This is a genomic window from Streptomyces abikoensis (genome assembly GCF_014648775.1).
In the GTDB taxonomy this organism is placed as follows: Bacteria; Actinomycetota; Actinomycetes; order Streptomycetales; family Streptomycetaceae; genus Streptomyces; species Streptomyces abikoensis.
On record NZ_BMRT01000001.1, the window covers coordinates 686,978 to 916,300 of the forward strand.

Annotated in this window: 192 protein-coding genes, 2 tRNA genes, 8 pseudogenes and 1 riboswitch (2 of these 203 only partly in view); of the genes and pseudogenes, 109 read left to right on the top strand and 93 right to left on the bottom strand. The window is 72.4% G+C overall.

What is annotated here, in order from left to right:
- Together IE096_RS02975 and IE096_RS02980 are read right to left on the bottom strand one after the other, a co-directional pair.
- Nucleotides 1-176, bottom strand: the 5' portion of a protein-coding gene (locus IE096_RS02975; protein WP_229819874.1) for a hypothetical protein. The gene continues 1,945 nt to the left of window position 1, outside the view; the window shows 176 of its 2,121 coding nt (coding positions 1-176); it begins with the start codon at nucleotides 174-176; its stop codon lies off the left edge, out of view.
- Entirely contained in the window at nucleotides 166-552 is a 387-nt protein-coding gene (locus IE096_RS02980) for a hypothetical protein (RefSeq protein ID WP_189448059.1), read from the bottom strand. The genes IE096_RS02975 and IE096_RS02980 overlap by 11 nt, the downstream gene beginning before the upstream one ends.
- Nucleotides 553-809: 257 nt before the next feature.
- Between IE096_RS02980 and IE096_RS02985 the strand changes: the two genes are divergently transcribed.
- Entirely contained in the window at nucleotides 810-1,790 is a 981-nt protein-coding gene (locus IE096_RS02985; RefSeq protein ID WP_229819875.1) for a trypsin-like serine peptidase, read from the top strand.
- Between the two features lie 158 nt (nucleotides 1,791-1,948).
- Here the strand turns inward: IE096_RS02985 and IE096_RS02990 are convergent, their stop codons facing one another.
- Both IE096_RS02990 and IE096_RS02995 read right to left on the bottom strand, forming a co-directional pair.
- Nucleotides 1,949-2,662, bottom strand: a complete 714-nt coding sequence (locus IE096_RS02990; protein WP_189448061.1) for a hypothetical protein — start codon at nucleotides 2,660-2,662, stop codon at nucleotides 1,949-1,951.
- The gene (locus tag IE096_RS02995; protein WP_189448063.1) at nucleotides 2,662-3,915 is read right to left on the bottom strand and encodes a VWA domain-containing protein; all 1,254 of its coding nucleotides are present in this window, start codon (nucleotides 3,913-3,915) and stop codon (nucleotides 2,662-2,664) included. Before IE096_RS02995 ends, IE096_RS02990 begins: the two co-directional genes overlap by 1 nt.
- 191 nt (nucleotides 3,916-4,106) lie before the next feature.
- Between IE096_RS02995 and rox the strand changes: the two genes are divergently transcribed.
- Entirely contained in the window at nucleotides 4,107-5,537 is a 1,431-nt protein-coding gene (gene rox / locus IE096_RS03000) for a rifampin monooxygenase (RefSeq protein WP_189448065.1), read from the top strand.
- A gap of 68 nt (nucleotides 5,538-5,605) precedes the next feature.
- On the opposite strand, the gene cobN is transcribed toward rox, so the two are convergent.
- Complete coding sequence (gene cobN, locus IE096_RS03005) at nucleotides 5,606-9,265, bottom strand: cobaltochelatase subunit CobN (protein ID WP_189448067.1); 3,660 nt, start codon at nucleotides 9,263-9,265, stop codon at nucleotides 5,606-5,608.
- Between the two features lie 33 nt (nucleotides 9,266-9,298).
- Nucleotides 9,299-9,430, bottom strand: a riboswitch (cobalamin riboswitch).
- A 92-nt stretch (nucleotides 9,431-9,522) separates the two neighbouring features.
- Between cobN and IE096_RS03010 the strand changes: the two genes are divergently transcribed.
- The 3 genes from IE096_RS03010 to IE096_RS03020 are packed head-to-tail and all read left to right on the top strand — an operon-like array spanning nucleotide 9,523 to nucleotide 13,129.
- Entirely contained in the window at nucleotides 9,523-10,869 is a 1,347-nt protein-coding gene (locus tag IE096_RS03010; protein ID WP_229819876.1) for a ferredoxin-like domain-containing protein, read from the top strand.
- Nucleotides 10,870-10,916: 47 nt separating this feature from the next.
- The gene (locus IE096_RS03015; RefSeq protein WP_189448071.1) at nucleotides 10,917-11,570 is read left to right on the top strand and encodes a precorrin-8X methylmutase; all 654 of its coding nucleotides are present in this window, start codon (nucleotides 10,917-10,919) and stop codon (nucleotides 11,568-11,570) included.
- Complete coding sequence (locus IE096_RS03020) at nucleotides 11,567-13,129, top strand: precorrin-2 C(20)-methyltransferase (RefSeq protein WP_229819877.1); 1,563 nt, start codon at nucleotides 11,567-11,569, stop codon at nucleotides 13,127-13,129. The genes IE096_RS03015 and IE096_RS03020 overlap by 4 nt, the downstream gene beginning before the upstream one ends.
- Before the next feature lie 92 nt (nucleotides 13,130-13,221).
- Here IE096_RS03020 and IE096_RS03025 read toward each other — a convergent pair whose 3' ends face one another.
- On the bottom strand, nucleotides 13,222-13,986 hold the full coding sequence (locus IE096_RS03025) for a cobalt-precorrin-6A reductase (RefSeq protein WP_189448073.1): 765 nt from the start codon (nucleotides 13,984-13,986) through the stop codon (nucleotides 13,222-13,224).
- A gap of 77 nt (nucleotides 13,987-14,063) precedes the next feature.
- On the opposite strand from IE096_RS03025, the gene IE096_RS03030 reads away from it, so the two are divergent.
- Nucleotides 14,064-15,209, top strand: a complete 1,146-nt coding sequence (locus IE096_RS03030) for a cobalt-precorrin-5B (C(1))-methyltransferase (RefSeq protein ID WP_189448075.1) — start codon at nucleotides 14,064-14,066, stop codon at nucleotides 15,207-15,209.
- Between the two features lie 8 nt (nucleotides 15,210-15,217).
- Here IE096_RS03030 and IE096_RS03035 read toward each other — a convergent pair whose 3' ends face one another.
- Nucleotides 15,218-15,853: an NADP-dependent oxidoreductase gene (locus IE096_RS03035; RefSeq protein ID WP_506005070.1), complete on the bottom strand. Its 636-nt coding sequence runs from the start codon at nucleotides 15,851-15,853 to the stop codon at nucleotides 15,218-15,220.
- A 51-nt stretch (nucleotides 15,854-15,904) separates the two neighbouring features.
- Nucleotides 15,905-16,012, bottom strand: a pseudogene (locus IE096_RS32260) (NADP-dependent oxidoreductase); the annotation flags it as partial.
- On the opposite strand from IE096_RS32260, the gene IE096_RS03040 reads away from it, so the two are divergent.
- Nucleotides 15,962-16,558, top strand: a complete 597-nt coding sequence (locus IE096_RS03040; protein WP_506005069.1) for a TetR/AcrR family transcriptional regulator — start codon at nucleotides 15,962-15,964, stop codon at nucleotides 16,556-16,558. The pseudogene IE096_RS32260 and the gene IE096_RS03040 sit on opposite strands and share 51 nt — an antisense overlap.
- A 21-nt stretch (nucleotides 16,559-16,579) precedes the next feature.
- Here IE096_RS03040 and cobM read toward each other — a convergent pair whose 3' ends face one another.
- On the bottom strand, nucleotides 16,580-17,359 hold the full coding sequence (cobM, locus tag IE096_RS03045; RefSeq protein WP_189448080.1) for a precorrin-4 C(11)-methyltransferase: 780 nt from the start codon (nucleotides 17,357-17,359) through the stop codon (nucleotides 16,580-16,582).
- A 72-nt stretch (nucleotides 17,360-17,431) separates the two neighbouring features.
- Nucleotides 17,432-18,646, bottom strand: a complete 1,215-nt coding sequence (gene cbiE, locus IE096_RS03050) for a precorrin-6y C5,15-methyltransferase (decarboxylating) subunit CbiE (protein WP_189448082.1) — start codon at nucleotides 18,644-18,646, stop codon at nucleotides 17,432-17,434.
- A gap of 125 nt (nucleotides 18,647-18,771) precedes the next feature.
- Here cbiE and tsaD point away from each other — a divergent pair, with 125 nt between their 5' ends.
- From tsaD to IE096_RS03070, 4 genes are all read left to right on the top strand, one after another.
- On the top strand, nucleotides 18,772-19,842 hold the full coding sequence (gene tsaD / locus IE096_RS03055) for a tRNA (adenosine(37)-N6)-threonylcarbamoyltransferase complex transferase subunit TsaD (RefSeq protein WP_229819878.1): 1,071 nt from the start codon (nucleotides 18,772-18,774) through the stop codon (nucleotides 19,840-19,842).
- A gap of 47 nt (nucleotides 19,843-19,889) precedes the next feature.
- Nucleotides 19,890-22,538, top strand: a complete 2,649-nt coding sequence (alaS, locus tag IE096_RS03060; RefSeq protein WP_189448084.1) for an alanine--tRNA ligase — start codon at nucleotides 19,890-19,892, stop codon at nucleotides 22,536-22,538.
- Between the two features lie 71 nt (nucleotides 22,539-22,609).
- Nucleotides 22,610-22,969, top strand: coding sequence for a hypothetical protein (locus IE096_RS03065; protein WP_189448087.1), 360 nt, complete (start codon nucleotides 22,610-22,612; stop codon nucleotides 22,967-22,969).
- Nucleotides 22,962-23,231 carry a hypothetical protein gene (locus IE096_RS03070; protein ID WP_189448088.1) on the top strand — a complete coding sequence of 90 codons (270 nt, stop codon included), beginning with the start codon at nucleotides 22,962-22,964 and terminating at the stop codon, nucleotides 23,229-23,231. Before IE096_RS03065 ends, IE096_RS03070 begins: the two co-directional genes overlap by 8 nt.
- A gap of 51 nt (nucleotides 23,232-23,282) precedes the next feature.
- Here the strand turns inward: IE096_RS03070 and IE096_RS03075 are convergent, their stop codons facing one another.
- Entirely contained in the window at nucleotides 23,283-24,836 is a 1,554-nt protein-coding gene (locus tag IE096_RS03075) for an SDR family NAD(P)-dependent oxidoreductase (protein WP_373297994.1), read from the bottom strand.
- Nucleotides 24,837-25,180: 344 nt separating this feature from the next.
- On the opposite strand from IE096_RS03075, the gene IE096_RS03080 reads away from it, so the two are divergent.
- Entirely contained in the window at nucleotides 25,181-25,420 is a 240-nt protein-coding gene (locus tag IE096_RS03080; protein ID WP_189448090.1) for a chaplin, read from the top strand.
- Nucleotides 25,421-25,483: 63 nt separating this feature from the next.
- On the opposite strand, the gene IE096_RS03085 is transcribed toward IE096_RS03080, so the two are convergent.
- Nucleotides 25,484-25,663, bottom strand: a complete 180-nt coding sequence (locus IE096_RS03085) for a hypothetical protein (RefSeq protein WP_189448092.1) — start codon at nucleotides 25,661-25,663, stop codon at nucleotides 25,484-25,486.
- A 78-nt stretch (nucleotides 25,664-25,741) separates the two neighbouring features.
- Entirely contained in the window at nucleotides 25,742-26,530 is a 789-nt protein-coding gene (locus tag IE096_RS03090; RefSeq protein WP_189449530.1) for a sigma-70 family RNA polymerase sigma factor, read from the bottom strand.
- A 395-nt stretch (nucleotides 26,531-26,925) separates the two neighbouring features.
- On the opposite strand from IE096_RS03090, the gene IE096_RS03095 reads away from it, so the two are divergent.
- The 4 genes and pseudogenes from IE096_RS03095 to rbsK all read left to right on the top strand — a co-directional run bounded on the left by IE096_RS03095 (nucleotide 26,926) and on the right by rbsK (nucleotide 32,312).
- Complete coding sequence (locus tag IE096_RS03095; protein WP_189448094.1) at nucleotides 26,926-27,915, top strand: LacI family DNA-binding transcriptional regulator; 990 nt, start codon at nucleotides 26,926-26,928, stop codon at nucleotides 27,913-27,915.
- A gap of 31 nt (nucleotides 27,916-27,946) precedes the next feature.
- Nucleotides 27,947-29,497 carry a sugar ABC transporter ATP-binding protein gene (locus IE096_RS03100; protein WP_189448096.1) on the top strand — a complete coding sequence of 517 codons (1,551 nt, stop codon included), beginning with the start codon at nucleotides 27,947-27,949 and terminating at the stop codon, nucleotides 29,495-29,497.
- Nucleotides 29,487-31,387: pseudogene (locus IE096_RS31160) on the top strand (ABC transporter permease/substrate-binding protein). Before IE096_RS03100 ends, IE096_RS31160 begins: the two are co-directional and overlap by 11 nt.
- 10 nt (nucleotides 31,388-31,397) lie before the next feature.
- Nucleotides 31,398-32,312: a ribokinase gene (gene rbsK / locus IE096_RS03115; RefSeq protein WP_189448102.1), complete on the top strand. Its 915-nt coding sequence runs from the start codon at nucleotides 31,398-31,400 to the stop codon at nucleotides 32,310-32,312.
- Nucleotides 32,313-32,496: 184 nt separating this feature from the next.
- On the opposite strand, the gene IE096_RS03120 is transcribed toward rbsK, so the two are convergent.
- Nucleotides 32,497-33,399 (bottom strand): AfsR/SARP family transcriptional regulator, encoded by a 903-nt coding sequence (locus IE096_RS03120; RefSeq protein ID WP_189448104.1) that lies wholly within the window; start codon nucleotides 33,397-33,399, stop codon nucleotides 32,497-32,499.
- Between the two features lie 10 nt (nucleotides 33,400-33,409).
- Nucleotides 33,410-34,426 (bottom strand): ParB/RepB/Spo0J family partition protein, encoded by a 1,017-nt coding sequence (locus IE096_RS03125; protein ID WP_189448107.1) that lies wholly within the window; start codon nucleotides 34,424-34,426, stop codon nucleotides 33,410-33,412.
- 267 nt (nucleotides 34,427-34,693) lie between these two features.
- On the opposite strand from IE096_RS03125, the gene IE096_RS03130 reads away from it, so the two are divergent.
- Nucleotides 34,694-35,143: a helix-turn-helix domain-containing protein gene (locus IE096_RS03130; RefSeq protein WP_189448109.1), complete on the top strand. Its 450-nt coding sequence runs from the start codon at nucleotides 34,694-34,696 to the stop codon at nucleotides 35,141-35,143.
- On the top strand, nucleotides 35,140-35,913 hold the full coding sequence (locus tag IE096_RS03135) for an alpha/beta hydrolase (RefSeq protein WP_229819879.1): 774 nt from the start codon (nucleotides 35,140-35,142) through the stop codon (nucleotides 35,911-35,913). The genes IE096_RS03130 and IE096_RS03135 overlap by 4 nt, the downstream gene beginning before the upstream one ends.
- Nucleotides 35,914-35,922: 9 nt before the next feature.
- Here IE096_RS03135 and panD read toward each other — a convergent pair whose 3' ends face one another.
- A complete protein-coding gene (panD, locus tag IE096_RS03140) occupies nucleotides 35,923-36,339 on the bottom strand; it encodes an aspartate 1-decarboxylase (protein WP_189448110.1) in 417 nt (138 codons plus the stop codon).
- 82 nt (nucleotides 36,340-36,421) lie between these two features.
- Complete coding sequence (locus tag IE096_RS03145; protein WP_189448112.1) at nucleotides 36,422-37,054, bottom strand: type III effector protein; 633 nt, start codon at nucleotides 37,052-37,054, stop codon at nucleotides 36,422-36,424.
- A 126-nt stretch (nucleotides 37,055-37,180) separates the two neighbouring features.
- Here IE096_RS03145 and IE096_RS03150 point away from each other — a divergent pair, with 126 nt between their 5' ends.
- The 3 genes from IE096_RS03150 (at nucleotide 37,181) to IE096_RS03160 (ending at nucleotide 38,660) form a co-directional block, all read left to right on the top strand.
- A complete protein-coding gene (locus IE096_RS03150; RefSeq protein ID WP_189448114.1) occupies nucleotides 37,181-37,612 on the top strand; it encodes an Hsp20/alpha crystallin family protein in 432 nt (143 codons plus the stop codon).
- A 97-nt stretch (nucleotides 37,613-37,709) separates the two neighbouring features.
- A complete protein-coding gene (locus IE096_RS03155) occupies nucleotides 37,710-38,105 on the top strand; it encodes a DUF2267 domain-containing protein (protein ID WP_189448116.1) in 396 nt (131 codons plus the stop codon).
- A 69-nt stretch (nucleotides 38,106-38,174) separates the two neighbouring features.
- Nucleotides 38,175-38,660 (top strand): DUF2267 domain-containing protein, encoded by a 486-nt coding sequence (locus IE096_RS03160; protein WP_189448118.1) that lies wholly within the window; start codon nucleotides 38,175-38,177, stop codon nucleotides 38,658-38,660.
- On the opposite strand, the gene IE096_RS03165 is transcribed toward IE096_RS03160, so the two are convergent.
- The 3 genes from IE096_RS03165 to IE096_RS03175 all read right to left on the bottom strand — a co-directional run bounded on the left by IE096_RS03165 (nucleotide 38,632) and on the right by IE096_RS03175 (nucleotide 42,384).
- On the bottom strand, nucleotides 38,632-40,740 hold the full coding sequence (locus IE096_RS03165) for a SpoIIE family protein phosphatase (RefSeq protein WP_189448120.1): 2,109 nt from the start codon (nucleotides 40,738-40,740) through the stop codon (nucleotides 38,632-38,634). The two genes, IE096_RS03160 and IE096_RS03165, sit on opposite strands and share 29 nt — an antisense overlap.
- A 162-nt stretch (nucleotides 40,741-40,902) precedes the next feature.
- A complete protein-coding gene (locus IE096_RS03170; RefSeq protein WP_189448122.1) occupies nucleotides 40,903-41,490 on the bottom strand; it encodes an ATP-binding protein in 588 nt (195 codons plus the stop codon).
- Nucleotides 41,491-41,730: 240 nt separating this feature from the next.
- On the bottom strand, nucleotides 41,731-42,384 hold the full coding sequence (locus IE096_RS03175) for a DUF4360 domain-containing protein (protein WP_189448124.1): 654 nt from the start codon (nucleotides 42,382-42,384) through the stop codon (nucleotides 41,731-41,733).
- A 440-nt stretch (nucleotides 42,385-42,824) separates the two neighbouring features.
- On the opposite strand from IE096_RS03175, the gene IE096_RS03180 reads away from it, so the two are divergent.
- Nucleotides 42,825-43,187, top strand: a complete 363-nt coding sequence (locus IE096_RS03180; protein ID WP_189448126.1) for a helix-turn-helix domain-containing protein — start codon at nucleotides 42,825-42,827, stop codon at nucleotides 43,185-43,187.
- A gap of 33 nt (nucleotides 43,188-43,220) precedes the next feature.
- Here the strand turns inward: IE096_RS03180 and IE096_RS03185 are convergent, their stop codons facing one another.
- Both IE096_RS03185 and IE096_RS03190 read right to left on the bottom strand, forming a co-directional pair.
- Complete coding sequence (locus IE096_RS03185; protein ID WP_189448128.1) at nucleotides 43,221-44,051, bottom strand: hypothetical protein; 831 nt, start codon at nucleotides 44,049-44,051, stop codon at nucleotides 43,221-43,223.
- Nucleotides 44,052-44,351: 300 nt separating this feature from the next.
- Complete coding sequence (locus IE096_RS03190; RefSeq protein WP_189448130.1) at nucleotides 44,352-44,912, bottom strand: NADPH-dependent FMN reductase; 561 nt, start codon at nucleotides 44,910-44,912, stop codon at nucleotides 44,352-44,354.
- Between the two features lie 169 nt (nucleotides 44,913-45,081).
- On the opposite strand from IE096_RS03190, the gene IE096_RS03195 reads away from it, so the two are divergent.
- Nucleotides 45,082-45,933 carry an alpha/beta hydrolase gene (locus IE096_RS03195; RefSeq protein WP_229819880.1) on the top strand — a complete coding sequence of 284 codons (852 nt, stop codon included), beginning with the start codon at nucleotides 45,082-45,084 and terminating at the stop codon, nucleotides 45,931-45,933.
- Nucleotides 45,934-46,040: 107 nt separating this feature from the next.
- Here IE096_RS03195 and IE096_RS03200 read toward each other — a convergent pair whose 3' ends face one another.
- Nucleotides 46,041-47,009: a LysR family transcriptional regulator gene (locus IE096_RS03200; protein WP_189448132.1), complete on the bottom strand. Its 969-nt coding sequence runs from the start codon at nucleotides 47,007-47,009 to the stop codon at nucleotides 46,041-46,043.
- 99 nt (nucleotides 47,010-47,108) lie between these two features.
- On the opposite strand from IE096_RS03200, the gene IE096_RS03205 reads away from it, so the two are divergent.
- Together IE096_RS03205 and IE096_RS03210 are read left to right on the top strand one after the other, a co-directional pair.
- Nucleotides 47,109-48,104 (top strand): L-tyrosine/L-tryptophan isonitrile synthase family protein, encoded by a 996-nt coding sequence (locus IE096_RS03205; RefSeq protein WP_189448134.1) that lies wholly within the window; start codon nucleotides 47,109-47,111, stop codon nucleotides 48,102-48,104.
- A 38-nt stretch (nucleotides 48,105-48,142) separates the two neighbouring features.
- Nucleotides 48,143-49,003, top strand: coding sequence for a TauD/TfdA dioxygenase family protein (locus IE096_RS03210; RefSeq protein ID WP_189448136.1), 861 nt, complete (start codon nucleotides 48,143-48,145; stop codon nucleotides 49,001-49,003).
- 3 nt (nucleotides 49,004-49,006) lie between these two features.
- Here IE096_RS03210 and IE096_RS03215 read toward each other — a convergent pair whose 3' ends face one another.
- Entirely contained in the window at nucleotides 49,007-51,679 is a 2,673-nt protein-coding gene (locus IE096_RS03215; protein ID WP_373297995.1) for a SpoIIE family protein phosphatase, read from the bottom strand.
- Nucleotides 51,680-51,869: 190 nt separating this feature from the next.
- Here IE096_RS03215 and IE096_RS03220 point away from each other — a divergent pair, with 190 nt between their 5' ends.
- The gene (locus IE096_RS03220) at nucleotides 51,870-52,187 is read left to right on the top strand and encodes a hypothetical protein (RefSeq protein WP_189448138.1); all 318 of its coding nucleotides are present in this window, start codon (nucleotides 51,870-51,872) and stop codon (nucleotides 52,185-52,187) included.
- A 135-nt stretch (nucleotides 52,188-52,322) separates the two neighbouring features.
- On the opposite strand, the gene IE096_RS03225 is transcribed toward IE096_RS03220, so the two are convergent.
- The 3 genes from IE096_RS03225 to IE096_RS31750 all read right to left on the bottom strand — a co-directional run bounded on the left by IE096_RS03225 (nucleotide 52,323) and on the right by IE096_RS31750 (nucleotide 56,042).
- On the bottom strand, nucleotides 52,323-54,542 hold the full coding sequence (locus tag IE096_RS03225) for an NADP-dependent isocitrate dehydrogenase (protein ID WP_189448140.1): 2,220 nt from the start codon (nucleotides 54,540-54,542) through the stop codon (nucleotides 52,323-52,325).
- A gap of 169 nt (nucleotides 54,543-54,711) precedes the next feature.
- Entirely contained in the window at nucleotides 54,712-55,665 is a 954-nt protein-coding gene (locus IE096_RS03230; RefSeq protein ID WP_189448142.1) for a lytic polysaccharide monooxygenase auxiliary activity family 9 protein, read from the bottom strand.
- Nucleotides 55,666-55,919: 254 nt separating this feature from the next.
- Nucleotides 55,920-56,042, bottom strand: a complete 123-nt coding sequence (locus IE096_RS31750; RefSeq protein ID WP_268248274.1) for a hypothetical protein — start codon at nucleotides 56,040-56,042, stop codon at nucleotides 55,920-55,922.
- A gap of 433 nt (nucleotides 56,043-56,475) precedes the next feature.
- On the opposite strand from IE096_RS31750, the gene IE096_RS03240 reads away from it, so the two are divergent.
- Nucleotides 56,476-56,853, top strand: coding sequence for a hypothetical protein (locus tag IE096_RS03240; protein ID WP_189448145.1), 378 nt, complete (start codon nucleotides 56,476-56,478; stop codon nucleotides 56,851-56,853).
- A gap of 695 nt (nucleotides 56,854-57,548) precedes the next feature.
- Here the strand turns inward: IE096_RS03240 and IE096_RS03245 are convergent.
- The 4 genes and pseudogenes from IE096_RS03245 to IE096_RS03260 form a co-directional block, all read right to left on the bottom strand.
- Nucleotides 57,549-58,232 (bottom strand): hypothetical protein, encoded by a 684-nt coding sequence (locus IE096_RS03245; RefSeq protein WP_189448146.1) that lies wholly within the window; start codon nucleotides 58,230-58,232, stop codon nucleotides 57,549-57,551.
- 125 nt (nucleotides 58,233-58,357) lie between these two features.
- Nucleotides 58,358-59,011, bottom strand: a pseudogene (locus IE096_RS03250) (creatininase family protein).
- Between the two features lie 633 nt (nucleotides 59,012-59,644).
- Nucleotides 59,645-61,067, bottom strand: a pseudogene (locus tag IE096_RS03255) (HAMP domain-containing sensor histidine kinase).
- Complete coding sequence (locus tag IE096_RS03260; protein ID WP_189448149.1) at nucleotides 61,064-61,783, bottom strand: response regulator transcription factor; 720 nt, start codon at nucleotides 61,781-61,783, stop codon at nucleotides 61,064-61,066. Before IE096_RS03260 ends, IE096_RS03255 begins: the two are co-directional and overlap by 4 nt.
- Nucleotides 61,784-61,825: 42 nt before the next feature.
- On the opposite strand from IE096_RS03260, the gene IE096_RS03265 reads away from it, so the two are divergent.
- Nucleotides 61,826-62,311: a hypothetical protein gene (locus IE096_RS03265; RefSeq protein ID WP_189448151.1), complete on the top strand. Its 486-nt coding sequence runs from the start codon at nucleotides 61,826-61,828 to the stop codon at nucleotides 62,309-62,311.
- 44 nt (nucleotides 62,312-62,355) lie between these two features.
- Here the strand turns inward: IE096_RS03265 and IE096_RS03270 are convergent, their stop codons facing one another.
- From IE096_RS03270 to IE096_RS03280, 3 genes are read right to left on the bottom strand one after another with little or no spacing between them, the layout of a single operon-like run.
- A complete protein-coding gene (locus IE096_RS03270; RefSeq protein ID WP_189448153.1) occupies nucleotides 62,356-63,405 on the bottom strand; it encodes a basic secretory protein-like protein in 1,050 nt (349 codons plus the stop codon).
- A gap of 40 nt (nucleotides 63,406-63,445) precedes the next feature.
- Nucleotides 63,446-64,357 carry a peptidoglycan-binding domain-containing protein gene (locus IE096_RS03275; RefSeq protein ID WP_189448155.1) on the bottom strand — a complete coding sequence of 304 codons (912 nt, stop codon included), beginning with the start codon at nucleotides 64,355-64,357 and terminating at the stop codon, nucleotides 63,446-63,448.
- Between the two features lie 31 nt (nucleotides 64,358-64,388).
- Nucleotides 64,389-65,279 (bottom strand): CAP domain-containing protein, encoded by an 891-nt coding sequence (locus IE096_RS03280; RefSeq protein WP_189448156.1) that lies wholly within the window; start codon nucleotides 65,277-65,279, stop codon nucleotides 64,389-64,391.
- 215 nt (nucleotides 65,280-65,494) lie between these two features.
- Here IE096_RS03280 and IE096_RS03285 point away from each other — a divergent pair, with 215 nt between their 5' ends.
- The 13 genes from IE096_RS03285 to IE096_RS03345 all read left to right on the top strand — a co-directional run bounded on the left by IE096_RS03285 (nucleotide 65,495) and on the right by IE096_RS03345 (nucleotide 78,515).
- Nucleotides 65,495-66,376 (top strand): peptidoglycan-binding protein, encoded by an 882-nt coding sequence (locus tag IE096_RS03285; protein ID WP_189448158.1) that lies wholly within the window; start codon nucleotides 65,495-65,497, stop codon nucleotides 66,374-66,376.
- A gap of 363 nt (nucleotides 66,377-66,739) precedes the next feature.
- The gene (locus IE096_RS03290) at nucleotides 66,740-67,984 is read left to right on the top strand and encodes a DegT/DnrJ/EryC1/StrS family aminotransferase (protein WP_189448160.1); all 1,245 of its coding nucleotides are present in this window, start codon (nucleotides 66,740-66,742) and stop codon (nucleotides 67,982-67,984) included.
- A gap of 68 nt (nucleotides 67,985-68,052) precedes the next feature.
- Nucleotides 68,053-68,901, top strand: a complete 849-nt coding sequence (locus IE096_RS03295) for a DNA methyltransferase (protein WP_189448162.1) — start codon at nucleotides 68,053-68,055, stop codon at nucleotides 68,899-68,901.
- Between the two features lie 5 nt (nucleotides 68,902-68,906).
- Nucleotides 68,907-70,169 carry a 2-deoxy-scyllo-inosose synthase gene (locus IE096_RS03300; RefSeq protein ID WP_189448164.1) on the top strand — a complete coding sequence of 421 codons (1,263 nt, stop codon included), beginning with the start codon at nucleotides 68,907-68,909 and terminating at the stop codon, nucleotides 70,167-70,169.
- Nucleotides 70,162-71,157: a GHMP family kinase ATP-binding protein gene (locus tag IE096_RS03305; protein ID WP_189448166.1), complete on the top strand. Its 996-nt coding sequence runs from the start codon at nucleotides 70,162-70,164 to the stop codon at nucleotides 71,155-71,157. Before IE096_RS03300 ends, IE096_RS03305 begins: the two co-directional genes overlap by 8 nt.
- Entirely contained in the window at nucleotides 71,154-72,068 is a 915-nt protein-coding gene (locus tag IE096_RS03310; RefSeq protein WP_189448169.1) for a glycosyltransferase family 2 protein, read from the top strand. The genes IE096_RS03305 and IE096_RS03310 overlap by 4 nt, the downstream gene beginning before the upstream one ends.
- Nucleotides 72,065-73,036, top strand: coding sequence for a 4Fe-4S cluster-binding domain-containing protein (locus IE096_RS03315; RefSeq protein WP_189448171.1), 972 nt, complete (start codon nucleotides 72,065-72,067; stop codon nucleotides 73,034-73,036). Before IE096_RS03310 ends, IE096_RS03315 begins: the two co-directional genes overlap by 4 nt.
- Nucleotides 73,036-73,977 (top strand): NAD-dependent epimerase/dehydratase family protein, encoded by a 942-nt coding sequence (locus IE096_RS03320; protein ID WP_189448174.1) that lies wholly within the window; start codon nucleotides 73,036-73,038, stop codon nucleotides 73,975-73,977. The genes IE096_RS03315 and IE096_RS03320 overlap by 1 nt, the downstream gene beginning before the upstream one ends.
- Entirely contained in the window at nucleotides 73,974-75,125 is a 1,152-nt protein-coding gene (locus IE096_RS03325) for a DegT/DnrJ/EryC1/StrS family aminotransferase (protein WP_189448176.1), read from the top strand. The genes IE096_RS03320 and IE096_RS03325 overlap by 4 nt, the downstream gene beginning before the upstream one ends.
- 16 nt (nucleotides 75,126-75,141) lie before the next feature.
- Nucleotides 75,142-75,918 (top strand): phytanoyl-CoA dioxygenase family protein, encoded by a 777-nt coding sequence (locus IE096_RS03330; RefSeq protein WP_189448177.1) that lies wholly within the window; start codon nucleotides 75,142-75,144, stop codon nucleotides 75,916-75,918.
- 65 nt (nucleotides 75,919-75,983) lie between these two features.
- A complete protein-coding gene (locus tag IE096_RS03335; RefSeq protein WP_189448179.1) occupies nucleotides 75,984-76,598 on the top strand; it encodes an SIS domain-containing protein in 615 nt (204 codons plus the stop codon).
- A 10-nt stretch (nucleotides 76,599-76,608) separates the two neighbouring features.
- The gene (locus IE096_RS03340) at nucleotides 76,609-77,625 is read left to right on the top strand and encodes a zinc-dependent alcohol dehydrogenase (protein ID WP_189448181.1); all 1,017 of its coding nucleotides are present in this window, start codon (nucleotides 76,609-76,611) and stop codon (nucleotides 77,623-77,625) included.
- Nucleotides 77,626-77,654: 29 nt separating this feature from the next.
- A complete protein-coding gene (locus IE096_RS03345) occupies nucleotides 77,655-78,515 on the top strand; it encodes a galactose-1-phosphate uridylyltransferase (RefSeq protein ID WP_189448183.1) in 861 nt (286 codons plus the stop codon).
- A gap of 71 nt (nucleotides 78,516-78,586) precedes the next feature.
- Here the strand turns inward: IE096_RS03345 and IE096_RS03350 are convergent, their stop codons facing one another.
- On the bottom strand, nucleotides 78,587-79,723 hold the full coding sequence (locus IE096_RS03350) for a glycosyltransferase family 4 protein (RefSeq protein ID WP_189448185.1): 1,137 nt from the start codon (nucleotides 79,721-79,723) through the stop codon (nucleotides 78,587-78,589).
- 52 nt (nucleotides 79,724-79,775) lie between these two features.
- Between IE096_RS03350 and IE096_RS03355 the strand changes: the two genes are divergently transcribed.
- Nucleotides 79,776-80,360, top strand: a complete 585-nt coding sequence (locus IE096_RS03355) for a D-glycero-alpha-D-manno-heptose-1,7-bisphosphate 7-phosphatase (protein ID WP_189448187.1) — start codon at nucleotides 79,776-79,778, stop codon at nucleotides 80,358-80,360.
- Nucleotides 80,357-81,319 (top strand): UDP-glucose 4-epimerase GalE, encoded by a 963-nt coding sequence (gene galE / locus IE096_RS03360; RefSeq protein ID WP_189448189.1) that lies wholly within the window; start codon nucleotides 80,357-80,359, stop codon nucleotides 81,317-81,319. The genes IE096_RS03355 and galE (IE096_RS03360) overlap by 4 nt, the downstream gene beginning before the upstream one ends.
- A 34-nt stretch (nucleotides 81,320-81,353) precedes the next feature.
- Here the strand turns inward: galE (IE096_RS03360) and IE096_RS03365 are convergent, their stop codons facing one another.
- Complete coding sequence (locus tag IE096_RS03365) at nucleotides 81,354-82,313, bottom strand: phosphotransferase family protein (protein ID WP_229819881.1); 960 nt, start codon at nucleotides 82,311-82,313, stop codon at nucleotides 81,354-81,356.
- 140 nt (nucleotides 82,314-82,453) lie between these two features.
- On the opposite strand from IE096_RS03365, the gene IE096_RS31165 reads away from it, so the two are divergent.
- Genes IE096_RS31165 through IE096_RS03375 form a run of 3 tightly spaced genes read left to right on the top strand, consistent with a single transcriptional unit; the run spans nucleotide 82,454 to nucleotide 86,673 of the window.
- Complete coding sequence (locus IE096_RS31165; RefSeq protein WP_229819882.1) at nucleotides 82,454-84,274, top strand: ABC transporter ATP-binding protein; 1,821 nt, start codon at nucleotides 82,454-82,456, stop codon at nucleotides 84,272-84,274.
- The gene (locus IE096_RS31170; protein WP_229819883.1) at nucleotides 84,271-86,136 is read left to right on the top strand and encodes an ABC transporter ATP-binding protein; all 1,866 of its coding nucleotides are present in this window, start codon (nucleotides 84,271-84,273) and stop codon (nucleotides 86,134-86,136) included. The genes IE096_RS31165 and IE096_RS31170 overlap by 4 nt, the downstream gene beginning before the upstream one ends.
- 33 nt (nucleotides 86,137-86,169) lie before the next feature.
- Complete coding sequence (locus tag IE096_RS03375) at nucleotides 86,170-86,673, top strand: AAA family ATPase (protein WP_189448190.1); 504 nt, start codon at nucleotides 86,170-86,172, stop codon at nucleotides 86,671-86,673.
- Nucleotides 86,674-86,745: 72 nt separating this feature from the next.
- Here IE096_RS03375 and IE096_RS03380 read toward each other — a convergent pair whose 3' ends face one another.
- From IE096_RS03380 to IE096_RS03390, 3 genes are all read right to left on the bottom strand, one after another.
- Entirely contained in the window at nucleotides 86,746-87,960 is a 1,215-nt protein-coding gene (locus IE096_RS03380) for a glycosyltransferase (RefSeq protein WP_189448192.1), read from the bottom strand.
- A complete protein-coding gene (locus tag IE096_RS03385; RefSeq protein ID WP_189448194.1) occupies nucleotides 87,957-88,763 on the bottom strand; it encodes a MerR family transcriptional regulator in 807 nt (268 codons plus the stop codon). Before IE096_RS03385 ends, IE096_RS03380 begins: the two co-directional genes overlap by 4 nt.
- Nucleotides 88,764-88,858: 95 nt before the next feature.
- Nucleotides 88,859-89,377, bottom strand: a complete 519-nt coding sequence (locus tag IE096_RS03390) for an EF-hand domain-containing protein (RefSeq protein WP_229819884.1) — start codon at nucleotides 89,375-89,377, stop codon at nucleotides 88,859-88,861.
- Between the two features lie 158 nt (nucleotides 89,378-89,535).
- On the opposite strand from IE096_RS03390, the gene IE096_RS03395 reads away from it, so the two are divergent.
- The 5 genes from IE096_RS03395 (at nucleotide 89,536) to IE096_RS03415 (ending at nucleotide 97,352) form a co-directional block, all read left to right on the top strand.
- Nucleotides 89,536-91,080 carry an MFS transporter gene (locus IE096_RS03395; RefSeq protein WP_189448197.1) on the top strand — a complete coding sequence of 515 codons (1,545 nt, stop codon included), beginning with the start codon at nucleotides 89,536-89,538 and terminating at the stop codon, nucleotides 91,078-91,080.
- A gap of 132 nt (nucleotides 91,081-91,212) precedes the next feature.
- Nucleotides 91,213-91,683, top strand: coding sequence for a pyridoxamine 5'-phosphate oxidase family protein (locus tag IE096_RS03400; RefSeq protein ID WP_229819885.1), 471 nt, complete (start codon nucleotides 91,213-91,215; stop codon nucleotides 91,681-91,683).
- Nucleotides 91,684-91,768: 85 nt separating this feature from the next.
- Nucleotides 91,769-94,894 (top strand): amino acid adenylation domain-containing protein, encoded by a 3,126-nt coding sequence (locus IE096_RS03405; RefSeq protein ID WP_189448201.1) that lies wholly within the window; start codon nucleotides 91,769-91,771, stop codon nucleotides 94,892-94,894.
- On the top strand, nucleotides 94,891-96,105 hold the full coding sequence (locus IE096_RS03410; RefSeq protein ID WP_189448203.1) for a cytochrome P450 family protein: 1,215 nt from the start codon (nucleotides 94,891-94,893) through the stop codon (nucleotides 96,103-96,105). Before IE096_RS03405 ends, IE096_RS03410 begins: the two co-directional genes overlap by 4 nt.
- Before the next feature lie 50 nt (nucleotides 96,106-96,155).
- A complete protein-coding gene (locus IE096_RS03415; RefSeq protein WP_189448205.1) occupies nucleotides 96,156-97,352 on the top strand; it encodes a cytochrome P450 in 1,197 nt (398 codons plus the stop codon).
- 13 nt (nucleotides 97,353-97,365) lie between these two features.
- Here the strand turns inward: IE096_RS03415 and abc-f are convergent, their stop codons facing one another.
- The 11 genes and pseudogenes from abc-f to IE096_RS03470 form a co-directional block, all read right to left on the bottom strand.
- Complete coding sequence (gene abc-f, locus IE096_RS03420; protein WP_189448207.1) at nucleotides 97,366-99,012, bottom strand: ribosomal protection-like ABC-F family protein; 1,647 nt, start codon at nucleotides 99,010-99,012, stop codon at nucleotides 97,366-97,368.
- A 197-nt stretch (nucleotides 99,013-99,209) separates the two neighbouring features.
- Nucleotides 99,210-99,815: a TetR/AcrR family transcriptional regulator gene (locus IE096_RS03425; protein WP_189448209.1), complete on the bottom strand. Its 606-nt coding sequence runs from the start codon at nucleotides 99,813-99,815 to the stop codon at nucleotides 99,210-99,212.
- Between the two features lie 67 nt (nucleotides 99,816-99,882).
- Nucleotides 99,883-100,842: pseudogene (locus IE096_RS03430) on the bottom strand (quinone oxidoreductase family protein); the annotation flags it as partial.
- 200 nt (nucleotides 100,843-101,042) lie between these two features.
- On the bottom strand, nucleotides 101,043-102,227 hold the full coding sequence (locus IE096_RS03435) for an acyl-CoA dehydrogenase family protein (protein ID WP_189448212.1): 1,185 nt from the start codon (nucleotides 102,225-102,227) through the stop codon (nucleotides 101,043-101,045).
- Nucleotides 102,228-102,272: 45 nt separating this feature from the next.
- Entirely contained in the window at nucleotides 102,273-103,202 is a 930-nt protein-coding gene (locus IE096_RS03440; protein WP_189448214.1) for a 3-hydroxyacyl-CoA dehydrogenase NAD-binding domain-containing protein, read from the bottom strand.
- On the bottom strand, nucleotides 103,199-103,954 hold the full coding sequence (locus IE096_RS03445; RefSeq protein WP_189448216.1) for an acetoacetate decarboxylase: 756 nt from the start codon (nucleotides 103,952-103,954) through the stop codon (nucleotides 103,199-103,201). Before IE096_RS03445 ends, IE096_RS03440 begins: the two co-directional genes overlap by 4 nt.
- Complete coding sequence (locus IE096_RS03450; protein ID WP_189448218.1) at nucleotides 103,951-104,715, bottom strand: crotonase/enoyl-CoA hydratase family protein; 765 nt, start codon at nucleotides 104,713-104,715, stop codon at nucleotides 103,951-103,953. Before IE096_RS03450 ends, IE096_RS03445 begins: the two co-directional genes overlap by 4 nt.
- Nucleotides 104,712-105,920: a CaiB/BaiF CoA transferase family protein gene (locus tag IE096_RS03455; protein WP_189448220.1), complete on the bottom strand. Its 1,209-nt coding sequence runs from the start codon at nucleotides 105,918-105,920 to the stop codon at nucleotides 104,712-104,714. The genes IE096_RS03450 and IE096_RS03455 overlap by 4 nt, the downstream gene beginning before the upstream one ends.
- Before the next feature lie 150 nt (nucleotides 105,921-106,070).
- Nucleotides 106,071-107,003, bottom strand: a complete 933-nt coding sequence (locus IE096_RS03460; RefSeq protein WP_189448223.1) for a LysR family transcriptional regulator — start codon at nucleotides 107,001-107,003, stop codon at nucleotides 106,071-106,073.
- Nucleotides 107,004-107,421: 418 nt separating this feature from the next.
- Entirely contained in the window at nucleotides 107,422-115,080 is a 7,659-nt protein-coding gene (locus IE096_RS03465; protein WP_189448225.1) for an ATP-binding protein, read from the bottom strand.
- Nucleotides 115,077-116,078 (bottom strand): 5'-methylthioadenosine/S-adenosylhomocysteine nucleosidase family protein, encoded by a 1,002-nt coding sequence (locus tag IE096_RS03470; RefSeq protein ID WP_189448227.1) that lies wholly within the window; start codon nucleotides 116,076-116,078, stop codon nucleotides 115,077-115,079. Before IE096_RS03470 ends, IE096_RS03465 begins: the two co-directional genes overlap by 4 nt.
- A gap of 149 nt (nucleotides 116,079-116,227) precedes the next feature.
- On the opposite strand from IE096_RS03470, the gene IE096_RS03475 reads away from it, so the two are divergent.
- The 7 genes and pseudogenes from IE096_RS03475 to IE096_RS32230 all read left to right on the top strand — a co-directional run.
- The gene (locus tag IE096_RS03475; protein WP_189448229.1) at nucleotides 116,228-116,923 is read left to right on the top strand and encodes a Crp/Fnr family transcriptional regulator; all 696 of its coding nucleotides are present in this window, start codon (nucleotides 116,228-116,230) and stop codon (nucleotides 116,921-116,923) included.
- Between the two features lie 169 nt (nucleotides 116,924-117,092).
- Nucleotides 117,093-118,034, top strand: coding sequence for a hypothetical protein (locus IE096_RS03480; RefSeq protein WP_189448231.1), 942 nt, complete (start codon nucleotides 117,093-117,095; stop codon nucleotides 118,032-118,034).
- Between the two features lie 134 nt (nucleotides 118,035-118,168).
- The gene (locus IE096_RS03485) at nucleotides 118,169-120,292 is read left to right on the top strand and encodes an amino acid adenylation domain-containing protein (protein ID WP_229819886.1); all 2,124 of its coding nucleotides are present in this window, start codon (nucleotides 118,169-118,171) and stop codon (nucleotides 120,290-120,292) included.
- Nucleotides 120,293-120,582: 290 nt separating this feature from the next.
- A complete protein-coding gene (locus tag IE096_RS03490; RefSeq protein ID WP_189448233.1) occupies nucleotides 120,583-121,164 on the top strand; it encodes a hypothetical protein in 582 nt (193 codons plus the stop codon).
- A gap of 83 nt (nucleotides 121,165-121,247) precedes the next feature.
- A complete protein-coding gene (locus tag IE096_RS03495; RefSeq protein ID WP_189448234.1) occupies nucleotides 121,248-121,970 on the top strand; it encodes a hypothetical protein in 723 nt (240 codons plus the stop codon).
- A complete protein-coding gene (locus IE096_RS03500) occupies nucleotides 121,967-122,242 on the top strand; it encodes a DNA-binding protein (protein WP_189448236.1) in 276 nt (91 codons plus the stop codon). Before IE096_RS03495 ends, IE096_RS03500 begins: the two co-directional genes overlap by 4 nt.
- Before the next feature lie 188 nt (nucleotides 122,243-122,430).
- Nucleotides 122,431-122,813, top strand: a pseudogene (locus IE096_RS32230) (transposase); the annotation flags it as partial.
- Between the two features lie 570 nt (nucleotides 122,814-123,383).
- On the opposite strand, the gene IE096_RS03505 reads toward IE096_RS32230, so the two are convergent.
- A tRNA-OTHER gene (locus IE096_RS03505) sits at nucleotides 123,384-123,451 on the bottom strand.
- A gap of 425 nt (nucleotides 123,452-123,876) precedes the next feature.
- Between IE096_RS03505 and IE096_RS03510 the strand changes: the two genes are divergently transcribed.
- The 5 genes from IE096_RS03510 to IE096_RS03530 all read left to right on the top strand — a co-directional run bounded on the left by IE096_RS03510 (nucleotide 123,877) and on the right by IE096_RS03530 (nucleotide 129,999).
- Complete coding sequence (locus IE096_RS03510; protein ID WP_189448238.1) at nucleotides 123,877-124,752, top strand: hypothetical protein; 876 nt, start codon at nucleotides 123,877-123,879, stop codon at nucleotides 124,750-124,752.
- 239 nt (nucleotides 124,753-124,991) lie between these two features.
- A complete protein-coding gene (locus IE096_RS03515) occupies nucleotides 124,992-127,808 on the top strand; it encodes a cation-translocating P-type ATPase (protein ID WP_189448240.1) in 2,817 nt (938 codons plus the stop codon).
- Nucleotides 127,805-128,464, top strand: a complete 660-nt coding sequence (locus IE096_RS03520; RefSeq protein ID WP_189448242.1) for a potassium channel family protein — start codon at nucleotides 127,805-127,807, stop codon at nucleotides 128,462-128,464. Before IE096_RS03515 ends, IE096_RS03520 begins: the two co-directional genes overlap by 4 nt.
- Complete coding sequence (locus tag IE096_RS03525) at nucleotides 128,461-129,117, top strand: potassium channel family protein (RefSeq protein ID WP_189448245.1); 657 nt, start codon at nucleotides 128,461-128,463, stop codon at nucleotides 129,115-129,117. Before IE096_RS03520 ends, IE096_RS03525 begins: the two co-directional genes overlap by 4 nt.
- 81 nt (nucleotides 129,118-129,198) lie before the next feature.
- Nucleotides 129,199-129,999, top strand: coding sequence for a DUF5710 domain-containing protein (locus tag IE096_RS03530; RefSeq protein ID WP_189448247.1), 801 nt, complete (start codon nucleotides 129,199-129,201; stop codon nucleotides 129,997-129,999).
- Nucleotides 130,000-130,003: 4 nt separating this feature from the next.
- On the opposite strand, the gene IE096_RS03535 is transcribed toward IE096_RS03530, so the two are convergent.
- Together IE096_RS03535 and IE096_RS03540 are read right to left on the bottom strand one after the other, a co-directional pair.
- Nucleotides 130,004-132,589, bottom strand: a complete 2,586-nt coding sequence (locus IE096_RS03535) for a cation-translocating P-type ATPase (protein WP_229819887.1) — start codon at nucleotides 132,587-132,589, stop codon at nucleotides 130,004-130,006.
- A 33-nt stretch (nucleotides 132,590-132,622) separates the two neighbouring features.
- A complete protein-coding gene (locus IE096_RS03540) occupies nucleotides 132,623-133,306 on the bottom strand; it encodes a helix-turn-helix domain-containing protein (RefSeq protein WP_189448249.1) in 684 nt (227 codons plus the stop codon).
- A 188-nt stretch (nucleotides 133,307-133,494) separates the two neighbouring features.
- On the opposite strand from IE096_RS03540, the gene IE096_RS03545 reads away from it, so the two are divergent.
- From IE096_RS03545 to IE096_RS03560, 4 genes are all read left to right on the top strand, one after another.
- Nucleotides 133,495-134,364 (top strand): universal stress protein, encoded by an 870-nt coding sequence (locus IE096_RS03545; protein ID WP_229819888.1) that lies wholly within the window; start codon nucleotides 133,495-133,497, stop codon nucleotides 134,362-134,364.
- 264 nt (nucleotides 134,365-134,628) lie between these two features.
- Complete coding sequence (locus tag IE096_RS03550) at nucleotides 134,629-135,486, top strand: hypothetical protein (protein WP_189448253.1); 858 nt, start codon at nucleotides 134,629-134,631, stop codon at nucleotides 135,484-135,486.
- A gap of 87 nt (nucleotides 135,487-135,573) precedes the next feature.
- Nucleotides 135,574-135,762, top strand: coding sequence for a hypothetical protein (locus tag IE096_RS03555; protein ID WP_189448255.1), 189 nt, complete (start codon nucleotides 135,574-135,576; stop codon nucleotides 135,760-135,762).
- Between the two features lie 153 nt (nucleotides 135,763-135,915).
- Nucleotides 135,916-136,254: a transposase gene (locus IE096_RS03560; protein ID WP_189448257.1), complete on the top strand. Its 339-nt coding sequence runs from the start codon at nucleotides 135,916-135,918 to the stop codon at nucleotides 136,252-136,254.
- 366 nt (nucleotides 136,255-136,620) lie between these two features.
- Here IE096_RS03560 and IE096_RS03565 read toward each other — a convergent pair whose 3' ends face one another.
- On the bottom strand, nucleotides 136,621-137,040 hold the full coding sequence (locus IE096_RS03565) for a hypothetical protein (RefSeq protein ID WP_189448259.1): 420 nt from the start codon (nucleotides 137,038-137,040) through the stop codon (nucleotides 136,621-136,623).
- Nucleotides 137,041-137,331: 291 nt separating this feature from the next.
- Here IE096_RS03565 and IE096_RS03570 point away from each other — a divergent pair, with 291 nt between their 5' ends.
- On the top strand, nucleotides 137,332-137,757 hold the full coding sequence (locus tag IE096_RS03570; protein WP_189448261.1) for a hypothetical protein: 426 nt from the start codon (nucleotides 137,332-137,334) through the stop codon (nucleotides 137,755-137,757).
- A 167-nt stretch (nucleotides 137,758-137,924) separates the two neighbouring features.
- Here the strand turns inward: IE096_RS03570 and IE096_RS03575 are convergent.
- Nucleotides 137,925-138,557 (bottom strand): annotated as a pseudogene (locus tag IE096_RS03575) (IS5 family transposase); the annotation flags it as partial.
- A gap of 188 nt (nucleotides 138,558-138,745) precedes the next feature.
- A pseudogene (locus tag IE096_RS03580) lies at nucleotides 138,746-138,934 on the bottom strand (DUF1918 domain-containing protein); the annotation flags it as partial.
- 103 nt (nucleotides 138,935-139,037) lie between these two features.
- On the opposite strand from IE096_RS03580, the gene IE096_RS03585 reads away from it, so the two are divergent.
- The 10 genes from IE096_RS03585 to IE096_RS03630 all read left to right on the top strand — a co-directional run bounded on the left by IE096_RS03585 (nucleotide 139,038) and on the right by IE096_RS03630 (nucleotide 149,186).
- Nucleotides 139,038-139,571 (top strand): hydrogenase maturation protease, encoded by a 534-nt coding sequence (locus tag IE096_RS03585; protein ID WP_189448265.1) that lies wholly within the window; start codon nucleotides 139,038-139,040, stop codon nucleotides 139,569-139,571.
- Nucleotides 139,568-142,270 carry a bifunctional acetate--CoA ligase family protein/GNAT family N-acetyltransferase gene (locus IE096_RS03590; RefSeq protein ID WP_189448271.1) on the top strand — a complete coding sequence of 901 codons (2,703 nt, stop codon included), beginning with the start codon at nucleotides 139,568-139,570 and terminating at the stop codon, nucleotides 142,268-142,270. The genes IE096_RS03585 and IE096_RS03590 overlap by 4 nt, the downstream gene beginning before the upstream one ends.
- A 246-nt stretch (nucleotides 142,271-142,516) precedes the next feature.
- Nucleotides 142,517-143,170, top strand: a complete 654-nt coding sequence (locus tag IE096_RS03595; protein ID WP_189448273.1) for a DUF305 domain-containing protein — start codon at nucleotides 142,517-142,519, stop codon at nucleotides 143,168-143,170.
- A gap of 110 nt (nucleotides 143,171-143,280) precedes the next feature.
- Nucleotides 143,281-143,802 carry a DUF2231 domain-containing protein gene (locus IE096_RS03600; protein WP_189448275.1) on the top strand — a complete coding sequence of 174 codons (522 nt, stop codon included), beginning with the start codon at nucleotides 143,281-143,283 and terminating at the stop codon, nucleotides 143,800-143,802.
- A 412-nt stretch (nucleotides 143,803-144,214) separates the two neighbouring features.
- Nucleotides 144,215-145,393: a 4Fe-4S dicluster domain-containing protein gene (locus IE096_RS03605; protein ID WP_189448277.1), complete on the top strand. Its 1,179-nt coding sequence runs from the start codon at nucleotides 144,215-144,217 to the stop codon at nucleotides 145,391-145,393.
- Complete coding sequence (locus IE096_RS03610; protein ID WP_189448279.1) at nucleotides 145,390-145,845, top strand: Crp/Fnr family transcriptional regulator; 456 nt, start codon at nucleotides 145,390-145,392, stop codon at nucleotides 145,843-145,845. Before IE096_RS03605 ends, IE096_RS03610 begins: the two co-directional genes overlap by 4 nt.
- Entirely contained in the window at nucleotides 145,842-146,645 is an 804-nt protein-coding gene (locus IE096_RS03615; protein ID WP_189448281.1) for an FAD/NAD(P)-binding protein, read from the top strand. Before IE096_RS03610 ends, IE096_RS03615 begins: the two co-directional genes overlap by 4 nt.
- A 1-nt stretch (nucleotide 146,646) precedes the next feature.
- Nucleotides 146,647-147,468: an NADH-quinone oxidoreductase subunit B family protein gene (locus tag IE096_RS03620; RefSeq protein ID WP_189448284.1), complete on the top strand. Its 822-nt coding sequence runs from the start codon at nucleotides 146,647-146,649 to the stop codon at nucleotides 147,466-147,468.
- Nucleotides 147,465-148,805 (top strand): Ni/Fe hydrogenase subunit alpha, encoded by a 1,341-nt coding sequence (locus IE096_RS03625; RefSeq protein ID WP_189448286.1) that lies wholly within the window; start codon nucleotides 147,465-147,467, stop codon nucleotides 148,803-148,805. The genes IE096_RS03620 and IE096_RS03625 overlap by 4 nt, the downstream gene beginning before the upstream one ends.
- Nucleotides 148,806-148,901: 96 nt before the next feature.
- Nucleotides 148,902-149,186: an SHOCT domain-containing protein gene (locus IE096_RS03630; protein ID WP_189448288.1), complete on the top strand. Its 285-nt coding sequence runs from the start codon at nucleotides 148,902-148,904 to the stop codon at nucleotides 149,184-149,186.
- A gap of 37 nt (nucleotides 149,187-149,223) precedes the next feature.
- On the opposite strand, the gene IE096_RS03635 is transcribed toward IE096_RS03630, so the two are convergent.
- Complete coding sequence (locus IE096_RS03635) at nucleotides 149,224-150,246, bottom strand: 2-hydroxyacid dehydrogenase (protein WP_189449545.1); 1,023 nt, start codon at nucleotides 150,244-150,246, stop codon at nucleotides 149,224-149,226.
- A gap of 338 nt (nucleotides 150,247-150,584) precedes the next feature.
- Between IE096_RS03635 and ppsA the strand changes: the two genes are divergently transcribed.
- The 5 genes from ppsA (at nucleotide 150,585) to IE096_RS03660 (ending at nucleotide 155,870) form a co-directional block, all read left to right on the top strand.
- Nucleotides 150,585-152,954, top strand: coding sequence for a phosphoenolpyruvate synthase (gene ppsA / locus IE096_RS03640; protein WP_189448290.1), 2,370 nt, complete (start codon nucleotides 150,585-150,587; stop codon nucleotides 152,952-152,954).
- A 30-nt stretch (nucleotides 152,955-152,984) separates the two neighbouring features.
- Nucleotides 152,985-153,647 carry a universal stress protein gene (locus tag IE096_RS03645; protein ID WP_229819889.1) on the top strand — a complete coding sequence of 221 codons (663 nt, stop codon included), beginning with the start codon at nucleotides 152,985-152,987 and terminating at the stop codon, nucleotides 153,645-153,647.
- 56 nt (nucleotides 153,648-153,703) lie between these two features.
- The gene (locus IE096_RS03650) at nucleotides 153,704-154,390 is read left to right on the top strand and encodes a CBS domain-containing protein (RefSeq protein ID WP_189449549.1); all 687 of its coding nucleotides are present in this window, start codon (nucleotides 153,704-153,706) and stop codon (nucleotides 154,388-154,390) included.
- A complete protein-coding gene (locus IE096_RS03655; RefSeq protein WP_189448292.1) occupies nucleotides 154,383-155,033 on the top strand; it encodes a CBS domain-containing protein in 651 nt (216 codons plus the stop codon). Before IE096_RS03650 ends, IE096_RS03655 begins: the two co-directional genes overlap by 8 nt.
- A 138-nt stretch (nucleotides 155,034-155,171) precedes the next feature.
- The gene (locus IE096_RS03660) at nucleotides 155,172-155,870 is read left to right on the top strand and encodes a pyridoxamine 5'-phosphate oxidase family protein (RefSeq protein WP_189448294.1); all 699 of its coding nucleotides are present in this window, start codon (nucleotides 155,172-155,174) and stop codon (nucleotides 155,868-155,870) included.
- Between the two features lie 5 nt (nucleotides 155,871-155,875).
- Here the strand turns inward: IE096_RS03660 and IE096_RS03665 are convergent, their stop codons facing one another.
- The 3 genes from IE096_RS03665 to IE096_RS03675 all read right to left on the bottom strand — a co-directional run bounded on the left by IE096_RS03665 (nucleotide 155,876) and on the right by IE096_RS03675 (nucleotide 160,351).
- A complete protein-coding gene (locus tag IE096_RS03665) occupies nucleotides 155,876-158,284 on the bottom strand; it encodes a glycoside hydrolase family 65 protein (RefSeq protein ID WP_189448296.1) in 2,409 nt (802 codons plus the stop codon).
- 135 nt (nucleotides 158,285-158,419) lie between these two features.
- A complete protein-coding gene (locus IE096_RS03670) occupies nucleotides 158,420-159,298 on the bottom strand; it encodes a universal stress protein (RefSeq protein WP_189448298.1) in 879 nt (292 codons plus the stop codon).
- A 126-nt stretch (nucleotides 159,299-159,424) separates the two neighbouring features.
- On the bottom strand, nucleotides 159,425-160,351 hold the full coding sequence (locus tag IE096_RS03675; RefSeq protein ID WP_189448300.1) for an Acg family FMN-binding oxidoreductase: 927 nt from the start codon (nucleotides 160,349-160,351) through the stop codon (nucleotides 159,425-159,427).
- Here IE096_RS03675 and IE096_RS03680 point away from each other — a divergent pair.
- Entirely contained in the window at nucleotides 160,333-161,187 is an 855-nt protein-coding gene (locus IE096_RS03680; protein ID WP_189448322.1) for a tyrosine-type recombinase/integrase, read from the top strand. The two genes, IE096_RS03675 and IE096_RS03680, sit on opposite strands and share 19 nt — an antisense overlap.
- Nucleotides 161,188-161,383: 196 nt before the next feature.
- On the opposite strand, the gene IE096_RS03685 is transcribed toward IE096_RS03680, so the two are convergent.
- Nucleotides 161,384-161,457 (bottom strand) — tRNA-Pro (locus tag IE096_RS03685).
- Between the two features lie 302 nt (nucleotides 161,458-161,759).
- Here IE096_RS03685 and IE096_RS03690 point away from each other — a divergent pair.
- The gene (locus IE096_RS03690) at nucleotides 161,760-165,095 is read left to right on the top strand and encodes an amidohydrolase family protein (protein ID WP_189448324.1); all 3,336 of its coding nucleotides are present in this window, start codon (nucleotides 161,760-161,762) and stop codon (nucleotides 165,093-165,095) included.
- A 94-nt stretch (nucleotides 165,096-165,189) separates the two neighbouring features.
- On the opposite strand, the gene IE096_RS03695 is transcribed toward IE096_RS03690, so the two are convergent.
- The 3 genes from IE096_RS03695 to IE096_RS03705 form a co-directional block, all read right to left on the bottom strand.
- Nucleotides 165,190-166,068, bottom strand: coding sequence for a chitosanase (locus IE096_RS03695; protein ID WP_189448326.1), 879 nt, complete (start codon nucleotides 166,066-166,068; stop codon nucleotides 165,190-165,192).
- A gap of 168 nt (nucleotides 166,069-166,236) precedes the next feature.
- Nucleotides 166,237-167,439, bottom strand: a complete 1,203-nt coding sequence (locus IE096_RS03700; RefSeq protein WP_229819890.1) for an MBL fold metallo-hydrolase — start codon at nucleotides 167,437-167,439, stop codon at nucleotides 166,237-166,239.
- A gap of 48 nt (nucleotides 167,440-167,487) precedes the next feature.
- Complete coding sequence (locus IE096_RS03705) at nucleotides 167,488-168,135, bottom strand: alpha-ketoglutarate-dependent dioxygenase AlkB family protein (protein ID WP_189448328.1); 648 nt, start codon at nucleotides 168,133-168,135, stop codon at nucleotides 167,488-167,490.
- Nucleotides 168,136-168,251: 116 nt separating this feature from the next.
- Between IE096_RS03705 and IE096_RS03710 the strand changes: the two genes are divergently transcribed.
- A complete protein-coding gene (locus IE096_RS03710) occupies nucleotides 168,252-168,812 on the top strand; it encodes a carboxymuconolactone decarboxylase family protein (RefSeq protein WP_189448330.1) in 561 nt (186 codons plus the stop codon).
- Nucleotides 168,813-168,831: 19 nt separating this feature from the next.
- Here the strand turns inward: IE096_RS03710 and IE096_RS03715 are convergent, their stop codons facing one another.
- Genes IE096_RS03715 through IE096_RS03725 form a run of 3 tightly spaced genes read right to left on the bottom strand, consistent with a single transcriptional unit; the run spans nucleotide 168,832 to nucleotide 170,849 of the window.
- A complete protein-coding gene (locus IE096_RS03715) occupies nucleotides 168,832-169,677 on the bottom strand; it encodes an SAM-dependent methyltransferase (RefSeq protein WP_373298035.1) in 846 nt (281 codons plus the stop codon).
- A gap of 59 nt (nucleotides 169,678-169,736) precedes the next feature.
- Nucleotides 169,737-169,979, bottom strand: a complete 243-nt coding sequence (locus tag IE096_RS03720; RefSeq protein ID WP_126916826.1) for a DUF397 domain-containing protein — start codon at nucleotides 169,977-169,979, stop codon at nucleotides 169,737-169,739.
- 3 nt (nucleotides 169,980-169,982) lie between these two features.
- Nucleotides 169,983-170,849, bottom strand: coding sequence for a Sco1979 family transcriptional regulator (locus tag IE096_RS03725; protein ID WP_189448332.1), 867 nt, complete (start codon nucleotides 170,847-170,849; stop codon nucleotides 169,983-169,985).
- 136 nt (nucleotides 170,850-170,985) lie between these two features.
- On the opposite strand from IE096_RS03725, the gene IE096_RS03730 reads away from it, so the two are divergent.
- Nucleotides 170,986-171,465, top strand: coding sequence for an ATP-binding protein (locus IE096_RS03730; RefSeq protein WP_229819891.1), 480 nt, complete (start codon nucleotides 170,986-170,988; stop codon nucleotides 171,463-171,465).
- A gap of 32 nt (nucleotides 171,466-171,497) precedes the next feature.
- Here IE096_RS03730 and IE096_RS03735 read toward each other — a convergent pair whose 3' ends face one another.
- Nucleotides 171,498-172,289, bottom strand: a complete 792-nt coding sequence (locus tag IE096_RS03735; protein WP_189448334.1) for an SGNH/GDSL hydrolase family protein — start codon at nucleotides 172,287-172,289, stop codon at nucleotides 171,498-171,500.
- Between the two features lie 140 nt (nucleotides 172,290-172,429).
- Between IE096_RS03735 and IE096_RS03740 the strand changes: the two genes are divergently transcribed.
- Nucleotides 172,430-173,221 carry a tyrosine-protein phosphatase gene (locus IE096_RS03740; RefSeq protein ID WP_189448336.1) on the top strand — a complete coding sequence of 264 codons (792 nt, stop codon included), beginning with the start codon at nucleotides 172,430-172,432 and terminating at the stop codon, nucleotides 173,219-173,221.
- An 83-nt stretch (nucleotides 173,222-173,304) separates the two neighbouring features.
- Here the strand turns inward: IE096_RS03740 and IE096_RS03745 are convergent, their stop codons facing one another.
- The 17 genes from IE096_RS03745 to IE096_RS03825 form a co-directional block, all read right to left on the bottom strand.
- Nucleotides 173,305-174,699, bottom strand: coding sequence for an aspartate aminotransferase family protein (locus tag IE096_RS03745; RefSeq protein ID WP_189448338.1), 1,395 nt, complete (start codon nucleotides 174,697-174,699; stop codon nucleotides 173,305-173,307).
- The gene (dxs, locus tag IE096_RS03750; protein WP_189448340.1) at nucleotides 174,696-176,627 is read right to left on the bottom strand and encodes a 1-deoxy-D-xylulose-5-phosphate synthase; all 1,932 of its coding nucleotides are present in this window, start codon (nucleotides 176,625-176,627) and stop codon (nucleotides 174,696-174,698) included. Before dxs ends, IE096_RS03745 begins: the two co-directional genes overlap by 4 nt.
- Nucleotides 176,628-176,694: 67 nt before the next feature.
- Complete coding sequence (gene ispG / locus IE096_RS03755; protein WP_373297998.1) at nucleotides 176,695-177,861, bottom strand: flavodoxin-dependent (E)-4-hydroxy-3-methylbut-2-enyl-diphosphate synthase; 1,167 nt, start codon at nucleotides 177,859-177,861, stop codon at nucleotides 176,695-176,697.
- A gap of 5 nt (nucleotides 177,862-177,866) precedes the next feature.
- The gene (gene hpnH / locus IE096_RS03760; RefSeq protein WP_189448342.1) at nucleotides 177,867-178,889 is read right to left on the bottom strand and encodes an adenosyl-hopene transferase HpnH; all 1,023 of its coding nucleotides are present in this window, start codon (nucleotides 178,887-178,889) and stop codon (nucleotides 177,867-177,869) included.
- Between the two features lie 5 nt (nucleotides 178,890-178,894).
- Entirely contained in the window at nucleotides 178,895-179,551 is a 657-nt protein-coding gene (locus IE096_RS03765) for a phosphorylase family protein (RefSeq protein ID WP_189448344.1), read from the bottom strand.
- Nucleotides 179,551-181,569 (bottom strand): squalene--hopene cyclase, encoded by a 2,019-nt coding sequence (gene shc / locus IE096_RS03770; protein ID WP_189448346.1) that lies wholly within the window; start codon nucleotides 181,567-181,569, stop codon nucleotides 179,551-179,553. Before shc ends, IE096_RS03765 begins: the two co-directional genes overlap by 1 nt.
- Before the next feature lie 134 nt (nucleotides 181,570-181,703).
- On the bottom strand, nucleotides 181,704-182,768 hold the full coding sequence (locus IE096_RS03775; RefSeq protein ID WP_373297999.1) for a polyprenyl synthetase family protein: 1,065 nt from the start codon (nucleotides 182,766-182,768) through the stop codon (nucleotides 181,704-181,706).
- A gap of 74 nt (nucleotides 182,769-182,842) precedes the next feature.
- Nucleotides 182,843-184,303: a hydroxysqualene dehydroxylase HpnE gene (hpnE, locus tag IE096_RS03780; RefSeq protein ID WP_189448349.1), complete on the bottom strand. Its 1,461-nt coding sequence runs from the start codon at nucleotides 184,301-184,303 to the stop codon at nucleotides 182,843-182,845.
- A 133-nt stretch (nucleotides 184,304-184,436) separates the two neighbouring features.
- The gene (gene hpnD / locus IE096_RS03785) at nucleotides 184,437-185,387 is read right to left on the bottom strand and encodes a presqualene diphosphate synthase HpnD (RefSeq protein WP_126916816.1); all 951 of its coding nucleotides are present in this window, start codon (nucleotides 185,385-185,387) and stop codon (nucleotides 184,437-184,439) included.
- Nucleotides 185,384-186,283 carry a squalene synthase HpnC gene (gene hpnC, locus IE096_RS03790; RefSeq protein WP_189448351.1) on the bottom strand — a complete coding sequence of 300 codons (900 nt, stop codon included), beginning with the start codon at nucleotides 186,281-186,283 and terminating at the stop codon, nucleotides 185,384-185,386. Before hpnC ends, hpnD begins: the two co-directional genes overlap by 4 nt.
- A 402-nt stretch (nucleotides 186,284-186,685) precedes the next feature.
- Nucleotides 186,686-187,474 (bottom strand): ABC transporter ATP-binding protein, encoded by a 789-nt coding sequence (locus IE096_RS03795; RefSeq protein ID WP_229819892.1) that lies wholly within the window; start codon nucleotides 187,472-187,474, stop codon nucleotides 186,686-186,688.
- A complete protein-coding gene (locus IE096_RS03800; protein WP_189448353.1) occupies nucleotides 187,467-188,402 on the bottom strand; it encodes an ABC transporter permease in 936 nt (311 codons plus the stop codon). Before IE096_RS03800 ends, IE096_RS03795 begins: the two co-directional genes overlap by 8 nt.
- Nucleotides 188,403-188,493: 91 nt before the next feature.
- A complete protein-coding gene (locus IE096_RS03805; RefSeq protein ID WP_189448354.1) occupies nucleotides 188,494-189,390 on the bottom strand; it encodes a glycosyltransferase family 2 protein in 897 nt (298 codons plus the stop codon).
- A complete protein-coding gene (locus tag IE096_RS03810; protein ID WP_189448356.1) occupies nucleotides 189,387-190,166 on the bottom strand; it encodes a CDP-alcohol phosphatidyltransferase family protein in 780 nt (259 codons plus the stop codon). The genes IE096_RS03805 and IE096_RS03810 overlap by 4 nt, the downstream gene beginning before the upstream one ends.
- The gene (locus IE096_RS03815) at nucleotides 190,144-191,205 is read right to left on the bottom strand and encodes an iron-containing alcohol dehydrogenase family protein (protein WP_189448358.1); all 1,062 of its coding nucleotides are present in this window, start codon (nucleotides 191,203-191,205) and stop codon (nucleotides 190,144-190,146) included. The genes IE096_RS03810 and IE096_RS03815 overlap by 23 nt, the downstream gene beginning before the upstream one ends.
- Nucleotides 191,193-191,945 (bottom strand): phosphocholine cytidylyltransferase family protein, encoded by a 753-nt coding sequence (locus IE096_RS03820; protein WP_189448360.1) that lies wholly within the window; start codon nucleotides 191,943-191,945, stop codon nucleotides 191,193-191,195. The genes IE096_RS03815 and IE096_RS03820 overlap by 13 nt, the downstream gene beginning before the upstream one ends.
- A complete protein-coding gene (locus IE096_RS03825; protein WP_444544778.1) occupies nucleotides 191,942-193,822 on the bottom strand; it encodes a DUF5941 domain-containing protein in 1,881 nt (626 codons plus the stop codon). The genes IE096_RS03820 and IE096_RS03825 overlap by 4 nt, the downstream gene beginning before the upstream one ends.
- Nucleotides 193,823-194,182: 360 nt before the next feature.
- Here IE096_RS03825 and galE (IE096_RS03830) point away from each other — a divergent pair, with 360 nt between their 5' ends.
- The 3 genes from galE (IE096_RS03830) to idi all read left to right on the top strand — a co-directional run bounded on the left by galE (IE096_RS03830) (nucleotide 194,183) and on the right by idi (nucleotide 196,913).
- Entirely contained in the window at nucleotides 194,183-195,169 is a 987-nt protein-coding gene (gene galE, locus IE096_RS03830; RefSeq protein ID WP_189448362.1) for a UDP-glucose 4-epimerase GalE, read from the top strand.
- 94 nt (nucleotides 195,170-195,263) lie between these two features.
- Nucleotides 195,264-196,211 carry a cation diffusion facilitator family transporter gene (locus tag IE096_RS03835; RefSeq protein WP_189448364.1) on the top strand — a complete coding sequence of 316 codons (948 nt, stop codon included), beginning with the start codon at nucleotides 195,264-195,266 and terminating at the stop codon, nucleotides 196,209-196,211.
- Between the two features lie 90 nt (nucleotides 196,212-196,301).
- Nucleotides 196,302-196,913, top strand: a complete 612-nt coding sequence (gene idi / locus IE096_RS03840) for an isopentenyl-diphosphate Delta-isomerase (protein ID WP_189448366.1) — start codon at nucleotides 196,302-196,304, stop codon at nucleotides 196,911-196,913.
- On the opposite strand, the gene IE096_RS03845 is transcribed toward idi, so the two are convergent.
- A complete protein-coding gene (locus tag IE096_RS03845; RefSeq protein WP_189448368.1) occupies nucleotides 196,888-197,400 on the bottom strand; it encodes an ATP-binding protein in 513 nt (170 codons plus the stop codon). The genes idi and IE096_RS03845 overlap by 26 nt on opposite strands.
- 191 nt (nucleotides 197,401-197,591) lie before the next feature.
- Between IE096_RS03845 and IE096_RS03850 the strand changes: the two genes are divergently transcribed.
- On the top strand, nucleotides 197,592-198,344 hold the full coding sequence (locus tag IE096_RS03850; RefSeq protein WP_189448370.1) for an enoyl-CoA hydratase/isomerase family protein: 753 nt from the start codon (nucleotides 197,592-197,594) through the stop codon (nucleotides 198,342-198,344).
- A gap of 155 nt (nucleotides 198,345-198,499) precedes the next feature.
- Here IE096_RS03850 and IE096_RS03855 read toward each other — a convergent pair whose 3' ends face one another.
- Entirely contained in the window at nucleotides 198,500-199,129 is a 630-nt protein-coding gene (locus tag IE096_RS03855) for a DJ-1/PfpI family protein (RefSeq protein ID WP_189448372.1), read from the bottom strand.
- 45 nt (nucleotides 199,130-199,174) lie between these two features.
- Nucleotides 199,175-200,155 (bottom strand): GlxA family transcriptional regulator, encoded by a 981-nt coding sequence (locus tag IE096_RS03860; RefSeq protein ID WP_189448373.1) that lies wholly within the window; start codon nucleotides 200,153-200,155, stop codon nucleotides 199,175-199,177.
- Nucleotides 200,156-200,280: 125 nt separating this feature from the next.
- Here IE096_RS03860 and IE096_RS03865 point away from each other — a divergent pair, with 125 nt between their 5' ends.
- Together IE096_RS03865 and IE096_RS03870 are read left to right on the top strand one after the other, a co-directional pair.
- Nucleotides 200,281-201,147, top strand: coding sequence for an SCO6745 family protein (locus IE096_RS03865; RefSeq protein ID WP_189448375.1), 867 nt, complete (start codon nucleotides 200,281-200,283; stop codon nucleotides 201,145-201,147).
- A gap of 95 nt (nucleotides 201,148-201,242) precedes the next feature.
- Complete coding sequence (locus tag IE096_RS03870) at nucleotides 201,243-203,612, top strand: Tex family protein (protein WP_373298036.1); 2,370 nt, start codon at nucleotides 201,243-201,245, stop codon at nucleotides 203,610-203,612.
- 10 nt (nucleotides 203,613-203,622) lie between these two features.
- On the opposite strand, the gene IE096_RS03875 is transcribed toward IE096_RS03870, so the two are convergent.
- Together IE096_RS03875 and IE096_RS03880 are read right to left on the bottom strand one after the other, a co-directional pair.
- Entirely contained in the window at nucleotides 203,623-204,447 is an 825-nt protein-coding gene (locus IE096_RS03875) for an ABC transporter permease (protein WP_189448380.1), read from the bottom strand.
- Complete coding sequence (locus IE096_RS03880) at nucleotides 204,444-205,364, bottom strand: ABC transporter ATP-binding protein (protein WP_189448382.1); 921 nt, start codon at nucleotides 205,362-205,364, stop codon at nucleotides 204,444-204,446. The genes IE096_RS03875 and IE096_RS03880 overlap by 4 nt, the downstream gene beginning before the upstream one ends.
- Before the next feature lie 132 nt (nucleotides 205,365-205,496).
- Here IE096_RS03880 and IE096_RS03885 point away from each other — a divergent pair, with 132 nt between their 5' ends.
- The 3 genes from IE096_RS03885 (at nucleotide 205,497) to IE096_RS03895 (ending at nucleotide 209,104) form a co-directional block, all read left to right on the top strand.
- Nucleotides 205,497-206,675, top strand: coding sequence for a sensor histidine kinase (locus IE096_RS03885; protein WP_229819895.1), 1,179 nt, complete (start codon nucleotides 205,497-205,499; stop codon nucleotides 206,673-206,675).
- Complete coding sequence (locus IE096_RS03890) at nucleotides 206,672-207,334, top strand: response regulator (protein ID WP_189448384.1); 663 nt, start codon at nucleotides 206,672-206,674, stop codon at nucleotides 207,332-207,334. The genes IE096_RS03885 and IE096_RS03890 overlap by 4 nt, the downstream gene beginning before the upstream one ends.
- A gap of 171 nt (nucleotides 207,335-207,505) precedes the next feature.
- A complete protein-coding gene (locus tag IE096_RS03895) occupies nucleotides 207,506-209,104 on the top strand; it encodes an AMP-binding protein (protein WP_189448386.1) in 1,599 nt (532 codons plus the stop codon).
- Here IE096_RS03895 and IE096_RS03900 read toward each other — a convergent pair.
- The 3 genes from IE096_RS03900 to IE096_RS03910 all read right to left on the bottom strand — a co-directional run bounded on the left by IE096_RS03900 (nucleotide 209,089) and on the right by IE096_RS03910 (nucleotide 212,479).
- Entirely contained in the window at nucleotides 209,089-210,405 is a 1,317-nt protein-coding gene (locus tag IE096_RS03900; protein ID WP_189448388.1) for a hypothetical protein, read from the bottom strand. The genes IE096_RS03895 and IE096_RS03900 overlap by 16 nt on opposite strands.
- 90 nt (nucleotides 210,406-210,495) lie before the next feature.
- Nucleotides 210,496-211,437 (bottom strand): dihydrodipicolinate synthase family protein, encoded by a 942-nt coding sequence (locus IE096_RS03905; protein WP_373298002.1) that lies wholly within the window; start codon nucleotides 211,435-211,437, stop codon nucleotides 210,496-210,498.
- A 31-nt stretch (nucleotides 211,438-211,468) separates the two neighbouring features.
- Nucleotides 211,469-212,479, bottom strand: coding sequence for an NAD(P)/FAD-dependent oxidoreductase (locus tag IE096_RS03910; protein ID WP_189448392.1), 1,011 nt, complete (start codon nucleotides 212,477-212,479; stop codon nucleotides 211,469-211,471).
- Between the two features lie 175 nt (nucleotides 212,480-212,654).
- Here IE096_RS03910 and IE096_RS03915 point away from each other — a divergent pair, with 175 nt between their 5' ends.
- From IE096_RS03915 to IE096_RS03975, 12 genes are all read left to right on the top strand, one after another.
- Nucleotides 212,655-213,347, top strand: coding sequence for a M24 family metallopeptidase (locus IE096_RS03915; RefSeq protein ID WP_189448394.1), 693 nt, complete (start codon nucleotides 212,655-212,657; stop codon nucleotides 213,345-213,347).
- Between the two features lie 75 nt (nucleotides 213,348-213,422).
- The gene (locus tag IE096_RS03920) at nucleotides 213,423-215,060 is read left to right on the top strand and encodes an ABC-F family ATP-binding cassette domain-containing protein (RefSeq protein WP_189448396.1); all 1,638 of its coding nucleotides are present in this window, start codon (nucleotides 213,423-213,425) and stop codon (nucleotides 215,058-215,060) included.
- A 326-nt stretch (nucleotides 215,061-215,386) separates the two neighbouring features.
- Nucleotides 215,387-219,553 carry a Pls/PosA family non-ribosomal peptide synthetase gene (locus IE096_RS31180; protein ID WP_373298003.1) on the top strand — a complete coding sequence of 1,389 codons (4,167 nt, stop codon included), beginning with the start codon at nucleotides 215,387-215,389 and terminating at the stop codon, nucleotides 219,551-219,553.
- Complete coding sequence (locus tag IE096_RS03935; protein WP_189448398.1) at nucleotides 219,550-220,956, top strand: M1 family metallopeptidase; 1,407 nt, start codon at nucleotides 219,550-219,552, stop codon at nucleotides 220,954-220,956. The genes IE096_RS31180 and IE096_RS03935 overlap by 4 nt, the downstream gene beginning before the upstream one ends.
- Before the next feature lie 60 nt (nucleotides 220,957-221,016).
- Complete coding sequence (locus IE096_RS03940; protein WP_189448400.1) at nucleotides 221,017-221,397, top strand: MmcQ/YjbR family DNA-binding protein; 381 nt, start codon at nucleotides 221,017-221,019, stop codon at nucleotides 221,395-221,397.
- 84 nt (nucleotides 221,398-221,481) lie between these two features.
- The gene (locus IE096_RS03945; protein WP_189448401.1) at nucleotides 221,482-222,219 is read left to right on the top strand and encodes a helix-turn-helix domain-containing protein; all 738 of its coding nucleotides are present in this window, start codon (nucleotides 221,482-221,484) and stop codon (nucleotides 222,217-222,219) included.
- Between the two features lie 69 nt (nucleotides 222,220-222,288).
- Nucleotides 222,289-223,728: a CoA transferase gene (locus IE096_RS31950; RefSeq protein ID WP_189448403.1), complete on the top strand. Its 1,440-nt coding sequence runs from the start codon at nucleotides 222,289-222,291 to the stop codon at nucleotides 223,726-223,728.
- Nucleotides 223,729-223,748: 20 nt separating this feature from the next.
- Entirely contained in the window at nucleotides 223,749-224,942 is a 1,194-nt protein-coding gene (locus IE096_RS03955) for a CaiB/BaiF CoA transferase family protein (RefSeq protein WP_189448405.1), read from the top strand.
- A gap of 15 nt (nucleotides 224,943-224,957) precedes the next feature.
- On the top strand, nucleotides 224,958-226,136 hold the full coding sequence (locus IE096_RS03960; RefSeq protein WP_189448407.1) for an acyl-CoA dehydrogenase family protein: 1,179 nt from the start codon (nucleotides 224,958-224,960) through the stop codon (nucleotides 226,134-226,136).
- Nucleotides 226,133-227,200: an acyl-CoA dehydrogenase family protein gene (locus tag IE096_RS31755; RefSeq protein WP_189448409.1), complete on the top strand. Its 1,068-nt coding sequence runs from the start codon at nucleotides 226,133-226,135 to the stop codon at nucleotides 227,198-227,200. The genes IE096_RS03960 and IE096_RS31755 overlap by 4 nt, the downstream gene beginning before the upstream one ends.
- A 116-nt stretch (nucleotides 227,201-227,316) precedes the next feature.
- Nucleotides 227,317-228,534 (top strand): CaiB/BaiF CoA transferase family protein, encoded by a 1,218-nt coding sequence (locus tag IE096_RS03970; RefSeq protein WP_189448411.1) that lies wholly within the window; start codon nucleotides 227,317-227,319, stop codon nucleotides 228,532-228,534.
- Nucleotides 228,531-229,323 carry the 5' portion of an acyl-CoA dehydrogenase family protein gene (locus tag IE096_RS03975; RefSeq protein WP_189448413.1) on the top strand. 350 nt of this gene lie beyond the right edge of the window, so 793 of the gene's 1,143 nt are visible here — the first part of the coding sequence; its start codon is at nucleotides 228,531-228,533; its stop codon lies beyond the right edge, outside the window. The genes IE096_RS03970 and IE096_RS03975 overlap by 4 nt, the downstream gene beginning before the upstream one ends.

The following is a 229,323-nucleotide window of genomic DNA, read 5'->3' on the forward strand; positions in this document are numbered from 1 at the left end:
ACGAACCGGGGTGTGCTCGGCGGCACTTGGTGCGGGACGGTGACGGGCGGCGGCTCGGGCGCGTGATGGTGGTGGTACGTCACCTTCCGGGCCTGGACGACCGTCTCGGCCCGCCCCGCGAAGTGATTGCTGGTGTCACCCGCCGTCGCCCCGCCCGCCGTCGGCTCACCGGCCAATGGTGAAGTCCCTGCCCTGGTAGAGGTTGGTGGCGTGGCCCCCCGAGAAGGTGTTGTTGACCGTGCTGTTGTCCACGGACAGCGTCGCCGACCGGGCCTCCTCGGCCCACTGCCGGAACTCCTCGGCGAAGGCGGCGTCCTGATAGACGCGCCCGAAGATCAGCGCTGCCAGCGACTGGACCTGCTGCTCGTCCCGGGGGTCGACCGGCAGGGCCACCGCGCCCTCCTCGTCCTCGCCGGCCCGGCCCCTGCCGAACGCCCGCCGGACCATTCCCACCAGCGAGCCCCAGGCCTGCCGTCCCGCTTCCGTACCGACGGATCCCGCCGCGGCCGTGACCGCGCTCGTGATCGCCCCCAACGACACCGGATCGACCATGAGTCGACTCCCCCCTCGTGCCCCTCGTGAGCGGGCGGACCGGACGTCCGCCCGTCCGCGACAGGCTACCGCCACCCTCCGACAGTCGTGCCCGACGTGTCCGGGTTCACTGCCCGGCGTCTGTCCGGCGTGTGTCCGGCGTCCCGGTGAATCCTGTCGCGTCGGCGACTCACCCCTCGCGCCCCCGCCGTAGGACGATGACACGCTCACCTCGTACGTGCCCTTCGTGCCTTACGCGCATCAGGGAGGAACCGCTCATGGACAGACCCGGATCCGGATCCAGACCGTTCGCCATACGCCGCGGGGTCGTGGCGCTGCTGTCCGGCCTGATGGCGGTGGCGGCGTCCGTCGCCCTGCCGGGCCCGGCACTGGCGGCGGGTGCCCGGCCCGCCGGGCACCGCGCGGCGGCCGCGGCGGCCGACGCCTACTGGACGCCCGCGCGGATGCGGGCGGCCGTCCCGGCCGTGGACGGCGGCAGACGGGCGGGCACCCCGGCCGGTGTCGCCGGGCCCGTGCCGCCCAGTCACCCCTTCGATGGACTGCCGCAGGTGGGGACGTTCTTCTGGACCGACGGGCACAACACCGGCCGGTTCTGCGGCGGGACGGTCGTCCGCAGCCCGCACCGCGATCTCGTGATCAGCGCCGCCCACTGCCTGCGCTCGCCGGACCCGAAGAAGCAGTTCTCGTTCGTGCCGCAGTACCACGACGGCCTCAAGCCGCACGGCGTCTTCCCCGTCGAGGACATCTACCTCGACCAGCGCTACTACGACCTGGGCACGGACGGCGGGGCGCGCTGGGACTACGCGGTGGTGCGGCTGGGCGACCGGGCCGACGGGACTCCCGTCCAGCGGGCCGTCGGCGGCTTCGGCCTGGGCGTCCGGCCGGGGTACGCGCACGACGTGGTCCGGCTGATCGGCTACCCGGGCAGCAGCGACGCCGTCTACCCCAAGCCGCTCGACTGCACGTCCTCCACACACCGTTACACCAGTACGGATCCGGCCGCTCCCGGCGACTTCCTGGAGATCGCCTGCGCGGGGTACGTCGGCGGCACGTCGGGCGGGCCGTTCCTGGTGCGCGACGACGACGGGTACGACGTGATCGGCGTCATCGGCGGCTATCACACCGGTGGTGACACCCCCGACATCTCCTACAGCTCGTACTTCGGCGACGATCTGGTCGACCTGTTCGCTGACGCGGTCGAGGGGGCGGCGCCGGCCGAGCCTGGCGGCGGGCGCTGACGAGGACGGGGGTGCCCTCGGACGTCCTGGACGTCCGAGGGCACCCCCGGAATTGCGATCCGGTCCACTGCGGGCCGGTGGGGGCTGATCGCGCAGTTCCCCGCGCCCCTTACGGGGCGCTGTCGTGCGCGTTCCCCGCGCCCCTTACGGGGCCCTGGTTACCGTCGTCGGGGGTGGCGGGTCAGGGTGTAGCCGCCTATGGCCGCCAGGGCGCAGAGTGCGGCGCCGCCGATCGTCCAGCCCCAACGGCCGGACCACCAGCTGCCGTTCCAGCCGCCGTCGGGCTCGGCGAGGGCCGTCGCGTGCAGCGGCTTGCCGAGCGAGCCGCCCTCGGCGTGGGCGCCGCCCATGTCCTCGGACGTGGCCTCGACCTCGGCCTTCACCGGAAGTCCGAGGTCGCGGTCGGGCGCGTCGGTGACGGTGAGCCGCACGTAGTACGCGCCCGGCAGCGGGTCGTTGGACCAGCGCTCGGACCAGGGCCGGACCGTGCGCAGCGTGCAGGTCAGGGCCACGGTGGCGGCCTGTTGGCCCGCCGTCGCGGCCTGCTCCCCGGCGGTGCAGGCCTGGCGGCGGCGCAGTCCGTCGTAGACGTCGAGCCGCCAGGTGGCGGCGCCGGTCCGGTTGGCCGTGTCGGGCAGGGTGACGGTGGCCTTCACCGTGGGCCGCTGCCCGGCGCCCGCCGGGAACTGCCAGTACAGGTAGTCGCCCGTGGAGCCGTTGGCCGTGGCCTTCTGCCCCTGTTCGATGGCGACGGCGGTGCGGAAGGCGGTGCCGGCCTCACTGGGGGTGTCGTCGGCGACGGCCGTCCCGGCCGGGGCGAGCAGGGCCGCTCCCGCGAGCAGGACGGCGCTCAACATGCGTTTCTTCCGCATCAGTTCTCCCTCCACACGGCGATGCGCCAGCGGGCCAGCCAGCCGAACAGCAGGCCGGCGAGCAGTCCGGTCAGGCCCAGGACGAGGAGCAGCACCCAGCCCCGGCCGAGGCCGAAGGCGGCCAGGTCGGAGGGGTCGTCGGGCCCCTTGACCACGTCGACGGCCAGTTCCACCGGCAGTCCGGGGTCGCGCTTGACGGAGGCGGGCGCGGAGAAGGAGTTGGAGACCTCCAGGCAGACGGTCCGCGGCGCCTTGTCGTTGTCGTCCTCGGCGACGGGGTAGCGCAGTCCGGAGGCCATCACGTCGGTGCGGCCGCTGCCCGCGTCGCTGCCGCGCACGAGCTCCTGCCCGTTCTCGCCCATCGCGCGGACGAGCACGCCGTAGTCCCGGTCGACGGGGCGGTCGGCGCCCACGCTGGCCGCGACGCGCAGTTCCTGGCCGGGCTTGACCTTGACCTTGTAGACGCGGTGCTGGGCGAAGGTCTCGCGGTCGGTCCAGATGCCGGCGCCGATCTCGGGCGCGGTCCGGCACTCCTCGGTGCCCGAGACGGCCTTGGGCGTCTCGACGGGGGTGTCGGCCCGCTTGACGAGCTGCTTGATGCGGCCGGAGAGCTCCTTGCGGTGGTGCACGGTGGTGTACGTGCCACCGGTGGCCTCGGCGATGCAGCTGAGCTGCTCGCGGGTCTTGTCGTCCGAGGCGAGACCGAGGGTGTCGATGGTCAGGTGCGTGCCCTTGGCGGCGAGTTCGCGCGCCACGTCACAGGGGTCGGGCAGGCCGCAGGAGTCCTCGCCGTCGGTGATGAGCACGATCCGGCGCGATCCGCCGTCCGTCCCCAGGTCCTGGTCGGCGCCGCGCAGGGCGAGTCCGATGGGCGTCCAGCCGGTGGGCTGGAGCTTGGACACGGCCTCCTTGGCGTCCGCTCTGTCCACCTTGCCGACACGGTACAGCTGCTGGCTGTCGCGGCAGCCGAGCGTCTTGTCCTCACCGGCGTAGGAGGCGCCGAGCGTGCGGATGCCGAGCCGGACGCTCTCCGGCGTCCCGTCGATGACCTCGTTGAACGCCTCCTTGGCGGCCGTCATGCGCGACTGCCCGTCGATGTCCGTCGCGCGCATCGAACCGCTGACGTCGAGGACCAGCTCGACCTTCGGGGAATCCTTCGAGGGCCCGTCGGCGGCGTTCGCCGGTGTGACGCCCAGGGCCAGGGCGGCGAGCAGGGCGCAGGCCCCGGCCGCCAGCCGTTTTCTGATGATCATCCAAAGGATCCTAGTGCCCCGCCGAGGGGCCGTCGCCGGCGTACCGGCGCACCCGGCGCATGACAAAGGCGAGGAACGCAACCATTCCTCGCCATGCTCAACATATAGCGCACCGGGGGCCTTGCCGCAAGGCCCCGGTCATACCGCACAATCACCCGGCGAAGCCAGGATCTGCGGAAATGAGATGTGTGATGATCGACGTGATCGTTGTGGGCAGCGGACCGACCGGCCTGATGCTGGCGAGTGAGCTGCGGCTGCACGGCGTGCGCGTGGTCGTGCTGGAGAAGGAGCCGCGGCCCGCCGCGATGGTCCGGGCGATGGGCCTCCACGTGCGCAGCATCGAGGTGATGGACCAGCGGGGCCTGCTGGAGACGTTCCTCGCGAACGGCACGAAGTACGAAGGGGTCGGCGGCTTCTTCGCCGGCATCGGCAAGCCGTGGCCGACGGGGATGGACACCGCGCATCCGTACGTCCTGGGCATCCCGCAGACCGTCACCGACCGCCTGCTGGAGGAGCACGCCACCGCGGCCGGCGCCGAGATCCGGCGCGGGTGCGAGCTCGTCGGGCTGAGCCAGGGCGACGACGGGGTGACGGTCGAACTGGCGGACCGCACGCGGCTGCGCTCCCGTTACCTCGTCGGCTGCGACGGGGGCCGCAGCGCGGTCCGCAAGCTCGCCGGCATCGCCTTCCCCGGCGAGCCCAGCAGGGTGGAGACGCTGATAGGCGAGATGGAGCTGACCGCGCCGATGGAGGAGCTGACGGCCGTGATGGCCGAAGTCCGCAAGACCCAGCAGCGGTTCGGCGCCATGCCGCTGGGGGACGGGACGTTCCGCGTCATCGTGCCCGCCGAGGGGGTGGCCGAGGACCGGACGGTCCCGCCGACCCTGGAGGAGTTCCAGCGGCAGCTGCGGGCGATCGCCGGGACCGACTTCGGGGTGCACTCGCCGCGCTGGCTCTCCCGGTTCGGCGACGCCACCCGGCAGGCCGAGCGCTACCGCGCGGGCCGGGTGCTGCTGGCCGGCGACGCCGCGCACATCCACCCGCCGACCGGCGGGCAGGGCCTCAACCTCGGCGTCCAGGACGCGTTCAACCTCGGCTGGAAGCTGGCCGCCGAGGTGGCCGGCTGGGCCCCCGAGGGGCTGCTGGACACCTACCACGCCGAACGCCACCCGGTGGGCGCCGACGTGCTGGACAACACCCGCGCGCAGATGCTGCTGATGTCCACCGACGCGGGCCCCCGGTCCGTGCGGCGGCTGGTGTCGGAGCTGATGGACTTCGAGGAGGTGAACCGGTACCTGATCGAGAAGATCACCGCGGTCGGTGTCCGCTACGACTTCGGCGAGGGCCACGAGCTGCTCGGCAAGCGGATGCGGGACGTGCGCCTGAAGAACGGCCGCCTGTACGAGCTGACGCGCGGCGGCCGCGGCCTGCTGCTCGACCAGACCGGCCGGCTCTCGGTGGCGGGCTGGGCGGACCGGGTCGACCACGTCGTCGACGTCAGCGAGGAACTGGACGCGCCCGCCGTGCTGCTGCGGCCGGACGGCCACGTGGCGTGGGCCGGTGACGACCAGGACGACCTGCTCGCCCACCTGCCCACGTGGTTCGGCGCGCCCGTCGGCTGAGCGCACGGTTGGCGCGCGGTTCCGGACCGGGTGCTCCGGGCCGGAACCGGCCTGTCCGGCCCGCCGGCTCAGTCGTCGCCGCCCTCCAGGTTCCCTTCCGTCTCCAGGAACAGCTGCCGCAGCGCCTCCAGCGTCTCCGCGTCCGGCTTGGCCCACATGCCGCGGCTCTCGGCCTCCAGGAGCCGCTCGGCGATGCCGTGGAGCGCCCAGGGATTGGCCTCCTCCAGGAAGGCGCGGTTCTCCGGGTCCAGGGCGTACGTCCGGGCCAGCTTGTCGTACATCCAGTCGGGGACGACGCCCGTGGTGGCGTCGTAGCCGAAGAGGTAGTCGACGGTGGCGGCGAGTTCGAAGGCGCCCTTGTAGCCGTGGCGGCGCATCGCCTCGATCCAGCGGGGGTTGACCACCCGGGCGCGGAAGACGCGGGACGTCTCCTCGACGAGGGTGCGGGTGCGGATCGTCTCGGGGCGGGTGGAGTCGCCGATGTACGCGGCGGGGGCGGTGCCCTTGAGGGCCTTCACCGTGGCGACCATGCCGCCGTGGTACTGGAAGTAGTCGTCGGAGTCGGCGATGTCGTGCTCGCGGGTGTCGGTGTTCTTCGCCGCGACCGCGATGCGCTTGTAGGCCGTCTCCATCTCCTCGCGGGCCGGGCGGCCCTCCAGTCCCCGGCCGTAGGCGTAGCCGCCCCAGACCGTGTAGACCTCGGCCAGGTCCGCGTCGGTGCGCCAGTCGCGGCTGTCGATGAGCTGGAGCAGGCCCGCGCCGTACGTGCCCGGGCGGGAGCCGAAGATCCGGGTGGTGGCGCGGCGTTCGTCACCGTGGACGGCGAGGTCGGCCTGGGCGTGGGCGCGGACGAAGTTCCGGTCGTGCGGCTCGTCGAGGCCGGCGGCGAGCCGCACGGCGTCGTCCAGCAGGCCGATGACGTGGGGGAACGCGTCGCGGAAGAAGCCGCTGATGCGGAGGGTGACGTCGACGCGGGGGCGGCCCAGCTCGTCCAGCGGGATGGGCTCCAGGCCCGTGACGCGGCGCGACGCCTCGTCCCAGACCGGGCGGACGCCCAGCAGCGCCAGCGCCTCGGCCACGTCGTCGCCCGCCGTGCGCATCGCGCTCGTGCCCCACAGGGACAGGCCCACGGACTCCGGCCAGTCGCTGTTGTCCGTGCGGTAGCGCTCCAGGAGGGAGTCGGCGAGGGCCTGGCCGGTCTCCCAGGCGAGGCGGCTGGGGACGGCCTTGGGGTCGACGGAGTAGAAGTTGCGGCCGGTGGGGAGGACGTTGACGAGGCCGCGGAGGGGTGAGCCCGACGGCCCTGCCGGGACGAAGCCGCCCGCCAATGCCTTGACGGCGTTGTCGAGTTCGGCCGTGGTGCCGGCCAGGCGCGGGACGACCTCGCGGGCCGCGAAGTCGAGGACGGCGGCCACGGGGTCGGCCTGTACGGGGGCGGTGCCCGGCACCGTGGGTTGTGCCCACCCGTCCCGCCCTGCGGGACGATTGCCCACAACGGTACGTACCGCCGCCGGGTCCCAGGCTGCCGCCTCCATCGCCTCCACCAGCGCGCGGGCTTCCGCCTCCGCCTCGTCGGCCGTCGTGCGGGTCGCCGCCGACTCGTCCAGGCCCAGGGCTTCGCGCAGGCCCGGCAGGGCCGTCGTGCCGCCCCAGATCTGGCGGGCGCGCAGGATCGACAGGACGAGGTTGACCCGCGCCTCACCCGTGGGCGCGCCGCCCAGCACGTGGAGGCCGTCGCGGATCTGGGCGTCCTTCACCTCGCAGAGCCAGCCGTCGACGTGCAGGAGGAAGTCGTCGAAGCCGTCGTCGTCCGGGCGCTCCTCCATGCCCAGGTCGTGGTCGAGCCGGGCGGCCTGGATGAGCGTCCAGATCTGGGCGCGGATCGCGGGGAGCTTGGCCGGGTCCATCGAGGAGATCTGCGCGTACTCGTCGAGGAGCTGCTCCAGGCGCGCGATGTCGCCGTAGGAGTCGGCGCGGGCCATGGGCGGCACGAGGTGGTCGACGAGCGTGGCGTGGGCGCGGCGCTTGGCCTGGGTGCCCTCGCCGGGGTCGTTGACGAGGAACGGGTAGACCAGCGGCAGGTCGCCGAGGGCCGCGTCGGGGCCGCAGGCGGCGGACAGGCCGGCGTTCTTGCCGGGCAGCCACTCCAGGTTGCCGTGCTTGCCCAGGTGGACCATCGCGTCGGCGCCGAAGCCGCCGTCCTCCCGGGAGGCGGCGATCCAGCGGTAGGCGGCGAGGTAGTGGTGCGAGGGCGGCAGGTCGGGGTCGTGGTAGATGGCGATGGGGTTCTCGCCGAAGCCGCGCGGCGGCTGGATGAGGATCAGCAGGTTGCCGCGGCGCAGGGCGGCGAGGACGATGTCGCCCTCGGGATTGCGGCTGCGGTCGACGAACATCTCGCCGGGCGCCGGGCCCCAGTGCTCCTCGACGGCCTCGCGCAGCTCGGCGGGGAGCTGCTCGTACCAGCGCTTGTAGTCGGCGGCCGGGATGCGGACGGGGTTGCGGGCCAGCTGCTCCTCCGTCAGCCAGTCCTGGTCGTGGCCGCCCGCCTCGATGAGGGCGTAGATGAGCTCGTCGCCGTCGCCGGACGCCAGGCCGGGGACCTCCTCGTCGCCGAAGTCGTAGCCCTCCTCGCGCAGCCGGCGCAGCAGGGCGACGGCGCTGGCGGGGGTGTCGAGGCCGACGGCGTTGCCGATGCGGGAGTGCTTGGTGGGGTACGCGGAGAGGACGAGGGCCAGCCGCTTCTCGGCGGCGGGGATGTGGCGGAGGCGGGCGTGGCGCACGGCGATGCCGGCGACGCGGGCGGCGCGCTCGGGGTCGGGGACGTAGGCGGGCAGGCCGTCCGCGTCGATCTCCTTGAAGGAGAAGGGGACGGTGATGATGCGGCCGTCGAACTCGGGCACGGCGACCTGGGTGGCGGAGTCGAGCGGGGAGAGCCCCTCGTCGTTCTCCGCCCAGGCCGCCCGGGTGCCGGTCAGGCAGAGGGCCTGGAGGATGGGCACGTCGAGGGCGGCGAGCGCGCCGGCGTCCCAGGACTCGTCGTCGCCTCCGGCGGAGGCGTCGGCGGGCCGGGTGCCGCCGGCGGCGAGGACGGTGGTGACGATCGCGTCGGCGTCGCGCAGGGCGTCGATCAGCTCGGGCTCGGGGGCGCGCAGCGAGGCCACGTACAGGGGCAGGGCGCGGCCGCCGGCCCGCTCGATCTGCTCGCACAGGGCCTCGACGAAGGCCGTGTTGCCGCTCATGTGGTGGGCGCGGTAGTAGAGCACGGCGACGAGCGGGCCGGACGCGCCGGGCTCGGGCGTGCGCTCCAGCGCGCCCCACGCGGGGGCGGCGGCCGGCGGCTCGAAGCCGTGGCCGGTGAGCAGCACGGTGTCGGAGAGGAAGCGGGCCAGCTGTTCGAGGTTGGCGGGGCCGCCGTGGGCGAGGTAGGCGTGGGCCTCGGCGGCGATGCCGACGGGGACGGTGGACGCCTCCATCAGCTGGGCGTCGGGGGCCTGTTCGCCGGTGAGGACGACGACGGGGCGCGGGCCGGCCAGCAACTGGTCGAGCCCCTCCTCCCAGGCGCGCAGCCCGCCGAGGAGGCGCACGACGACGAGGTCGGTGCCGTCCAGCAGGTCCGGGAGGTCGTCGAGGGCGAGCCGGGCGGGGTTGGCGAGCCGGTAGGGGACCGGGCCGCCGGCCGCTCGGGCGCTGAGCAGGTCGGTGTCGGACGTCGACAGGAGCAGGATCACGGCATGCCTTCCTCGGGGTCCGCGCCCCGGGCGGTGGGAGGACGGCGGGAGTTCCTGACTCACCGCGGCGGCGCGCTCGCGCTGCCGGGCACACAGTGGCGGGACCGTGCCGGGATCACACCGGCTTCCTCCCCTGTCGCCGTCGCTGGCGAGAGTCATAGTAGCCAGGACGTTCCTTCCGGGGGCTCTGCCCCCGGACCCCCGCTCCTCAAACGCCGGAGGGGCTGATTTCGTCCCCCGTCGGTATGCTCGCCGCCATGTCCACTCCCCCCGAACGCCCTGGTCGCGAGCGCGGTGACGCCTGCCCCGGCGCGCTGCGGCTGCACACGGCGGATGACGGGGCGCTGGCCCGCGTGCGCCTGCCCGGCGGGCTCCTGACAGCACGTCAGGCCGACGTACTCGCCGACCTCGCCGACGACTTGTCCGACGGCCGCCTCGACCTCACCTCCCGTGGCAACGTCCAGCTGCGCGCCCTTCCCGACGGTTGCGGCGCCGCGTTGGGCGCCCGGCTGCGCGAGGCCGGGCTGCTGCCCTCGGACCGGCACGACCGCATCCGGAACGTCGCGGCTTCCCCCCTGTCCGGCCTGGACGGAAAGGGCTTCACGGACATTCGGCCCTGGGTGCGGGAACTCGACGGCCTGCTCTGCTCGTCGGACGACCTCACGGACCTCTCGGGCCGTTTCCTCTTCGGACTCGACGACGGCCGGGGCGACATCGCCGCCCTCGCGCCCGATGTGACATTGATCGCAACCGAGGGCGGCCACCAGGCACTCCTGTGCTTCGGCCCCGGCCCCGACGCCCTGCGCGTCGCCGCCGAGGACGCGCCGCGCGCGGCGGTCCTGGCGGCCCGTGAGTTCCTCGCGGCGCTGCGCGAGAACGGCGGCAAGGCATGGCGGGTCCGCGAACTGGCCCCCGCGCTGCGGCCGCGCCCGGAGCGGCTCGCGGACCGGCTGGCGGCGGCCGGCATCGGCTCCGCGCCCGTGCCGAGCGCCACGCTCCCCCTCGGTGCCCCGGCCGCCCCCGGAGCGGTTCAGGGTCCCGGGGGGCGGTGGGCCCTATCGGTGGCCGCGCCCCTGGGCCGGCTGACCTCCGCCCAGTGGCGGCTCCTCGCCCGGACGGCCGGTCAGGACGGCGACGGCGAACTCCGGGTGACGCCCTGGCGCGGCGTCGTCGTCCCGGGGCTCACCGCCCCGGTGGCCGCCGCGCGCCTCGCCGGACTCGGGGACGCGGGCCTGGTCGTCTCCGCCTCCTCCCCCTGGCACGGCGCGGGCGCCTGCACCGGCCGGCCGGGGTGCGTCAAGTCCCTCGCGGATGTACGGGCCGACGCGGCCGCCTCCCTGGCGGCCGCGCGCCCTGGCGGGCCCGGGACGCTGCCCGTGTACTGGTCCGGGTGCGAGCGGCGCTGCGGCCACCCCGGCGGCCGGTGGGTCGACGTCCTGGCGACCGGCGACGGCTACCGGGTCGCCGTGCGGCACGGGGCGGAAGAGGCGACGGTCGCCGTGACCGCCCCGGCAGGAAGGGCGGAGGCCGTGACGGCGGCACGAAACCCGTCCCCCACGACGACGCCGACCACGACGACGCCGACCGACGGCCCGCGCGGCTGAGCGCACCGCGGCGGCGGCCGACCCAACGCAGAGCAGAACCCAGCGACATGCATCACCCAGCGAGCGAGGGCACAGTGTTCGACTACGACAAGGACGGCGCGTCCATCTACCGCCAGTCCTTCGCCACCATCCGCGCCGAGGCGGACCTCGGCGGGCTGCCGCCCGACGTCAGCCGGGTCGCGGTCCGCATGATCCATGCCTGCGGCATGACCGACCTGGTCCAGGACCTCGCGTACTCGCCGGGGGTCGTGGCCCGGGCCCGTGAGGCGCTGCTGGCGGGCGCGCCGATCCTGTGCGACGCGAACATGGTCGCCAGCGGCGTCACCCGCAAGCGGCTGCCCGCGGACAACGAGGTGGTGTGCACCCTCGCCGACCCCGCCGTGCCGGAGCTGGCGCGGCGCATGGGCACGACCCGCAGCGCGGCGGCGCTGGAGCTGTGGCGCGACAGGATGGGGGGCGCGGTGGTCGCGGTGGGCAACGCCCCCACGGCGCTGTTCCGCCTCCTGGAGATGATTCAGGAGGGCGCGCCGCGCCCGGCCGCCGTGCTGGGCATCCCGGTCGGCTTCATCGGCGCGGCGGAGTCGAAGGACGCGCTGGCCGAGAGCCCGCTGGGGCTGGAGTATCTGGTGGTGCGGGGCCGGCGCGGCGGCAGCGCCATGGCCGCGGCCGCGATCAACGCGATAGCGAGCGAGGAAGAGTGAACGAGAAGACCGTGCCCACGCCGGTACCCCCGTCGGCGCCCACGCCCACCGGCCGGCTGTACGGGGTGGGGCTGGGGCCCGGCGACCCCTCGCTGCTGACCGTCCGGGCCGTCGAGGTCATCGCGTCGGCGGACGTCGTCGCCTACCACAGCGCCCGGCACGGGCGCAGCATCGCGCGTTCCATCGCGGAACGCCATCTGCGCCCCGGCCAGATCGAGGAAGCGCTGGTCTATCCGGTGACGACGGAGACCACCGACCACCCCGGCGGCTACCGGGGCGCGCTGGAGGAGTTCTACGAGGAGGCCGCGGCCCGGCTCGCCGCGCATCTGGACGCCGGGCGCGTGGTGGCGGTCCTCGCCGAGGGCGACCCGTTCTTCTACAGCTCGTACCAGCACATGCACAAGCGGCTGGCGCACCGCTATCCGACGGAGGTCGTGCCGGGGGTGACGTCGTTCAGCGCGGCGTCGGCCCGGCTGGGCCGCCCGCTGGTGGAGGGCGAGGAGACGCTGACGATCCTGCCGGGCACGCTGCCCGAGGAGGAGCTGACCGCGCGGCTGGCCCAGGCCGACTCCGCCGTGGTGATGAAGCTCGGCCGGACGTTCCCCACGGTGCGGGGGGCGCTGGAGCGCTCCGGGCGGCTGGCGGAGGCGCGGTACGTCGAGCGCGCGACGATGGCCGGGGAGCGCACGGGCCGGGTGGCGGACGTCGACCCGGAGTCGGTGCCGTACTTCTCGCTGGCCGTGCTGCCGAGCCGGGTGGCGGCCCTCCCGGACCGTCCGGAGGAGACGGGCCGGGGCGAGGTCGTGGGCGAGGTCGTGGTCGTCGGCCTCGGTCCGGCGGGGCCGTTGTGGCTGACGCCGGAGGCGCGGGGGGCGCTGGCGGCGGCACAGGACGTCGTCGGCTACACCACGTACGTGGACCGGGTGCCCGTGCGGCCGGGGCAGTGCCGGCACGCCTCGGACAACAAGGTGGAGTCGGAGCGCGCCGAGTTCGCCCTCGACCTGGCCCGGCAGGGCCGCCGCGTCGCGGTGGTGTCCTCGGGCGACCCGGGCGTGTTCGCGATGGCCTCCGCCGTGCTGGAGGTCGCCGCCGAGGACCCCTACCGCGAGGTCCCGGTGCGGGTGGTCCCCGGGATGACCGCCGCCCACGCGGCGGCCGCCCGGGCGGGCGCCCCGCTGGGCCACGACTACGCCGTCGTCTCCCTCTCCGACCGGCTCAAGCCGTGGGAGGTCATCGCCGAGCGGTTGCGCGCGGCGGCCGCGGCCGATCTGGTGCTGGCCCTGTACAACCCCGGCTCCCGCAGCCGCCTGTGGCAGGTCGGCAAGGCGCGCGACGTGCTGCTGGAGCACCGCGCTCCGGAAACCCCGGTGGTCATGGCCCGTGACGTGGGCGGTCCGGAGGAGTCCGTGCGCGTCGTCCGCCTCGGCGAACTGGACCCCGCCGAGGTCGACATGCGCACGCTCCTGATCGTCGGCTCCACGCAGACGCGTACCGCGCGGCGGGGCGCGGACGGCGCGGAGCGGATCGTCTGGACGCCGAGGCGCTACCCGGAGCGCTGACGCGTGGAGGGGCCCCGGTCCCGCCCTTTCACCGTTTCCTCCAGGGGCTCCGCCCCCGGACCCCCGGTCCTCAATCGCCGGACGGGCTGAATTCAGCCCGTCCGGGGTCCGGGGCGGAGCCACCCCACGGCCGCCTCCACACCGGCGACCACCGCCACACCCTCCGGTACCGGCGGCCGGCGGACGACCACCACCGGAATCCCCGCCTCGCGCGCGGCGGTGAGCTTCGCCGCCGTCGCCGCCGCGCCGCTGTCCTTCGTCACCAGGACGTCGATCGCGTGGCGCCGCAGCAGTTCCCGCTCGCCCTCCAGCGTGAACGGGCCCCGGTCGAGGAGGACTTCCATGCGCGGGGGCGCCGGCGGCTCGGGCGCGTCCACGGAGCGGACCAGGAACCACTTATCCTCAAGGTGCGCGAAGGCGCCCAGGCCCATCCGGCCCGTGGTCAGGAACACCCGCTCGCCCAGCGCCGGCAGGGCCCGCGCCGCGTCGGCCAGGGAGGCGACGTCCCGCCAGTCGTCGCCCGGCCCCGCCACCCAGCCGGGCCGGCGGACGGCCAGCAGGGGCACCCCGGCCGCGGCGGCGGCCCGCGCCGCGTTGAAACTGATCGTGCCGGCGAAAGGATGGGTGGCGTCGATGAGCGCGGCCACCTGCTGCTCACGCAGCCAGTGGGCGAGGCCCTCGGGGCCTCCGAACCCCCCGATCCGCACCTCCCCCGCCGGCAGCCGCGGCGCGGCGACGCGCCCCGCGAGCGAACTGGTGACCCGGAACGCCGGGTCGGCGGCCAGCTCCTCCGCGAGCCGTCGCGCCTCGGTCGTACCGCCCAGGATGAGGATGTGGCGCTCGGCGCCGGCGTTCACGATCCACTGCCCTTCCGTCGTCGCCCGGCCCCGTGTCGTCGTCCGGACGTCGGCCCAGCCTACGGGCGGCGGCCGGCATGGCTGACGGCACGGCGGCCGGCACGGCCACCGGGGGCCGCGCCGCGCAGCTCCAGCACACCGGGATGCGGCACGGCTGGACGACGGGCGCCTGCGCCACCGCCGCCACCACGGCGGCTTACACAGCGCTGCTCACCGGTGAGTTCCCCGATCCGGTGGGAATCACGCTGCCCAAGGGGCAGACGCCCGCCTTCACGCTCGCGGTGGAGGAGCGGGGCGACGGGTGGGCCATGGCCGCCATAGTCAAGGACGCCGGTGACGACCCGGACGTCACCCACGGCGCGCTGATCCGGGCCACGGTACGGCTGTCGCCGCCCGGTTCCGGGGTGGTCTTCCGGGCCGGTCCGGGCGTGGGCACGGTCACCCGGCCGGGGCTGCCGCTGGCCGTGGGCGAGCCCGCCATCAACCCGGTGCCCCGGCAGATGATGCGCGACCACGTCGCGGAAGTGGCCGCCCGGCACGGCGGCACGGGGGACGTCGAGATCGAGGTGTCCGTGGACCACGGCGAGGAGATCGCCCGCTCCACCTGGAACCCGCGGCTGGGCATCCTCGGCGGGATCTCGATCCTGGGCACGACCGGCATCGTCGTCCCCTACTCCTGCTCGGCGTGGATCGACAGCATCCGGCGCGGCGTGGACGTGGCCCGCGCGGCGGGCCGTACCCACGTGGCGGGCTGTACGGGGTCGACGTCGGAGAAGGTCGCGGTGGCCGTGCACGGGCTGCCCGAGGACGCGCTGCTGGACATGGGCGACTTCGCGGGCGCGGTGCTCAAGTACATCCGCCGCCACCCGGTGGACCGGCTGACCGTCGCCGGCGGCTTCGCCAAGCTCTCCAAGCTGGCGGCCGGCCACCTCGATCTCCACTCGGCCCGCTCGCAGGTGAACAAGGAGTTCCTCGCGGAACTCGCCCGGCACGGCGGCGGTGACGACGCCCTCGCGGCCGCCGTCACCGGTGCCAACACCGGCCTGGAGGCGCTGCGCCTGTGCGAGGCCGCCGGCGTCCCCCTCGGCGACATCGTCGCCGTGACCGCCCGCGACGAGGCGCTGGCCGTGCTGCGCGGGGCGCCCGTCGCGGTCGACGTCATCTGTATCGACCGCGCGGGCGTCATCGTGGGGCGCGCGGAGCCGAAGGGACCGCGCGGCTAGGGGCCCTGTCAGACCACCAGGACCCGGCGTCCGCGCGTGTGACCGGCCTGGCTGTCGATGTGCGCGAGCGCGGCCTCGGCGAGCGGGTACGACTTCTCGACCGGGATGTGGAGCGCGTCCCGCGTGATGAGACGGACGGCCTCGGCGAGCGCGTCCGGCACACTCCCGGCCACGCCGGAGAACCGGACACCGAGCTTCGGCGCGTCGAGATCGGCGATGGAGATCACCTTCCGCGGATCCCCGGTCAGCTCGACGAGCTCGCGGATCACGCCCGAGCCCGCCAGGTCGAGGGCCGCGTCGACCCGGCCGAGCTCCCGCACCCGTTCGACCCAGCCCTCGCCGTACGTCGTGGCGAGGGCGCCCAGGCCGCGCAGGTAGTCCTGGTTCGCGGCCCCGGCCGTGCCGATCACCGTGATGCCGCGGTCGCGGGCGATCTGCAGCACCGCCGATCCGACGCCCCCGGAGGCGCCGCTGACCAGCAGCGTCTGCCCGGACCGCACACCGCTCTCGCGGATGATACGCAGCGCGGTCTCCACCACGGAGGGGTAGCCGGCCGCCTCTTCGAACGTCAGGCCCTCGGGCATCCGGGCCCAGGCCGACAGCACGGCGAACTCGGCGTAGGTGCTCGATCCTTCGCCGAACACGTGGTCGCCGACCTCGACCCCTTCGACGCCCTCCCCGACCTCGTCCACCACCCCGGCCGCGTCCAGCCCGAGCCCGGAGGGCAGCTCGACCGGATGGGCACCGAGGACCTGCCCTTCGCGGAGCCGCCAGTCGACGGGGTTCACGCCCGCCGCCCGCACGGCGACGCGTATCCGGCCGGGGCCCGCGTGGGGCTCCTCGGCGTCTATGACTACGACGCGGTGGGCATCCGTGACGTGGCCGCCGAGGCCGACGTGGCCGTCACCACGCTCTTCTCCCACTTCGCCTCGAAAGAGGCCCTGGTCTTCGCGCAGGACCAGGGCTTCGAGCAGCGCCTCACACGGGCGGTCACCGACCGGGCGCCGGGCGAGCCGCTCGTCCCCGCGCTGCGCCACGAGGTCCGGGCCCTGGTGCGGCACTGCACGGCGGACAGCGCCGCACCGATCTGGCGCATGATCGAGGCGTCACCCGCCCTGCGGGAGTACGAGGAGTCGATGCGGCTGCGCCACGCGGAATCACTGGCGACGGCCATCGCCGCCGATCCCGGCCTGTCACGGTCGCCGACGGCCTGCCGGGCGATCGCGAGGTTCGTGGTCGACGCCTATGCGCTGGCCCGCGAGGCGGCGGAGCCGCAGGCCGCGGTGGACGAGGTCTTCCGGATGATCGAGGCGGCCTGGGAGGTCACCCGCGGCACGGCGGGACGGTAGTCAGGACTCGCTGGTCAGGACTCACTCCGCGACCGGTTCCGGGACCGTCCGGCCGCAGTGGTCCCGGTCGCGCTCGGCCGAGTACAGGAAGCTGTCGGGGAACTGCCCGGCCGCCAGGGCGCGGCCGACGAGGATGACGGCGGTGCGGACGACGCCCGCCGCCTTCATCTGCCCGGCGATGTCGGCGAGGGTGCCGCGCAGCACGATCTCGTCGGGGCGGCTGGCCATGGCGACGACGGCGGCCGGGCAGTCGGCGCCGTAGTGCGGGAGGAGTTCCTCGACGACGCGGTCGGCGTGGCGGGCGGCGAGGTGGAGGACGAGCAGGGCGCCGCTGCGGCCGAGGGTGGCGAGGTCCTCGCCGGGGGGCATGGGGGTGGCCCGCTGGGCGACGCGGGTGAGGATGACGGTCTGCCCGACGGTGGGCACGGTCAGCTCCCGGCCGAGGGCGGCCGCGGCGGCGGCGAAGGCGGGCACGCCGGGGACGATCTCGTAGGGGATGCCGTGGGCGTCGAGGCGGCGGATCTGCTCGGCGACGGCGCTGAAGACGGCGGGGTCGCCGGAGTGCAGCCGGGCCACGTCCTGGCCGGCCTCGTGGGCGCGGACGAACTCGGCGGTGATCTCGTCGAGGTCGAGGTGGGCGGTGTCGACGAGCCGGGCACCGGGCGGGCACTCGGCGAGGAGCTCGGTGGGGACGAGGCTGCCGGCGTAGAGGCACACACCGCACCGCGCGAGGGTCCGCGCGCCGCGCACGGTGATGAGATCGGCGGCACCGGGCCCGGCACCGATGAAGTAGACGGTCATGAGGGTCTCCTGACGTTTCGGGGTGATCGGGCGGGAGGGTGGGCGAAATCCGCGCCGGAGGCGCGGAAGACGTCACGGCCGGACGACGGCCCACTGCGTAACCGGCATCGCCGCCCGCCACCCCGTGAACCCGCCCACGGGCGTGGCGTGGGAAACCGCCAGCCGCACAAGCTCACCCCCACACCGCCGGTACCACTCCGTGAGCAACGCCTCCGACTCGAGCGTCACCGTGTTGGCCACCAGCCGCCCCCCGCGCGGGAGCGCCTCCCAGCAAGCCTCCAGCATCCCGGGCGCGGTGAGCCCCCCGCCGACGAAAACGGCGTCCGGCGTGGGCAGTCCGGCGAGCGCGCCCGGCGCGGTGCCCGTGACCACGCGAAGCCCCGGCACGCCGAGGGCCTCCGCGTTACGGGCGACGCGCCCGGCCCGCACCGGGTCGCGCTCGACGCTGACGGCCCGGCAGGAGGGGTGGGCCCGCATCCATTCGATGCCGATGGAGCCGGAGCCGCCGCCGACGTCCCAGAGGAGCTCGCCGGGCGCGGGGGCGAGGGTGGCGAGCGTCACGGCGCGTACGTGGCGCTTCGTCAGCTGGCCGTCGTGGTCGTAGGAGTCGTCGGGCAGGCCGGGGGTGAGGGGCAGCCGGGGCGCGCCGGGGGCGCGGCGGCAGTCGACGGCGATGACGTTGAGCGGGTCGCCGGGCGGGTGGGGCCATGCGTCCGCCGTGCCCTCGACGCGGCGTTCGCGCGCGCCGCCGAGCTGTTCGAGGACGGTGAGGGCGCTCGGCCCGTAGCCCCGTTCGCGCAGCAGCGCGGCGACCTCGGCGGGCGTCCCGGCGCCGGCGCTGAGCAGCAGCAGCCGGCGGCCGTCGTGGAGGGCGGCGGTGAGGGCCGCGAGCGGGCGGCCCACAAGGCTGACGACCTCGGTGTCGTGCAGCGCCCAGCCGAGCCGGGCGCAGGCGTAGGAGGCGGAGGAGGGGTGCGGGAGGACGTTCAGCCGCTGCTCGCCGACGATTTCGGCGAGGGTGCGGCCGATGCCGAAGAACATGGGGTCGCCGCTGGCGAGGACGCAGACGCGACGTCCCTCGTGCGCGGCGAGGAGGCCGGGGACGGCGGGGCGCAGGGGGGAGGGCCAGGCGACGCGCTCGCCGGCGCAGTCCCCGGGCAGCAGGCCGAGCTGGCGCGGGCCGCCGATGATCACGTCGGCGTGGCGCAGGGCCTCCCGGGAGGCGGGGGCGAGGCCGGGCCAGCCGTCCGCGCCGATGCCGACGACCGTCACGGGGGCTGGTGTCACAGGAGGTCCCTTGAGGAGGTGGTGATCAGGGGCACCGGAACTCTACTGACCTGCGGTGACGGGGACACGACCGGGACCTTGTTGCATAGACTGTGCAATTACTACTTACAGGCAGGAGGGTCGCCGTGGCGCGTTCGCCGGTGGTGCTGGGTATCGAGTCGTCCTGCGACGAGACCGGCGCCGGTCTCGTCCGGGACGGAAGGCTGCTGGGCCACGCGGTGGCGTCCAGCATGGACGAGCACGCGCGCTTCGGCGGCGTCGTGCCGGAGATCGCGGCCCGCGCGCACGTGCACGCGGCCGCGCCCGTGGTGCGGGCGGCGCTGGCCGACGCGGGGCTGGCCATGAGTGACATCGACGCGGTCGCGGTGACGACGGGCCCGGGGCTCTCCGGTGCCCTCCAGGTCGGTGTCGCGGCGGCGAAGGGCATCGCCTACGGGCTGGGCGTGCCCCTCTACGGCGTCCACCACCTGGCCGGGCACGTGGCCGCCGACACCCTGGAGCACGGCCCGCTGCCGAACCCGTGCATGGTGCTGATCGTCTCCGGCGGCCACACCTCGCTGCTGCTGGTCCGGGATCTGGCCCGCGACCCGATCGTCCATCTCGGCGACACGCTCGACGACGCGGCCGGCGAGTGCTTCGACAAGGTCGCGCGGGTCTTCGGGCTGCCGTACCCGGGCGGCCCGGCCGTCGACCGGGCGGCTCGCGAGGGCGACCCGCGCGCGGTCCCCCTCCCCCGGCCGCTGACCGGCCCGCGCGACGACCCGTACGCGTTCTCCTTCTCCGGGCTGAAGACGGCCGCCGCCCGCTGGGCCGAGCAGCACCGACAGGCGGGGCTGCCGCTGCCCGTCGCGGACGGCGCGGCCTCCCTCCAGGAGGCGGTCGCCGACGTCCTCACCCGCAAGGCCGTGCGCGCCTGCGCCGACCACGGGGTGGGCACGCTCGTCGTCGTGGGCGGCGTGGCCGCGAACTCGCGGGTGCGGGCCCTCGCGCGGGAACGCTGCGATGCTGCGGGCATCGAGCTGCGCGTACCGCCGCTGCGGCTGTGCACCGACAACGGCGCGATGATCGCCGCCGTCGGCGATCTGCTGGTGCGGGCGGGGGCCGAGCCCGCGCCGCTCGATGTGTCCGTCGATCCGTCCGCGCCCCTCCTGTACGCGGCCCTCCACCCCGTGGCCCGCCCCGCCCGAGCCGCCTGACCCGTCCGACCGCTGCCCGAGCCGCCCGACCCGTCCGGAGCCGCCCTGTGCGTACCGCCGACATCCGCAGCCGCTTCCTCGACTTCTTCGCCGCGCGCGGCCACACCGTCGTCCCGAGCGCGCCGCTGCCGACGCCCGACCCGACGCTGCTCTTCGTCAACGCGGGCATGGTGCCCTTCAAGCCGTACCTGACGGGCGAGGCGGCGGCGCCGTGGCCGCGCGCGACGAGCGTGCAGAAGTGCGTGCGGACCCTCGACATCGAGGAGGTCGGGAAGACGACCCGGCACGGCTCGTTCTTCCAGATGAACGGCAACTTCTCCTTCGGGGACTACTTCAAGGAGGAGGCGATCGCCTACGCCTGGGAGCTGTCCACTTCCGAGAGCGGCTTCGGGCTGGACCCGGACCGTATCTGGGTCACCGTCCACCACTCCGACGACGAGGCCGCGGCGATCTGGCGGCGCGTGGCCGCGCTGCCCGAGGAGCGGATCGTCCGGCGGGGCGACGAGGACAACTTCTGGTCCATGGGCGTCCCCGGCCCCTGCGGCCCCTGCTCGGAGCTCTACTACGACCGGGGTCCCGCCCTCGGCCGCGCGGGCGGCCCGGCCGTGGACGAGGACCGGTACATGGAGTTCTGGAACCTCGTCTTCATGCAGTACGAGCGCGGCGAGGGCGCCGGGAAGACCGGCTATCCGATCCTCGGCGAACTCCCCCGCCGCAACATCGACACCGGCATGGGCCTGGAGCGCATGGCCACCCTCCTCCAGGGCGTCGACAACCTCTACGAGACCGACGAGACCCGGCCCGTCCTCGACCGCGCCGCCGGGCTCACGGGCGTCCGCTACGGCGCCGACCACCGGGCCGACGTACGGCTGCGCGTCGTCGCCGACCACGTCCGCACGGCCCTGATGCTGCTGGCCGACGGCACCGCCCCCGGCAACGAGGGGCGCGGCTACGTGCTGCGGCGCGTGCTGCGCCGGGCCGTGCGCTCGGTACGGCTGCTGGGGTACCAGGACCCGGCGCTGCCCGAGCTGCTGCCGGCCGCCCGGGACTGCATGAAGCACGGCTACCCGGAGGTGGCCGAGGAGTTCGGCCGCATCGCCCAGCAGGCGTACGCCGAGGAGGACGCCTTCCGCGCCACGCTGCGGCAGGGCACGACCGTGCTGGACACGGCGGTCGCCGAGGTCAAGGCCCAGGGCGGCCGGCTGCTGCCCGGACCGAAGGCGTTCCTGCTCCACGACACCTACGGCTTCCCCATCGACCTCACCCTGGAGATGGCGGAGGAACAGGGCGTCGAGGTCGACCGCGAGGGCTTCACCGCCCTCATGGCCGAACAGCGCGAACGCGCCCGCGCCGACGCCCGCGCCCGCAAGTCGGGCGGCGCGCTCGACACCTCGGCGCTGCGGGCGGTGCTGGACGCGCACGGGCCGACGGACTGGCGGGCGTACGAGGCGCTGACGACGGACGCGACGGTCCTGGCCCTGCTGGGGCCCGGCGGCCCGGTCCGGTCCGTCCCGGCCGGGGGGATCGCCACGGCCGTCCTGGACCGCACCCCGTTCTACGCCGAGTCGGGCGGCCAGGACAGCGACGCGGGCGCGCTGACGGGCGCGTCGGTGGAGGCGGAGGTCCTGGACGTCCAGCGGCCCCTGCCAGGGCTGATCGTCCATCAGGTGCGGGTGACGGCGGGCGAGCTGGCGGTGGGCGACACGGTACGGGCGGCCGTCGACCCGGAGTGGCGGCTGGGCGCGCGGCAGGCGCACTCCGGTACCCACATCCTCCACGCGGCCCTGCGGCAGATCCTCGGCCCGACGGCCCTGCAGTCCGGCTCGTACAACCGGCCGGGCTATCTCCGCCTGGACTTCCCGTGGCGCGGTGCCCTCGGCCCGGCCGCGCGGAGCGAGGTCGAGGAGGCGGCGAACCGGGCGCTGCGCCGGGACCTGCCGGTGGACGTGCGCTGGATGACGCTGCCCGAGGCGAAGGAGCTGGGGGCGCTGGCCCTCTTCGGCGAGACGTACGGCGAGCGGGTGCGGGTCGTGGAGATCGGCGGCCCGTGGTCGCGCGAGCTGTGCGGCGGCACGCATGTGGAGCACGCCTCGCAGGTGGGGGTGGTGGCCCTCACGGGCGAGTCCTCGGTGGGCGCGGGCATGCGCCGGCTGGAGGCCGCGGTCGGCTTCGAGGGCTTCGGCTACCTCGCGCGCGAGCGCGACCTGGTGACGCGGCTGGCGGAGCAGCTCCAGGCCCCGCGCCCGCAGCTGCCGGACCGCGTCGCGACGCTGCTGGAGCGGCTGAAGGCCGCCGACCAGCGGTCGGAGGAGCTGCGGCGCCGCGCCGCGCTGGACCGCGCGGCGGAGCTCGCGGGCGCGGCGGCCGACGTCCACGGCACGCTCGTGGTCACGGCGACGACGGAGGGCGACGCGAGGGCGCTGGCCCTGGCCGTCCGCGACCGCCTGCCGGCGGACCGGCCGGGCGTGGCGGCGATCGGCGCGCCGACGGACGGCGGACGGGCGGTCCTGGCCCTCGCCCTGAACGGCCCCGCCACGGCCGCCGGCCTGTCGGCCGCCTCCCTGGTCAAGACCCTCCTCGCCGGCCGCGGCGGCGGCACGGTGGAGGTGGCCCAGGGAGGCGGCCTGCCGGCGGAGTCGCTGCGGGCGACGCTGGAGGGGGTGGCGGGGCTGCTGAAGGCTCCCGGGGAGCGGTAGCCGACTGGTTCCGCGCGGACGCCGGCGGCGAAACCGGTACGGTGCGAGGAGCGCCCGAAGACGGAGGACCCATGACCGCGCAGCACGCCGAAGAACCCGCCGAGCTCGTCCCGCGGCCGGAGCTGACGTTCCCGGCGCTGCGGGCCGCGCTGGCCCGCGTCGCGTCCTCGCGCCTCGCCGAGTTCCAGGCGGATCGTGATTCCGCGTTCACCGCCGCCACCCAGCACGCCTCCTTCAACCCGATCCGCATGTTCCAGATCAAGTGGGCGACCGAGATCGAGATCGAGCGCAGACCCGCGCTGGCCGCTCGCTACCGAGCGGCCCTGGACGGCGCGAACTCCTTCGACCGCGACGACCCGAGGTGGCGCGCGGCCATGGACGAATGCCTGGCCGTCCGGAACGAAGCCCGGGCCGCGGTGACCGATGGCTGACGTCTGGGCGTGGGAATACGACCCCGATCCCGGCTACGTCATCGGCGGCATCGACAATCTCGCCTTCATCGCGCAGGTGGAGGAGCGGGCCGACGAACTGGTTCGCGCGGCCGCGGCGCTCTACCTGGACGGGACGAAGTACACGGGTACCTCGCCCCGCATGCAGGAGGAGGCCATCGACGCGTCGGGCATGTTCGTGTACCAGGTCGTGCCGCGCCACCAGCGGGTCTACATCCGGCAGGTCACCTTTCTCGGCCTGTGACCTGCAGGCGGTGCGGCACTCCGAACGGGCGGGGCAGCGGAGGCGTGCCCCTTACCAGTTCGCCTTGTCGTAGTCCTTGAGGAAGCACCCGTACAGGTCCTCGCCCGCCTCGCCCCGCACGATCGGGTCGTAGACGCGCGCCGCGCCGTCGACCAGGTCGAGGGGGGCGTGGAAGCCCTCCTCGGCCAGGCGCAGCTTGTCGTAGTGGGGGCGCTCGTCGGTGATCCAGCCGGTGTCGACGGAGGTCATGAGGATCTTGTCGGCCTCGAACATCTCCTGGCCGCTGGTCCGGGTCACCATGTTCATCGCGGCCTTGGCGGCGTTGGTGTTCGGGTGGCCCGCGCCCTTGTAGCCGCGGCTGAAGACGCCCTCCATGGCGGAGACGTTGACGACGTACGCGCGGCCGCTGGCCGCCCGCCGGGCCGCCTCGGCCATCGCCGGGCGCAGCGCGCTGATCAGGATGAACGGCGAGGTGTAGTTGCACAGCTGGGTCTCGAGCAGCTCCACCGGGGAGATCTGGTCGATGGTCTGCACCCAGGTGTTGGTCTCGACGACGTCCGGCAGCAGGCCGCCGGCGTCGATGGCGGTGCCGTCGAGGTGCCGTTCGAGGCTGGCGTTGCCCGCGACCAGGGCGAGGTCGGCGACCTTCTGGGCGTCCAGGCCGCTCGCGCCCAGCGGCAGCGCCGCCAGGCCGTCGACCGCGCCGGAGTTGAAGGCGCCGATGACGTGGTGGGCGGGCAGCTCGCCGGCGGGCAGCGGGGCGCCCTCGCCCTCGACCAGCGCGGCGTAGGCGCTGGGCAGCCGGCGCACGGTCTGGGTGGCGTTGTTGATCAGGATGTCCAGCGGGCCGGCCTCGGCGACCTGCTCGGCGAGCGCGACGGCCTGGGCCGGGTCGCGCAGGTCGATGCCGACGACCTCCAGGCGGTGCATCCAGTCCGCCGAGTCATCCATCGCCTTGAAGCGGCGGATGGCGTCCTTGGGGAAGCGGGTGGTGATCGTGGTGTGGGCGCCGTCGCGCAGCAGCCGCAGCGCGATGTACATGCCGATCTTGGCCCGGCCGCCGGTGAGCAGCGCGCGCTTGCCCGCGAGGTCGGCGCGGGCGTCGCGCTTGGCGCGGTTCTCGGTCGCGCAGCTCGGGCAGAGCTGGTGGTAGAAGTAGTCGACCTCGACGTACCGCGTCTTGCAGACGTAGCAGGAGCGCGGGCGCTGGAGGATCCCGGCGATCCGGCCGGCCTCGGTGACCGAGGACGGCAGGAGGCCCTCGGTCTCGTCGTCGATCCGGGCGGCGGAGCCGGTGGCGGTGGCCTCGGTGACCATGCGGTCGTTGGCGGTCTTGGCGGCGCGGCGCTCCTGGCGGCGGCGCTGCTTCACCGTGCGGTAGACGCCGGAGGTGGCGCGCCGGACGGCGATCGCGTCGGGGTGGTCGACGGGCAGCCGGTCGAGCTCCTCGAGCACGCTCAGGAGGACGGCCATGCGCTCGGGGGCTATGCCCTCGACGCCCTCGGCGTCCGCGCCCTCGCCGGGCCCGCCGGCGTCCGTGATCTCCGGGAGATCGGTGATCGACAGGTGGCCTGCACCGTCGCGGTTCTCTTCAGTGACGGTCATGGCCGCTGTGTTTCCCAGTCCGCTTGTTCGACAAGTCTTCCAGGAAACTGTACGTAGCCAAGTGCGGCAGCGCCAAACCGCTGCCCGGGGAGCTTGTGGCCGGGCCGTGCGCCGGGCCTTCGCCGACGGCGCCCCTCCCCCGCCCCGGCGCCGCCCGGAGCACCCGGGCGAGCGGGCCGGCCGCCCTCGCGAACTGCCGCGATCCACTCCCCCAACCACCGTGCATCACATACGACTTATTGATCTTTCCGGGTTAATTGGGTGGGTTATCCAGCACATTTGCCCAATTCCCACCGAAACGGCAGTCACAATCGTCTCTCAACACCCCTTAGAAAGGTTTAGCCATGTCGCGTATCGCCAAGGCTGCTGTCCTGACCGCCGCCGTGGGCACCGCGGTGACCGGTATCGCCGGCGTCGCCACCGCCGACTCCGGGGCGCAGGGTGCGGCCGTGGGCTCGCCGGGCGTCATCTCGGGCAACGTCATCCAGGTCCCGATCCACGTCCCGATCAACCTGTGCGGGAACTCGATCGACATCATCGCCCTGCTGAACCCGACCTTCGGCAACGTCTGCGTGAACAGCTGATCACCACCCCCCTTTCTGCGCGCGTCTCAGCCGGACCGCGCAGCGCCGGGGCCCGGGTCACAGTCAGCCGCCGGACCCGTCCCCCGCGCGTTCGTGGCGCCCATCTCCCTCCTGATGGGCGCCACTGCCATGTCCGGCCCCCGTCGGCACCGAGGCCTCGGTGCCGGCGGCGGCGCCGGGCAGGTCGGGTATCTCCACGATCGGCGGCAGGTCGGGGGTCAGCCGCGAGTGTTCTGACGTCATGGCGGTGAGCCTTCCCTCACGTCTCCCCGCACGTCGGGGAGACCGGGGCGATGGGACGGGAACGGGGACCCTGGCGGGTCAGGCCGCGGCGAGGAGCTGCCGGCGGAGCCGGTCGCAGGTGCGGCTGAGGATGCGGGAGATCTGCATCTGGGAGACGCCCAGGCGCGCCCCGATCTGCTTCTGGGTGAGATTGCCGAAGAAGCGCCAGTACAGGACGTAGCGTTCGCGCTCGGGCAGCGCGTCCAGGAGGGGGCGCAGGGACTGCCGGTCGACGACCAGGTCCAGCGCCCGGTCGGCCAGGCCCAGGGTGTCGGCGAGGGGGAGGTCGTCGGCGCCGGCGACGGAGTGGTCGAGCGAGAGCGTCTGGTGCACGCCGTCCGCGTCGAGCCCGCGCAGCACCTCCTCCTCCGACAGGCCGGTCTCGGCGGCGAGTTCGGCGGGGGTGACCGCGCTGCTCGCGCCCCGCTGTTCGAGCCGGGCGCGGGCGGCGCGGACGGCGGCCCGCAGCTCCTGGTCCCGGCGCGGGATGTGCAGGGACCACACGTGGTCGCGGACGTGCCGTTTGAGTTCGCCGCTGATCGTGGGGATGGCGAAGGACTCGAAGGCGTAGCCGAGCCCGGGGTCGTAGCGGTCCACGGCGTGGACGAGGGCCAGCGCGGCCACCTGGCGCAGGTCCGCCGGGCTCTCCCCGCACTTGCGGAAGCGGAGGCTGACGCGTTCGGCCATGGGCAGCCAGGCGGCGATCACGTCGTGCCGGAGCCGGTCGCGCTCCGGGCCGGCGGGAAGGGTCGCCAGCCGGCGGAAGGCGTCCTCGGTGCCGGGCGCGTCGGGTCGGCGCCCGCGGGGAGGGTGCTCGGTTTCGGCCATGGTCACAGTTGTCCCCTCGCTCGTGCGTCAAGGAGTGCCTGCCGGCCGGGCGCCGTCGGGGGCGCGACCGCCCCAGGGGCCGCCCGTGGCCGGGCCGGTTCCGGGGGCCGGGCCGGCCGGTGTCGGCCACGGTCGTCCCAGCATGACCCCGGCTCGCGCCACTCGCGACTCGGAGCTCCCGTGCGTCACTCAGAGCAATGCCACCCCGGGCGCGGGCGCCCGCGCCCCGGCTCACCGCGCCCGTCCGGGCCATGGGTCGAACGGGTGACGCCTACCCGGTGACGGGCGTCACACCCGCGGCATCTTGACCCCCGATCCGTGCAATCGATTTCCTGTGGGCGCGAAATCGATTGCACGGAACGTGATCCGATCGCGTCGGGACGGGGGGAGGAACCGTGGCGAACATCAAGGACGTCGCCGAGCGGGCCGGGGTGTCCACGGCCACCGTCTCCCGCGTCCTCAACGGCCGTTCCCCCGTGGCCGAGACGCGCGCACGCGTCCTGGCCGCCGTCGAGGAGCTCGGCTACCGCCCCAACGTCGTCGCCCGCGCCCTGCGCACCGCCCGGACCCGCACCCTCGGGCTCGTCGTCAGCGATCTGCGCAACCCGTTCTTCACCGAACTCGCCGACGCCGTCGAGCAGGAGGCCCGGCGGCTGGGCTACAGCCTGATCATCGGCAACGCGGGCGAGAGCCCCGAGCAGCAGGACGACTACATCCGCACCCTCCTGGACCGCCGGATCGACGGGCTGATGGTCAGCTCCGCCGGCACCGGCTCCCCGATGCTGAGCGAGGCGGTGGACGCCGGCACCCCGCTCGTCCTCCTCGACCGCGCCGTCCCGGGCGTCGCCGCGCCCTGCGTCCGGGCCGAGGGCGGCGCCGCGCTCACCGAACTCGCCGCGCACCTGGCCGCGCTGGGCAGGCGGCGGCCCGCCGTGATCGTCGCCCCGGCGGGCACCCCGACCGGCGACGAACGGCTCGCCCGCTTCCGTACGGCCCTCGCGGCGCACGGCGTGGCCCTGCCGCCCGGCCGCGTCGGTGCCTCACCGGACCCGAGCCCCGCCGGCGGCCGCCAGGTGATGCGCCGGCTGCTGGAGGCGGCCGAGCCGCCGGACGCCGTGCTCGCCACCGACAACCTGATGGCGCTCGGCGCCCTGGACGAGCTGCGGGCGCGCGGCCTGCGCGTCCCCGCCGACATGGCGCTCGTGGCCTTCGACGACGTGCCCTGGTTCGCCCACCTCGACCCGCCGCTCACGGCCGTCGCCCAGCCGACCGGGGCCCTCGGCCGGGCCGCCGTGCACACCCTGCTGGAACGGATCGCGGGCCGCCCCGCCGGCTCGGTCCTGCTGCCCGCCCGGCTCGTACGCCGCCGCTCCTGCGGCGAGTGACCCACCCACCGCCGGCCGAGAGGGGCGAGGCATGACGGGCGTCGACGACGACGCGCCACGCGAACTGCTGCGCGTGGAAGGCGTGGTGAAGTCCTTCCCCGGCGTCCGCGCCCTGGACGGCGTGTCCTTGAGCGTGCGCGCGGGCGAGGTGCACGTCCTGCTGGGAGAGAACGGCGCGGGCAAGAGCACGCTCATCAAGATGCTCGCCGGAGCCCACCGCCCCGACGCCGGCCGGATCCTGGCCGACGGCGAGGAGGTGACGATCCGCTCCGGCCGGGACGCCGAACGCCTCGGCATCGCCACCATCCACCAGGAGCTCACCCTCGTCCCCGGCCTCACCGTCGCCGAGAACCTCTTCCTCGGCCGCCAGCCGCGCACCGCCCTCGGCCTGATCGACCGGCGCGCCCTGCGGACGCGGGCCGCGGCGCTGCTGCGCCGGGTCCGCCTCGACGTGCCGCCCACCACGCCCGTGGCCGGGCTCGGCGTCGCCCAGCGGCAGATGGTGGAGATCGCCAAGGCCCTCAGCCTGGACGCCCGCGTCCTGATCATGGACGAGCCCACGGCCGTCCTCACCGCCGAGGAGACCGGCACCCTCTTCGGCATCGTGCGCGAGCTGCGCGCCGAGGGGACGGGCATCGTCTTCATCACCCACCACCTGGAGGAGATCACCGCCCTGGGCGACCGCGTCACCGTCCTGCGCGACGGCCGCTCGGTGGCCGAGGTGCCCGCCTCCACACCCGAGGACGAGCTCATCCGGCTGATGGTGGGCCGCGACGTCACCGACCGCTACCCCCGCGAACGCCCCGCGGAACCCGGTGCGCCGCTGCTGCGCGTCCGGGGCCTCACCCGGCGCGGGGCCTTCACGGACGTCGGCTTCGACGTCCGGGCGGGCGAGGTGGTGGGCCTGGCGGGACTGGTGGGCGCGGGCCGCACGGAGGTGGCGCGAGCGGTCTTCGGCGCGGACCGCTACGACACGGGCACGGTCGAGATCGACGGCGAGCGGCTGCCCCCGGGCGACGTCCGGGCGGCGATGCGGGCCGGGATCGGGCTCGTCCCCGAGGACCGCAAGGGCCAGGGCCTGGTCCTCGGCGCCTCCCTGGACGACAACCTCACCCTGGCCCGGCTGGACCGCGACACCCGCCTGGGCCTGGTCGACCGCCGGGCCCGGCGCCGCGCGGCGACCGCCGTCGCCGACCGGCTGAAGGTGCGGCACAGCGGTCTGGACCGCGCGGCCCGCACCCTCTCGGGCGGCAACCAGCAGAAGATCGTCATCGGCAAGTGGCTGCTGGCGGGCGCCCGCCTGCTGATCCTCGACGAGCCGACGCGCGGCATCGACGTCGGCGCGAAGGTCGAGATCTACCGGCTCGTCAACGAACTGACGGCGGCGGGCGACGCCGTGCTGCTGATCTCCAGCGACCTCCCCGAGGTCCTGGGCATGAGCGACCGCGTCCTGGTGATGGCACAGGGCCGCCTGACCGGTGAACTCCCGGCCGCGACGGCCACCCAGAACGCGGTGATGGAACTGGCGGTCCGGCAGAACATCCAGGACGAGAGCGCGATGGAGGGCTCCCATGTCGGCTGAGGTGCTTCGAACGCCCGGGAGCACCGGGCAGTGGTTCACCCGGGCGGTGCTCCGCAACGGACCACTGGGCGGGCTGCTCGCGCTGATCGCGGCGATGACCGTCCTCTCCCGGGACTTCCTGAACGGGCGGAACCTCCTCAACGTCGGGGTACAGGCGTCCGTCACGGCGATCCTGGCCTTCGGCCTGACGTTCGTGATCGTGTCGGCGGGCATCGACCTGTCCGTCGGCTCGGTGGCCGCGCTGTCCGCCACGGTCGTCGCCTGGGCCGCCACCGGCCACGGCCTGCCCGTGTGGCTGGCCCTGCCGCTGGGCCTCGGGACGGGCGCGGTCGCGGGCCTGGTCTCGGGCGCCCTGGTCGCCTACGGAAAGCTGCCCTCCTTCATCGCCACGCTGGCGATGCTGTCGGTGGCCCGCGGCCTCGCGCTCGTCATCTCCGGCGGCTCCCCGATCGCCTTCCCGTCCTCCCTCGCCCACCTGGGCGACACGCTGGCCGGCCGGCTGCCGGTGCCCGTCCTGGTGATGGCCGCGGCGGGTCTGCTGACGGCGCTGGTCCTGACGCGCACCCCCGCGGGCCGGGCGATGTTCGCGATCGGCGGCAACGAGGAGGCGGCCCGGCTGTCCGGCATCGACGTACGCCGCCGCAAGCTCACCGTCCACGCGCTGTCCGGGCTCTTCGCCGCCGTCGCGGGCGTCGTCCTCGCCGCCCGGCTCACCTCGGCCCAGCCACAGGCGGCCGCGGGGTACGAACTGGACGCGATCGCCGCCGTGGTGATCGGCGGGGCGAGCCTGTCGGGCGGCTCCGGCAAGGCGTCCGGAACGCTCGTCGGCGCGCTGATCCTCGCGGTGCTGCGCAACGGCCTCAACCTGCTGAGCGTCTCGGCGTTCTGGCAGCAGGTGGCCACGGGCGCGGTGATCGCGGTGGCGGTGCTGCTGGACACGCTGCGCCGCAGGGCGACGCGATGAAGGGGCGCGTGATGGAGGGGCGCCTGATGAGGGGCCGCGCGTACACCCTCGCGGTGGCCGTCCTCCTGACGACCCTGACGGGCTGCGACAGGGGCGGCGACACGGACCTGGGCCTGGCCCTCTCCACCATGAACAACCCTTTCTTCGTGGGCATCAAGGAGGGCGCGAAGGCCGAGGCGAGGGCACGCGGCCTGAAGATCAACATCACGGACGCCCAGAACGACCCGGTCCAGCAGGTCAATCAGATGGAGACGTTCACCAGCCAGAACGTCAAGGCCGCCGTGATCAACCCGGTGGACTCGGACGCGGCCGTCCCGGCCGTGGGCGTGGCGAACCGGGCCGAGGTGCCGGTGATCTCCATCGACCGGGGCGTCAACGGCGGCACGGTCGGCACGACCATCGCGTCCGACAACGTCGAGGGCGGCCGCCAGGCGGCCAAGGCCCTGGCCGACGCGCTGGGAGGCCACGGCAAGGTGGCGTTCCTGGAGGGGCGCCCGGGCACGTCGGCGGCCCGGGAACGCGCCAAGGGCTTCGAGGCGGGCATCCGAACGTATCCGGGCATCGAAGTAGTGGCCCGGCAGCCGGCCGACTTCGACCGCACCAAGGGCATGGACGTGATGGCCAACATGCTCCAGGCGCACCGCGACATCACAGGGGTGTTCGCGGCCAACGACGAGATGGCCCTGGGCGCGGCGAAGACACTGGGACACAGGAACGTGAGGATCGTGGCCTTCGACGGCACCCCGGACGGCGTCAGGGCCGTACGCGACGGGACGCTGACGGCGACGGTGGCCCAGCAGCCGAGGCTGCTGGGCAAGCAGGCGGTGGAGTGGGCGGTCAGGGCCGCGCACGGCGAACGGCTGCCGGACCGGGTGAAGGTCCCGGTGGTGCTGGTGACCCGCGGGAACGCGGCGGACTTCGAATGACGGTGACGAGATGAGCGACAGGTACGGCTACGACGTCCTGGTGATCGGCTCGGCCAACGCGGACCTGACCGTCCGTGTGGCCCGCCGCCCGGGCCCGGGCGAGACGGTGCTGGGCACCGACCTGGTCGAGTCCGCGGGCGGCAAGGGCGCCAACCAGGCCGCGGCGGCCGCCAGACTCGGCGCCCGCACGGCACTGCTGGCCCGGGTGGGCGACGACCCGTTCGGGCGACTGCTGCTGGAGGCCCAGCACGCGGCGGGCACGGAACTGCGGCACGTCCTGGTGGAGAAGGGAGCCCGGACGGGCACCGCGATGATCGTCGTGGGGCCGGACGGGGACAACACGATCGTGGTCTCCCCCGGCGCCAACGCCCGCCTCTCCCCCGCCGACGTACGGGCGGCGCGGGAGGTGGTGGCCGCCTCGGCGGTGGTCTCGCTCCAACTGGAGATCGCCACGGAGACGGTGAGGGCAGCGGTGGAAACCGCGACCGCGTCGGGCACGAGGGTCGTCCTCAACCCTTCCCCGACCCCGGAATCCCTGGACACGGACCTCCTGACAGCGGCCGACCCCCTGGTGGTCAACGAGCACGAGGCCGCGCTCCTCTCGGGCCTGCCCGCCGGCACCCCGACCGACCGGGCGCACGCGTTGCGAGAGCGGGGCGCCCGTTCAGTGGTGATCACCCTGGGCGGCGAAGGAGCGCTGATCCTGGACACGGAGGCAGCGGAACCCCTCCGGATCCCGGGCGTTCCCGTTGAGGTGATCGATACAACGGGCGCGGGCGACGCCTTCACCGGCGCCCTGGCCCTGCGCCTGGCCCGGGGAGCGACCCTGGAGGAGGCGGCCCGCTTCGCGGTCAGGGTCGGCGCGGCATCGGTGACGCGCCCGGGCGCACAACCGTCGTACCCGACGGCGGAGGAGCTGGCGTAGGGATCGTGCGGTGCCCCGTAAGGGGCGCGGGGAACTGCGCGATCGGCCGACGACGGCCCGCAGCCGACACGCCACCCCGGGGGTCCGGGCAATCCGCGGCCACGTCGTGGCCTGTCGTGCCCACGCGGCGGAGCCGCACGGTGTCACGGCCCCGCGCCCCTAACGGGGCGCCGTGGTGACAGGGCTAGGCCCGCCGCCCCTGACGCGGCACCAGATCGACCGCACCCGGCGCCTCCGCCACGCACTCCGCCAGCGCCACGATCTCCGCCGAGACCCTGCCCATGCCCCCGGCGTCCCCCACCCGCAGGAACGCGACGCGAGCCGCCGCGAGAGACCGCCCGGCCCTTCCCGTCCGGCGCAGCATCCGGCACAACCGGCCGAGCGCCAGCGCCCCCTCACCGATCAGCGACAGATCGTCGAGCGCCTCACCGGCACTCAAGGCGTCCGCGAACGCCCCCTCCGCCTCGTCGAAGAGCCCGTCCGCCAGCAGCGTCTCCCCCACATCGAGCAGCGCCCGCGCGGCCGCCGCGCGGCGCGCGTGGAGCCGGGCGGCCTCGCCCTCGGTGACGCGCCCGCCCACCCCGTCCAGCGCCGGCCCGCGCCACAGTCCGAGGGCACGCCGGTACAGCTCACCGGCCTCCTCGACACCACCGGGCCCGGCGGCGGCCGAGCAGGCCGCCGCGTCGACCAGCGCGTCGAAGTCGAGCACGTCGACACCGACCTGCTCGACGCACAGCCGGTAGCCCGAGGCCGCACCGACGATCAGCGGCTCCCCGTGCCCGGCGCCCCGGAACGCCGCGCGCAACGCACGGACGCACAGGGCGATCTGAGGGCGCGCGGACAGGGGCGTCCGTTCGCCCCAGATCGCGTCGGCGAGGGTGCGGACGGAGACCACCCGCCCCCGGGCGAGCGCGAGCAGGGACAGCACGACGCGCTGTCTGCGCCCGTCGACGGCCACGGACCGCCCGCCGACGCCGGCGGCGACGGGCCCCAGCAGGGCGAGGGTGACAGGCGCGGCGGCGGCGCCGGGAAACCCGCCCTGTGCCCCCGCGGGGGTCGCCGTACCGGTCGCCGTGACAGCGCTCATCACCGTGCCGTCACCCGGCCTGGCGCTCGAGTTCGCTGGCGAAGCGCAGCCAGGAGGCTGCGCAGTGCCGGGCGGCCTGGGCCACGGTCTGCCGCCGGTGGGCGGGCACGGCGTCGAGGAGCCGGCGCCAGCGGTCGCCGCCCATGGCGTGGGCGTTGAGCAGGCGCAGCAGGATGCGGCCGCCTTCGGTGAGCCGGAGCGAGGGGTCCGTGCGGAGCCTGGACAAGGAGGACGAACCGTCACCCGCCGGGGAGGGGGCGGCGACCGGCGCGACGACGGCCGACGCGCCATCTCCCATGGAAGGGACAGCCCCCACGGAAGGGACAGCCCCCATGGAGGGGACGGCCCCCGTGTCCCGCCGCTCCGCGTCCCGCAGTTTCTTGGGCACCGGGTCCTGCCCGAGCGCCAGCCGCAGCCGGACGTCGCGCGCGGTGCCGACGGCGATGCCGGCGTCGTGGGCGATCTCGCGGAGGCTGGCCTCGGGCCGGGCGGCGATGAGCGCTCCGGCGCGGCGCCGGCCGTCCGCCGCGTTGAGCGGGCGGACGCGGCCGTCGCGGCCGGTGCGGGTCGTGGTGGGGGCGGCGGGGTGGCCGGCGCGGCGGCGCAGGGAGGCCACCGTGCTGGCGGCCAGGCCCGCCGCCGACGCGATCAGCCGGTCCGACCAGTGCGGATGGCTCCGGATGATGCGCTCGGCGGCGGCCGACCGGTCCGCCCGGGTGAGGGGAAGGCCACCCGGCCGGGTGTTCGCCCGGACAGCGTGGACGAACGCGTCCTCCTCGCTGCCCTCGAAGAACCGGACCGCGATCCGCTCATCCCCCCGTAGACGAGCGGCTCGCAGCCGGTGCATTCCGTCGACGACCCGCAGGGTGGCGCGGTGGACGACGATGGGCGGCAAGGGGCTGTCCAGCCGGGCGATGGCCTGGACGTGGCGGGGGTCCTCCCCCGCCAGCCGCGGTGACGCCGCGGGCAGCAGGGACGTGAGGGGGAGCACGACGGTGTGCCGCTGTTCCGGCCTTGAAACCGTCACGAAACCCCCTCCAGAAGAACTCTCCGGCCGACGACGGATCGCGCCCGGTGGGTACGGGGCCCCAGGCCCCGCCCCCGCCAACTGGTGACCGACCGCCCTGCCGGGCCGTCCAACACCAGTCGATCCGCCGACACCGAGGACGCTAGGCAGCGAGCGCGCTCGCTGTCAACCGTGTTATGCGCCGGGGCACATGACCGTGCACGGCTCGGCACTTGACCGTGCGTATCGGCCCGTAAGCTAGATTGACCGCGGGAGGGAGGTGCGATCATGAACGATTCCGAAGCCAGGGCCGCGCGGACACTGGCGGACAAGCTCAACCACCTCTTCCGCACGGTGGTGCCGGACGGCCGGGAGCCGTACACCACGGAGGAAGTGGCGCGTGCGATCACCGCCGGGGGTGTGTCGATTTCCGGCAGCTACATCTGGCTGTTGCGGAAGGGGCAGCGCAGCAATCCGACGCTGCGACACGTGGAGGCGCTGGCGAAGTTCTTCGGCGTACCCCCGGCCTATTTCTTCGACGACCAGGTGACGGAGACGGTCAACGCCGACCTGGGCCTGCTGGTGGCGCTGCGCGAACCGCAGGTCCAGCGGGTCGCGCTCCGCGCGGCCGGGCTGTCGGCGGAGAGCCTCCACTCCATCAACGAAGTGATCGAGCGCGTACGCGAGTTGGAGGGCCTCCCGACGAACCGCGCCACCCCGCCACGAGAGGCACCGTGACCGCCACCACCCGCCCCGGCACGAGCGCCGAGACGGTCGAGACCGTCGCCATGCCGCACGGCAAGCTCATCGACGTCCACCGCCCCGCGCCGGGCGCCGGCCCTCGGGGTACGGCCCCACCGCCCGTCGTGCTGCTCTGGCACGGTGTCGGGCCCGACGAGCGGGACGTCATGCGGCCGTTGGCCGAGGCGGTCGCGCGCGAGGGGGTGCTCGTCCTCGTACCGGACTGGCGTTCCGACGAGCCGGACGGCGGCCGGGCGCAGTTGCTGGCGTCGCTGGAGTTCGCCCGCGCGCGGGCGGCGGGGCTCGGGGGCGATCCGGAGCGGTTCGTGCTGGCGGGCTGGTCGGCCGGCGGGTCGGCCGCGGTGGGTGTCGCGCTGCGGCCGGACGTCGTCGGTGGCCGGCGCCCGGCGGCCGTGGTGAGCATCGCCTCGCGTTATGACCTCCCGAACCGGACGACGGGCACGGTCCCGCTGACCGACCTGACCGGCCCGACCGGCGTCCCGGAGACGTCCGCCGTACCGGTCACCCTGGTGCACGGCACGGCAGACACCCTGATCCCCGCCGGGCGCTCGCGGGATCTGCGGGACGCCCTGGCCGCGCGCGAGCGGCCGGTGTTCCTGGAGGAGCCGGCGACGGACCACGCGGGCGTGATCATGACGGAGTACGACCCGGCGGCGGGCCGCTGCCGCCCGAGCGAGGACCCCGGCGTACTGGCGGCCGGCCGGATCACGGCCCGGGCGATCGCCCGGGCCGCCGGCAGGGCGTAGGGGCGGCCCTCAGACCGCGACCCGGTCCCCCCGGGAGAGCCCCGACCCCTCGGGGACGGCGGCCGGGTCGCTGCCCAGGTCGACGGCCCGGTTCCGCTCGTCGACGAAGACGACGCGCGGCTGGAAGGCGCGGGCCTCGGCGTCGTCCATGGTGCCGTAGGCGATGATGATGACGAGGTCGCCGGGGCTGATGAGCCGGGCCGCCGCGCCGTTGATGCCGAGCACGCCGGAGCCGCGCGGGCCCTCGATGACGTAGGTCGACAGGCGGGCGCCGTTGTCGATGTCGACGATGTCGACCTTCTCGCCGGGCAGCAGGTCGGCGGCTTCCATCAGATCGCCGTCGATGGTCACCGAACCCACGTAGTGGAGGTCGGCCTGGGTGACGGTGGCGCGATGGATCTTCGACTTCATCATGGTGCGATACATCGAGGTACTCCCGAAAGTAGGCTCCCTGCCTGCGTTTTTGCAGGTCAAGGGCTGTATCGCCAGTTTACAGGGCCCTCGCGGTTCAGGGGGGTGTGAGGGTGTCGATCCGGGCGGTGAGATCGGGGTGGGCGGCGGCCAGGTGGACGCGGGCGGCGGCCAGGGGGGCGATGAGGTCGGCGGGGTCGTCATGGGCGAGGGCCGCGTGGAGCTCGCCGAGCGGGCCCCGGGCGGCCGGCGGAAGGTCGGTGAGGGCGGTGATCTGGCCGGCGAGGCGGCGCAGGTCGGCGGCGTTGGCGCGGGCCCAGATGGCGGTGGTGCGCTCGGCGGCCCGGGCCTGGCGGGTGGCCGTCACGCGCTGTTCGCCGGTGGTGCCCGCGGGGCCGGGGCGGCCGCGCAGGTAGCGGCGTTCGGCGGCCTGACGGCTGGCGACGCCGAGCGGATGGGCGAGATCGGCCCAGCTGGCTCCCGCGTCCCGGGCGGTCTCGATCAGCCCCGTCTCCCACCCGGCGAGCTGCTCGCGCACCTGGCGCAGCAGCATCAGGGAGGCCAGCGCCTGCTCCGGCCCGGGGCCCGTGCCTCCGGGCGTGTCCGGGGGCTCTCGCCGGGCGTCGCGCAGGGCGTCGTCTATGGCGCGCAGGGCGGCCGCAGCGGCGAGGAACGACGCCGGGCCGTGGGCATGCGCGCTGGTCGTGGACGGCTGGTCGGCTGTGGTCACGAGCACCTCCCGCAGTTGTCATCATGTGGACGACATCATGTTTGTCATCCATTGGATGACATGTTACAACGGAGTCAGTGAGGCGCATTGGCAGCAACTGCCCGAACCCACTGGAGGTGTTTCACCATGTTGATGCGCACTGACCCCTTCCGTGAGCTGGACCGGCTGGCGCAGCAGCTGATGGGCACGGGCACGTGGTCCCGCCCGTCGGCCATGCCGATGGACGCGTACCGCGAAGGCGACGAGTACGTGGTGGCCTTCGACCTCCCCGGCGTCACCGCGGACGCGATCGACATCGACGTCGAGCGGAACATGCTCACCGTCAAGGCCGAGCGGCGACCGGTGGCGAAGGCCGACGACGTGCAGATGGAGCTGTCCGAGCGGCCGCTGGGTGCCTTCTCCCGGCAGATCGTGCTCGCCGACACCCTCGACACCGAGCACATCAAGGCCGACTACGACGCGGGCGTGCTCACCCTGCGCATCCCGATCGCCGAGCGCGCCAAGCCCCGCAAGGTCTCCATCGGCGTCGGATCCGGCCACAAGGAGATCTCCGGCTGACACCGGCCGGACGGGTGCGGAGAGCGGGCACCTGTCCTCCCCTCGACCCGCTCCCCGCACCCCCCTTCGCAACCCGAGCGAGAAGGGGTGGCGGCTGATGACCCTGCGACGCGAAGCGTTCCTCGACCACGTGAGGGAACGCGGCGAGTACAACACCCTGGAGGAAGCCGAGCGCGCGGCCCGTGTGGTGCTCGCGCTCCTCGGCGCGCACCTGGTCGGCGACGTCCGCGCCCAGTTGGCGGCGCGCCTGCCCGAGACGTTCGCCCTGATCCTGCTCAACCCGCTGCAGAGCGCCGAGCCGCTGTCCCCCGAACGGTTCGTCCGCGCGACCGCCGCGTGGATCGAGGGCGCCACCGAGCAGACCGCGGCCTGGGACGTCAGCGCCGTGCTGTCCACCGTCGCCGACGCGGCCGGCGAGGACCTGCTGGGCCAGATCCTCCTCCAGCTCCCCGCCGGCTACGACCTCCTCTTCGGCCGCCCCCGGCCCACCTGACCACGACGGGTGGTGCCGCACCCCGGCACCGCCCTCCCCGCCCCTGGACCACGAAAGGCATGCACCGCAGTGATCTCCGACGCGCGCGTACCGCTTGAGCACCAGCGGCCGTACGGGACGGCGTACGAGCAGATGCTGGAGAAGGTCCGCTACCAAGGCGCCTACCCCACCCGCGAGCGGGCCGACGAAGCCGTCCGCCTGGTCCTCGCCGGGCTGGGACGTCAGCTGACCGGCGACGAACGCGTCGAGCTGGCCGGCTGCCTGCCCCTGGAAGCCGCACGCGTGCTGACCACGCAGATCCCCGACACCCGGCCGCTGACCGGCTGGGCCTTCGTCAAGGACCTCGCCGCCCGCACCGGCGCCTCCCTGGCCACCACCCGCTGGGACACCGGCTCCGTCTTCTCCGCCGTCGCCGCCCATGCCGGCTCCGATCTGATCACCCGCATCCTCCACCGGCTCCCCAGCGGCTACGCCCTGCTGTTCGGCCGCGCCGAACTGCCCCGGCCGCACGGCCGGACGGACCTCGCTACGACGGGCCCCGGACCCGGGCGATGAGCAGGGCGACGTCGTCCTGGTCGTTGTCCTCGCGGAGCTCGGTGAGCAGCAGGTCGCACATGGCCTCCAGGTCGAGCCGGTGCCGGTCGAGGAGGTCGACGAGGACCGCGAGGCGGGTGTCGATGGCCTCGTCGCGGGTCTCCACCAGCCCGTCGGTGTAGAGGACGAGCTGGTCGCCGGGGGCGAGCTCCACGCCGACGCTCTCGAAGGGGACGCCGCCCACGCCCAGCGGCGCGCCCGTGGGCAGGTCCAGCAGGACGGGCCGGAGGCCGGGCCGCATCAGGACCGGGGGCAGATGGCCGGCGTTGGCGACGCGGCAGCACGCCTCCTGGTGGTCGTAGACGGCGTAGACGCAGGTGGCGATGGTCTGGTCGAGACCACTGGCGGTGCGGTCGAGGTGGTGGAGCACCCGGCCGGGGTCGAGGCCGAGGCCGGAGAGGGTGCGGGCGGCGGTGCGCAGCTGGCCCATGGCCGCGGCGGCGTTGATGCCGCTGCCCATGACGTCCCCCACGACGAGGGCGCTGCGGTCGCCCTCCTGCGGGATGACGTCGAACCAGTCGCCGCCGACCTGGACGGCCGCCCCGGCGGGCTGGTAGCGGTAGGCGACCTCCAGGCCGACGAGGTTCTGGGGCCGCTGGGGCAGCAGGTTCCGCTGGAGGGTGAGGACGGTGGCGCGTTCGCGCTGGTACCAGCGGGCGTTGTCGATGCAGACGGCCGCGCGGGCGGCGAGCTCGCCGGCGAGGACGACGTCGTCCTCGCCGAAGGGCTCGGGGTTGGTGATCCGCTTGAGGTCCAGGGCGCCGAGCACCTCGCCCCGGGCGATCAGCGGTACGACCAGGTAGGAGTGGAGCCCGGCGCGGCCGAGGAGCTCGGCGGACGGGGCGTCGCGGGCGATCCGGGACAGGTCCGCGGGGGCCACGCGGGTCAGCCGGACGGGGCGGGCGGTGTTCACGCACCGGGCGACCAGGCGGTCGGGGTCGTACTTGGCGATCTCCCCGGGCGGGTCGGCGGCCCGTACGGCGTCGGTGATGGCGCCGGTGACCGGGCCCTCGCCGCCGTTCCCGCCGGCCGAGGCGACGGCGAGGGCCCGGAAGACGGCGGCCCGTTCGTCCGGCGGGGTGACGTGGCCGTGGAGGGCGGTGTCGAGGATGTCGACGGCCGCCACGTCGGCCAGGTCGGGAACGACGACCCCGGCCAGTTCCCGGGCGGTCTGGTCGAGGTCGAGCGTGGTGCCGATGAGCACGGACGCGTCGGCGATCAGGGCCAGTCTGCGGCGGGCCTCGGTGGCCGTCCGGTGCCGGTCGGTGATGTCGACGTCCGAGGTGGCCAGCCCCATCGGGCGGCCGGCGGGGTCCTCCAGCCGGTAGCAGGAGACGAGCCGGGCCCGCTCCCCGGCGGCGGCGTCGGCGGTGGGCCCCACGGTGAAGTGGTCCACCAGGGGGACGCCGGTCGCGAGGACCCGGCGCATGGCCCGTTCCACCGCGTCGATCTCGTGGGCGGACAGGAAGGGCAGCGCCTCGCGCACGTGCCGGCCCACGTAGGCCCGGGCGGGCATGCCGTGGATGCGTTCCAGGGCCGGGTTGACCATGACGTACCGGAGCCCGGTGTCGAGGATCGCGAGCCCGATCGGGGACTGGGCCACGAGCCGCAGCGACAGGGCCAGGTCCCGTTCGACGTCCCGCAGGATCTCCTGGTCGGTGGCCATGCCGAGGGCGTAGACGCGGCCGTCCTTGTCCTCCAGCCGCATGTTGCGGAATTCGAGGAGCCGGGTGGTGCCGTCCTTGTGCCGGGCGGGGAAGACCCCGGCCCAGCTTCCGCCGCCGCCCACGACCTTGGCGAACAGGTGCAGGACCTCGTCGAGGTTCTCCTTGTCGACCAGGAGCTGGGCGGCGTACCGCCCGAGGGCCTCGGCGGCGGTCCAGCCGAAGAGCTCCTCCGCCTGCGGGCTCCACAGGACGATCCGGCCGTCCTGGTCGAGGACCACCGCGGCGACGCTCAGCACGTCCAGCAGGCTGCCGGGCGCGTAGGGGGTGCCCCTGGCCCGGCCCGGGTCCGGCCGGAACGCGTCGGTCGTACCCATCCGAGGTCCTCCTTCCGCCCGCTCGGGGTGGTGCGGCGGCCTCGCCCGGGTGTGCGCCCGGCCCCTGTCCCGGTCCTCCTACGTCTCGCCGTCACGCCGCAGCGTCTTCCATGTTCTCCCCGAACCCGCCCACCGCGCAGCCCACGGCCACGCGGCCGGAGGTCAGCGGAGGGGCGCGGCTCCGGGCAGCGGGAGGGTGAACCAGATCGTCTTGCCGCCGCCGGAGGTGTGATGGCCCCACTCGGCGGCCAGCTGCTCGACGAGCCACATGCCGCGCCCGTTCTCGCTGTCCGGGCCGGCCTCGGCACACAGCGGCAGCCGGCCGCCGCCGTCGGTGACCTGCACGACCAGCTGGGCGGGGGTGCGGCTGAGGGCGAGCCGGACCTCTCCGGCGCCCCCGGGCACGTGCACGATGGCGTTGGTGACCAGCTCCGAGAGGAGCAGGACGGCGTCGTCGGCGAGCTCGTCGAGGCCCCATTCGGCCAGCAGGCCCCGGGAGAAGCGGCGGGCGGCCGCGACGGAGCGGGGCGAGGCGGGCAGCGAGACCGCGCTGGAGGGCGGCGGGCCCGGGCGCGTCCGGCGGGCCGCCCCGAGGGCCGGCGGGCTGTGCACGCACCAGGGGGTGCCGTGGCCCCGCTCGCCGAGGACTCCCCAGGGGCGGGTCGTCCACGCGGCGATCGGCTCGTGGGCACTGGGAATGGCGTCGGCCGTATGCGAGGGACTCAGGGTGTCGCGTCGGAATGCAGGCATCTGGCTCTGGCTCTGGGGCGTTCGAGGGGGCGCGAGGGCGCCGGGCGAGGGATTCCCCCAACATTCGCCCCGTTTCCGCCACAGGTCTATACCCTTTGGGTCACCACTGTCGCACGGAGTGCGATAACCCCAGGTCGGGAGGGGTTTCCGGGGTGCAAAGTCGATGTGAGCGAGAACACGACGCCTCGGGCAGGTCGGCCGCCGGGGCCCGCGTGGCACGGGACCCGGCGGGGCGTCCCGTCAGGATCTGGCCGGGCACTCCTTCCACGCCAGGTGGTAGATGGTCTTGAGACTGCCGTCCGTGGAGTCCATGGTCATGAAGCTGGTGGTCTTGGTGGGGTCGGAGGTGCCCGCGTTGACCCGCAGCTCGGTGTTGATGTTGAAGTTCCGCAGCTCGCCGCAGGGCGCCCAGACCAGCGCGGCGATGGGCACGGAGTCGGTGGCCTGCCAGTTGTCCTCGTAGGAGCCCTTGAAGGTGTGGCTGCTCGGGGTGGTGACGGGCGAGCCCTGGAAGTAGTACGACGCCTTCTCGGTGCCCGAGGCGCCGGGCTCCAGCTTGGCGTAGCCGCGGTAGTCGGCGGCGGCGATCGCGTAGGTGAAGCCCTGGGGGACGTGGACGTTCAGGTTGAGCTGGCAGTTCTTGCGGAAGTCGGTGGGCTTGGAGCCGACGCCCACCTGGGCGAGGTAGTCGCTGTAGGTCACGGTGAAGGCGGTGTTGTCGGGCGAGACCGCGACGGCGGCGGTCCCGGCCGGACATCCCGATCCGTTGACCGTGGCGACCTCGATCACGATCTTGTCCGGCGGCGGGTTGGTGATGACGGAGGGGTTGTGCGTGGACAGCGGGGCCGCGAGCAGGGTCGCGATGGCACCCGCGGTGAGAAGGCCGGTGGGCATGGCGCTCCAATCGGTTGGGCGGCGGGAGTGACGACTGACTCATGTGCCGGTGACTCGTGTGCCGGACGGCCGGGAGGGCGGGCGGCGGTGCGGGTCGCGACACTCGCGACACGACCCAAAAAAGCCATGCACATGACAATCCACGCCCTCTTCCGGGGCCCGTAGGACCGGGAGCGTTCGCATCGTAGGCGGCGGGAAGGGGGTTGACCAGACTCTCCGCCCGCGCCCGGCGACGCCCCCCGCGACACCTCCGCCGGGGTGAATTCCCCGGATCTGGCCGAAAGTTGTCGTCAACCACGTATCCCCTGGTCACCGGGCGGGAACCGGCCCCGCCCGGTTGTCGTGCGCGGGCCTTTGCGCCAGACTGGTCTTTTAGTCAGGGCTAAAGGTGGCATGCTGCACCCAAGGGACGCCCGGAAGACAGCTGGTGGGGGGACGACATGGCCTGGCGCAGGAGCGGTCACGAAGGCGGACACGGCGCGGCGCCGGCGGGAGCCCGGCTCGCCCGGCAGACGACGGCCTCGCTGGCCGGCCTCCTCGCCGAACGGGACATGACCCGCAAGGAGCTGGCCGAGCAGCTCGGCGTCTCCCCGGGCCGGGTCAGCCAGATCCTCTCGGGCGACGAGAACCTCACCCTCCGCTCGCTGGCCGCCGTGGCCGAATCCCTCGATGCCACCGTCGAGATCACCTTCCGGGACGCCTCCGGCGCCCCCACGCACCACCCGGCGGACGACACCGCCGCTTCCGGCCGTCTGGAGACGGCCCCTGTCTCTCCCCTGGCCACCCGCTCGCGGCATCGCTGACACGACGGCCGAGACATCGGCGCGATCGAGGCATCAGCGCCGGGAGACGCCCTGCGGATCCGTGTCCGCCGCGCCGGGCCCGCCGCCCAGGGCCTCGCCCACGCCCGGGGGGACCAGATAGCGCTCCTTGATGCCGAGGATCTTCACCCCGTCGCTGCGCTTGCCGTGGGCGTGCGCGAGCTCCAGCAGATGCCGCAGATACTGCTCGGCCTCCCCGAACGCCCGCTTGACCTGGCGGATCTCATCGGGCTCGGGCAGCCGGCCCTGAAGCCGGGCGGCCTTCTTGACCTTCGTCTCCACGGTGATCCATTTCTGTGCCGCCGCCCGCACCTCCTTGTGCCGCTCGTTGATCTCGCGTTTGGCCAGCGCCCGGGCCCGGCTCGTACGGCCCTGGACGTCGACCCGCAGCAGCAGGTGGGACCTGATGTCGTCGGCGTAGTAGTCGAGGTGCCAGCAGTCCCGGAAGCCCTCGGCCATCCGCTCGCACCAGTCGGCCCGGTCCGCCCGCAGGCGCAACGCCAGTTGGTGGAGCAGCAGGGAGTTGCCGAGGGTGAGGACGGCCATGGCGGGGCCGCCGCCGTTGCGCTCGCCGCCCCGGCCCCGGGGGCTCACGCCCCAGCCGGTGGCGACGCCCACGGCCATCGGGGGCACGCTGGGGGTCAGCGGCAGCAGGACTCCGCTGGCCAGGGCGGCCATTCCGGAGGTCCACAGCACGACGCACAGCGCCAGCGCCGAGGAGCGCGCCGTCCCCAGCAGCCTGCCGTCGTCCCGGAAGCGGAAGACCAGGCAGATCCAGGTGACGGGCGCGCAGACGGCGGCGGGCAGGACCCACTCGGAGATGACGGACGCCTGGTCCAGTGCCACATCGGCTCCCGGTCTTCGAACTCGAGGGGGCGGCCGCGCCTTCGTGACACCTGCACACCTGCGCCGAGAAGCACGGGCGGCGGCGCCGGACCGAGCGCTTGCCCCACTCGGCTCGACAGCTTTCACTCAGCGCGCACCGCGACGACCCGATGATGTTCCCACCACGCCCGTTACGGCGTGCGATGATCCGGTCAACCTCTGGGGGCGACCGAACGATTCACGCCATTCCGGCCCGGCGGACGCCGTCGGGCCGGGGCCGGAGCGGGTGCCCGGCCCGGCGGCGTCCGGCCGACCGGAGGGTCAGCCGCGGACCTTGGCGACGACGGCCGCGACCAGGGCGGTCAGGGCGGCGCGCAGCTCCTCGTCGACGGGCAGGCCGTCCTCGCCGAGGACGGTGTGGGCCTTGGCCACGCACAGCTCGTCGCCGACGACGTCGCTGCCGCAGGCGGTCAGCACCTTGCGCAGCTCGGCCTGGGCGAACTTGGCACCGTAGCCGCTGGGGCTGGCGCCGATGACGGCGGCGGTCTTGCCGTGGAGCGCGCTGGCCCGGTAGGGGCGGGAGGCCCAGTCGAGGGCGTTCTTCAGCTGGCCGGGCAGGGAGGAGTTGTACTCGGGGGTGGCGAACAGCAGCGCGTCGGCGGCGAGCATGGCCTCGCGCATGGCCCGCACACCGGCGCCCGGCGCGGCCTCGTCGTCCTCGTTGAAGGGCTCGACGGCGGCGAGGCCGTCCCACAGCTCCAGCTTCACCTCGGCGCCCGCCAGTTCGCCGGCCGCGCGCAGGATGGCGGCGTTGACGGAGGCGGTACGGGTGCTTCCGGATATCGCGAGGACGCGGACGGGTTCGGTGGTGATGGCGGTCATGTAAACAAGTTCTCCTGAAGTGACAAAAACGCCGCCTGGACGACGGCGTGACGTACTGAGGATCTGTCAACCAGGGAACGTAGCACCCGCACGGCCGCGGCCCGCCTCGGATGGGCCGTGACCTGCTCCGCAACGGCCGCGACGACCGGGAGGAATGCGGTGAAGTTCCATGAATGGGACGGTCCGGCGGATGCGCCGTGAGCCGGGGCGCGCCATGAGCCGGGAGGTGCTCTCCCGGCAGGCCCCCCGCCCGTATCGCACCCTGGCCTACGGCACCCACCGGGACCAGGTCGTCGATCTGTGGCCCGCGCCCCGGGACGGCGCTCCGCTGGTCCTGATCGTCCACGGCGGCTTCTGGCGTGCCGCGTACGACCGCCGGCACGTCCGTCCCATGGCCAACGCCCTGGCCGCGGCGGGGTACGCGGTCGCCGCGGCCGAGTACCGGCGCACCGGGACGCCCGGCGGGGGCTGGCCGGGCACGTTCGACGACATCGCGGCGGTGGCGGACGCGACGGCCGGGCTGGCCGCGCGCCTCGGCGCGGATCCGCGCCGGCAGGTCTGGGTCGGGCACTCGGCGGGCGGCCATCTCGCGCTGTGGGCGGCGTCGCGGCACCGGTTGCCGCGGGATTCGCCGTGGTACGCCGCACGCCCGGAGGCAGCCGTGCTCTGCCTGGCGGGCTGCGCCTCGCCGACCCTGGCGGCGCTGTGGGACCTCGACGAGGGGGCGGCCCGGGCCCTGCTCGGCGGGACGCCCGAGGGCGTACCGGAACGTTACGCCGCCGCCGATCCGGGGTGGCTGCTGCCCACCGGGGTGCGGGTGACGCTGGTGCACGGCACGGCGGACGAACAGATTCCGGTGGCGATGAGCCGGACGTTCACCGCCCGGGCCCGGCGACTGGGGGATCCGGTGTCGCTGGTCGAACTGCCGGGCGTGGAGCACTTCGCGCTGATCGACCCGCGCTCGGCCGCCTGGCCGGAGGTCCTCGCGGCACTGGCGGGGCTGGCGGAGCCGGCGCGATAGGGGCCGTGCGGCACCGAGCGACGGCCGCGGCCGTGTGCCACCGGACCGCCCGCGCGACCCTGTGACAGCGCGCCGCCACGCCCGGTCGGCGGGCGGCCCGGGCGCCGTCAGTGCGGCCGCTCCTCCCCCAGCGGCGGGTTCTCGGCCAGCCAGTCGAGGTAGTGGGGGCTGCGGCGCACGGCGGTGGCGTAGACGCGGTCGGCGCGGGCGGCGATGGCGGGGGCGTGCGCGCTGAGCGCGCCCTGCCGGTGCCACAGCAGCAGGTGGCGGATCCGCAGCGGGGTGCCCGCCAGGGGGCGCGGGACGATGCCCGGCGTGGCGCGGAAGGTGGCCTGGCCCAGGCCCACCGCCTGGCCGTCGGCGATGAGTTCGCGGGCCGCCCCGGCCTCGGCGTCGTGCCGGACCTTCGGGGTGAAGCCCGCGCGGGCGCAGGCGGCGGTGAAGGAGTCGAACAGGCCGTTGCCCTGACTGGCCGGAAGGGTCCACTCCGCTTCGGCCAGCTCCGCCAGCCGCAGCTCCGGCCGGGCGGCCAGGGGGTGGACCTGGGGCAGCAGGACGAAGGCCGGTTCGGTGGCGACGGTCGTCGAGCCCAGGCCCGGCGGGAGCTCGGAGGACGGCCGGACGTACTCGGCCACGGCCGCCAGGTCCTGCTGGCCGCTGACGACGAGGTCGGCGGCGGTGGCGAGGTTGGGCTCGGTGCGCAGGGTGGGCAGGGCGCCGGGGAAGAGCTCCTGGAGCTCGCGCACCAGACCCACCGCGAGCGGGCCGGGCGTGGCCACGTACCGCAGGGGCCGGCGACCCTCGGTGGAGCCGGCGTGCAGCGCGGACTCGCGCTGGATCGCCTCGATGGACGGCAGCACCGAACGCGCCCTGGCCAGCACGAACTCGCCCAGCGCGGTGGGCGCGGCACCGTGCCGGGACCGCGCGAACAGGGCGCCGCCCAGGACCCGTTCGATCCGCCGGATCTGGGCGGTGAGGGAGGGCTGGGAGACACCGAGCGCGGCGGCCGCGCGGGTGATGCTGCCGGCGTCGGCTATCGCGCATACCACCTTGAGGTGGCGCACTTCGAGATCCATAACCCGCATCCTATGGACGAATGCGATTACTTGAAAGTTCTAGTTCTTGTCAGGATGGTGACGCCGCACAGCATCGAACGGGATTCCGGGAGGACACCGATGGCCGACAGGGGCGACGACGCGCTCATCGCGCGCCGAGTCATGGAGCTGGTCCTGCGTCATCAGCGCAAGGGGCAGCGGACGGGCGGTTGCGCGCGGACCCCCTGCGCCGACTGCCGGGACGCCCATCTCGCCCGCGTCACCCGGTACGTCGAGGCCGGCGAGCCGGTGCGGTTCGTGCTGCCGGCCTTTCCCGGCAAGTCCCCCAACACCGCCAAGGTGCTCGGGACGCTGCCCGACATGGCGGAGCGGCTGGCGCTGGGCTTCCTCGCCGGGCTGACCGCGCGGATCCGCGCGGTGTACGCGCCGGGGGCCGAGATCCTCATCTGCTCCGACGGCCGGGTCTTCAGTGACGCGGTCGGCATCCCGGACGCCCACATCACCGGCTACCAGCGGGAGATGCAGCAGCTCATCGACGCGCTGCCGGAGCCGAGCGGCATCGGCCTGTTCAACCTGGAGGACGTCCCCGAGTTCGCCGGGCTCGGCCACGACCGGATGCGGGAGCTCCTCGCCGAGCGGTACGCCGAGCCCCTCGACTCACTCCGGGAGCGGGTGCGGGCGGGCGAGGAGGTCGCGCTCTACCGGGCCATGACGCGCTTCCTGTTCGAGGACGCCGACACCCCCGGCCGCACCGGCAGCAGGGCCGCCCTCCAGCGCGACGCCCGCAACCGCGCGTACACCGTGATGCAGCGCAGCAAGGCGTGGGGCGACCTGCTCGCCGAGCGGTTCCCCGGAGCCGTGCGGCTGTCCATCCACCCGCAGCCCTGCGGCGCGGAGAAGCTCGGCATCCACCTCGTGGACACCCCGGACAACTGGCTGACGCCCTGGCACAGCGTGGCGCTGGACACCGGCGGCGGCCGGTACGTCCTGGTCAAGCGGAGCGAGGCCGAGGAGCGGGGCGCCGAGCCGGTCCTGGTGGACGGCCGCCCGAGCCACTACGCGCAGCCCGCGCCCGTCACCGCCGCCGCGCCCGCCCCCGCGGCCTCCGCCGCCTGACCGGGCACCCCACCCCCGCATCCCCCGAAGGGCCCGTCATGACCAGCACCCCTCCCGCCACCGACCGCCTCTCCGGTCACCCCGTCACCGCGCTGGAGCCGTTCGGCGTCCGCGTCGACGCCGCCTCGCCCGGCGCCGATGTCACGGACCTGCCGATAGCCGGGCTGCGTGAGCTGGCGCTCCGTCACCATCTGGTGCTGCTGCGCGGGTTCACCGCCTTCGACGACGCCGGGGCGCTCACCGGGTGGAGCGCCCGCTGGGGCGAGATCGGCATGTGGCCCTACGGGCCCGTACTGGAGCTCGTCGAGCACGACGAGCCCGACGACCACATCTTCGACCACCGGTACGTACCGCTGCACTGGGACGGCATGTACCGCGAGCAGATCGCCGAGTTCCAGATCTTCCAGTGCGTCTCCGCGCCCGGCGAGGGCGACGGCGGCCGGACCACGTTCTCGCAGACCGAGGCCGTGCTCCGCGACGCCGCCCCGGAGCACCGGGAGCTGTGGGAGCGGGTCACCGGCCGCTACCGCCGGGCGGCCGCGGAGTACGCGGGCGAGTGCGTCTCGCCGGTCGTCACCACGCGCCCCGGCGGCCGTGCGGTGATCCGCTACAACGAGCCGGTCCCGGCGGGCGAGGTCTTCCTCAACCACCCGGACCTGGAGTTCACCGGCGTGCCCGGGGAGCTCCTGCCCGAGTTCCACCGCACGCTGCAGGCGGCCCTCCACGACCCGCGCCACCTGTACGCGCACGCCTGGCGGGACGGGGACGTGGTCGTCGCCGACAACTACACGCTGCTGCACGGCCGGGAGGCCTTCACCAGCCGCTCGCCGCGCCATCTGCGGCGCGTCCACGTGCTCGGCACCCCGCCGCTGGAGAACACGGCGCTGGTCCACGGGTAGTGCTCAGGCCAGCGGCAGTTCGGCCCAGATGACCTTGCCCTCGGGGGTGTAGCGGGTGCCCCAGCGCTCGGCGAGCTGGGCGACGAGGAACAGGCCGCGGCCGCCCTCGTCCTCCGCCGCCGCGTACCGCAGGTGCGGGGCCGTGCTGCTGGTGTCGGACACCTCGCAGATCAGGGCCCGCTCGCGCAGCAGCCGTACCCGGATGGGGCCGGAGGCGTGCCGGATGGCGTTGGTGATCAGCTCGCTGAGGATCAGCTCCGTGGTGAACAGCGCCTCCTCCAGTCCCCACTCCTCCAGTTGCCGGGTGACGTCGGAGCGGGCGCGGCCCACGACGGCCGGGTCGGCGGGCAGCTCCCACTCGGCCGACTGCCCGGGCTCCAGGATCCGGGTGCGCGCGGCGAGGAGGGCGATGTCGTCGGTCTGCTCGGCGGGCAGCAGCGCCTCCAGGACGGCCTCGCAGGTCTGCTGGGGCGTGCGGCCGGGCCGGGCCAGGGTGTGGGCGAGGATGGTCAGGCCGGCGTCGAAGTCGCGGCGGCGGTCCTCGACGAGGCCGTCGGTGTAGAGCACCAGGCTGCTGCCCTCGGACAGGGTCAGCTCCATGGCCTCGAAGGGCATGCCGCCCACCCCGAGCGGCGGCCCGGCGGGGAGCTCGGGGAAGGTGACGTCGCCCTCGGGGCCGACCACGGCCGGCAGGGGGTGCCCCGCGCGGGCCAGGGAGCACGTGCCGGAGGTGGGGTCGTAGATGGCGTACAGGCAGGTGGCACCCGCGATCGCCGCCTCCCCGCCGGCCTCCGCCGCCTCCTGGTCGATGCGGGCGACCAGCTCGTCGAGGTGCCCGAGCAGCTCGTCCGGGGGCAGGTCGAGGGAGGAGAAGTTCTGCACGGCCGTGCGCAGCCGCCCCATGGTGGCGGCGGCGTGGAGGCCGTGGCCGACCACGTCGCCCACGACGAGGGCCACCCGCGCGCCGGGCAGCGGGATGACGTCGAACCAGTCGCCGCCCACGCCGGCCTGGGCGGGCAGATAGCGGTAGGCGATGTCGAGGGCGCCCTGCTCGGGGACGCCGCGCGGCAGCAGGCTGTGCTGAAGGGTGACGGCCATGGCGTGCTCGCGGGTGAAGCGGCGGGCGTTGTCGATGCACACGGCCGCACGGGCGGCCAGCTCCTCGGCCAGGGACAGGTCCTCCTCCTCGAAGGGCTCGCTGCCCTCGGCGCGCCAGAAGTTCACGATGCCCATCAGCACGCCGCGCGCCTTCAGCGGCACGGTGATCAGCGAGTGGAAGCCGTAGTCCAGGATCTGCTGGGTCCGCGCGGGGTCCTGGGTGCGCCAGCCCACGGATTCCGAGAGGTCCGCCACGAGCACGGGGTGCCCGCTCATGAAGCCCTGGGCCTGCGGGGTGGGCGCCGCGAACCGGTGGACCTCGCCCGCCCCGTACAGGGGGTGGTCGTCCCGGACGCCGCTGATCGCGACCCGGCGCAGCTCCGGGGCGCCGGCCGTCGAGGGGCGGGGCTCCTCGCCGTGGAGGACGGGCTCGGCGAGATCGACGGTGGCGTAGTCGGAGAAGCGCGGGGAGGCCACCCGGGTGAGCTCGTCCGCGGTGGTCCGCACGTCCAGGGTCGTGCCGACGGCCACGCTCGCGTCGTAGAGCAGCCGCAGCCGCTCACGGGCGACCTCGGCCTTGCCGGCGAGCGCGCGCAGCTCCGTGGAGTCACGCAGCGTGGCCACGCTGCCGGGCGGGCCGCCCCCGCGGTCGGTGGGCCGGTTGTTGACGGCCAGCATCCGCTCCCCGACGGGGATCACCTCATCGGAGGCGACCCGGCGGGAGACCAGCAGTTCCGCCATCCGGGGGTCGAGGCCGAGGCCGTCGACGGCCCGGCCCTCGACGTCCTCGGGCAGGCCGAGGAGGCGGCGGGCCTCGTCGTTGGCGAGCATGACCCGGCCGTCGCCGCCGACGATGACCACGCCCTCGCGCACGGCGTGCAGCACGGCGTCGTGGTGCTCGTACATCCGGGTCATCTCGGCCGGGCCCAGGCCATGGGTCTGGCGCCCCAGCCGTCTGCTGACCAGCCAGGTGCCGCCCGTGGCCAGCAGCAGCGCGATGGCACCGGCGATCAGCACCACGGGCAGCAGCCGGTCGGCGGCGCTGCTCACGCCGCTGACCTTCATCCCGGACGAGACCATGCCCACGACATGGCCGCGGTCGGTCACGGGGACGACGACCTGAAGCTCCTCCCCCAGGGGACCGTTGACCTCCTCCACGGTGGTGTGGCCCTGCAGCGAAGGCCCGATGGTGCCGACGAACTTCTTGCCGATGAGCCGGGGGTCGGGGTGGGAGTAGCGGATGCCCTGCCGGTTCATCACCACGATGAAGTCGACCCCGCCCTTGCGGCGGGCGTCCTCGGCCAGCGGCTGGAGCACGGCGGCCGGGTCGGGGCCGCGCAGCGTGGCCACCATGCCGGGGCCGTGGGCGAATGCCTCGGCGGCGGCGAGCGAGCGGTCGCGCGCCGCCTGGAATCTGTCACTCCGCGCCTGGAGCAGCAGGGTGACCGCCGCGGCCACGACGAGCAGCACGACGATCAGCACCTGCAGCACGAACATCTGTCCGGCGACGCTGCGGGTGCTCGCCACGGCGAACCAGCGGCCCGAGGGCCTCCAGGAGCGGCCCTGGCTTCGGGCCATACCCCATGTCTACCCTGCCGCCCCCCGCCGCGCGAACGGTACGCGGCCACGCCGGGCGCCCACCGGCCACGTACCGGCCGGTCCGGAGGCGGTCCGGCGCGCCCCGGCGCGTGTCGGGAAGCGCCGAGCGTCGTTGACCGTATTGGGCCCAATCGCCCTCCTGTCCCGCAATCGAGACCAAGGATCCGTGATGCGCCTCATCCGCACCGCAGTGGCCGCTCTCGCCGGCCTCCTCCTCGCCGTCGCGCTGCCCGGCAGCACGGCGTTCGCCGCGAACGGCCAGTTCCTCTGGGTGGGCCCCAAGGGGAAGGCCTACTCCATCCAGAACCCGCCGGACAACAAGTGCTACGACATGGGCCAGGAGGCCCGCGCCGCCCGGAACGAGACGAAGTCGCCGCTCGTCGTCTACTCCAAGAAGAAGTGCAAGGGGGACGCGACCCGGATCGCCCCGGGGCAGCAGGCGCCGCAGGGCGTCGGCTTCCAGAGCGTGATCTTCAACCCGCGCTGAGCCGACGCCGCGTAGAAGCCGACGTGGAAGCCGTCGTGGAAACGGCATGAAAAACCGCCCCGACCGGCAGGTACCGGTCGGGGCGGTGTGGCGTGCGTACGGCCGGATGGCGGTGCGCCGTCCGGGCCGGGCGCGTCAGGCCAGGGTCGCGATGGCCTCGTTGAAGGTCGCGGACGGGCGCATGACGGCCGCGGCCTTGGTCACGTCGGGCTGGTAGTAGCCGCCGATGTCGGCCGGCTGCCCCTGGACGGCGTTCAGCTCGTCGACGATCTTCTGCTCGTTCGCGGCGAGCGTCTCGGCGAGCGGGGCGAAGGCCTTGGCCAGGTCCGCGTCGTCGGTCTGCGCGGCCAGCTCCTGGGCCCAGTACATGGCCAGGTAGAAGTGGCTGCCGCGGTTGTCGATGCCGCCGACGCGACGGGTCGGGGACTTGTCCTCGTTGAGGAAGGTCGCCGTGGCGCGGTCGAGGGCGTCGGCGAGGACCTGGGCGCGCTGGTTGCCCGTGGTCTTCGCGAAGTGCTCCAGGGAGGGGACCAGCGCGAAGAACTCGCCGAGCGAGTCCCAGCGCAGGTAGTTCTCCTTGACCAGCTGCTGGACGTGCTTGGGGGCGGAGCCGCCGGCGCCCGTCTCGAAGAGGCCGCCGCCCGCCATCAGCGGGACGACCGACAGCATCTTGGCGCTGGTGCCCAGCTCCAGGATCGGGAAGAGGTCCGTGAGGTAGTCGCGGAGCACGTTGCCGGTGACGGAGATGGTGTTCTCGCCGCGGCGGATGCGCTCGACGGACAGCTTGGTGGCCTCGACCGGGGACAGGACGCGGATGTCCAGGCCCTCGGTGTCGTGCTCGGGCAGGTACTGCTCGACCTTGGCGATCAGGTTGGCGTCGTGGGCGCGGGTCGCGTCGAGCCAGAAGACGGCCGGGTCGCCGGTGGCGCGGGCGCGGGTGACGGCGAGCTTCACCCAGTCCTTGATCGGGGCGTCCTTGGTCTGGCAGGCGCGGAAGATGTCGCCGGCGGAGACGGTCTGCTCCAGGACGACGTTCCCGGCCTGGTCGACCAGGCGGACGGTGCCGGTGACCGGGATCTCGAAGGTCTTGTCGTGGCTGCCGTACTCCTCGGCCTTCTGGGCCATCAGGCCGACGTTGGGCACGCTGCCCATCGTGGCCGGGTCGAAGGCGCCGTGGGCGCGGCAGTCCTCGATGACGGCCTGGTAGACGCCCGCGTAGCTGCTGTCGGGCAGCACGGCGAGGGTGTCCGCCTCCTGGCCGTCCGGGCCCCACATGTGGCCGGAGGTGCGGATCATGGCCGGCATGGAGGCGTCGACGATGACGTCGCTGGGGACGTGGAGGTTGGTGATGCCACGGTCGGAGTCGACCATCGCCAGGGCCGGGCCCTCGGCGAGCTCGGCCTCGAAGGACGCCTTGATCGCGTCGCCCTCGGGCAGCGACTCCAGGCCCTTGAAGATGCCGCCGAGGCCGTCGTTCGGGGTGAGGCCGGCCGCGGCCAGGGTGCCGCCGTGCGCGGCGAAGGTCTTCGGGAAGAAGGCGCGGACCACGTGGCCGAAGACGATCGGGTCGGAGACCTTCATCATCGTGGCCTTGAGGTGCACCGAGAACAGCACGCCCTCGGCCTTGGCGCGGGCGACCTGGGCGGTGAGGAACTCGCGCAGCGCGCCGACGCGCATGACGGACGCGTCGACGACCTCGCCGGCGAGCACCGGCACGGACTCGCGCAGGACGGTGGTGGAGCCGTCGTCACCCGCGAGCTCGATGCGCAGGGCACCGTCCTCGGCGATGATCGCGGACTTCTCGGTGGAGCGGAAGTCGTCGGCGTCCATGGTGGCGACGTTCGTCTTGGACTCGGCGGACCAGGCGCCCATGCGGTGCGGGTGGGTCTTGGCGTAGTTCTTCACCGAGGCGGGGGCGCGCCGGTCGGAGTTGCCCTCGCGCAGGACCGGGTTGACGGCGCTGCCCTTGACCTTGTCGTAGCGGGCGCGGATGTCGCGCTCCTCGTCGGTCTTCGGGTCGTCCGGGTAGTCCGGCAGCGCGTAGCCCTGCTCCTGGAGCTCGGCGATCGCGGCCTTCAGCTGCGGGATCGAGGCCGAGATGTTCGGCAGCTTGATGATGTTGGCGCCGGGCGTCTTGGCGAGCTCGCCGAGCTCGGCGAGGGCGTCGGCGACGCGCTGGCCCTCCTCGAGGTACTCGGGGAACCCGGCGATGATCCGGCCCGCCAGGGAGATGTCACGGGTCTCCACAGTGACCCCGGCCTGTGCGGCGTAGGCCTTGACCACGGGCAGGAAGGAGTGCGTCGCCAGGGCCGGGGCCTCGTCGGTGTGGGTATAGATGATGGTCGAGTCAGTCACCGGGTGCTCCGCTCCACGTCTATAACATTGCTTGACATCAAGATATCTCGTACCGGGCGTCTCTTCGACAGGACCCCGTCCCCGGAGCACCGGGACGGGACGCGGCGTACCGCCGGGGCGGCACCGATGCCCACCCCGGCGGTACGCCGCCGGCCCGCCGCGCGGGAGGTCAGGCCCGGTCGCGGGCCTGCCGGCGGCGCGCGGCCAGGACGATCGCGGTGCCGCCGGCCGCCAGGGTGCCGGCGCCCGCCAGGGCCATCAGGGCGGTGCGGTCGTCACCGCCGGTCTCGGCGAGCTGCCCGCCCTGGGCGGCGGGAGCGTTCCCGCCGCCCGCCGACGCGTGCGCGGCGTCCCCAGCGGCGGCCACGTGCCCGGCGTGCTCGGCGTGCCCGGCGTGGGAGACCGTCGACTTGTGGGCGTCGGCGGCGATCTGCTGCTCGCCGGGGGCGGCGGCGAGGGGCGTCTTCGCGTTCGCGGACCGGCCGAAGTCCACGTCGGAGCACGTGTAGAACGCCTCGGGGCTGTCCGAGCGCTGCCAGACGCTGTAGATCAGATGGCGGCCCGACCGCTTCGGCAGCTTCCCGTCGAAGACGTAGCTGCCGTTCCGCAGCGTGGGGTCGGTGACCTTGGCGAACGGCTTCGCCTCCAGGTCCGACCACTTCAGCGGCTTCTTCGGGTCGTACCCGTCCTTCGTGATGTACAGCTCGAACGTGCCGCGGTGGGGCGCGGTCGCCCGGTAGCGGAACGTGTGCGCGCCGGGCGCGAGCCGCGTCCCGGGCCAGTCCGCGCGCGGCAGGTCCAGCCCCCGGTACTTGGCGCGCCCGGCGCTGCACAGTTTGCCGTCGGGAATGATCTGCCGGTGCCGGCCGGCGGCGGTGCCGATGTTGACCTCGTTCCAGTCGTACAGCGGCTGGGTACCGCCGGCCGCCACCAGCGCCTTGCACGCGGCCGAGCGCGGATGCTCGGGCCCTTCCGCGAAACAGGCCGCCACCCGGCTCACCGGGTCCGACATCGAACCGTGGGCGTCGGCCGGGCCGACGGCCAGGAGCGAGAGCGCGAGCGGCCCGGCGGCGAGCACACCGACCCGTGCGGCACGGCGCGCGGTCGTACGACGAACATGCATGGGGGGTCTCCTTCGTGAAGCGGAACGCCCCGCACGCTAGCCGCGCCGGCCTGCGTAAATGCCCCGCAGAGGCGGCGACGACCGATCCTTATGGCCCTCTTAAGCACGGGCTAACCGCAGGCTCAGGAAGGGAAGCAGAAACCCGCCAGCTCACCTGCGTCCGAGCGGCACCGCTGTCCGCCTCGGTCCATGCCCGTCCGCAGTCGGACGCCCTGATTGGCTCCCCGTTTGGCTCCCCGGGAAGCCGGACCAGGTCACTTCTTACGGGACTTGGCCTGCTTCCGCTTGGCCTCCTTGAGCTCCCTCTCCCGCCGGTCGAGGACGCCCAGCGCCGACCACTCCCCCTGGTGCTTACGACAGCGCGAAGTCCCCTTCACAACCGTCCCCTCGCATGGCCTGCCGGTCGTCTTGGTCCGGGCTCCACACTTCTGCCCAGCCACTGCCATCAACCTCCCCTCCGATGCGCCTCGTCTCGATAACGGGCGTAGGTACCCAACCTGCCTCCGACGGAAGGACAGCGGAAGGCGCACGGCGGGCGAGCCAGCGGCACGCGAGCGCACACGGCTCCGGAGGCCGTGCGTTGCTACCCAGCGGGCAGGCCCTTGACCAGGAGGGACGTCCCTGAAGATCGCATGATGCTTGCACTCCACGCGCTACTCACGCGTATGGCCGTGGCTGCCGGGCTCCCCGGGGAGCCCGGCAGGAGGTGGCTGTAGCACGATGCAGATCGGCAAATTGCTTCAGAAGGGTAGGCGTCGAAGGTAGGTTCTCTGCATAAGTGACCAATCAGCGGTCAGGGGAAGGGCTCACATGTACGAGGCCGAGATCATGACAGTGGCGACTGGTGCTGCAGGCACCCTCGTGGCGGCAGGAGTTAGTGGGGGCGCCCACGCGCTCCGTGCGCGGATCGTTGCGCTGTTTCGTCACGGTACCTCCGAAGAGCAGGCGGCTGCCCTCGCGGTCGTGGAGCAAGAGGCAGGGCTTACTGAGGGCGAGAGGATCGAGGCCTTGGCTACTCGCATCGCTGCCTACCTCGTGGCTCACCCTGACGCAATACCGGAAGTTAAGGCCGTTGCCGCCGACTTCAAAGCCACCACCTATTACCAGCACAACACGGGGAGCGGCATCTTCATTGGCCGTGACCATGTAGGCGACCTTACGATCAACCATGGCGGTTCGGCGCAGTGACGGCAGGCCCCTCGGATCAGCCGCCTACTGAGCAGCGAAACGAAGGGTCTGGCATATTCATTGGCCGGGATTTGGTTGGCAATGTGGTCACCCATGTGCGTAATGTCTTCGTCCGCTCGGGGCGCAGTCCTGTTGGCCTGTCGTCACAGAAAGAAAGAGCTACGCAGCGGTCATCATATGCCGAAGGCCGTAATGTTGAGGAGGAAACTCCTCGCTTCCGGTTTATGTTCACGATATTTCTCGCTTACGTTTTTGCGCGCGTTGCGCAGCGGCGAATTCAGGGTGAGCGACTCCTTGGCGGTGAGGGGCCGCCGCTTTCTCTCACTACCCGAGCCATCTGGATCTGCGGCTCGGGTGTCGCGTTTATAGCTTGCGTGGGCTATGCCCTTGCCTGTCTAACCGAGATCCTTGCTGAGTGGGCGCGGTCCGCAGCTGACTCAGCTGTGTCGAACGTGCCCCGCTGGCGCCTCGCAGCAAGGGTGAACGCCATCTGTGCTCGCGTGTTGGCGAGGATAAGTGGAGGAGTTGCGGCTGCAGCCTCCGTCGTTGCGCTGATATTCGGTTGGTGCCCGCTTGGCGATATCATCTCTTCCAGAGCCCACCGCGCTGGTGACGTGGCTCATGCGGCCGCCCGCGAGGCACGTGCTGCCGCATGTAAGGGATCCACCTGACGCACCTCAGTTGCAGGGTTAAGGTTAACTGCCCTTAATTTTTGTCATCAGGAAGAAGGCGAGCAAAGCCCCTACTGCCACTCCCCAGAAAAAGGCTTTGACGACCGCCTCTCGGTCAATGATGAGCTTTGGTGGGGGCGGCTTTATTGTTCGCTCAATCCGATCGGCAGCATCGCTTAGAGTATTCGATATTGTATCTATGCGGTCCAATGGTCCATGACTGTACTGTAGACGGTCTATTGCGGTTGTCGCTGCGATCAAAGTTTCCCCGAATGATTCGAATCGATGGATGGTTCTGTGTAGCTCGTCGATGTCGAGGCGTGTCATCGCCAGGCTGAGAATTTCTGCGGCGGCCGATATCTTGTTGGCGACTTGTGGGTTGATATTCTCGCTTGCATGTGTGAGCGAGAAGGCGACGTCCTCATTGATGTTGCGCCCCGCGTCCCAAAGTGCATGCGCGACATCTTCATTGATATTTCGGGCCGACCTGTCAAGGGCCTCGGCTACGTCAGGGGAAATGATCCCATCCTGCAGGGCCTCGGCCAGTAGATTAGCTAGTTTGGGGGAAACCTTAGATATGTCCTCCAGTAGGCCCTTGGTTCCGGCGTCGATCATTTCAAAGTTGATGTCGCCATAGTGGTCACGGCCGATGAATGTTCCATCCCCATGATTATGCTGCTCGTGGGGCGGGGGCTCTTCTTCTGTCACGGTTTCATATTGCCTCATGTGTGCCCGTGTCGACCTCGATTGGCCAAAAATTGCAGGCGTATCGGTTCGGAGATCGCCGCCCTAGAAATTCCGAGACGGTCTCGGACCAGCCCAGACGCCTATTTTTAGCCATTTTGTTCCTGGGCGCCCAGGACGGCCAGATGTTCGGCGAAATCCTCAACGAGGCTGGCCAAGACGGCCTTGCCCTTCTCGGCCGTGGCATGTGAAGGGAAGCCAATTACGCCGCTCTCGGTGTACCCGGCCATTCCCATAGTGAGGAGGAATCGGCGTTCTCCGCCATCATGGTCTGCGCTCTTGTATACCGCTCGGACCAGGTCTGGTTCGGCGTGCAGCAGGATGGACGTCTAGATCTCGCCCGCATGCATGTCGCTGTGCGCGTCAGAAACCAGGCCGGCCCGTTGACGGCCTCGGCGCCACTCTCCTCCCAAGGGAAAGAGTGACATTCGGGCTTCGGTGACGTTGGCCTCTTGCACGATGTTGGACAGCACGTAGTTCCCGCCGTGCCCGTTGACGATGACCAGCTTCCGTATTCCTGACCGTTCCAGTGAGAGACGGATGTCCTCGACCATCGAGTACAGGGGCCGCGCGCTGATGCTCACCGATCCGGGCCACGTGCCGTGCTCGTGGCTGCACGAGATGGTGATGGGGGGCAGCGCGAGCACCGGGTAGGCGGCGGCCAACTCGCGGACGATGAACGATGCGATCGCGGTGTCCGTGATCAGTGGTAGGTACCTGCCGTGTTGCTCGAACGACCCGATGGGGAGGACGGCGACCCGCGGGGGCTTACTCCTGGACGTCGGTGGTGGTGGTCGTCGGCAGCAGGTTCACGGGACTCCCTTGCTCTTCGGCCTTAGGTACCTTTCATGGTGCCCAAGATCTGGTTCAGTTCCGCAATCTCCACCAGCTTCCGCCAGGGCGCAAGGTGTGTTTGAAGCCGAAACAGTTCGTCCCTGATACGTGCCGAGCCCGTGGCCTGGGCGATGTCGACGGCCTGCCGTGCCCTCTCGTACGCGCTCTCGACGTCTCCGACACAGCGTGGGCCGTGGCCAGGCGCGCGAGGCAGAGCCCTCGGTTGCGTTCCTGTTCGGCAAGCCAGCGCTGCAGGATGTCCTCGAAGAGACGGATGGCTGCTGCCGGATCGTGGAGTCGGACGCTACATGTGGCTACTTCCATTTTGATGTACGAAGGGGTGCAGTACATCGCGAATCGGTCGTCGTCGTTGATGCCGCGTTCGGCCGCGGCCCGAGCCCTGTCCAGCGTGCGCGCGCACTCCTCGGCATGGCCAAGCAGTGAGTGTGCGTTGGCGAGCGCCCGGAGAACGACTGCCTGAACTCGATGGGGGAGCTTGCCGAGGTGTGCCTCTGAACTGCGCAAACGCCGTTCGATGGCTCTTATGCTCGCCTTAAGGCGCCCCTGAGACGGCGCTCAGGCCGCGCGCCACGGCCCCGCCGCCGGCGGCGGGCCGAGCGGCGGGGGTGGCCGTCGTGCAGGGCGAGCCACATGCGGACCTCCGTGCCGCCGAGTACCGAGCGGCCGATGCGGATGTCCCCGCCGGTCGACTCGGCGACGCGGCGGACGATGTCCAGGCCGAGGCCGGTGGAGCCGGGGCCGCCCGCGCCGTGGCCCCGGCGGAGGGCGGCGCCGGGGTCGGCGATGCCCGGGCCGGCGTCGGAGACGAGCACGATCACGGCGTCCTCGCCGTGGTGGACGTCGACCGCGAAGGCGGTGCCCTCGGGGGTGTGCCGGAAGACGTTGCCGAGCAACGCGTCGAGCGCGGCGACGAGTTCGGGGCGGGGCACCGGGACCCGGGCCGTCGCGCCCGCGCCGGCGAGCCGTACCGTGCGGCCCTCGTCCTCGGCGAGCGCGGACCAGAAGGCCATCCGGTCGCGGATCACCTCGCAGGCGTCGCAGCCGGGCGCGGGCCGCGCCTGCCGCTCGCCCCGCGCCCGGGCCGTGCGGATCAGCTGGTCGACCTCGCGTTCCAGCTGGGCGACGGCGGAGCGGGTCTGTTCGGCGGCCGGGCCGTCGCCGAGCGAGGCGGCGTTGAGGCGGAGGACGGTGAGCGGAGTGCGCAGCCGGTGGGAAAGGTCGGCGGCCAGTTCCCTCGGCGGCCAGTTCCCGTTCGTCCTCCAGGAGCCGTTCGATCTTGTCTGCCATGGAATTGAACGACGCGGCGGCGGCCCGCAGTTCGGCGGGGCCGTCCTCGCGGACGCGCACCTCCAGCCGCCCCTCCCCGAGCGCGCCGGCCGCCTCGGCGAGCCGCTCGGCCGGGCGCACCAGGCGCGTCCCGAGCCGGTCGGCCACGGCGACCGAGCCGACGACCAGGCCGAGGCCCACCCCGGCGAGGATCAGCCAGGAGCCGGTGACACCGGCGCCCACCGCCTCGTGCGGCACGTACACCTCCACCACCGCGAACTCGCCCGCCGCGAGGGCCGTCGGCTGGAGCAGGACATAGCCGCCGGGCACCGGCGCGACGGCGGACCGGCCGCCGCGGGCCGTCTCCACGTCGCGCGCGGCGGCGCGGCCGCGGCCTATGCGGTACGCCTCACGGGCCCCGGTGCCGGTGGTACCGCCGGGGACGTGGACGGCCAGCCGGCCCTCTCCCCCGGCCTGCGAGCTGGCGACCGCCCGTTCGAGCTGGCCGCGGTCGGTGGTGATGGCGAGCGCGGGCCGGATCTGGGCGGCGCGGCGCTCGGCGTCGGCGAACGCCCGGTCACGCGCGAGCTCCCTGACCACCAGCCCGAGCGGCACGGCGAAGGCGAGCACCACCATCACGGTGACGGCGAGCGAGACCCGGATCAGCGCCCATCTCACGCGCGCTCCACGGCCGCCGGCGGCGCCTCCAGCTTCACCCCGACGCCCCGGACGGTGCGCAGGTAGCGCGGCCGGGCGGCGGTCTCGCCCAGTTTGCGCCGCAGCCAGGACAGGTGCACGTCGATGGTCTGGTCGTCACCGTAGGACTGCTGCCACACCTCGGCGAGCAGCTCCTTGCGGGGTACGACGACGCCCGGCCGGCCGGCGAGGTAGGCCAGCAGGTCGAACTCCCGCCGGGTCAGGTCGAGTACGACGCCGTCGAGTTCGGCGTGGCGCCGTAACGGGTCGACCGTCAGCCCGCCCACCCGCAGCACCCTCGGCGGCTCGGGCTCGCCCGCCCCGCCGCCACCGCCGCCGCCCGCCCGGCGCAGCACGGCGGTGATCCGGGCCGTCAGATGGGCGCCGGAGAAGGGCTTGACGAGGTAGTCGTCGGCGCCGTCGTTGAGCAGGCGGACGATCTCGGCCTCGTCGTCCCGCGCGGTGGCCACGATGACCGGCACGTCGGTGATGCCGCGCAGCATCTTCAGCGCCTGCGCCCCGTCGAGGTCCGGCAGTCCGAGGTCGAGGACGACGGCGTCGAAGCCGACCTGCGCCACCTCCCGCAACGCCTCCAGGGCCGTGCCCACGCTGCGCACGGTGTGCGCGGCCTCGGTCAACTGGCGGATGAGCGCGGAGCGCACGAACGGATCGTCCTCGACGACGAGCAGTCTTGCCATGGGCCGCACCGTACGCCATTCGGGTGAGGCAGCATGAGCCGGATGAGGCGAGGCATCCTGCACATCCTGGCGTGGGCGCTGGCGACGGCGGTCGCCATGGCGCTGTCCTGGTACGGGGTCCGCACGGTGCTGACGGACACGGCCCACGAGCCGCCCCGCGCCCTCCCGGCCCCGGATCCCACCCCGCCCCCGTCGCTCCCGCCGCTCCCGCCGCTCCCGCCGGCCGCCTCGGCCGTTCGGCCCTCGCCGTCCCCGCCGGCCCCGTCCCCGCCCGTCCCTCCGCCCGTCGCGGCCTCCCCCACCGGCGGCGCGGTGCGGAGCTTTCCGGTGCGGGGCGGCCGGGCGGTGTTCGCCCTCGGGGAGACCTCGGCGACGCTGGTCTCCGCCGCCCCGGACGAGGGCTGGCGGATGCGGGTGTGGAAGCAGGACGGCTGGATCCGCGTCGACTTCACGGCCGGCCCGCGCGCCAGCTCGCTCTTCGTCACCTGGAACGGCCACCCTCCGCTGGTCCGCACGGTCGAGAACTGAGCGCTCCACGGTGCCCCGCGCCCCTTACGGGGCGCGGGGAGGCCTCAGCGCTTGGGGATCTCGTCCCACAGCTGCTGGGCGGTCTTCCCGGTGCGGGCGCGCCACCACTGGTCGTCGCCGTCGTACGAGCCGTCGTGCCCGGCGACGTTCAGCTTGCGCACGATGTCGCCGTCGTAGCGCGTGGCGACGTGGTCGAGGAAGTACGCCGTCGTCCGGTAGGCGTCGGTGTACTTGTCGGACGACCCGACGGAGGCGAGTCCGCCGTTCTCGAAGTGGTAGTTGCGCACCCAGTCGGCGACGCCCTCCACGAAGTGCCCCGGGAGGACGCGGTTCTGCTGGATGATGTGGACCTGCTCGTGGATCAGGAAGCCCGTGTCGCCCGGGTTGCGGCGGACGTAGTCCGGGTTGACGCTGACCATGTCGCCCATGGCGTAGGCGACCCCGGTGTTGGACCGGTCGAACACGATCCGGTACCCGGCGGGGGCCGCGTGGGCGTCGCCTATGATCAGCGCGACCGTCTTGGGGAACCACGCCTCCAGGACCGGCTTCCGCTCCTCCAGCCAGCCGGCCAGGTCGGGGGCCTGCCCGGCGTCCAGGGTGATCCGCACGCCCTGGCCCGGCTGGGGCTGCGGCCGGGAGGTGCCGACGGGCACCAGTTCCCAGCGCTGCCCCGGGTCCCGCCCGTCCGGGCTCCGCAGCCCCAGCGCGATGCCCTCGCCGATGGCCGTCAGATAGCGGTCGCCCTCGTTGCCGCGCGCGGTCTTGACGCGGTAGGAGCCGTCGCCGGCGTCCTCGAAGAGCCAGCGCTGGTTGGCGTCGCCGTGCTCGGGGAACAGGTGGGTGACCCCGGCGCTGAAGTTGTAGTCGAGCGCCATGCCGTGGCCGGGGGCGTGGGCGCCCCGGGTCAGGGCGGTCTCCAGCAGCCACGAGCCGTTCTCCTTGGCCCAGAAGACCCAGCTCTGGGCCTTGGAGCCGTTGGGCTTCCAGCCCTGGACGCGGTTGCCGGTGGTGATCTGGCTGGAGTTGACGTCGACGGTCAGGCCGTTGCCGGACCGGAGCGTGAACTCCTGGCCGTTCTGCGGTGTGGCGGGCATGCTTCCGTGCCTTTCGATGATGGGGGGGGTCGGTGGGGGTTCAGTCGGTGACGCGGAAGCCGTGCTCCGCGCCCAGCTTCTCGAGCGTGGTCCGGCCCGGGACGCCGTCGGCGTCGTCGCCCTCGTAGCCGCAGCGGCTCTGCCACTGGGCGTACGCGTCCCGCGTGCTGGTGCCGAAGGAGCCGTCCAGCCACTCGGTGGCCAGCAGGCCCTCCGCGCACAGGGCGCGCTCGACGACGAGGACGTCCTCGCGGTGGGTGGTCGCGCCCTGCGGGGCGTCGGGGTCGGTCCCGGCGGCGGCGATCACGTTCGCGAGGCTGACGTCGGGGACGTCGGTGGCGTCATCGGCGTCGTCGGCGTCGTCGCGCGCGACTGGGGCCTCGCCCGAACCGGCGGCCAGGAGCCCGGACTGCGAGATGGCGCCCGGGTCCCAGTGGTCGTTGCCGGGGACGTTGGCGTGCCCGTAGTGGCCGCCCTCGTCGTGCCAGGTGTCGCTGTCGCGGCTGGTGGCCTCCGAGCCGTCGGAGGCGAGGTCGCCCGCCGGCCAGACGTCCGGGACGCCCCAGGAGCGGACGGCTTCCAGCAGCGCGGCGAAGTTCGGGCCCGGCTGCCAGTAGCCGGTGAAGGGCTCGCCCGCCCGGGCCAGCACCTCGACCTGGACGCAGACGCGGCCCGTGCGGTTGGTGCGGTCGTCGCCGTCGTTGCGCAGGGCGCGGGCGCTCAGGTCCAGCGGGCCGAACTGGCCGAGGCGGTCGGTCGTGGGGTCGTAGAGCAGGTGCGGCTCGGCGCCGATCTCGATCAGGTAGTCGGCCGTGGAGTCGAACTCCGCGTCGCCCGCGCCGCTTTCGGTGGTGTGCCAGACGACGCGGGCCGGCTCGTCGGGGGTGTCCATGTCGCCGCCGATGTCGCCGTCGCCCAGGCGTTCGGCACCGGGGATCCAGGTGATGCCCATGGGGGGTGTGCTCCTCGTGCTCGCGGGTGCGTCAGTTGGCGAAGGCCTGGGTCCAGCGGCCGCCGTTGCCGGGGGCGAAGCCGGCGCCGAAGCGGCTGTATCCCCGGCCCAGGATGTTGTTGCGGTGGCCTTCGCTCTTCATGAGCATGTCCATGGCCTGGCGCACATCCGTCACGGGCGCCGCGTTCTCGGCTCCGCCGAAGAGGTTCTGGACGCCCGCCTCCCGGAAGCGGTCGAAGAAACTACTGCCGTTCGAGCCGTTGTGCCCGAGGAAGTTGTTGCGCGCCTGGTCCTCCGAGTGCCGCTGAGCCGCCAGGGACAGCCGGTCGTCGAGCCGCAGCGGGGGCACGCCCGCCCTCGCCCGCTCCTGGTTGACCAGGCTCAGCATCAGCTCGACCGCGGAACCGCCACCGCCGGGCTGCGGCTGGGGCTGCGGCTGCGGCTGCCCGCCGGTCTGCCCGCCCTGGCCGGAGGACGAGACGCTCTCCAGCCGCCACCGTTGTGCGTCGCTGCCGGGGTCGGACTTCCACACGCCCAGGAAGCGGCCGGCGCCGTCGGCGGTCAGGTAGGCGTCGCCGCCCTCCGTGCGCAGGCTCTTGAGGCGTACGTAGCCGTCGCCGGCGTCCTCCAGCCGCCACAGCTGGTTGGCCTGCCCGTGCTCCTTGACCAGGTGGGCCCGCCAGTTGGAGAAGTCGTAGTCGAGGACCATCGCCTCGCCGGGGCCGTGGGTGCCCTGCGTCAGGCCCGTCTCCAGCAGCCACGAGTCGTCGGCCTTGGCCCAGAAGACCCAGCTCTGGGCGCGGGAGCCATTGGGCGACCAGCCCTGGATCCTCGTGCCCGGCGCCGTGTTGCTGTGGTCGACGTCGGCGACCACGCCGGTCGCCGAGCGGAGGACGTATATCTGACCGTTCTGCGGAGACATTTTCTCTGTGCCAACCGATCTTTGTCGCGGTGAATTCCGTTTCTGCTCCGCTCATGTTGCCGAGGGCGGATCAACGGCCGATCGACAGGCAATAGGAGAATGTTCGACGGCGCGTTCATGAGTCGTCGATTTTTTGTGTGGCATGGTGATCAACGGCCGTCACCCCACGTCAGGGCATGTCGGCAAGCATTCACCGATTCCAGGAGAGATAAACCATGGCCGGAGCCAGGGAATTCATCAGCGTCGCCCGGGAAGAGATCGGATACCAGGAGGGCTTTTCCGACGGGCACTGGGACAACGACAACAAGTTCGGCCGCTGGTACGGCATGAACGAAGAGGCGTGGTGCGGCATGTTCGTGAGCTGGGTCGCGGACCGCAGCGGGAACGGCGACATAGTGCCGCGCTACGCGTGGTGCCCGGCGGGTGTGGAGTGGTTCCAGGAGCGCGGCCGCTGGAGCGAGTACCCGGCCGTCGGCAGTGTGGTCTTCTTCGGCCCCGGCGGCGGCAACCACACCGGCATCTGCATCGGCTACACCGACGACGAGATCACCACCATCGAGGGCAACACCAACGACTCCGGCTCGGCCGAGGGCGACGGCGTCTACCTCAAGACCCGGCCGCGCAAGTCCTCCTACGTCTACGGGTACGGCGTCCCGGAGTTCCCCGAGGGAGCCGTCGTGGCCGACCCCGACTGGAAGGGGCGCCCCGGCATCGTCCACTTCGGCGAGCAGGCCGACGAGTCCGACATCCCGGCCGGCGGCGCCACCCCCGCACCCCGGGAGGAGGGCCGGGCAGAGGAACAGCAGGACCGGGAAGAGGAACAGCAGGAGCCGACCGCCACCGACCCCCGCCAGGTCGTGATCGACGGCCTGGCCTACGGCCCGGGGAGCAGCGGCGAGCACATCACCCGCCTGGGAGAGATGCTGGTGCGGGCCGGCTGCGGCGCCTACCGGGTGGGGCCGGGCCCGGAGTGGACGGAGGCCGACACCGAGTCGGTGCGCCGCTACCAGCGGATGATCGGTGACACGGGGGCCGACGCGGACGGCATCCCGGGCCCCCGGCAGCTGGCCCGGCTGTCCGAGGAGTACGGCCGCTGAACCGCGGGGCGGGGCATCGCCGCGAGGCGACGCCCCGCCCGCCGCGGCGCCCCGCCGGGTCACCGGCACCGGTGCGCAATTCCGGTCAAGGTCCAATCACAGTGGTCCAGTTGAGACAAGCGTCAACTGTCCCCGCCCTCAACCATACGCAGGACAATCAAGCTTCCCGCACGTCCCGGGGCCATCGGAGCCGAGGCGAGTCAATGCGCCAACCGCCCACTGGTCGTTGACGCCTGCCACACGCACATGCGTACGCTTCTCAATAATCCCGTTCCGCTTCAGCGGACCGGCGTGCGCGCGACACCGTTGGCGTTCGGCCCACTCCCCACGCTCGTGGCCCGGTGAACACGGAGGTCCGGCAGCTTGAAGACACACACCCACTCATGGCCCGCGTGGCCCAGGTACACCCCGCAGACCGAGGAGCGCCTGCTCGCGGCGCTGCGGTCGGGCCGCTGGACGGTCAGCGGCGCCTACACCGGCGAGCGGTCGTTCGAGGAGTCCTTCGCCCGGGCCTTCGCCGAGTACCTCGGCGCCGCCCACGCGGTCCCCACCTGCAACGGCTCGGCGGCGCTCACCGTCGCCCTGGAGGCGCTGGACGTCGGCCCCGGCGACGAGGTGCTCGTCCCCGGCATCACCTGGGTGGCCTGCGCCTCCTCCGTCCTGCGCGTCGGCGCGACCCCCGTGCTCGTCGACGTCGATCCGGACACCCTGTGCATGTCCGTCGCGGCGGCCGAGGCGGCGCTCACCCCCAGGACCAAGGTGGTCATGGCGGTGCACCTGTACGGGTCGGCCGTGGACCTCGACGCCATGGGGGAGCTGACCCGCCGGCACGGCCTGGCGCTGCTGGAGGACTGCTCCCACGTGCACGGCGCCACCTGGGACGGGCGTCGCCTGGGGAGCTTCGGTGACGCGGCGGCGTTCAGCCTCCAGCAGACCAAGCTCCTCACCTCCGGCGAGGGAGGCGTCGCGGTCACCTCCGACCCGGAGATCCACTCCCGCCTCTACCGCAAACGGGCCGACGGCCGCCGGCACCGGACGGGCACCCCGCCCGGCGAGCTGGAGCTGGAGGAGCTGCCCGGCGTGCAGGGGTACAACTACTGCATGAGCGAGTTCAACGCGGCCGTCGCGCTGGACGGGCTCGGCCGGCTCGACGAGGAGAACGACCGGCGCAGGGCCTCCATGCGGCGACTGGAGGAGCTGATCAAGGACATCGAGGGCGTGTACCCCCTCGTCCGGCCCGCCTCGCTGACCGCCGAGGCCGCCTACCAGTTCTGTGTCCGGCTGCGTCCCGAGGTGTTCGGCCACGGGGCCAAGCACAAGGTCGCCGCGCTGCTCTCCCAGCAGCTCGGGGCGCACATCGAGCCCGTCGACTCGGCGCTGAACCGCAACGACCTCTACCAGCCGCTCAGTTCCGGCTGGGTCAGGTCCGGGGCCGACCCCCGGCGGGCCCGGGAGCTGGACCCGGCGCGGTTCGCGCTGCCCGTCGCCGAGACCGCGGGGGAGAACGCCGTCGTCCTCCCGCACTGGATGTTCCTCGCCCCACCGGAGCGCATGGAGCTCGTGGCCGCGGCGCTGGAGACGGCCCGGACCCGGCTCGGCGTCGTCTGACGCCGCGCGAGGTCCGCCTCCCCGGCAGCCCCGCCCCACGCAGCAGCCCCACGTAGAAAGGGCACGCCATGAACTCCCGTACAGCGCCGGGCGCCGCCGTGCGCACGGTGACGGCGACCGGCAGCGGCACCCTCACCCAGGGCGACGCCGTCGACTTCCTGCGCACCCTGCCCGACGCCACCGCCCAGCTGGTGGTCACCTCCCCCTGGTTCACCGGCCCCTTCACGCCCTCCTCCACCGACCCCACCAGCCCCGGCTTCGCCAAGTGGCTCGACCCGTTCGTGGCGGAGATCGCCCGGGTGCTCCGGCCGGACGGCAGTCTCGTACTGGAGCTGGGCTGCTGCTGGGCCAAGGACGCCCCGGTGCGCACCGTGCAGAACTTCTCCGCGATCGCCGGCCTGCTCGCCGGCGGCGACTGGCACCTGCTCCAGGAGTTCTACTGGTACAACCCCGGCTTCCTGGACACCGACGTGGAGTGGTCCGACCGGCGCCGGGAGCGCCTCGACGACTGTGTGAGCACGTGGTTCTGGCTGGCCGGGACACCCGACGTACCGGTGGACGTCCGGGGGGTGCGCGGCTTCCAGAACCACCTCACCCGGGCGTACGGCAACTTCCTCGTCCTGGGCGACTCCGCGGCCGACGACCCGGCCCCCGACAGTCGCCCCGGCCCCGCCGACGCGTCCGGCGATCCGTCCGGCGAGCGGGAACGGGCCCACGCCGAGCGCTTCCCGGTGGCGCTGCCCGAGTACTTCATCCGCCTGCTCACCCGGGAGGGCGAACTCGTCGTCGACCCCTTCGCCGGGACCGGGGCCACGGCCCTGGCCGCCGAGGCCACCGGCCGCGCCTGGGCGTGCAACGACTTCTCGGACGAGGCGACCGGGATCGCCGAGCGGCGCATCGACGCTTTACGAAGGTGATGGTGATGGACTCCCAGCTCCCTCCCCCGGCCCCGGCCGACCCCCGCGACCCTCATGGCCCCCACGACTCCCACGGCTCCCCTCCGCCCCTGACCGAACGGCACTTCTCCCTCGGGGACCGGCGCGTCCGGGTGCTGCTCGGGCACGACTGCCTCGACGACGTGGCCCAGGCGCTCACCGGACTGGACGCGGACCGCTTCGTGTTCGTCACCGACGACACCGTCCAGGGCGTGGTGGCGAGCAAGCTCGCGGGGGTCGTCGAGCAGACCGCGCCCGCCCTGCTGCTCTCCCATCCGCCCGGCGAGGCGCACAAGAACCTCGCCACGCTCTCCCGGTTCATCGACCTCGCCCTGGACTTCAAGGTCACCCGCCGCTCCGTCGTGGTGGCCGTCGGCGGCGGCATCCCCGGCAACATCGCCGGGCTGCTGGCCGGGCTGCTCTTCCGGGGCATCCGGCTCGTCCACGTCCCCACCACCGTCATCGCCGCCTGCGACTCGGTGATCTCGGCGAAGCAGGCCGTCAACACCGCGCACGCCAAGAACACCGTCGGGCTGTACCACCCGCCCGAGCTGATCGTCGTCGACTTCGGCGTGGTGGCCATGGGGTCCCCGCGCGACATGCGGTCGGGCACCTGCGAGACCGTCAAGAACGCGCTCGCCATCGACCCCGGCCAGATCCCCACGCTGCGCCGGCTGCTGCGCCCCCGGGCCGACTACACGGCCGCCGACCTGGAGGAGATCTTCGAGCTGAGCCTGGCGGTCAAGAGCCGGCTGCTGCTGGAGGACCCCCACGAGAAGTACTCGGGCGTGCTGCTGGAGTACGGCCACACCGTCGGCCACGCCCTCGAACTGGCCAGCGCCGCGCCCGGCTCGGGGGCCGTCCCCGTCAAGCACGGCGAGGCGGTGGCCCTCGGCATGGCCGTCGCGGCCGACGTCGCCCACCGGCTCGGCGCGCTGGGCGCGGACGCCGTCGCCACGCACGAGGAGCTCATCGAGCGCGTCGGCGTGTGCCGCTGCCTGACCGCCGGGCTGGACACGGACACGGTGATGCACCACATCGGCTTCGACAACAAGCGCGGCTACGAGGCCCACACCTCCTCGGACGTGCCGATGGTGCTGCTGGGCGCGCTGGGCGTCCCGCTCGGCCTCGGCCAGCACTACCTCACCCCCGTCCCCCGCCGGGAGGTCCGGGCCGCCGTGGACGAGCTGCTGCGCCGGGGCCGCGAGTGCGGCGGGGGCCACGGCCGGGGGCACGATGCCCATGGCTGAGATCGTCACGGCCCGCGCCCCCCTGCGGATCTCCCTGGCGGGCGGCGGCACCGACATCCCCAGCTACTCCGCCCGCCACGGCGGACTGGTGATCGCCTGTGCCATCGACCGCTACGTCGGCGTCACCGTCCACCCCCGGGAGTTCCGGGGCCGGCTGCGCACCGCCACGGACTCCTGCGAGACCGTGGCGGAGGCGGCGCGGCACCCCGACCCCATGCTGCGGGCCTGCCTGACGCGCGCGGGGCTGCTCCGCGACCGCCAGGTCACGGTCTTCGGCGACGTGCCCAGCGGCAGCGGGCTGGGCGGCTCGGCCGCCCTGGCCGTCTCCGTGCTCCACGCCGCCTCCCACCCGCACGCCCCGGAGGCGGACGCGCTCGCGGAGACGGCGAGCCGGATCGAGATCGAGGACCTGGGCCGGGCCGTCGGCAAACAGGACCACTACATGGCGGCCCACGGCGGCGTCCGGCTGCTCCGCTTCGCCCCCTCCGGGCAGGTGGAGACCGAACGCCTCGACCTCGACCCGGGCGTGCGCGCCGAGCTGGAGGAGCGGCTGCTGCTCTTCTACACCGGCATCAGCCGCGACGCCGGGGACATCCTCTCCGAGCAGAACCGCCGTACCCTGGCGGGCCACGGCGACGCGCTGGAGCGCCTCCACGCGATCCGGCGCATCGCCGACGACATGGCCGACTGCCTGCGCAAGGGCGACCTCGACGGCGTCGGCCCCCTCGTCGAGGAGCACTGGCGGCTGAAGTCACGGCTCGGCACGCGCGTCAGCAGCCCCTGGCTCCAGGGCCTCCACGACCGGGCGCTGGCGGCCGGCGCCGCCGGCGGGAAGCTGCTGGGGTCCGGCGGCGGCGGGTTCCTGCTGCTCGTCTGCACCCCCGGCCGGCGGCAGGCGGTGCGCCGGGCCATGACCGGCGCGGGCCTTGTGGAACTGCGCTTCCGCTTCACCGAGCACGGCTCCCGGGCCGTCGCCCTGCCCCTGTGAACCACGCCACCACCAACCGCGCCCACCACCACACCACCGCTCCCACCGCCCCCATCGGCCACACGAACGCACACCGAGCGAAGGGCGATCCAGCCGTGCTGGTCACCGTCGTCACCCTCACCCGAAACCGGCCCCACCTGCTGGAGCGCGCCCTGCGCAGCGTCCAGCGGCAGGACCTCGACGCCCCCTTCCGGCACCTCGTCGTGATCGACGACTGCCACGAGACCTATACGTTCCTGCGCTCCCGCGAGCCGCTGCCCGCCAACGTCCGCTGGCTGCTGGCCGGGCGCGGCCCCGGTGACGTCTCCGGGCCGGGACGCTCGGCACGGCTGCGCAACATGGCCGTCCGCGCGAGCCGCGCCCCCTGGATCGGCTTCCTCGACGACGACAACGAATGGGAACCGGACCACCTCAGCAGCCTGCTGGAGTGCGCCGGGCGGACCGGCCACCGCGCGGTCCACTCCCACCTGCGAATGCTCAACGCCGACGGCAGCCCCTACCTGGAGCCGCGCGAGCCCTGGGCCCGCGACCCGGCGGAGGGCCGCGCCCAGTGGGCGCGGATGCGCGCCAAGGGCGTCGTGTCCCCCGGCACCTGTGTGCGGCGGGACCGGCTCGACCCGCCGGGCACGGAGGATCCGGTCGTCTCCGTCGACACCGGCGAGTGGCTGCTGGCCCGCGAGCTGCTCCTGGAGGTGCCCTTCCGGGACGTCTACGACGCCCACGACGAGGCCGAGTCCATCGGCGAGGACGACAAGCTCGCCATGGACCTCCGCGCCCGCGCCGAGCCGGTGTCCTGCACGGGAAAGGCCACCTTGCGCTACTACCTCGGCGGCTACTCCAACAACTTCTCCCTCCCCTTCGACCCGACCTTCTCCTGGCGGGACTCCGGGGAACCCGAGGCGGTCCGATGACGTATCACATCGAGAACGGAAGGGTGGTCACCCCCGAGGGGTGCGAGCTCAACGTCGCCCACCACTGCAACCTCGGCTGCGCCTCATGCAGCCACCTCTCCCCGGTCTTCACCAGGTCCTTCGTCGCGCCCGAGACGGCGGCCCACGACCTGTCCCTGCTGGCGAAGTCCTTCCGGGCCCAGTTCGTGAAGGTCCTCGGCGGTGAGCCCCTGCTCCACCGGGAGCTCGTCACCATCCTGGGCTCGGTGCGCGCCAGCGGCATCGCGCCGCGCATCGTCGTGTGCACCAACGGCGTGCTGCTGCCGCGCATGCGCGAGGACTTCTGGGCGGCGGTGGACGAGGTGGAGATCTCCGTCTACCCCGGCAAGGAGATCCCCGAGGAGAAGATGGCCCGGATCCGCGAGCTCGCGGCGGACCACGGGGTCACCCTGACCCTCCTCCACTACTCGCACTTCCGCTACTCCTACTCGGAGTTCGGCACCGGCGACGAGCGGCTGGTGCGGCGGATCTACTCGACGTGCCAGATCGCGCACGTGTGGCGCTGCCACACCGTGTTCGAGGGCCACTTCTTCAAGTGCCCGCAGTCCGTGTTCCTCCCCCGGGTCCTGGACGACGTCGCGGACCCGTGGGAGGACGCGCTGGAGATCACGGACGACCCGGGGTTCGCGGACCGGCTGCTGGCCTACCTCCGGTCGCCCGAGCCCCTGCGGGCCTGCCGCAACTGCCTGGGCAGCGCCGGGCGGCTGATGCCGCACGAGCAGCGCACCCGGCGCGACTTCCGGCTGCCGCAGCGGCACCCCACCGAGGACCTCACCGACCGCGCGTTCCTGGAGCTGCTGGACCGCACCCCCGACGCGGACGACGGCTGCGCCGTGGACAGCGCGACGGAATGGCGCTCCCGGCTGAGCGGGACCGCCGCGGGCCCGGCCTCCGCCTCCACCACCCACCACACCCCCGAGGGGACCTGATGCGCGCTCTGGTGACCGGCGGCTCCGGATTCATCGGCCGCCACGTGGCCCGTCGCTTCCACGAGGAGGGCCACGAGGTCCTCGTCGTCGACACGCGGTGGACGCCCGACGACCCGTTCCCGGGCGCGGCGCTGAGCGTCACCGCGCGGCGGGAGCTGACCGACCTGTTCGCCTCCTGGCGGCCGGACGTGGTCCTGCACCTGGCGGGCGTCGCCGACGCCCGCGCCGTGCTGGCCGACCCGGTGACCGCGATGGACGTCAACGTCACCGGCACCACCGCGGTGCTCGACGCCTCGGCCGCCTCCGGTGTCTCCCGCGTCGTCCTCGCGGGCAGCTGCTGGGTGTACAACGCCATGCGGATCGAGGCCATCGACGAGGACGAACCGTTCCTGCCCACGGGCGCGGGCCACTTCTACACCACATCGATGATCGCCAAGGAGCTGCTGGCCCGCGACTACGCCCGGCTGCACGGCCTCGCCTCCACCGTCCTGCGCTACAGCCCGATCTACGGCCCCGGCATGTGGCCCGGCCTCGTCGTCTCCGCGTTCCTGCGCGCGGCGGCCGAGGGCCGGGAGCTGACCGTCTTCGGCGACGGCACCGAGCGCCGCGCGTTCCTCCACGTCCACGACCTCGCCGACGCCTTCCACCGGGCCACGGCGCCCGTCGCCGCCAACCAGGTCTACAACCTGGAGGGGCCCGAGATCCTCACCACCGGGGAGCTCGCCGAGCGGGTCTCCGCGCTGTTCGGCGGGGTGCCCATCACCTACCGCGAGGAGCCCACCCGGCGCGGTGAGCTGGTCTACTCCCAGCGATTCGTCTCCACCGCCAAGGCCCGCGCCCAGCTCGGCTGGGTCCCCAGGATCACCATCGACGAGGGGCTGCGCATGGAGCTGGAGCACCGCACCGACCGCAGCGGCACGGCGGAGGTGAGCGGCCGATGACCGAGGCGCGGGTGGTGCCCGTCAAGCCCGACTTCCCGGCCGAGGACATCGCCGAGGTGCTCGCCGCCGTGCGCACCGGCCTGGAGACCGGGCAGCTCACCCAGGGCGCGCAGGTCGAGGCCTTCGAGGCGGAGATGGCGGCCTGCACCGGCGCCCGGCACGCGGTCGCCGTCGCCTCCGGCACGGCCGCGCTGGTCTGCGGGCTGCGGGCGCTGGCCGGCGAGGCCGGCGGCGAGGTGCTCGTACCGGCCAACTCCTTCTACTCGACGGCCGCCGCGCCCCTGCTCGCCGGGCTGCGGGTGCGGCTCACCGACGTGGACGCCGCCACCCTCGCGCCCGGCGTCCGCGAGCTGGAACAGGCCGTCACCGACGCCACCACGGGCGTCCTGATCGTCCACATGGGCGGCATCGTCACCCCGGACGTCCAGGACATCGCCGACTGGTGCGCCCGGCGCGGGCTGTGGCTGTTCGAGGACTGCGCCCACGCCCACGGCAGCCGCCTGGACGGGCGCCACGCCGGGACGTTCGGCGCGGCCGGGGCGTTCTCCTTCTTCGCCACCAAGGTCATCACCTCCGCCGAGGGCGGCATGGTCACCACCGACGACGACGAACTCGCCCGGCTCGTCCGTCTGTACCGCAACCTGGGCAAGCCCGAACCCTGGCGCAGCATCCACACCGTGCTCGGCGAGAACGCGCGGATGAGCGAGCTCCACGCCGCCGTCGGCCGCACCCAGCTCCGTCGCCTGGACGCGTTCCTGGCCGTCCGCGACCGGCTCGCCCGGCGCTACACCGACGGCCTGGCCGGGATGCGCGGCGTCCGCCCGCTGCTGCCCGGGCACTCGCCGGCGAGCTGGTACAAGTACGTCGTCGTCCTGGACCCCGGCGTGAACCGGCAGCGGCTGCGGGAGCGGATGCGGGACGCCGGGGTGCAACTCGGCGGGGAGATCTACGAGATGCCGCTGGACGCCCAGCCGGTGTTCGAGGGCCGGTTCCCGCCCGGGGAGCACCCCGTGGCCGCGGACCTGTGCGCCCGGCACATCTGCCTGCCCCTCCACACCCGCATGAGCGACGACGACACCGACACCGTGCTGCGCGCCCTCGACAAGGCCCTCGCCGAGGAGGACGTGACCCTGCCCCCGAGGCACTGACGGAAAGGGAACCCCTGTGCCCGCCCTGTCACCGGAAGAGCTGTACCTCTTCGACACCACCGGATTCCTGGTCGTGCCGGGCGCCTTCGACCCGTCGGAGGTCACCGGCCTCCGCGCGGAACTCGACCGGCTGCACCCCGTCGACCCCGGCTTCGCCAACACCCGGCGCTACGACGACCTGCCCACCACCAGCGAGCTCTTCGCGAAACTCGGCCGGGACGAGCGCATCGTCGGCCGGGTCCGCGAGGTGGTCAACCAGCCGCTGCGCATCCTGGAGGGCTACGCGCTGCGCCGCGGCCGGGACAGCGTGCTCTACCTCCACGGCGGCAACTCCGAACTCCTCGACCTCGACGGCGGGACCGTCGGCCGCGACCTGTCGATCACCCACACCTACCACGACGGCAAACTGTTCTGCCCCTATGTAAAAGCCCTGGTCTACCTCAGCGACATCCGCTCCCCCGAGGACGGCTCGTTCTGCTACATCCAGGGCTCGCACAAGGCCAACTACCCCCTGCTGCGCCACCGCGCCGAGCGCGGCGAGCGCGCCTCGCTGATCGACGAGGGCTTCCCGACGCTCACCGACGTCTTCGTCGGCGCCGGCGACCTGCTGATCCTCAACGAGGCGCTGATGCACGGCACCCGACGCAAGCGCACCCCCGGCGACCGCCTCCTGGCCGCCTTCGGGTACGGGCCGACCTACATGGCCGACTGGAGCGAGTGGAACGGCGAGACCGGCGACCTGCGCGGCACCGGATACGTCGACCACGACGTCGAAGAGGACTTCGTCCGCTGACCCCTTGACGACCGTGGTGTCCACCGCACCCCGGCGCTCCCCGACACGATTGCAGGTACGCAGAGATGACGCAGGACTCCACCGCCGCCGGCCGACCGGCCCGTGGCCCGTGGGACGAGTACCTGGACACCGCGGGCCCCCTCCTTGAGGCCATGGGCGACCAGGTGCACCGACTGATCAGCGAACTCGACGAGGTACGGCGCGACGGGGCCACGGTCTATCTGGCGGGCAACGGCGGCAGCGCCTCGGCCGCCTCCCACCTCGCCCAGGACCTCCTCAAGGGCACCTCCGCCGAGCAGAACCCGCCACTGCGCGCGATCGCCCTGACCGACAACCTGTCCATGCTCACCGCCTACGCCAACGACTGCGGGTACGAGAGGGTGTTCGTCGAGCCGTTGCGGCTGATGGCCCGCCCCGGCGACCGGCTGCTGGTGATCAGCTGCTCGGGCACCAGCCCCAATGTGGTGGCCGCGGCCCGGTGGGCCAAGGAGGCCGGGCTGCGGGTGATCGCGGTGACCGCGGGCACCGGGGGCATCCTGCGCGACCTGGCGGACACGGAGGTCAACGCCCCCACCAAGGACGTGGGCATGGCCGAGGCCATGCACAGCATGATCTTCCACTTCGTCACCCAGTCCCTGCGGGACAACAGCGGCGGCACCCCCCACTCCCACCAGGGCTGAGAGGTCTCCCATGCGTGCAGCAACGCTCAACGGCCCCCGCGACCTGACCGTCGGGACCGTCCCCGACCCGGTGCTCCCCGAGGGGTGGGCCCTGGTCCGCGTCGCCTACAACGCGATCTGCGGCAGCGACGTCTCCCTGTACAACGACGTGTGGCACGGCGCCGCCCTGCCGGCCGTACCCGGCCACGAGTGGAGCGGCACGGTCGCCGAGACCCGCAGCCCCCTGGTGTCCCCCGGGGACGCGGTGGCCGGGGACATCGCGCTCACCTGCGGGCACTGCCATTGGTGCCGTGCGGGTCAGGTGGTGATGTGCCCGGAGCTGCGCGAGTTCGGGTTCACCGACCCGGGCGGCTGCGCCGAGTTCATCGCCGTGCCCGCCACGAACCTGGTGCGGCTCCCGCCGGAGCTCGACCTGCTGGCGGCCACGCAGACGGAGCCGCTGGCCGTGGCCCTCCACGCGCTGGACCGGGTGGGGCTGGAGGCCGGGGAGAGTGTCGCCGTGCTGGGGTGCGGCGGCATCGGCCTGAACGTGCTCCAGGCGGCCCGGGCGTCCGGCGGCCGGGTCGTCCTCGCCGTCGACCCGGTCGAACGGCGCGCCTCCGTGGCCGGATCCCTCGGCGCGCGGACCGCGCTGTCGGACGCCGAGGAGGTCGCCCGGTGGATCGAGGAGGCGGGGCCCGCCGGGCTGCCGGACGTCGTCCTGGACGCCTGCGGCGAACCGGACGCGATCCGGCTCGCCGCCGAGCTGGTGCGGCCCGGCGGCCGGGTCGGGCTGATCGGCTACAAGGTCGGCAAGCGGGTCGAGATGCCGGCCGCGCAGTGGCCGCTGAAGCTGATGTCGACGATCGGGGTGATGGGGCCGGGCCGGTTCATGCGCCGGGCGGCGGACCTGCTCGCGGACGGTGCCGTGCGCACCGACCGGGTCATCACCCACGTCCTGGGGCTGTCGGAGGCGGACAAGGCGTTCCGGCTCGCCGACCAGCCCGGCCCGGACGTGATCCGGGTGGCGATCCGTGCCGACGGCTGAGCGCGGGGCGGGAGGGGAGGGCGGCAGGGGTGGCTGAGCTGCGCACGGATCCGCTGACCGGCCTCACGGTGGCGGTCGACGGCCGCCGCCAGGCCCGGCCCCGCGCGCGGAGCGCGGACTGCCCGTTCTGCCCGGGCGGGCTGGAGGCGCCGGAGGAGTACCGGGTGCGGCGGTTCCCCAACCGCTGGCCCGCGCTGGACGGGGGCCGGTGCGAGGTGCTGCTGTACGCGCCCGAGCACAGCGCCTCCTGGGCGACGATGGGAATCCGACAGGCGGTCCACGCGGTGGACTTGTGGAGCGGGTGCACCGAGGAGCTCGGCGCTCGGCCCGATGTGGGGTACGTCCTGCTCTTCGAGAACCGGGGCGCCGACGCGGGCGCGACCGTGGACCATCCGCACGGGCAGGCCTTCGGCCTGCCCGGTGTCCCGCCCGCCCCCGCGACACAGCTGGAGCGCAGCCGCGCGCTGGGCCGCTGCGCGCTGTGCGAGGGGCCGGCGAAGGAGCTGGTGGTGGCGGAGGAGGGCGGCTGGCGGGCGTGGGTTCCCGAGGCGCCGCTGTTCCCGTACGCGCTGCGGCTGGCGCCGCGCGTCCATCTGCCGGACCTGCCGGGCACGGGCGCGGCCGGGCGGCGGGAGCTCGCCGCGCTCCTGACGAGGGTCCTGGGCGGCGTGGACGCGCTGTTCGGGCGCCCGGCGCCGTATCTGCTGTGGGTCCACCAGCGGCCCGTCGACGGCGGGGAGTGGCCGTGGGCGCATCTGTATCTGGAGATCAACGTGGTCTGGCGGGCTCCGGGGACGCCCCGGTACATCGCGGCGGGGGAACTGGGCAGCGGGATGTACTTCACGCCGCTGGAGCCGGAGCGGGCCGCCGAGACGCTGAGGGGGGTGTGATGGCCCGGCGGCGTCCGCCCCGGCCGGGCCGGCGTCCGTCCCCGGGCGCCGGGCGCCCGGGGACGGCGGGGTCAGGAGGCGAGTTCCGTCAGCTGGTCCACGAGGACCGCGATGGGGTCCGGCGGGATCTGCTTGCGGACGGCCACGGCCGCGCGGCGGCCCATCTCCTGCCACTCGCCGCGCGCCTGCCAGGCCCGTTCGAGGGCCTCGTCGAGGCAGGCGGCGGCCGGGGCGGCCGCGACGAAGCCGGTGACCCCGTCCTCGAGGAGTTCGGCGTTGCCCGCCACGTCGCTGACGATCGCGGGCCGGCCGCAGAGCATCGCCTCGATGATCACGGTGGGCAGTCCCTCGGCCCGCGAGCACAGGACCAGGCCGTGGTGCTCGCGCCAGATCGCCTCGACGTCCGTGGTGTACCCGGCGAACTCGACGCTGTCGAGGGCGAACCGGTCGCGCAGGTTGCGCAGCACCCACGCGTGGCTTCCGGAGCCGAACAGGGAGACGGTCAGGGGGCGTTCGCGCCACTTGGGGCGGGCGAGGACCTCGAAGAGCACGTCCTGGCCCTTGCTGATGGGGTCGAGCCGGGCCGGGCAGGCCAGCCGCAGCGGCTCGGCGTCCCCCGGCCACGGCGGGGCCGCGTCGTAGCCGACCTTGAAGTGGCAGCGGACCACCCGGGCGTTGGGCAGACGCGTGCCGACCTGGCGCTCGGTGATCTCCCGGTTGGCCTCGGACACGAAGAGGGACGCGCGGGCCGCGCTGTAGGCCACGGCCAGGCGCTGCGCCACGTCGTCCGCCGGCCATTCGAAGTCGGCGGCGGAGTTGGAGTAGGCGACGTACGGGTAGCCGCGCGTCCGGCACTCCTCCATCCAGCCGAGCCCCTCGTAGTTGTCGCCCTGGGACACGACGACGAGGTCGGGGCGGACCTTGTCCAGGGTGCTCGACAGGCGTTCGGACCAGGGGAGTTGGTGGACGGGGCGCAGGTCGTAGGGGGGCTGCTCCCAGCGGCGGTGGACGACGACCCCGGCCCGCTCGGCGGCGGCCAGCTCGGCGGGGACCTCGTCCCAGCCCTTGACGCTCGCGTGGACCTCGGCGCCCCGGTCCGTCCAGTGCCGCGCGGCCAGCGCCCAGTTCGTCTCGCTGGGGCCCCATGGCGCCGTCTCGTTCGCGGAGACGAAAAGAATACGGAGTCGTGCTCGATCGGCGGTGCCCATTCTCGCATTGCCTCCATTCCGGCCCCCTTGGGGAGCCGAAAGGACCATAACAGTGAAAGCGGGTCACGCAGAAGTGCGCACTTTCTTTCTGGACCGGGACGGCACCTTGAATGCGAAGCCGCCCGAAGGCCGTTACCTCACGGATCCCGCGGAGCTGGTCCTGCTGCCGGGCGCCGCCGAGGCCGTGCGCGAACTGAACGCGAGCGGACGGCGCGTGGTGCTCGTGACCAACCAGCGGGGCGTGGCCAGGGGCCTCATGACCAGCGCGGACCTGACCGCCGTGCACGCGCGGCTCGCGGCGCTGCTGCGCGCGGACGGGGCGTTCCTGGACGCCGTTTACGTCTGCCCGCACGAGGTGGGCGCATGCGACTGCCGAAAACCGCTGCCCGGGCTCCTCAAGGCGGCCATGCGGGATTTCCCTGACATCGACCCGGCGGATTCCGTGATGATCGGCGACTCCGAGTCGGACGTTCTGGCGGGCCGGGCGGCCGGCACCGGAACGGTTCTTCTCCAGGGCCCGGGAAAACCGCCGGACAATACCTCGGCTGACCTTGTCACAACGGATTTACGAACGGCCGTAGGTCTTCTGCTCATGTCGTCGAAAAACGGTTGCGTCTCGAAAGGCGGTCGCGTGTGAAGATCCTGGTGACCGGCGGTGCCGGTTTCATCGGCAGCGTGGTGACGCGCCGGCTCCTGGAGGAGGGGCACCGGGTCGTCGTCCTGGACGACCTGTCCACCGGCTTCGCCGACGCGGTCCCGCGCGGCGCCGAGCTGGTGCGGGGCACGATGGCCCGGGCGCTGGACGTCCTGACCGGCTACCGGGGCCCGTTCGACGCGGTCCTGCACCTGGCCGCGCGGGCCCTCATCGACGACTCGGTGCGCCACCCGGAGCGGTTCTGGCGCAACAACACGGTGGAGAGCCTGACCCTGCTGGACGCCGTCCTGAGCGCGGGAGTGCGCCGGCTCGTCTTCTCCTCCACGGCCGCGGTCTACGGCCAGCCGGAGCGGGTGCCGATCGAGGAGAGCGCGCCCACCGTGCCCACCAACCCGTACGGCGCGTCGAAGCTCGCCGTCGACCTGGCGCTGGAGGCGTACGCCCGGGCCCACGGTCTCGCCTCCGTGAGCCTGCGCTACTTCAACGTGGCGGGCGCGCTGGGCGATTCGGGCGAGCGGCACGAGCCAGAGACGCACATCATCCCGCTGGCCCTGGACGCCGCGCTGGGCGGGGGCGCGGAGTTCGCGGTGTTCGGCGACGACTACCCGACCCCCGACGGCACCTGTGTACGCGACTTCATCCACGTCGCGGACATCGCCGACGCCCACCTGGCCGCGCTGGCCGGCGCGGTCCCGGGCGAGCACCGCAACTACAACCTCGGCAACGGCAGGGGCTTTTCGGTGCGGGAGGTGCTCGACGCGGTGGCCCGGGTCACCGGCCGGCGCGTACCCACCCGGCCGGCGGCCCGGCGCCCGGGCGATCCGGCCGTGCTGGTCGCCTCCGGCGAACGGATCCTGCGCGAACTGGGCTGGAAGCCGGCGCGCCCGGACCTCGACGGGATGATCGAGGACGCGTCGCGGTTCCGCCGGGCGCGCCCATGACGGCCGCGCGCCCGACGGAGGGGTTCCGTTTCCGCTACCGTACGTCCCACAGGAGCCGGGCCAGCTCCCCGATGTCGTCGACGCCGGAGAGGTCCAGGGGCACTTCCTCCAGGACGTCGAAGTCATGGAGGAAGGTGAACCGGAGCATGTCCTCGGCGAAGGTGTCGGTCACCTGCCATTCCGCCCCTTCGAGCAGCGCGGCGAGCAGCCCACGGTCGGCACGGAACGCGTTGAGGTGCAATTGGACGAGGCTGTACCGGGGGTCGCCCGCGTATACGTCGGTGAAATCGATCAGACCGGTCACCGACGCGTTCCCCGCATCGACGAAAAGATTGGTGCCATGCAGGTCGCCGTGCACGAATACGGGTTCGACGCCGTCGAGCAGGGCGTCGACGGGGGGCAGGAAGTCATCGACCGCGTCGAGCAGTCGCGGGGAGAGGTAACCCCATTCCTGGAGCAGTTCGGCGAAGACCGGGGAATCCGGTCGCAGCGCTCCGCCGCCGGTCAGCGGAACGGAATGCAGCCGGCGCAGTACCGCGCCGAACCGCCGGGCCAGCGTCAGCTGCGTCGGCCGGTCCGCGCGCGCCGTCGCCTCCCGCCACGTCAGCCCGGGGGCCGCGGCCATCACCAGGTACGGCCACGGCCAGCCGTCGCCGCCGGGGAACAGCTCGCCGCGCCCCAACAGCGGGGGAACCGGGAGGCCCTGGCCCGCCAGCACCTCGTAGGCCTCGGCTTCCGAGGCGTAGTTCTCCGGGCCGCACCAGTGCTCGCCGTAGAGCTTGACGACCGCGCCGGTGTCGGCGATCAGTACGGGGTTGGTGCTCTCCCCCGGGACCCGTAAGGCCCCCGGGGCGGGGAGGCCGGCCGCGGCCAGCGCCCGCCGGCCCCAGGGCTCCCAGAATTCCAGGTCGTTCCGGAGTTTCGCGTAGGTTTCGTCCGATGTAATTTCCATCGGCTGTGCGGGGTATTTATTGGGCACAGCATTCTCAGGCACGGCAGGTCCCCGATTTCTCCGCGTGTGGCGATTCTCTGCGTGTGGTGATGCCCTATCGAATTCGGTTCAGGATAACATGGTCGGCCTGCCGGGCAACGGTGAAGCCCGGCCATTCGACCCGTCATTGCGAGGTGTGCGCATTGAACGTCGAGGGCGCCCCGATCCCGACGAACGCTTCCTCTCTCGCCGTACTCCGCCGGCTCGGCCCGTATTTACGGCCGGTATGGCTCCCCATCACCGGGGCGGCCGCCGCCACATTCGGAGCCCTGCTCTGCGGGCTCGGCATTCCCCTGGTGGTGCAGCGCGTCATCGACGGCCCGCTCGGCTCCGGCGACTTCGGCCGGCTGCCCTGGCTGATCGCCCTCGTCGCCGTGCTCGGCACGGCGGAGGCCGGCCTGTTGTGGGCCCGCCGCAAGCTCATCGCCCGCCCCACCGCGCTGGTGGAGTCCCGGATGCGGGCCGACCTCTTCGCCCATCTGCTGCGGCTTCCCGTCGCCTTCCACGACCGTTGGCAGACCGGCCAGTTGATGTCCCGCGCGGTCAACGACCTGGTGACCCTCCGCAAGTACCTGGCCTTCGCGGCGGTCTTCCTCGTCGTCAACTCCCTCACCCTGGTGGTGGGGCTGGGCATCCTGTTCACCATCGCGCCCGAACTCGCCCTGGTCGGGCTGATCAGCGCGGCGCCGCTGCTGCTGATCACGTACTTCTACGAGACGAGCTACAAGAAGGTCGCCCGGCGGGCGCAGGACCAGTCCGGGGACCTCACCACCATCGTCGAGGAGACGATGCTCGGCACCCGCGTCATCAGGGCGTTCGGGCGGTCCGCCGAGCGCACCCGGCAGTTCGTGGCCCAGGCCCGCCGGCTGCGGTCGACCGAGCTGCGCATCGTCCGCATCCTCGGGGGGCTGTCGACCGGCCTGCTCATCCTGCCCGAACTCGGCATCGCCGGTCAGCTCGCGGTGGGCGGCTGGGGCATCGCCGACGGCAGGCTGACACTGGGTCAGCTCGTCGCCGCGATCACCATCAGCACCTATCTCCGCTGGCCCACCGAGTGCATCGGCTGGGCGCTGTCGGAGACGAGCACGGCCGCCGCGGCCTGCGACCGCTACTGGGAGATCAGGGACTGCCCGCCGACGGTCACCGACCCCGCCCGGCCCGTCTCCCCGGCCCGCCCCGCGCGGGGCCGACTGCGTTTCGAGAACGTCCACTTCCAGTACCCGGACCAGCCGCGCCCGCTGCTGCGCGGCGTCGATCTGGAGGTGCGCCCCGGCGAGACGATGGCGCTCGTCGGCGCCACCGGATCCGGCAAGACCACCCTGGCCGCCCTCGTCCCCCGGCTCGCGGACGTCACCGCGGGCCGCGTCACCGTCGACGGCGTGGACGTCCGGGACATGCCCCTGGCCGAGCTGCGGGCGATGATGGGCTGCGCGTTCGAGGACGCGCTGCTCTCCTCCGCCTCCGTGCGCGAGAACGTGGCCCTCGGTGTCCCCGCCGCCTCCGACGCGGACATCCGCGCGTCGCTGCGGGTGGCCGGCGCCGAGGGGTTCGTCGACGCGCTCCGCCCCCACGGGCCGGGCACCCGGATCGGCGAGCGCGGCATGTCGCTGTCCGGCGGACAGCGGCAACGGCTCGCCCTCGCCCGCGCGGTGCTGCCCCGGCCCGCCCTGCTGGTGCTCGACGACCCGCTCTCCGCACTCGACCTCCACACCGAGGCGGAGGTGGAACGGGCACTGCGCGAGGTGCTGCGCGACGCCACCGCGCTCGTGGTGGCGCACCGGCCGAACACCGCGCGCATGGCCGACCGGGTCGCCGTCCTGGCCGACGGCCGCGTCCTGGCCGTCGGCACCCACCAGGAGCTCCTGGACTCCTGCCCCCACTACCGCACCCTGATGGCGACCCCAGGCCCGACGGAAACGGTGGGGGCCGCCCGGCACGCGGACGGAGAGGTGGTGACCCCGTGAGCGACACCACGTACGCCAAGCCGGACGAGCAGGCCCCGGACGTCACCGGCGCCCTCTCCGCCGAGGACGCCCCCGTCCTCGACAAGGCCACCCAGGCGCGCGTCCACGCCCGTTCGCGGAAGCTGCTCGGCTCGCTGCTGCGCCCCTGGCTGCGCCGGTCCCTGCTGGCGCTGGCCGCCCTCGTGGCCGAGAACCTCGGCCAGCTGGCCGGGCCGCTGCTGATCGCCCGGGCCATCGACGTCGGGGTGCCGGGGGCCGTCGCGGGGCGGCCCGGCGCGCTCGTGTGGTGCGTGGCGGGCTTCACCGCGTGCGCCCTCATCGCCGCCGGGGCGCGCTACGGCTTCTTCCGGCTGAGCGGCAGCGTCGGCCAGGCCGTCCTGCTCGACCTGCGCACCCGCATCTTCGAGCACGCGCAGCGGCTGCCGGTGGCCTTCCACGACGCCTACACCTCCGGCCGCGTCGTCTCCCGGCTCACCTCGGACGTCGACGCGGTGCGCGACCTGGTGGAGACGAGCCTGGACGGCCTGCTGACCTCGCTGCTGTCGGTGGGCGGCATCGCCGTCCTGCTGCTGTGGCTGGACCTGCCGCTGGCCCTGGTGGTCCTCGGGACGTCCGTCCCCCTCGTCCTGATGACCCGCTGGTTCCGCGAGCGGTCGCGGCAGGCGTACCGCAGGGCCCGCAACACCGTCGCGGAGATCCTCGTGGAGCTGGGCGAGACGCTGGGCGGCATCAGGGCCGTCCAGGCGTTCCGCGCCGAAGCCCGCGCGGCCGACCGGATGAACCGGCTCAACGACGACTTCCGCGACGCCCACACCGATGCCCTCCATGTGGTGGCCCGGTACACGGCGGGCGTCCGGCTGGTGGGCAACGTCTGCCTGGCGCTGGTGCTCGCGATCGGCAGCTGGCGGGTGGCGAACGACACCCTCCAGCTCGGCGTGCTGACCGCGTTCGTCCTCTACCTCCGCAAGTTCTACGACCCGCTGGACGAACTCGCGACGTTCACCAACAAGTACGCGGCGGCCGCCGCGGCCCTGGAGAAGATCTCCGGCTTCCTGGCCGTGCGGTCCTCCGTGCCCGAACCGGCCGCCCCCGCCGTCCTCGACGCCGACCGCCCGGGCCGCGGCCGACTCCGGCTCCGGGCCGTGGAGTTCCGCTACACCCCGACGGGCCGGCTCGTCCTCCCCCGCCTGGACCTGACCGTCCCCGCCGGGCAGACCGTCGCCCTCGTCGGGGAGACGGGTGCCGGGAAGTCCACCCTGGCCAAGCTCCTCGCCCGGTTCTACGACCCGACGGCCGGCGCGGTGCTGCTGGACGGGGTGGACCTGCGGGACCTCGCCGAGGGCGACCTGCGCCGCGAGGTGACGCTGCTGACCCAGGAGAACTTCCTGTTCAGCGGCACGGTCGCGGAGAACGTCGCGCTGGCCCGGCCCGACGCGACCGACGCCGACATCCGCGCGGCGGCGGCCGCGGTCGGCGCCCACGCCTTCATCGAGGCGCTGCCGGACGGCTACGACACGGACGTCAGCAAGCGCGGCAGCCGGCTGTCGTCGGGCCAGCGCCAGATGGTGGCCCTCACCCGCGCCTTCCTGGCCGACCCCACCGTGCTGCTGCTGGACGAGGCCACGTCCAGCCTGGACATCCCCACCGAACGCGCCGTGCAGGCCGCCATGGCCAAGGTGCTCGCCGACCGCACGGCCCTCATCATCGCCCACCGGCTGTCGACGGTCCTGGCCGCCGACCGCGTCCTCGTCATGGACGCCGGCCGCATCGTGGAGGACGGGCCGCCCGCGCGGCTCATCGACGCGTCGGGGCCGTTCAGCCGGATGTACCGCACGTGGATCGCGGCGGTGGGCGAGGACTGACGCTGCGGGCATGCCGGGCATACGATGCCCGGCATGCCGACGCTCCACCTCCTGACCGGCGCCCCGGGCGCCGGGAAGTCCACGCTGATCGCGCACCTGACGGCGTATCCGCTGATCGCCGTCGACTTCGACGAGCTGATCGAGCCCATCGGCGAGCTGCTGGGCGTGGACGTCAGGTCCTCGGCGGCGAGCCGGGTGTGGCCCGGCTACAACAAGCTGTGGGTGGAGATCGTCGCCCTGCTGCTGCGCGGCGACCGGCCCGTGCTGGTCATGTGCCCGCTGGCCCCGGACGAATGGCGGCGCGCGGCGTCGGCCGCCTCGGCGGCCGTGCCGGAGGCCGCCGCCTGGGCGCGGCTCGACTGCTCCGACGCCGACCGGCGCGCGCGCCTCGCCGCGCGCGGCTGGGACGACGGCCGGATCGAGGACGCGGTCGAGGACGCGGCCGAACTCCGCCGCGCCGTCGACCGGGAGTTCACGACCAGCGGCCGCTCGGCCGCGGAGACGGCGGCGGAACTCGCGGAGTGGGTCGGCTGCTGAGCGCCCCAAAGGGGCGCGGGGAACTGCGCGACCAGCCACGACGCACCCGCAGACGATGTCACGCGGACCCCGTCAGCTCCTCGTCAGCCCCTCGATCACCTTGAGGGCCTGCCCGGCTCCGTCCTCGGTAGCCATGTGCCGCGCAGCCGACGCGGCGGCCCGCGCATACGCCCCCTCATTCACGACCCGGTCGAGCGCGTCAGCGAGCCGCTCGGCAGTGAGCGAGGGGAAGGGGATCGGCCCCGTGGCGGCCCCGAGGGCGGCGAGCCGTCCGGCCCAGAACGGCTGGTCGCCGGTGACGGGCACGGTGACCGCCGGGACCCCGGCGCGCAGCGCGGCCGCCGAGGTGCCGGCCCCGGCGTGGTGGACCACGGCGGCCAGCCGTGGGAACAGCGGGGCGTGCGGTACGTCCCCGATGGTCAGGACGTCGTCGCCGTCGGCCGCGAGGCCGGCGCTGCCGGACTGGAGGATGCCGCGCAGCCCGGCGCGGCGCAGGGCGCGCACGGCGATCTCGCTGAGCCGTTCCCCGTCCCCGCTCGCCATGGACCCGAAGCCGATGAGGACGGGCCGGGGTCCGGCGTCGAGGAAGTCCTCCAGCTCGGTGGGCAGCGGTTCGGCGGGCTCGTGATGGGGCCACCAGGTCCCCACGACCTTCAACCCGGGCCGCCAGTCGGCGGGGCGTGGCACCAGCGCCGTGCTGAAGCCGTGGAGGACGGGCCAGTCGGCCTGTTCCTGCCGACGGCGCATGGCGGAGGGGGACAGGGGCGGCAGCTGAAGCCGGTCGCGCAGTTCGCCGGCCGCCTGCTCGTAGAGGCGGTCGACCATGCGGAGGGCGAAGCGTCCGGCGGCGCGGTTGGCGAGGCGGCCCAGTGAGCGGGTGCCGGTGACGGCGGGCGGGAAGTCGCCGGTCGGCGCGGTGGGCTGGAGGTACACGCCGAGGCTCGGGATGCCGGTGGCCTCGGTGAGGTGCCAGCCGAGCGGGGCCGTGGTGGCCGAGAGCAGCAGCAGGTCCGTGTCGTCGCCCACCGCGTCGGCGAACCCCCGGCCCAGTTCGGTGACGAACCCGGCGGCCGTGCGCATGAGCTCGCGCCTGCCGGTACCGGCGCCGCGCCCCCGCGTGTCGGCGGGAAGGCCGCGGAATTCCAGCCCGGCGGCGCGTACGAGGTGGGCGTGGGCGTCCGTGGCGGCCAGCGTGACGTCGTGCCCGGCGCGGCGCAGCTCGGCGCCCAGGCCGGTGTAGGGGGCGACGTCGCCGCGCGATCCGGCCGCGGCGATCAGGATCCTCATCGGTGCTCCTCGGGGAGGGAGTGGGTACGGCCGCCGTCGTGACGGGCGGCGTTGGCGTGGACCGCCCTGCCCACGTAGGCGGCCAGCCCGGGGCGCTGCTGTGACGGCGGTACGACCAGGGCGAAGGCGCGCGGCTCGGCGACGAAGTCGTCCGCGATGCGCCGGTGCATGTCGACGGGGCAGGAGGTGAACCAGCGCGAGATGTGCAGCCGGTGCTCCTCGGCGAGGTCCATGGCCCGCTCGCCGTCGCTCGGCTCCCCCTCGTCGAAGGCCGCGAGCAGTTCCGCGCGCCAGGCGGCGGCCTCGCCCATGAGCCGCCGCCAGTCGTCCTTGGTGTGGGCTGCGGCGCGTGCCATCGCCTCGCGCCGGCCGTCCGAGTGGGCCCACTTCAGCTCCGCCTGTGTGGCGTAGCTCAGATCGAAGGTGATCTCGCCGAAGACCTCGAAGCGCTCCTCGGGGGTCAGGGCCACCCCGGTCTGCTGCACCTCGATGGCCCGCTCGGCCACCTCGGCCAGCCGTCGCAGCCTCTCGATCTCCTCCCCGAGCCGCCGCTGCCGGGCCCGCAACTGCTCCAGGGCGTTGGCCTGCGGGTCCTCGAGGATCGTGGCGATCTCGTCGAGGGAGAAGCCGAGCTCGCGGTAGAACAGGATCTGCTGGAGCCGGGCGAGGTCGGCGTCGCCGTAGAGCCGGTACCCGGCGGGGCTGCGCTCGCTGGGCGAGAGCAGCCCCGCCTTGTCGTAGTGGTGCAACGTCCGCACCGTCACCCCGGCGAAAGCCGCGACCTGTCCCACGGAGTAACTCATCCACCTGCCCTTTCGTCGGCGTACAGCCTCGGGCCTGACGTAGGGGGAGGGTCAACTCGGGTGGGTGGTGCCCTGGGACGGCCGGTGCTCGCGGGTCAGTACAGGGCGTCGCCCATCGGGGAGTCCTCGCCGACGACGTAGGCGCGGATCGCCGCCAGGTACGCGGCGCGGGTGATCCGCCCGTCGCCGTCGGTGTCGAGCGCGTCGAACGCGGCCTCGGCGTTGCCGGGCGGGTTGTTGAGCGTGGTGCGCAGGGTGGTGAACCCGGGCCGGTCCAGGGCGCCGTCCCCGTCGGCGTCGACGAGGTCGAACAGCGATCCGAGGGCGTACTGGCAGACGTTGTCGAACTTGTCGCCGTCCACCCACGCGTCGTATTCGTCGAAGGTCAGCCGGCCGTCCGCGTCGGCGTCCATCACCTCCCAGGCCTTGTGCCCCTTCGCGCGGGCGGTGACGACGAGCGGGTCGTCCTCCGGGCGCCCCGTCGCCTCGACCACCCGGTCGATGCGGGAGAGGTAGTCGTGCGCCGAGATGACGCCGTCCCCGTCCGCGTCCATCATGGCGAAGACGCGCCACGTGGGGGTGGGGGCGGCGGCTGTGGTGGTCGTACGGTCCAACGCGGTTTTCCTCCTGCTCGCTGCGGAGCGACGAGGGTTCGTCCCGCCCTGCATACCCAGCGGACCGCGTGTCCCATGCGGCCGCGGCCGGGCTCGTTTTCCCGCCAACCGTCGCCGTGTCGGACTCGCTTCCCGATCTTCTGGGAAAGATCCTTTCCATGTCCGAATTCCCCCGCGCCGATGACGTGGTCCTGTCCGCCTCCCCCGCGCCGCAGCCCTACAGGTGGCGCTGGGCGGCGCTGTGGGTGATCCTCGCCGGAGAGGCGATGGACATGCTCGACTCGCTGGTGGCCACCATCGCGGCGCCGTCGGTCCGGGCCGAGCTGGGCGGCGGGGCCGGCGTCACCCAGTGGCTGGCGGCCGCCTACGCGCTCGCCATGGCGGTCGGGCTGATCACGGGCGGGCGGCTGGGGGACGTCGTGGGGCGTCGCCGGACGTTCCTGATCGGCACGGCGGGATTCACCGGCGCCTCGCTGCTGTGCGCGGTGGCCGTGTCGCCGGGGTTCCTGGTCGGGGCGCGCGGGCTCCAGGGGCTGTTCGGGGCGGTGATGATCCCGCAGGGGCTCGGCATGATCAAGGAGATGTTCCACGGCCGGGAGCTGGGCAAGGCGCTGGGGATGTACGGGCCGGTGATGGGGCTGTCCTATGTGGGCGGCCCGGTACTGGCGGGCTGGCTGGTGGGCGCCGACTGGTTCGGGGCCGGCTGGCGCATGGTCTTCCTGGTCAACCTGCCGCTCGGGGGGCTGGCGTTCCTCGGCGGGTGGCGGTTCCTGCCCGCGACGGGCCCCACGGCGCGGACCAGGCTGGATCTGGTGGGTGCCGCGCTGGCCTCGGCCGCCGCGCTGGCGGTCGTCTTCCCGCTGGTCCAGGGGCGCGAACTGGGGTGGCCGACGTGGGCGTTCGTGTCGATGGCGGCCGGAGTGGCCCTGTTCGGGGCTTTCGGCTGGTACGAGGACCGGGTGTCACGCGGTGGCGGTGACCCGTTGGTGGTGCCGGGGCTGTTCCGCAAGAGGGCCTTCTCGGGCGGTCTGGTGACCGGCGCGGCGCTGTTCGCCGCGGTGGCGGGGTTCTCGCTGGCGCTCAGCCTCTACTTCCAGTCGGGGTTGGGTGCTTCGCCGCTGCAGGCGGGGCTGGCCGTGCTGCCCTGGTCCGCCGGTACGGTCATCGGTTTCGTGGTGGTGCAGGTGCTGGACAGCGCGGGGTTGCTGAGCCGATACGGGCGCGCGCTGGTGCGGACCGGCGTCGTGGTGATGGCGCTGGGTGCCGGGGCGTTCGCCTGCGCGCTGCGCTGGGCGGGCGCGCACGTCACGGTGTGGCAGGGCGCGCCCGCGCTGGCGGTCGTGGGGCTGGGGTTGGGGCTGGTGATGGGCCCGTTCTTCGAGACGGTGCTGGGCACCGTGGAGCCGCACGAGACGGGTTCGGCCGCCGGGACGCTGACGGCGGTGCAGCAGTTCGGCAGCGCGCTGGGCAGCGCGGTGCTGGGCACGGTCTTCTTCTCCGCGCTCGCCGGCCGGACCGCGGACGCGACGGGGGCGGACGCCTCCGGGACGGCGGCCCGCCTCGACTGGTCACGGGCCATGGAGATCACTCTGGGCGCGGAAGCCGGGCTGCTCGCGATCACGCTCGTCGCGTCGTTCCTCCTCCCCGCTGAACCGGGCGTAACCCCAACCGGTCGGCTGACCGGAAATGATGTTGGTGATTGACAGACGGAAGAGAACCGTCCAGTCTCGTTCAGCCGAACAGCCAGCCATAGCCTGACTATTGGCGTTAAGTCCCGCAAAACCTCTTGATTACGGTCGATTTACGACACAGGGAGCCGTTTCATGCTGCCCAAAATGCCGCACCACGAACGTGAACGTTTCCTCGCCGAGCCGCGCATCGGCGTACTGGGCGTCACCGACCCACGGGGCGAGGGACGCGCCCCGCTGCTGGTGCCGGTCTGGTACCACTACGAGCCCGGAGGGGAGGTCGTGGTCCAGACCGGCCGGGAGATGGTGAAGACCAAGCTCCTGCTGGAGGCGGGCCGCTTCAGCCTCTGCGCCCAGGACGACAACCGCCCCTACCGGTACGTCAGCGTCGAAGGACCCGTCACCTCGGTCACCGACCCGGCCGACCCCGAGATGCGCGAGGCCATGGCCCACCGCTACCTGGACCCCGAGGAGGCGCGCGCCTACCTCAAGGCGACGGCGCACCAGCTCCAGGGCGACGTCACCTTCCGCATGCGCCCGCAGCACTGGCGCACCGCGGACTTCGCCGCTTTCGCCGCCGACTTCGCCGAACAGGGCAAGAGCGACGCCGACGGCTGAGCCCCACTCCCCCACCCACCGCACACCTCACACGGCACGGACGACATGACACCCACACCCCCCGAAACAGAACGAACAGGTCTCCATGACAGACATCGACGTTTCCGCCCGGCCGGCCCCCACCGCCCGCCCCGGGACGGCCGGCACGAGTGGCACGCGCGATTACCCGCGTGACCGGAGCCTTCCCGAGCTCTTCGAGGAACAGGCGGCGGCCCGGCCAGAGGCCCTCGCCGCCCGGCACGGGGACCGCACCCTGACCTACGGGCAACTCGGCGCCCGCTCCGACGCGCTGGCCGCCCACCTGCTCGACCGGGGCGTCGAGCCGGGCACGCCGGTGGGCGTGTGCGGCAGCCGTTCCCTGGAAGCGCTGGTCGCGCTGCTGGGCATCCTCAAGGCGGGCTGCGCGTACGTCCCGCTCGACGAGGACCTGCCGCCGGCCCGGCTGCGGGCCATGGCCGAGGACGCCGGGCTGCGCGCGGCCGTCGTCCTGCCCGGCAGCACCGACCCGGTGCGCGGACTGCCCGTCCGCGTGGAGTTCGACACGATCGAGCACACGGTCGACCGCACCCCGGGCACCCGGCCCGCCGCCGACCCCTCCGACTGCGCCTACGTGGTGTTCACCTCCGGCTCCTCCGGCCGCCCCAAGCCGGTGGCGATACCCCACCGCGGCGTGGCCCGTCTCGTCCTCTCCGACGGCGAGTTACCCCCGCCGGGCCCCGGCGACGGCGTGCTGCACGCCTACGGACTGTCCTCCGACGCCTCCACCATCGAGATCTGGGGCGCGCTGCTGACCGGCGCCTGCCTGGTCCTGGCGGACCGCGAGGAACTCCTCTCGCCCATCGCGCTGGAGGAACTGTTCCGCGCCCGGGGCGTGACCGTCGCCTACCTGACGACCAGCGTCTTCCACCTCGTCGCCCGCACCCGCCCCCAGGCCCTGGCGCCCCTGCGCTTCGCCTCCGCAGGCGGCGAGGCGATGGACCCCCGCCTGGCGGACGAGGTACTGGCCGCCTGCCCCGGCACCACCGTCGTCAACTTCTACGGCCCGACGGAGAACTCGGTCGTCTCCACCGCGCACGTGGTGCGCGAACTGCCCGCCGACGCCACGCACGTCCCCATAGGCCGCCCCTTCGGCGCCACCGTCTGCCACGTCCTGCGCCCCGACGGCACGGCCGCGGCACCGGGCGAGGAAGGGGAGCTGTACGTCGGCGGGGACGGACTGGCCCTGGGCTACCTCGGCGATCCCCACCTGACCGCCGAGCGGTTCGTCGACCTGCCCGCCCATCATCCGCACGGGCCGCTGTACCGGACCGGTGACCTGGTCGTCCGGCGCGCCGACGGGCTGCTGGAGTACCGGGGACGGCTGGACCGCCAGGTGAAGCTGCGCGGTGTGCGCGTCGAGCTGGACGAGATCGAGGCCCGGCTGCGGGCCCACCCCGAGGTCGGCGAGGCCGTCGTCCAGCTCGAATCCGGCGCCCTGACCGCCTATGTCACCGCCGCCACGCCCGGAGACCCCCTGGACCTGCCCGGCATCCGCGCCTACTGCGCCGAGTGGCTGCCGCCCCAGACCGTCCCGGCGCTGGTGGCCATGGACCACCTGCCGGTGACCAGCGGCGGCAAGGTCGACCGCGCCCGGCTGAAGGCCCTCGCGCCCCGGCCCCGGGGAACCGGGGAGCCCGGCGAGGCCGACCCGTCCAAGGTCGAGGGAGTGCTCGACGCCCTCGCCGAGGTGTGGCACCAGGTGCTCCGGGTACGTCCCACCCCCCAGGACGACTTCTTCCGGCTCGGCGGCGACTCACTGCTCGCCTCCGAGACCGTCACCCGCACCCTCGCGGTGCTGGGCCTCGACGCCGCGCTGGGCTCCACCCTCATCAGGGCCCTGCTGGCGGCACCCACCCTGGAGGGCTTCGCCACGGCCGTCCGCGAACTGCGCGGCGGCGCCGGCGGCCCGGCGCGGAACGAACCGGCGGTCGACTTCGAGCGCGAGAGCGAGCTCGGCTTCGAGCTGCCGCCCGCCCAGGGCCCGGCCCCGCGCCCCGAGGACCCCCGGAACGTCCTGCTCACCGGCGCCTCCGGGTTCGTCGGCGCCTTCCTGCTCGACCGGCTGCTGCGCATGACGTCCGCGCGCGTCCACTGCCCCGTACGGGCGTCCGGCGACGCGCACGCCGCCCGGCGGGTGCGCAACACCCTCGCCCGCTACGGGCTGAGCCTCGACGAGGCCGCCTGGCAGCGAGTGGAGTGCTTCCCCGCCGACCTTTCCGAACCCGGTCTCGGCCTCTCCCCCGACCACGCCGCCGAACTGTCCGGCAGCCTGGACCTGATCGTGCACAATGCGGCCCGGGTCAACTTCCTCTACCCGTACGAGGAGTTGCGCTCGGCCAACGTCGAGGGCACCCGCAGGGTCGTCCAGCTGGCGGCACCCCGCCGCGTGCCCGTCCACTTCATCTCCACCGTCGCCGTCGTCGCCGGATTCGGCACGGCCGGGGTGGACAAGGTCGACGAGGACATGCCGCTGGCGCACGCCGACGGGCTCACCATGGGCTACGCGGAGAGCAAGTGGGTCGCCGAGGAGGTGCTGCGGCGGGCGGCCGAGCAGGGCCTGCCGGTGGCGGTGCACCGGCCGTACGAGGTGACGGGCGACCGGGTGACCGGCGCGTGCAACACCGAGACGGCCATCTGCTCCCTGTTCAAGACGATCGCCGAGACGGGCCTGGCCCCCGACATCGAGCTGCCGATGGACTTCGTGCCCGTCGACCACCTCGCCGAGGCCGTGGTCCACATCGCCACCCGCCGCCCGGCCGGCTGGCGGGTCCACCACCTCACCAACCCGCGCCCGGCCATGCTCTCCGACGTCCTGGACCGGATGCGCGCGGCGGGCTTCGCGATCCGCACGCTGCCCTACGACCAGTGGGTGGGCGAGCTGGTGCGCCACGTCGCACGCAACCCGAAGAGCGCGACGGCCCCGTTCGTCTCCCTGTGCGTGGACCGCAGCCGCAACGCCGACATGTCGGTCAAGGAGATGTACCTCAAGGGCGTCTTCCCGGTCCTGGGCCGCCGCAACGCCGAGGAGGCCCTGGACGGCAGCGGGCTGGACTGCCCGCCCGTCGACACCGCGCTGCTGGACCGGTACCTGGAGTTCTTCTTCTCGTCCGGCTACATCCCGCGCCCCGCCCCCGGACACCCGTCGCTTCCCGGAACGGAGCACACAGCATGAGCGAGGACCTTCCCGCACTCGTCCAGGTCCCGGCCGTGGAGCCGGGCACCGCCGGCCCCCCGTGCGGCTACGCCCGTCTGCGCGCCGAACAGCCGGTGGTCAAGGCGGAGTTACCGAACGGCGAGACGGGCTGGCTGCTCAGCCGCTACGAGGACGTGCGGGCCGCCTTCGCCGACCCCCGGCTCGTCCGGCCGCTGCTCTCCGCCTGGCCGCCCCGCGAGGGCCCCGACGCCCCGCCGCCGTGCCTGCCGACGTTCCTGGAGATGACCGGCGAGCACCACGAGCGGGTACGGCGCACCGTGCTGCCGCTCTTCGGCAGGCGCCGCCTGGAATTCATGGAGCCCCGGATCCGGGACATGGCCGGGGAGCTGATCGACGCCATGGTGGCGTCCGCCGACGGCGGCACGGCCGACCTGGTCGCCGCCTACGTCGATCCGCTGCCGCTGCGCGTGCTGTGCGAGACCACCGGGATCCCGCACGAGGACCACGGGATCTACCTCCCCCACACCCTCACCCTGCTCGGCGCCGCCGGGCTGTCGATGGACGAGGTGCTGGCGGCCCTGTACGCGCTCCAGGACTACGCCGAGGACCTCATCTCCCGCAAGGAGAAGGAGGGCGAGGGCGAGGACTACATCCACCTCCTGCTGGCGGAGAGCCGCCGCCCCGACGGCGGGATGACCCGGGACGACGTGGTCAGCTTCGTCGTCACCATGCTGATGGCCGGCTACAAGACCAACATCCAGCACACCGGCAACGCGCTGTTCACCCTGCTCACCCACCCCGACCAGCTGCGGGAGCTGCGCGAGTCGCCGCAGCGGATGGGCACGGCGGTGGAGGAGCTGCTGCGCCACGTCCCGCTGATGAACGCCATCAACATTCTGGTCGCCCAGGAGGACTTCACCCTCCACGGGCAGCACATCCGGGCCGGGGACGCGGTCATCCCGGTGCCCGCCTCCGCCAATCGCGACCCCGCCGCGTTCACCGACCCCGACCGCCTGGACCTGACCCGCACCCCCAACGCTCACGTCGCCTTCGGCCACGGGCCCCACGCCTGCACCGGCGGGCACCTGACCCGGCTGCAGCTCTCCATCGCCATCGAGGTGCTGCTGGAGCGGCTGCCCGGCATCGAGCTCGCCGTGCCGGCGGAGTCGATCCCCTGGGACGAGTCCACCCCGCTGCGGGCCCCGGCCCGGCTCCCGGTGCGCTGGTGACGCACCTTCCCCTCCACGACGTGACGACCGGACGAGAAAGGCCCGAGACAGTGACCGCACCGAACGCGGAGCTCCCCCACTACCCCTTCAGCACCGAGGGCGTCCGCCTCGCCCCCGAACTCGACGAGCTGCGGAGCCGCTGCCCGGTGGCCAGGGTCAGCACCAACTCCGGCGAGGAGGCCTGGCTGGTCACCGGCTACGAGACGGCCCAGCACGTGCTGCGCGACCGGAAGTTCGCCCGATCCGTACTGGCCGACCCCGAGGGCCCCGCCCAGGACACCCCGATCCTGGCACCCGAGCTGCTGGACGCCATGAACCACCTCCAGCAGGCCGGGCTGCGGGACGAGGTCCTCAAGGCGCTCGGCCGCAACCAGCCCGAGCTCCCCGCCGACTGGGTCGCCGAGGTCACCCGTGAGGGCCTGGACACCATGGTCCGGCAGGGCAGCCCGGGCGACCTCCAGCGCCACTTCGCGGAATGGGTCGCCGCCCAGTGCATGTGCCGGGTCCTCGGACTGCCCTTCGAGGACCACGAGTGGCTCGCCGTACGGGCCGACCTCGACCTGACCATGGTGACCCCGACCCACGAGGAACTCGCCCGCAACTGGGAGGAGATCCGGGTCTACATGCACGAGTACATGGCCGCCCGCCGCCCCGGCCGGCCCCGCGGTCTCGTCGACCGCCTCGCCGATCTCAACGCGGAGCGGCAGGGGCTCACCGACAAGCAGCTGTCGAACATCGTCTCCGTCCTGTTCGTCAGCGGTTACGAGGACTTCGCCAGCTTCCTGGGCGTCGCGGCGCTCACCCTCCTCCAGCACCCCGAGGCGATGGACGCCGTGCGCGCCCGCCCGGAAACCATGCCGCAGTGCGTGGAGGAGCTGCTGCGCCACAGCGTCGTCCTGGGCAACGCCATCCCCCGCTTCGTCACCGAGGACACGAAACTGGACACGGCGGAGGTACGGCAGGGCGACCTCGTCCTGCTCTCGCTGGACGCGACCAACTACGACCCCGCCGCCTTCCCCGACCCCGGCACCTTCGACCCCACCCGCTCCCCCAACCCCCATCTCCGCTTCGGGTACGGGCGCCACCACTGCCCGGGCGCCCACCTGGTCCGCCGGCAATCAGAGACCGCCTTCGGCGTCCTGCTCGACCGGCTGCCGGGCATCCGCCTGGCGGTACCGGTGGACGAGGTGCCCTGGCACCCCAACCGCATGGCGATCATGTTGGCGGGGCTGCCGGTCACCTGGTAGCGAGGCCGGGGGCTCACACCCCGGGAGCCCCCGTCTCCGTCAGCTCGCCGTCGGCCAGCCGCAGCCACCGGTCGACGCGGATCTCCCACAGGAACCGTTCGTCGTGGCTGACCACGACGAACGCGCCCTGGTAGGAGTTCAGCGCGCTCTCCAGCTGGCCCGCGCTGACCAGGTCGAGGTTGTTCGTCGGCTCGTCCAGGAGCAGCAGGTGCGGGGCCGGTTCGGCGCACAGGACGCAGGCCAGGGTGGCGCGCAGCCGCTCGCCGCCGGAGAGCACCCCAACGGGCAGATGGGCGCCGGCGCCCCGGAAGTGGAAGCGGGCGAGCAGGTTCATCCGCTCGGCCTCGGACCGCTCCGGGGCGTACTCGGCGAAGTTCTCGGCGACCGTACGCTCCGGGTCGAGCAGGTCGAGGCGCTGCGAGAGATAGGCGACGCGCCCGTCGGCCCGCTTGACCGCGCCGCTCTCCGGGGCCAGGCCGCCGTCGAGCAGCCGGAGCAGGGTGCTCTTCCCGGCGCCGTTGGGGCCGGTCAGCGCGATGCGTTCCGGGCCCCGGATCGTCAGGTCGAGGCCGTTCCCGGCGAAGACGTCCTTGCCGCCGAGCCGGACGCGGAGCTGTTCGCCGAGGAACAGGTTGCGTCCGGCGGGCACGTTGGTCTCGGGCAGGTCCAGCGTGATGCGCTGTTCGTCGCGGAGCGCGCGCCCGGCCTCGTCCAGCCGGGCCTTCGCCTCGCTGACGCGGCCGGCGTGCATCTGGCCGGCCCGTCCGGCGGACTCCTGCGCGCCGCGCTTCATGTTGCCGGCGAAGATGCGGGGCAGGCCGGCGCTCTTGAGGTTGCGGGCGGCGTTGCTCTGCCGGCGTTCGGCGCGTTCGCGGGCTTGTTGCATCTCGCGCTTCTCCCGCTTGAGCTCCTGTTCGGCGTTGCGGACGTTCTTCTCCGCGACCTCCCGCTCGGCACGGACGGCGTCCTCGTACTCGGTGAAGTTGCCGCCGTGGAAACGGAGTTCGCCGCGCGGGTCGAGTTCGGCGATGCGTTCCATGCGGTCGAGCAGGGCGCGGTCGTGGCTGACGAGGAGCAGGCAGCCGGTGAAGTTCGCCAGCACGTCGTAGAGCTTGTGCCGGGCGTCGAGGTCGAGGTTGTTGGTGGGCTCGTCGAGCAGCAGCACGTCGGGGCGCTTCAGCAGCTGGGCGGCGAGGCCGAGGGAGACCACCTGTCCCCCGCTGAGGGTGCTCAGCGTGCGGTCCAGGGTGACGTCGGTCAGGCCGAGGCGGTCGAGCTGGGCGCGGGTGCGTTCCTCGATGTCCCAGTCGTCGCCGATGGTGGTGAAGTGCTTCTCGTCGGCGTCCCCGGACTCCACCGCGTCGATGGCCCGGATGATCGCGGCGACGCCCAGCACCTCGGCGACGGTGAGCTCACCGGTCAGGGGGAGGCTCTGCGGCAGGTAGCCGAGGGTGCCGGTGACGGAGACCGACCCGGTGGCGGGGCGCAGTTCACCTGCGACGATCTTGAGCAGGGTGCTCTTGCCGGCGCCGTTGGGCGCGACGAGCCCGGTGCGGCCGGGGCCGAGGGTGAAGGACAGGTCCTGGAAGACGGGGGTGTCGTCGGGCCAGGCGAAGGACAGGTTCGAGCAGACGACGGAAACACCGGAGACGCCGGACATGAAGGTGACCTCGTGAGAGCGCAGTGACAGACAAGGGGAAAGTGGAAAACGGGAACGACAACGAAGCCACTGACGGCGATGCTTCCGCGCATCGGCCGGTGGCCTGTCGGGTCCGGGTGATCACCCGGAGATGTCGTCGTCCACCACCATGTCCGGTCTCCTCGACGAGCGGTCAGAATCCGTGCCAGTTTAACAACTCAAGCGGGAATCGCGACGGGAATTTCTCGCAGGTGTGCGATGCCCCGGTCCAGGGCGGCCTCCAGGTGCTCGATGCCGCCCGTCGTCAGGAGGATCATCACCCCGCCCTGGACTCCGGCCAGCAGGGCCGCGGCCTCGCGGTCGGCGTCCAGGGCGGCGGCGATCTCGCCCGCGTCCTGCATGTGGCGGATGCCCGCCGCGAGTTGCTCCTGCCAGTGCCCCAGAAGCTCACGGGCCACGGCGCGCGCGGCGTCCGTGGCTGTTCCCAGCTGTGACATGGCGGCGTGCAGCGGACAGTTCTCGCCCTGCGCGCGGTAGCGGGCGACGACCTTGTCGCGCCACTGCCACCAGGCGTCCCAGCCGGTCAGCGCGCCCAGCTCCGGCTGCTGGTCGTCGATGACCCGGGCCGCTTCGTACCGGGCCACGGCCAGCAGCAACTCGTCCTTCCCGCCGGGGAAGTAGTGGAACAGCTGGCTCTTGCTGGTCGCGGTGCGACCCATGACGTCCTCAAGCCGCAGGGAGAAAACTCCCTGGTCCCGGATCTCCTCCGCGGCCCCCTCGATGATGCGCTGCCTGGTCGCGGCGCCCTTGCGGGTCAACGACACCTGTCCTCCCGGTGTGAGCTGTCGCGCCCATTGAAGTGCGCCGGGGCGGGACGCGCCACCGCGGGCCGGGCAGGAGCAGCAGCTTTCCGGTGGTCCGGCGCGACTCGATGTCCGCGTGGGCCCGTGCCGCGTCGGCCAGGGCGTAGCGGCCTCCGACGCGCGGGGTGAGCTTCCCGTCGAGGATCAGGTCGAAGAGCTCTCCGGTCCGGCGGACCAAGGCCTCGCGGGTGGGCACGTGGTGGTGCACCACCGGGTAGGTCAGCAGGATGCTGTTGGGCAGGTCGGTCGGCCGGAGGGCCGGAACGCCCATGAAGGGGCCGTAGTAGGCGTGCACCCCGTGCGGGCGCAGGGCGAGCTGAGAGGAGCGGAACGTCTCGCTGCCACCGCCGTCGTAGACGACATCGGCTCCCCGGCCGCCGGTCAACTCCCTGACCCGCTCCTCGAAGCCACGCCCGGACCGGACCAGCACATGGTCGGCTCCGGCCTCCTCGGCGACGGCGACCTTCTCCTCGCGGGAGACCAGCCCGATCACCTTGCCGCCACGTGCCTTGATCATCTGGGTGAGCAGCAGCCCCACTCCCCCCGCCGCCGCGTGCACCACGGCCGTGTCACCCGGCCCGATCGCGTAGGTCTCGGTGCTGAAGTGGCTGGCGGTCAGCCCCTGGAGCATCACGGCGGCCGCGGTCTCGTCCGCGATCCCGTCGGGCACCTTGACCAGCGATTCGACGGGAACGGCGAGTAACTCCGCGTAACTGCCCGGATGATAGAACCACGCCACCCGGTCCCCGACGGCGAACTCCTCGACGCCGGCGCCGAGAGCGGTGACGTATCCCATCCCCTCGGCACCCAGGACCGCCGGAGCGGCCCACCCCGGTCCGCCCTGGGCGCGGGCCCCGACGTCCATGTAGTTCACTCCCGCGACACCGAGCCGGACGAGCACCTCACCGGGACCGGGGTCCGGGTCCGGAAGCTCGGTCCACCGCATGACCTCGGGGCCGCCGTGTTCCTCGATACGGATCGCGTGCATGTGGGCACCTCTCTGTGCGAATCAGCGCGAACGAGCGCGTGGTGAAGTGATCCGCCGAGCACGGTAGGCAGCCAGGATTGGACCCACAAGTCCAAAGACCAGGAGGCCACCCAGGGGCCATGTTCGAGGGCGTGTTCAGCCAGGTGGCCGAGGGTGCCCAGCCCCTCTTGTCGGCCTGGGCCGGAACCGGCAAGTGCTCGTCACGCGAAGGCGCTGTGCCCGGTGACGGCCTTGCCGACGATGAGGGTGTTCATCTCCCGGGTGCCCTCGAAGGAGTAGACGGCCTCGGCGTCGGCGAAGAACTTCGCGATCCCGTAGTCGAGGACGATGCCGTTGCCGCCGAAGAGTTCACGGGCCCAGGCCACGCACTCGCGCATCCGGGCGGTGGTGAACGCCTTGGCGAGGGCGGCCTGTTCGGCGCTGTCGCGGCCGGCGGCGGCGAGCTGGCTGAGGCGGACCACCATGCCGAACATGGCCGTGATGTTGCCGAGCATCCTCACCAGCAGGTCCTGGATCAGCTGGAAGGCGCCGATGGGCCTGCCGAACTGCTCACGGTCGACGGCGTAGGCGCGGGCGAGTTCGTAGGCGCGTACCGCGACCGCCAGGGCCTGCCAGGCCACCCCGCCCCGGGTGCGGGCCAGGATGGCGGCGGTGTCGCGGAAACCGTCGACCCGCTGGAGCCGGTTGGCCTCGGGGACGCGCACCCCGTCGAGGGTGATGTCGGCGTTCTGCACGGTGCGGAGCGCGATCTTGCCCTCGATCTTGGTGGCCGTGAAGCCCGGGGTGCCCTTCTCCACCACGAAGCCCTTGACGTGGCCGTCGGCCGTATCGCGGGCCCAGACCACGACGAGATCGGCGAAGGTGCCGTTGCCTATCCAACGCTTGGCGCCGTCGAGGACCCAGGTGTCGCCCTCGCGCCGGGCGGTGGTGCGCATGCCGCCCGCGACGTCGGAGCCTCCCTCGGGCTCGGTCAGGGCGAAGGCGCCGATCTTCTTCATCGCGGCCATGTCCGGCAGCCAGCGGTCGCGCTGCTCCTTGCTGCCGCCCCCGTGGATGCTGCCCATCGCGAGCCCGGTGTGGACTCCGGAGAACACCCCCAACGAGGCGTCGACGCGGTTGAGTTCCAGGTTGAGGAAGCCGGAGAACAGCTCGCTGCGGTGGCGGCCGTCGCCGTACTCGGGGTAGGCGTATCCGGCCAGCCTGAGCTTCGCGATCTTCTCGATCACCTCGAAGGGGAATTCCGCCCGTTCCCAGGAGGCGTCGAACAGCGGCTTGATCTCGCTCTCCAGGTAGTCGCGGACGGCGGCCAGCTCGGCCCGCTCGGCGTCGCTGAGCAGGTCGGCGTATCCGAAGAAGTCAGGGGTGGTGTTGGCGGGCTTGGGCATGGGTGACTCCTGTACGTGAGGTTCAGTCGTTCTCGTACGTGAGGTTCAGTCGTTCTCGGCCCGGCGCAGCGCCGCGTCGAGCGCGAGCTGTTTGCGGTCGCGGAGGAGGGCACGTCGCCGGTACGCGTCGGGCCCGCTGCCGTAGGCGGCCTCCGTCTGGCCGACGAGCGTGGCGACGGCGGCGGCGTCCAGTTCGGGGTGGCCGAGGCGCTGCCAGCCCTCGGCGAGGCCGGGGCCGAGGTGGCGCATCATGTGCCGGATGCCGCCGGGGCCGCCGCCCAGGTGGAAGCTTTCGAAGGGACCGACGGCCGCGTAGCGGCCGCCCAGCGACGCCTTCATCACCGTGTCGAGTTCCTCCGCGTCGACCACGCCGCTGAGGACGAGGTGGATCGCCTCCTGGAGTACGGCGCCCTGCAGGCGGTTGGCCGCGAATCCGGGGAGTTCCTTGCGCAGTCGTACCGGCGTCTTGCCCAGTGCCCGGTAGAAGGCGATGGCCTCCTCCACGGTCCTCTCCGCGGTCCGCTCGCCCGGCACGATCTCCACGAGGGGGACGATGTGCGGCGGGTTGAAGGGGTGCGCGACCAGCAGCCGCGCGGCGGCCTCGTCCGGCAGCCGCTCGGCGATGCGGGTGGCGACGATGCCGGAGCTGGAGGTGGCGAGCAGCGCGCCGGCCGGGGCGTGGTGGGCGACGTCGGCGAAGAGCCGCTGCTTGAACTCCAGGTTCTCCGGGCCGTTCTCCTGCACGAGCCGCGCTCCGGCCACGGCCTCGGCCAGGTCGTGGGTGGTGCGGATACGGCGGCGCAGCTCCGTCGCGTCACTGCCGGGCAGTCCGGCGGCGAGCATCGGCAGTGCCTCGTCCACGGCCGCGTCCAGGTCGTCGCGCGGGTCGGTGACGGTCACCTCGATTCCGTGCCCGGCGAAGAGCGCGGCCCACGCGAGGCCGATGGTGCCGGCACCGACGACGGCGGCGGTCATGAGGGTTCCTCCTCGGTCAGGTAGTCGTGGACGGGCACGGCCCGGTCCAGGGTGAGGTCCGTGACGATGTGGCTCGCCGAGACGACCTCGCGCACCGGCAGGTCGGCCAGCGGCGCCAGCACGTGCGCGAAGAGCTGCAGCCGCGCGGGCCCGGTGTACGCCTCCTTGACCACCAGGTCGGTGATCCGTGTGCGGACGAGCTCGCAGACGCGCGGGGTGCCGTCGTAGTCCGGGACGGTCTTGAGCATGTACGCGGGCACGGCGATCGACTCGCGGGCGAGCTCCGGGTCGAGCGGGTGGTGCTTGTAGCCCATCGTGGCGGTGGCCACGCGTACGCTCCCGTAGTCCAGCGTGCCGACCAGCGCGGCGTGCTCGGCGTACAGGGCGGGTGTGCCCATCGCCTTGGGGTAGGCGCTCACCTCGCGGCCCGCGGCGGTGGCGGCGAAGCTGTCCAGGTACATCGCGTGCAGGTATTCGCCGCGCTCGTCCCCGAAACGCACCGGTATGGCCTGCCCGGCCTCGACGTACGGGCCGTAGGCGGTGGCGTCGCCCATCTTCATCACCTCGAACCGCACCAGCGGCTCGTCGGCGTCGACGCGCAGCGGTTCGGGCACGACGGCCCGCAGCGCCTCGGGGTCGGTGCGGTACACGATGCTCAGGTACTCGCGGTCGGTGAAGCGGACGGCGGCCGGGGCGTACGCGGGCGCCGTGGCGGGTGTGGTGATGGTTCGCAGGATCCGCGCGCGGTTCATCGCCCGCTCCAGCGGGGTTCGCGCTTCTCGGTGAAGGCACGGACGCCTTCGGCGAAGTCGGCGGAGCGCAGGAGCGTGCCGATCTCGGCGGTCTGCGCGGCGAACGCCTCCGTTTCGGACGCGCCGTCCGCCCGTCGCACGGTCCTCTTGACCGCGGCCAGGGCCAGCGGCGCGTTGGCCGCGATCTCCTCGGCGAGCTCCAGGGCGGCCGGGAGGGCCCGGCCGTCGGGGGTGAGGCGGTTGACGAGGCCGAGTTCGCGGGCGCGTTCGGCGGTGACGGCGCGGCCGGTGAGGAGGAGTTCCATCGCCAGGTGGTGCGGGACGCGCCTGGGGAGCCGTACGACCCCGCCGCCGCCGGCGATCAGCCCGCGCTTGACCTCGGGGAGGGCGAAGCGGGCGCCCTCGGCGGCGACCACCAGGTCGCAGGCCAGGGCGAGTTCGAAGCCGCCGCCCAGGGCGTGGCCCTCGACGGCCGCGATCAGCGGCTTGGCCGTACGCGCCTCGGCGAGCCCGGCGAAGCCCTTGCCGGGCACGGTCACCTGCTCGCCGCGGGCGGCGGCCTTGAGGTCCATGCCCGCGCAGAACGTGCCGTCCGCGCCGGTGAGGACCCCCACCCGCAGGCCGGGGTCGGCCTCCAGGCGGTCGATGGCGTCGGCGATGCCCCGGGCGACCTCGGCGTCGACGGCGTTACGGGCCCGCGGCCGGTCGATGGTGACGACGAGGGCGCTGCCGACGGTTTCGGCGCGGACGCTGTCGTTCATGGCCGCACCTCACCGTTGGTGAGCTCGCCGAGTACCTCGTCGGTGTGCTGGCCGGGCAGTGGCGCGTGCCGGCGCACCGAGGCGGGGGTGTCGGAGAACGCCAGCGGTATGCCGATGACCCGGTAGGCGCCCTCGGTGGGGTGCTCGGCGACGTCCAGCAGGTGGCCTCCCCGTACGTACGGGTCCTCGGCGGCCTCGTCGAGCCGCAGCACGGGGCCGAAGGGGATGCTGTGCTTGGCGCACACCTCGGCCCACTGGGCGGTGGTCAGCCGGGGCGTCACCGTCTCCAGCAGCTCGGCCAGGGCCTCGCCGTCGCGCGTGGAGTCGATGAACTCGCCGTTGACGCGCGGGTCCTCGGCCAGATCGGGGCGTCCGGCGGCGGCGAACAGGTCGCGGAAGTTCTGCGGGGTGTACGGGATGACCATCGCCAGGCCGTCCTTGGTGGGACGGGCGCGGTGTCCCTTGTTCATGGACAGCGGGAAGCCGGTCGGTCCCATCGGCGGCTCGAAGACGCGGCCCTGAAGGTGCTCGACCAGGTTGAACGCCAGCAGGGTGTCCACCATGGGTATCTCGACGTGCTGCCCGCGACCGGTCGCGCGCTGGTGGACGAGGGCCGCCAGCGCCGCGTACACGATCGTCAGCGCGGCGACCTTGTCGCCGAAGATGCTCGGCAGCACGACGGGCGCCCCCACGTCGCCCGCGCGCTGCGCGAGGTCGACGAGCCCGGAGGCGGCCTGCACCGTCTCGTCGTAGGCGGCCAGCCGGGCCCGGTCGGAGTCCGGGCGGAACCCCTGCGCGTGGGCGTAGACGAGGCGGGGGTTGGCGGCGGCGAGGCTGTCGTAGTCCATGCCCAGGCGACGCAGGGCGTCGATGCGCATATTGGTGATCAGGATGTCGGCGGTGCCGATCAGTTCCAGCGCGGTGGCGCGTTCGCGCTCGTCCTTGAGGTCGAGCGTGACGCTGCGCTTGTTGCGGTTGACGTTGAGGTTCAGGGGCGTCATGCCGGGCGTGCGGTGCAGCACGCCGATCCGGACGGTGTCGTTCGGCGACTCGATCTTGATGACGTCGGCGCCGAGGTCGCCGAGGATCTGTGCGGCGTAGGGCCCCATGACGACGGTGGCCATGTCGATGACGCGCACTCCGGCGAGGGGCCCGCCGGGGGCGTCTTTATCTGTTGCTGCTGTCGCGGCTGTTGCGGATTCCATCACCACTCCAGTTCGAGGGCAATACGGGGAAGGGGATTCCCCGTTCGCATGGAAAACGCTAGTCCGGCGCGATGACGGAACCCAAGCGATCAGTGACACCGATACGCGAATAACGGCGTGACCGCAGCGGTCACGCCGTTATTCCGGCCGCTATTCCGGGCTCTCGCCGTCCTCGACGGGCGCGGCGAACACGGCCCCCGCCTCCCGCACCAGTCCGTGCAGATCACCGTCCGGCCGGGCCCGGTCGCGGCGCCACACGAGCCCGGTCGCCAGGGTGGGCGAGAAGTCCCGGAACGGCAGGACGACACTCGCGCCCCTTCCTCCCTCGCCATTCGCCCCGCTATTTCCAGCACTGAGCAGCGTAATCCCGAAGACCGAACCGTTCGCCACGATTTCGCGCACGCTGGCGTAATCCCCGATATTGAGGCTGATCTCCTTATGAATTCCGGCGGCTTTCAGACGCACTTTGAGCTGGTCGAAATACGTGGGAAGCGTGCCGGGCGCGGAGGTCACATAGGTGTAATCGGTGAGCTCGCTCAGCGCCACCGAGCTCCGGCCGCCGAACGCGTCGGCCGGCAGCAACGCGCCCAGCGGCTCGTGCAGCAGCTCCAGCACCTCGATCCCGTCGGCGTGCACCGGCAGGTGCACCAGCGCCATGGCGAGGTCGCCACGCTGAACGGCACCGAGGAGGTTCCCGCTGTTGCCGGGCCAGCGCTTGACGTCGTACTGCTCGGCACACCGCGTCTCCAGCAGCGCGAGCCGCTCCCGCAACCGCGGGTGCAGGGCCGGCACCACCCCCACATACGCCGCCCGCCGCTCGGGCCCCAGCGCCCGGCGCAGCTGCCAGGGAATGTCGTCGAACCGCCCGAGCACGTCCTTGGCCGCCGGCAACAGCGCCGCCCCGGCGCGGGTCAGCGCCACACGGTGGGAGTCCCGGTCGAACAACCGCTGCCCGAGCTCCCGCTCCAGGTCCCGTATCCGCTGACTCAACGGCGAGGTAGCCATGTGCAACTGCCGGGCCGCGCGGGAGAAACTCAGGTTCTCGGCGACGGCGACGAAATAGCGCAGATGAAAGATCTCCACCACCGGACCCTATCCAGGGCACGCGGGAGGCGACCCGGTGGCCGGGGGGATCACGCGGTCGTCGGCCGCCACCAGATACCAGGCCGCCTTGGTGTGCCATGCGGGTGCGACACGGCACCGTTGAGGGCGTCGACTCCCCAGTCCGGCCGCGCCCTCGCCGCCGACAGGACCTGTGAGTCGACCACGAAGGCAGCAAGTTCCGTCAGGATGGCGGGTGTGTGACACAGCGGTGACACGGCACGGTATCGCTGTAGGGCACCAAAGGGTCAGGAAACACAGATCCCGACCACGGCGGAATTGGCCGCGTGACGTGTGGCGCAAGCCAATCCCCAGTGAAAGCCTTGGGCCAGCCACCCAGCGAAGCTGCTTCAGCGCGCCTCCTTTGTCATCAGCGCGCGATAGCCGAGCCCAGCTACCGTCAGTACTGGCGCCAGAACGCCCGCCGGTCAACCCGCCAATGGCCGATGTGTTCGTCGATGCCATCCTGGTCGGCGAGGTCTTCGCCGTTCACACCGCACATTCCTGTCCACGTGGTCTCGCCGAAGCGGTAGTTCTCGGTCACCCGGATCCGCCAGACCAGCTTCCATCCTTGAACGGCGAGAGTGTTGACGGCACCGGCAGCGAGCAAGAGGGCCGGTGGGCCGAGGCGTCCCGAGCTCGGGTCACGGACGACTGTCCCCTCCTCACCGGGAACATGGAAGTCGAGAGATCGACCGCTCCAACGGAGACCGAGCCGCTCAACCAGCGCCCGTGAGGGGATTGCCCGGTCCGTCGGCCTGCCCTTCGTGATGTCCCGCAGCCGGACAAGGAAGGTGTCCTCGTACAGCGCCGTCGCGGCGGACACCGTCCCGACACCTTGGAAGGGTCCCGTGGTCGAGTGCGGTTGCCGGTAGTACTCCGCGAGGTACATCTGCGGCGGCCACTGTTCACTCAGAGCCGGCGTGCTGTCCGGCCCCATCAGATCGGCGACCGAGCGGTCCTCCGCATCAGTGCGTGCAAGGACAGCCTCTACTTCCACCCGGACAGCCCTGTCGTCGCTGCCTTGTCTGGTTGGTGAACCGGCCCGCCCGTTGTCCTCGAGCCGGGCAAGCGCATAGGTATCGGTGACGAGCACCGGCAGACTGTTCTCCGTGTCCGGCCCGTCGGACTGCCGAAGCTCGTATTTGGAGTGAAGGACGTACCAGGTGCCACCGTCGGGATCCCGTACGGTCAGGAACTGGGAGGGCCGCATCCCTCGCAGCGCGGTTGCGGCATCCTCCTCCACAGGGGTGCACCACCAGGATTGCGGCTGGCGGCTCGTCTCCACGGAATACGACCACTCAGGCGGGACAGTCGGGTCGATCGCCTGCCGCCGGTCCAGCGCACATGGCGCGGAGGACACGGGCCAGGGCCGCAGCCCGCCCGAGCCGGAAACCGCCGCGCCGTGCCACTCCTCCAGGACCGTGTCGAGTAACTTCTGCTGCTGCGCGTAGGCAGGCCACTCTCCGATCCCGTAGCCATGCCTGCGACGCAGCTTCACTTCAAGCCGCCTCGGCTTGAGGAATCGGGAGCGGCGGATCATCCACGGGAAGCGCTCCGGATGGCTTTCGGTCTTCCCGACCAGCTGTCCGAAGTAGATCTCGCAACGCTCCGTCTCCCGCTTGGGCACCGGTAGCAGGGACGCCCTCGGAAGCTTGGCACGCGGTTCCCGTGAAGAAGCGAAAATCGACGGCCCGAGCAACGTCCGTATGCTGGAGATCGTCTGCTGGACGCTCCTGTGCGGCTTACGCTGGCCTCGCGCCATAGCGCCGCACCACCGCTTCGTCGAGACCACTTCGGCCCCGAGCAGCAGCGCACCGTAGGCGGCCAGCCAGGTCGCCTCGGCGATGAACCCGTCGGCGCTGTTCCCGAACAGCTCCAATTGCTCGATGGCTGTCTCTGGATCGTCCCTCCAGATCTGCGCGACGATACGTACGCACAGCGAACGCAGCGGTTGACTGGGTACCGCAGAAAGCCACAGGAGCACTCTGGTCACGGCTCTCGCATCTTTCCGCACCTCCTCCGTGCAGGAGGAAGCCCAGCGGATGAATCGCTGGAGCATGTTCAGTCCGTCTCGATCTTCCAGGAGGTGGAGGATCGGGACGACAAAGCGACTCGCCAACTGGTTCCTGCCCAGCTTACCGAGTTCCTCGTGGAGAAAATCGGCACCTGCTGGATGGCCCCGGTTCGCGGAATTCACCAGCACCGTGTACCAGACCCAGGGCGCCAGCTCGGGGTCGGTCGTCCAGCGCCTCAGGAAGTCCAGGGACGATGCGTCGGCTATCAGATCACGATGCCTGCCTTCGAGAGATTCCAAGATGGCCATGACAGCGAGGGGTGGCAGCCTCCTCGGCAGGAAATGCGAAAGTTCCTTACCCGAGTGGACGTGGGGTACCACGCCGGCCAGGGCCGAGAGAAGCCGAAAGGCGCGGCCGGCAGCCTCTTCGGGACCGGCCAGGTCTCTCAGAAGGGACGTGAGGTGGCGCCGGCGCCCTGGATCGCGCATCAGATTGCCGGCCCAGATGTGCTCCGCGAACCGCTGCACGGCAAAGCCGATCCGCTGATTCTGCGGATCGAAGGCCAGCACACCTGCTTGAAAGAGCCACTCCAGCAGTCGTGCGGGATCCCCCAGCTCCGTCTCGGGGCGCAGAGCGTCGCAGGCAGCGTGGTAGTCGAGGGAGTCCACCAGACCAATGCGCACGCCGAGGAGTGCGCAAGCCCTGCTCACCAGGGGATGTTCGGTAGTGGTCGGTCTGCCGTGGAGATATTCGAAATAGTCCTTGCCGAGGATCCTCAGCCACCATTCGAAGAGGTCACCGATACTGGGAACCGAGACGGGCGTCTCGGGATCCGCGGTGCCGCGCTCCCGGTGAAGGCACCAGGCAAGCACGGCGAGCATCAGCGGGCGGCGCAGTTCTGCCACGTCCGGCGGTAGGACCAGTGCAGGCACCTTATAGACGTCTCGCATGACCTCCCAGGCCTGTCCAGGGTCCGTCACGCCGCTCGCCCAGTGGATCCCGTACGAGCGATGCCTGGTCTCTGCGGGTGTCAGGCGCCGGTCCAGCCGGGTGGACGCCACGAGCAGAACCGAGGGGAACTCCTTCAACAGCATGGCCAGGGACTCGAATCCGTCTAGTTCGTCACCGCGCAGGCGCGTGACATCGTTGAGGGCGTCGATGATCAGGACGGCGTTCTTCCCGGTGGAATCGGCATGCTTCTGAAGTGCGGCCAGCAGCTTCCTGGCCGGACCGCCCCGGCTCCCCGGTGCGGCCACGCCGGAAAGCCGCCCCTCCCAGGGCTCATCGCCGACGAGTTCGCGACCGGTGACGAACGCGACCGGCGCGCCGGCGCCGACCCTGGCCTCGGCCCAGGCTCCGAGCCCGTACGACTTGCCGGTTCCCCATCCCCCAGCGATCAGGAGAGCACCAGTCGCTCGGGCGAAGAGGGCGGCGTCGAAGCCGAGTCCGGCCAGACGGCGTCGACACACCTCCAGGTCCTGCACAGCAGTGAACAGCTGTCGCTGTGCCAAGAGGTGGTCGGCCGGCAAGTCATCCACCGGTCCGGCGGCTTCAAAGGCCGCGCAGAGTTCTCGAATCAGGTCTCCCATGACCTCAGCCACAGCTGCCATCCGTCCGAGACCCGCCACGATGTCGAGGCCGTCGGACCTGGCGGCTTCGGGCCCTGCACGGTCGAGCGTTGTGGCCAGCTTTTCGATCGCCAGGAGGCACTCAGCGCGGTCGTCCTCCCTGCTGCTCCATACTGCGAGGACGGCCTCCACCCGCTCGGCAGTGGAACGCTGGAATCCGTCTACGGACGGCTGCCAGCCGATCCAAGGCTTCAGCACATCGGCCGCGGACCGGACACGTGCCGCGGTCGGCGCGGGATCGTTCAGCTCCTCCAGGACATCGCTGAGGGGGGTGTGCAGCCACGGGGTCTCGGGCCCGTTGGCACCAAGGACGCGCCGTAGGCTCCGCGCCGTGTCGACCGCCCTCCGGTTCAGATCGTCCAGGCGGGCGAATTCCGCATCGGCAGGCCGAGTTTCTGAATCGTAGACCACCTTCCCTGCAACTTCTCCAATGAAATTCCCGCTCAACTCGATGTGGTCCCCGAGAACATATGTAGCAGGCGGTTCGGGGAGGGACAGAGTCCGGATCGCTTCGTCGATCTGCATGCCTTCCCATCCGGCTGCTGCATAGCTGTTCCGCCCGGCAACGAGCGCGGCTCTCAGCCCGAGACGCCAGGAGAACTCCGTAGTGAGGGCCTTGAGAGCGTGTAGCGCTTCCGGCGTGCACCTGTTGATCAGTACCCGGGGAACAGCATCCCGCCACTGGACCACGTGCTGCGCCGGACCCACAAAATGACCTCCCAGGCGATAGGCGGTCTCGACGTCGGCAGAGAGGGAGTGGAGCCAGCGGTACAGTTCCGCCAGCTCCGCTTCGGTCAACGACGATTCGATGCGCTGCCGGACTTCGCCCATGGCGCAGGTCTCAGCGAGGGCGCGACTGAAACCTTCCGATGTACTCACCAGTGCCCGGATACGGGGCCACGCTTCCGGTGCGTCCGCGATCAGCATGGCCCTGGCCACCCGCACGGCCAGCTCGCGCCGATCCGGCTCGGATGAGTCCGCCGAGCTTGTCAGTACCTCCGTCCCAAGGCGGCGTGCCGGCCCGCTTCCGGCCGACAGGAGTGCTTCGAGCAGCCACGACCAGGTATCAAGAACGGCACTGGGATCCGCGGCCTCAGCCGGAAGCACCAGGGGGGCGTGCCCGCCCTCAGCCTGATGCGCCGGCTCGGTAGGGCAGGTACGACCGCCAGATCCGGCCCCCTTCCGGTGTCCGACGGCAACGGCCACCAGGCAGGCGAGCCGCTCCATCGCCGACGCCAGTGGCGCCGCCCACTGAGGATCCAGGAACCTGAGATTCCAGAAATGCTGTCCGCGGGCCAGCTCGCCTCGCACAGCTCGCTCGAGGTCAAGTGCGAAGTCTGCCGGTGCATGGCAGGCGGCGCGACGCAGTAAGTCCGTCTGGATTCTGCGAGACCGCTCGTCGGAATCGGCCGGGAAACCGCACACGACGGCCGCGGTCCACCGAGACCAGAGTTGTTCGGGCACTTCGTCGATTCGATCGGCCTGGTGCAGGAGTACGAGCGACCGGTAGCCCGCCCAGGCGCGGACGCCTTGACGGCCCGTTCCGAGCCAGTCGTCCCGATGGTCGTGCTCGGCGCCGAGGTAGTGGAGCGCACAGTCCGTGAGTACAGCCAAGTGTTCGGCTGAGAACACCCCGGCCCCCGGCCATTCAGCCAGGTCGTATCCGTACTGTCGGCTTCCCTTGCCGGTTTCCGGGTCCAATTGGAGATTCCACAAAAGCCTCAGGAAGCTCTCGGTGTCACCGCTTCGTGCCTCGGCAAGAGCCTTGTGCTGCGCGACGGAGAATTCCACCGCTACGGAGCCGTTGTTCCGCTTGGTCGCTTTGGCACTCATCCGCATCGACTGCGCCAGCTCGCTGTCGAGCGGGATCCCCTCGAAGAACCACTTCAGCCTTCGCCATGCCGGGTTCTCCTGCCGACTGTAGAGGAGTTCGAAGGCCGCTTGGTCGTCGTGCCGGAAGAGGTGGAGCGCGATGAATCCGTAGGCCTCGGCCACGTCCGGTTCACCAGCCTCGACGGCCCGGTCCCCCTGGTCCAGCACCCAGCCGAAGTCCTCCTCGGTCAATAGACGGGTCCGAACGGGGGCGCTACTCGGGAGCTCGCCGGCCGTCCGCCATGCCTGGATGCCTTTCAAGGCCCGTTTCAACGAACGGGTCAGCACCCAGAGCTCGTGGGCGGGGAAACGGTCGAGGCGAAGGCTTTCCCTGACCAACGCCTCCACCAAGGCCAGCCGCTCAGCATCGGTTGGCTCGGTCCCCCTCACGTCGATACTGTCGAAAGCCGCCGGGAAGAAGATGTCCTCGTGCCTTCGGAGACGTCCGACGAAGATCGATGCCACCAGCGAACGGAGTCCCGCGGCGTGGTCCATCCGCAGTATGCGATCGATGACCTCATCGATGAAGCCCTCCACCACCGAATTCATGCTGCCCAGAAAGCCGACCCCACGAGCTGTCAGCCAGCGCAGGATCTCGACTACTTGGTCGTCGGCGCAGTCCGCCACCATCGTCCGGAGAAAGTAGTGGTAAGCGCCGATTAGATCGGGGTTGCGCGGCGGCCGGAGAACGTCGAGCGCCGCCGCGGTGCCGATGTATCGCGGCCAGAGTCCGGACAGCAAGGTCCCGCGGAGCTCGTCGTCAGGATCGACACGCGCGGCGTAGTCGTCGTCCTGCAGAGAGGTGAGGAGGGACCGTAGCGCACCGGCAGCAGCCTCAGGAGCGCATGCGAACACCGCAGCCACCGCGAACCTGCGCTCCGTCGCGGGACATCGGTCATCACCACAGATGGCGAGCAGCGGGCCCGCCAATTCGGGCGTCGCGCAGTCCTGGGCGAGACGCACCGCCACGCGAACTCGCGCCCGCAGGGGCCAGTCGTCCTCCAAGCCGGACAGATCACCCGTCAAAGCTGCCCGGATCTGGTCCGCCAACCTCGGATGGACCAGATCCCAGCGGGAGAACTGCCACCGAGTGGAGCTGAGTTCCACATCGGCCGCATTGTCCAGCAGGCGCGAGACGATCAGCTCACGCATGGCGTCGGACCGCACCAGGGCACTGTGGACGGTCACGCTTTCGGGATCCGCGGTGACCAGCCACTCGGTGTGCTCCGGGTCGAGCGCGACCAGCCAGGCCGCCGCCTCACGAAGGGGCGGTGGAATCCGGGACGCGTTCGTGCCTGGTACGTCGACGAGGAAGAGTTCCGCCAGTCGCCGGTGGGGCAGCCGCCTCCGGGCCAGGTAGGAGGCGGCAAGGTAGGCCGACAGCGACGAGTGCCGGAAGGAACTCCGCTCGTGGTCGATCGCTGTGAACAACGCCGTCCCGAGGGCTTCCCGCACCGCTTCAGGAGTGACGGGGAAGCAGTCCCCGGGTGCACTCTCCTCGACTCCCCCGATCAGCTCATCAGTCTTGAGGTCGAGCCGGTGCGGCCGGCTTCGCGGCCCGTGTCCGTCCCACAGCGTCCGCCGTCCGCACAGCAGCATGCGCGCCGCAATGCGACCGGCGATTTCCAGGCGTTGTGAAGGCGAAGTTCGGGGAGTCCGCTCCGGGAAACGCCCAGGGTCGTGCTCGCCGGCCAACAGGCGGGTTCCGCTCGCGAACAGCTCTCGGGGATCCCCGCTCAGACCACCGTTCTCCCGATAGGTACGGACCAGCAGTTCCAGGGTCAACGGTGCGCTGGCCAAGGAGCCCGCTCCGACCGCCACCGCAGCAACGATGAGTGCCATTCCATCCACACCAGCGCTGTCCGCCAGGCGCACAGCCTCCGCCCGGGACAGCGGCGCGAGATCGGCGAACGAACACTCGCTGAAGTGCTCCTGAAGCACCTCGGTCAGGCGGACCCGGTAGTCGGCGGTGCGGCAGGCCAGGAGCATCCGGAAGTCTGCCGTATCCCTGCTGTGCAAAGACCTCTCCAGCAGCCCCGGCAACTGGGCAAGCATCGTGCTCTCGTCCAGTTGGTCCAGCACCACGGTCAAACGCCCGCCGGCTCTTCTGCTCGGCGAAGTGGAGGACGGCTCTGCCGCGCTGTCACCGCCGACGCGCCGATTTCTGCGGGGGAGTGCGGCGAGATACCGTCCCACAAGGTCCTGGTACGAATTCTCGGTCAGGTCAGAGCCATTGACCCAGACGTACCCGTCCGATGTCTCCGGATCCTCCGGCCCTACCGCTCTGAGCTCCTGGACGATGCGTCGCAGCACCGTGGTCTTACCCCCGCCGGGCTCACCGAGCAGCACCGTGACCCCGGAGACGGCGACCGTTTCCGGGGGCAGCAGAGCCCCTGGGACGAGTTGCCCGTCCGAAGGTCCGGACACCACATCCTCGTCCAGGAATCCGTCATCACCCAGCGGAAACAGATCCTCGACCGGATCATTGCCCGCCCGCACTCGGCACAGCCGATCGGCCTGGATCTGGAAGACACTCTTCAATGAGACTGACCACCATCAGTGTAAGCCGGTCCATTACCGGAGTGGAACGGACCGCGTCGACGGTCCACATATTTGCCCGTCACTGAATTGGCGAAGGAGCCGCTGAACTCAATGTGATCGCCACCGTAGTGGCGTTCGGTAGGGATCCGGCCGGGAGGACGGTCCTGCGGTGGGGCGGCAGACGGCTGGACACCCCGATCACCGGACCTGGACGGCCGGAGGTCGGCGATGACGGTGGTCACCACGGCGGCAGCGTGAGCAGCAGCCCTGGACCGCGCACCGACGGCATCGACTGCTCGTTCGACAGCATCCACACGGGCATCGATCCCGCAGACGACCAATGCGTGACCAGGCCGACGTGGGTAGGCCGCTGCGGCAAAACCGGAGCTTCCGCTCTCGACCGCCACCGCGTCACCGCAATTGTGGCGCAGCCGCTCGACCAGTTCACCAGGCACTGGGCTGCTGGACACACCTCCGCAAGCCAGCGGTTCAAAGTGGACGACGGGCACCCCAGCAAGGGGCGACACCGGCCGAACGTCGTCCGAGGGGATCCGCCTGCGCCACAACCCGTCCCGGAGTGCGGCCCGGGCACCCTGCAGGAGGGGTCCAGGTGGATCCCATGATCGTGATCGTGCCCCGGTTCCATCCTGCTTCAGCGCGGCTGCCTGGAAGTCGTAGGCTGTTGTGGCCACCACGACGTCGCCGAGGGCGATGTCCTCCTCCAGGCAGCTCGCCACACCGACGAAGAAGACGACTTCGGGTTCGAGCTCACCGACGAGCTCGGTGAGCGACGTCGCGGCCTGATTGCCCTCGCCGACCAGCCCGAGCACGACCCGCCACGGGCTTCCGGGCAACCGACCGCACTCGGCTCCCCTCCCCCACGAGAACGGCAACCGCTGCACATCCTCCAGCCGGCCGCGCACGGCCCGGTACTCCGCGGGCAGCGCCGTCAGCACCGCCACCACCCCCCACGGATCACCCACTCGTTCGGTCCGCATACCGTTCCTTCCTCATTCTCCGAGGCTGTTCCACGGAACTTGCCTAACTGACTGAACGTCAAATTCCTTATATACCCGCAGGGTTGTTCCAGGCCACTGGAATCGAGTAATTCCCACCGCAAGGCAAGGGCGCTCACTAGAGTCGCGCCATGACCGGTGAACCAGACCCACGCAGAGAATCGCCGAGCCCGCTGAGTCAGACCATGCGAGAACTCGTAAGCAAGGAGACCTGGGCGGACTTCCGACGGCAATCGTTCGAGCGCACGCACCGTCGCGGCGAGGTGCTGTTACAACAGGGAAGGGAAGGCACTCATGTGCTGGCCGTGCTCAGCGGCTTGACGAAAGTAGAACACACCGCGCGGAACGGCTCCGTCAACCTGCTGGCCTTCCGTGGCCCGGGTGAGCTGCTCGGCGAGCTGGCGACGATGGGCCGGTGCGGTCGGCTGGCGAGCGTCACCGCCCTTTCACCGTGCCGGGTGGCGGTCATGCACAAGGCCGCCTTCACCAAGTTCGTCTCGGACAATGATCTCTACCCCGCACTGCTGGGATTCGCCCAGGCCCGGCTACGGGAGTCGACCCCGGATGACGCTGGGCCGGGCTATCGACTGGCAGCGACTCTGGTGCGGGTGGCCGACATCCTCGTCGAATCCGGCGACGATGCCGGGCGCCCCCTTGCGCTCCCCCTAAAACGTGAAGAGTTGGCCAACTACCTCGACACCCATCGCAAGAGCGTCGGTAGTCAGCTGGAGGGCCTGCGCCGATTCGGGGTCAGAACCCGCCGGTTGTCCATCGTGATAGAGGACCTGTCGGCCTTACGCCAGGGTCTGGAGGCGCTCCGCGAGTGACTCGCCCCCGGCGTACCGACCGACGGGCATGAAAATGTGGCGCTCGTCACTGGATATCGGCGCTGGGGCGCACAACGCCCCAGCGATTCCCGCGAGCCTGGACAGGCACCGAGACGCGGTAGCCACCGCGTCAACCACTGCCCGTCCGACTCTCCGTGGAGGAATCCCGATGTCCGAGCACCACGCGCCACTGCCCGAAGCAACCGCCTTTCCCTACAGTCACAGCCGTCCTCTCCCGCCATACCGCGGCATCCTGGCCGTGGACGCCAAGGATTTCACCGGCTACCCGGCCATCGAGCACGGTATCCTCAGCCGCGCCATCCCGGAGCTCCTCCAGACCTCTTTCGCACGGGCCGGCCTCTCCGGCCTCTGGAAGGACCGGAGGTTTCCGAACTCCACCGGTGACGGCTATGTGTTCGGATTCGATCCGGCAGCCATGCCGTTCGTCATCCACCCCTGGCTGAGGACCCTTCAGGACGTGCTCACCGAGTTCAACGTACATTCCATGGGGGTGGCCCGGATCCGGCTCCGTGTCAGCCTCCACATCGGCCCGCTGCCCGACAACGGTGAAGAGTTCGACGGCAACGGCACCCCGCGCAACGACACCCACCGTCTGCTCGACTCCCGCCCGGTGAAGGCGATCCTCGCCTCCTCCAACGAGAACATCACTCAGGTCGCCGCCATCCTGTCCGACCGCTGCTACCAGGATGCTGTGGCCAGCGGATACACCGGGCGTCACCCCGACTACTTCATCGAGGTGCCAGCGACAGTGGAAGGGAAGCGATTCGATCAGCAGGCCTGGCTCCACGTGCCAGTCCCTTCGGGTTCCCTCTACGACCGTCGCGTACTCGGTGACCAGGTGATCGCGGACCAGGAGACAGGAGATGACAGCGCCCGGGTCGGCCGCGCCAAGCCACGGAAGCACAGCCCTCGGTCGGTGACGAACTACCGAGCGGACCACGGCAACCTGAACCGCGGTACCGTGCATGGCGGCCAGCAGGTCAGCAACACCACCGTCAGTGGTGACTACCTGCACGGCAGCAAGGTGGGCAAGGCCCGAGGCAACCTGGGAGACACCGTTCAGGGCGGCAAGAACACGGAGCAGCGGTGAGCCCCGGGGCGGAAGTCTCGGCCCTTCCCGGTGGCCCCTGGCTGGGACCCGCGGAATCCGGCCCCCGCGCGGAGGATACGCGGACGACTGGAGAACCATCCGAATCGATGATGGTGGGCGGCCCTGGCCGACGGATGGCCGCAGAGGACGAAGATGAAGACGACTTCGACCCTCCGTTGGGGGGCCTGGTCGACTTCACCACAGCCGACGGCCGGACCCGCTCCCTCGTCTACTACGCGCCGTACGGAAACATCAACGCCGGCTCGGTGAGCGGCGGCCAACACGTGCGCAACGGGCACCATGATGGCGACGGCTACCTCGTGGAGGTACGCGAGGGCCTTATCTCCGAACAGGAGGTCGCCGAGGCACAGTCGGGCTTCGCGGAGCCGGAATGGTTCCCCGCCGCCTCGACGGAGCTCGGCAAAGGGGTGTTCTTCCTCACCGGTCAGCCAGGGACCGGGCGACGTACTGCGGCCCTCAACCTGCTTCGCCGCCACAGCCCACCGGACAGCACGCTGTGGGCCATCGATGGCGACACAGACCTGTCCTCGTGGCGACCCGGCCGTGCCGAGGCCGGCGGCTACCTGATGGACGGCTTGCTGCCCACCCATAGGTTGAGGCCGGGCGCCCTCCGTCATCTCCGGCAACTGCTGCACGAGGCCGGGGCCTGCCTGGTGGTCGTGACCCAGGACGACCCCGAGCTCATCCGTGACCTCGAACGCCATCTCCATGTGCAGCCGTTTGCGTGTCCACCGCCTTCCCCCAGGGCGGTGTTCGACGCCCGGTTCAAGGTCGTGGTGCCGGACCCGGCCGATCGCGAACGACTGCTCGGGGCCCTGGAACCCGGTCTCCTGGACGACCTCCTCGTCCCGGAGCTGGTCCCCTCCGAAGTGGTCGAGCTGGTGACCGCCGTGGCGGCATCCACCGAAGAGCCCGTAGTCCTCTCCGGCTTGCGAGAACGGCTGAGTTTCCTGGCCGAGGGGGAGATTCCCCAGCTGATCAAGAAGCTTCACGACGATCCCGACGCCCTGGCGTTCCTGCTGGCCGCCTGTGTCTTCGAGGGGCTCGACTATCGAATCGTCCAGGAGGAGGCGGACCGGCTCCTCGCCGTCGCGGACGGGGCTCTGCACTCCCTCCTCGACCCATCCGAAGGCGGCACCGGAGAGAGCCGACAGCCACGGCCCAACCCCCGCTTCGTCTTTCGACGATCACTAGATGATCTGCTGCGCACCGTACGCGCACAGCGGGCGCCGAAGGAGATCCACGCCGGCTCGACCCATCCCTACGCAGTGGAACCGGTGAGATTCACCCGGCATCGGCAGGCAGAGACGGTCCTCAGGCACGTCTGGCGCGAATACGGCGGTCTGTCCGCAGTGCTGACCGAGTGGATGGACCAGGTCCACGGAGGAAGGGAGCTCACGGCACCGGTCGGTCGTGTCGTGGGCATGGCCGCCGGCTGGGGCGGCGGACGGCGGGCCCTGCGCCACATCGGCGTCCTCGCCAAGTCCGAACACGACAGCAGTCGGAGCATCGCAGCCTATGCCCTGGGCATCGCGTCCGAGGACCCAGTGCTGGCCGGTGAGGTGAAGTACCGGCTCACCGAGTGGAGCTGGAGCCCGAGCCCACAACTGCGCGCAACCGTCGCCCACGCCTGCGGTACCGCTTTCGGCTTCTCCCGCCCGGATTTGGCGATGAGATTGCTGCGACGGGTATCCCGAGGAGCGGACGGTGAGCAGAACCTGCAGGTGAACCGTGCAGTCCGTACCTCGTTGGCAAACCTGTTCGTCTCAGGCAGTCAATCAGTGGTTGTGCGTCACTTGGCCGAATGGGCGCGCCGGGACGAGGCCGATGCCGAGCTCGCCCTTCGCCTCTTCCCGCACCTCCTGGCGGATGCCTCCTGGTTCCAGTCACAGTTGCTCGATGGCGGCGAGTTCGCACAACCGGTCGTCGAGCTCATCCGCCGCGCACTGAACCACGACGGCATGTTCGACATGACCTGCCACCACCTGGTCCGTTGGTGCCGTCTCGCCGCTTGGGCCGAATCCCAGCGGGAGGCCATGACGATCCTGCTCAGCGAGCTGGCCCAGGACATGCAGCACGGAGTGCTGCGATTGTTCGTCGTGATCGACCGAAACGACGATCCTGACTTGGTCGGCCGCGAGACCGCCCGGACAGCCCTTGAGGCTTGGCGTGTGGGAACACCGACGGGTTCGGCGCCCGCAAACAGTGACCTGTTCACCGAGAGGGGGTCCCAATGACAACCGACACCGACCCTCCGGTCTACTCACCGGCCGCCTACGCACCCTGGCGCGAGATCCTGCGTCAGCGCTGGCCCGGCCGCCTTGACCGGGCGCTGGTACTCAGGGACCAGGCCGGCGCGCATCATCTCCTGAGGCCCCGGAGGCTTCGCGTCACCGAGGCAGGCGATGTCACGCGGCCCGTCATCCCTCGTCTGCTAGGCCGATATGAGTCCGCCTTCCATGTCTGCTTGGACGAACGGACAGCGACCAGAGGAGTCTCGCTACCCACTTCGTACGGAACCGAGTCAGTGGACATTCGTGTGCGCTGGTGGGTCCACGACCCAGTCCGGGTAGTGGTCTCCGGTGTCGCCAGCGGCTGGGACGTCGTACGCGCGGACCTGGACCATCGGCTGGGTGAGCTCGAACAGGCCTGGTCCAGCGCGGATCGTAGACTCTCCGCCGGAGACATGCTGCACCGCTTGTCCTCGTCCTACCGTCTGGACGAAACCGGCCTCGCTTATCGCCTCACCGGCGCCCACGCCCGCCGGGCTGAAGGGGATCTACAGCTCGGGCAGGACTCCGTGGCCACTCCGCCCTACTCATGGACGGCCAACCGTCGCGAGGAGTACGAATTCTGCCTCCAGGCCGTACGCAATGGCCCGGTCTCGCTCGCCACCCTATGGCTGCTCAGGCACCCGGACGAGGTCAGCCAGGTGCTGGACTGGTCGATGCGCCATCGGGACCTCTTCCAGGACGAGACGAACTGGCAGAACGAGATGGCCCGTCTGCTGGGGGCTCTGACCGCGGAGGAGCAGCAGGAACTCTCCGAGTTGGTGCGCACTCGGTTGGTCGCTTTGGGGCGGCGAGTTCCAGGACCTCGACCGAGCTGACCACAGCAATCCGGGCATACGAGATACCCGGGGCACAGCCACCGCTCATCTGACGGACATCAGCATGACGAGAGGAGACAGTAATGGCGTTACTACGATGGTCCAGCGCGTTCGACAACATCGAGGCGCACGTCCTCGAGCTTCGGACCGGACCGGACCTCGACCTCGCGGTGCCGGGCCGCGCGCAACCGATGCGGCTGAGCCCCGCCGAGGCCAGGAACGCCCTCCACGGGGTTCCCAGCGACGAGGGCTTACGGAACTCGATCTGGTCGAGCGTCATCACCCGCGCCCGGCGCGACGACACCGCCCGATCCGACTGGCAGCTCTACGCCGCCTGGCTGGCCATCCCCGCCCTGCGTCGGACGGTCCATGAGGTGTCCAGTCGGCTCGGCTCCGAACGCAGCGAAGTTGAGGCGGAGATGCTGGTGGCTCTGCTGGAGGAGTTGGAGACGGCCGAGCCGGAGCAGCCGGATCCCGGCCTGATGCTGCTGAAGGCCGTCCGGACCCGCGCCTGGCGCGCCGCCCGCCGCCTTCCCGAGGTCGCTGTGGCGGACACAACAGTCACGGAGGCCTTTCGGCGGGGCCCCGGCCACGGAGTGGAGCTGTACGTTCCAGCTCCGGTCCGCAGGGGGAAATCGCTCGCTCCACTGCGGATCACGATGTCGCGTAGTCAGCGAGAGGGCGAACTCCTCGGGGCCGTGGCACACCGGCTCGGCCTGCGCGACCTGGTTTCTGCAGCGGCCGGTACACGACGAGGGCACCGAATCGGGACGCTCCCGCTGCGTCAGAAGGGCGGTCCCCGATGACTGGGCGAGAAGCCATCCAGCTGACCTTCCCCGAGATCTTTGCGCTTCCGGTCACCACCAACCTGCGCACAGCCGCGGCGGCGTTCGGGATAAGCATGAGCACGGCCTACCGGCTTGCTGGTCGCGGGTCCTTCCCTTGCGAGCTGCTACGCCCCGGGCACCGCTACCTGGTGCCGACCGCGCCTCTGATGCGCGCCCTCGGCATCGAAGAGCGGCCGGTCTATGCGGACGACTTGGCGGCAGGCGCCAAAAGCGAAGCTGAACTCGACTGAACCGAACCGGTCTGGTGTGTCGTGCGGCTGCACGCCACACCAGACCCGGGAGCCATGCAGCAACACACCTCGGGCAAAGCCCTGATCAGTGCTCCGCTGCTGGCCTCAGCGTGGGGACAGTCGGCATCTGGTGCCGGACAGGTTGTGGGAGCAACTCCCACTGTTTCGACCCCAAGTGGCGGGTTCCCGCATTGTGCGGCGCCAAGTACGGCCAGGTCACCGAGGAACGCGTCAATCCGCGCAACGTCTACCGCTCAAGCTAGTGGGATGCCAGAGGCGATACTGCGGAAGTGGCCGTCCCCAAGCTGCGGCAGGACAGTTACTTCCCTTCCTGGCTGCTTGAGCGCCGCTGGGCGAAGCAGGCTCTGATCCCGGTCGGCGCCATCGCGTACTGGCTGGAGGGTGAACACCCACCGGGTGGAGAGGCTCGCCGAGCCCCTCGGGGCGGACCAGTTGTCGAAGTCCCAGGTCATCGCGATTACCGAGTAACCCCTACACGTTCGTGTGGCTGGACTCACTGATCCAGAAGCTCCGCGAAGGGGACCGGATTGCCAACGTCCACGCACCCGTCCCGGCGCCTCGTGACAGCGATGCCGGATCCAGCGGTTGCTGGTGACCAGGTCGGGGGGAAGGACGCCGTTCGGTACAAGCCACCCGCACTCGCCGTCGGATCCGCCGCCAACCCATCGAGGCCCCGACTCGCCCCGACCGGGCCAAGGCGGCAACGGCGCGTCGTGCAACTTCCGGATCCGGATGGCGGCACCCGCCATGGCCCACACCACCGGCGACGCGGCAGACAGCTCGCCGAGGCGGCCGAGCGCCGCCCCCGGGACTGTGACGATCGCGAGCACGGGCGCCTCGCGCCACAGGGCCGCCGGGTTGATGCGCGCCTGATCGACATCCGCCTTCAGGAACACACCGCCGAAGCGAAGCGGAACCTGAGATGCGCCGGCACCCGGATCACAGCAGTCGATTCACTTAGCAACTGACGCAATGCGACCCGAGCCAAGGTGCGCTAGCCGCTCTCACCTGCGAAAACATGGCGACGAGCGGCCGCCGGGAACCACATAGGGACCACTCCCCCAATGGAAAAGGCCGCTCCCGATCAACGGAAACGGCCTTTGACCTGCGACTACGCAAGTCGGGACGGCGGGATTTGAACCCACGACCCCTTGACCCCCAGTCAAGGCGCCGTTCGTCACATCACCAACATGTGGGGCAAATCGCCGTGACGCTTCGTGCAGGACCGCGACGGTTGTCCGTTTACGTGCACGACGCGTGGTCCCCAAGTGGTCCCCGAGTTCCTGTCCTCACGACTGACCCTGCTCCGTTCAGGCACTGTCAGCTTGCCACAATGCAACACCGCCGCGCCCTGCACGGCGAGTATGGGTTGACCCTGGCCGTCTGACGTCGCCGACCCCTCCCCTACTGCTGGCCTTTTGCAGGGGTGGAACGCGCTCAGGAGCGCGATGGGGCCTGTTATTAGACAGGGGTCCTCAGCCCTGACCATCGCCGGGGCACGTCGTCCGTTGCGGGCGGGGCACGGCAGCACGGAGGCAGTGCAGAGGGCCTGTTATTAGCGGGACTCCCGTTGCCCATTGCAGCACAATGCCTCTGTGTCATACCCGTCCATCATGGTCCTCGACGAGCTCATCCTCGGTCTGACAGTGGGAACGTCACGTCGACGTCAGCTCGGCATGGTGCGTCAGGAGCTGACGGCCGCGCTCGAGCGGGACCTGCTCCCCCGCCAAGCTCGGAAAGAGCTGCCGCAGCTGCTCGACGAGGCGGTCCTTCGGCCCTACATCCAGGTAGCGCAGACCGGCGCACTGCGGAGCCGCCTGGTGAATGGTGAGAGGCCGCCGACATCGGAGCCGACGAACGCGGCCCGGCTGGCCTGCCTGGAGATCCTCCGCCGCGAGGCAGGGCTTCCGGACTCGGCCATAGAGGTGCCGGGTGCTGTTATGTTGAGGCCCGTTCCTCAGGACGAGCAGCTCCGAGCTCTTCGACGCCGACTGCACCGTGACGTGTCCACGGCTCGGTCTCCCGGTCAGGCAAGGTTCATCGCCGTACTGGCGGTGATGCTCGACACCCGGGCGCGGGCCGGCGAGCTGGTGGTCCAGCGCATCAGTGATCTGTCAGAGGACGGTCGCAGCATTGGCGTCCTCCGCCGTCCACAGCACGGCACGGACGCGCCATCGCGCCCTGAAACCATCCCCTTGTCCACCTTGAGTCGGGCCGCCCTCGACCGCTGGCTGCCCGTCCGCGTGGAGCTGACCGAGACCCTCGAGGGCAGCGCCAACGCGCTCTGGGTCTCACTCGCTCACAACCACGCCGGAACACTGCACGACGACGGTTCGTACACCCGGCGGCGTCACGGCATGCCCCTGCAACAGCGCGGGCTGATCCGCAGCTACAACAGCGGACGCCACCGCTATGGGCTCGCGGATCTCCTGCCCCTGAAACTCGAACAGCTGCGCCGTGCCCTCGAACGGGAGACCGCCGCCGACTGACCCGACAACCGGTACCTCTCCCTTACACCCGCAAAGGCACGTGGCCCTTCGACGGCTCACGCGCCGATGATGCTCGACAAGGCCGCGTGGTGCCCGTCCGGCGAACGGGTGCTCGTCCGCTGTTTCCCCTCGTCCTTCGGAGTGCTGCGAGTCCTCGGCTGCGAAGGTGTGGCCGAAGGAGGTGTCGACGTGGCCCGTACCGCGCACCGAGTCCCCCTCTGTCGGCGGAGCGGACCCTGATGCCGGCCACCACAAACCTGCGGCGGCCCGGCGATGCCCCCGGTCCCGGAATCCGTTCACCGGAGGCCGGGCCCCTCGCGCAGACCCTGCCGCCCGCGGACGTCTTCGCCGCTCTGGGCAGCGATCCCGGTGGTTTGCCGGTCGCGGAGGTCGTGGCGCGTGCCGTGCGCTACGGCGCGAACGAGCTGCCTCGCGCCGCTCGGAGGGCACCCTGGCGGCAGCTGGCTGCCCAGTTCACCGACCTGTTCGCCGTGGTCCTGATCGTCGCTTCCGCGATCACCTTCCTGGCCTGGGGGCTCGAGCGTCCGCGTGACAGCGGCACGCTGCAGCTGGCTGTCGCGATCCTCGGTGTCGTGCTGCTGAACGCCGCCATCGGCTTCGTGCAGGAGTACTCGGCCGAGCGGACCGCGGAGTCGTTGCAGGCGATGGTTCCGCACGCCTGCCGGGTCCTGCGCGGTGGGGAGCGGCGGGAGGTGCCGGTGCGGGAGCTGGTTCCCGGGGATGTGGTGCTGCTGGAGGCGGGGGACGCGGTGCCAGCGGACTGCCGACTGGTGGAGGCGTACGACCTGTCGGTGAACAACGCGGCGCTGACGGGCGAGAGCGACGCGGTGACGCGCACGGCCGAGGCAGTGGCCGCCGGGCCGGTGCTCCAAGCCCGCAACGCCGTCTTCATGGGGACGGACGTGGTGGTCGGCTCGGCCAAGGCCGTGGTCTGCGCCACGGGTGCCGCGACGGAGTTCGGGCGGATCTTCCGTCTGGCTGCCGCGGCGCCGCGGCAGCGCACGCCGTTGCAGCAACAGGTGGCCGTCATGGCGCGCCGGGTGGCGGTGGCAGCTCTGGCCACCGGGGCCGTGCTGTTCGCCGTGCGCCTGCCGACGGGGCAGTCGCTGGTGCCGTCGTTCGTGTTCGCGCTCGGGGTGATGGTGGCGCTGGTGCCCGAGGGGCTGCCGGCGACGCTGTCGGTGTCGCTGGCCGTCGGGGTGCGGCGCATGGCCCGTCGGCACGCGCTGGTGAAGAAGCTGCTGGCAGTGGAGGCACTGGGCTCCACCACGGTGGTGTGCACGGACAAGACGGGGACGCTCACCGAGGCCGAGATGACCGTCGTGGCGGTTTGGGCGGGCGGCGTGACGCACCCCGTGACCGGGGTCGGTTACGCGCCCGAGGGCGAGGTCTCCGGTGACGGCCAGGTGCACGAGCTGCTCCGGACAGCGGCGCTCTGCTCCGACGCCCGGCTGATGCCGCCCTCCGACCGCCGGGGATGGCGGGTGCTGGGCGACACCACCGAGGGCGCCCTGCTGGTGGCGGCGGCGAAAGCCGGCCTCGACCCGGTGTCCGACGAGGCTGCCGCGCCTCGAACAGCCGACTATCCGTTCGACCCGATGCGCAAGATGATGAGCGTGGTGTGCGCCGAGCCCGGCGACGGCCACCGCGCCTACGTGAAGGGGGCGCCGCACGAGCTGCTGGCACGGTGCTCCGACATCGACTGGCAGGGGGCGTCCCGACCCCTGACGGCCGACACGCGCGCCGCCGTCGCCTCGGCCGCCGACGAGCTCGCCGGGCGGGGGCTGCGGGTGCTCGGCGTGGCGGCCCGTACGGTGTCCGGTCCCCGGCCAACCCAGGAGGAGGCCGAGAACGGGCTGACGTTGCTGGGGTTGGTCGGCATGCTGGACCCGCCCCGTCCCGAGGTGAGCGCGGCGGTGGCCGCCTGCCGCTCCGCCGGCATCCGCATCGTCATGGTGACCGGCGACCACCCGCTGACCGCCGAAGCCGTGGCCCGGCGCGTGGGCATCGTCCGCGAAGCACGCCCCACCGTGGTGACCGGCGACCGTCTGGACGCCATGGACGACGAAGACCTGGACCGGCTGCTTGCGCAGTCCGGGGAGCTGCTGCTGTGCCGGGTGAGCCCCGAGCACAAGATGCGGGTGGTCACCGCCTTCCAGCGGCGCGGCGAGGTCGTCGCCGTCACCGGCGACGGCGCCAACGACGCACCCGCCCTCAAGCATGCCGACATCGGCGTCGCCATGGGCGCCTCGGGAACGGACGTGGCGCGCGAGGCGGCGGTCATGGTGCTGCTGGACGACTCGTTCGCCTCCATCGCCGTCGCCGTACGGCTGGGCCGCTCGGTCTACCAGAACATCCGCAAGTTCCTCGTCTACCTCTTCAGCCACAACATCGCCGAGCTCGTGCCCATCCTCGCCGCCACCTTCACCGGCTTCCCGCTTGTCCCCATCAGCGCCGTGCAGATCCTCGCCATCGACCTCGGCTCCGACGTCCTGCCCGCCCTCGCCCTGGGCACCGAACCGCCCGAGCCGGACGTCATACAGCGCCCACCCCGCTCGCGCGACGAACGGCTCTTCTCCGCCGACGTCGTCCGGCGCTTCCTCTTCCTCGGCACCATCCAGGCGATCGGCGTGTGTGCCATGTTCTTCTGGCGGGTGAACTCCGCCGGGATCCCCTATTCCGCCTTCACGGCGGACAACCCCGTCTACCGGGAGGCGATCACCATGACCCAGGCGGGCATCGTCGTCAGCCAGTTCTTCAACGCCCTGGCCGTGCGGACGGAACGGCAGAGCGTCCTGCGCGCCGGCCTGTTCTCCAACCCTCTGCTACTGGCCGCTGGCGCACTGGGCATCGCCCTGATGGCCGCCATCAGCTATGCGCCACCTCTGCAGGCCGTCTTCCACACCGCCCCGCTGAGCCCGGCCGACTGGGCAGTGCTCGCCTGCCTGGGCCTGCTCCTCCTGGTCGCCGAAGAGACCAGGAAATGGTGGCTGCGGCGCCGGGAAGCCCCTGCCGACGAGGGAGCACACCGATGAAGCTGATCATCGTCGGCTGCGGCAGAGTCGGTTCCACCCTTGCCATCCGGCTCGTCGCCGAAGGACACGACGTTCACGTCATCGACCAGGTCGCCCGCACCCGCCGCCTGCTCCCCGAGAACTTCGCCGGCCGCTTCCACCTCGGCAATGGCTACAGCCGTACGGCCCTGGAGGCCGCCGGCATCGAACACGCCGACGCCTTCGTCGCCGTCACCTCCCGTGACGACAGCAACATCGTCTGCGCCCGGACGGCGAAGGAGACCTACCGGGTGCCGATGGTCTTCGCGCGCGTCTACGACCCCCGGCGCGCCGGCCTCTACCGCGAGCTGGGCATCCCGACCATCGCCAGTGTCAGCTGGACGGTCGACCGCATCCACCGGATGCTGCTGCACCGCCACCTCGAACCGGAGCTCACCTTCGGCAACGGCGAGACGGTCCTGGTGCGTTCCGCCCTCCCCCACTACCTGACGGGCCGACCGATCGCCGACTTCGACGTGGAGGGCGAAATCCGCGTCGTGGAGGTCACCCGCGCCGGTCACTCCCTCCTCCCCGCCCACGGCACCCTCACCGAGCCGCACGACGTCGTGACCTTCGCCGTCGCCGCCAAGTCCCTCGGCCGGCTTCGCACCTTCCTCGACAAGGAGCTGGGGACATGAAGGTCGTGATCGCAGGAGCCGGCCGGCTCGGCACGAGAATCGCCCAGGTCCTGCTCGCCACCGGCCACCAGGTGACGCTCGTCGACACCGACGATGACCGCGTCGCCGAGCTACGAGGTCAGGTGGCTGCTGACCTGATGAGCGGGGATGCCTGCGAGCCGGCGGTCCTGGAACACGTCGGCGCTCGGACGGCCGACCTGGTCGTCGCCGCGACGGGGAAGGACGACACCAACCTCGTCATCGCCCTGCTGGCCAAGCGGCACTTCTCGGTCCCTCGCGTGGCCGCACGCGTCAACGACGACGACAACGCCTGGTTGTTCGACCGGAACTGGGGCGTCGACATCGCCCTCCCGGCCGCCGCACCCCTGGTATCGCTGATCGAGGAGGCCACGGCGGCCACCGACACCGTGGCCCTGCTGCGGCTGAGCAAAGCCGGGGTCGACGTGATCGAGACGGCCATCACCGAGCGGTCCCGGGCGGCCGGCCGGGCACTGGGCGACCTCCCGCTCCCCGCCGGTACGGTCGTCGCGACCGTCATCCGCGACGGCCAACCAACCGCTCCCGCTTCCGGGTTGGTGCTCCAGCCCGGTGACGAGGTCCTGCTCGTCTCGCACGAGGCGTCGGAACGGGAGATTCACGCCGCCTTCCAGTAAGGAAAGGTCTCGTGAACGACGACGCGGACCACAGCCGTGCCGATAGCGTGGCCGCATCGCCGACAGGAAAGGGCCACCAGGGTGGTTGAGCGGATATGGCTGGACGTTCCGTACGCGCAGAAGGACGAGGCGAAGGCGGCCGGAGCCCGCTGGGATCCGGCCGCCAAGCGCTGGTACGCGCCCCGCGAGGGGATGACCACCCTCGCCCCCTGGGCCGCCGCCCCGGACATCCCGGACCTGCTGCCGGGTGAGGACCGTACGCTCGGCAGCGGGCTGTTCGTCGACCTGGTGCCCAGCAGCTGCTGGTTCACCAACGTCCGCTCCTGCGTCGCCCAACGCGACTGGGAACGCCTGCGCCGCATGATCACCCGCCGCGCCGGCCTGCGCTGCGAAGCCTGCGGAGCGGAAGAGGACCGCCAGGCCAAGCGGTGGCTCGAAGCGCACGAACGGTGGGTCTACGACGAGGCGCGCCGCGTGCAGACGCTCAAGCGCCTGATCTGCCTGTGCACCCACTGCCACACCGTCACCCACTTCGGCTATGCCCAGGTCCGCGGTCTGGAGACGCAAGCCTTCGCCCACCTGGTGCACGTCACCGGGATGAGCCCGGGACAGGCCCGGCAGCACGTCGACGCGGCCTTCGCCCTGTGGGAGCAACGCTCGGCCCTGACCTGGAGCCTGGACCTGCGCATCCTCACCGGAGCCGGTATCACCGTCACTCCCCCGCCGGACGCACGGCACCGCCGCGGCATCGCAGCAGCGACGCTGGCGGCCGAGGAGACCGCCAGGTCGTCCCCGGCCTCGCGGGACATGCCGTCGGTACCTCGGCAGGACGCCCCCTCGGCCTTCGTCCGGAGCCTGTTCCGCGGTGCACGTCGGGGCTGAGGTGTCACCGGGGCCGGGCCCACCGGGCTCCGCCGCCTTCCGGCACGAGCCACGCCTGCAGGCGCATCGCCGCGAACCCGAGCAGGAACGCGGCGCCCGCCAGCCCCACGTCGGACAGGGCAGGAGGCTGGGTGCCCAGGAGTTCGCGCAGGAGGGGTACGTACGCCCCTGCGATCTGCAGGGCGAGCGCCGCCGCCAGGGCCAGGAGGAGAAAGGGGTTGGCCAGGCTTCCGGGCCGGGCCCGGGAGCCCAGACCAACGCCGAGCTGGGTGGCGCCGAGGACCAGGAAGACCAGTGTCTGCCAAGGTCGGCCCGTGCCGTGGGCCCAGTACCCGACGGCCAGGGTGACCACCGCGATGAGGGCGCCCAGCGCGAGGATGCGGGCCCACAGCCCCTCCCCCAGCACGCTCTCCTCCGGCGGCCGGGGCGGCCGGTGCATGGAGTCGCCAGCCGTGGGTTCTGCGCCGAGGGCCACGCCGGGCAGGCCGTGGGTGAGGAGGTTGATCCACAGGATCTGTGCCGGCAGCAGCGGCAGGGGCATGCCCAGGGCAGGGCCGGCGAGCATGACCAGGATCTCCGCGCTGCCGCCCGCGAGGGCGTAGAGGAGGAAGCGCCGGACGTTGGCGTAGACCCGGCGTCCCTCTTCGACGGCCGCGACGACGGTGCCGATGTCGTCGTCGGCCAGGACCAGGTCGGCGGCCTGCCGGGCCACTTCCGTGCCGCGCCGCCCCATGGCCACGCCGATGTCGGCCCGGCGCAGGGCGGGCCCGTCGTTGACGCCGTCGCCCGTCATGGCCACGACGTGCCCGGCGGTCCGCCAGGATTCGACGATGCCGAGCTTCTGCTCCGGTGTCGTACGGGCGAACACGCGCACTGCAGTGGGGTCTCCGGCCGTCCCGCCCCGGATCTCCTGGCCGGTGACGGCTTCCTCGTGAGCGGAGGCGATGCCCAGTCTCCGGGCGACGGCTTCGGCGGTCAGCGGGTGGTCCCCGGTAACAAGCACGGGGGTGATGCCCGCCGCCCGGCATGCCGCGACCGTATCGGCGGCGGCCTCCCGGGGCGGGTCGAGGATCGCGACGAGCCCGAGCAGGCGAAGGCCGTTCTCCAAGTCGTCCGGCGCGGAGTCCGCCCTGTCGGCCGTGGCCACCGCCAGTACCCGGTACCCGTCGCGCGCCCACTCCCCGGCTCGTGCCAGCGCTCGGCGGCACGACTGCGCATCGTCTTCGGCGATATGGTCCCCGCACAGGACCGTTTCGGGCGCACCCTTGCACACGACACGCAGCTGCCCGCCGGGGTGGCGGTGCACCGTGGTCATGCGCTTGCGTTCGCTGCTGAACGGGATCTCATCCACGCGCGGCATGCTCTCGCGCAACACCGCCGCGTCCAGGTCGAATCGGGCGGCAGCAGTCAGCAGGGCGGCTTCCGTCGGATCGCCCAGCGCCGTCCAGGCACCGTCGCCCGAACCGGGCGGACGAAGTGCGGCGTCGTTGCACAGCACCGCGGCGGTCAGCAGCTCGGCCAGGTCCGGCGCCTGGTCGCCCCATAGGAGGTGCCCGTCCCGTTCCACACGCCCTTCCGGCGCGTAGCCGGTGCCGGAGACGGTGGCCTCGCCGCCCGCCGGAGTCCACAGCCGCTGGGCGGCCATGCGGCCCTCGGTGAGGGTTCCGGTCTTGTCCGTGGCCAGCACAGTGATCGAGCCCAGGGTCTCCACGGCAGGCAACCGGCGGACGATAGCGTGCCGCGCGGCCATCCGGTGGGCGCCGAGGGCCAGGGCGAGGGTCACGACGGCCGGCAGGGACTCGGGAACCGCGGCGACGACCAGGCTGATCGCCGCCACCACCATCAGCTCCACCGGTTGCCCACGTACGATCCCGACGAGCAGCACCACAGCGGACAGCACGACGGCGACCAGGGCCAAGGCGCGGCCGAAGCGCGCCAACCGGTGCTGGAGCGGAGTGAGTCCGGGCGGCGGCGCCATCAGGGCAGCGATCCGGCCGGTGGCACTGGCTGCGCCGGTCGCCGTCACCTCGACGCGGCCACGGCCACGCAGCACCACCGTCCCCGCCGACACCGCAGCGGCCGACGAGTCGTGCGACGACGTCTCCTTGGCCACCGGCACGGACTCACCGGTCAGTGAGGACTCGTCCACCAGCAGTCGCGCCGCCTCGAGGACACGGCCATCGGCGGGGACGACGTCGCCCTCACCCAGCAGGACCACGTCGCCGGGCACGATGTCCGCAGAGTTCACCTCCCGCTCGGCGCCGTCGCGCACCACGCGGACCACCGGAGCGCTGAGCACGCGAAGCGCCGCCACAGCCTTCTCCGCACGGACTTCCTGGGCCACACCGACCGCGCTGTTGACCACGACGACGATCCCGATGATCGATGCATCGACGAGGTCGCCGGTGGCCACGGTGAGCACCATGGCGGCCAGCAGCACCAGGATCAGCGGGTCACGCAGCTGGGCGAGCACCCGCCGCCACACCGGCGTCCGGCGGACGGAACCGATGACATTGGGGCCGTGGCGCGCCAGGCGGCACACGGCCTCGGCCTCGGTCAGCCCCTGGAGTTCCTGCCGTGGCATTGTCATCGACGGGCCGTCTCCGTCTGCCCCGCCGAGGGCCTAGAGGCCGCTGCGGATGCGGCGGCCGCTGATCGTGCCGAGCGGGATGCGCACCCAGACGTCCCGTTCGCCGCCCGCCCAAGTCTGCGGGTCAGCGATGTCCCGCAGGCGCTGCTGCTCCTGTGGGTCGGTGACCGGTTCGGCCACCCCCCGAACGAGAATGCTCCACCCTTCACTGCGCGCCTCGTCGATCCTGTCGACCTCGAAGGCCACTTCACCGCCGACCACGCTCGCGAGCGCGCCTCCGGCGGCCGTGCGGAAGACGATGGAGTCACCGACGAACCGGTAGTTGACGGGTGCGGCCTCGGGCCCCTCCGACCTGGAGAAGACCACCCGGCCGACGCCCCCCGCCGCGAGCTTCTCCCAGCACTCTTCGAGTGGCAGCTCCTCCAGCACCGGACTGCGGGCCAGAGAGCTCCGGCCGGGTGGCTGCTCGGTGCCCCCACCCAGCAGGGCGGAGACCGAGATCCCCAGCGCGTCCGCCAGCCCGGACAGGGCCTCCAGCGATAGGACACCGGCCTGGGTCTCCACGTATGCAAGGTAACCGGGGTCCATCCCGGCCCGAGCAGCAGTCTCCTCGCGGGTCAGCCCCAGTTCTTCCCGTCGCTGCGCCACACGCCGGCCGAGATCGCTGCCAGGACGTACCCGAGGAGAGCCGGCTCCCTCTCCTGGTTCCGTGGCCATGGCCGTCTCCCGCTTCCTGATCGCAACGGCAGCTTCCGCCCCATCTTCCACAGCCCGGCCGCCGTCCGCACTCCGGAGACCCGGTGCGCCCCGGCATGCCGTGACGACGACGGCGAGGGATGGTGGAGACGGGGGCAACAACATCGGCCAGCGTCCCGGTCCGATGCACTGGCAAGGCGGTGAGCACAGTGGAGCACCCAGTGGTCGTGGGCGTCGACGGGTCGGACGGCAGCCTCGCCGCCCTGGACTGGGCCACGGAGGAAGCCACCCGCTTCGGCCTCCCCCTGCGCGTGGTGTACGCGTCCCTGTGGGAGCGCTACGAAGGCGCGGTGCCATCCTTCACGGGTGAACGACCCGCGGAGGAGGTGGCGGCCCAGCACATCGTCGCCTCGTCGGAGCAGCGCGCCCGGCAGCTCTCCCCCGGCCTGGCGGTACACGCCGTGACCGCTCCGGACGACGCTGTGGAGGCGCTCGTGGAGGAGTCCGACAGCGCGTCCGTCGTGGTGACCGGCAGCTCGGGACGCGGAGCCGTCAAGGAACTCCTGCTGGGCTCGGTCAGCCTCGCCGTCGCGGGCCGCGCCAACTGCCCGGTCGTCGTCGTACGTGGCGAGGAACGCAACGTCAAAGGCATGAGCCACCGGGTCGTCGTCGGCGTGGGCGAGGCCGACGAGGCCGCCACCGCCGTTCGCTTCGCGTTCCGCGAAGCCGAGGCCCGCGGGTGCGAGCTGCAGGCTGTACGGGCCTGGCGCACTCCTCAGCAGCCCACGGACCCCACGACCGGGCTCGAGTCCGCCGCCCGGTCCCATGAGCAATGGGCCGGGGCAGTCCTGGACGAAGTGCTGGAGGAAGCCGTGGCTGCGCACCCGGACGTCCCCGTCACCCGGACGGTGGTGGAGGGACCGGCGCACCGCGCCCTGCTCGGGCCGGCCGCGGACGCCGACCTGCTCGTCCTCGGGGCCACCCGGCGACAGGACGGCTTTGGGCTGCACCTCGGCCGGGTCACCCACACGGCCCTGCACCGCGCGGGCTGTCCGGTGGCGGTGGTGCCCCACCGGTAGGGCTCGCAACGCTCGCTCACCGTGCGCCGGCCAGGATCTCCCTCTCGATCCGGTGACGCACGTGCGTCGCGAGTTCCCGTGGCGTGCTCGAGACAGCCGCCAGAGGGACGGAGCCCAAGAGCGGCCTTCTCTCGCTTCACCCCGTTGCACGCCCAGCCAGCCTCAGTCGGCGACGACGAAACCCAATACGTAAGTGATGGGTCAGCTTGACAACTTGTCTCGGCTGGCTTGACATGACGGAGTCTCACGTCTGAGCATTGACACATGACTTCGCAGGACGTCACCACCGAAGCGTCCGGCGCCTCAACCTCTGAGGCCGGCCTGCAGCCTCGACTCGGCCAGTTCGTTCACCAAGCCATCGCCCTGCGCGACCAGGCCGACGAATTGCTCAAGAGAGCAGTGGAGCACGAGCGTGCCCGCGGTACCTCCTGGGAACAGATCGGCCAGGAGCTCGGCGTGTCGAGGTCGGCAGCGCAGCAGCGATTCGGGCGGGGCACCAAGGACTACGGGCGGGCCGCGTCCCGTGCCCGTCTCGAAACGGCATGGCTGAAAGCGAAACGCCTCGTGCAGGACTACGAGGCGCTCGAAGGCTTGCAGAACCTGAGCAGCTCTGTCAGCACGGCCACGGCCAACGACGGGGAGATCCAACTGCCACCGCACACGAGAATTCACGAGACGTTCTCCGGCTCCTCAGAACCCTCGCTTGTGTGGTGGCTAAAGCGCCAAACTGCGCCGGAAGAGCCCAGGAGTATCCCCTCAGTCCTTACCGAGGCAATGGCAGTCGAGCTCTACCGCGACCTTAAACGAGCGGCAGATCGCGTCCTGTCTGATCCCGCTCCCGATACCGCAGGATCCCTGCAAGGGACGGACGCCGAGGTTGCCCGCGGAGCCTCCGAGCGCGCGTTGCTCGTCTCCTTGGCCGCACTCCGTGGCACCTGCCCGAAGGCTGTGGAGCAGGCGGCGGCACGCCTTCTCGGCCAGACGGAGCCGGCCGCGGCCATCAGGGACTCTGAATCAGGCACCTCAACCGCCGAGGGCACAATCGAGGAACGCCTCGCCCGCCTCGAGAATTTGGTGGACGAGCTCCTCAAGAAGGGCCGCACCACAGCGAAGGCCGACTAGCGAAGATTTCTGCCGCCCCCGCCACGCCTGGACAGCTTCTGCGGGGGCGGCAGACGGTCACACACCCGAACCCAACAGGAGGCAACCATGACCAGTATGCCGTCCGTCGCCCACGCGGGCGACGGTCCGCGCCTACCAAACGTCCTCATCGTGGCCATGGCCACTGGCTACGTCGCGGGCTACACGGCGGCTTTCAACGGCAACGACACCAAGAGCCTGATTGTCCAGCTCGCCGTACCGACCGTCGCCTGGCTGCTCAAGGCCCGCCGCCGGTGATCTGAAGTGCCCCCGCCATACCCGGCGGGGGCACGCCGGCGCGAGTGGCACCTCGGCTGGACGGGGCGCACGCAGGGTTGGCCACCCGTCCGCCCGGCGGGCCTGCTGGACGTCGCCAGCCCAGTCGGCCCCTCGCGCAGGTACGACAGGGCCATGGTGAGCTCGTACAGGTCCGCCAATCCGTGCGAAAAAGGGGGCAAGGCCACCGGCCCGTCGCCGGTCGACCGCGGGAAGGCGGGCAGTAAGCACCATCTGATCTGCGGCGGCAAAGGCACCCCGTTCAAGGTCATCACCACCGCCACCAACGTCAACGACGTCACGCAGACCCGCGCCCTGGTCGACGGCATCCCGCCCGTGGCCGGCAAACCCGGCCGCCCCCGCAGGCGGCCCGCCACCGTACTCGGTGACAAGGGCTACGACAGCAATCCCATATCGCCGGGAACTACGCAAGCGCCGTATCCTGCCCGTCATCTCCCGCAAGGGAGCCCCTAACATCGAGGAGCTGGGCAAGCTCCGCTACGTCGTCGAGCAGGCATTCTCGCTCCTGCACCCGTTCAAGCGCCTGGCAACCCGCGGGAAAAGACGCCTCGACATGCACGACGCCCTCGCCTTCCCTGGCCTGCGGCCTCATCTGCTGGAGACTACTCAAGAAGGCCCGTGCGTGATCGCATTACGAGCTCTGATGGTTAGATGATTCTGGCACCTGCTCTTCTCGCGGGCAGTGTCCAATTTTCGATGCTTGCTTCATGGTTTTGTCTTTGAGTGGGCACTCGTTTTCTGGAGGTGAATAGTGGCGCTTCACCATGTGACAACACGGGCATTGACTGTAGCCACCCATCGCGACTCCTCTTCGGACACTCATTTTGACCCTTCTTTGCGAGCGACTCCTGATTCAGATTCGGGGCTCGTCTGTGTCATCCCTCGGAGCTGGAAAGACGAGATCAGGCCGTGCACAAGCGTAATTAGTGCGGCGACTGACATGAGTACGGCACTTGCGAACTTTGTTGGGCCGATCAAGCAGCCGTCCTTCGACAATGGTGCGAGCAGTGTGGCCAAGGCTGCACCCAGCACCGCAATTCCTACGTTGTAACAAGCCAGGGCTCGCCAGGCTTGCTTACGCCACCGGTCGAAGTCGCTCCGCTGCTCATCGGACAAATATTCGAGATGTGTTTTGTACTCGTCATCTGTCCACCAGTTATTCAGTTCGTCCTTGGAGTAGAAATGCTTCTGGCAAGCGATTCCGAACTGGAGGCTGGCCACCAACAGGATGGCGGCCATGGTTAGGAGTAGCAGCGTCACACCTGGCCATCGGACAGTGTCTTGGGATGCGCTGACACGTCCGATGGCTGCGACGCTAAAGCCGGCGAGAAGCGGCGCTGCCACATATGTGGCAGAGGTCAACGCGGCGCCGAATCCCAACGGTGCTGGCTTGCGGAACTTCGGTGGGGTGAATGTCATCGAGGGCCTGTCTTCTGCTGCTGATTCCCCGATTCGACGGGCTGTGCCAGCCCTGCTGTGCTCACGTTAGGAGCAAGACCGGTTCGGCGCATGTGGGGGCAGGCCAGGCGGATGACGCGGCACATCACTACGGTCGGCGCGAAGGTGGCCCGCGCCCTGGGCTGGGACGAGATCGCGGTGACGTGGCTGGACGTGGACGAGGACACGGCCGCGAAGATCGTCATTGTCGGCAACCGCACCAGCGACCTGGCCAACTACGACACCGCAATCCTGGCGGACATCCTCAGCGACCTTGCCCGACCTGCAGGGCACGGGCTACGACCAGGAGCAATTGGACGAGCTGCTGGACGACACATCACTGCCCGCGCCGTATTGAACGACGGCCACTTTGGCAACCCGGTCCTCCAACGCGGACACCTACTTCTGCGGCTCAATGATCACTTTGATCGCAGATACGTCGACGCCCATGCCCTGCCACAGCCGCCTAGAGCTCGTAATGCGATCACGCACGGGCCAAGGCAGGCCCGAAAGCCATAGGGGACTTCCCTGAGGCTTGCTGTGCAGTCAGCGGTACTGCGACTGCCTTGGCATGTCAGGAGATATCCGGATCGCCCGTGATCGCGGGCCATGCATCGCCCAGTTGCCGATCGTCAGACCAATTCCCTGACTGGTTTCTTGAGGAAGATGAAGGCGGGATACAACGCCTAACACAATGAGTTGATTTGCTTGTGGGTGATGAGGCGGCAGCAGGCGAGGTGGAGGAAAGCTTCGTGGATGTCGGCGCGTCGTTCCCAGCGGATGCGGAGTCGGCGGAAGCCGTGGAGCCAGGCGAAGGTCCGTTCCACCACCCACCGGTAGGTGCCCAGTCCGGTGCAGCGGCGGGTGCCTCGGCGGGCGATGGCCGGCACGATGCCTCGAGCGCGGACCTGGTCGCGGTAGATGTCGTGGTCGTAGCCGCGGTCGGCGAAGAGTGAGTCGGGTTTGCGGCGGGGACGGCCGACACGTCCGCGGACCGGTGGGATCGCGTCCAGCAGGGGCAGAAGCTGGGTGACGTCGTTGCGGTTGCCGCCGGTCAGCAGGACGGCGAGCGGGGTGCCGTGACCGTCCGTGATGAGGTGATGCTTCGAGCCGGCCCGGGCCCGGTCGACCGGCGACGGACCCGTGTGCTGCCCCCTTTTTAGGGCCCTTACGTGGGAAGAGTCGACCACGCAACGCGACCAGTCCAGCCGTGATGCGGCATTGAGCTCAGCGAGCAGGACCTCGTGCAGCCGCTGCCAGACGCCAGCCTCGTTCCAGTCCCGCAGTCGGCGCCGGCACGTCATGCCCGAGCCGAAGCCAAACCCCTCCCGGTCGCTCGTGCTGCGGCAGCAGCGGCTCCAGGTGATCCCACAGCTCATCCGACACGATCCACGGCGACGCCCCCATGCAAATGAGCAACGCTCAACTGACCATCCAGGCACGGCCACCAGGCCCGATCCACCTGATTGTGTTAGGCGTTGTTAGCCCGTTGTCCCGCCTGCGGATAGTGCTCAGGGTGGTGCACGTGGGAGTCCGGTCCGGGGTAGACCAGGGTCACTTTGTCCGTGTCCGACCAGCGAACGTCATAGGGCGGTGTGCCGTCGGCGTGACGGAGGCCGACGATCTCCCCATCGCGCTTGGTCGCGCCTGTGGCCGGGCTCTCGACGATCAAGTGGTCACCGAGTTGCGCATGCATGCCGTCACCGCTTCCGTGGTCACATTGCCGGAATACCGGTCTCCGCCTCTCCAGCAGACCACGAACGCCCGGCCCACGGAAGCCAGCACAGGGAGCGAACACCATGGTGGTGGCCCACCGCGTCACGGTCATCGGTGTCGGCAACGAGTTCCGGCGGGACGACGGGGCAGGACCCGCGGTCGTCGCCAGACTACGGAAACGGGCCCGCCGCGGCGGCTTGCCGGCCGGGATCCGGCTGGTGTCCTGCGACGGGGAGCCCGGGCGGCTGATCGGGCTGTGGGAGGGCGCGGAGCTGGCCGTCGTCGTGGACGCCGCCCGTGCCCGTTCCAGCCGTCCTGGGCGGGTACACCGCCTGGAGCCTGCCACGTGCCCCGGGGGGCCGGCGGGCACGACGAGCGGTCACGGACTGGGACCGGCCGAGGCGGTCGCGCTGGCCCGTGCACTCGACCGGATGCCGGAGCGCCTGGTCGTGTACGCGGTCGAGGGAGCCGACAGCTCCTTGGGCCCGGGGCTGACCCCGGCTGTTGCCGCGGCCGTCGGTTCCGTCGCCGAGAGGGTCGTAAAAGAGGCCGTCCGGCACCTTTGCCGTACCGGCCCGCGCGTCACCCTGGAAGGTGAGGAGGCGTCCGTGCCATGACCCGTGCCTCGCAGCCACCCGCCGTCGCGGCGTACGCGCTGCTCGCCGACGGGACGACCGTGCGCGTCAGACCCGTCGCACCGGCGGACCATGCAGCGGTCCTCCGGTTCTACGAGCACATGTCCGCGGAGAATCTGCGGCTGCGGTTCTTCTCCGCCGGGACCCTCGTCGCCCAGCAGGCGGCGGACGCGTTGTGCCGGGACGCCGGTCCGGGCGACCGGGCGGTGGTGGCCGAGGCAACCGGTGAGGTGGTCGGGCTGGCCGAGTACCACGCAGCGCCGGTCGCGGGCGAGGCGTCCGCCGAGGTCGCCCTCGCCGTGGCGGACGAGTGGCACCACCGCGGCGTCGCGACACTCCTGCTGGAGCACCTCGTCGACCTGGCGCGCACGGAGGGGATCAAGGAGCTGACCGCCGACGCGCTGGCCGAGAACCTGCCGGTCATCAGGGTCTTCGCCGACCTCGGGTTGCCGGTGCGCCGGTGCTTCGAGGGACCGGAGGTCCACGTACGGGTGGCGCTGACGCCGGACGAGCAGTACCTGACGGCCCTCGACACCCGCGGGCGCACGGCCGATGTCGCCAGCCTGCGCCCGCTGCTGCGGCCCCGGTCGGTCGCCGTCGTGGGCGCCGGTCACCGCCCCGGGTCGGTGGGCCGGGCGATCCTGCGGAACCTGCGGGCCGCCGGCTTCGCGGGCCCGCTGTACGTCGTCAACCCGCACGGCCCTGCACTCGACGACCTGCCCTGCCACCCCTCCGTCGCCGAACTGCCGGAGGCGCCCGACCTGGCGGTCCTGGCCGTTCCGCCCCGCGTGGTGCCGTCCGTGGCGGAGGAGTGCGGAGTGCGCGGCGTACGGGCGCTGCTCGTGGTGACCTCTGGGCTCGACCGGGAACAGGCAACCGCCTTGCGGGCGGCTTGCCGCACGCACGGCATGCGCATGGCCGGCCCCAACTGCCTCGGTCTGGCCAACACGGAGAAGGACGTCCGTCTGGACGCGACGTTCGCGGCCGGCCTACCGCTGCCGGGAACGGCCGGCGTCGCGACGCAGTCCGGCGGCGTGGGCATCGCCCTGCTGGACGGACTGTCGCGGCTGGGCATCGGCGTGTCGACGTTCGTCTCGCTCGGCGACAAATACGACGTGAGCGGCAACGACCTGCTGCAGTGGTGGGAGGAGGACGGTCGCACCGACCTGGCCGTGCTGCACGTGGAGTCGTTCGGCAACCCGCGCGCGTTCTCCCGTACCGCCCGCCGAGTGAGCAAGCGCATGCCCGTGCTGACGGTAGACGCCGGACGGTCAGAGGCCGGGCGCCGAGCCGCGGCCTCGCACACCGCCGCTGCCGCCACGCCGACGATGACCCGGCAGGCCCTCTTCCACCAAGCCGGCGTCATCGCCACCCGGTCGATCGGTGAACTGCTGGACGCCGTCGCGCTGCTGCACAGCCAGCCGCTGCCAGCGGGCAACCGGGTCGTGGTGGTCGGCAACGCGGGCGGCGTGGGCGTACTCGCCGCCGACGCCTGCAGCGAGGCCGGGCTGGACGTCCGGCCGCTGGAACCCGCCCTGGCGGCAGACCTCGCGGCGGTGCTGCCGTCGGGGGCGGCCGTCGGCAATCCGGTCGATACCACCGCCGCCGTCTCGGAGGAGCAGCTGCGCGCATGCTTGGGCCTGTTGGCCGCCCACCGGGACGTCGACGCCGTCCTCGGCGTGCTGGTACCCACGGCCCTGGCCGCCGCCACCGGCGACGATCCCGTGCGGGCCTTCACCGACGCCGGCGAGAGGCCACGCTGCACGACGGCGCTCGTCCTGGTGGACCGGCCTACGCGCGTCGCGCTACTACCGGTCGAACGCGGCGGCGCCGTCCCCGTCTACGCGGACCCGCAGGATGCCGCCCGCGCGCTGTCGTATGCCGCCACCCATGCCCGGTGGCGTGCTCAACCGCAGAGCATGCCTCTGGAACCCTCGGGTGTCGACACGGAAGGCGCCCGGGCAGATGTTGCTGGGTGGCTGCACGAAAGGCCGGAGGGCGGCTGGCTGAACCCGGTGCAATGTGCGCGTCTCCTGGACCGCTACGGCATCCCGCAGGTCGCCTGGGAGTGGGTATGCGACGAGGACACCGCCGTGGCGGCGGCCAGGCGCCTGGCCGGCCCCGCTGGGCGGGTCGTGCTCAAAGCCCACTGGCCCGGACTCGTACACAAGACCCGCGAGGGCGCCGTCCGCCTCGACCTCCAGGGCGAGGACCAGGTCCGCGCCGCCTACCGGGACCTCGCCACGCGCTTCGGCGACCGGCTCTCCGGCGTGGTGGTGCAGCCCCAGGCGCCCCACGTGCTGGAGCTGGTGACCGGTGTCGTCCAGGACGAGGTCTTCGGCCCGCTCGTGCTCTTCGGCCAGGGCGGCACCGCCACCGACGTCCTGGCCGACCACGCCGCCCGGCTCGCTCCACTCACCACGTACGGCGTCGACGACCTCATTGCCACACCCCGCTGTTCCGCGCTCCTGTCGAGCCGCCCCGGCGGCACCCCCGTCGATCTCGGTGCCCTCGAACGCCTGCTGCTGTGCGTGTCCCGGATGGCCTGCGACCTGCCTCAGCTGGCCGAGGCCGACCTGAACCCCGTGGTGCCCTGCCCGGACGGCGTCATGGCGCTGGACGCCCGCATCCGCCTGGAGCCCCGGCAGGCGTACGACCCGTATCTGCGGCGCCTGCGCTGACCCCCTTCTGGTGCACTCCGGACTCGTCGCTGATGGCTGACACTCCCACTTACGAACTAAATGCAGGTCAGCGGTCAGCGGCCTTGATAGGTGAATTATGGTGTCCGCCCGTGTCGGCGGTTGAGCTGTGGCCTCCGAGGGGTGGGGTGTCCGGCGCCGTGACGGCGCGGTGCCCCGCCTTTCGCCGCCTCGTGCAGTACGGATGTTCTGTACACACGCAGCGTTTCCTTCCAGGAGGACGGCCGGATGAGCATGAGTCGGGGCCTGCGGCGCCGCGTCCTGATGACGGTGTCCGTACCGGTCATGGGACTCGTGATGGCCGGCTGCGGAGGCAATGGTGACTCCGGCCGCCCGCCGTCCACCACGCAGGCTTCGGTCACCAGTCCGGCCGGAACTTCGGCCTCACCAACCGTTCCGGCCGGTCAGCACAACCAGGCCGACGTGGCCTTCGCCCAGGGCATGATCCCGCATCACCGGCAGGCGATCGTGATGTCGGAGATGGCCGAGAACCACGCTTCCTCCGGCGACGTGAAAGCCTTGGCCGAGAAGATTAAGAAGGCGCAGGCTCCTGAGATCGACACCATGACGGCCTGGCTGAACGCCTGGGGCGAGCCGGTGCCGCCGGGCATGAGCGGCACGGGTCACGGCAGCCCTACCGGCATGCCCGGCATGATGACCGACCGGCAGATGGATGACCTGCGCGGAATGACCGGCTCGCCCTTCGACCGGATGTTCCTGACGATGATGATCGCTCACCACGAGGGCGCGATCGACATGGCCGGCACCGAGAAGAAGCAGGGGCAGTACGGTCCGGCCAAGCAGCTGGCCGACAGCATCATCACCTCCCAGACCGCCGAGATCGCGCAGATGCGCACGATGCTCGGGTCCAGCAGCCCATGAGACCGACCGCCGGCGTAGCACCGGAAGGAAGGCGCCGTACCGGCATCATTCCGGCAGGCACCGCGACGCCCGAGCCCGGGAGCGGCAACGCCGTGCAGGAGGTGTGAGCCGTGCGTACGACGTTGTACGACGGCATCCCCACCCATGTCCTGTTCGCTCACTTCGTCGTAGTCCTGACACCGCTGACCGCACTCGCCCTGGTGGTGTGTGCGCTCTGGCCGTCGGTGATACGCCGCTTCGGCCTGGCTCTGCCCGCCCTGGCCCTGGTGGCTCTGGTGATCGTGCCGTTCACCACGAGTTCCGGCCAGTGGCTGGAAGGACAGGTGCGCGAGAACTCCTACCTCACGACGCACGCCGAGGCCGGGGACGACCTTCTTCCTTGGGCGGTGGCTCTCTTCGTGCTGGCGGTGGCCCTGTGGTGGGTCTACCGCCGGGGTACCGCGACTGCGGCCCCCGGAGTCGCGACCGTACGCGAGCGAGCCGGCGAAGGCGTGCGCATGCCGCTGCGCGTCGCCGCTGTGCTCGTCTGCCTTGTCATGGCGGCAGGTGCCCTTGTGGAGATCTACGACATCGGCCACTCGGGTGCCAAGGCCACCTGGCACAAGCTCGAAAGCCCGGGCCGGTTCCGCTAGCCGGGCCCGCTCGACCACCCGGTCCGCGCGGAGCTGCCCGGCCCTGATAGCGAACCTGCGCAGGTGGAGGCTGGCGGCTTGGATGAGCTGGAGCACCTGATCGGCCTGGCCGGCGGTTCGTCGACCAAGGGTGATTCGGTGTCCCTGGGCGGCGGCGAAAGTCCCGCCCAGGGACCTTGTCGATGCAGGTCAGCCTCGGTGCTGAAGTGAGCCCCGTGTGAGCCCGGACGCCTTCGGGTGCGGTGTCAGGAGGCGATCCCCGACGCACCGCCCGGCGCTGACCTGCACCGACAGCCACCAAGCGGCATGGCGCGAACCACCCCGACACGAGTGATCGCGGACTCAGCGTGCGCGGCATCGGACGTGTGGTCAGACTGAAGAGAGTTCACCTCCGATACGGACAGGAGACGCCATGGCCTCCGCGACGGCACCGCCGGCCGCCGGCGACACTGCCTGTGTGCTGGACCGGGACGGCATGGGGGCGCTCGTGCGGGAGTTGCGCGCCCGGGGCCGCACGGTGATCGGCCCGACCGTGCGGGACGACGCCATCGTGCTCGCCAAGCTGGAATCGGCGGAGGAGCTGCCCTACGGCTGGGGCGTGGAGCACGAGGCGGGCTACTACCGCGTCAGGCGCCGCCCCGATGGGGCGGCCTTCGCCCACAGTGCCGGGCCGCAGTCCTGGAAGTCCTTCCTCCATCCCGAGCGCGTCCGGCAGTGGGCCGCCGACCGCGGCCCGGACGGGGAGATGACGGTACGGCCCGAACGCGACGAGCCGCCGTCGTTCGCGTTCCTGGGCGTACGGCCCTGCGACCTGCGGGCCATCCAGATCCAGGACCGCGTCATGATCGGCGGCCCGCACCGGGACGCCACCTACGGCGCGCGCCGCGGCGGCGCGTTCCTGATCGTGGTGGAGTGCACGGAGCCGGGTGCCACCTGCTTCTGCGTCTCCATGGACACCGGCCCGGCCGCCCGCCCCGGTTACGACCTCGCGCTGACCGAGGTGGTGGACGAGGCCGGGCACCGATTCCTGGCCCGTGCCGGGACCGACGAGGGCGCGGAGATCCTGGCGGCCCTGCCGCGCCGGCCCGCGGACGACCTCACGCGGACGCGCGCCCGCGAGGACGTCGAGGCCGCCGCCGGCCGCATGGGCCGCACCATGCCGGAGGTCGACCTGCGTGCGCTGCTCGCCGGCACGCTGGACGCCGAACGCTGGAACGACGTCGCCGCACGCTGCCTGACCTGTGGCAACTGCACCATGGCCTGCCCCACCTGCTTCTGCACCACCACCGAGGACGTCACCGACCTCACCGGCGACCACGCCGAGCGCTGGCGCCGTTGGGAGTCCTGCTACGACCTGGACTTCACCCATCTGCCCGGCGGCTCGGTCCGCGGCAGCGGGCGCAGTCGCTACCGGCAGTGGCTCACCCACAAGCTGGGCACCTGGTGGGACCAGTTCGACAGCTCCGGCTGCGTCGGATGCGGCCGCTGCATCGTCTGGTGCCCGGTCGGCATCGACATCACGGAAGAAGCCCACGCCCTGCACCAGGAGAGCCTCGACGGCCAGGCCGGGACAGAGGATGGGAGGCCATGAAGGACACAGGCATCCTCGCGGCCATCCCCGAAGGTCCCCGCGAACGGCTGATGGCGCTCGGCCACGAGATGTCCTTCCCCGCGGGCACGAGGATCTTCGAGGAGGGCGGCCGGGCCGACCGCTTCTGGATCATCCATACGGGCGGCGTCAACCTCGACATCCACGTGCCGGGACGCCGTGCCGCGGTCGTCGAGACACTGGGCGCCGGGCGCCTGCTGGGCTGGTCCTGGCTGTGCCCGCCCCACCAGTGGCACCTGGGCGCGGAGGCCACGAGCCCCGTACGCGCCTGGGAGTTCAACGCGGCGGAAGTGCTGGAGCTCTGCGAACGCGACCACGAGCTCGACCACGCCCTCCTGGCCTACGTCATCGAGGTCATCGGCCGCCGACTGCGCGCCGCCCGCACCCGGCTGCTGGACCTCTACGGCCCGTACGGAAGCGGGTCACCGGGGTGACCGCCGTACCTCTCCCCTACCGGGTGACGGCCAACCGGCCGGAGTCCGCGGACACGCGCACGATCGAGCTGCAGCCAGTCGCGGAAGCGTTGCCGGTCTTCGCCCCGGGACAGTTCGCCATGGTCTACGCCTTCGGCGTGGGTGACATCCCGGTTTCCGTCGCCGGCATCGACGGCAGTGCACTCACCCACACGATCCGGGGCGTGGGTGCGACGTCCCGGGCGCTGTGCGCAGTCCGGGCGGGGACGCAGGTGGGCGTGCGCGGTCCGTTCGGCACCGGCTGGGACCTGCCGTCCGCCGCCGGGCGCGACCTGATCATCGTGGCCGGCGGCATCGGCCTGGCCCCGCTACGGCCCCTCGTACGGGAGGCGCTGTCCGCGCCCGGTACGTACGGTCGCCTGAACGTCCTGGTCGGCGCCCGCACGCCCGCGGACCTCCTCTACCGGTCGGAGCTGGACGGCTGGGGCCACCCGTACTGCGGCGTGACCGTGGACCGGGCCGGCCCGGAGTGGACCGGCAACGTCGGAGTGGTGACCGCCCTGCTCGATCAGGCGGCGTTCGACCCGCACGACACCACGGCCTTCGCCTGCGGCCCCGAGGTCATGATCCGCGCCGCCGCGCGTGAACTGCTGCACCGTGGTGTACCGGCGCAGCACATCCGCATCTCCCTCGAACGCAACATGCACTGCGCCACCGGCCACTGCGGCCACTGCCAGCTCGGACCGCTCCTGCTCTGCCGGGACGGACCCGTTGTCGCCTACGACCGCGCCAAGCCGCTCCTGACCGTAAGGGAGTTGTGACATGGCCGCGCCTGCCGCACCCGCCCGCCCACGGCTCGGCGTTTTCAAGTTCGCGTCCTGCGACGGCTGCCAGCTGACGCTGCTGGACTGCGAGGACGAGCTGCTGCCGCTGTCCGCGGAAGTGGAGATCGCCCATTTCGTGGAGGCGTCGAGCGACATCCAGCCCGGTCCGTACGACCTGTCACTGGTCGAGGGGTCCGTCTCCACCCCGGAGCACTTGGAACGCATCCGGCGCATCCGTGCCGAGTCCCGGTACCTGGTGACCATCGGTGCCTGCGCGACCGCCGGCGGCGTCCAGGCCCTGCGCAACTACGCCGACGCCGAGGAGTTCCGGGCCGCCGTCTACGCCCAGCCCGAGTACATCGAGACGCTCGCGACCTCCACCCCCATCGAGGCCCACGTCCCGGTCGACCTGGAGCTGCGCGGCTGTCCCATCGACCGCGGGCAGCTGGTTGAGGTGATCACAGCCTTCCTCGCCGACCGCCGCCCCGACATCCCCAACCACAGCGTCTGCTTCGCCTGCAAACGACGCGGCACCCCCTGCCTGCCCGTCTCCCGCGGCATCCCCTGCCTCGGGCCGGCGACCCACGCCGGCTGCGGGGCACTGTGCCCCGCTTACGGGCGGGGCTGCTACGGCTGCTTCGGCCCGTCCGGCTCCACCAACATGCCCGCGATGATCCCGCTCCTTCGCAGCGACGGCATGAGCGACGAGGACGTCCTCCGCCTCCTGCACACCTTTAACGTCAATGATTTCACCGCCATCGAACCGGAGCGGGAGCACGAGGTCGAGCCCGGCACCAAACTGCCGGGAGAGCCACGATGACCCGCGACGAACTGCGTGAACTCCGGCTCGGCGAAGTAGCACGTGTCGAAGGCGAGACGGCACTACGGCTGCGCATCGGGGACGCCGGCACCGTTACCGAGGCCCAGCTGCGCATCTACGAACCACCGCGCTTCTTCGAGGCGTTCCTGCGCGGCCGCCGCCACACAGAACCACCCGACCTCACCTCCCGCGTGTGCGGCATCTGCCCGATCGCTTACCAAACCAGCGCCTGCCACGCGATCGAGGACGCCTGCGGCGTCACCGTCGACGACCGCATCGCCGCACTGCGGCGCCTGATCTACTGCGGCGAGTGGATCGAGAGCCACACCCTGCACATCTACCTGCTCCACGCCCCCGACTTCCTCGGCTGCGACGACGCCATCGAGCTCGCCCGCACCCACCGCGCCGCCGTGGAACGCGGACTACGGCTCAAGCAGGCCGGCAACACCATCGTCCAGATCCTCGGCGGCCGTGCCATCCACCCGGTCAACATGCGTGTGGGCGGCTTCCACCGTGTCCCCACACGGACAGAGCTCCGACCGCTCTCCGAGCGCCTGCGCCACGCCCGGGACGACGCGCTCGCCACCGTCGCCTGGGTGGCCGGCTTCGACTTCCCCGACGCCGAGTGCGACGCCGACCTGCTCGCCCTCGCCACGCCGGACACCTACGCCATCGAGACCGGCACCCCCACCGTGCTGCCGTACGATGCCGGCCAGGACGTGCGGACCTTCCCCCTCGCCGACTTCACCGCGCATGTGGTGGAGGAGCAGGTGCCCTACTCCACCGCACTCCAGGCCCGGCTCGACGGCCGGCGCCACCTGACCGGTGCACTCGCCCGGTACGCCGTCAGCGGCCATCTGCTCCCGCCCGCCGTCCGCGAAGCCGCGTACTCGGCCGGACTGCCCGACCCGGCCACCGGCGCCATCTGCCGCAACCCCTTCCGCAGCATCGTCGTCCGCGCCGTCGAGGTCCTCTACGCCGTGGAGGAGGCCCTGCGGCTGATCGACGCCTACGAACCCCCACCGCACCCCGCCGTGGACGTCCTCCCGAGGCTGGGAACCGGCCACGGCGCCACAGAGGCGCCACGCGGCACCCTCTACCACCGCTACACCCTCGACGCCGCGGGCCTCGTCACCGACGCCTGTCTCATCCCGCCCACCTCCCAGAACCAGGGCGCCATCGAGGACGACCTCCGCCGCATCGTCGAGGACCGCCTGCGGCACGGCGACGCCACCGACACCGAACTCACCCACCTGTGCGAACGCGCCATCCGCAACCACGACCCCTGCATCTCCTGCTCCGCGCACTTCCTCGACCTGACCATCGAACCCCGGTGAGCGCCCCCGGGGTGGCTCGGTCCGAGGGACCATGGAAGTACGGCAGCCGGGCACGCCCGCCCGGCACCCCGGATGACCTGGGGAAGTGAAGCGGCCATGTTCTGGTACGACCACGGTGTAGGCGGCTGGGGCCTGTTCGCGATGGCCGTGAGCATGATCTTGTTCTGGGTACTGATCATCACGGCGGTCGTCCTGCTCTTCCGAGCTCTCGCCCGTCCGTCCCGGGGCGGCCCGTACCCTGACTGGCGGAGGGGTCAGGCTCCCACGAACGCCGAGCAGATCCTCGCCGAGCGCTACGCCCGCGGCGAGATCGACGAGGAGGAGTACGCCCGGCGCCTCGCCACCCTGCGCGGCTCGCCACCGGGTGATGCCGGACAGTGACACGTGACGGGGTTGTGTCGGCCGGCCGGCGCACCCCCTAGGGCACTGACCGGCCCGCTTCGCCCGTGCCCGGCCCGACGAGGGTGTTCTCGCCGAGCCGACCGGCCAGGTGATCAGCGATGTTCGCGGCCGTGGCCTCGACGATCTGCTGCACGGCGTCGCGGCTGAAGTAGCCCTGGTGGGAGGTGCCCAGGACGTTGCCGAAGGTCATCAGCCGGGCGAGGGTGTCGTCCGTCATCACCTCCAGCGACTTGTCGAAGAAGAAGACGCCGGCCTCCTCCTCGTACACGTCCAGACCCACGCCGAGCAGCTTCCCGGCGAGCAGGGTCTCGACCAGCGCATGGGCGTCGACGAGCCCGCCCCTGCTGGTGTTGATCAGGATGGCGTCGTCCTTCATCAGGGCCAGCGCCGCCGCGTCGACCACGTGGTAGGTGCCTGGCACGAGCGGTGCGTGCAGGCTGAGCAGGTCGGATTCCGCGAAGAGCCGGTCGCGTTCCACGTACTCCACGCCCAGTGCATGGCATTCGTCACTGGGTGCGACGTCGTATCCGAGCAGTCGCATGCCAAAGCCGGAGGCGATGCGGGCGAAGGCCGTGCCGATCTTGCCCGTGCCCAGGATTCCGGCGGTCCGGCAGTGGAAGTCACGACCCATGAGCCCGTCGAGCCGGAAGTCGAAGTCCCGCGTGCGGGAAACCGCCCGGGGGATCCTGCGGTTGACCGCCAGGGCCAGCGCCCAGGCGAACTCTGCCACGGCGTACGGCGAGTACCACGACACCCGCGCCACGGTCAGCCCCAGCGCCCGCGCCGCCGCAAGGTCGATGTTGTTGTAACCGGTGGCCCGCTGCGTGATCAACCGGGTCCCACCGGCTGCGAGGACCCGTAGGACCTCGCCGTCCAGGACGTCGTTGACGCTGCTGCACACCACCTCCCGCCCCGTGGCCGTCGCGACCGTGTCCCGGTTGAGGATCAGGTCGAGACACCGCAGGTCGTATTCCAGGCCCAGTGCCCGTTCCAGCAGCGGTCGCTCGTCGGCGGTCACTCCGTAGGCGATGACTCCCACCATGCTCGCGCTCCCCTGGCCGGCCTCGTCGATCCCATGATCCCGGCCTTCGGCCCCGGCCGTCGGCCGGGCCGTCCGAAAGCGTGACGACGGCGTCCGAGCCTGCCCCTCCAAAAAGCCTCAGGCCGCACGACGTGCTGGCAAACACGCAGGTCATGGCTATGGCGGGGTGTCTCTGGGCGTGGTGTGATGGAAGTGGCGGGAGGACCCGCAGGAGACGCGGGGAAGCGGCTCGCGGCCGTGCACCGCGCAATCCGGATCCGCGAGAAGCGGATGGGCCCTCCCGTCAGCGTCGCCACCCAAGGGCTGGGCGGCGCCCGCACCTGCCTAGGAGCGCGATGTCCATCGGCGGACGCGTCATCCCCTTCTCCGAGCTCGGTCGCTCGGACGTGTCCGTGGTGGGCGGCAAGAACGCCTCACTGGGCGAGCTCATCCGGTACCTCTCTCCCGCCGGGGTGAACGTGCCCGACGGATTCGCCACCACCGCGGACGCCTACCGCGAGTTCCTGCGGACCGATGCCGTGGGCGACCGGATCGCCGGGCATCTGGCCCGCCTGGCAGCAGGGGACGCGCTCTCGGACGTAGGAGCGGCGATTCGCGCCGGCATCCTGGCCACACCCCTGCCGGCGGCGCTGCAAGAAGAGATCACTCAGGCGTACGCCCGGCTCGCTCACGAGGCCGGGCGTACCGATCCCGACGTCGCCGTGCGCAGCAGTGCGACCGCCGAGGACCTGCCGGAGGCGAGCTTCGCCGGGCAGCAGGAGACCTTCCTCAACGTCCGCGGCCCGGAGGCGCTGCTGGACGCGTGCCACCGCTGCTATGCCTCCCTGTTCACGGACCGGGCGATCGACTACCGGGAGCGCATGGGGTTCGACCAGCTGTCCGTGGCCCTGTCGGTGGGCGTCCAGCTGATGGTCCGCTCCGACCTCGGCGGCGCGGGGGTGATGTTCACCCTCGACACCGAGACCGGATTCCCCGAGGCCGTAGTGATCAACGCGGCGTGGGGGCTCGGCGAGAGCGTGGTGAGCGGGCAGGTCGACCCCGACGAGTACGTGGTCTTCAAGCCACTGCTCGAGGACCCGGCCCTGAACCCGGTCATCCGGGTGGCGACCGGCGGCAAGCACGCCAAGGTCGGCTACGCCGAGGGCGGACTCACCCGCACGGTGGACACCACCCCCGCGGAACGTACGGCGCGCGTGCTCGACGACGGCGAGGCGCGGCGCCTCGCCGAGTGGGCGGTGGCAGTGGAGCGGCACTACGGCACCCCCATGGACCTGGAGTGGGCGAAGGACGGCCGCACCGGCGAGATGTTCGTCGTCCAGGCCCGCCCCGAGACGGTACGGTCCCGGCGCACGTCGGCCGTCCTGCGCCGCTACCGGGTCACCGGCACCGGCGAGTGCCTGGCCACCGGCGTGGCCGTGGGCGAGGCGGTGGGCGCCGGCCCGGTGTGCGCGCTCGCGTCCCCCGTGGGGCTGGAGCGCTTCCCCACAGGCTCTGTGCTGGTGACCTCCGTGACCGACCCCGACTGGGAGCCGCTGATGAAGCGGGCCGCGGCCATCGTCACCGACCACGGCGGACGCACCTCCCACGCCGCCATCGTCAGCCGTGAACTCGGCGTCCCGGCGGTCGTCGGCACCGGCAACGCCACGGCCGTCCTGGCCGATGGCCACCCCGTCACCGTCTCCTGCGCCGAGGGCTCGGAGGGTCGCATCTACGCGGGCCTGGTCGGCTACGAGGAGGAAGACGTCGACCTGACCGGACTACCCCCGACGCGCACCCGGGTCATGCTCAACCTCGCCGACCCGGCCGCCGCCTTCCGCTGGTGGCAGCTGCCGGCGGACGGCGTCGGGCTGGCCCGAATGGAGTTCATGGTGGCCCACCAGGTCAAGGTCCACCCCATGGCACTGCTCCGGCCCGACCGGCTCTCCGCCGAGGAGCGGCGGGCCGTCGACAAGCTGACCGGCGGGTACGCCGACCGCACCGAGTACTTCGTCGACCGCCTCGCGCGGGGAGTGGCCACCATCGCCGCCTCACGCTGGCCGGCCCCGGTGATCCTGCGCACCAGCGACTTCAAGACCAACGAGTACGCCAAGCTGGTCGGCGGCCGTCCCTTCGAGCCGGCCGAGGCGAACCCGATGATCGGGTGGCGGGGTGCGAGCCGCTACTACAGCGAGGGCTACCGCGACGGCTTCGCACTCGAGTGCCGGGCGATCCGGCGGGTGCGCGAGGAGTTCGGCCTGACGAACGTCGTGGTGATGATTCCTTTCTGCCGCACCTTGGCCGAGGCGGACCGCGTCCTGGAAGTCATGGGGCAGGAAGAGCTGCGGCGCGGGGAACACGGGCTTCAGGTGTACGTCATGGCGGAGATCCCGTCGAACATCGTCCTGGCCCGTGACTTCGCCGAACGCTTCGACGGCTTCTCCATCGGCAGCAACGACCTCACACAGCTCACCTTGGGTGTCGACCGCGATTCGGCCGAGCTGGCCGGCGTCTTCGACGAGACGGATCACGCCGTGACGCGAAGCATCGAGACCCTGATCTCGGCCGCCCACGCCGCAGGCCGCCCCGTCGGATTGTGCGGCCAGCGGCCGAGCGACGACCCGGATTTCGCCGCGTTCCTGGTCAGGGCGGGGATCGACTCGATCTCGGTGGCCCCTGACAGCTTCGTTGCGGTGAAGCGGCACGTGGCGGAAGCCGAGCAGACGTGAGAGGTGGTCACCGTGGTACGACCGGTTGTCGTGGGCGTTGACGGTTCGGACGAGAGCCTGAGCGCCGTGACATGGGCCGCGTGTGAGGCGGTGACGCGGGGCACCGCCCTTCGCATCCTGCACGCACTGGAGTGGAGGACGAGCAACCAGCAGTTCTCCGCCGGTGCCCCTGCCCAGCAGGAGTGGGCGCGCAGCCGGATCGAGGAGGCCCGGCAGGAGCTGGCCGCGGCTCGTCCGGGCCTTCGGGTCGATGCCGAGGAGGTCGACGAGCTGCCGGCGAAGGCCCTGCTCGACGCGGCCCGGGAGGCCGAGCTGCTCGTGCTGGGGTCGCGCGGGCTGGGCGGGTTCGAGGGCTGGCTGCTGGGCTCGGTGAGCCTGGCGGTGATCGCCCATGCGGCCGTGCCGGTGGTGCTGGTCCGTGCCGGATGGGAGCCGCCCGCGGCCGGGGCCGACGGCCCCATCGTCGTCGGGGTCGGGCGGGACGGTTCGTACGATCCGCTGCTGGAGTTCGCCTTCCCGGCCGCGGCGGCCGGCGGCGCCGTGCTGCGTGTGGTCGAGGCAGGCAAGGACGCTCAGCTGCTGGTTGTCGGCCGCCGTATGCACCGGCCGGCCTTCGGTGCCCATATCGGCCCGGTGACACACGCCGCGGTGCACCACACCGGCTGTCCGGTGGCGGTGGTACCGCATAGCTGACATAAACACATAGACAGGGGCATCTGGCACGTTCCGGAAGGGACCCGAGGATCATGTTGCAGCACCGCACGGTCGACGAGCTCATGACCCGCAACGTGGTGCGGGTGCGTCCGGACACGCCGTTCAAGGAGATCGTCAAGGAGCTCGCCGACAACGACGTGACCGCCGTGCCGGTCGTCGATCCGAACGGCCGGGTGGTGGGGGTGGTCTCCGAGGCCGATCTCATGCGCAAGGCGGCCGACCAGCCCGACCCCTTCGGCCACGTCCCCGTACCGAACCTCGAGGCCTGGGAACGGGCCAAGGCCGAGGGCGCCCGAGCCGAGGAGCTGATGTCCGCCCCCGCGGTGTGCGCCCGGCCGGAGTGGAACGTGGTGGAGACCGCCCGGCTGATGGCCACGCAGAACGTCAAGCGTCTGCCTGTGGTCGACGAAACCGACAAGCTCGTCGGCATCGTCAGCCGCGCGGACGTCCTGCGGGTCTTCCTGCGTGAGGACTCCGCCATCCGCTCCGAGATCGAGCGCGACCTGCTGGAACACACCGTGGGCCTGGCGCCCTCGGCCGTGAGAGTCGAGGTGTCCGAAGGACAGGTGACCCTGACCGGCAACGTCGAGGCCCGCAGCACGATCCCGCTCATCGAACGTCTGTGCCGCTCCGTCGACGGTGTCGTCTCGGTCCACCAGCGCCTGACCTATACGGGCGACGACACCGGAGGTGGCTTCCCGGAAGGTGACAGCCGTGCGTGACACGCGGCGCACCGTGGACGACGTGATGAGCCAGACCGTCGTGGCCGTCAGCCAAACGGCGTCCTACAAGGAAATCGCCAAAACGCTCGCGGAGTGGAAGGTCAGCGCCATGCCCGTCCTGGCAGGCGAAGGACGGGTCATCGGTGTCGTCTCCGAGGCGGACCTGCTGGCGAAGGAGGAGTACAAGGGCCGCGAACCGCCGGACGCCGCCCGTCCCGAGGAACTCGCGGAACTGGCGAAAGCCGGGGCGAGGACGGCGGAGAACCTGATGAGCACCCCGGCCATCACTGTGCACGCCGACGCCACCATCGCCGAAGCCGCCCGCACGATGGCCCTCAAGGGCGTAAAGCGCCTGCCCGTAGTCGACGCCGAAGGCAAGCTGGTCGGCATCGTCAGCCGGGCCGACATCCTCAAGATCTACCTCCGCAGCGACGAGGACATCGCCGAAGAGGTCCGCGACGAGATCGTGGCCCGCCTCTTCCCGCACCGGCGCCCCACCGTCGAAGTCCGGGTGGAGGAAGGTGTCGTCGCTCTCTCGGGCCAGCTGCCCGACGCGACGATTGCCCCACTTGTAGCCCGTCTGGTGAGGGCCGTGGAAGGCGTCGTCGATGTCGACCTCCGCCTTGACACCCCCACTGGCTGAGCTCCGCACGAGGCTCCTTGCCCTTGCCCTCCCGATCGGCGGTGCAGAGCTGGCACGACTGCCCGGTCTCTGATCCCCTGGGAGGCGGGGACGGCTCAGGAGCCCCAGACGTACCGGGCGTCCACACGGAGGGCGAAAATGCACACCGACGGGCCGACTCCGGGCGGCCCTGGGGCGGCCTCCGGGGAACCGCAGGAGGAGCACGAGGACACGGTGGCCGCGCGCTGCACCGTCCGGCGCCGGCAGCTCGGGCTGACCCGCGAGGAGCTGGCACACCGCGCCGGCATGTCGTCGGCCTACCTGAACCAGCTGGAGACGTTCAGCGGCGACTTCGACCCCGCTGCGCTCATGCGGCTCGCCGCCGCCTTGGAGATGCCCTACGACGAGCTCGTCGGGGGCCCACGGGAAGCCGCGCCCGGTCGGCGGAGGGCCGTCCCACACCCGCTGCTGGCTCAGCTGCCCGAGGACCAGTGCTGGCGACGGCTCGGCACCCACGGCATCGGCAGGGTCGGCCTGTCCACCGGGGCGGCCCCGGTCGTTCTGCCCGTGAACTTCCTGGTCGACGGTCACAGCGTCGTCTACCGGACGGATCCGGAAGGCTCCGCGGCCCCGGGCGACGGGGATCAGCTCGCCTTCGAGGTCGACCACATCGACGAACAGCTCAGCCGCGGCTGGAGCGTCCTCATCACGGGAACGGCCGAGCGCATCACCGACGCCGGCACGGCCGAGGACCTCGCCACCCGGCCGGGCGCCCAGCCCTGGTCCGGTGGGAAGCGCGACTTGTGGGTCCGTATCCGGCCCGGGCAGGTGACGGGGCGCACCATCCATACCGGGTGAGACGGTCAACCGCTCTTCGTGCCGGCCAGTTTCAGTGATGTGCACTCCCCCGGAGAGACGGTGAGCGAGCGGCCCGGCAGGACGATCCTGACCGCCGACTCCTCCGAGTCCGGCACGCTGACCGTCAGCTCGTCGCTCCGCACGCGTACACCGATGCCCCAATGCCCGCGGTAGCGCAGGGTGAAGCCGAACTCCGAGAGTTCCGGCAGCTCCACCGGGTCCAGCCACAAGGCGTCCTCGCGGGTCTCCAATCCCGTCAGGCCGCGCTGAACGAGATCGAGGGTGCCGGCCATGGCGCCGAGGTGGATGCCCTCGGGCGTCGTGCCGCCCTGGAGGTCGGCGACGTCGCCCTCGAGAGCCTCGTGGAAGTACCGCCAGGCGTCGCCGCGCCGGGCGCGGGCCAGCACCCAGCTGTGAACGACCTCGCTGAGGGTGGAACCGTGGCTGGTGCGGCGCAGGTAGTGGTCGACGGTGCGCTGCCACAGCTCGTCCGTGAGCCCGTAGCCAAGGCGTTCGAACAGTGATGCGAGCTCCTTCGGTGAGAAGAGGTAGCCGAGCATCAGCACGTCTGTCTGCTTGGAGACCTGGTACCGGTTGACCGTGTCGCCTTCCGCTTCGAGGATGCGGTCCAGCCTGCGGATGTCGCCGTAGCGTTCCCGGTAGCGCTTCCAGTCCAGTTCGGCCAGGTCGCCGTAGCCGTCGAACTGGCTGATGACGTCCTGGTGGAACGGCACGACCAGGCGCCGGGAGACGTCCTCCCACAGCGGAAGTTGACCGAGGTCGAGGCGGCCGCGTTCGAGGAGCTGCTGCCGGCGCCGGGCCGGCAGGCTGCGTGTCAGGTCGAGTGCGCGGGTGAGGACCCAGGCGGCGGTGATGTTGGTGTACGCGTTGTCGTCGATGCCGGGCCGGACGGCACCGGGGTAGGCGTCGTGGTACTCGTCCGGGCCGACGACTCCCCGGATGTGGTACCGGCCACTCGCGGGGTCGAGGAGGGCGCTGCTCGCCCAGAACCGGGCGATCTCCAGCAGCATGTCCGCGCCCTTGCCGTACAGATACTCCGTATCGCCGGTGGCCTGACAGTACTGCCACACGTTGTACGCGACCGCCGAGCCCACATGCCGCTGGAGCCGGCTGTGGTCGGGCAGCCAGCGGCCGGAGCGCGGGTTGAGGTGCAGCAGCTGGCTCTCCTCGCGGCCGTCACTGCCGCTCTGCCACGGGTACATGGCGCCGGCCCGGCCCGCCTGCCGGGCCGCCCGCACGGCCTGCGGCAGACGGCGGTGGCGGTAGTTCAGCAGGGCCCGGGAGACCTCGGGGAAGTGCAGGTCGAGGTAGGGCAGGACGAACAGCTCGTCCCAGAAGACGTGTCCCCGGTACGCCTCCCCGTGCAGCCCGCGTGCCGGCACGCCCACATCCAGGTCGGCGGTGTGCGGGGAGAGGGTCTGCAGGACGTGGAAGAGGTGCAGGCGCAGCACCCGGCCCGCCTCACCGGGGACGTCGAGCTCCGCCTGCCCCCACAGCTGTTCCCACGCGACGGCATGCGAGCGCAGCAGCTCGGTGAAGTCCGGTGCGTCGGCGACGCGTTCCACGGCGGCACCGACGGGATCACCGATGGCGGTGTCCCGGGACGTGTGCAGCGCGACGGTCTTGGTCACCGTCACCGGCTCGTCCTCCGACAGGACGAACGCGAAGCGGTGCGCTGCTTGGTGGCCCGCCGCCGTGAGCGAGACCGGCACCGGTGCCGGGCCGTCGACGTCCACACGCTGGGCCATACCGACACCGATGTCGGACGTCCTCGTGCGGCAGCGCAGCCATACGGTCCCCGGCTCCACTACGCCGGCGTGAACGCCGGTCAGGTGGCGGCGTTCGAGGGCTCTGTAGCGGTGCACGTTGGCGTTGACCACGTTCCCGTCCAGTTCCGCTTCCACCTCGATCCGTCCGGGCCGGCCCTCGGCCGTGAAGACCGTCCGCAACGCTGCGAGGTGTGGCTCCCGCATGTGGACCAGCCGGCACTGCTCCACCCGCACCATCCGGCCGCCGCCGGCCCAGTACCGGAAGGTCCGGGTCAGCGTTCCCTGCCGGATGTCGAGTACCTGCCGGTAGTCCGTGACCTCGCAGGTGTCGGGTGTGAACCACGGGCCCGGCGAGCCGTCGTCGAACAGCAGCCGGAAGCGCAGGAGCAGCCAGTTCGGCAGGTTGACGATGTCCTCGTTCTCGACCTGCCGGCCCGCGACCGACGAGACCAGCCGGTCATAGCATCCGGCGACATACGTGCCCGGGCAGTGGACCAGCCCTCCCCGGCTCTCGGGGACGGCGCCCCGGGTGGCGAAGTAGCCGTTGCCGAGCGTGTGGAGCGCCTCCCGCAACGGCTCCGTCGCCGGGTCGTACCCCTCGTACCCCCAGGTCCACTCCCCCATCACCGGTCTCGCTTCCGCTCTGCTCAGGGAGCCGGGCGCCGCAGCGGCCCGCCGTCAACGCGTCCACCGACGCGGTGGCCTGCCGTCCCCGTGACCGGGGGCCTCGTCATCAGCACGGAGATCTTCATCCCAGCCTCAGTCGTGCGGCACCACGGCGACCGGGCAGGCCGCATGGTGCACGCACGCCTGGGCCACGTTCCCGAGGCGTGGCGCCACCGGCGGGTGATGCCGACGCCTGCCGACCACCAGCAGAGCGGCGCCGTCCGCGGCCTCCAGAGCAGCGCGGGCGGCACTGCCCAGCCGCACCGTGCTGGTCACCGCAACCCGGGGATAACGATCGCGCCACGGCCGTACGGCAGCTGAGAGCCTCTCCTCGGCCTCCTTGCTGATCTCGCCCGCCACGTCGGGATCGACTCCCCACGGTGCGTACGCCTGCACCGGCAACGGACACCCGTGGAGGACCCTGAGCGACGCGTCGCGTGCCGCAGCGGTCTCGAAGGCGAATTCCAGCACGCTGTCGCACGGACCGTGCAGGCTGACGCCGGCGACCACGTCGGCAGCGCCGGCGGCGGGTGCCGACGGTCCACCGGTCCCGGTCGCCCGGACCAGGACCACCGGCCGCTCGGCCCTCCCCGCGACCTGGAGGCTGATGTCGCCCAGGAAGAAGCTCGCCAGGCGGTCGAGGCCGCGGGAGCCCAGCACCACCATCGTCGATTCCTCGGCCGCCCTCAGAAGGGCGGTCTCGGGCTCTTCCGCCACCAGGTCCTCGGTCACGGAGAGGTCGTGGTGCCGCTCGTACACGGCTGTCGCAGCAGCACGCACAATGCGCTTCGCCCAGTAATTCTGATCCTCGCCCGGCGGCAGCCCGGTCGAGGGCTCGCCCGCCAGCAGTATCCATGCATGCAGAAGGCGCAGCCCGAGCCCTCGGCGCTCGGCCTCGTCCGACGCCCACAAAGCGGCAGCCAGGCTCTCGGGGGAACCGTCGAGCCCCACCGTGATCGGCGCCTGATCCATGACGGCCACCTCCGTCACTTGCCCTTTCGCGTCAGCGGGCCCGGTGCGCGACTCGCCATCTCCAGCCTGGATCCACCCGGACGGTGCGGCCACCGGAGCTGTCGGGGCCCAGCGCGGCGGCGGGGCTCAATCCTCGATGGCCAGGACCTCACGGACGGGGCGACGCGGAGTAGCGGGGCCTTGCGGACCGTATCCGAGGCGCAGGATCATCTGCACACATCCCGTCCCGGACAGAGGGTCACGCAGCGGCCAACGCAGGTCCGGCCACTCCAGGGCCTGGGTGGAGAACGAGGTGGCCAGGCCCTGGAGAGTGGCGAGAAGCAGCACACGCTCCATGGCCTGACCCGCACGCAGCCACTGCACCGGCTGATCACCATCGGTACTCACGACGGCGAGGTGCGGGGTGCCCTCGAAGGGTGTCGTACCCCGGTCGGCCACCGGTTGCCCGCCGGAGAAGTCCCGCATCGGCGCGCGCCCACCATGCTTGCGGGGCCCGAAGGCGTACTCCGGAACGCCGTCGGTCGCCGTGTCGGCCTCGTCGGCACCGATCCGCGTCCAACGGGCGAGGTCCTGCTCACTGCCACGGTCGGTGAGGTTGCGCGCCTCGGCTTCCTCGGCGAGCTCCTCCACCCACTGCGCCTGCCAGGATTCGGGAAAGGACAGAACGGCACCCTCCCGTTGAGCAGCGTCGATCAAGGCAGTACGCACATTCTCGGGAATCGCCTCCTCGGCGAACGGGTACCGGCTGGTATGCCGTTGCCGAACCGCAGGCTCCAGCAATCTCAGCCCCGTATCCTCACCGTCGTCCGAAGCCGTCGTGCGTACCGAGGCCAGCAAAGTGGCGTCCTCAGCATCGGGCAGAAGCACGGCATCTGCGTGGAGGCCGGCCGCCGCGAGTGCGACGCGCAGGTTGAACAGGGCGGCGCCGCAGCCGATGTGCAGGGCCCTGCCGTCGGGGTCCGAGTGCGGCATGTTCCGCTCGGGGTCCGCATACAGGCGGAACGTTCCGTCTCCCCGCGAGTAGCGAAAACGCCATGGCTGCGCGTTGTGCATCGAGGGGGCGGTCACCGTCGCGCGTCCGGTGGGTCGATCCCCACACCCGCGAACGCAGGTCCCTCTCCGAGTCGAGCGCCACGGTCGACCAAGCCCAGGGGTGGATCGACACGGTCACCGCCGCGTCGCTGCGAGGCATCGACCCCAGCGTCTCCATGCAGCCCCTCGCGCAGTACGGCGACGCGAACATGAAACTCGCCCTGCGCGGCCTGGAGGAGAAGACCAAGGACCCCTACCTCGCCGGGTGGCGACTGCGCGTCGTACCGAGCCTTGGCCACATCCCCGCGACGCTGATCAGCAACGGCGCCGCCGACCGCAGCGTCTACGGCTGGATCGCCGACGGGGTGGGCCGCTCCTCGGTGAAGAACAGCCTGGCCGTGCTGGTCCGGGTGATGGAGCAGGCCAAGCGCGACGGCATCATCACGGTCAACCCGGCACGGGTCAACGGCTGGCAGGCCGAGTACAAGAAGGCCGAGGACGAGCTGGCCGTCGGACACAAGCCCGACGCCCGCCTCTTCACCGGCCCACGGGGCGGGCGCATCACCACCGCCGTCCTGCGGGACGCCACCCACTGGGACGAGGTCGTCGCCGAGCTCGGCTACGAGCACCTGCGACGCCACGGCCTGCGGCACACCGGCCTGACCTGGATGGCCGACGCCGGCGTCCCCCTGCACGTCCTGCGCATCATCGCCGGTCACGGATCACTGCAGACCACCCAGCGCTATCTCCACCCCGATCTCCGGGCTCTGGTCGCCGCCGGCAGGTCCCTCAGCAGCCACCTGCGGGGCGCTCCGGCACCGTCCCGACCGCTGGCCGCCTCTCTCCAGGCATTGTGAGAACCACACAAACACCCCAAAGCGCTCATAATCTTGGCCCCCAGCGAAACAGGGCCTGATCAGGGGTTTCTTCCGAAGCGTGGTCCCCAAGCGGTCCCCGGGCGCCTGACACCGCATCAGGTGAACGCCGAACCCAAAGAACGACAAACGCCCCCCGACCTGGGGTTTCTCCCAGATCAGAGGGCGTTTTCACGTGTCGGGACGGCGGGATTTGAACCCACGACCCCTTGACCCCCAGTCAAGTGCGCTACCAAGCTGCGCCACGTCCCGGTGCTCGTCCGGCCTGGGCTTTCGCCCTCGCCGACCGCGCATGAGAACAATACCGCACTTCGCGCGGTCCTCGCGCACCCCTTGTGCCGCCCGGCTCCGGCGGGACGCGGGCGGCCGGGCATCCGGGCGGCAGGGCGTGGTGTGACGTGGGTTACCCGTTCGGATGAAGAATCCCCCGCGCCCGGGGGGCGGCGGTGGGGGGTGCCGCGTGGGCACCCCGGGAAACGGGCTCGGCGGGCGTTCGTGATCGGCTCAGGGTGTTGACCCGTGGCCTGTGGGGCGTGCAACCATCGGCTTCCGCCATGGGGGCTGCCGCCCCGTGCAACTCCCCCGACCCAGGAGGACAGTTGGACACCACCTTCTCCCGACGCGGTTTTCTTCAGGCGGCGGCCGGTACCGCCGCCGTGGCCGGTGCGGCCGTCGCGCTGCCCCTGGACGCGATAGAAGCGGTGGCGGCCCCGCGTGCCAAGGGGGGCGCGCTGTCGTTCACGGCCGCCACCAATGGCGCGGGCTCGCCGGCGCCGGGCGGCGGGCGGCTGGTCGTCGAGGTGCAGAACGTGCTGTGGTCCGTGCCGCGCGAGGGCGGGGAGGCCGTCGCGATCACCCCGGCCGATCTCGAGCCGACCAGACCGACCCACTCGCCCGACGGGCGGCTGCTGGCCGTCTGCGCCTACCGGGGCGGCGGCTTCCACATCTGGACGCTACGGCCCGACGGCTCCGGGCTGCGGCAGCTGACGGACGGGCCGTGGGACGACCGGGGGCCGGCCTGGTCGCCGGACGGGACGCGGATCGCGTTCGCGTCCGAGCGCGGGGGCGACCCCGTGGCGGGCAGCCCCTACCGGGTGTGGGTGGTGGACGTGCGGACGGGCGCGCTGACGCGGATCACCGGCCTCGACGGGCAGGAGGGGCCCGGGCAGGACGGGGCGTGGGAGGACTTCGACCCCGTCTGGTCGCAGGACGGCAAGCGGCTGCTGTTCGTCCGGGGGCAGGTGGCCGGGGGCGTGCTCCAGGCCCGTACGGTCGCGTCCGTGGCGGCGGACGGGCAGGGGCCGGTGCGCGTCGAGCGCACCGACAGCGCGGCCGGCGCGCAGGTCATGACGCCGGCCGTCTCGCCCACCGGGCGGCTGGCCTATCTGCGGACGACGCCCGCGCCCACCGCGACCTGCGCCCTCGTCGTGGACGGGGCCGTCGTGCCCGTCGACGGCGACGTGGAGCCCGTGCCGCCGCGCTGGGTCTCGCGCGACGAGCTGCTGCTGACCGTCGGCGGACAGTTCACGATCATCAGACCCGGCGCCGCCCCCGAGCCCCCCCGGGCGCCCGCCGCCGACTCCCTCCCCCACCCCTCCGCCGCCCCCGCGCCCACACCCCCGGCCGACGCCCGCGGCGTGCCGGCGGTGACCGTCCCCTTCCACGCCGAGCTGCCCCTGGACCGGCCCCGCTACCAGGTCAAGCGGTACGACTTCGCGGACACCGGCGCGGTCGTCCGCCGCGTCCGCTCGCTCCACCTGCCCGCCCTCTCCCCCGACGGCCGCCAGGTGGCCTTCGCCGCGCTCAACGCCCTCTGGGTCGCGGACGTCGAGAAGGGCGGCAGGCCCCGGCAGGTCCTCACCGCCTCCCCCGGGCGGTACGTCATGGCCCCCACCTGGACCCGCGACGGCCGGGCGCTGGTCTTCACGGACGACCGCGACGGGCTCTACGCCGTCCGCCGCCGCGACCTCGCCTCCGGCGAGGAGACCGTGCTGGCCGACGGCGGGCGCGTCCACCCGGCGCTCTCCCCCGACGGCACCCGCCTGGCCTGCGTCGACATGTCCGGCAACCTCATCGTCCGCGATCTCGCGGCGGGCACGGAGAAGCTGCTGGCCGCCCCCATGGGCGCGGGCGGCCTGCCCGGCCGGCCCACCTGGTCGCCCGACGGGCGCTTCGTCGCCCTCTGCGACCGCAACCGCCTCAACCAGCGGTTCCGCGAGGGCTACAACCTGATCAGGGTCGTCGACGCCGACAGCGGGGACGCCCGGCTGCACGCCCTCGCCCCGCACGCCTCGGTCTCCGACCGCTACGACTCCGGGCCCGTCTGGTCGCCCGACGGCCGCTCGATGGCCGTGATCAACGAGTCGGCGCTGTGGCTGCTGCCCGTACGCCCCGACGGCACGCCCGACGGCGAACCGCGCCGGCTGACCGACGAGGCCGCCGACCACCCCTCCTGGTCCGCCGACGGCCGCCGGATCCTCTATCTGTCCGCCGGGCGGCTGCGGCTGCTGGACGTGGCGGACGGCACCGCCCGCACGATCCCCGTCGCCCTCGACTACCGCCGCCCCACCCCCGCCGACACCCTCGTGCGCGCGGGCCGCTTCTGGGACGGCACGGGCACGACCGTCCGCGAGGACGTCGACCTGCTCGTCCGCGACGGCCGGATCGCCGCCGTCGAGCCCCACCGGGCCCGCCGGCCCGCCCTCCGGACCGTCGACGCCTCGCACCAGACCGTGATCCCCGGCCTCTGGGACGCCCACACCCACCCCTGGCAGTACACCTACGGCGGCCGCCAGACCGCCCTCCAGCTGGCCTACGGGATCACCACGGCCGTCTCCCTCGGCGGCTTCGCCTACGAGCAGGCCCGCATCCGCGAGGCCGTGACGGCCGGCGCGCTGGCCGGGCCCAGGCTGCTGACCGCGGGCGAGCTGCTGGACGGCCCGCGCGTCGCCTACACCATGGGCCGCGCCCACCGCACCGAGGAGGGCCTGCGCCGCTCCCTGACCCGCGCCACCGCCCTGGACTGGGACTTCGTCAAGACGTACGTCCGCGCGCCGGGCTGGGTGATGCGCGAGGCGGCCCGTTTCGCGCACGACCGGCTCGGGGTGCGCACGGGCAGCCACCTGTGCTCGCCGGGCGTCCAGCTGGGGCAGGACCTCACCACGCACCTCCAGGCGACGCAGCGGCTGGAGTTCGGCCACGCCACGACGGCGACCGGCCGGGCCTACCAGGACCTGACGGAGATCTACACGGCCACCGACTTCCGCATGATCGCCACGATCTTCACCTCCGTCCCCCTGCTCGGCGAGACCCCCCACCTGGCCGAGGACCCCCGCGTCACCGTGCTGATGCCGCCGTGGGACGTGGCGACCGTCCGGCAGACCGCCGCGAAGGCGCCCACGGACGACCAACTGACCACGCTGCGCCGCGAGATCGACGTCTACCGGAAGGTGCTCTCCGGCGGCGGCGTCGTGGCCCTCGGCACGGACGCCCCGCTCGTCCCCGTCGGCCTCTCCCTCCACCTCGGGCTGCGCGCCCTCCACCGGTACGGGCTGACGCCGGCGCAGGCACTGCGGACGGCGACGGTGCTGCCGGCGCGGGCGTTCGGCGCGGAACGGGACCTGGGGACGCTGGAGGTGGGCAAGCTCGCCGACGCCACGGTGATCGACGGCGACCCGTTCACCGACTTCGATTCGCTCGTGCGCACGGCGTCGGTGCTGCGCGGCGGCGTCCGCTTCGACCAGCGGGAGCTCGTGGCCTCGTACGAGGGGACGACCGGCCTGGCCCCGCGCCACGGGCGGCTCCACCGGGAGTGGCTGGAGGTCGGACGGCAACTGCGCCGGGACTCCTGCTGCGACCTGAGCGAGCTCGGCCACCTCGACGGGCACTGACACGGAGCCCACGGACGGCCTGCGGACGGCCTGCGGGCCCGGGACCTTACCGCCGCCCCGGGCCCGCCCGTACTCCGTGTGGCTATCCGTGTGGCTACTTGTCGATCCGGTACGACTCGCCGTAGACCTTCCACTTCAGCGGCGGCCGGAGGTCGAAGTTGCCCTCGTTCAGGAAGACGCGCTGGGCCGTGTCGACGCGGCTGGTGTCCTGGTGCGCCTCCTCCTTCTTCATGACCTTCTTGCGGGCGTCCAGGAAGGCGTCGAGATAGGCCTTCTCGTCGCCGCCCTGGGCCGGGGGCTTGGCCTTGGCGAGGGCGGCCTTGCGGATGCCGCCGAAGCTGTCCTTGCCGTCGCCGGGGCCGTGCATGACGATCGCGTCGTAGTAGACGAACTGGCCGAGGGTGCGCAGGCCGTCCGCCTTGGCCTGCTTGACGGACGGGTCGAAGTAGACGCGGTCGCGCTCGGCCTCCTGGGCGTCCCGGAACGCCTTGTCCTCGTCGGCCGCCTTCCGCCACGCCTCCTCGAAGGGCTTGCCGAGCCCGGCGTGCGAGTCGCTGCCGTTGACCTTGCGCAGGGCGGGGAGGTACTTGGCGAGCGGGTTGTCCGGCTTCTTCTTGGTGTAGCGCTCGACGAGCTCGAGCATGTCGCCGGTGCCCGAGGTGAAACCGATGATGCCGCCGGTGTAGCCCCGGCCGTCGGGGTAGGGCTCGATGTACCGGAACTGTCCCCGCCAGTCCAGCGTGGAGTTCTCCGCGCTGGAGACCAGCCGCATGGCGATGTCCTTCTCGTACGGGTCGTCGAGCGGCGCGCCCGCCCCGGCCGCGGCGGGGACGGTGGCGGTACGGACGGGGGACGGCTGCGCCGCCGCCTGGCCGGGGCCGGCCAGGGCGAGGGACGCGGGCAGGGCAAGCGCCAGGGCCGGTAAGGCGAGCCGGGCGGCGGTCTTCTTCATCGTCGAGGTGCGCGCGGGCATGCGGAACTCCGTTTCCCGGTGGGCGGATTGGCCGATGGCCAACTGTCAGGAAGGTTTCCTAACTGTCACTGGGAATTGAAGCGCCAGCTCCACTTGCCCCGCAAGAGGAACGCGTACAGATGTGCGTATTCACGCCAGTGGCGCCCAGTGGCGCGAGCGTCGCCCGGCTCACGCCTGAAGGGCGACCTCGGCGTCGGTTTCGGTCTCGGTCCCGGTTTCGGCCCCCGCCGGCACCTCCGCCTCGGGCACCGCGTCGGTGGGCCGCACCGCGACCGCCCGCCACCACGGGTCGAGCACCGGCTCCGCGCCCGGCTCGAACGGCTGGCCGGGCCTGGGCACCGCGATCCGTGCCCCGGGCTCCCGGGCCGCCGCCACGGTTCCCTCGGCGGGCTCCGCCCACGGGTGCGGGGCGAGGTTGAACGTGCCCCAGTGGATCGGCATCATGACGCCCCGCGCGGCGTCACCGCCCTGGAGGTCGAGGTGGGCGCGCATGCCCTCCTCCGGGGTCATGTGAATGTCCGGCCAGAACTCCGAATACGCGCCGACCTGCACCATCGTGGCGTCGAACGGCCCGTAGCGCTCGCCGATGGCGGTGAAACCGGGGAAGTAGCCGGTGTCGCCGCTGTGGAAGATCCGGTGCTCCGGGCCGGCGACCACCCAGGAGGCCCACAGGGTGTGCTGGGTGTTGCGCAGCGCGCGGCCGCAGAAGTGGCGGGCGGGGGTGGCGGTGAGGGTGAGTTCGCCGATCCGGGTCGACTCGTGCCAGTCGAGCTCGGTGATCCGGTCCGCCGGGACGCCCCAGTGCTCCAGGTGGGCGCCGACGCCGAGGGGGACGACGAAGGCGACGCCGGTGCGGCGGGCGAGGGTACGGACGGTCGGCATGTCGAGGTGGTCGTAGTGGTCGTGCGAGATGACCACGGCGTCCAGCGGGCCGGTCTCGGCCAGCGGCACCGGCACCGGGTGGAGCCGGCGGGGGCCCGCGAAGGAGAAGGGCGAGCAGCGCTCGGACCAGACGGGGTCGAAGAGCACCCGGTGGCCGTCGATCTCGGCGAGCACGCTGGAGTGGCCCATCCAGGTCAGCCGCAGCCCGGAGGCCGGGGGGACGGCCAGGTCGGCGACGGTGGTGGGGTGGACGGGCACCGCGTGGGCCGGGGCGCGCAGGGCGCGCTCCTCCTTGCGGAAGTAGGTGGGCAGGAACTTCAGCATGGAGCCGGACGGCGTACGGCGCGTGCCCTCCGGGTTGACGAACACGCCGTCGGCGAAGTGCGGCGACCTGCGGATGCGCGCCATCCGCTCCCCCGCCGGGTCCACGCCGAAGGCGGCGGGACGCAGCGCGTCCAGGGGCGGGCGGAACGGGCGGGAGCCGGTCACGGCACCTCCAGGGTCGGGCAGGCAGGTCGTCCCATTATCCGCCGGGCGTCACAGCCCGCTCACGCGCAGGGTGATGTTGAGCCGCCCCGTGAGCCCGAGCCGGGCCGGGGCGGTGCCGGGCAGGATCCGGGGCACGCCGTGGTAGGCCTGCCGGGCCGGGCCGCCGAAGACGAAGAGATCACCGCTGCGCAGCTCGACGTCCGTCCAGGGGCGGGTGCGGCCGCCCGGATGGCCGAAGCGGAAGACGCAGGAGTCGCCGAGGCTCAGGGAGACGACGGGCGCCGGGGACTTCTCGTCGGCGTCGCGGTGGAGGCCCATCTTCGCGCCGGCGTCGTAGAAGTTCACCAGCGCGATGTCGTACGGCTCCGGCCCGGCCGGGCGGCCGTACGCGCGGGCCACCGCGGCCCGCGCCAGTTCGTCCAGCCAGGCGGGGAACGGCTTGACCGGGGCGCCGTCGCCGTCGACGACGGTGCGGGCGTAGCCGTAGGGGAACCAGTGCCAGCCCAGCCCGACCGAGCGCACGGACATCTCGCCCCCGCTGGGCATGCGTACCGTGCGCAGGCCCGCCGGGGGGCGGGCCCACGCGCGGCAGGCCGCCAGGAGGCGGTGCTGGGCGGCCTCGTCCAGCCAGCCCGGGACGTGCACGGCGCCCGGGGCGACCTCGGTCACCGGCCGCGGGAAGAGCTCACCGTCCATGCGGCCAGCCTATGCGGGGGCACTGACAAAAAATCTTCGCCCGGTGATGTCACATCCGGGCGGGGTCGTCCCGTCGTAGGGGTGACAGCAACCGTTCTCCCCTGGAGGCACCGGCCATGGCCCGCATCTCCCTCACCCCGCCCCGCACCCTGCTGAACCGGCTCACGGCCTGGTACAGCATGCGGACCTACGGCAAGGTCATCGACCCGCTGCTCGCCATGGGGCACAACCGCAGGGTGCTGATGACCGACGCGCGCTTCGAGAAGTCGCTGGCCCGCTGGAACGCGCTGGACAGCGGGCTCAAGGAGCTCGCCGTGATGGCGTCGGCGGCCGCGATCGGCTGCTCGTGGTGCATGGACTTCGGCTACTGGCTGAGCCACAACCAGGGCATGGCCCCCGACAAGCTGCGCGATGTGCCGCGCTGGCGGTCCAGCGACGCCTACACCCCACTGGAGCGGGACGTCATGGAGTACGCCGAGGCGATGAGCGCCACCCCGCCGGCCGTCGAGGACGACCTGGCGGAGCGGCTGCGGCAGCGGCTCGGCGAGGCGGCGTTCGTCGAGCTGACGGCGATGGTGGCGGTGGAGAACCTCCGCTCGCGGATCAACTCGGCGCTGGGGCTGACCAGTCAGGGCTTCAAGGACAGCTGCGAGATCCCGGCCCGCCCCGGCGCATGAGTCGGTCCTCGCGCCTGAGTCAGCCCTTGCGGCCCATGCCGCCGTAGAAGACGGTCTCGCTGAGCTCCCGGGGCCCGGGGACGGGGCCGTCCGGGCGCCACAACGGCACCCGGACCAGCCCCGGGTCGAGGAGCGCGAAGTCGCCGAAGAGGGGCTCGACGGCGGCGCGGCCGCGCAGGTTGAGGGCGGCGGTGGCGTTCTTGTAGGCGTCCAGCACGCCGTCCCGGGCGACGGTGTCGGTACGGCCCTGGGCGTAGCCCTCGTAGGGCTCCTCGGTGGCGTGGGACATCACCAGGAGGCTGCCGGCGGGCAGGGCGTCGCCGAGGGTGGCGACGATGCCCGCCGGGTCCTCCTCGTCCTTGACGAAGTGGAGGACGGCGACGAGCAGCAGGGCCACCGGCCGGTCGAAGTCGATCAGCTCCCGGACGACCGGGTGTCCCAGGATCGTCTCCGGCTCCCGGACGTCGGCCAGCGCGAAGCCCGCCCCGCCCGCGCTGGTGAGCCTGGCCTCCGCGTGGGTGGCCACGATGGGGTCGTTGTCGACGTAGGCCACCCGGACGTCCGGGGCGACCTCGCGGGCCACCTCGTGGGTATTGGGCGAGGTGGGGATGCCCGTGCCGATGTCGATGATCTGGCGGACGCCGCCGCGCACCGCCTCCCGCACGGCCCGGCGCAGGAAGGCGCGGTTGGCGCGGGCGGAGAGGCGGACCTGGGGGTGGGCCGCGATGACGCGTTCGGCGGCGGCCCGGTCGACCTCGTAGTTGTCCCAGCCGTCGAGGTAGTAGTCGTACATCCGGGCCGGGTGGGGCCTGCTGGTGTCGATCTCCTCGGCCGGTGTGCCCCGGCCGTCCGCGCCGTACTCGATCACGCCTGTCGCCTTTCCATCCGTCCGTTCGGTTTCTCTGTGCGCCGTATCGGCGGGAACTACGCCAGCAGGAAGTCGGCCTCGCCCGCCTTGGCGCCGCGGATGAAGGTCTCCATCTCGTGACGCGTGTAGATCAGCGCGGGACCGCCGGGGTCGGTGGACTGGCGCAGGGCCACCCGGCCGTCGCACAGCCGCATGGCCTCGACGCAACTGCCGCCGTTGCCGCCGCTCCACGGCTTGCTCCAGCCCTCGGTGCCGAGGTCGGTCGCGGGCATGCCGTTGTAGACGCGGTCCGGATCCATGGTTCAGATCTCCTTACGAATGCCACCGAGGATGGCCTTGGTGGTGTGTGCCGGCGCGGCCTGCGCGCACATCCGGTCCAGTGCCTCCAGGAACGCCGAGACATCGTCACGCTGGTCGAAGTACGAGGCTCCGACGAGGTTCTCGGCGTACGCGATGTCGGGCAGCTCCTGGAGGGGGAACCGGAAGATGTGGAAGGGGCCGTACATCGCCGGGTGCGGCCCGGCGGCGAACGGCATCAGCTGGAGTCGTACGTTCGGCATGTCGGTGGCCTCGATGAGCCGGTCGACCTGGGCGCGCGTCACGTCCGGGCCGCCGATGGGGCGGCGCAGCACCGTCTCGTCCATCACCACCCACAGCAGCGGGGCCCCGTCCTTGGTGAGGAGGCCCTGCCGCTCCCGGCGGACGGTGACGGCGCGCTCGATCTCGGCGTCGCGGGCGTGCGGCATGCCGGCGCGGAGCACGGCCCGGGCGTACTCCTCGGTCTGCAACAGACCGGGGACGTAGTGGGGTTCGTACGCGCGGATGAGATTGGCCTCTCCCTCCAGGCTCACGAACGCGCTGAACCACTCGGGGAGGACGTCCCGGAAGCGGTGCCACCAGCCGGGGCGGTTGGCCTCGCGGGTGAGGCAGAGGAAGCCCTCGACCTCGGCGGCGTCGAGCACCCCGTAGACGTGGAGGAGCTTCTCCACATAGGGGATCTTCAGCCCGACCTCGGCCTTCTCCATTCTGCGGACGGTGGCGTGGGTGACGTCCAGGGCGCGGCCCGCCTCCTCGTAGGAGAGCCCGGCCCGCTCCCTCAGGTGCTGGAGACGCTTGCCGAGCACGACCCTCAGGACCGTCGGGGCACCCGCCGGTCGCGAGTCCGCCACTGTCCACCCCCTCCAACTGCCGTCATATGCCAGCAGTGTGCCACGCGGTCTGTCGGCCCGACAGACTGTCCTTGCGATTCTGTAATTTGCAGGTTGAACCTTGCCACAACTGATACGCATCGCACATAGTTGCGGAGTGGTCCTCTCCCATGACGCACCATCGTCCGGGCTCTGCGGCAGATCTCTCCTCGGTCATCTGCGGCAGGACGCCTTTCATTTCCCCGCCCTCAACACCTCGGTGGCGGAGGCGCGCCAACGAGTCCTCACGCGACTGCGGGAGTGGGGAATAGACGAAGTGGCCTGCGACGACGCCCAGTTGGTGGTGTCGGAGCTGGTCACCAACGCGGTGCGGCACACGGACAGCGAGAAGGTCAGCTGCCAGCTGCGGGTGAGCCGCGTGGTGGTGCGCATAGAGGTCGCCGATCAGGGCGACGCCCCGACGGAGCCCCGGGTGCGCCGGAGCGGTACGGACGAGGAGAGCGGGCGCGGGCTGCTCCTGGTGGGCGCGCTGTCCCGGGAGTGGGGGGTCCGGCCCGACGACAGCGGCCACGGCCGAGTCGTCTGGGCCGACCTGCCGCACGGGGCCGATCTGCCGCACGGGCGGCACCCCCACTGACCCCCTACTACCCCCCTTGGTCCCCCTCGGGCCTACAGCGGCAGCAGGTCCGGGCGCTTGGGCTCCACGTTGTCGCCCGAGGACTCACCGCGCAGCCGGCGGCCGATCCACGGCACCAGGTACTCGCGCGCCCAGTGGACGTTGTCCCGGCGCACCTCGGCGGCCGAGCGCTGCTCCTCGTCCGGCCAGGGCTGGTCGGGGTCGGCGGGCACCTCGAGGCCCAGCACCTGGGCGGCCCGCAGCGCGACGCGCGTGTGCCCGTCGGGCGACAGATGCAGCCGGTCCTCGCTCCAGGCCCGGCGGTCCTGGACCGAGCGCAGCGACCACAGGTCGAGGACCGGGCAGTCGTAGCGGTCGGCGATGGCCCGGACATGGGCGGTGTACGTCGCGATCTTGCCCCGCAGATGGCGCAGGACCGGCATGCCACGGGTGTCGAAGCCGGTGCACAGCAGGACCGTGCCGACGGAGGCGCGCAGCTCGGCGACGGCCGCCTCGTAGCGCTGGGCCACGTCGTCCGGGTCGCTGCCGGGGCGCAGGATGTCATTGCCGCCGGCGCAGAAGGAGACGAGGTCGGGGCCGAGCTCCTTGGCCCGGGGGACCTGCTCCTCGACGATCTGGTCCAGGAGGCGGCCGCGGACGGCGAGGTTGGCGTAGCGGAAGGAGTGTTCCTCCTGCCGGTCGGAGAGGAGTACGGCCAGTCGGTCGGCCCAGCCGACGAAGGTCCCGTCGGGGCCTGGGTCCCCGACGCCCTCGGTGAAGCTGTCCCCGACGGCTGCGTACGACCCGATCGCGCTCTTGCTGAATGAATTCGAATCGTCTGCCACGTCAGTGCATCATTCACCTTCTTGAGTGACCTACGCCACCGTAACCAGGGGTTGACGTGCCGTGATGTATCCCACCCCGGCAATGTGGCGTGACCCGGAATACGATCGGCGCCACGACCGGAACACCCCGAGGAGCGCACGTGACACAGACGCCGCCCGCCCCGCAGGCCGAGCCCGAGCTGGCGGGGGTCCGCAACTTCCGCGATCTGGGGGGTCTGCCGGCCGCCGACGGGCGGCACGTCCGGCCCGGCGTCCTGTTCCGCAGCGGCCACCTGGCCCACGCCACCGAGGCGGACGCGGCGTTCCTCGCCTCGCTGGGCCTCCACACGATATTCGACTTCCGCAACGCCGCGGACATCGCGCTGGAGGGCCCGGACGTGACCCTCCCCGGCGTACGGAACGTCAACCTCCCGCTGAGCGACCCGGCCGACGGCAGCGAGTTCTGGCGGATGGTGCGCGACGGCGACCTGGCCACGCTGCGGTCCGTGCTGGGCGAGGGCCGCGCGGCGGACCGGATGGCCGCCTCGTACCGCAAGATCGTCACGACGCGGACGGCCGAGCACGGCCGGGTCGTGCGCGCCCTCGCCGAGGGCGACGTGCCCGCGCTGATGCACTGTGCCGCCGGCAAGGACCGGGCGGGGCTCTCGGTGGCGGTGACGCTGCTGGCGCTGGGGGTGCCGCGCGATGTCATCGAGGCGGACTATCTGGAGTCCAACGCGCCGCACCGGCGGTATCGGGTGCGGCGCGACGCGGAGGTTTCTGCCGAGGTCTCGGAGTTGCTCTCTCCGCTCTTCGAGGCGCGGGCGTCTTATCTGGATGCGGCGTTCGTCGCGATCGGGGAGGTGTGGGGGTCCACGGACACGTATCTGTCCGAGGGGCTCAGGCTTACCCCGTCGATGCGCGTTGCGCTTCAGGAGCGTTTGCTGCACTGAGGCCGGTGGTCGGCGGTGTGCCCACCCTCCCCCAGCTACCGCTGGGAGGTGCCCCCAGCCCTGCGGGACGATTGCCCACACCGTCACCTTGTGACAGCTTGTTTCACCAGGTTTCTGCCGAAGTCCCACATCAGGCTGCCGCCGTTGTGGGCTTCGTCCATGACCGCCGTGAAGGCTGCCACGAAACGGTCCACCTCGCGTTCGCCGATGATCAGCGGGGGGATCAGTTTGATCACCTCCACCTCGTCCCCCGAGACCTGGGTGAGGATGCGGTGCTTCTGGAGCAGCGGCACCACGACCATCTGGGCGAAGAGGCCCTTGCGGGCCGCCTGGAGCATCGTCCAGCGGCCGCGCAGGCCCAGTGACCTGGGGCGGCCGAACTCGATGCCGATCATCAGGCCGCGGCCGCGCACGTCGTGCAGCAGCTCGTACTTGTCGACGAGCGCCGCGAGGCGGGAGCGCAGGAGTTCGCCCGTGGTGCGGGCGTTGGCGACGATCCCCTCGTCCTCCATGACGGCCAGGACCGCCAGGCCGGCGGCCATGGCCTGCGCGTTGGAGCCGAAGCTGGCGGAGTGGACGAGGACACGGTCCATGGACGAGTAGACCTTCTTGAAGATCCAGTCCTTGCCGAGCGTGGCACCCACCGGGACGTAGCCGCCCGAGAGCGCCTTCGCCACGCACACCAGGTCCGGCTCCACCCCGCTCTCGTGCTGATGGGCGTAGAAGGCGCCCGTGCGCCCGATGCCGGTCTGCACCTCGTCCGCGATGAGGAGGGCCTTGTGGCGGTGGAGGAGGTCCTGCGCGGCGCGGAGGTAGCCGGGCGGGGCCTCGTGGACGCCCTTGCCCTGGACGGGCTCGACGATCAGGCCCGCCACGTCGCCGCGCCGCAGCTCCCGTTCCAGGGCGTCCAGGTCGCCGAGCGGGACCGGGGTGTCCGGGAGCAGGGGCGCGAAGCCGTCCCGGAAGCCGGCCTCGCCGTTGACGGACAGGGAGCCGACGGTCAGGCCGTGGAAGGCGTGGGCGCAGTACAGCACGCGTGGTCTGCCGGTGGCGTACCGGGCGAACTTCAGGGCGGTCTCCACGGCCTCGGTGCCGCTGTTGCCGAAGAACACCCGGTCCAGGTACGGGGTGTACGACAGCAGCCGCTCGGCGAGCAGGCCGGGCAGCGGCGGGCAGTCGAAGCGGGTGAGGTCGGCGAGCGAGGCGTCCAGGACGTCGTGGAGCGCCTTGCGGACCACGGGGTGGTGCCGGCCCAGGCCCATCACGCCGAAGCCGGCGAGCATGTCGAGGTAGTCCCGTCCCTCGGCGTCCCAGAAGTACGCGCCCTCCGCCCGCTCGTAGACCTTGTCGAAGCCGATGGTGCGGAGCATGCGCGGCAACTGGTGGTTGAGGTGGCGGGCGTGGAGGTCGTAGCGTTCGCCGCCGCGCTCGGCCAGCAGCCGGGTCAGGTCGAATCTCTCGGTGCCGTCGGCGGTCATGCCTTGCTCGTCTCCTTGTCCTTGGCGGCCGTACCCTTGGCGGACTCCTCGCTCCTCGTGAGTACGGCGCTGATCCGACCGGCGATCTCGGCGGGGGTGAGTCCCACGTCCGCCAGCACCTCCGAGCGCTTGGCGTGGGGCAGGAACTGCTCGGGGATGCCGAAGGTCCGTACGGGCAGGTCGACGTCGGCGTCGCGGAGCGCCTGGGCCACGGCCCAGCCGACCCCGCCGGTGCGGCTGTTGTCCTCGACGACGGCGATCACGCGGTGGCGGGCGGCGAGCGGCGGCAGTGCCGGGTCGACGGGCTTGACCCAGCGCGGGTCGACGACGGTGCAGCTCGTGCCCCGGGCGCCCAGCAGGTCGGCCGCGTCCAGCGCCACCCGGGCCATTGCGCCGACCGCGACCAGCAGCACGTCGGCCCCGTCGGTGTCCGCCGGCCGGGCGAGCACGTCCATGCCGCCGGTCCGGCCGACGGCCGGGATGGCCTCGCCCACGTTCTCCTTGGGGAAGCGGATGACGGTGGGGGCGTCGTCGACCTCGACGGCCTCGCGCAGCTGGGCCCGCAGTTGGTCGGCGTCGCGCGGGGCGGCGATCCGCAGCCCGGGGACGACCTGGAGGATGGACATGTCCCACATGCCGTTGTGGGACGGCCCGTCGGTGCCGGTGACCCCGGCCCGGTCCAGGACGAACGTCACCCCGCACTTGTGGAGGGCGACGTCCATCAGCACCTGGTCGAAGGCGCGGTTGAGGAAGGTCGCGTAGACGGCGAAGACCGGGTGGAGGCCGCCCGTGGCCAGGCCCGCCGCCGACACCGCGCCGTGCTGCTCGGCGATGCCCACGTCCCAGACCCGGTCCGGGTAGGCCGCCGCGAACTGGGTCAGGCCCACGGGGTGGAGCATCGCCGCCGTGATCGCGACGACGTCGGGCCGCTCGGCGCCGATCCGCACCATCTCGTCGCCGAAGACCGACGTCCACGACCGCCCGGCCGCCGGGGCGAGGGGCTCGCAGGTGAGCGGGTTCATCGCGCCCACCGTGTGGAAGCGGTCCGCCTCGTCCCGCAGGGCGGGCTGGTAGCCGCGCCCCTTCTCCGTGCGGCAGTGCACGAGGACGGGCCCGTGGAAGCGTTTGGCGCGGCGCAGCGCCGACTCGACGGCCGCGATGTCGTGGCCGTCTATCGGGCCGAGGTACTTCAGGCCCAGGTCCTCGAACATGCCCTGGGGGGCGAAGGCGTCCTTGAAGCCCTTCTTCGCCCCGTGCAGCGACTCGTACAGCGGTTTGCCGAGCAGCGGCAGGCCCTGGATGGCGTCCTTGCCCCAGGACAGGGCGCGCTCGTAGCCGTCGGTGGTGCGCAGGGTGGCCAGGTGGTCGGCGAGGCCGCCGATGGTGGGGGCGTAGGAGCGTTCGTTGTCGTTGACGACGATGACGAGCGGGCGGTCCTTGGCGGCCGCGATGTTGTTGAGGGCCTCCCAGGCCATGCCGCCGGTGAGGGCGCCGTCGCCGATGACGGCGACGACGTGGTCGTTCCAGCGGCCGAGGACCTGGTTGGCCTTGGCGAGGCCGTCGGCCCAGCCGAGGACGGTCGAGGCGTGGCTGTTCTCGATGACGTCGTGCTCGGACTCCTCGCGCGAGGGGTAGCCGGACAGGCCGCCCTTGCCGCGCAGCTTGGAGAAGTCCTGGCGGCCGGTGAGCAGTTTGTGGACGTAGGACTGGTGCCCGGTGTCCCACAGGATGCGGTCCGAGGGCGAGTCGAAGGACCGGTGCAGGGCGATGGTCAGCTCGACCACGCCGAGGTTCGGCCCGAGGTGGCCGCCGGTCCTGGCCACGGCATGGACCAGGAAGTGGCGGATCTCCTCGGCGAGGTCGGTGAGCTCCTCGCCGTCCAGTGCCTTCAGGTCGCGTGGACCGCGGATGTTCTCCAGCAACGACACGTCGGCCCCCTCCTCCTGTCGTCGGCCCGGCGGTGCCGGGCCGGGTGATCGGACTCCGCCGGTTTCATCAGAGGACGGTGACGGCCGGCGTGCCCGAGCGGGCGCCGTCCTTCTCCATCCGTTCGGCGAGCTTCATGGCCTCGTCGATGAGGGTCTCCACGATCTTCGACTCGGGGACGGTCTTGATGACCTCGCCCTTCACGAAGATCTGGCCCTTGCCGTTGCCGGACGCCACCCCCAGGTCGGCCTCGCGGGCCTCGCCGGGCCCGTTGACGACACAGCCCATGACGGCGACGCGCAGCGGTACTTCCATGCCCTCCAGGCCGGCCGTGACCTCCTCGGCCAGCTTGTAGACGTCGACCTGGGCGCGGCCGCAGGACGGGCAGGAGACGATCTCCAGCCGGCGCGGGCGGAGGCCCAGGCACTGCAGGATCTGGATGCCGACCTTCACCTCCTCCACGGGCGGGGCGGAGAGGGAGACGCGGATGGTGTCGCCGATACCTTCCGCCAGCAGGGCGCCGAAGGCGACGGCGGACTTGATGGTGCCCTGGAAGGCCGGGCCGGCCTCGGTGACGCCCAGGTGCAGCGGGTAGTCGCACTGGGCGGCCAGCTGGCGGTAGGCGTTGACCATCACCACGGGGTCGTTGTGCTTGACCGAGATCTTGATGTCGCGGAAGCCGTGCTCCTCGAAGAGCGACGCCTCCCACAGCGCCGACTCCACCAGGGCCTCCGGGGTGGCCTTGCCGTACTTCTGGAGCAGGCGCTTGTCCAGGGACCCGGCGTTGACGCCGATGCGGATCGGGGTGCCCGCCGCGGCCGCCGCCTTGGCGATCTCCTTGACCTTGTCGTCGAACTGCCGGATGTTGCCGGGGTTGACGCGGACGGCGGCGCACCCGGCGTCGATGGCGGCGAAGACGTACTTCGGCTGGAAATGGATGTCCGCGATCACCGGGATCTGCGACTTCCTGGCGATGACCGGCAGCGCGTCCGCGTCGTCCTGCGAGGGGCAGGCGACGCGGACGATCTGGCAGCCCGCCGCCGTCAGCTCGGCGATCTGCTGCAGCGTGGCGCCGACGTCGGCCGTGACCGTCGTCGTCATCGACTGCACCGAGACGGGGGCGTCACCGCCCACCGGCACCCGGCCCACCTGGATGCGCCGCGACGCGCGGCGCACCGCCAGGGGCCGGGCCGGTGGTACGGGCAGCCCGAGGGAGACGGGCTCCACGGTAGTCATCGCGGTCAGCCCCGGTTTCCGGCGACGCTCTCGCGGGCCGCGCGCAGCGACTCCTTGAGCGAGCCCATGGTGGCGAGGACGGCGGTGGGCTCGTAGCCGCAGTGCGCCATGCAGTTGTCGCACCGGGGGTCCTTGCCGCGGCCGTACTTGTCCCAGTCGGTCTCCTCGATCAGCTCCCGGTAGGTGGGCACGTACCCGTCGCTCATCAAGTAGCAGGGGCGCTGCCAGCCGAAGAGCGAGTAGTTGGGGATGGCCCAGGCGGTGCAGGGGAAGTCGACCTTCCCCTCCAGGAAGTCGAGGAAGAGGGGGCTGTGGTTGAGCCGCCAGCGGGAGCGGTTGCCCCCGGCGAACGCCTTCCTGAACAGCTCCCGGGTCTGCTCGACGCCCAGGAAGTGGTCCTGGTCGGGGGCCTTCTCGTAGGCGTAGGCCGGCGAGATCATCATCTCGTCGACGCGCAGCTCGTCATTGAGGAAGTTGAGCACCTCGATGATGGTCTGCGGGGTGTCGGTGTTGAAGAAGGTGGAGTTGGTGGTGACGCGGAAGCCCCGCCGCTTGGCCTCCTTGATCGCCTCCACCGCCTCGTCGAACACCCCCTCCTTGGCCACGGACTCGTCGTGGCGCTCGCGCAGCCCGTCGATGTGCACGGCGAAGGCGAAGTACGGAGAGGGGGTGAACTTCTCCATCTTCTTCCGCATCAGCAGGGCGTTGGTGCACAGGAAGACGTACTTCCGCCTGGCCACCAACTGGCGCACGATCTCATCGATCTGAGGGTGCATCAAGGGTTCGCCGCCGGCGATGGACACCATCGGCGCGCCCGACTCCAGCACCGCGCCGACCGCCTGGGCGACGGGCATCCGCTGTTTGAGCACCCCGGCCGGATGCTGGATCTTCCCGCAGCCCTCGCACTTGAGGTTGCAGGCGTAGAGCGGCTCCAGCTCGACGATCAGCGGGAACTTCTCCCGTCGGCGGAGCTTCTGTTCGAAGAGATAGGTTCCCACCCGGATGGTCTGGCGAAGCGGCATGGCCATCTGGCTCACCTCCTGGGGAGCAGCAAAGAACGGTGCCATTCGAAAAAAGCCGGCAGGACGGTGCGGAGCACGCGGAAAGCCGATATTCCACCCCGCAAGGTCCCGATTCGCACAAGTTCATGTTCGGGAGCGTCCACGACCACTCTTACGGCCGCAACGGGGCGGGCACCGGCCCGCACGGCGCTTCGGAGCGTGGCCGCGGACTCCATGTCCACCGCCAGCGCCCCGGCGGCGTGCAGCGCTCCCCGCTCCGCGCCCCGCACCACGTGGTCGGAGCCGACCAGCGGCCCGGTGTGGATGACGCGCCGGGGCGCCACCCGGGCGAGCTCCTTGGCCAGCAGCTCCACGCCGGCGCACTCCGTGCGGCCCGCCGGGTCGCGGGTCTCGTCGGCGACGACCAGGTCGCCGGGGTGCATCCCCGGCGCGAGTCCGGCGCAGAAGCCGGTGGCGATCACCGCGGTCTCGCCCCCGGGCCCGGGCGGGACGCCGCCGAGGGCCCGGGTCACGGCGCGTTCCGCGGCCTGCGGGCCCATTCCGGTGCGCAGGACGGTCACGGGTCCGGCCGCGCCGCCGAGGCCGCCGCGCAGGGCGAGGCGCTCGATGCCGAGCGCGCAGGCGATCAGCAGCGGTGCGGGGGCGGGGGTACCCGTGCCGGCGGTCATCAGCCCTCCAGCGGCGTCTCGGTGAAGGGTTCGCCGTGCAGATAGCGGCCGAGGGCGGTGAGCGGGAACACCTGGCGGTACAGGTGGTAGTTGATGGAGAAGTCCCAGGGGAAGCCCGTGCCGGTGAAGTACGGCTCGTCCCAGGAGCCGTCCTCCCGCTGGGTGTCGGTCAGCCAGGTCACCCCCCGCTCCACCACCTCGCTCTCCCGCTCCCCCGCCGCCAGCAGCGCCATCAGCGCCCAGGCGGTCTGGGAGGCGGTGGAGGCACCCCGGCCGATCCATTCGGGGTCCCGGTAGGAGCGGAGGTCCTCGCCCCAGCCGCCGTCCGGGTTCTGCACCTCGCGCAGCCAGCCGACGGCCCGGCGGATCGCCGGGTGGGAGACGGGGATGCCGGAGGCCACCAGGGCGGGCACCACGGACCCGGTGCCGTAGACGTAGTTGACGCCCCAGCGGCCGAACCAGGCGCCGCACTCCTCCTGTTCGCCCAGCAGCCATTCGACGCCCCGGCGGGCGCGCGGGTCGTGCTGCTTGCCGAGGACCGCCAGCATCTCCACGACGTGGGCGGTGACATCGGCGGACGGCGGGTCGATGACCTCGCCGAAGTCGCAGAACGGCAGCCGGTTGGGGAACGGGCTGGTGTTGTCGGCGTCGAAGGCGCCCCAGGCGCCGTTCCTCGACCGCATGCCCACCGCCCAGTTGGCGGCCCGCCGGATCGCCTTCTCCATCCGCTCGGGGTCGGGGTGGCGGACCCGTTTGAGGGCGAGCACGACCTCGGCGGTGTCGTCGATGTCGGGGTAGGCGTCGTTCTCGAACTCGAAGGCCCAGCCGCCCGGGGCCAGGTGCGGCCGTTTCACGGTCCAGTCGCCGGGGCGCAGGATCTGCTCGTCCAGCATCCAGTCGGCGGCCTTGACCAGCGCCGGGTGGTCGGGGCGCAGGCCCGCGTCGGCGAGGGCGGTGGTGGCCAGGCAGGTGTCCCAGACCGGGGACTGGCAGGCCTCGATCATCCGGACGGGCGCGCCGTCCTCGTCCTCGTGCCAGACGGCGAAACGGTCCAGCGATTCGAGCCCGGCGCGCAGCACCGGGTGGCGGAGGTCGTAGCCCAGCAGGTGGAGGGCGATGACGGAGTAGACGGCGGGGGGCTGGATGCCGCCCCAGCAGCCGTCGTTCTCCTGGCGCTCGACGATCCAGCGGGCCGCCGAGCGCAGCGCGGCCCTGCGCAGCGGGGCGACGGGGAGGCGGTGGTAGACGTGGAGCGCCTTGTCCAGGCGCTGGAAGACGCCGTCCCAGCTGGTGGCGGGGGCCAGGGGGCGGGGCGGGGCCGGCCGGCGGGGGTCGGTGTGGAGCTCGTCGAGGGCGAAGGGCGCGGGCCGCACGGGCCGCAGGGCGGAGACGACGGTCAGGGGGACGATGGTCTGCCGGGCCCACTGGCCGAAGTCGTAGAGGTTGAGGGGCACCCACTTCGGCAGGTACATGATCTCGGGTGGGAGCTCGGGGAGGTCCTCCCACCGCCACCAGCCGAAGAGGGCCAGCCAGATCCGGGTGAAGACGCGGGTGGCGGCGACGCCGCCCTGTTCGCGGACCCAGGCGGAGGCGGCGGCCATGTGGGGGGCGTCGGGGGCGTCCCCGGCGAGGCGGAGGGCGGTGTAGGCCTCGACGGTGGCGGAGAGCTCGGCGGGGCCGCCGTGGAAGGTGGCCCAGGTGCCGTCGGGGCGCTGCCGGGAGCGGATGAAGCGGGCCGCGGCGGCCGTGGTCCGCTCGTCGTCGACGCCCAGGAACCGGCGCAACAGCAGGTCCTCGGCGTCCATGGTGACGTTGGTCTCCAGGTCGCCCTTCCACCAGCCGGCCGCGTCCTGGCGGGCCAGCAGGTGTTCCGTGGCGAGGGTGACGGCCCGCGCCGCGGCTTCACGCGTCTTCGGCGCTCCGGGGGCCGCCGTGGCGGGCGCCGGAACGGTGGTGCTGTGGCCGGCCTCGGCCTCGGGGAGCGGTGACTCCCCGGTGCCGTCGGTCGTCGCTGTCATGGTTTCCCCTAATGCAGTGAGTTCCTTCTCTGCCGTACTGCTGTGACTGCCGTACTTCGGGGGGTTCCGTCAGCCGGTGCCGCACACACGAGGCACCGGCCGGCGACCGCGGGACTACTTCGCGCCGATAGCGATCAACTCTTCCGCACGACGACGAAATCGGCGAGCCCGACGAGCTGGGCGCGGACCTCCGCGGGCATGTCCACGCCATCGAGGGCCTCGATGGCGGTGGCGTGCTGGCGGCGGGCCTCCTGCTCGGTCCACTCGCGGCCGCCCGCCTCCTCGATCAGCGCCGCGCGGGAGGCGAACTCCTCCTCGTCGAAGTCGGCGAGCTGCGCGTCGGTGAGCCCCGCGTCGGCGGCGAGGATCCCGGCGAGCCGCTCGGAGGCGGGACCGCCGGCCGCGAGGGCGGCGACCACGGGCAGGGACTTCTTGCGCTGCCGCAGGTCGCTCCAGGTCTGCTTGCCCGTGGTCTCCGGGTCGCCCCAGATGCCCAGCAGGTCGTCGACGGCCTGGAAGGCGAGGCCGAGGTGGTAGCCGTAGGCCTCCAGGGTGTCGGCCGTACGGTCGTCGGCGCCGCCGAGGACCGCGCCGATGGACACCGCGCAGGCCAGCAGCGCGCCGGTCTTGTTGCCCTCCATCTCCAGGCACTCCGCGACGGTGACGCGCTCGCGGTGCTCGTAGGAGATGTCCTGGGCCTGCCCGTCGATGAGCTTGCGGGTGGCGGTGGTGAGCCGGCGGGTGGCCCGGCCGGCCTCCACCGTGCCGAGCTCCAGCAGGACCTCGTTGGCGAGCGCGAAGAGCGCGTCGCCGGCGAGGATCGCCTGGGCCGGGCCGTACGCCTTCCAGACGGTGTCGCGGTGGCGGCGCTGCTCGTCGCCGTCCATCAGGTCGTCGTGCAGCAACGAGAAGTTGTGGACGAGCTCCACGGCGACCGCGCCGGGGATGCCGGTCTCGGCGGGGGCACCGGCGGCCTCGGCCGACAGCAGGGCGAGGGCGGGCCGCACGGCCTTGCCCGGGTCGCCGTGGGCGGGCTTGCCGTCGATGTCGATCCAGCCGAAGTGATAGGCGGCCACGGTGTCCATGGGTGCCGCGAGCCTGTCCACGGCGGCACGCAGCACCGGCGTGGCAAGCGTCCGTCCGCGCTCCAGCAGGGCGCGCACGCCCGCGGTGTCGACAGCTGGGATCGCCGATGTCACGGTCTCTCCTCTGGTGGTGGTCGTGCTCATGCGCGTCCCGCTCGCGGGTACGCGCGCTGTGAGGGCTCGCTGGTTCATACCGCCGCCTCCCGCAGGGGGCTCCGGTGGGGCAGGCCGAGCCCGGAGAGGGCCGCGCCGGCGGCGGCGAGGCCGCTGCGCACCGCGCTCTCCATGGTCGCGGGCCAGCCGGTGGCGGTCCACGCACCGGCCAGGTAGAGGCCGGGCGCGTTCGTGGGGGCGTCGGGCCGGAGCCGGCCGACGCCCGGGGTGGGGGCGAACGTCGCCGTCCGCTCGCGGGTGACGAAGAAGTCCGTCACCCGTGCCGTCCGGGCGGCCGGCAGCAGCCGGGCCAGCTCGGGGAGGTAGCGCTCGCGCAGCTCGGCGACCGGCCGGTCGATGTCGTCCTGCGCGGCGGACTGGGACACGGCCAGGTACTGCGCGGCCTGGTCCCGGGCGGCGAGCCCGGAGGAGTCGGTGCGGTCGAAGACCCACTGCACCGGGCTGCCGAGCGCGGTGAAGAAGGGCTGCCGCAGGACCTTGCGGTCGTAGACGACGTGGAGGTTGAGGATCGGCGCGGTGTCGATGGCCAGCAGCCGGTCGGGTTCGTCGAGGGCGCCCTCGGGCAGCAGCGCGTGGGCCTCGCGCTGGGGCACGGCCAGGACGACCGTGTCGGCCTCCAGCCGCTCGCCCTTGCCCGGCCCGGCCTCGACGTCGACCTGCCAGCCGCCGCCGGCCGGGCGGGCGATCCGGGTGGCGCGGGTGCGCAGCGCGACGCGGACGCCGGCGGCGTCCAGCGCGGCGCGGGCCATCGTGTCGTGGAGCTCGCCCAGCGGCACCCGGGCCCAGCCGATGTCGGCGGCGCCGGGCTCGGAGAGCAGGCCGGTCTTGAAGACCATGGCGGCCAGGGCCAGCGAGGAGTGCTCGGCGGTGGCGTTGAGGGTGGCCACGCCCACCAGGTCCCACAGGGCCTCGACCGTCCGGGGCGACTGGCCGCGGCGGCGCAGCCAGGTGCCGAAGTCGGTGCCGTCCAGGGCGGGGTCGGCCAGGTCGAGGGCGCGCAGCGCCAGCGCGGCCCTCCCGACCGAGGCGCGCTCGGCGAGCGAGAGGTGGGGGTAGGTGGCGAGGCTGGCGGCCAGATGGAGGGGGACGGGCAGGGCGGCGCGGCGCAGCCGGCCGAGGCGGGGCCTGCCGGAGGGGTGGCCGACGTCCAGGACGGGCACGTCGAGCCGGTCCTGGACGGGGGCCAGGTGGGCGCCGCCGATCCGGTCGAGGAACCACCGGTAGGCGGTGCAGCAGCGCAGGTAGACGTGCTGGCCGTTGTCGACGGTCAGCTCGCCGCGGCGGAAGGAGAAGGCGAGCCCGCCCAGGCGGGGCCGGCCCTCCAGCAGGGTGACGCGAAGGCCCGCGGCGGCGAGTTCCAGGGCCGCCGTGACGCCCGCGAGTCCGCCCCCGATCACTACCGCGGCCGCCCCGTCGGGGCGGCCTGCTTGGTCCGTGCGGAGCCGGTCGGGCCGGGTTGTCGTTCGTTCTGTCATGCGCCCATCCCCTCGGCTGCTGTCAGGGACGCGTCCGCCGGGCGGAGGGTTGCGCACCGTTTTCCGGTGCGAAGGCGGACCGCCGCACCGGGCGTCCGGCCGGCGCGGGTCGTCGTGGCGCGGGCGCGGGTCATCAAACGCGCCCCCTGGCGGTCTGCCGGTGGACGCTGCGCGCGTCGTACCCGGAGAGTCCGCGGACGGCGACGAGGGCCTTCTCGTGGCCCGGCAGGGAGACGCGGCCGCGCAGCACCGCCGTGGGCTCCTCGGCGATGCGTTCCAGCAGCCGGCGGTAGATGCCGGACATGGCCGCGACGCAGGCGCCGCTGCGCCGGTCGAGCATGGGGAGCAGCTTCATGCCCTCGGCGAACAGCGCGCGGGCGCGCCGGACCTCGAAGTGGACCAGGCCGGTGAAGTCCGCGCCGGCCGGGGGCAGGGCGGAGTGGAATCCGGCCGAGCAGCCGAACTTGGCGAGGTCTTCGGAGGGCAGGTAGGTGCGGCCGTTGGCCGCGTCCTCGCGGACGTCGCGGAGGATGTTGGTGAGCTGGAGCGCCAGGCCCAGCGTGTCGGCGTACTCCGGGGCGCGTGCGGCGTCCCGTGCGCCGGGCACGGTGCCGAAGATGCCCAGGGAGAGCCGTCCGATGGCGCCGGCGACGCAGCGGCAGTAGTGGGCGAGCTCGTCCCAGGTCTCGTAGGTCTCGCCGCGGACGTCCATCTGGACGCCGTCGATGAGCTCGTCGAGGCCGCCGATGGGGATGGGGAAGCGGCGCACGGCATGGGCGAGCGCGACGGCCACCGGGTCGGTGTCGTCCTCGTCGATGTCGCCGGCGCGGATCCGGTCGAGCGTGGTGCGGGCGTCCTCCAGCCGGAGCCGCTTGGACTCGGGGTCCAGGGTGCCGTCACCGATGTCGTCTATGCGCCGGGAGAAGGCGTACAGCGCCGACATGGCCCGCCGTTTGGCGGTGGGCAGCAGTCTGATCCCATAGCTGAAATTGCCGGCCTGCTGTCCGGTGACGGCTTCGCAGTAGCTGTACGCGGCGAGTACCGGCGGCGACGTCTGTGGCGTTCCAGTCACGTCCCGGCTCACCCCTCTCTTCGCAGTGTCGCCCCCACCTCGCGCAGCAGGCTGAGCTTGGTGGGCTTGGGCGGTCCGGGGAGAACGTCGTGCCCCGCGGCGGTGACCGCGGCGAGTGCGGCCCTCCCTCCGCCCACGAATCCCGCGAGCAACAGCTTCAGCCTGCCGTGGACGCTACCCACCAGGGGGGTGCCTTCATTCAGCAGGCGCCGGGCGCGTTCCGCCTCGTACGCGACCAGGGCGCGCACCGACGCGCCAGCGGTCGGGAGGGCGAGGTCGGCCTCCGTGACGCGGAAGCGCGCCATGTCCTCGGCGGGCAGGTAGACGCGGTCGCGCCGGAGGTCCTCGGCGACGTCCTGTAGGTGTTCGACGATCTGCAGGGCGGTGCAGACCGCGTCCGAGCGGCGGACCCGCTCGGGGCTGGTGGTGCCGGTGATGCCCAGGACGAGGCGGCCGACGGGATTGGCGGACAGCTCGCAGTAGGCGAGCAGGTCGGCGTAGGTCCCGTAGCGGCGGACGCGCTGGTCCTGGCGGTTGGCCTCGATCAGGCCCAGGAAGGGCTCGGGGGTCAGACCGCACCGGCGGACGGTCGGACGCAGGCGGAGCAGCAGCGGGTGGCGCGGGCCCGTGCCGGTGGTGTCGAAGACGCGCCGGAGGTCGGCCTCGAAGGCGTCCAGCATGGCGAGGCGGTCGTCGGTCTGCTCGCGGTCCAGGCCGAGAAGCTCGGCGTCGCGGCCGCCGGGGGCCAGGTCGCCGTCGCCGATGTCGTCGACGAGGCGGGCGTAGCCGTAGACCGCCATGAGATCGGCACGCCAGGAGCGCGGCACGAAGAAGGGCGCCACGGGGAAGTTCTCGTGCGCGGCCTTGTCGAGCACGGCGCGCGCGTGCGCGTCCGTCCCCGCGGTCATCGCGGGCTGCCCGGACCGGGGACGGCGTACGCGTCTCTGATCTGGAGAGTTCCCGTAACCATTGCCGTCACATCTCCCGTTCTACACTGCCGACCCAGAACATCCTATTTCGGACACGCCGCAGGGCGGGCCGTGCCCCTGGCCTCCCTCCGGGCCGCTTCCTCGCGACCCCGGCGGCGGGACCGTCCGCGTGTATCGCCACGCCCGGGCCAAAACAGCCGCAAAAGAGCAGGCTACAGCGTACGCCGCACAGGTGTCCGACGCTCGCCGGGGTATGTGCTTGATCCATACAATGCCACGCGAGCACCCAATCAGCCCTGACAATAAGCCAGTTGATCGTCACGGAACGGTCAAGGCCCCCGCCGCGACAGCGCGGCGGGGGCCTCGCACATCACATCCGCGTCAGCGGGCCGTTTCCTTCTCGTAGGCCCGGACGACCTCGTCCGTGGGGCCGTCCATCAGCAGTTCCCCGCGCTCCAGCCACAGCACCCGGTCGCACGTGTCCCGGATGGACTTGTTGTTGTGGCTGACCAGGAACACCGTGCCGGCCTCCTTGCGGAGCTCGCGGATGCGCTCCTCGGAGCGCTTCTGGAAGGCCCGGTCGCCCGTGGCCAGCGCCTCGTCGATCATCAGCACGTCGTGGTCCTTGGCGGCCGCGATGGAGAACCGCAGCCGCGCCGCCATGCCGGACGAGTAGGTGCGCATCGGCAGGGTGATGAAGTCGCCCTTCTCGTTGATCCCCGAGAAGTCGACGATGTCCTGGTAGCGCTCGCGGATCTGCTCCCGGGACATGCCCATCGCCAGCCCGCCGAGCATCACGTTCTTCTCGCCGGTGAGGTCGTTCATCAGGGCGGCGTTGACGCCCAGCAGCGAGGGCTGGCCGTCGGTGTAGACCTTGCCGCGCTCGGTGGGCAGCAGCCCGGCGATCGCCTTGAGCAGGGTCGACTTGCCCGAGCCGTTGGAGCCGATCAGGCCGATGGCCTGGCCCCGGTAGGCGGTGAAGCTCACACCCTTGACCGCGTGCACCTCCCGCGCCCCGGCGCTCGGCTGCCGGCGGACGATCCGGTTCAGGGCGGCCGTGGCACTGCCCCGGCCGGTGTTGCCGCCGTAGACGCGGTAGACGATGTGGACGTCCTCCGCGATCACGGTGGGGACGCGCTCGGCGCCCTGGGGAATGATCTGCTCAGCCACGGCCGTACTTCTCCTCAGCCTTCCAGAAGTAGACGAAGCCGCCGACGCCGATCACCACGGCCCAGCCGACCGCCAGCAGCCATACATGCGGCGGCAGGTGCTTCGCCCCGTAGTCGTCGATCAGCGCGTAGCGCATCAGGTCGATGTAGACGGCCGCCGGGTTGGCACCCAGCAGATCGATCACCCACTGGGACGCGTGGGTCCGCTTGAGGTTGTCGACCAGGCTGTACATCACGCCCGAGGCGTACATCCAGGTGCGCAGCAGGAACGGCAGCAGCTGGGCCAGGTCGGGGGTCTTGCTGCCCGCGCGGGCCAGGATCAGCGCCAGTCCGGTGTTGAAGAGGAACTGCAGCGCCAGCACCGGGACGATCATCAGCCAGGCCATCGACGGCATGTGCCCGCAGGCGACCAGGACGAGGGCCAGCACGACCATCGAGTACAGCAGCTGCTGGAGCTGCTGGAGCGCGAAGGAGATCGGCAGGGCCGCCCGGGGGAAGTGGAGGGCCCGGACCAGGCCCAGGTTGCCCGCGATCGCCCGGACACCCGCCATCGCCGAGCTCTGGGTGAAGGTGAAGACGAACACACCCGTCACCAGGAACGGGATGTACGTGTTCGTCGGCAGGCTCCGCTTCTGGTCCATCATCACGCCGAAGATGAAGTAGTACACGACGGCGTTCAGCAGCGGCGTGGCCACCTGCCAGACCTGGCCCAGCTTGGCCTGGCTGTACTGAGCGGTCAGCTTCGCCCGGGAGAAGGCGACGATGAAGTGGCGCCGCTCCCACAGCTGCCGCGCGTACTCGGCCAGGGACGGCCGGGCGCCGCTCACCGCGAGGCCGTACTTGCGGGCCAGCTCGGCGGCGGGCAGCCCGTCGTCGGGTGACGACGGCACAGTCAGGGCGACCGCACTGTCGTGCGTTGTCTCGCTCACAGTTGACACTTTCGTCCTCAAGGCGCGCTCCCGGGGCCCGGCCCCGGTGCGCGCCCGATGCTCTTCGACACGACTCTCGGATACGAGCTTGTCAGATCACGGGGGGACGACCCAGTCGGGTCAGGCGCCACACGGTACGCCACTTCATCGGGCGCCGTGGCCCGCACGGGGTCGTCCAGCCCTCCCGGAAGCCGCCCAGCCACGCGCGCAGCGCGGGCAGGGAGGGCCGCCGGGCCAGGGTCAGCAGCAGCCAGACCCCGACGTAGACGGGGACCAGCGGCGCGGGCAGATTGCGGCGGGCCAGCCAGACCCGGTTGCGGGCCACCATCCTGTGATAAACGGCATGGCGGCTCGGGGCGGTCGTCGGGTGGTGGAGGACCATGTCCGACCGGTAGTCGATCATCCAGCCCGCGTCCAGGGCCCGCCAGGCCAGGTCGGTCTCCTCGTGGGCGTAGAAGAACTCGTCCGGCAGCCCGCCGACGTCGGCGAAGACCCGGGTGCGCGCCGCGTTGGCGCCGCCCAGGAAGGTCGTCACGCGCGAGGAGCGCATCGGGTCGGACGCCCGCAGCCGGGGCACGTGGCGGCGCTGGGTGACACCGGTGTCCGGATCCGCGATCCGGAAGCTGATGATGCCCAGCTCCGGGTCGGCGGCGAACGCCTCCCGGCACAGCTGGGCCGTGTCCTGGTTCGGCAGGTGCCCGTCGTCGTCCAGGAAGAGCAGGATGTCGACGTCCCGCCCGGCGGGGCCGAAGGCCTCGATGCCGACATTGCGGCCGGCCGGGATGCCCACGTTCTCGGGCAGCTCGACGGTGCGCACGGCCAGGCCCGGCACGGACAGCTCGGGCAGCGGGGAGCCGTTGCCGACGACGACGACCTCGATGGGGTCGCCGGTCTGCTTGGCGACGGACTCCAGCAGGGCGCGCAGTTCGTCGGGGCGGTTGCCCATGGTCAGGACGACCGCGCCGACCTTCATGCTCGTATCGCTCATTTCAGCCTGCTCGACGCCAGGATGGACACCAGGTGCAACACCGTCTGCAGCAGCGCGATGCCCGCGAGGACGGCGGTGCCCAGACGGGTGAAGAACAGGTCGCCGTGGGCCGCGTCCGCGATCGCGAGGACGAGGATCAGCAGGGACGCCTCGATGCCGAGGATCAGCCGGTGGAACTTCAGGGCGGCGGCGGCCTTGCGGGCCAGCGCCACCTTGGAGGAGCGCGGCTCGGCCGCGGACTCCTTGACCGGCGGCAGCCCGGCCTGGTGGCGGGCGACGCCGACGAGGTCCGTCTCGGCCTTGATCAGCACGGCGCCGAGCGCGGCGAGGGTGCCGAGGAAGGCCCACAGCCAGTCGATCCGGCCGCTCCCCCACAGGTCGGCGGCGCGCAGGCCCAGGCCGACCAGGACCGCGGCGTCGCACAGATAGGCGCCGACCCGGTCCAGGTACACCCCGGAGTTCGAGTACTGCTTCTTCCAGCGGGCGATCTCGCCGTCGACGCAGTCCAGCAGCAGGTAGAGCTGCACCATGACGACACCGAGGACGGCGCCCCAGATCCCCGGCACCAGCAGCGCCGGGGCCGCGAGGACGCCCGCCACGGTCATCAGGTAGGTGAGCTGGTTGGGCGTGACCCTGGTGTTCACCAGATGGCGGTCGACCCGCAGCGAGATCTCCCGCATGTACAGGCGGCCCATCCAGTGCTCGCCACTGCGCCGGTCCTTCACCCCCGCGGGGTGGACGACCGGGCGGAGTTCAGCGACTGATGGTTTGTGCATAGTCGGCGTACGCGTCCCTGATCTGATCGGTGGAGAGGTCGAGGTGCTCCAGGATGGTGTACCTCCCGGGGCGGGTCTGCGGCGCGTACGCGACGACCGAGACGAACTCGTCGTCGGTGAAGCCGATGTCGCCCGGCAGCACGGGCAGACCGTGGCGGCGCAGCACCTCGACCATGAGCGCGGATTCCTGGTGGGCACCGCGCAGGTGCATCGCGAAGGCTGCCCCGAGGCCGCACTGCTCGCCGTGGCTGGCGGCGCGCCTGGGGAAGAGGAGGTCGAAGGCGTGGTTGATCTCGTGGCAGGCCCCGGAGGCCGGCCGGCTGTCGCCCGCGACGGACATCGAGATGCCGGTGAGCACCAGGCCCTCGGCCAGCACCTGGAGGAAGGCGTCGTCGCCGACGCCGCCGGGGTGGCGCAGCACGGCCTCGCCGGCCTGCCGGGCCATGGCGGCGGCCAGCCCGTCGATGTCCTCGCCGCGCTCGCGGTGGGCGAGCTCCCAGTCGGCGACGGCGGAGATGTTGGAGATCGCGTCGCCGATCCCGGAGCGGACGTAGCGCGAGGGGGCCTCGCGGATGATGTCCAGGTCGATGACGACGGCGATCGGGTTGGGCACGCCGTAGGAGCCGCGGCCCGCGTCGTTGTCGAGGGTGGCGACCGGCGAGCAGAGCCCGTCGTGCGAGAGGTTGGTGGCCACGGCGACCAGCGGAAGCCCTATGCGGGCGGCCGCGTACTTGGCGCAGTCGATGATCTTCCCGCCGCCGAGGCCCACGACCGCGTCGTAGCGCCCCTTCTTCATGCGGTCGCCGAGCCGGACGGCGTCGTCGAGGGTGCCGCCGCCCACCTCGTACCAGGAGGCGCCGGGCAGCGCCGGGGCGAGCCGCTCGCGCAGCTGCGCCCCGGAGCCGCCGCTGATGGCGACGGCCAGCTTGCCGGAGCTGGAGATCCGCTGGTCGTGGAGGAGCCCGGCCAGGTTGTCCAGCGCTCCGGCGCGGATGTCGACGACGACCGGCGAGGGGATGAGCCTCGTCAGTACTGGCACGCGATCTCCCGGCCCTTGGCGAGGTCGTCGTGGTTGTCGATCTCGACCCACTTCACTTCGCCGATGGGGGCCGTGTCGATGGTGAAGCCGCGGTGGACGAGCTCCTGGTAGCCGTCCTCGTAGTACAGGTCGGGGTCGCGCTCGAAGGTGGCCTTCAGGGCGTCGGCCAGCTCGGCGGCGGCATCGGCCTCGATGAGGGTGACGCCGATGTACTCGCCGGTGGCGTCGGCGGGCTCCATCAGCTTGGTGATCTTCTGGACGCCCTTGCCGGGCTCCACGACGACCTTCATCTCCTCGTCGGCGAGGTTCTTCACCGTGTCCAGGGCGAGGATGATCCGCTTGCCGTCGCCGCGCGCGGCGAGCAGGGTCTTCTCGACGGAGACGGGGTGGACGGTGTCGCCGTTGGCGAGGATCACACCGCGGCCGAGCACGTCACGGGCGCACCACAGGGAGTAGGCGTTGTTCCACTCCTCGGCCTTGTCGTTGTCGATCAGGGTGAGGGTGAGGCCGTACTTGGCCTCCAGGGCCTCCTTGCGCGCGTACACGGCCTCCTTGCGGTAGCCGACGACGATCGCGACCTCGGTCAGGCCGACCTCGGCGAAGTTGCCGAGGGTCAGGTCGAGAACGGTGAGCGACTCCTCATCCCCTGCGGGGCCCACCGGCACCAGCGCCTTGGGCAGCGTGTCGGTGTAGGGGCGCAGACGCCGTCCGGCGCCGGCGGCCAGCACGAGGCCGATCATGCGGGTTCTCCTGTTTCGTCGTGGACTGCGGGCGCCCCGGAGGACACCCAGAACCGGATGCTCTCGCTGAGCACCACGAGCGCGATGGCGGCCGCCAGGACCGTCAGCGCGATGGTGAAGCCTCGGCCGTGCCACAGGGAGGCGGCGGCGGTGACCGCCAGCACGCGTCCCTCGTGCCCGCCGATGGCCCGTACGAGCCAGTGCGGGGGCGCGCCGGTGCCGCCGCGGATGCGGTACACCGTGTCGTAGTGATGGTAGGCGACCGCGGCGACCAGCCCGAATGCCGCGGGCAGGGCGCCGGGGGCGTCCGAGCGGGCGGCGAGCAGCAGGACGATCCCGTACTCGGTGGCCCGGAAGACGGCGGGGAGCAGCCAGTCGAGCGGCCCCTTGAGGGCGTGCGCCACGGCGACGCCCGCGAGCAGCGCGTACACCGCGGCCGGGGCCAGGCCCTGCCAGGTGCCCAGGGTGCCGGCGGCCAGCGGCCAGACGAACAGGGCCACGGCGGCGAGCAGCGCCCAGTAGGGGGCGCTGTACGAGCCGCCGGGCACGAGCCGGCCGACGACGCGGCTCGCGGCCTCGGCCACGGGGCCGGAGTCGGTGAGGTCGGCCAGCGCCCGGGCGGCGCGGTCGGTCCGCTCGGCCTTGCGGGTGAGCGAGCGCAGCACCCGGCCGGCGGTGGTGTAGCAGGCGGCGAAGGCGCAGCCGATCAGCAGCACGACGAAGGTCACCCGGGGGGTGGTGAGCGCCGTGAGCAGCGCTATCAGCGCCCAGCGCTCGCCGATGGGCAGGATGATCATGCGCCGGGCCCAGACGGTCCAGCCGACGCTGTCGAGCCTGCCGGAGAGGGCGGCGGTGGGGCTGGTGTTGGCGGTGGCGTCGTGGTTGGCCTCGTTGAAGGCGAAGTCGACGACGTGCCGGCAGGTCTGGAGGACCATGGCGCCGAGCGCGAGGGCCCAGACGTCGTCGCCGCCGCGGGCGGCGCCGAGCGCCAGGCCGGCGTAGTAGGCGTACTCCTTGGCCCGGTCGAAGGTCGCGTCGAGCCAGGCGCCGAGCGTCGAGTACTGCAGCGAGTAGCGGGCGAGCTGGCCGTCGGTGCAGTCCAGCACGAACGAGGCGATCAGCAGCACGCCGGCCGCGACGAACCCGGTCCGGGTGCCGGTGGCCGCGCAGCCGGCCGCGATCAGCGCGGTCAGCAGGGAGGCGGTCGTCACCTGATTGGGGGTGAGGCCGCGGCGGGCGCACCAGCGGGCGATGTACCGGGAGTACGGGCTGACGCAGAAGGTCGTGAAGAAGCCGTCGCGTGACTTCACGGCGGCGCGCAGCCGCACGGCCTCGTCGTCGACGGCGGCGGTCTCGGCGAGCGTCTTGGCGCGCGTCTCCTCGTCCCCGGGCACGGCGGCGACGAGCACACCCAGCTCGGGCCGGTGCACGGGGACGCCGGCGGCTTCCAGCCGGGCGGCGAGGACGTCGGGGAGCGGCTCACCCATGGCCGGGGCCTCGCCCGGCTCGACGGGCTTCACGCCGGGCTCGGTGCCCGGGCGGCCGGCGTCCGGGACGGCCGTGTCGGCGCCCTCGGCCGATGCCGGCGTGACGGGCCTCACGCCGGGCTCGGCGGCGGGGGTGGTCGGGGTGGCCCCGGCCGGTGTCGGGCCGGTGGCGGTCTGCTCGGTGAGCGCCAGCGCCAGCGCCTGGCGGGCCTCCGCCTGGACGGCCAGGGCTCCGGGGACGGCGCCCGCCGGGAAGCGGGGGTCGGTCAGGGCCAGGCGCAGGGCGTGGACGTGTCCCGTGAAGCGGGGGTCGACGACGGCGACCCGCTCGGCGGCCGGGACCGCGGCGAGCTCCCCGGCCGCGCCCGCGGCACCGGTCGCGGTGCGCACGTCGAAGCCGAGCGCCCGCAGGTCGTCCTCGAGCGAGGAGCCGGCGGGCGGCGGACCGGTGAGGATGGCGGTCGACAGACGAACTCACTCCTTGCGGCTGGCGTGGCCGCCATGCGGCCGCGGGACGCGGCGGGCGGCTGGCGTACCGCGCCGGGCCCCGGTCTGCGGGGCGGCGCACGGCACACGACGGCAGAGGCTATCGGATCACCGGAAGGCCGAGTTCACCGCACGTGCACCCGGGCGTTCCCGGCCCGGGCGACCGCCCGGGAACCGGCCCCTACAGGGACGTCCCGGACGTCCGGGCGGTTCCCACGGACGGACGAAACGTTTCCCGTCGGATGGCTGGAATAGGGTGCCGTCATGACGTGGCTGATCACAGGCGGAGCTGGGTACATCGGGGCGCATGTGGCGCGGGCGATGACGGAGGCCGGGGAGCGGGTGGCCGTCCTGGACGACCTGTCCTCGGGCGTGAGCGGCCGGCTGCCGGAGTCGGTCCCGCTGGTGCGGGGCTCGGTGCTGGACCGAGAGCTGCTCGACCGCACGCTCACCGGTCTCGGTGTGACGGGAGTGGTGCACCTGGCGGCGAAGAAGCAGGTCGGGGAGTCGGTCGAGAAGCCCCTGCTGTACTACCGGGAGAACGTCCACGGGCTGACCGTGCTGCTGGAGGCCGTGGTCGCGGCCGGGATCCGCAGCTTCGTCTTCTCGTCCTCGGCGGCCGTCTACGGCATGCCCGACGTGGACCTGGTCACCGAGCGGACGCCCTGTCTGCCGATCAACCCGTACGGCGAGACCAAGCTCGCCGGGGAGTGGCTCGTCCGGGCGACGGGCGCCGCGCACGGCATCGCCACGGCGTGCCTGCGCTACTTCAACGTGGCGGGCGCGGCCCGCCCGGAGCTGGCCGACACCGGCGTCTTCAACATCATCCCGATGATGTTCGACCGCGTTACCCGGGGCGAGCGGCCGCTGATCTTCGGCGACGACTACGCCACCCCCGACGGCACCTGCGTCCGTGACTACATCCACATCGAGGACCTGGCGACCGCCCACCTCGCCGCCGCCCGCCGGCTGGCCGAGCGGCCGGGCGCGGGCGACCTGACGCTGAACGTCGGCACCGGGTTCGGGGTGTCCGTGCGGGAGATGGCCGACCTGATCGGCGAGATCACCGGGCGCCCGGAGCTGACGCCCGAGACGGCGCCGCGCCGTCCGGGTGATCCGGCGCGTGTCGTGGCCTCCAACGAGCTGATCGCGAAGGAGCTGGGCTGGAGCGCCCGCCACGGCCTCCGCGACATGGTCGCCTCCGCCTGGGAGGGCTGGTGCCTCCACCACCCCGAGGCGCGCCGCGCCTGATCCCCGCGATCCCGCCCCCGCCCGTAGTTGACTGGGCCCGGCCGGCGGGTGCGCGCCGGCCGGGCGGCGGCGACGGCTTCGGAAGGCGGCGGGCATGGGAGCGGGTCACCACCACGGCCACTCGCACGGGGGACGCCCGCCCGGTGCGACCGGCACGGCCGCGGCCGCCCACAAGGGGCGGCTGCGGATCGCGCTGGGCATCACCCTGACCGTCCTGCTGGCCTACGCGGCGGGCAGCGCGCTGACCGGTTCGCTCGCGCTGTTCGCCGAGGCGGGCCACATGGCCACGGACGCGGTCGGGGTCTTCATGGCCCTCCTGGCGATCCGTTTCGCCGCCCGCCCGGCCTCCGGCAGACGCACCTGGGGCTACGCCCGGGCCGAGATCCTCGCCGCCCTGCTGAACTGCGTGCTGCTGCTCGGCGTCGGCGGCTACGTCCTGATCGAGGCCGTCGAGCGGCTGGCGGAGCCCGCGCCGGTGCCGGGCGCGCGGACGGTCGTCTTCGGCCTGGTCGGTGTGGTCGCCAACGGCGTCTCGCTGGCCCTGCTGATCCGGGGCAGCAAGGAGAGCCTGAACGTGCGGGGCGCGTTCCTGGAGGTCCTCTCGGACGCGCTGGGCTCGCTGGCCGTGGTGGTCTCCGCGCTGGTGATCATGGCGACGGGCTGGACCCGGGCGGACCCGGTCGCCTCGCTGCTGATCGGCCTGATGATCGTGCCGCGCACGGTGAAGCTGCTGCGCGAGGCGCTGGACGTGCTGCTGGAGGCGGCGCCGAGGAACGTCGACATGGACGAGGTCCGGGCGCACATCCTGGCCCTGCCCGGCGTGCGGGGCCTCCACGACCTCCACATGTGGACGATCACATCGGGGATGCCTGTGCTGTCGGCGCACGTGGTGGTGGACCCCGGCGCGCTGGACTCGGCGGGGCAGGAGAAGATGTTGCACGACCTTCAAGACTGCCTCGGCGAACACTTCGCCGTGGAGCACTGCACCTTTCAGCTGGAGCCCGGCGGGCACGCCGAGCACGAGGCCGGCCTCTGCCACTGATGCCACCGGGCCCCGATGAATCGTCCGCCGTGGTCGTGGGCATTCCGTACGGCAGACTTGAAGGTGGAAGACCGACAATGAGGATGGTCAATGCCGATCACATCTGCCAAGGGCCGCTCCGCCGACTCGGACCGGCGCCCCGAGGCCGCCGACGCCGCCGAACCGATCATGCTGGAGCTGGTCGACGAGGACGGCAGAACCATCGGCACCGCCGAGAAGGTCTCCGCCCACATCGCCCCCGGCAGGCTCCACCGGGCCTTCTCGGTCTTTCTCTTCGACGACGCGGGCCGGCTGCTGCTCCAGCGCCGGGCGCTGGAGAAATACCACTCCCCCGGCGTGTGGTCGAACACCTGCTGCGGCCACCCCTACCCGGCCGAGCCGCCCTTCGTCGCCGCCGCCCGCCGCACCGGTGAGGAGCTCGGCCTGGCGCCCGCGCTGATGCGCGAGGCCGGGACCGTCCGCTACAACCACCCGGACCCGGCCTCGGGCCTGGTCGAGCAGGAGTACAACCACCTGTTCGTGGGTACCGTCACGGCCCTGCCGGACCCGGACCCGACGGAGATCGCGGAGACCGCGTTCGTCACCCCCGCCGAGCTCGACGCGCTGCGCGAGAAGTACCCCTTCTCGGCGTGGTTCATGACCGTGCTGGACGCCGCCCGCCCGGCGATCCGCGAGGTCACCGGGGACGCCGCGGGCTGGTAGGCCGGGAGCGCAGCGGCAGGGCGGCCCAGACCACCTTGCCGCCGCCGGCGGTGTGCTCGACGTCGTAGCAGCCGCCGGCCTCCTCCACCGTCGCCTGCACCAGCAGCAGGCCCCGGCCGCCGGTGCGCGGCTCGTCCTCCGGGCACGCCTCCATGGGCGCGGGGCGGTACGGGTGGTTGTCCTCGACGGCCACCCGGACCCACTCCGGGCCCACGGAGACCTCCACGGCCACCTCCGGGGAGAGCAGCGCCGCGTGCCGCACGGCGTTGGTGACCAGCTCGGAGACGATGAGCAGCAGCCCGTACAGCTGGTCCTCGCGCAGCGGCACCGCGCGGCGCCGGATCAGCTCGCGGACGGCGCTCCGGGCCGCGGGGACGGACCGGTCGAGCGCGGGAGCCGTCCAGCGCCAGCTCCCGTCGTACTCGGCGGGCTTGCGGGGCACGGCCGCCCGCCCCGGCCCGGGCAGGCGTCCCCCGCACATCTCCATCTCCGTAACCCACCCCTCGCCGTGGCCCGACCACCTGTGCCGAGTGTTGGGAACCTTGGCGTCCGCTCCGGTGAGCTGACCAGAAGTCATCGCTATCGACGGATTCCGGCGGGGTTCGACCGATCCCGCACGCGGCTGTCGCCCCGCAGACTGTTTGATCATGACTTCCTGGTCCCGGTTAGCATCCGCCCATGGAGCCCGCACTGCAGCTTGTGATCGACGGACCCGTCGCCACCGTCCGGATCGTCAACCCCGCCAAACGGAACGCCATGACCACCGGGATGTGGAAGGACCTGCCCGGGCTCCTCGCGCGCTGCGCCGCCGACCCGGCGGTCCGGGTGCTGGTGCTGACCGGCGAGGGCGGGACGTTCTGCGCGGGCGCGGACATCGCCACGCTGGCCGCCGACGGCGGCGTGGGCTCGCGGGATCTGGCGGTGGCGGCGGAGGAGGCGCTGGCGGCGTTCCCCAAGCCGACGATCGCGGCCGTGCGCGGCCACTGCGTCGGCGGCGGCTGCCAGCTCGCGGTCGCCTGCGACCTGCGCTTCGCTGCGGAAGGGGCGTCCTTCGGGGTCACCCCTGCGCGGCTGGGCATCGTCTACCCGGCGTCCACCACGCGGCGGCTGGTGGAGCTGGTGGGCCCGGCGACCGCCAAGTACTTGTTGTTCTCCGCCGAGCTGATCGACACCGAGCGGGCCCTGCGCACCGGGCTGGTGGACGAGGTGTGGCCGGCGGACGCGCTCGACGGCAGGGTGGCGGAGTTCGCGGCGACGCTGGCGGCGCGTTCGCAGCTGACGCAGGCGGCGGCCAAGGAGTTCGCCTCGTCCCCGGTCACGGCGGACCGCGTGGCCCACTGGGCCGCGCGGGAACGCGGCAGCGGCGACACCGCCGAGGGTGTCGCCGCGTTCCTGGAACGGCGGGCGCCGCTCTTCGACTGGACGGTCTGAGCACCCCGCTCTGGGTGCCCCCATAGGGGCGCGGGGAACTGCGCGATCAGCCACGGACGGCCCGCAGCGGCCCGACTGCCCTCGCACCGTATCCAACAGCAGGCCGGTGGGGGCTTGTCGCGCAGTTCCCCGCGCCCCTTACGGGGCCTGTCGGCCTAGCGCGGGACGTACGCCGCGCGCCACTCCGCGACGATGTCGGCGGGGGCCTTCTCCGGCGAGCCCGCGTCGTACGGCGGCTGCGGGTCGTACTCGATCATCAGCTGGACGGTCTGGGCCGTCCGGTCGCCCGCGATCCGGCCGAGGAGGGCGAGGCCCATGTCGATGCCCGAGGAGACCCCGGCGGCGGTGACGTACTTGCCGTCGAAGACGACCCGCTGTCCCGTCGGCTCGGCGCCCAGGGAGCGCAGCTGCTCCAGGTGGAGCCAGTGCGAGGTGGCCGGGCGGCCCGTCAGCAGCCCGGCGGAGGCCAGGATCACGGAGCCGGTGCACACCGACGTCGTCCAGGTCGTGTGGCGGTCCACGGCCGTCAGCCAGTCCCGCACGGGGCCGGGATCGAGCGGCAGGAACCGGTCCGGACCGCCGGGGACGACGACGATGTCGGGGCGGGGCACGTCCGCGAGGGAGCGCTCGGCGACGAGCGTGAGGTTGCCGCTCTCGTTGGGCACCGGGCCGGGCCGCTCGGCCACGAAGACGGTCTCCGCGCCCGGGAGGCGGCTGAGGGTGTCGTACGGGCCCACGGCGTCAAGTGCGGTGAAACCGGGATAAAGCAGGATGGCGATCTGCATGGCAAAGCCTTCTCTCATGCTTGAAGGAAAATTGAAAGGAAGCGGTCAGACCGCAATCGGCTGAACCGCCGTCATGGGCCGGAAGCGCCGCCGGTATTCGGCCGGAGCCGCGCCCAGGGCCCGGACGAAGGCCCGCCGCATCGCCTCGGGCGTGCCGTAGCCACAGGCGCGGGAGACCTCCTCCACGCCCTGCCCGGTGTCCTCCAGCAGCCGCCGCGCGGCCTCCAGGCGCACCAGGTCGACATAGCGCCCCGGTGTCATCCCCACCTCGTCCCGGAAGGCCCGGGCGAAGTGCCGGGGCGACAGGCCCGCGCGGTCCGCGAGCGCGTCCACCGACAGGTCGGCGCGGAGGTGCTCGACGATCCAGTGCTGGATGTCGCGCAGCGTCGGGCGCCCGGCCGTCTGGGCGGCGAGCGGGACGCTGAACTGCCGCTGGTTGCCGGGCCGCCGGAGGAAGACGACCAGGTGGCGGGCGATGGTGAGGGCCACCTGCCGGCCGTGGTCCTCCTCGACGACGGCGAGCGCCAGATCGATGCCCGCCGTCACGCCGGCCGACGTGGCGACGCGGCCGTCGCGCACGAAGATGGGCTCGGGGTCCAGCAGCACGTCCGGGAAGCGCTCGGTGAACCGGTCGCAGTACGCCCAGTGGGTGGTGGCGCGCCGGCCGTCGAGCAGCCCGGCGGCGGCGACCAGGAACGCGCCGGTGCAGACGGAGAGCAGCCGCCCGGCCCGGGGGCCGTTGACGCGCAGCCAGGACACGATCCGGGGATCGGGCTCCAGGGCGCCCTCCCCGCCGGGGACGACGAGCAGGTCGGGCACGGCGCAGTCGGCGAGGGCCGCGTCGGGGGCGAGCCGCAGCCCGCTCGTGCTGCGGACCGGCGCGCCGTCGATCGTCGCGGTGCGCACCTCGTAGCCGCCCTCCGCGCCGCGCTCGGGCCGCACTCCGGCGAACACCTCGTGGGGGCCGGTGACATCGAGGGGCTGGATCCCCTCGAAGAGGACGATCAGCACCGTGCGGGTTCTCATGGCCTCCATGCTGGCCGTCCTCCCGTCATGGCCGCAATGACGGGTTCCCCACCTTTCCTGCCATCGGTGGCGGCTGTGACCTTCATCCTTTCCTTCCGTACCAACCAGTACGTACGGTACGGGACATGACTTCTCTGCCCGCCGGCGCCGCCCGCCGCTGCCACGCGTTCCTCAACCCCTACCACTCGGCCCAGTACTTCTCCCCGGAGATCCAGCGGGAGGTGGGCGCCCTCGGCATCGGCGGCACCGAGAGCTTCGGCGCCGTCTATCTGGCGGGACGCGCCGCCGCCTTCGGCCGGGTCGGGCCGGGCGTGGTGACGGCCTCGTTCTTCAGCTTCAGCCACGAGCTGATCTCCCGGCACCTCCCCGCCGTCTGGGACATCGCCTCCCCCGAGGACGTCCTGGCCGCGCGGCTGCGCGCCGCCGACGCCCTGCTGCGGCGGCTGCTCGGCGAGGAGACCGTGGCCTCCGCCGAGATGGCCGAGGCCGCCGAGCTCGCGCTGCGGGCCACCGAGGCCTGCGACCGGTCCATGCGCACCCTGTACGCGGCCCACGCCGACCTGCCCGTGCCGGACGCCCCGCACCTGGCGCTGTGGCACGCCACCACGCTGCTGCGCGAGTACCGCGGCGACGGCCACCTGATGGTCCTCGTCCAGGCCGGCATCGACCCGATCGAGGCGGTCCTGACCCACTCCGCCACCGGCAAGGGCATGTCCCACAAGTGGCTGCTGCGCACGCGCGGCTGGAGCGAGGACGACCTGGCCGCCGGCCGGGAGCGGCTGCTGGACCGCGGGCTGCTGAACACGGACGGCACGCTGACGCGGGCCGGCGTCGACCTGCGCGAGGAGCTGGAGGACGCGACGGACCGCCTGGACCGCGCCCCCTACGAGCACCTGGGCGCCGCCGGTGTCGCGCGGCTGACCGAGCTGGCCCAGCGCTACACCACGACCCTGGTGGAGGGCGGCGCCTTCCCGTCCGACCTGCGGGGATAACCGGCCAGCGAGCTCTGTCAGCGGTACCTGCCACAATGCAGATCGCGGCTCAGCGCGGCGGAACCGCCGCGGAACAGGGAAAGCGGAGCGTGATCGTGACGACGTCGACGTCGATCGAAGGCAGGATCGCCGAGGAGCTCGGCGTGCGGGAGCGGCAGGTGCGGGCCGCCGTCGAATTGCTCGACGGCGGGTCCACCGTGCCGTTCGTCGCGCGCTACCGCAAGGAGGCGACCGGGGCGCTCGACGACGCGCAGCTGCGCACGCTGGAGGAGCGGCTGCGCTATCTGCGGGAGCTGGAGGACCGCCGGGCGGCGGTCCTCGAGTCCGTGCGGTCGCAGGGCAAGCTGGACGAGGCGCTGGAGGCCCGGATCCGCGAGGCCGACTCCAAGGCCCGCCTGGAGGACATCTACCTCCCGTTCAAGCCCAAGCGGCGCACCAAGGCGCAGATCGCCCGCGAGGCCGGGCTGGAGCCGCTGGCCGACGGCCTGCTGCGCGACCCGGGCACCGACCCGGTGGCGGCGGCCGCCGCGTTCGTCGACGGGGACAAGGGCGTCGCGGACGCCGCCGCCGCGCTGGAGGGCGCCCGCGCCATCCTCACCGAGCGGTTCGGCGAGGACGCCGACCTGATCGGCGAACTGCGCGAGCGCATGTGGTCGCGCGGGCGGGTGGCCGCGAAGGTGCGCGAGGGCAAGGAGGAGGCGGGCGCGAAGTTCGCCGACTACTTCGACTTCGCCGAGCCCTTCACCGAGCTCCCCTCGCACCGGGTGCTGGCGATGCTGCGCGGCGAGAAGGAGGACGTCCTCGAGCTCACCCTGGAGCCGCGGGCGCCGGAGGAGTCCACCGAGGGCCCCAGCGCCTACGAGCAGATGATCGCCCGGCGCTTCGGGATCGCCGACCGGGGCCGTCCGGCGGACAAGTGGCTGGGCGACACCGTGCGCTGGGCCTGGCGCACCCGGATCGTGACGCACCTGGGCATCGACCTGCGGACGCGGCTGCGCCAGGCCGCCGAGGACGAGGCCGTCCGCGTCTTCGCGGCGAACCTGCGCGATCTGCTGCTCGCCGCCCCGGCCGGCACGCGCGCCACGATGGGCCTGGACCCGGGCTTCCGCACGGGCGTGAAGGTCGCCGTCGTGGACGCGACCGGCAAGGTCTCCGCGACGGAGACCATCTACCCCCACGTCCCGCAGAACAAGTGGGACGCCTCGCTGGCCACCCTGGCCCGGCTCGCCCGCGAGCACGGCGTGGAGCTCGTCGCGATCGGCAACGGCACGGCCTCCCGCGAGACCGACAAGCTGGCGGCCGATCTGATCGCCCGTCACCCCGAGCTGGGGCTGACGAAGGTGATGGTCTCCGAGGCCGGCGCCTCGGTCTACTCCGCGTCCGCGTTCGCCTCGCAGGAGCTGCCCGGCATGGACGTCTCCCTGCGCGGCGCGGTCTCCATCGCCCGCCGGCTCCAGGACCCGCTCGCCGAGCTGGTGAAGATCGACCCGAAGTCGATCGGCGTCGGCCAGTACCAGCACGACCTGTCCGAGGTGAAGCTGTCCCGCTCGCTGGACGCGGTCGTCGAGGACTGCGTCAACGGCGTCGGCGTCGACGTCAACACCGCCTCGGCGCCGCTGCTCTCCCGGGTCTCCGGCGTCAGCTCCGGCCTCGCCGAGAACATCGTCGCCCACCGCGACGCCAACGGCCCCTTCCGCTCCCGCAAGGCCCTCAAGGACGTGGCCCGGCTGGGCCCCAAGGCGTACGAGCAGTGCGCCGGCTTCCTCCGCATCCGCGGCGGCGACGACCCGCTGGACGCCTCCAGCGTCCACCCCGAGGCGTACCCCGTGGTGCGGTCCATGGTGAAGGCGACGGGCGGTGACGTCGCCGCGCTCATCGGCAACACGGCGGCGCTGCGCGCGCTGCGTCCCGAGGACTTCGTGAACGACTCCTTCGGCCTGCCGACCGTGACGGACATCCTGCGCGAGTTGGAGAAGCCGGGCCGCGACCCGCGGCCCGCGTTCCGGACGGCGGCCTTCAAGGAGGGCGTGGAGAAGATCGGCGACCTGACGCCGGGGATGCTGCTGGAGGGCGTCGTCACCAACGTCGCGGCCTTCGGCGCCTTCGTGGACGTGGGCGTCCACCAGGACGGCCTGGTGCACGTGTCGGCGATGTCGAAGACGTTCGTGAAGGACCCGCGCGACGTGGTCAAGCCCGGCGACATCGTGCGGGTGAAGGTGATGGACGTCGACATCCCGCGCAAGCGGATCTCGCTGACGCTCCGTCTGGACGACGAGGCGTCGCCGGCCCGCGCCGGCGGCGGCGAGCGCCGCGAGCGCGCGGAGCGCGGCGAGCGCGGGAGCGCTCCGCGCCGGGGCGGAGCCCCGCGCCCCCGCCGGGCGGAGGGCGGCCGACAGGCCGCCGCTCCGGCGGCGGACGGGGCGATGGCCGATGCGCTGCGGCGGGCAGGGCTGCTGGGCCGGTAGCGGGGCGCGCTCACACGTCGCGGCGCCTCACCACCAGCACGGCGAGCGCGACCGTGAGCAGCGGCCAGAGCGCGTAGACGATCCAGGAGCCGGAGACCGTGGCGGTGTATGCCAGAGACGCGGGATCCGGCTCCCAGGTCTCGATCAGGCGCTTCCAGGCGGCCGAGACCAGCGCGTGTTTGACGTCCGCCGACCAGCGGTCGCTCTCCGCGAACATGGTGGGCAGCATCAGCAGGACGAAGACGCCGGTGACCATGGTCGCGGCGGCGTGCCGGAGGAGGACGCCGAGGCCCAGGCCGACCAGCGCGCAGACCGGCGCCAGCAGCGCGGACGCCGCCACCGCCCGGAAGACCCCGGGGTGGGTGATCGGCACGGCCGCGTGCCGTCCGGCCAGGACGGCCTGGGAGACCAGGAAGGAGCCGAGGGAGGCGATCGTGCCGACCGCCGTCCACAGCACGGCGGTGACGGCGGCCTTGGCCAGCACCACCGAGCCGCGGGCGGGGACGGCCACGGTGGTGACGCGGATCAGGCCGCTGCCGTACTCGCTCACCACGCCGAGGGCGCCCATGCTGCTCGCGATGAGTATCAGCGTCCAGTAGCCGGCCGGTGGATAGGCGTCGTAGTGCCGGAAGCCGGCGGGGCCGGGGACCGTGGCGTCGTCCGTCATCGACGCCACGGCGGCGGAGCCGATGACGAACAGGACGGTGAGCGCGATCGTCCACGGCGTGGAGCGCAGGGACCGCGTCTTGATCCACTCGGCGGCGAACAGGTCGCGGGAACGGGCGGGCGGCCCGGCGACGGAAGTGGTCCGGGGAACGGGGGCGAGTGTCGTCATCGGGCCTGTCCTGCCTGGTATTCGGTGCTGTCGGCGGTGAGTTCCATGAAGGCCGACTCCAGCGAGGCGGTGCGGGTGGTCAGTTCGTCCAGCCGGATTCCCTTCTCGAAGGCGAGTGCCCCGATCCGGTCCGCCGGGAGCCCGGTGACGACGAGCCTCTCCGTATCCGCCGATCCCTCCGGCTCGACCGAGGCGCCCGCCGCCGTCAGCGCGGCCGCCAGTTCCGCCGCTCGCGGCGTGCCCACCACGACGCCGCGCCGGGTGCCGCGCGCCGCGAAGTCCCGGAGCGGCTCGGCGGCGATGAGGCGGCCCCGGCCGATGACGACGAGATCGTCGGCGGTGTTCTCCATCTCCGACATCAGATGGCTGGAGAGGAACACCGTGCGCCCCTCGGCGGCCAGGCGCCGGAAGAGCCGGCGTACCCAGAGCACGCCCTCCGGGTCCATGCCGTTGACCGGCTCGTCGAACATGAGCACGGGCGGGTCGCCGAGGAGGGCGGTGGCGACTCCCAGCCGCTGTTTCATGCCGAGGGAGAAGCCGCCGATGCGGCGGTTCGCCGCCTCGGCCAGTCCCACCTCGTGCAGCACGTCGTCCACCCGTCGCCGTGGGATGCCGTTGCTCCGGGCCAGGGCGGACAGGTGGGCCACGGCGCTGCGGCCGCCGTGGACCTGCCCGGCGTCGAGGAGGGCTCCGACGTGCCGCAGCCCACGCGGGTGGCTGCGGAAGGGGACGCCGCCGACGGTGGCGGTGCCGGCGGTGGGCGCGTCCAGGCCGAGGATCATCCGCAGGGTGGTGGACTTGCCCGCTCCGTTGGGCCCGAGGAACCCGGTGACCCGGCCCGGCCGGACGGTGAAGGACAGCTGGTCGACGGCCGTCTTGCCGCCGTAGCGCTTGGTGAGCTCGTTGACTTCGATCACGGCACCGAGACTGCCGGGAGGGCCTGCCTATCCGCATGGGGCCGTGGGCGGCAATCGTCCGCCGGGCACTGGCCCGTGGGCGTACGTCCCCGGGCTGACGCCGCGCGGGTGACGGCCGGTTAGTCTCGCGGCGTGAATCCGATCGATACGAAGGCCGTGGCCTGGGCGGGAGCCGCCGCCTACCTCCTCATGGTGGCCCTGCTGGTGGGGGCCGCGCCACGGGCGTCGGGCACGGTCCACGGCGTCGGGGCACTGCTCGCCGCGAGCCTGCTCGCCGGCGTCGTGCGACGGCTGCCGCCGGCCGCCCTCGCCCTGGCGCTCCTCGGATCCACGGTTGCCGTGGTGGGCCCTCCGAGCTCCGCCCATGCGATCCCGACGGTTTCGTACCAGGGCGAGTTCCTGGGATACCTGGCGGTGGACCTCGTTCTGGGCATCGTCGTCGCCACCCATGCCCGCCGTGCCCCGGTCATCGCCGTGGCCGTGTCCTTCATCGTGCAACTGCTGGTCATCGGCCTCTTCGCGCACGGGGACAACCTGTCCGTCAACGGGCTGATCGCCCTCCTGGCGATGGCCGCCTCCTGCACGGCCGGCCTCCTCGTTCGTGAGCGCCGCGAGCACGCGGTGGCGCTGCGCTCGCGGGAGGTGGCCGAGGCCGTGACCGCCGAACGGCTGCGGATCGCACGGGAGCTGCACGACATGGTCGCGCACAGCGTCGGCATCATCGCCATCCAGGCCGGTGTGGGCAGCCGGGTCATCGAGAGCCGGCCGACGGAGGCCCGCGAGGCGCTGCGCGCCATCGAGGCCACCAGCAGGGAGACCCTGTCGGGCCTGCGCCGCACGCTGGTGTCCCTCCGTCAGGCCGACCGGGACACGGACGCCCCCGAGCGGTCACCCGCGCCGGGACTGGCCGACATCGAACGGCTGGCGGCGGCGACCGGGGACGCGGGGGTACACGTCGAGGTGCGCCGCGGCGGGAGCGAGCGCCCGCTGCCCGCCGACATCGATCTGTCCGCCTACCGCATCGTGCAGGAGGCGCTGACCAACGTGGTCCGCCACGCGGGCACCGGGAGTTGCCGGGTGACCATCGACCACGGCGACGAGGAACTGTCCGTGGAGGTCGTCGACGACGGGCGTGGCCTCGCCGGCGACGGCCCGGCCCACGGCTTCGGCATCATCGGCATGCGCGAGCGGGCCGGCCTGCTGGGCGGCCGGCTCAGCGCCGGCCCGCGCCCCGGGGGCGGCTTCCGGGTGGCCGCCCGGCTGCCGCTGCCCGCGCCCGACTGCGTTCCGGTCGAGGTGGCGGCCCGGTGACCGTCAGGATCCTGCTCGCCGACGACCAGCCGCTGGTGCGGTCCGGACTGCGGGTGCTCATGGCCGACCATCCCGACCTGGAGGTCGTCGGCGAGGCCGCCACCGGCTCCGAAGCGGTCCGGCTCGTCGGCGAGCTCGACCCCGACGTCGTGGTGATGGACATCCGGATGCCCGGCATGGACGGCATCGAGGCCACCCGTCTGATCACGGCCGGTCCCACGGCGGCCCGTGTCCTGGTCCTGACCACCTTCGACGAGGACGACCACGTCCGCGGCGCCCTGCGGGCGGGCGCGAGCGGCTTCGTCGTCAAGGACATGGCGCTGGACGACATCCTCGCGGCGATCCGCGTCGTCGCCGCCGGCGACGCGCTGCTCGCACCGGGGGTGACGCGCCGTCTGATCGCGGACTTCGCCGGGCGCCCCGAGGCCGCCCCGCGGCGCCCGCCACGGCCGGTCGAGGGCATCACCGAGCGGGAACGGGAGGTCCTGACCCTGGTCGGACGCGGCCGGTCGAACACCGAGATCGCGGAGGACCTCTTCATCACGGTGGCCACCGCCAAGTCGCACGTGTCACGGCTGCTCACCAAACTGGGCGCCCGGGACCGGGTCCAGCTCGTGATCACCGCCTACGAGGCGGGACTGGTGACCGCGCCTCGCTGACGGACGATTCCTGCGCCCGACCGGATGAATGAGCGGCCTTCCCGGTGAGACCCACCCCGCCACCGGCCATCGATCACACGGGACGACGCGCGTCCGCGCCGTCGTCCCGTGTGACGTCCCGTCCTGACCCGACCAGGGGCGCCTACCGGAACCGGAAGAGGAGGCGGGCCCATGGACGGGTCGGACGGAGCGGCGGGGCGCAGCTATGCCGCTCGGCTGGTGGACGAGGTGTTCCCGGGGTACGGGACGCGGGAGGCCGTGGTGTACCGGGATCTCCGGATGACCTACGCCGAGCTCGCAGAAACGATTCGTCAGATGGCCGCCGGATTCCGGTCCCTCGGCCTGGGGCCCGGCACCACCGTTGCCCTGGCCAGCGGGAACCGCGCCGAGGCGGTGTGCGTGCCGTTCGCGGCGCACCTGGTGGGGGCGCGGTTCCTGCCGATGCCGGTGGACCGGGGGCCGGCCGAGTACGCCAGCGTCGCGGCGAACGTTCCCGCCGACGTCCTGATCGTGGACGACCGGATCTCGGAGACCTGCGCGCACGCGGTCACCAGCGCCTTCCCCGGGGCCCGCCTGCTGACGCTGGGATCCGGCGGGCCGGCGCCGGACCTGATGGACGTCGTCCGGCGCGCCCGCCCGGCCGACGACCCGACGTGGGCGCACGCCGGGCAGGTGGAGACGGTGCTGTGCTCCGGCGGCACCACGGGCCTCACCAAAGCCATCCTGCACCGGCACCGGATGTACCGGACGATCCTGGCGAACCCGTTCCTCCCCGAGCCCGTCACGCTGCTGGTGACCAGCCAGATCGCCCACGTCGGCGGGCTGTACGCACTGAGCGGCCTGGCCGGGGGCAGCACGCTCACGCTCCTGGACCGCTTCACTCCGGAGGCGGTGATCGAGGCGCTGACGAACGAGCCGATCACCGCCATGATGCTGATGCCGCCCATGCTGTACCGGCTGCTCGACCACCCGGGGCTGGCCGCCGTCGACTGCTCCCGGCTGCGCCGCGTCATGTACGGGGCCAGCCCGATCACCCCGGACCGGCTCCAGCAGGCCCTCGACCGGTTCGGGCCGGTGCTGTGGCAGCTCTACGCCCAGACCGAGGCGTTCGGCCTCACAGCGCTGAACTCCGCCGATCACCTCGTGGACGAGGGCAGACTGCTGCGTTCCGTCGGCCGTTCCTTCCCCGACATGGAGACGGAGGTCCGCGACGAGCAGGGCCGGCCCCTGCCGCCGGGAGAGATCGGCGAGATCTGCGCGCGCGGGCCGCGCGTCATGGAGTGCTACCTCAACCAGCCGGAGGCCACCGCCGCCGTGTTCCACCCGGACGGCTGGCTGCGCACCGGTGATCTCGGCTACCGGGACGAGGAGGGCTACTTCTTCCTCATGGACCGGCGCAACGACGTGATCATCACGGGGGAGGCCGGGTCCACCATCTACTCGCCGCTCGTGGAGAACGCGCTGACCACCCACCCGGCGGTCCGGGCCGCCGCGGTGATCCCGGTGCCGCACCCGCTGTACGGGCAGGCCGTGCACGCCGTCGTCGTCACCGCTCCCGGGGCGCACGTGGAGCTCGACGAGCTGCGCAAGTGCGTGCTGGCCGAGCTGGAGCGGCCCGTCTATCTGCCCGCGAGCTTCGAGTTCGTCGACGCGCTGCCGCTGACCCCCATCGGCAAGGTCGACAAGACCGCCCTGCGCGCGCCCTACTGGGCGGGGCACCAGGGTCTCCTCCACGGGGACACGACGGCGCGCGCTCAGCCGACGGGCTGAGCGTCGGCGGGCCGGGTGAAGGCGACGGTGGCCAGGGTCTCGGTGCTGGTGCTGTAGCCGATGACGTCGCCGCCCGTGGCGCGCTGCGCGCGGATGGCGTTGCCCCCGTATCCCCCGGGGGTGACGAACAGGCCCCAGACCGGCGTCCAGTCCTCGGTCGCCCCCGTCCCCGGGTCCACGACCGGCTCCGGCCGGGGCACGACCCGGCGCTGTACGACGAACCCGCCACCGGCGGCGTCGCGCAGCGCGTCGCGCCACTCCCGTTCCGGGCAGGCCCAGCCCGCGACGACGCCCGAGCCCGCGAAGCCCCGGCAGGGCTTGAGGATCAGCCGTTCGCGCTCCTCGACGCACCGGTCGACCAGCGGCGCGGTCAGCAGTCTGGTCCACGGCAGGATCCGTTCGGCCGCCCGCCGCTCGCGCGGGGACAGCACGGCGTCGCACCGGGGGTCGGACAGCAGCGCGAGGGCGCCCTTGTTGGTGAACAGGGCGCTGTCCAGCCCGGTCCACAGGACGGCCGTCCCCTTCTCGTCGGCTCGGGTGATCGCGGCGAGGCCGTCCTCGTGTCCGATGGTGTCGTCGACGGTGAAGAAGCGCAGCACCACGTCGACGCGGGCCGTGCCGACGAACAGCTTCCCGCCGTCGCCCCGCACGTCGCCCAGTTCGCCGAGGAGGACGTCCAGCCCCTGGCCCTCCAGCACCGCGACGGTGGGGGCGATGGGCCGCCGGTACCGGGGCAGCGCCCCGGGTGCGAACACCAGGGCCACCACGGGGGACGGGCGCGGCGCCACGCCCCGCAGCGTCGCGGCCACGCGTTCGGCGGTCCGTACGTGCCGCAGCGCGTACCGCTCGGCGAAGGCGGCGAAGGCGGGCACGGCTTCGAGGGAGCGGGGCAGTTCGCCCAGTTCGAAGCCGCCCACTCCGCCGGCGATGTTGAACTCCAGCAGGGCGAAGCGGCCGTGCTCGTCGCGGTAGAGGTCGGCCCGGCCGAAGCGGTCCGCGGGCCGCCCGGCGTGGGCGTGGCGCCGCAGCAGCGGGGCCAGGCGGGGCTCGCCGCCCAGGGCCGCCCAGTACCGTTCGACGTCGCCGTCGAAGAGCCGGTCGGGCAGGGAGACGAGGACGTCGAAGAGGGCCAGCAGGTCGTCCACCGCCGCCCGCAGCTCCGGTTCGTCGGCGAACAGCGGCCGGGCCAGCAGCCGGGCGTCGCGCAGACAGCCCGGCAGCTCGGCCTCGGCGACGGCCCGGCTCAGCCCGCTCCCGTCGGCGCGGCACAGTTCCACGTAGCGCGCGGTCACCTCGTCCATGAACGGCTCTCTCCCACCGGTCGGCGTTCACCGTTCGTTTTCGGCAGGAAGGCCGTGCCACGTGAGCCCGTGCCACGGGAGCGTCCGGCGCTAGGTGAGCAGTCCGCCCTCCGCCAGTCGTCGGCGGACCTCGGCGACGGCCTGGTCGGACAGCGGCCGCTGGGGCGCGGCCGTCGCCGCGCAGTCGATGACGCCGAGCGCGCGCAGCGCGGCCTTGAAGCCGCCGAGCGCGGCGGCGCCGCCGCTCATCGTGGCGGTGTCCCCCGCGTCGACGAGGGCGAACAGCGCCGCGAGCCGGTCCTGCTCGGCCGCCGCCTCCGGCCAGCGCCCGGCCCGCGCGTGGTCGTACAGCCGTACGTACCCGGCCGGGTCGACGTTGCCCAGCCCGGGGACGACGCCGTGGGCGCCCGCGAGCAGGGCGGCGTCCACGGCGAGCTCGGAGCCGGTGAGCGCGGCGAAGGTGCCGTCGAGGCCGCGTTCGCGCAGCGCGACCAGCAGGCGGCGGAAGGCGCCCAGGTCGCCGCTGCTGTCCTTGAGCCCGGCGAGGGTGCCGTCCTCGGCGAGCCGGAGGAGGACGGGCGCGGTGAGCTTGCTGTGGACGTGCTGGGGGATGTCGTAGGCGATCAGCGGGAGGCCGACGGCGGCCCGGATCCGGCGGAAGTGGTCGGCGGTCTCGGCGGGGTGCGTCCCGGCGTAGAAGGGCGCGGTGGCGACGAGCGCGTCGGCGCCGTGGGCGGCGGCGGCCAGCGCCCGGTCGACGACGCGGGCCGTGGCCGTGTCGATCACGCCCGCCAGCACGGGCACCCGTCCGGCCACCGTCTCGACGGTGATCCGCAGGACCTCGTCGCGCTGGGCGTCGCTCAGGAAGGCGGCCTCGCCGCTGGTGCCGAGGGCGAACACCGCGTGGACCCCGGCGTCCAGCAGGTGTTCGACGAGCGAGACGAGGGAGCGGACGTCCACGTCGCCGCCGGGGGTGAGGGGGGTGCAGAGCGGGGGGACGACGCCGGTCAGGGGTGTGGGCAGGTGCGTCACGCGGTACAGCATTCCGTCCGGGCCCGCGCTGTCAAGACGGCGTGGCCGTCTCCCCCGGGTCCGTCTCCGCCAGGTCCGTCTCCACCAGGTCCGTCTCCACCAGGTCCGCCGCCGCCAGGGCGCAGCCCCAGGAGACGGTGATGCCCGCTCCGCCGTGGCCGTAGTTGTGGACGAGCCGGCCGCCGCCCGGCAGGGGCTCGGCCTCCAGGCGGACGCGCGGGCGGGCCGGGCGCAGGCCCACGCGGTGCCCGAGGACGCGGGCCCGGGCCAGGCGGGGGAAGACGCGGGAGCAGCGGCTGATGATGGCCCGGGCGGTGCGGGGCGAGGGGGCCCGGTCCCAGGCGTGTTCCTGGGCGGTGCCGCCGAGGACGGCGCCGTAGGGCTGGGGGAAGACGTAGACGGTGTCGGTCCCGGTGTCGTCGGCGGCGGTGAACCACTCGTCGATGCCGGGGTTCTCGACCACGACGAGCTGGCCCCGCACCGGGTGCACCGAGGGGTCGGGGACGAGGTCGCGGGCGCCCAGGCCGGTGCAGTTGACGACGACGGGCGCCGAGCGGGCGGCCCGCGCGAGCGAGTCGACCGGGCGGACGGCGACGGTGCCGCCCGCCGCGCCCAACCGCCGCGTCAGGTAGTCGAGATGCGTGGCCATGTCCAGCAACGGCAGGCGGACGCGCACCCCGCGGTCGTAGCCGCGCGGCAACTCGCCCGTGCCGGCGGCGCGCAGCCCCGGCACCCGGGCCGCCCACGCGCCGAGCTCCCCGGGGGCCTGGCCGGCGTGGGTGCCCTCGGCCAGGCGCACCCCGGTCCGTTCCGGCCGCCCGGCCAGGCCGGTCATGACCGCGAGCGAGGCGAGCGCCCAGTCGCCGGCCCGGTCGCGCGGCTCGATCCGGTAGGGCCACCACAGGCCCCCGGCCACCGCCGAGGTGGTCTCGGAGGACGGCGAACGGGTCCACACCTCGACGCGCCGGCCCCGCTCCGCCAGGACGACCGCGCTGGTCAGTCCGATGACGCCGGCACCGACCACGATCACATCGCTTGCCATGCGCCGACGGTACCGGTGAACTCCCCGCCGCCGGGCGGGAAGTGGCACACGCGGGCGATGAGCGGGCGGGGAATGAACCGGCGGGGGCGGCGCGCTGTCGTACATGAGATCATCCAGCGGAATTGATCTTTGTATGTGCCAACCAAAACATGCCGACCAACAGGGGGGTCCGGAGATGCTGGACGCGGAAGCGAAGCGGGTAGCGGGGCTGGTCGCCGCGCAGGAGAAGGCGATCGCGCTGTTCGCCGAGGTGGAGGCGCGCGGGATCGTGGCCCCGGGGCGCGGGGAGCGCGAGGTGAGCGATCACATCCGTGACCTCGCCAACGAGATGTTCGGCACCACCAAGCACTGGCACAAGCGGATCGTCCGCTCCGGCCCCAACACCCTGCTGCCCTACCGGGACAACCCGCCGGACCGGATCATCGGCGAGGACGACGTCGCGTTCGCCGACTTCGGCCCGATCTTCGAGGAGTACGAGGCCGACTTCGGGCGCACCTACGTCTTCGGCCAGGACCCGGACAAGCACCGGCTCCTGGCCGACCTCCCCCGGATCTTCGACGCCGGCCGCGCCGCCTTCCGGGCCGACGAGGCCATCACCGGCGCCGGTCTGTACGGGACGGTCGAGAAGCTCGCCGCCGAGGCCGGGTGGGAGATCGGCATCTGGCACACCGGCCACCTGGTCGGCGAGTTCCCCCACGAGACCAACGACGGGGCCAGGAGCGAGTCGTACATCACCCCCGACAACCACAACCCCCTGCGCCGCGTCGACCGGTCCGGGCGGCCCTGCCACTGGATCCTCGAACTCCACTTCGTCGACCGCGAGAAGGGCTTCGGCGGCTTCCACGAGCAGCTCCTGGACCTGGCCTGACGGCCGCCACCGCCGCCCTCGGGGCGCCGGGCCGGTTCGGCCCGGCGCCTTCGACCGCATAAAGTCGGTGCCCTTATGAGTGCCACCCTCGTCGTCAAGGATCTCGCCGCCGGACACGGCGACCGCACGCTCTTCTCCGGGCTCGACCTCGTCGTCGCCCCCGGGGACGTCATCGGGCTCGTCGGGGCCAACGGGGCGGGGAAGTCCACCCTGCTGCGGATGCTCGCGGGCCTCACCGCGCCCGAGCACGGCACGCTGCGGCTCAGCCCGCCCACCGCGACCGTCGGTCACCTTCCGCAGGAGCCCGAACGGCGTGCGGGCGAGTCCGTGCGGGCGTTCCTCGCCCGCCGTACCGGGGTCGCCGCCGCTCAGGCCGCGCTCGACGCCGCCACCGAGGCGCTCGTCGAGGGCGCGCCCGGCGCGGACGACGCCTACTCCGTCGCGCTGGAGCGCTGGCTGGACCTGGGCGGCGCGGACCTCGACGAGCGGGCCGAGGAGGTCACCGCCTCGCTCGGCCTGGGCATCGGCCTGGACCGGCCCATGACCGGCCTCTCCGGCGGGCAGGCCGCCCGCGCCGGCCTCGCGTCCCTGCTGCTCAGCCGCTACGACGTCTTCCTGCTCGACGAGCCCACCAACGACCTCGACCTGGACGGCCTGGAGCGGCTGGAGTCGTTCGTCACCGGCCTGCGCGCCGGCACGGTCCTGGTCAGCCACGACCGGGAGTTCCTGACCCGCACGGTGAACAAGGTCCTGGAGCTCGACCTCGCCCAGCAGCAGGTGAACCTCTACGGCGGTGGCTACGCGGCCTACCTGGAGGAGCGCGCGACCGCCCGCAGGCACGCCCGCGAGGCGTACGACGAGTACGCCGACACCAGGGCGGGGCTGGAGGCGCGGGCCCGCACCCAGCGGAACTGGATGGAGAAGGGCGTCCGCAACGCCCGCCGCAAGGCCACCGACAACGACAAGATCGGCCGCAAGCTGCGCGCCGAGTCGACCGAGAAGCAGGCCGCCAAGGCCCGCCAGACCGAGCGGCTCATCGAGCGGCTGGAGGTGGTGGAGGAGCCCCGCAAGGAGTGGGAGCTGCGGATGGAGATCGCCGCCGCGCCCCGCTCGGGCGCGGTCGTGGCGACGCTGCGCGGGGCGGTCGCCCGGCGCGGGCCGTTCGCCCTCGGTCCGGTGGACCTCCAGATCGACTGGGCCGACCGGGTCGCCATCACCGGCGCCAACGGCTCCGGGAAGTCCACGCTGCTCGCCGCCCTGCTCGGCCGGCTGCCCCTGGACGAGGGCGGCGCCGCGCTGGGCCCGGGGGTGGTCGTGGGCGAGGTGGACCAGGCGCGGGCGCTGTTCTTCGGCGAGGAGACGCTGCTGGCGGCGTTCGGCGCGGAGGTCCCGGAGCTCGCCCCGGCGGACGTCCGGACGCTGCTGGCCAAGTTCGGCCTCAAGGCCGAGCACGTGCTGCGCCCGGCCGTGACGCTCTCCCCGGGTGAGCGCACCCGCGCCGCGCTGGCCCTGCTGCAGGCGCGCGGGGTGAACCTGCTCGTCCTCGACGAGCCCACCAACCACCTCGACCTGCCGGCCATCGAACAGCTGGAGTCGGCGCTGGACTCGTACACCGGCACGCTGCTGCTGGTCACCCACGACCGCCGGATGCTGGACGCGGTCCACACCACGCGGCGGCTGGAGGTCGCGGACGGACGGGTGAGCGAACGCTGAGCGAACGCTGTCCTCGGGCTGTGGGAAAGCTGTGTGCTCGCTGGGCGAACGGGTGACGCCTCGCCCGAAAAGAAACCCAGCGGATGGCCAACACTTTCCCAAGAGATACCCAAGGCGTCAGTACTGTTTGACCATTGAATCAGCGGCAATACCCCGGGTACGCCAGTGATTTTGAAGTGCTGATGGGGTTACTCAGGGTCCGTTCGATTTACGGAACGTTGGGAACCGGCATACGAACCCCTCGTCGGCCGGTGTCGTCTGTGGGTGCGGACGTCTTCCGATGACGTCCGTAGTACCACCGACGTCGAATAGAGGCGTACCGACCGATGTCATCGACCCTCCCAGGACCCGCGCCCGTACCCACGGGCGCCCCGGCGGACAGGGCGCGCTACCGGAGCGCCCCGCCGCATCCGGAGCGCACCCTGCTCGACGTGTTCGATTCCACCGTCGCCGCGCACCCCGACGCCCTCGCCCTGGACACCGGCAGCGAGACCCTGACCTACCGGGCGCTGGCCGCCGAGGTCGCCGCCCGCGCCGACCGGCTGCGCCGGGCCGGCGCCGGGCCGGGCGACCGGATCGGCGTCCGCGTGCCCTCGGGCACCGCCGAGCTGTACCTGGCGATCCTCGCCGTCCTCCGCTGCGGCGCCGCCTACGTGCCCGTCGACGCCGACGACCCCGACGAGCGGGCCGCCACCGTCTTCCGCGAGGCCGGGGTCTGCCTGGTCATCACCGCCGACACCCTGCTGCCGGGCCCCGCCCCAGCCACCGGCCCGGGCCGTCCGCCGCTGCCCGACGACGACGCCTGGATCATCTTCACCTCCGGCTCCACGGGCGCGCCCAAGGGCGTCGCGGTCAGCCACCGCAGCGCCGCCGCCTTCGCCGACGCCGAGGCCGGTCTCTTCCTCAAGGACTGCCCGCTCGGCCCCGGCGACCGCGTGCTGGCCGGGCTGTCCGTGGCCTTCGACGCCTCCTGCGAGGAGATGTGGCTGGCCTGGCGGCACGGCGCCTGCCTGGTGCCCGCCCCCCGCTCCCTCGTCCGCGCCGGCCACGAGCTCGGCCCCTGGCTCGTCGAGCGCGGCATCACCGTCGTCTCCACCGTGCCCACGCTCGCCGCGCTGTGGCCGCCGGAGTCCCTGGACCGGGTGCGGCTGCTGATCGTCGGCGGCGAGGCCTGCCCCGCCGAGCTCGTCGACCGCTTCGCCGTGCCCGGCCGCGAGATGTGGAACACCTACGGACCCACCGAGACCACCGTCGTCGCCTGCGCGGCCCGGATGCACCCCGGCGAGCCCGTGCGCATCGGACTGCCCCTGGACGGCTGGGAGCTGGCCGTCGTCGACGCGGCGGGCGAGCCCGTGCCCTGGGGCGCCGAGGGCGAGCTGGTCGTCGCCGGCGTCGGCGTCGCCCGCTACCTCGACCCCGTCAAGGACGCCGACCGCTACCGCCCGTCGGCCGCCCTCGCGACCCCCCGCGCCTACCGCACCGGCGACCTCGTGCGGGCCGACCCCGAGGGCCTGGTCTTCGCCGGGCGCGCCGACGACCAGATCAAGATCGGCGGACGGCGGCTGGAGCTCGGCGAGATCGACGCCGCGCTCAGCGCCCTGCCCGGCGTGCTGGGCGCCGCCGCGGCCGTCCGCACCACCCCGGCCGGCGGCAAGTTGCTCGCCGGATATGTGGTGCCCGGCCCGGAGTACGACCGCGAGCTGGCGAGAAAGCTGCTGGCGGAACGGTTGCCCGCCGCGCTGGTGCCCGTCCTGGGCGAGGTCGCCGAGCTGCCCACCCGCACCTCCGGGAAGGTCGACCGCGACGCCCTGCCCTGGCCGCTGCCCACCGCCGGTGACGGCGACGCGGAGGGCGGGCCGCTCACAGGGACCGCCGCCCGGCTCGCCGACCTGTGGGAGGAGCTCCTCGGCACCCGGCCCTCCGCCGGCTCCGACTTCGTCTCCCTGGGCGGCACCAGCCTGGCCGCCGCGAAGATGGCCTCCGCGCTGCGCGAGCACTACCCCGGCGTCTCCGTCGCCGCCCTCTACCGCCACCCCGTGCTCCGCGACATGGCCGCCCACCTCGACTCCCTCGCCCCGCAGGAGGCCGTGCGGCGCGAGGTCCGGCCCGTGCGCCGCCGCATGGGCGCGGCCCAGATCGTGGTGCAGACCGCGCTGTTCGGCGTGGCCGGGCTGCGCGGGCTCGTCGGGCTGGCCGCCGCCGACAACGTCCTGGGGCTGCTGGCCCCCGAGTCCTGGGCCCCCCACACCTCCTGGTGGCTGGTGGTCGCCGGATGGCTGATCCTCTTCAGCGCCCCGTCCCGCTTCCTGCTGGGCGCGGCCGCCGCACGCGTGCTCACCCGGGGCATCACCCCGGGCGCGTATCCGCGCGGCGGCCGGGTCCACCTCCGGCTGTGGGCCGCCGAACGCACCGTCGCCGCCTTCGGCGTCCCCGCCCTGCTCGGCACGCCCTGGGCCACGTGGTACGCCCGCGCCCTGGGCTGCGCGGCGGGCCGGAACGTCTCCCTCCACGCCATGCCGCCGGTCACGGGCCTCGCCGAGTTCGGCGACGGCTGCGGCGTCGAGCCGGAGGCCGACCTCGCGGGCTGGTGGCTCGACGGCGAGACGCTGCGCATCGGCGCGCTCTCCGTCGGCGCCGGCGCCCGTGTCGGCCACCGCACCATGCTGATGCCGGGCGCCTCCCTCGGCGCGGGCGCCACCCTCGAAGGCGGCGGCTGCCTCGACGGCCACATCCCGCCCGGCCAGACCTGGGAGGGCTCCCCGGCCCGCCCGGTGGCGGGGTCGCCTGCCGCTGGGCTCACGGACGCGGGGGCGGACGCCGGGGCGCCCGCTGCCGGGCGCGCGAACTCCTGGACGCCGCAGGGCGCCACGCGCCCCGCCGGGGCGCCGGCCCTGGACGTGTCCTACGCGGGGACGGGTCACGGTGCCCCGTACGGCGCCGGCGGTCCGGCCGACGGCCACGCGTTCCCCGGCGGGAGCCCGTCCGTCGCCGCCGGGTCCCACCCCACGCGGAGCGCTCACATCCCGGGGGCGCGGCGCCCCGGCGACGCCGGGCGCGGCGCCCGGCCCGCCGCGCGGCACCGCCGCTCGCGCCGGTGGTCCCTCGCCTACGCGCTGTCGCTGGCCGGGATGCCACTGCTGCCGCTGCTGGCCTCGCTGCCCGCGCTCGTCGGCTCGTACTACCTGATCAAGGGCTGCGCCACGCTGACCACCGCCGGGCTGTGGCTGCTGGCCGCCGTCCCCGCGTTCACCTTCGTCACCACCGTCTGCTGGATGCTGCTCCTCGCCCTGGTCGTCCGGATCCTCGGCCGTGGCATCACCCCGGGCAGCCACCCCGCCGACGGCGGCGTCGCCTGGCGGGTCTGGGTCGTCACCCGGCTCCTCGACGGTGCCCGCGGCAGCCTCTTCCCGCTCTACGCGAGCCTGGCCACCCCCGGCTGGCTGCGGCTGCTGGGCGCGCGGATCGGCCGGCGGGCCGAGATCTCCACGGTGCTGCCGCTGCCGTCGCTGCTCACCGTCGACGAGGGCGCGTTCCTCGCGGACGACACCCTCGTCGCCCCGTTCGAGCTCCACGCGGGCCGGATGCGGCTGGGCCACGTCCGCATCGGGCGCCGGGCGTTCGTCGGCAACTCCGGCATCGTCGGCCCCGGCCGTGACGTCCCCGACCACGGGCTGATCGGTGTGCTGTCCGACGCCCCCGCGCACAGCGAGCCCGGCAGCTCCTGGCTGGGCCGCCCCGCGATGCCGCTGCCGCGCGTCGCGTCCGCCGGGGACAGCGGTCGCACCTTCGAGCCGCCCCGGCGGCTGATGGCGGCCCGCGCGGCCGTCGAACTGTGCCGGGTGCTGCCGCTGATGTGCGGCCTCGCGCTCGCCGAGGCCGTGCTGCTGATCGAGCAGGACGCCCTGGACGACCACGGCCTCGGCTTCGCCGCGCTCGTCGCCCCGCCGCTGCTGCTGGCCGCCGGCGTCGTGGCCGCGCTCACCGCGACCGCCGCCAAGTGGCTGCTCATGGGCCGTTTCAAGGCCGGGGAGCACCCCCTGTGGAGCTCCTTCGTCTGGCGCAACGAGCTCTACGACACCTTCGTGGAGTCCCTCGCCGTGCCGTGGCTGGCCGGTCCCTTCACCGGCACGCCGGTCCTCAACTGGTGGCTGCGCAGCCTCGGCGTGCGCGTCGGGCGCGGCGTGTGGTGCGACACCCACTGGCTGCCGGAGACCGATCTGATCTCCCTCGGCGACGGCGCCACCGTCAACCGCGGCTGCGTCCTGCAGACGCACCTGTTCCACGACCGGATCATGCGCATGGACCGCGTCGAGCTCGGCGCGGGCGCCTCGCTCGGCCCGCACGGCATCGTGCTGCCGGGCAGCACGGTCGGCGAGCACGCCGCCATCGGCCCGTCCTCCCTCGTCATGCGGGGCGAGACGGTGCCCGCCGGGACCCACTGGGCGGGCAACCCCATCGCCGGGGCGGAGCCCCGACTCGTGGGCTCGGCATGAGCCTCCGGGACCGCTTCGCGTGCAGCCGCCGCGGCCTCCTCACGGCCGCGGCGGCCCTCCCGCTGGGCGCCGCCGTGCTCTGCGCCGGCGGCGACAGCCGCCGCGCGGCCGCCGTGCCGGGCTACTTCCCCCGGCACGGCTCCCACGGCCACCGCACCCTCGCCTACGACCTGCGGCTCGGCTACGACCCCGGCCGGGCCTGGCTGGACGGCCACGCCCGGATCCACGCCGTCTCCAACGACCGTACGCGCGTGGTGGCGCTGGACCTGGCCCGGCTGGCGGTGCGCTCGGCGCACCTCGACGGGGAGCCCGTCGCCGTCCACCGCCGCGACGGCAAGCTCCTCCTCACCACCGCCCGGACCCTCGCGCCCGGGCAGCCGTTCGTCCTCGACGTCCGCTACGGGGGCCGGCCGAAGCCCGTCACCACACCGTTCGGCGGCGTCGGCTGGGACCGCACCGGGGACGACCACGACGGGACGCTCGTCGCCTCCCAGCCCGTGGGCGCCCCCTCCTGGTTCCCGTGCAACGACCGCCCCGACGACAAGGCCGCCTACACCTTCACCGTCACCGTGCCCAAGGGCCACCAGGCCCTGGCCAACGGCACGCTGCGCGAGCACGTGCCCGTCGGTGACGGCTCCAGGGAGCGCTGGACGTACCACCACCCCGGCCCCATGTCCTCCTACCTCGCCGCCCTCTACACCGGCCGCTTCACCCACGAGGAGCGCGGCGGGGTGCGCAACGCCTACCCGCCGCACCTCGCCGAGCGGGCCCGTCACGACCTGGCCCGCCAGCCGGAGATGCTGCGCGCCTTCGCCGGGCTCTTCGGCGACTACCCCTTCGAGTCCTACGGGGCGGTCGTCGTCGACGCGGAGCTGGCGGCGCCGGTGGAGAACCAGACGCTGTCGGTCTTCGGCGGCAACCACATGGACGGGCGGCGCGGCTGGGAGACGCTCGTGGCCCACGAGATCGCCCACCAGTGGTACGGCAACAGCGTCGGCCTGGCCGACTGGCGGCACATCTGGCTCAACGAGGGTTTCGCCACGTACGCGGAGTGGCTGTGGTCGGAACACCTCGACGAGGACGACGCCGACACCCTCGCCCGCCAGGCGTGGCAGGACCTCTCGGGCCGCCGGCAGAACCTCCGCATCGCCGACCCCGGCCGGCGCAGCCTCTTCGACGACCGGGTGTACGTCCGGGGGGCGTGCACGCTCCACGCGCTGCGGCTGGCCGTGGGGGACGACGACTTCTTCCGCGTCCTGCGCACCTGGCACGACGCCCACCGGGGAGGCAGCGCGGACACCCCGGCCTTCCTCGCCCACGCCGGGAAGGTGACGGGTGGTGATGTGGCGACGGTCCTCCACCCCTGGCTCTACGACAAGCGCCTGCCGGACTTCCCGGCGTGAGCGCCACGGGATCGGAGATCATCTACCTCACAGATCCCAGCGACCCCGGAGGCACCACCCATGCCCGCCCTCGAACCCGCCCTCGAAATCCGCGGCAGTGTCCGCGCGTTCGCCCTCTCCCTCCCCGGCGCCTTCGAGGACTTCCCCTGGGACGAGAGCGCGGTCGTCAAGGTCAACAAGAAGATCTTCGTCTTCCTCGGCGCCGAGGGGGACACCGGATCCGCCGCGATCTCCCTCAAGCTCATGGACGAGGCGTCCCACGGCCACGCCCTCACCGTCCCCGGCGCCGCGCCCACGGGCTACGGGCTGGGCCGCTCGGGCTGGGTGACCGTCCCGCTGACCGGCACCGGCGTGCCCGTCGAGCTGCTGTGCGACTGGGTGGAGGAGAGCTACCGGACGATCGCCCCCAAGCGGCTGGTCGCCCAACTCGACGCGGGCTGACGCCGGGGTGACGGGAGAAGGAGCCGGCGGGCCGTGTCGGTGCGAGCGGCCCGCGACGCGGAAGAAGGACGAGGTGGGGGCGGGATGAGCGAGCACGGCCGACGACGGCGTCACCGTACGGTGGACCGGGTCGCGTGGATCCTGGAGGCCGCCGCCCGGGCACCGGGCGGGGTGACCGTGGCCGAGTTGGCACGGACGCTGGAGGCGCCGGCGAGTTCGGTGCAGGATCTGGTCAACGGCCTTGTGGCGACGGGTTTCCTGCTGGAACAGCACCGGCGCTTCCGGCTCGGGCCCGCCCCGCACGTCCTCAACCTCATCGCCGGGCGGGTGGTCCCGCGGATCGGCCAGGCCGAACTCGACGAACTGAGCCGTGTCGCGGGCACCCCGGTGCTGCTCACGGTGCGGGTCGGGCTCGACGCCGTACACCTCGCGCGCGGGGGCGAGGACGAGATCCCCCGCCTCGTGCCGCTCGCCGACGAGCACGTCGCCCGGCCGCTGCTGCGTACCGCCGCGGGTCGGCTGCTGCTGGCCCTCACCGACGAGGTGGAGCGCCGCGGGCTGCTCGACGAGCTCGCCCGCCACGACCCCGAGGCGGTCGCCGAGTTCCGCTCCGCCCTGCCGGCGATCCGCGCGTCACGGATCAGCCGCAGCGAGGGACTGGCCGACCCCGAGGTCAGCGCACTCGCGATCCCTGTCACCGAGGGCGCCGCCGTCACGGGAGCACTCGTCCTGACGCACCGGCGTCGCGGCCGCTCGGAGCGGCTGTTCCTGGACCGGGCGGCGGCCCGGCTCCTCGCGCACATCCAGGAGAGGCGGATGTGACGTCCGCACCGATTCACGGATATCCGTGAATCCGGGTGCTCGCGCGGTGCCGGGAACGAGCATCCCGGCATGACTTCGAACACGCTGACCACGACCGGGCCGACGCCGCCCACCGGCGAGATCGTCTCCCGGCTGCTGCGCACCCTCGGCGACCCCGATCCGGCCCGGGGGGCCGAGGACGTCACCGTCGCCGGGGCCGACCCCCTGGTGCCCTCGGTGCACCGCCTCGCCGATGCCATGTCCGCCGCGATCGGTGTCTTCGCGCAGCAGACGGCGGCGGTCGGCGAACAGCGCGGCCACCGGCACCAGACGGTGGAGGTGCGGGCCGGGGCCGCGATCGACCAGCTCATGGCGACGCACCACACCACGCTGTCGGGACGCCCGATCGGTGTCCTGCTCGACGATCCGGCACTGCTCGCCAACAACGACTTCTACCGGGCACGCGACGGCCGGTGGATCTTCATCATCACCACCTATCCCCATCTGCGGGACGCGGTCGACTCCGTGCTGAGGTGCGGGTCCGACAAGGTGGGAATCGCGCGGGCCGCGGCCGACTGGGACGCCTTCACGCTGGAGGAGGCCATCTGCGCGCGGGGCGGCGTCGCGTGCGCCGTGCGCACCCGCGACGAATGGCTCGCCCACCCCGCCGGGCGGTATGCGGCCCAGCGCCCGGTCGTCGAGATCGAACGCGTCGGCGACGGGCCGGTCCGGCCCTTGGAGCCGATCGGTGAGGCGGACGAGGCGCTCGCGGACGTACGGGTGCTCGATCTCACCCATGTCATCGCGGGTCCCGTCGCGACGCGGCTCCTCGCCCAGTTCGGCGCCGACGTGCTGCACCTGACGCGCCCCGACCGCCCCGACCCGATCCCGATGATCGCGATGACCGGTGGCGGCAAGCGCAACGCCTACTGCGACCTGCGCGACGCGCACGATCGCGCGGCCTTCCACGACGCGCTCCGAGACGCCGACGTCTTCGTGCACGCCTACCGGGGACTCGCCCGGCACGGGGCCTCGACCGAGGAACTCGTCCGGCGCCGCCCCGGACTCATCACCCTCGAATACCACGCCTGGGGCGCCGACGGCCCCTGGGGCGAACGCGGTGGGTTCGACCAACTCGCCTGCTCGGCGACCGGTTTCGCCGTCGAGGAGTGGACCGACCGGCCCTCGCTGCCGCCGACGTACCTGCTCAACGACTACCTCGCCGCCTACCTCGGGGCCGCCGCGGTCGCAACGGTCCTGCGCCGGCGGGCGGCGGAGGGCGGCTCATGGCGGATCCGCGTGACCTTGGCCGGGGTCTGCCACTGGGTGCGGGAACTCGGGCTGCTGGCGCGGGAGGACGTACTCGGCCTGCCCCGGCCCGGGCGCACGCCGTTCGCCGCCCTGTCGACCGCCGAGACCGACTTCGGCCCGCTCACCGAACCGGCGACACCGTTCGCGTACAGCGACCGCGCGGTGCCCCAGCCCGGCCGGCGTTCCCCGCTCGGTTCCGCCGCGCTCCAGTGGCGCTGACCCCCGGGAGGTGTTGGAAGATGCCCGAGAAACCTGGCAGCCCGTCGGAACGCGGACTCCTCGCCGGGGTCCGCGTCATCGAACTGGCCAGTGTGATCATGGCCCCGTACGCCGCCCAGCAGCTCGGCGACCTGGGCGCGGATGTGATCAAGGTCGAGCCGCCCATGGGCGACATGACGCGCCACTACCCGCCACGGCGCCACCCCGGCATGGGCGGCCCCGCACTCAACCTGAACCGCAACAAGCGCAGCGCCGCCATCGACCTCAAGGCCCCGCACGGCCGCGACGCCCTGCTCGCCCTGCTGCGCACCGCCGACGTCTTCATCACCAACCTGCGCCCGCAGGCCCTGGAGCGTCTCCGCCTCGGCTACGACGACGTCGCCGCCGTCAATCCCGGCCTGATCTACGCCAACGCCCAGGGCTTCCGCAGTGACAGTCGCTACGGCACCCATGCCGCCTACGACGACATCATCCAGGCGGCCAGCGGCCTGGTGTGGCTCAACCACAAGGTCTCCGGCCGACCGCACTACGTTCCCACGGTGCTGGCCGACAAGATCTGCGGCATGCAGATCGCCCAGTCGGTGCTGGCCGCGCTGCACTACCGGGAGCACGGCGGCACCGGCCAGCACATCGAGGTCCCGATGGCGGACACCATGCTCGCCTTCAACCTGGTCGAGCACCTGGGCGCGGCCGTCCTGGAGGACGACGGGGAGTTCGGCTCGGCACGCTCGCTCAGCCCCGAGCGCCGCGCCCTGCGCACCGCCGACGGCTGGATGTGCATCCTGCCGCACAGCGACCGCGACTGGCGGGGCTTCGCGGCCTTTGTCGGCCGCCCGGAACTGGCCACCGACCCGCGCTTCGCCACCGGACCGGACCGGGCCCGCAACGCCGACCAGTTCTATCCGCTGCTCGCGGAGCTGACCCCACGGCACACCAGCGCCGAGTGGCAGGAGTTCTGCGACCGGGCGGGCATCGCCGCCGCCCCCGTCCTCGACCTCGAATCCGCCGCCACCAGCGCCTACGCCCGGGAGGGCGGCCTGCTGCGCGATGCCGAGCACCCCACCGAGGGCCGCTACCGGATCATCGGCCGCCCGGTCCGCTACTCGGCCGACCCGGAGCCGGAGCCGCGTCCCTGCCCTGGCATCGGCCAGCACACCGACGAGGTCCTCGAAGAGGTCGGATTCGACCCTTCCTTGCTGAACTCCACCCACTGACGGAGCGAATCACTCATGTCTCCTTCGCCTTCGACGCTTTCGCCGATCGCGTTTCCCGACGTCGCACTGCCCGAATCGGCCCGTCGGCTCCGTGCCGAGGTCCGCGCCTTTCTCGACGAGGAGCGCGGCCGCGGCACCGTACTCGGCCGCCCCGACTCCTGGCTGGCCGGCTGGGATCCCGGCTTCAGCCGACGCCTCGCCGAGCGCGGCTGGGTCGGGATGGCCCTGCCCACCGAATACGGCGGCGCGGGCCGCGGCTTCCTGGAGCGCTATGTGGTGATCGAGGAACTGCTCGCCGCCGGCGCCCCGGTCAGCGCGCACTGGGTCTCCGACCGGCAGGCCGGCCCGTCCGTCCTCCAGCACGGCACCGAGGAGCAGCGCCGCTTCTTCCTGCCCCGGATCGCCGCCGGACAGTGCTTCTTCTCCATCGGCATGAGCGAGAAGAGCAGCGGCTCCGACCTCGCCTCGGTCGCCACTCGCGCCGAACGCACCGCCGACGGATGGCGGTTGACCGGCACCAAGATGTGGACCGGCGGCGCCCACGTCAACGACTACGCCATCGTGCTGGCCCGCACCGACGAGGCCGAGGACAGGCACGCGGGCTTGAGCCAGTTCATCGTCGACCTGCGTGCCCCGGGGGTACGGGTCGAGCCGATCCGGCTGATGAGCGGCGAGCACCGCTTCAACGCCTGTCACCTCGAGGGCGTCGACGTCCCCGACGGCATGCTGCTCGGGCGGCGGGGCGACGGGTGGAAGCAGGTCACCGGCGAACTCGCCTTCGAGCGCAGCGGCCCGGAACGCTACCTGTCCACCTTTCCCCTGCTGGTCTCCCTGCTCCGCGAACTGGAGCAGCGCTCGGCGACGTCCGAGCAGCTGGCCCGGATCGGCATCCTGACGGCCCGCCTGCACAGCGTCCGCCGGCTGTCCCTCGGCGTGGCCGCGGCCCTGGACGCCGGAGCCTCGCCCGACATCCAGGCCGCCCTGGTCAAGGACCTCGGCACCCGTCTGGAGGGCACGCTGGTCGACACCGTCCGCGGCGTCCTGCCGACCCCGGCCGATCCGCACGCCACCCCCGGCAGCCACCCCGAGCTGCTCGCCTTCGCCCTGCTGCACAGCCCCGGCTACACGCTGCGCGGCGGCACCAACGAAATCCTTCGCGGCATCATCACTCGTGGACTGGAGCGGCGCCGATGAACACCCACACGACAGCCACCGGCACACCCGTCATCTCCGCCGACGCCTACGACACCGGCGCCTTCTACGCCGATCCGGACGCCATCGCCGTCGTCGTCAACACCACCGCCGCCGACGCCGTGGCCCTTCCGGCCCCGGACGCCTCCACCGCCGAGCTCCTCGCCGCCGCCCAGGAGGCGGGGCGCCGAGCGGTCCCCGCCCCGTTGGCCGAAACGGCCCTGGTGGCCCGCCCGCTGTTGCGCCGCGCCGGCCTCCCCGTCCCCTACGGATCGCTCAGCTACGCCATCGCCCCCGAGCTCACCGTCCGTTACGCCCACCCGGCCGCCTCCCCCGTCGGCTCGGCCGGCTGTCTGGGCGACGAGGACGCCCTGCTGGTCAGTGGCACCCTGCGCCGCGTCCCCTGGGCCCGGGCCGCCACCACGGTGGTCGTCCTGGCCACCGCCCCGTCCGGCCCCGTCCTGTTCACCCTCACCCCCGACGAGGCCGTCCTCACCCCGGGAGCCAACCTCGCCGAGGAGGCCCGCGACGACCTGTACCTCGCCACCCTCGAGATCCCCGCCTCACGGGTCCGCCGGGTCTCCCCCGAACTGCTCGACGAGGCCCGGCTCCGCGCGGCCCTGGCCCGTTCCGCCCTGATGGCCGGGGCCGCCGAACGCTGCGTGGAGCTGACGGTCGCCCACACCACCGCCCGCACCCAGTTCGGCCGACCGCTCAGCCGCTTCCAGGCCGTCAAGCAGGAAGAGGCACGGCTGATCGAGGAGGCCGCCCTGGTCCGCACCGCCGTCCGGGCCGCCGCCGCACCACTGGACGCCGGCGGCCCGGCCGCACACGTCGCCGTCGCCGCCGCCAAGACCCAGGCGTCCGCCTCGGCCGCCGAGATCGCCCGTATCGCCCACCAACTCCACGGCGCCATCGGCATCACCCGGCTCAGCCCGCTCCACCTCGCCACCACCCGTCTGTGGTCCTGGCGCGACGAAGACGGGGACGAGACCTACTGGGCCCTCCGCCTGGCCAGGTCCCTCACCGCCACCACCCTCTGGCCCACCCTCACCACCACGCCCTGACCCCCCGCCCCCACGCCCGCCTCGGGCCACGCCCCGCAAGGCCCTTGTGGTCGGTGGAACTCGTTCTTAACATCACGAGTGTTACAGCGGTTGTGTCACAGGGACGTGGGGGCCGTATGGACGACGGGGCAGGGACGGGGACGGGGACGGGGTCGACAGCGGGCGGGCCGCTCGCCGGGGTGCGGGTGGTGGAGCTGGCGGGCATCGGGCCCGGGCCGTTCGCGGCCATGCTCCTCGGCGATCTGGGCGCCGACGTGGTCCGCGTCGAGCGGCCCGGCGGGCCCGGGCTGGCCATCGATCCGGCCCACGACATCACCAACCGCAACAAACGCTCGGTCCTCGTGGACCTCAAGTCCGAGGACGGCGCGCGCACCGTCCTCGATCTGGCCGCCCGCGCGGACGTGCTGATCGAGGGCTACCGCCCCGGCGTCGCCGAACGCCTGGGCGTGGGCCCCGACGCCGCGCTGGCCCGCAACCCCGCGCTCGTCTACGGCCGGATGACCGGCTGGGGGCAGGACGGGCCGCTCGCCGCCGGCGCCGGGCACGACATCGGCTACATCGCCGTCACCGGCGCCCTCGGCCTGACCGGGCCGGCCGACGGCCCGCCCTACGCGCCCGCCAATCTCCTCGGCGACTACGCGGGCGGCTCCCTCTATCTGGTCATCGGTATCCTCGCCGCCCTCCAGCACGTCCGCTCCGGCGGGCCCGGGCAGGTCGTGGACGCCGCGATCGTCGACGGCACCGCCCACCTCACCGCCATGCTCCACGGCATGCTCGCGGCCGGCCGCTGGCAGGACCGGCGCGGCGCCAACCTCCTCGACGGCGGGGTGCCCTTCTACGGCACGTACGAGACGGCCGACGGCGGGTACATGGCGGTGGGCGCGCTGGAACCGCGCTTCTACGCCGAGTTCACCCGCCTCCTCGGCCTGGCGGAGGACACGCCCGGCCGTGAGGACCCCGCCCGCTGGGGCGAGCTGCGGGCCGCCATCGCCGCGCGCTTCCGGCAGCGCACCCGGGCGGAATGGACGGAGGTCTTCGAGGGAACGGACGCGTGCGTCGCGCCCGTCCTGTCGCTGCGCGAGGCCCCCGACCACCCCCACCTCGCCGCGCGCGCCACCTTCACCCGCCACGGCGGCATCACCCAGCCCGCCCCCGCCCCCCGCTTCTCCGCCACCCCCGGCTCCGTGCGCCGGCCGCCCGCGCGGCCGGGGGCGGACACCGCCGAGGTGGCCCGCGACTGGGACGTCCCCGGTCTCGAACGGCACGCCGAACGGCACGCCGAACGCCACGCGCCGGGCGTCGGCGCGGCAGAGAAAGGCAGTCAGAAACGATGAAGCGTCAGCTCTTCACCGCCGACCACGAAGCCTTCCGCGAGACCGTGCGCACCTTCCTCGCCAAGGAGGTGACCCCGCACCAGGAGCGGTGGGAGAAGGACGGCATCGTCTCCCGTGACGCCTGGCGGGCCGCCGGGCGCCAGGGGCTGCTGGGCCTGGCCGTGCCCGAGGAGTACGGCGGCGGTGGCAACCGGGACTTCCGCTACAGCGCCGTGCTCGCCGAGGAGTTCGCCCGCGCCGGGGCGGCCGGTCTCGCCGTCCAGCTGCACAACGACATGGTCGGCCCGTACCTGGCGAACCTTTCGACCGAGGAGCAGAAGCGGCGCTGGCTGCCGGGGTTCTGCTCGGGCGAGGCCATCAGCGCCATCGCCATGACCGAGCCCGGCGCGGGCTCCGACCTCCAGGGCATCCGCACCACCGCCGAGGACCGGGGCGACCACTGGCTGCTCAACGGCGCCAAGACCTTCATCTCCAACGGCATCCTCGCCGACCTGGTCGTCGTCGTGGCCCGGACGACGCCGGAGGGCGGCGCCAAGGGGCTCAGCCTGCTGGTCGTGGAGCGGGGCATGCCGGGCTTCGAGCGCGGCCGCAACCTCGACAAGATCGGGCAGAAGGCGCAGGACACCGCCGAGCTGTTCTTCGACGACGTCCGCGTCCCCAAGGAGAACCTGCTGGGTGAACCGAACGGTGCCTTCGGACACCTGATGGCCAATCTGCCGCAGGAGCGGCTGAGCATCGCCGTCTCCGCGATCGCCGCCGCCGAGCACGTTCTGGAGATCACCACCCGCT

Coding starts and splice junctions, on each gene's coding strand:
- IE096_RS03940 (WP_189448400.1), top strand. CDS start 221,017: ATGCCCGCCCTCGAACCCGCCCTCGAAATCCGCGGCAGTGTCCGCGCG.
- IE096_RS03850 (WP_189448370.1), top strand. CDS start 197,592: ATGGAGCCCGCACTGCAGCTTGTGATCGACGGACCCGTCGCCACCGTC.
- IE096_RS03495 (WP_189448234.1), top strand. CDS start 121,248: ATGGCGTTACTACGATGGTCCAGCGCGTTCGACAACATCGAGGCGCAC.
- IE096_RS03720 (WP_126916826.1), bottom strand. CDS start 169,979: ATGGATCCGGACCGCGTCTACAACGGCATGCCCGCGACCGACCTCGGC.
- IE096_RS03630 (WP_189448288.1), top strand. CDS start 148,902: ATGTTCTGGTACGACCACGGTGTAGGCGGCTGGGGCCTGTTCGCGATG.
- IE096_RS02985 (WP_229819875.1), top strand. CDS start 810: ATGGACAGACCCGGATCCGGATCCAGACCGTTCGCCATACGCCGCGGG.
- IE096_RS02980 (WP_189448059.1), bottom strand. CDS start 552: ATGGTCGATCCGGTGTCGTTGGGGGCGATCACGAGCGCGGTCACGGCC.
- IE096_RS03295 (WP_189448162.1), top strand. CDS start 68,053: ATGAACTCCCGTACAGCGCCGGGCGCCGCCGTGCGCACGGTGACGGCG.
- hpnC (WP_189448351.1), bottom strand. CDS start 186,283: ATGACCGCGGGGACGGACGCGCACGCGCGCGCCGTGCTCGACAAGGCC.
- IE096_RS03240 (WP_189448145.1), top strand. CDS start 56,476: ATGTACGAGGCCGAGATCATGACAGTGGCGACTGGTGCTGCAGGCACC.
- IE096_RS03525 (WP_189448245.1), top strand. CDS start 128,461: ATGAAGGTCGTGATCGCAGGAGCCGGCCGGCTCGGCACGAGAATCGCC.
- IE096_RS03065 (WP_189448087.1), top strand. CDS start 22,610: ATGACCGCGCAGCACGCCGAAGAACCCGCCGAGCTCGTCCCGCGGCCG.
- IE096_RS03670 (WP_189448298.1), bottom strand. CDS start 159,298: ATGGATCAGGCGCCGATCACGGTGGGGCTCGACGGTTCCCCCGAGAGC.
- IE096_RS03450 (WP_189448218.1), bottom strand. CDS start 104,715: ATGAACGACAGCGTCCGCGCCGAAACCGTCGGCAGCGCCCTCGTCGTC.
- IE096_RS03520 (WP_189448242.1), top strand. CDS start 127,805: ATGAAGCTGATCATCGTCGGCTGCGGCAGAGTCGGTTCCACCCTTGCC.
- IE096_RS03195 (WP_229819880.1), top strand. CDS start 45,082: ATGAATGGGACGGTCCGGCGGATGCGCCGTGAGCCGGGGCGCGCCATG.
- IE096_RS03550 (WP_189448253.1), top strand. CDS start 134,629: ATGACTTCGCAGGACGTCACCACCGAAGCGTCCGGCGCCTCAACCTCT.
- IE096_RS03590 (WP_189448271.1), top strand. CDS start 139,568: ATGACCCGTGCCTCGCAGCCACCCGCCGTCGCGGCGTACGCGCTGCTC.
- IE096_RS03280 (WP_189448156.1), bottom strand. CDS start 65,279: ATGTCTCCGCAGAACGGTCAGATATACGTCCTCCGCTCGGCGACCGGC.
- IE096_RS03120 (WP_189448104.1), bottom strand. CDS start 33,399: ATGAGCGCTGTCACGGCGACCGGTACGGCGACCCCCGCGGGGGCACAG.
- IE096_RS03230 (WP_189448142.1), bottom strand. CDS start 55,665: ATGCATGTTCGTCGTACGACCGCGCGCCGTGCCGCACGGGTCGGTGTG.
- IE096_RS03865 (WP_189448375.1), top strand. CDS start 200,281: ATGACTTCTCTGCCCGCCGGCGCCGCCCGCCGCTGCCACGCGTTCCTC.
- IE096_RS03455 (WP_189448220.1), bottom strand. CDS start 105,920: ATGGAATCCGCAACAGCCGCGACAGCAGCAACAGATAAAGACGCCCCC.
- IE096_RS03200 (WP_189448132.1), bottom strand. CDS start 47,009: ATGGATCTCGAAGTGCGCCACCTCAAGGTGGTATGCGCGATAGCCGAC.
- IE096_RS03515 (WP_189448240.1), top strand. CDS start 124,992: ATGCCGGCCACCACAAACCTGCGGCGGCCCGGCGATGCCCCCGGTCCC.
- IE096_RS03150 (WP_189448114.1), top strand. CDS start 37,181: ATGTTGATGCGCACTGACCCCTTCCGTGAGCTGGACCGGCTGGCGCAG.
- IE096_RS03100 (WP_189448096.1), top strand. CDS start 27,947: ATGACGGGCGTCGACGACGACGCGCCACGCGAACTGCTGCGCGTGGAA.
- idi (WP_189448366.1), top strand. CDS start 196,302: ATGCCGATCACATCTGCCAAGGGCCGCTCCGCCGACTCGGACCGGCGC.
- IE096_RS03610 (WP_189448279.1), top strand. CDS start 145,390: ATGAAGGACACAGGCATCCTCGCGGCCATCCCCGAAGGTCCCCGCGAA.
- IE096_RS03325 (WP_189448176.1), top strand. CDS start 73,974: ATGACCGAGGCGCGGGTGGTGCCCGTCAAGCCCGACTTCCCGGCCGAG.
- IE096_RS03190 (WP_189448130.1), bottom strand. CDS start 44,912: ATGACCGCCATCACCACCGAACCCGTCCGCGTCCTCGCGATATCCGGA.
- IE096_RS03070 (WP_189448088.1), top strand. CDS start 22,962: ATGGCTGACGTCTGGGCGTGGGAATACGACCCCGATCCCGGCTACGTC.
- IE096_RS03010 (WP_229819876.1), top strand. CDS start 9,523: ATGTCCACTCCCCCCGAACGCCCTGGTCGCGAGCGCGGTGACGCCTGC.
- IE096_RS03625 (WP_189448286.1), top strand. CDS start 147,465: ATGACCCGCGACGAACTGCGTGAACTCCGGCTCGGCGAAGTAGCACGT.
- IE096_RS03915 (WP_189448394.1), top strand. CDS start 212,655: ATGCTGGACGCGGAAGCGAAGCGGGTAGCGGGGCTGGTCGCCGCGCAG.
- IE096_RS03130 (WP_189448109.1), top strand. CDS start 34,694: ATGAACGATTCCGAAGCCAGGGCCGCGCGGACACTGGCGGACAAGCTC.
- IE096_RS03090 (WP_189449530.1), bottom strand. CDS start 26,530: ATGGCCGAAACCGAGCACCCTCCCCGCGGGCGCCGACCCGACGCGCCC.
- IE096_RS02995 (WP_189448063.1), bottom strand. CDS start 3,915: ATGATCATCAGAAAACGGCTGGCGGCCGGGGCCTGCGCCCTGCTCGCC.
- IE096_RS03180 (WP_189448126.1), top strand. CDS start 42,825: ATGGCCTGGCGCAGGAGCGGTCACGAAGGCGGACACGGCGCGGCGCCG.
- IE096_RS03540 (WP_189448249.1), bottom strand. CDS start 133,306: ATGGCCACGGAACCAGGAGAGGGAGCCGGCTCTCCTCGGGTACGTCCT.
- IE096_RS03570 (WP_189448261.1), top strand. CDS start 137,332: ATGACGCGGCACATCACTACGGTCGGCGCGAAGGTGGCCCGCGCCCTG.
- IE096_RS03470 (WP_189448227.1), bottom strand. CDS start 116,078: ATGCGGACCGAACGAGTGGGTGATCCGTGGGGGGTGGTGGCGGTGCTG.
- IE096_RS03895 (WP_189448386.1), top strand. CDS start 207,506: ATGGACGGGTCGGACGGAGCGGCGGGGCGCAGCTATGCCGCTCGGCTG.
- IE096_RS03170 (WP_189448122.1), bottom strand. CDS start 41,490: ATGCCTGCATTCCGACGCGACACCCTGAGTCCCTCGCATACGGCCGAC.
- IE096_RS03320 (WP_189448174.1), top strand. CDS start 73,036: ATGCGCGCTCTGGTGACCGGCGGCTCCGGATTCATCGGCCGCCACGTG.
- IE096_RS03480 (WP_189448231.1), top strand. CDS start 117,093: ATGTCCGAGCACCACGCGCCACTGCCCGAAGCAACCGCCTTTCCCTAC.
- IE096_RS03810 (WP_189448356.1), bottom strand. CDS start 190,166: ATGCACAAACCATCAGTCGCTGAACTCCGCCCGGTCGTCCACCCCGCG.
- IE096_RS03375 (WP_189448190.1), top strand. CDS start 86,170: ATGCCGACGCTCCACCTCCTGACCGGCGCCCCGGGCGCCGGGAAGTCC.
- IE096_RS03765 (WP_189448344.1), bottom strand. CDS start 179,551: ATGACCGCCGGCACGGGTACCCCCGCCCCCGCACCGCTGCTGATCGCC.
- IE096_RS03075 (WP_373297994.1), bottom strand. CDS start 24,836: ATGACCGTCACTGAAGAGAACCGCGACGGTGCAGGCCACCTGTCGATC.
- IE096_RS03675 (WP_189448300.1), bottom strand. CDS start 160,351: ATGCACAACGCGCAGCCATGGCGTTTTCGCTACTCGCGGGGAGACGGA.
- hpnE (WP_189448349.1), bottom strand. CDS start 184,303: ATGACAGAACGAACGACAACCCGGCCCGACCGGCTCCGCACGGACCAA.
- IE096_RS03265 (WP_189448151.1), top strand. CDS start 61,826: ATGAGGCGAGGCATCCTGCACATCCTGGCGTGGGCGCTGGCGACGGCG.
- IE096_RS03435 (WP_189448212.1), bottom strand. CDS start 102,227: ATGCCCAAGCCCGCCAACACCACCCCTGACTTCTTCGGATACGCCGAC.
- IE096_RS03835 (WP_189448364.1), top strand. CDS start 195,264: ATGGGAGCGGGTCACCACCACGGCCACTCGCACGGGGGACGCCCGCCC.
- IE096_RS03960 (WP_189448407.1), top strand. CDS start 224,958: ATGTCTCCTTCGCCTTCGACGCTTTCGCCGATCGCGTTTCCCGACGTC.
- IE096_RS03620 (WP_189448284.1), top strand. CDS start 146,647: ATGGCCGCGCCTGCCGCACCCGCCCGCCCACGGCTCGGCGTTTTCAAG.
- rox (WP_189448065.1), top strand. CDS start 4,107: ATGATCGACGTGATCGTTGTGGGCAGCGGACCGACCGGCCTGATGCTG.
- IE096_RS03165 (WP_189448120.1), bottom strand. CDS start 40,740: ATGGGTACGACCGACGCGTTCCGGCCGGACCCGGGCCGGGCCAGGGGC.
- IE096_RS03220 (WP_189448138.1), top strand. CDS start 51,870: ATGCGCCTCATCCGCACCGCAGTGGCCGCTCTCGCCGGCCTCCTCCTC.
- IE096_RS03215 (WP_373297995.1), bottom strand. CDS start 51,679: ATGGCCCGAAGCCAGGGCCGCTCCTGGAGGCCCTCGGGCCGCTGGTTC.
- IE096_RS03285 (WP_189448158.1), top strand. CDS start 65,495: ATGGCCGGAGCCAGGGAATTCATCAGCGTCGCCCGGGAAGAGATCGGA.
- IE096_RS03845 (WP_189448368.1), bottom strand. CDS start 197,400: ATGGAGATGTGCGGGGGACGCCTGCCCGGGCCGGGGCGGGCGGCCGTG.
- IE096_RS03405 (WP_189448201.1), top strand. CDS start 91,769: ATGACAGACATCGACGTTTCCGCCCGGCCGGCCCCCACCGCCCGCCCC.
- IE096_RS03300 (WP_189448164.1), top strand. CDS start 68,907: ATGGACTCCCAGCTCCCTCCCCCGGCCCCGGCCGACCCCCGCGACCCT.
- IE096_RS03260 (WP_189448149.1), bottom strand. CDS start 61,783: ATGGCAAGACTGCTCGTCGTCGAGGACGATCCGTTCGTGCGCTCCGCG.
- IE096_RS03155 (WP_189448116.1), top strand. CDS start 37,710: ATGACCCTGCGACGCGAAGCGTTCCTCGACCACGTGAGGGAACGCGGC.
- IE096_RS03510 (WP_189448238.1), top strand. CDS start 123,877: ATGGTCCTCGACGAGCTCATCCTCGGTCTGACAGTGGGAACGTCACGT.
- IE096_RS03910 (WP_189448392.1), bottom strand. CDS start 212,479: ATGGCAAGCGATGTGATCGTGGTCGGTGCCGGCGTCATCGGACTGACC.
- shc (WP_189448346.1), bottom strand. CDS start 181,569: ATGACAGCGACGACCGACGGCACCGGGGAGTCACCGCTCCCCGAGGCC.
- IE096_RS03085 (WP_189448092.1), bottom strand. CDS start 25,663: ATGACGTCAGAACACTCGCGGCTGACCCCCGACCTGCCGCCGATCGTG.
- IE096_RS03410 (WP_189448203.1), top strand. CDS start 94,891: ATGAGCGAGGACCTTCCCGCACTCGTCCAGGTCCCGGCCGTGGAGCCG.
- IE096_RS03970 (WP_189448411.1), top strand. CDS start 227,317: ATGGACGACGGGGCAGGGACGGGGACGGGGACGGGGTCGACAGCGGGC.
- IE096_RS03500 (WP_189448236.1), top strand. CDS start 121,967: ATGACTGGGCGAGAAGCCATCCAGCTGACCTTCCCCGAGATCTTTGCG.
- hpnH (WP_189448342.1), bottom strand. CDS start 178,889: ATGGCCATGCCGCTTCGCCAGACCATCCGGGTGGGAACCTATCTCTTC.
- IE096_RS31950 (WP_189448403.1), top strand. CDS start 222,289: ATGACTTCGAACACGCTGACCACGACCGGGCCGACGCCGCCCACCGGC.
- IE096_RS03030 (WP_189448075.1), top strand. CDS start 14,064: ATGGCTGACGGCACGGCGGCCGGCACGGCCACCGGGGGCCGCGCCGCG.
- IE096_RS03705 (WP_189448328.1), bottom strand. CDS start 168,135: ATGGACGGTGAGCTCTTCCCGCGGCCGGTGACCGAGGTCGCCCCGGGC.
- IE096_RS03900 (WP_189448388.1), bottom strand. CDS start 210,405: ATGGACGAGGTGACCGCGCGCTACGTGGAACTGTGCCGCGCCGACGGG.
- IE096_RS03695 (WP_189448326.1), bottom strand. CDS start 166,068: ATGCCCGCGCGCACCTCGACGATGAAGAAGACCGCCGCCCGGCTCGCC.
- IE096_RS03270 (WP_189448153.1), bottom strand. CDS start 63,405: ATGCCCGCCACACCGCAGAACGGCCAGGAGTTCACGCTCCGGTCCGGC.
- panD (WP_189448110.1), bottom strand. CDS start 36,339: ATGTATCGCACCATGATGAAGTCGAAGATCCATCGCGCCACCGTCACC.
- IE096_RS03660 (WP_189448294.1), top strand. CDS start 155,172: ATGCACACCGACGGGCCGACTCCGGGCGGCCCTGGGGCGGCCTCCGGG.
- IE096_RS03710 (WP_189448330.1), top strand. CDS start 168,252: ATGGCCCGCATCTCCCTCACCCCGCCCCGCACCCTGCTGAACCGGCTC.
- IE096_RS03335 (WP_189448179.1), top strand. CDS start 75,984: ATGACGCAGGACTCCACCGCCGCCGGCCGACCGGCCCGTGGCCCGTGG.
- IE096_RS03565 (WP_189448259.1), bottom strand. CDS start 137,040: ATGGCCGCCATCCTGTTGGTGGCCAGCCTCCAGTTCGGAATCGCTTGC.
- IE096_RS03275 (WP_189448155.1), bottom strand. CDS start 64,357: ATGGGCATCACCTGGATCCCCGGTGCCGAACGCCTGGGCGACGGCGAC.
- rbsK (WP_189448102.1), top strand. CDS start 31,398: ATGAGCGACAGGTACGGCTACGACGTCCTGGTGATCGGCTCGGCCAAC.
- IE096_RS03595 (WP_189448273.1), top strand. CDS start 142,517: ATGAGCATGAGTCGGGGCCTGCGGCGCCGCGTCCTGATGACGGTGTCC.
- galE (WP_189448362.1), top strand. CDS start 194,183: ATGACGTGGCTGATCACAGGCGGAGCTGGGTACATCGGGGCGCATGTG.
- IE096_RS03935 (WP_189448398.1), top strand. CDS start 219,550: ATGAGCCTCCGGGACCGCTTCGCGTGCAGCCGCCGCGGCCTCCTCACG.
- IE096_RS03305 (WP_189448166.1), top strand. CDS start 70,162: ATGGCTGAGATCGTCACGGCCCGCGCCCCCCTGCGGATCTCCCTGGCG.
- IE096_RS03745 (WP_189448338.1), bottom strand. CDS start 174,699: ATGACCGCCGACGGCACCGAGAGATTCGACCTGACCCGGCTGCTGGCC.
- IE096_RS31180 (WP_373298003.1), top strand. CDS start 215,387: ATGTCATCGACCCTCCCAGGACCCGCGCCCGTACCCACGGGCGCCCCG.
- IE096_RS03920 (WP_189448396.1), top strand. CDS start 213,423: ATGAGTGCCACCCTCGTCGTCAAGGATCTCGCCGCCGGACACGGCGAC.
- IE096_RS03855 (WP_189448372.1), bottom strand. CDS start 199,129: ATGCAGATCGCCATCCTGCTTTATCCCGGTTTCACCGCACTTGACGCC.
- abc-f (WP_189448207.1), bottom strand. CDS start 99,012: ATGTCCGGCGTCTCCGGTGTTTCCGTCGTCTGCTCGAACCTGTCCTTC.
- IE096_RS03205 (WP_189448134.1), top strand. CDS start 47,109: ATGGCCGACAGGGGCGACGACGCGCTCATCGCGCGCCGAGTCATGGAG.
- IE096_RS03665 (WP_189448296.1), bottom strand. CDS start 158,284: ATGGGGGAGTGGACCTGGGGGTACGAGGGGTACGACCCGGCGACGGAG.
- IE096_RS03805 (WP_189448354.1), bottom strand. CDS start 189,390: ATGAGCGATACGAGCATGAAGGTCGGCGCGGTCGTCCTGACCATGGGC.
- IE096_RS03680 (WP_189448322.1), top strand. CDS start 160,333: ATGGCTGCGCGTTGTGCATCGAGGGGGCGGTCACCGTCGCGCGTCCGG.
- IE096_RS02990 (WP_189448061.1), bottom strand. CDS start 2,662: ATGCGGAAGAAACGCATGTTGAGCGCCGTCCTGCTCGCGGGAGCGGCC.
- IE096_RS03175 (WP_189448124.1), bottom strand. CDS start 42,384: ATGCCCACCGGCCTTCTCACCGCGGGTGCCATCGCGACCCTGCTCGCG.
- IE096_RS03560 (WP_189448257.1), top strand. CDS start 135,916: ATGGTGAGCTCGTACAGGTCCGCCAATCCGTGCGAAAAAGGGGGCAAG.
- IE096_RS03485 (WP_229819886.1), top strand. CDS start 118,169: ATGGCCGCAGAGGACGAAGATGAAGACGACTTCGACCCTCCGTTGGGG.
- IE096_RS03555 (WP_189448255.1), top strand. CDS start 135,574: ATGACCAGTATGCCGTCCGTCGCCCACGCGGGCGACGGTCCGCGCCTA.
- IE096_RS03605 (WP_189448277.1), top strand. CDS start 144,215: ATGGCCTCCGCGACGGCACCGCCGGCCGCCGGCGACACTGCCTGTGTG.
- IE096_RS03440 (WP_189448214.1), bottom strand. CDS start 103,202: ATGACCGCCGCCGTCGTCGGTGCCGGCACCATCGGCCTCGCGTGGGCC.
- IE096_RS03210 (WP_189448136.1), top strand. CDS start 48,143: ATGACCAGCACCCCTCCCGCCACCGACCGCCTCTCCGGTCACCCCGTC.
- IE096_RS03535 (WP_229819887.1), bottom strand. CDS start 132,589: ATGACAATGCCACGGCAGGAACTCCAGGGGCTGACCGAGGCCGAGGCC.
- IE096_RS03955 (WP_189448405.1), top strand. CDS start 223,749: ATGCCCGAGAAACCTGGCAGCCCGTCGGAACGCGGACTCCTCGCCGGG.
- IE096_RS03690 (WP_189448324.1), top strand. CDS start 161,760: ATGGGGGCTGCCGCCCCGTGCAACTCCCCCGACCCAGGAGGACAGTTG.
- IE096_RS03385 (WP_189448194.1), bottom strand. CDS start 88,763: ATGAGTTACTCCGTGGGACAGGTCGCGGCTTTCGCCGGGGTGACGGTG.
- IE096_RS03585 (WP_189448265.1), top strand. CDS start 139,038: ATGGTGGTGGCCCACCGCGTCACGGTCATCGGTGTCGGCAACGAGTTC.
- ppsA (WP_189448290.1), top strand. CDS start 150,585: ATGTCCATCGGCGGACGCGTCATCCCCTTCTCCGAGCTCGGTCGCTCG.
- IE096_RS03875 (WP_189448380.1), bottom strand. CDS start 204,447: ATGACGACACTCGCCCCCGTTCCCCGGACCACTTCCGTCGCCGGGCCG.
- ispG (WP_373297998.1), bottom strand. CDS start 177,861: ATGACTACCGTGGAGCCCGTCTCCCTCGGGCTGCCCGTACCACCGGCC.
- IE096_RS03380 (WP_189448192.1), bottom strand. CDS start 87,960: ATGAGGATCCTGATCGCCGCGGCCGGATCGCGCGGCGACGTCGCCCCC.
- IE096_RS03820 (WP_189448360.1), bottom strand. CDS start 191,945: ATGATCGGCCTCGTGCTGGCCGCCGGCGCCGGACGGCGTCTGCGCCCC.
- IE096_RS03340 (WP_189448181.1), top strand. CDS start 76,609: ATGCGTGCAGCAACGCTCAACGGCCCCCGCGACCTGACCGTCGGGACC.
- IE096_RS03315 (WP_189448171.1), top strand. CDS start 72,065: ATGACGTATCACATCGAGAACGGAAGGGTGGTCACCCCCGAGGGGTGC.
- IE096_RS03350 (WP_189448185.1), bottom strand. CDS start 79,723: ATGGGCACCGCCGATCGAGCACGACTCCGTATTCTTTTCGTCTCCGCG.
- IE096_RS03475 (WP_189448229.1), top strand. CDS start 116,228: ATGACCGGTGAACCAGACCCACGCAGAGAATCGCCGAGCCCGCTGAGT.
- IE096_RS03395 (WP_189448197.1), top strand. CDS start 89,536: ATGTCCGAATTCCCCCGCGCCGATGACGTGGTCCTGTCCGCCTCCCCC.
- IE096_RS03400 (WP_229819885.1), top strand. CDS start 91,213: ATGCCGCACCACGAACGTGAACGTTTCCTCGCCGAGCCGCGCATCGGC.
- IE096_RS03080 (WP_189448090.1), top strand. CDS start 25,181: ATGTCGCGTATCGCCAAGGCTGCTGTCCTGACCGCCGCCGTGGGCACC.
- IE096_RS03860 (WP_189448373.1), bottom strand. CDS start 200,155: ATGAGAACCCGCACGGTGCTGATCGTCCTCTTCGAGGGGATCCAGCCC.
- IE096_RS31755 (WP_189448409.1), top strand. CDS start 226,133: ATGAACACCCACACGACAGCCACCGGCACACCCGTCATCTCCGCCGAC.
- IE096_RS03445 (WP_189448216.1), bottom strand. CDS start 103,954: ATGAACCGCGCGCGGATCCTGCGAACCATCACCACACCCGCCACGGCG.
- IE096_RS03015 (WP_189448071.1), top strand. CDS start 10,917: ATGCATCACCCAGCGAGCGAGGGCACAGTGTTCGACTACGACAAGGAC.
- IE096_RS03945 (WP_189448401.1), top strand. CDS start 221,482: ATGAGCGAGCACGGCCGACGACGGCGTCACCGTACGGTGGACCGGGTC.
- cobM (WP_189448080.1), bottom strand. CDS start 17,359: ATGACCGTCTACTTCATCGGTGCCGGGCCCGGTGCCGCCGATCTCATC.